Annotated in this window: 218 protein-coding genes, 5 tRNA genes, 2 riboswitches and 1 other annotated feature (2 of these 226 running past the window's edge); of the genes, 100 read left to right on the top strand and 123 right to left on the bottom strand. The window is 59.5% G+C overall.

The genetic code is table 11. From position 1 onward, the window contains the following. The 4 genes from WLQ66_RS15080 to hslO all read right to left on the bottom strand — a co-directional run. Window positions 1-1,675: the 5' portion of an ABC transporter ATP-binding protein gene (locus WLQ66_RS15080; RefSeq protein WP_340547143.1), read on the bottom strand. Its footprint begins 164 nt before the window's first position; the window shows 1,675 of its 1,839 coding nt (coding positions 1-1,675); its start codon is at window positions 1,673-1,675; its stop codon lies off the left edge, out of view. A gap of 224 nt (window positions 1,676-1,899) precedes the next feature. After that, complete coding sequence (locus WLQ66_RS15075) at window positions 1,900-3,051, bottom strand: CCA tRNA nucleotidyltransferase (protein WP_340547142.1); 1,152 nt, start codon at window positions 3,049-3,051, stop codon at window positions 1,900-1,902. Then, window positions 3,048-3,644 (bottom strand): CoA pyrophosphatase, encoded by a 597-nt coding sequence (locus WLQ66_RS15070; protein ID WP_340547141.1) that lies wholly within the window; start codon window positions 3,642-3,644, stop codon window positions 3,048-3,050. The genes WLQ66_RS15075 and WLQ66_RS15070 overlap by 4 nt, the downstream gene beginning before the upstream one ends. Further along, window positions 3,637-4,638 (bottom strand): Hsp33 family molecular chaperone HslO, encoded by a 1,002-nt coding sequence (gene hslO / locus WLQ66_RS15065; RefSeq protein WP_340547140.1) that lies wholly within the window; start codon window positions 4,636-4,638, stop codon window positions 3,637-3,639. The genes WLQ66_RS15070 and hslO overlap by 8 nt, the downstream gene beginning before the upstream one ends. Window positions 4,639-4,716: 78 nt before the next feature. On the opposite strand from hslO, the gene WLQ66_RS15060 reads away from it, so the two are divergent. After that, window positions 4,717-5,169, top strand: a complete 453-nt coding sequence (locus WLQ66_RS15060) for an NUDIX hydrolase (RefSeq protein ID WP_340547139.1) — start codon at window positions 4,717-4,719, stop codon at window positions 5,167-5,169. 42 nt (window positions 5,170-5,211) lie between these two features. Here the strand turns inward: WLQ66_RS15060 and WLQ66_RS15055 are convergent, their stop codons facing one another. Further along, a complete protein-coding gene (locus WLQ66_RS15055; protein WP_340547138.1) occupies window positions 5,212-6,483 on the bottom strand; it encodes a PP2C family protein-serine/threonine phosphatase in 1,272 nt (423 codons plus the stop codon). A 177-nt stretch (window positions 6,484-6,660) separates the two neighbouring features. Between WLQ66_RS15055 and WLQ66_RS15050 the strand changes: the two genes are divergently transcribed. Further along, window positions 6,661-6,984: an Hpt domain-containing protein gene (locus WLQ66_RS15050; protein ID WP_340547137.1), complete on the top strand. Its 324-nt coding sequence runs from the start codon at window positions 6,661-6,663 to the stop codon at window positions 6,982-6,984. Between the two features lie 12 nt (window positions 6,985-6,996). Here WLQ66_RS15050 and ilvA read toward each other — a convergent pair whose 3' ends face one another. After that, window positions 6,997-8,223 (bottom strand): threonine ammonia-lyase IlvA, encoded by a 1,227-nt coding sequence (gene ilvA / locus WLQ66_RS15045; RefSeq protein ID WP_340547136.1) that lies wholly within the window; start codon window positions 8,221-8,223, stop codon window positions 6,997-6,999. 72 nt (window positions 8,224-8,295) lie between these two features. Further along, on the bottom strand, window positions 8,296-9,045 hold the full coding sequence (locus tag WLQ66_RS15040; RefSeq protein ID WP_340547135.1) for a hypothetical protein: 750 nt from the start codon (window positions 9,043-9,045) through the stop codon (window positions 8,296-8,298). Between the two features lie 134 nt (window positions 9,046-9,179). On the opposite strand from WLQ66_RS15040, the gene WLQ66_RS15035 reads away from it, so the two are divergent. The 3 genes from WLQ66_RS15035 (at window position 9,180) to WLQ66_RS15025 (ending at window position 11,233) form a co-directional block, all read left to right on the top strand. After that, window positions 9,180-10,406, top strand: coding sequence for an argininosuccinate synthase (locus WLQ66_RS15035; protein WP_340547134.1), 1,227 nt, complete (start codon window positions 9,180-9,182; stop codon window positions 10,404-10,406). Then, the gene (locus WLQ66_RS15030) at window positions 10,403-10,861 is read left to right on the top strand and encodes a DUF1810 domain-containing protein (RefSeq protein WP_340547133.1); all 459 of its coding nucleotides are present in this window, start codon (window positions 10,403-10,405) and stop codon (window positions 10,859-10,861) included. The genes WLQ66_RS15035 and WLQ66_RS15030 overlap by 4 nt, the downstream gene beginning before the upstream one ends. Window positions 10,862-10,948: 87 nt before the next feature. Next, window positions 10,949-11,233, top strand: a complete 285-nt coding sequence (locus tag WLQ66_RS15025) for an SCP2 sterol-binding domain-containing protein (protein WP_340547132.1) — start codon at window positions 10,949-10,951, stop codon at window positions 11,231-11,233. Between the two features lie 97 nt (window positions 11,234-11,330). Here WLQ66_RS15025 and WLQ66_RS15020 read toward each other — a convergent pair whose 3' ends face one another. Beyond that, complete coding sequence (locus WLQ66_RS15020) at window positions 11,331-12,044, bottom strand: sulfotransferase-like domain-containing protein (RefSeq protein WP_340547131.1); 714 nt, start codon at window positions 12,042-12,044, stop codon at window positions 11,331-11,333. Next, window positions 12,044-12,952, bottom strand: coding sequence for a D-amino acid aminotransferase (locus WLQ66_RS15015; RefSeq protein WP_340547130.1), 909 nt, complete (start codon window positions 12,950-12,952; stop codon window positions 12,044-12,046). Before WLQ66_RS15015 ends, WLQ66_RS15020 begins: the two co-directional genes overlap by 1 nt. A gap of 144 nt (window positions 12,953-13,096) precedes the next feature. Here WLQ66_RS15015 and msrA (WLQ66_RS15010) point away from each other — a divergent pair, with 144 nt between their 5' ends. After that, window positions 13,097-13,762 carry a peptide-methionine (S)-S-oxide reductase MsrA gene (gene msrA, locus WLQ66_RS15010; RefSeq protein ID WP_340547256.1) on the top strand — a complete coding sequence of 222 codons (666 nt, stop codon included), beginning with the start codon at window positions 13,097-13,099 and terminating at the stop codon, window positions 13,760-13,762. Window positions 13,763-13,838: 76 nt separating this feature from the next. Here msrA (WLQ66_RS15010) and WLQ66_RS15005 read toward each other — a convergent pair whose 3' ends face one another. Together WLQ66_RS15005 and WLQ66_RS15000 are read right to left on the bottom strand one after the other, a co-directional pair. Further along, window positions 13,839-14,711: a ribokinase gene (locus tag WLQ66_RS15005; RefSeq protein WP_340547129.1), complete on the bottom strand. Its 873-nt coding sequence runs from the start codon at window positions 14,709-14,711 to the stop codon at window positions 13,839-13,841. 4 nt (window positions 14,712-14,715) lie between these two features. After that, window positions 14,716-16,971, bottom strand: a complete 2,256-nt coding sequence (locus WLQ66_RS15000) for an NADP-dependent malic enzyme (protein WP_340547128.1) — start codon at window positions 16,969-16,971, stop codon at window positions 14,716-14,718. A 162-nt stretch (window positions 16,972-17,133) separates the two neighbouring features. Between WLQ66_RS15000 and mutS the strand changes: the two genes are divergently transcribed. Continuing rightward, window positions 17,134-19,749: a DNA mismatch repair protein MutS gene (mutS, locus tag WLQ66_RS14995; protein WP_340547255.1), complete on the top strand. Its 2,616-nt coding sequence runs from the start codon at window positions 17,134-17,136 to the stop codon at window positions 19,747-19,749. Window positions 19,750-19,852: 103 nt separating this feature from the next. Here the strand turns inward: mutS and WLQ66_RS14990 are convergent, their stop codons facing one another. Both WLQ66_RS14990 and hrcA read right to left on the bottom strand, forming a co-directional pair. Beyond that, entirely contained in the window at window positions 19,853-20,416 is a 564-nt protein-coding gene (locus WLQ66_RS14990) for a nucleotide exchange factor GrpE (RefSeq protein WP_340547127.1), read from the bottom strand. 9 nt (window positions 20,417-20,425) lie between these two features. Continuing rightward, window positions 20,426-21,502 (bottom strand): heat-inducible transcriptional repressor HrcA, encoded by a 1,077-nt coding sequence (gene hrcA, locus WLQ66_RS14985; protein WP_340547126.1) that lies wholly within the window; start codon window positions 21,500-21,502, stop codon window positions 20,426-20,428. Window positions 21,503-21,654: 152 nt separating this feature from the next. On the opposite strand from hrcA, the gene rph reads away from it, so the two are divergent. From rph to WLQ66_RS14965, 4 genes are read left to right on the top strand one after another with little or no spacing between them, the layout of a single operon-like run. Further along, on the top strand, window positions 21,655-22,368 hold the full coding sequence (gene rph / locus WLQ66_RS14980) for a ribonuclease PH (RefSeq protein WP_102855693.1): 714 nt from the start codon (window positions 21,655-21,657) through the stop codon (window positions 22,366-22,368). Beyond that, window positions 22,365-22,979 carry an RdgB/HAM1 family non-canonical purine NTP pyrophosphatase gene (rdgB, locus tag WLQ66_RS14975; RefSeq protein ID WP_340547125.1) on the top strand — a complete coding sequence of 205 codons (615 nt, stop codon included), beginning with the start codon at window positions 22,365-22,367 and terminating at the stop codon, window positions 22,977-22,979. Before rph ends, rdgB begins: the two co-directional genes overlap by 4 nt. After that, the gene (hemW, locus tag WLQ66_RS14970) at window positions 22,972-24,126 is read left to right on the top strand and encodes a radical SAM family heme chaperone HemW (RefSeq protein WP_340547124.1); all 1,155 of its coding nucleotides are present in this window, start codon (window positions 22,972-22,974) and stop codon (window positions 24,124-24,126) included. The genes rdgB and hemW overlap by 8 nt, the downstream gene beginning before the upstream one ends. A gap of 4 nt (window positions 24,127-24,130) precedes the next feature. Then, window positions 24,131-24,484: a YbaN family protein gene (locus WLQ66_RS14965; RefSeq protein ID WP_340547123.1), complete on the top strand. Its 354-nt coding sequence runs from the start codon at window positions 24,131-24,133 to the stop codon at window positions 24,482-24,484. Here the strand turns inward: WLQ66_RS14965 and WLQ66_RS14960 are convergent. The 7 genes from WLQ66_RS14960 to WLQ66_RS14930 all read right to left on the bottom strand — a co-directional run bounded on the left by WLQ66_RS14960 (window position 24,474) and on the right by WLQ66_RS14930 (window position 31,874). After that, window positions 24,474-25,367: a ParB/RepB/Spo0J family partition protein gene (locus WLQ66_RS14960; protein ID WP_340547122.1), complete on the bottom strand. Its 894-nt coding sequence runs from the start codon at window positions 25,365-25,367 to the stop codon at window positions 24,474-24,476. The genes WLQ66_RS14965 and WLQ66_RS14960 overlap by 11 nt on opposite strands. Before the next feature lie 20 nt (window positions 25,368-25,387). Beyond that, a complete protein-coding gene (locus tag WLQ66_RS14955) occupies window positions 25,388-26,197 on the bottom strand; it encodes a ParA family protein (protein WP_340547121.1) in 810 nt (269 codons plus the stop codon). Further along, window positions 26,190-26,804, bottom strand: a complete 615-nt coding sequence (gene rsmG, locus WLQ66_RS14950) for a 16S rRNA (guanine(527)-N(7))-methyltransferase RsmG (protein ID WP_340547120.1) — start codon at window positions 26,802-26,804, stop codon at window positions 26,190-26,192. The genes WLQ66_RS14955 and rsmG overlap by 8 nt, the downstream gene beginning before the upstream one ends. 1 nt (window position 26,805) lies before the next feature. Next, the gene (gene mnmG, locus WLQ66_RS14945; protein ID WP_340547119.1) at window positions 26,806-28,680 is read right to left on the bottom strand and encodes a tRNA uridine-5-carboxymethylaminomethyl(34) synthesis enzyme MnmG; all 1,875 of its coding nucleotides are present in this window, start codon (window positions 28,678-28,680) and stop codon (window positions 26,806-26,808) included. 12 nt (window positions 28,681-28,692) lie between these two features. Further along, a complete protein-coding gene (mnmE, locus tag WLQ66_RS14940) occupies window positions 28,693-29,985 on the bottom strand; it encodes a tRNA uridine-5-carboxymethylaminomethyl(34) synthesis GTPase MnmE (RefSeq protein WP_340547118.1) in 1,293 nt (430 codons plus the stop codon). Between the two features lie 30 nt (window positions 29,986-30,015). Then, on the bottom strand, window positions 30,016-31,287 hold the full coding sequence (rho, locus tag WLQ66_RS14935; RefSeq protein ID WP_340547117.1) for a transcription termination factor Rho: 1,272 nt from the start codon (window positions 31,285-31,287) through the stop codon (window positions 30,016-30,018). 131 nt (window positions 31,288-31,418) lie between these two features. Beyond that, window positions 31,419-31,874, bottom strand: a complete 456-nt coding sequence (locus WLQ66_RS14930) for a CopD family protein (protein ID WP_340547116.1) — start codon at window positions 31,872-31,874, stop codon at window positions 31,419-31,421. Between the two features lie 405 nt (window positions 31,875-32,279). On the opposite strand from WLQ66_RS14930, the gene WLQ66_RS14925 reads away from it, so the two are divergent. Genes WLQ66_RS14925 through dnaQ form a run of 4 tightly spaced genes read left to right on the top strand, consistent with a single transcriptional unit; the run spans window position 32,280 to window position 35,029 of the window. After that, on the top strand, window positions 32,280-32,879 hold the full coding sequence (locus WLQ66_RS14925) for a Maf family protein (protein WP_340547115.1): 600 nt from the start codon (window positions 32,280-32,282) through the stop codon (window positions 32,877-32,879). Further along, window positions 32,876-33,709, top strand: coding sequence for a shikimate dehydrogenase (locus WLQ66_RS14920; RefSeq protein ID WP_340547114.1), 834 nt, complete (start codon window positions 32,876-32,878; stop codon window positions 33,707-33,709). Before WLQ66_RS14925 ends, WLQ66_RS14920 begins: the two co-directional genes overlap by 4 nt. Then, a complete protein-coding gene (gene coaE, locus WLQ66_RS14915) occupies window positions 33,706-34,299 on the top strand; it encodes a dephospho-CoA kinase (RefSeq protein WP_340547113.1) in 594 nt (197 codons plus the stop codon). Before WLQ66_RS14920 ends, coaE begins: the two co-directional genes overlap by 4 nt. After that, window positions 34,292-35,029, top strand: coding sequence for a DNA polymerase III subunit epsilon (gene dnaQ, locus WLQ66_RS14910; protein WP_340547112.1), 738 nt, complete (start codon window positions 34,292-34,294; stop codon window positions 35,027-35,029). The genes coaE and dnaQ overlap by 8 nt, the downstream gene beginning before the upstream one ends. 92 nt (window positions 35,030-35,121) lie before the next feature. Here the strand turns inward: dnaQ and secB are convergent, their stop codons facing one another. Next, window positions 35,122-35,616, bottom strand: coding sequence for a protein-export chaperone SecB (gene secB, locus WLQ66_RS14905; protein ID WP_340547111.1), 495 nt, complete (start codon window positions 35,614-35,616; stop codon window positions 35,122-35,124). Between the two features lie 78 nt (window positions 35,617-35,694). Beyond that, window positions 35,695-36,201 carry an FxsA family protein gene (locus tag WLQ66_RS14900; RefSeq protein ID WP_340547110.1) on the bottom strand — a complete coding sequence of 169 codons (507 nt, stop codon included), beginning with the start codon at window positions 36,199-36,201 and terminating at the stop codon, window positions 35,695-35,697. A 115-nt stretch (window positions 36,202-36,316) separates the two neighbouring features. Between WLQ66_RS14900 and WLQ66_RS14895 the strand changes: the two genes are divergently transcribed. Genes WLQ66_RS14895 through WLQ66_RS14885 form a run of 3 tightly spaced genes read left to right on the top strand, consistent with a single transcriptional unit; the run spans window position 36,317 to window position 38,627 of the window. Beyond that, window positions 36,317-36,973 (top strand): Tim44/TimA family putative adaptor protein, encoded by a 657-nt coding sequence (locus WLQ66_RS14895; RefSeq protein ID WP_340547109.1) that lies wholly within the window; start codon window positions 36,317-36,319, stop codon window positions 36,971-36,973. After that, window positions 36,970-38,025 carry a murein transglycosylase A gene (mltA, locus tag WLQ66_RS14890; RefSeq protein WP_340547108.1) on the top strand — a complete coding sequence of 352 codons (1,056 nt, stop codon included), beginning with the start codon at window positions 36,970-36,972 and terminating at the stop codon, window positions 38,023-38,025. The genes WLQ66_RS14895 and mltA overlap by 4 nt, the downstream gene beginning before the upstream one ends. Further along, window positions 38,025-38,627, top strand: coding sequence for a Smr/MutS family protein (locus tag WLQ66_RS14885; RefSeq protein WP_340547107.1), 603 nt, complete (start codon window positions 38,025-38,027; stop codon window positions 38,625-38,627). Before mltA ends, WLQ66_RS14885 begins: the two co-directional genes overlap by 1 nt. Window positions 38,628-38,640: 13 nt before the next feature. Here the strand turns inward: WLQ66_RS14885 and WLQ66_RS14880 are convergent, their stop codons facing one another. The 4 genes from WLQ66_RS14880 to hslV form a co-directional block, all read right to left on the bottom strand. Continuing rightward, a complete protein-coding gene (locus WLQ66_RS14880) occupies window positions 38,641-39,786 on the bottom strand; it encodes an alpha/beta hydrolase (protein WP_340547106.1) in 1,146 nt (381 codons plus the stop codon). An 85-nt stretch (window positions 39,787-39,871) separates the two neighbouring features. Continuing rightward, window positions 39,872-41,182, bottom strand: coding sequence for an ATP-dependent protease ATPase subunit HslU (hslU, locus tag WLQ66_RS14875; protein ID WP_340547105.1), 1,311 nt, complete (start codon window positions 41,180-41,182; stop codon window positions 39,872-39,874). 12 nt (window positions 41,183-41,194) lie between these two features. Next, window positions 41,195-42,265 carry a hypothetical protein gene (locus tag WLQ66_RS14870; protein WP_340547104.1) on the bottom strand — a complete coding sequence of 357 codons (1,071 nt, stop codon included), beginning with the start codon at window positions 42,263-42,265 and terminating at the stop codon, window positions 41,195-41,197. Between the two features lies 1 nt (window position 42,266). Further along, a complete protein-coding gene (gene hslV / locus WLQ66_RS14865) occupies window positions 42,267-42,830 on the bottom strand; it encodes an ATP-dependent protease subunit HslV (protein ID WP_340547103.1) in 564 nt (187 codons plus the stop codon). A 416-nt stretch (window positions 42,831-43,246) separates the two neighbouring features. Here hslV and WLQ66_RS14860 point away from each other — a divergent pair, with 416 nt between their 5' ends. Then, window positions 43,247-43,441: a DUF1127 domain-containing protein gene (locus tag WLQ66_RS14860; protein WP_340547102.1), complete on the top strand. Its 195-nt coding sequence runs from the start codon at window positions 43,247-43,249 to the stop codon at window positions 43,439-43,441. A gap of 81 nt (window positions 43,442-43,522) precedes the next feature. On the opposite strand, the gene WLQ66_RS14855 is transcribed toward WLQ66_RS14860, so the two are convergent. The 10 genes from WLQ66_RS14855 to regB all read right to left on the bottom strand — a co-directional run bounded on the left by WLQ66_RS14855 (window position 43,523) and on the right by regB (window position 56,302). Continuing rightward, a complete protein-coding gene (locus WLQ66_RS14855) occupies window positions 43,523-43,888 on the bottom strand; it encodes a Lin0512 family protein (RefSeq protein ID WP_340547101.1) in 366 nt (121 codons plus the stop codon). Beyond that, on the bottom strand, window positions 43,885-44,232 hold the full coding sequence (locus WLQ66_RS14850; protein WP_340547100.1) for a Lin0512 family protein: 348 nt from the start codon (window positions 44,230-44,232) through the stop codon (window positions 43,885-43,887). Before WLQ66_RS14850 ends, WLQ66_RS14855 begins: the two co-directional genes overlap by 4 nt. Window positions 44,233-44,321: 89 nt before the next feature. Continuing rightward, entirely contained in the window at window positions 44,322-44,642 is a 321-nt protein-coding gene (trxA, locus tag WLQ66_RS14845; RefSeq protein WP_340547099.1) for a thioredoxin, read from the bottom strand. A gap of 62 nt (window positions 44,643-44,704) precedes the next feature. After that, window positions 44,705-48,073 carry a double-strand break repair helicase AddA gene (gene addA / locus WLQ66_RS14840; RefSeq protein WP_340547098.1) on the bottom strand — a complete coding sequence of 1,123 codons (3,369 nt, stop codon included), beginning with the start codon at window positions 48,071-48,073 and terminating at the stop codon, window positions 44,705-44,707. Further along, entirely contained in the window at window positions 48,070-51,003 is a 2,934-nt protein-coding gene (gene addB / locus WLQ66_RS14835) for a double-strand break repair protein AddB (RefSeq protein ID WP_340547097.1), read from the bottom strand. The genes addA and addB overlap by 4 nt, the downstream gene beginning before the upstream one ends. Further along, window positions 50,993-51,667, bottom strand: a complete 675-nt coding sequence (locus WLQ66_RS14830) for a nucleotidyltransferase family protein (RefSeq protein WP_340547254.1) — start codon at window positions 51,665-51,667, stop codon at window positions 50,993-50,995. Before WLQ66_RS14830 ends, addB begins: the two co-directional genes overlap by 11 nt. A gap of 23 nt (window positions 51,668-51,690) precedes the next feature. Further along, entirely contained in the window at window positions 51,691-52,689 is a 999-nt protein-coding gene (locus WLQ66_RS14825) for an aminoglycoside phosphotransferase family protein (protein WP_340547096.1), read from the bottom strand. After that, window positions 52,686-53,162, bottom strand: coding sequence for a tRNA (adenosine(37)-N6)-threonylcarbamoyltransferase complex ATPase subunit type 1 TsaE (tsaE, locus tag WLQ66_RS14820; protein ID WP_340547095.1), 477 nt, complete (start codon window positions 53,160-53,162; stop codon window positions 52,686-52,688). The genes WLQ66_RS14825 and tsaE overlap by 4 nt, the downstream gene beginning before the upstream one ends. Before the next feature lie 99 nt (window positions 53,163-53,261). Further along, entirely contained in the window at window positions 53,262-54,812 is a 1,551-nt protein-coding gene (locus tag WLQ66_RS14815; protein WP_340547094.1) for a PAS-domain containing protein, read from the bottom strand. Between the two features lie 92 nt (window positions 54,813-54,904). Next, entirely contained in the window at window positions 54,905-56,302 is a 1,398-nt protein-coding gene (gene regB, locus WLQ66_RS14810; RefSeq protein WP_340547093.1) for a sensor histidine kinase RegB, read from the bottom strand. Window positions 56,303-56,682: 380 nt separating this feature from the next. Between regB and WLQ66_RS14805 the strand changes: the two genes are divergently transcribed. Continuing rightward, window positions 56,683-57,303, top strand: coding sequence for an SCO family protein (locus tag WLQ66_RS14805; protein ID WP_340547092.1), 621 nt, complete (start codon window positions 56,683-56,685; stop codon window positions 57,301-57,303). An 83-nt stretch (window positions 57,304-57,386) separates the two neighbouring features. Then, the gene (locus WLQ66_RS14800) at window positions 57,387-57,941 is read left to right on the top strand and encodes an ActR/PrrA/RegA family redox response regulator transcription factor (protein ID WP_014876423.1); all 555 of its coding nucleotides are present in this window, start codon (window positions 57,387-57,389) and stop codon (window positions 57,939-57,941) included. Window positions 57,942-57,982: 41 nt separating this feature from the next. Here WLQ66_RS14800 and WLQ66_RS14795 read toward each other — a convergent pair whose 3' ends face one another. Beyond that, entirely contained in the window at window positions 57,983-58,579 is a 597-nt protein-coding gene (locus WLQ66_RS14795) for an HD domain-containing protein (RefSeq protein ID WP_340547091.1), read from the bottom strand. Between the two features lie 273 nt (window positions 58,580-58,852). Between WLQ66_RS14795 and WLQ66_RS14790 the strand changes: the two genes are divergently transcribed. From WLQ66_RS14790 to WLQ66_RS14775, 4 genes are all read left to right on the top strand, one after another. Then, complete coding sequence (locus tag WLQ66_RS14790; protein ID WP_340547090.1) at window positions 58,853-59,167, top strand: hypothetical protein; 315 nt, start codon at window positions 58,853-58,855, stop codon at window positions 59,165-59,167. Between the two features lie 144 nt (window positions 59,168-59,311). Further along, window positions 59,312-60,703, top strand: coding sequence for an adenosylhomocysteinase (ahcY, locus tag WLQ66_RS14785; RefSeq protein ID WP_340547089.1), 1,392 nt, complete (start codon window positions 59,312-59,314; stop codon window positions 60,701-60,703). A gap of 252 nt (window positions 60,704-60,955) precedes the next feature. Continuing rightward, on the top strand, window positions 60,956-61,615 hold the full coding sequence (locus WLQ66_RS14780; protein WP_340547088.1) for a PRC-barrel domain-containing protein: 660 nt from the start codon (window positions 60,956-60,958) through the stop codon (window positions 61,613-61,615). Window positions 61,616-61,865: 250 nt separating this feature from the next. Further along, on the top strand, window positions 61,866-62,207 hold the full coding sequence (locus WLQ66_RS14775; protein ID WP_340547087.1) for a DUF2853 family protein: 342 nt from the start codon (window positions 61,866-61,868) through the stop codon (window positions 62,205-62,207). Between the two features lie 369 nt (window positions 62,208-62,576). On the opposite strand, the gene WLQ66_RS14770 is transcribed toward WLQ66_RS14775, so the two are convergent. Genes WLQ66_RS14770 through tsaD form a run of 5 tightly spaced genes read right to left on the bottom strand, consistent with a single transcriptional unit; the run spans window position 62,577 to window position 65,769 of the window. Continuing rightward, window positions 62,577-62,972, bottom strand: a complete 396-nt coding sequence (locus WLQ66_RS14770; RefSeq protein ID WP_340547086.1) for a DUF1761 domain-containing protein — start codon at window positions 62,970-62,972, stop codon at window positions 62,577-62,579. Window positions 62,973-63,016: 44 nt separating this feature from the next. After that, window positions 63,017-63,439, bottom strand: coding sequence for an EVE domain-containing protein (locus tag WLQ66_RS14765; protein ID WP_340547085.1), 423 nt, complete (start codon window positions 63,437-63,439; stop codon window positions 63,017-63,019). Continuing rightward, on the bottom strand, window positions 63,439-63,711 hold the full coding sequence (locus WLQ66_RS14760) for a YciI family protein (protein WP_340547084.1): 273 nt from the start codon (window positions 63,709-63,711) through the stop codon (window positions 63,439-63,441). Before WLQ66_RS14760 ends, WLQ66_RS14765 begins: the two co-directional genes overlap by 1 nt. Before the next feature lies 1 nt (window position 63,712). After that, window positions 63,713-64,675, bottom strand: a complete 963-nt coding sequence (locus tag WLQ66_RS14755) for an NAD(P)H-dependent glycerol-3-phosphate dehydrogenase (protein WP_340547083.1) — start codon at window positions 64,673-64,675, stop codon at window positions 63,713-63,715. Beyond that, window positions 64,672-65,769, bottom strand: a complete 1,098-nt coding sequence (tsaD, locus tag WLQ66_RS14750) for a tRNA (adenosine(37)-N6)-threonylcarbamoyltransferase complex transferase subunit TsaD (RefSeq protein WP_340547082.1) — start codon at window positions 65,767-65,769, stop codon at window positions 64,672-64,674. Before tsaD ends, WLQ66_RS14755 begins: the two co-directional genes overlap by 4 nt. 155 nt (window positions 65,770-65,924) lie before the next feature. On the opposite strand from tsaD, the gene WLQ66_RS14745 reads away from it, so the two are divergent. From WLQ66_RS14745 to WLQ66_RS14695, 11 genes are all read left to right on the top strand, one after another. After that, window positions 65,925-66,578: a uroporphyrinogen-III synthase gene (locus WLQ66_RS14745; protein ID WP_340547081.1), complete on the top strand. Its 654-nt coding sequence runs from the start codon at window positions 65,925-65,927 to the stop codon at window positions 66,576-66,578. A gap of 53 nt (window positions 66,579-66,631) precedes the next feature. Then, window positions 66,632-67,987 (top strand): COG4223 family protein, encoded by a 1,356-nt coding sequence (locus WLQ66_RS14740; RefSeq protein ID WP_340547080.1) that lies wholly within the window; start codon window positions 66,632-66,634, stop codon window positions 67,985-67,987. A 10-nt stretch (window positions 67,988-67,997) separates the two neighbouring features. Then, complete coding sequence (locus tag WLQ66_RS14735; protein WP_340547079.1) at window positions 67,998-69,518, top strand: heme biosynthesis protein HemY; 1,521 nt, start codon at window positions 67,998-68,000, stop codon at window positions 69,516-69,518. A gap of 72 nt (window positions 69,519-69,590) precedes the next feature. Next, window positions 69,591-69,666, top strand: a tRNA-Thr gene (locus WLQ66_RS14730). A gap of 232 nt (window positions 69,667-69,898) precedes the next feature. Further along, complete coding sequence (locus WLQ66_RS14725) at window positions 69,899-70,513, top strand: ribonuclease D (RefSeq protein WP_340547078.1); 615 nt, start codon at window positions 69,899-69,901, stop codon at window positions 70,511-70,513. Further along, window positions 70,510-71,481, top strand: a complete 972-nt coding sequence (locus WLQ66_RS14720) for a KpsF/GutQ family sugar-phosphate isomerase (RefSeq protein ID WP_340547077.1) — start codon at window positions 70,510-70,512, stop codon at window positions 71,479-71,481. Before WLQ66_RS14725 ends, WLQ66_RS14720 begins: the two co-directional genes overlap by 4 nt. Window positions 71,482-71,499: 18 nt before the next feature. Continuing rightward, window positions 71,500-72,099, top strand: a complete 600-nt coding sequence (lptC, locus tag WLQ66_RS14715; protein ID WP_340547076.1) for an LPS export ABC transporter periplasmic protein LptC — start codon at window positions 71,500-71,502, stop codon at window positions 72,097-72,099. 24 nt (window positions 72,100-72,123) lie between these two features. Then, window positions 72,124-72,603 (top strand): LptA/OstA family protein, encoded by a 480-nt coding sequence (locus WLQ66_RS14710; protein WP_340547253.1) that lies wholly within the window; start codon window positions 72,124-72,126, stop codon window positions 72,601-72,603. Continuing rightward, on the top strand, window positions 72,603-73,361 hold the full coding sequence (lptB, locus tag WLQ66_RS14705; RefSeq protein ID WP_340547075.1) for an LPS export ABC transporter ATP-binding protein: 759 nt from the start codon (window positions 72,603-72,605) through the stop codon (window positions 73,359-73,361). The genes WLQ66_RS14710 and lptB overlap by 1 nt, the downstream gene beginning before the upstream one ends. A 348-nt stretch (window positions 73,362-73,709) precedes the next feature. Further along, window positions 73,710-74,273, top strand: coding sequence for a ribosome hibernation-promoting factor, HPF/YfiA family (gene hpf / locus WLQ66_RS14700; RefSeq protein ID WP_340547074.1), 564 nt, complete (start codon window positions 73,710-73,712; stop codon window positions 74,271-74,273). Window positions 74,274-74,316: 43 nt separating this feature from the next. Next, window positions 74,317-74,781: a PTS sugar transporter subunit IIA gene (locus WLQ66_RS14695; protein ID WP_340547073.1), complete on the top strand. Its 465-nt coding sequence runs from the start codon at window positions 74,317-74,319 to the stop codon at window positions 74,779-74,781. Window positions 74,782-74,806: 25 nt separating this feature from the next. On the opposite strand, the gene WLQ66_RS14690 is transcribed toward WLQ66_RS14695, so the two are convergent. From WLQ66_RS14690 to fliK, 6 genes are all read right to left on the bottom strand, one after another. Beyond that, a complete protein-coding gene (locus WLQ66_RS14690; protein WP_340547072.1) occupies window positions 74,807-76,237 on the bottom strand; it encodes a nodulation protein NodH in 1,431 nt (476 codons plus the stop codon). Between the two features lie 6 nt (window positions 76,238-76,243). Continuing rightward, window positions 76,244-77,944: a DUF5927 domain-containing protein gene (locus tag WLQ66_RS14685; protein WP_340547071.1), complete on the bottom strand. Its 1,701-nt coding sequence runs from the start codon at window positions 77,942-77,944 to the stop codon at window positions 76,244-76,246. Next, window positions 77,941-78,927, bottom strand: coding sequence for a glycosyltransferase family 2 protein (locus WLQ66_RS14680; protein WP_340547070.1), 987 nt, complete (start codon window positions 78,925-78,927; stop codon window positions 77,941-77,943). Before WLQ66_RS14680 ends, WLQ66_RS14685 begins: the two co-directional genes overlap by 4 nt. A 184-nt stretch (window positions 78,928-79,111) precedes the next feature. After that, window positions 79,112-80,002, bottom strand: a complete 891-nt coding sequence (locus tag WLQ66_RS14675; RefSeq protein ID WP_374015437.1) for a phosphotransferase — start codon at window positions 80,000-80,002, stop codon at window positions 79,112-79,114. Window positions 80,003-80,031: 29 nt separating this feature from the next. After that, entirely contained in the window at window positions 80,032-80,718 is a 687-nt protein-coding gene (locus WLQ66_RS14670; RefSeq protein ID WP_340547069.1) for a flagellar hook capping FlgD N-terminal domain-containing protein, read from the bottom strand. A gap of 4 nt (window positions 80,719-80,722) precedes the next feature. After that, window positions 80,723-82,306 (bottom strand): flagellar hook-length control protein FliK, encoded by a 1,584-nt coding sequence (gene fliK / locus WLQ66_RS14665; RefSeq protein WP_340547068.1) that lies wholly within the window; start codon window positions 82,304-82,306, stop codon window positions 80,723-80,725. Window positions 82,307-82,542: 236 nt separating this feature from the next. Here fliK and WLQ66_RS14660 point away from each other — a divergent pair, with 236 nt between their 5' ends. The 5 genes from WLQ66_RS14660 (at window position 82,543) to flbT (ending at window position 85,063) form a co-directional block, all read left to right on the top strand. Further along, entirely contained in the window at window positions 82,543-82,830 is a 288-nt protein-coding gene (locus tag WLQ66_RS14660) for a rod-binding protein (protein ID WP_340547067.1), read from the top strand. After that, window positions 82,823-83,182: a flagellar export chaperone FlgN gene (gene flgN / locus WLQ66_RS14655; protein ID WP_340547066.1), complete on the top strand. Its 360-nt coding sequence runs from the start codon at window positions 82,823-82,825 to the stop codon at window positions 83,180-83,182. The genes WLQ66_RS14660 and flgN overlap by 8 nt, the downstream gene beginning before the upstream one ends. A gap of 208 nt (window positions 83,183-83,390) precedes the next feature. Then, window positions 83,391-84,203 carry a flagellin N-terminal helical domain-containing protein gene (locus tag WLQ66_RS14650; protein ID WP_340547065.1) on the top strand — a complete coding sequence of 271 codons (813 nt, stop codon included), beginning with the start codon at window positions 83,391-83,393 and terminating at the stop codon, window positions 84,201-84,203. Between the two features lie 81 nt (window positions 84,204-84,284). Then, window positions 84,285-84,656 (top strand): flagellar biosynthesis regulator FlaF, encoded by a 372-nt coding sequence (flaF, locus tag WLQ66_RS14645; protein WP_340547064.1) that lies wholly within the window; start codon window positions 84,285-84,287, stop codon window positions 84,654-84,656. Between the two features lie 2 nt (window positions 84,657-84,658). Further along, window positions 84,659-85,063, top strand: a complete 405-nt coding sequence (flbT, locus tag WLQ66_RS14640) for a flagellar biosynthesis repressor FlbT (protein ID WP_014876468.1) — start codon at window positions 84,659-84,661, stop codon at window positions 85,061-85,063. A 139-nt stretch (window positions 85,064-85,202) separates the two neighbouring features. On the opposite strand, the gene WLQ66_RS14635 is transcribed toward flbT, so the two are convergent. Beyond that, a protein-coding gene (locus WLQ66_RS14635; protein ID WP_340546359.1) for an IS3 family transposase occupies window positions 85,203-86,431 on the bottom strand; the annotation gives its coding sequence in 2 pieces (ribosomal slippage) (window positions 85,203-86,143 and window positions 86,143-86,431; 1,230 coding nt in all). After that, window positions 86,034-86,150: a sequence feature (AL1L pseudoknot), on the bottom strand. It overlaps the preceding gene by 117 nt. A 698-nt stretch (window positions 86,432-87,129) precedes the next feature. Further along, window positions 87,130-88,458, bottom strand: coding sequence for a FliI/YscN family ATPase (locus WLQ66_RS14630; protein WP_340547063.1), 1,329 nt, complete (start codon window positions 88,456-88,458; stop codon window positions 87,130-87,132). An 88-nt stretch (window positions 88,459-88,546) separates the two neighbouring features. Between WLQ66_RS14630 and WLQ66_RS14625 the strand changes: the two genes are divergently transcribed. From WLQ66_RS14625 to WLQ66_RS14585, 9 genes are read left to right on the top strand one after another with little or no spacing between them, the layout of a single operon-like run. After that, entirely contained in the window at window positions 88,547-88,936 is a 390-nt protein-coding gene (locus tag WLQ66_RS14625) for a FlgB family protein (RefSeq protein ID WP_340547062.1), read from the top strand. Window positions 88,937-88,948: 12 nt separating this feature from the next. Further along, on the top strand, window positions 88,949-89,341 hold the full coding sequence (flgC, locus tag WLQ66_RS14620) for a flagellar basal body rod protein FlgC (protein WP_340547061.1): 393 nt from the start codon (window positions 88,949-88,951) through the stop codon (window positions 89,339-89,341). Window positions 89,342-89,385: 44 nt separating this feature from the next. Beyond that, window positions 89,386-89,682 (top strand): flagellar hook-basal body complex protein FliE, encoded by a 297-nt coding sequence (fliE, locus tag WLQ66_RS14615; RefSeq protein WP_340547060.1) that lies wholly within the window; start codon window positions 89,386-89,388, stop codon window positions 89,680-89,682. A gap of 4 nt (window positions 89,683-89,686) precedes the next feature. After that, window positions 89,687-89,959: a flagellar biosynthetic protein FliQ gene (locus tag WLQ66_RS14610; RefSeq protein WP_340547059.1), complete on the top strand. Its 273-nt coding sequence runs from the start codon at window positions 89,687-89,689 to the stop codon at window positions 89,957-89,959. Continuing rightward, window positions 89,959-90,675: a flagellar hook-basal body complex protein gene (locus WLQ66_RS14605; RefSeq protein WP_340547058.1), complete on the top strand. Its 717-nt coding sequence runs from the start codon at window positions 89,959-89,961 to the stop codon at window positions 90,673-90,675. Before WLQ66_RS14610 ends, WLQ66_RS14605 begins: the two co-directional genes overlap by 1 nt. Before the next feature lie 10 nt (window positions 90,676-90,685). Continuing rightward, complete coding sequence (gene flgG / locus WLQ66_RS14600) at window positions 90,686-91,471, top strand: flagellar basal-body rod protein FlgG (protein WP_340547057.1); 786 nt, start codon at window positions 90,686-90,688, stop codon at window positions 91,469-91,471. Beyond that, window positions 91,471-91,887 carry a flagellar basal body P-ring formation chaperone FlgA gene (gene flgA, locus WLQ66_RS14595; RefSeq protein WP_340547056.1) on the top strand — a complete coding sequence of 139 codons (417 nt, stop codon included), beginning with the start codon at window positions 91,471-91,473 and terminating at the stop codon, window positions 91,885-91,887. The genes flgG and flgA overlap by 1 nt, the downstream gene beginning before the upstream one ends. Next, complete coding sequence (gene flgH / locus WLQ66_RS14590; RefSeq protein WP_340547055.1) at window positions 91,887-92,627, top strand: flagellar basal body L-ring protein FlgH; 741 nt, start codon at window positions 91,887-91,889, stop codon at window positions 92,625-92,627. The genes flgA and flgH overlap by 1 nt, the downstream gene beginning before the upstream one ends. Window positions 92,628-92,636: 9 nt before the next feature. Continuing rightward, complete coding sequence (locus WLQ66_RS14585) at window positions 92,637-93,125, top strand: flagellar basal body-associated FliL family protein (RefSeq protein WP_340547054.1); 489 nt, start codon at window positions 92,637-92,639, stop codon at window positions 93,123-93,125. A 79-nt stretch (window positions 93,126-93,204) separates the two neighbouring features. On the opposite strand, the gene WLQ66_RS14580 is transcribed toward WLQ66_RS14585, so the two are convergent. The 10 genes from WLQ66_RS14580 to WLQ66_RS14535 form a co-directional block, all read right to left on the bottom strand. Further along, a complete protein-coding gene (locus WLQ66_RS14580) occupies window positions 93,205-93,606 on the bottom strand; it encodes a hypothetical protein (protein ID WP_340547053.1) in 402 nt (133 codons plus the stop codon). After that, a complete protein-coding gene (gene flhB, locus WLQ66_RS14575; RefSeq protein ID WP_340547052.1) occupies window positions 93,606-94,685 on the bottom strand; it encodes a flagellar type III secretion system protein FlhB in 1,080 nt (359 codons plus the stop codon). Before flhB ends, WLQ66_RS14580 begins: the two co-directional genes overlap by 1 nt. Next, a complete protein-coding gene (locus tag WLQ66_RS14570) occupies window positions 94,682-95,461 on the bottom strand; it encodes a flagellar biosynthetic protein FliR (protein WP_340547051.1) in 780 nt (259 codons plus the stop codon). Before WLQ66_RS14570 ends, flhB begins: the two co-directional genes overlap by 4 nt. Beyond that, window positions 95,458-97,491 carry a flagellar biosynthesis protein FlhA gene (gene flhA / locus WLQ66_RS14565; protein WP_374015601.1) on the bottom strand — a complete coding sequence of 678 codons (2,034 nt, stop codon included), beginning with the start codon at window positions 97,489-97,491 and terminating at the stop codon, window positions 95,458-95,460. The genes WLQ66_RS14570 and flhA overlap by 4 nt, the downstream gene beginning before the upstream one ends. Before the next feature lie 73 nt (window positions 97,492-97,564). Beyond that, a complete protein-coding gene (locus WLQ66_RS14560; protein WP_340547049.1) occupies window positions 97,565-98,365 on the bottom strand; it encodes a transglycosylase SLT domain-containing protein in 801 nt (266 codons plus the stop codon). Between the two features lie 139 nt (window positions 98,366-98,504). After that, a complete protein-coding gene (locus WLQ66_RS14555; RefSeq protein WP_340547251.1) occupies window positions 98,505-100,961 on the bottom strand; it encodes a hypothetical protein in 2,457 nt (818 codons plus the stop codon). Then, on the bottom strand, window positions 100,961-101,830 hold the full coding sequence (gene motA, locus WLQ66_RS14550) for a flagellar motor stator protein MotA (RefSeq protein ID WP_340547048.1): 870 nt from the start codon (window positions 101,828-101,830) through the stop codon (window positions 100,961-100,963). The genes WLQ66_RS14555 and motA overlap by 1 nt, the downstream gene beginning before the upstream one ends. A gap of 77 nt (window positions 101,831-101,907) precedes the next feature. Next, the gene (locus WLQ66_RS14545) at window positions 101,908-102,555 is read right to left on the bottom strand and encodes a MotE family protein (protein ID WP_340547047.1); all 648 of its coding nucleotides are present in this window, start codon (window positions 102,553-102,555) and stop codon (window positions 101,908-101,910) included. Continuing rightward, window positions 102,555-103,019 carry a hypothetical protein gene (locus WLQ66_RS14540; protein ID WP_340547046.1) on the bottom strand — a complete coding sequence of 155 codons (465 nt, stop codon included), beginning with the start codon at window positions 103,017-103,019 and terminating at the stop codon, window positions 102,555-102,557. The genes WLQ66_RS14545 and WLQ66_RS14540 overlap by 1 nt, the downstream gene beginning before the upstream one ends. Window positions 103,020-103,028: 9 nt before the next feature. Next, window positions 103,029-103,553, bottom strand: a complete 525-nt coding sequence (locus WLQ66_RS14535) for a flagellar basal body-associated FliL family protein (protein WP_340547045.1) — start codon at window positions 103,551-103,553, stop codon at window positions 103,029-103,031. Window positions 103,554-103,671: 118 nt separating this feature from the next. Here WLQ66_RS14535 and fliF point away from each other — a divergent pair, with 118 nt between their 5' ends. The 4 genes from fliF to fliP are packed head-to-tail and all read left to right on the top strand — an operon-like array spanning window position 103,672 to window position 106,982. Beyond that, complete coding sequence (fliF, locus tag WLQ66_RS14530; RefSeq protein ID WP_340547044.1) at window positions 103,672-105,357, top strand: flagellar basal-body MS-ring/collar protein FliF; 1,686 nt, start codon at window positions 103,672-103,674, stop codon at window positions 105,355-105,357. Continuing rightward, the gene (locus tag WLQ66_RS14525; RefSeq protein WP_340547043.1) at window positions 105,357-105,953 is read left to right on the top strand and encodes an ABC transporter ATP-binding protein; all 597 of its coding nucleotides are present in this window, start codon (window positions 105,357-105,359) and stop codon (window positions 105,951-105,953) included. Before fliF ends, WLQ66_RS14525 begins: the two co-directional genes overlap by 1 nt. After that, a complete protein-coding gene (locus tag WLQ66_RS14520) occupies window positions 105,946-106,242 on the top strand; it encodes a FliM/FliN family flagellar motor switch protein (protein ID WP_040175044.1) in 297 nt (98 codons plus the stop codon). The genes WLQ66_RS14525 and WLQ66_RS14520 overlap by 8 nt, the downstream gene beginning before the upstream one ends. Continuing rightward, a complete protein-coding gene (gene fliP / locus WLQ66_RS14515) occupies window positions 106,239-106,982 on the top strand; it encodes a flagellar type III secretion system pore protein FliP (RefSeq protein WP_340547042.1) in 744 nt (247 codons plus the stop codon). Before WLQ66_RS14520 ends, fliP begins: the two co-directional genes overlap by 4 nt. Before the next feature lie 411 nt (window positions 106,983-107,393). Here the strand turns inward: fliP and WLQ66_RS14510 are convergent, their stop codons facing one another. The 9 genes from WLQ66_RS14510 to WLQ66_RS14470 all read right to left on the bottom strand — a co-directional run bounded on the left by WLQ66_RS14510 (window position 107,394) and on the right by WLQ66_RS14470 (window position 117,225). Then, entirely contained in the window at window positions 107,394-108,497 is a 1,104-nt protein-coding gene (locus tag WLQ66_RS14510; protein WP_340547041.1) for a flagellar basal body P-ring protein FlgI, read from the bottom strand. Continuing rightward, window positions 108,494-109,501 carry a flagellin gene (locus tag WLQ66_RS14505; protein ID WP_340547040.1) on the bottom strand — a complete coding sequence of 336 codons (1,008 nt, stop codon included), beginning with the start codon at window positions 109,499-109,501 and terminating at the stop codon, window positions 108,494-108,496. Before WLQ66_RS14505 ends, WLQ66_RS14510 begins: the two co-directional genes overlap by 4 nt. Before the next feature lie 3 nt (window positions 109,502-109,504). Next, window positions 109,505-110,953, bottom strand: coding sequence for a flagellar hook-associated protein FlgK (gene flgK / locus WLQ66_RS14500; RefSeq protein WP_340547039.1), 1,449 nt, complete (start codon window positions 110,951-110,953; stop codon window positions 109,505-109,507). A gap of 48 nt (window positions 110,954-111,001) precedes the next feature. Then, window positions 111,002-112,324, bottom strand: a complete 1,323-nt coding sequence (locus WLQ66_RS14495; RefSeq protein ID WP_340547038.1) for a flagellar hook protein FlgE — start codon at window positions 112,322-112,324, stop codon at window positions 111,002-111,004. A 102-nt stretch (window positions 112,325-112,426) separates the two neighbouring features. Continuing rightward, window positions 112,427-113,263, bottom strand: a complete 837-nt coding sequence (locus tag WLQ66_RS14490; protein ID WP_340547037.1) for a flagellar motor protein MotB — start codon at window positions 113,261-113,263, stop codon at window positions 112,427-112,429. Between the two features lie 187 nt (window positions 113,264-113,450). After that, window positions 113,451-115,070, bottom strand: coding sequence for a long-chain-fatty-acid--CoA ligase (locus WLQ66_RS14485; protein WP_340547036.1), 1,620 nt, complete (start codon window positions 115,068-115,070; stop codon window positions 113,451-113,453). 24 nt (window positions 115,071-115,094) lie between these two features. Then, window positions 115,095-116,711, bottom strand: coding sequence for a GMC family oxidoreductase (locus WLQ66_RS14480; protein WP_340547250.1), 1,617 nt, complete (start codon window positions 116,709-116,711; stop codon window positions 115,095-115,097). A 154-nt stretch (window positions 116,712-116,865) separates the two neighbouring features. After that, window positions 116,866-116,952: transfer RNA gene (locus WLQ66_RS14475), tRNA-Leu, on the bottom strand. 186 nt (window positions 116,953-117,138) lie between these two features. After that, window positions 117,139-117,225, bottom strand: a tRNA-Leu gene (locus tag WLQ66_RS14470). Window positions 117,226-117,561: 336 nt separating this feature from the next. Between WLQ66_RS14470 and WLQ66_RS14465 the strand changes: the two genes are divergently transcribed. Continuing rightward, window positions 117,562-118,551, top strand: coding sequence for a complex I NDUFA9 subunit family protein (locus tag WLQ66_RS14465; RefSeq protein WP_340547035.1), 990 nt, complete (start codon window positions 117,562-117,564; stop codon window positions 118,549-118,551). A gap of 87 nt (window positions 118,552-118,638) precedes the next feature. Here the strand turns inward: WLQ66_RS14465 and WLQ66_RS14460 are convergent, their stop codons facing one another. Next, window positions 118,639-119,445, bottom strand: a complete 807-nt coding sequence (locus WLQ66_RS14460; RefSeq protein ID WP_340547034.1) for an undecaprenyl-diphosphate phosphatase — start codon at window positions 119,443-119,445, stop codon at window positions 118,639-118,641. 238 nt (window positions 119,446-119,683) lie between these two features. Between WLQ66_RS14460 and WLQ66_RS14455 the strand changes: the two genes are divergently transcribed. From WLQ66_RS14455 to WLQ66_RS14425, 7 genes are all read left to right on the top strand, one after another. Further along, window positions 119,684-121,129, top strand: coding sequence for an NAD(P)-dependent oxidoreductase (locus WLQ66_RS14455; RefSeq protein ID WP_340547033.1), 1,446 nt, complete (start codon window positions 119,684-119,686; stop codon window positions 121,127-121,129). Window positions 121,130-121,190: 61 nt separating this feature from the next. After that, window positions 121,191-125,723, top strand: a complete 4,533-nt coding sequence (gene gltB / locus WLQ66_RS14450; RefSeq protein WP_340547032.1) for a glutamate synthase large subunit — start codon at window positions 121,191-121,193, stop codon at window positions 125,721-125,723. Window positions 125,724-125,877: 154 nt separating this feature from the next. Next, window positions 125,878-126,648, top strand: coding sequence for a monofunctional biosynthetic peptidoglycan transglycosylase (gene mtgA / locus WLQ66_RS14445; protein ID WP_340547031.1), 771 nt, complete (start codon window positions 125,878-125,880; stop codon window positions 126,646-126,648). Window positions 126,649-126,714: 66 nt separating this feature from the next. After that, complete coding sequence (gene fzlA / locus WLQ66_RS14440) at window positions 126,715-127,380, top strand: FtsZ-binding protein FzlA (protein ID WP_340547030.1); 666 nt, start codon at window positions 126,715-126,717, stop codon at window positions 127,378-127,380. 80 nt (window positions 127,381-127,460) lie between these two features. Beyond that, window positions 127,461-128,513, top strand: a complete 1,053-nt coding sequence (gene queG / locus WLQ66_RS14435; protein WP_340547029.1) for a tRNA epoxyqueuosine(34) reductase QueG — start codon at window positions 127,461-127,463, stop codon at window positions 128,511-128,513. A 78-nt stretch (window positions 128,514-128,591) separates the two neighbouring features. Further along, a complete protein-coding gene (locus WLQ66_RS14430; RefSeq protein WP_340547028.1) occupies window positions 128,592-130,598 on the top strand; it encodes a hydantoinase/oxoprolinase N-terminal domain-containing protein in 2,007 nt (668 codons plus the stop codon). A gap of 257 nt (window positions 130,599-130,855) precedes the next feature. Beyond that, the gene (locus WLQ66_RS14425; protein WP_340547027.1) at window positions 130,856-131,026 is read left to right on the top strand and encodes a YegP family protein; all 171 of its coding nucleotides are present in this window, start codon (window positions 130,856-130,858) and stop codon (window positions 131,024-131,026) included. A 33-nt stretch (window positions 131,027-131,059) separates the two neighbouring features. On the opposite strand, the gene msrA (WLQ66_RS14420) is transcribed toward WLQ66_RS14425, so the two are convergent. The 7 genes from msrA (WLQ66_RS14420) to WLQ66_RS14390 all read right to left on the bottom strand — a co-directional run bounded on the left by msrA (WLQ66_RS14420) (window position 131,060) and on the right by WLQ66_RS14390 (window position 138,099). Next, window positions 131,060-131,581 carry a peptide-methionine (S)-S-oxide reductase MsrA gene (msrA, locus tag WLQ66_RS14420; protein ID WP_340547026.1) on the bottom strand — a complete coding sequence of 174 codons (522 nt, stop codon included), beginning with the start codon at window positions 131,579-131,581 and terminating at the stop codon, window positions 131,060-131,062. Continuing rightward, a complete protein-coding gene (msrB, locus tag WLQ66_RS14415) occupies window positions 131,578-132,027 on the bottom strand; it encodes a peptide-methionine (R)-S-oxide reductase MsrB (protein ID WP_340547249.1) in 450 nt (149 codons plus the stop codon). Before msrB ends, msrA (WLQ66_RS14420) begins: the two co-directional genes overlap by 4 nt. Before the next feature lie 116 nt (window positions 132,028-132,143). Further along, complete coding sequence (locus tag WLQ66_RS14410) at window positions 132,144-133,022, bottom strand: DMT family transporter (protein WP_340547025.1); 879 nt, start codon at window positions 133,020-133,022, stop codon at window positions 132,144-132,146. 197 nt (window positions 133,023-133,219) lie between these two features. Next, window positions 133,220-133,507 (bottom strand): HU family DNA-binding protein, encoded by a 288-nt coding sequence (locus WLQ66_RS14405; protein WP_014876311.1) that lies wholly within the window; start codon window positions 133,505-133,507, stop codon window positions 133,220-133,222. Between the two features lie 141 nt (window positions 133,508-133,648). Then, entirely contained in the window at window positions 133,649-135,130 is a 1,482-nt protein-coding gene (locus tag WLQ66_RS14400) for an AMP nucleosidase (protein WP_340547024.1), read from the bottom strand. 95 nt (window positions 135,131-135,225) lie between these two features. Then, on the bottom strand, window positions 135,226-137,046 hold the full coding sequence (ade, locus tag WLQ66_RS14395; RefSeq protein ID WP_340547023.1) for an adenine deaminase: 1,821 nt from the start codon (window positions 137,044-137,046) through the stop codon (window positions 135,226-135,228). A 108-nt stretch (window positions 137,047-137,154) separates the two neighbouring features. Further along, a complete protein-coding gene (locus WLQ66_RS14390) occupies window positions 137,155-138,099 on the bottom strand; it encodes a GlxA family transcriptional regulator (RefSeq protein WP_340547022.1) in 945 nt (314 codons plus the stop codon). An 89-nt stretch (window positions 138,100-138,188) separates the two neighbouring features. On the opposite strand from WLQ66_RS14390, the gene WLQ66_RS14385 reads away from it, so the two are divergent. The 3 genes from WLQ66_RS14385 to WLQ66_RS14375 all read left to right on the top strand — a co-directional run bounded on the left by WLQ66_RS14385 (window position 138,189) and on the right by WLQ66_RS14375 (window position 142,476). Next, window positions 138,189-139,352, top strand: a complete 1,164-nt coding sequence (locus WLQ66_RS14385; RefSeq protein ID WP_340547021.1) for an acyl-CoA dehydrogenase family protein — start codon at window positions 138,189-138,191, stop codon at window positions 139,350-139,352. 285 nt (window positions 139,353-139,637) lie between these two features. Continuing rightward, the gene (locus tag WLQ66_RS14380; protein ID WP_340547020.1) at window positions 139,638-141,698 is read left to right on the top strand and encodes an acetate--CoA ligase family protein; all 2,061 of its coding nucleotides are present in this window, start codon (window positions 139,638-139,640) and stop codon (window positions 141,696-141,698) included. Then, window positions 141,691-142,476, top strand: a complete 786-nt coding sequence (locus WLQ66_RS14375) for a carnitinyl-CoA dehydratase (RefSeq protein WP_340547019.1) — start codon at window positions 141,691-141,693, stop codon at window positions 142,474-142,476. The genes WLQ66_RS14380 and WLQ66_RS14375 overlap by 8 nt, the downstream gene beginning before the upstream one ends. A 187-nt stretch (window positions 142,477-142,663) precedes the next feature. Here the strand turns inward: WLQ66_RS14375 and WLQ66_RS14370 are convergent, their stop codons facing one another. Beyond that, window positions 142,664-143,299, bottom strand: coding sequence for a class I SAM-dependent DNA methyltransferase (locus WLQ66_RS14370; protein WP_340547018.1), 636 nt, complete (start codon window positions 143,297-143,299; stop codon window positions 142,664-142,666). A gap of 73 nt (window positions 143,300-143,372) precedes the next feature. On the opposite strand from WLQ66_RS14370, the gene WLQ66_RS14365 reads away from it, so the two are divergent. Further along, window positions 143,373-144,260 carry an SDR family oxidoreductase gene (locus WLQ66_RS14365; RefSeq protein ID WP_340547017.1) on the top strand — a complete coding sequence of 296 codons (888 nt, stop codon included), beginning with the start codon at window positions 143,373-143,375 and terminating at the stop codon, window positions 144,258-144,260. On the opposite strand, the gene dxs is transcribed toward WLQ66_RS14365, so the two are convergent. From dxs to WLQ66_RS14335, 6 genes are all read right to left on the bottom strand, one after another. Continuing rightward, the gene (gene dxs / locus WLQ66_RS14360; RefSeq protein ID WP_340547016.1) at window positions 144,257-146,185 is read right to left on the bottom strand and encodes a 1-deoxy-D-xylulose-5-phosphate synthase; all 1,929 of its coding nucleotides are present in this window, start codon (window positions 146,183-146,185) and stop codon (window positions 144,257-144,259) included. The genes WLQ66_RS14365 and dxs overlap by 4 nt on opposite strands. Window positions 146,186-146,244: 59 nt before the next feature. Continuing rightward, window positions 146,245-147,129: a polyprenyl synthetase family protein gene (locus WLQ66_RS14355; protein WP_340547015.1), complete on the bottom strand. Its 885-nt coding sequence runs from the start codon at window positions 147,127-147,129 to the stop codon at window positions 146,245-146,247. Between the two features lie 3 nt (window positions 147,130-147,132). After that, window positions 147,133-147,390, bottom strand: a complete 258-nt coding sequence (locus WLQ66_RS14350) for an exodeoxyribonuclease VII small subunit (protein ID WP_061050169.1) — start codon at window positions 147,388-147,390, stop codon at window positions 147,133-147,135. Then, a complete protein-coding gene (locus WLQ66_RS14345; protein ID WP_340547014.1) occupies window positions 147,387-148,313 on the bottom strand; it encodes a histone deacetylase family protein in 927 nt (308 codons plus the stop codon). Before WLQ66_RS14345 ends, WLQ66_RS14350 begins: the two co-directional genes overlap by 4 nt. Before the next feature lie 79 nt (window positions 148,314-148,392). Further along, window positions 148,393-149,094, bottom strand: a complete 702-nt coding sequence (locus WLQ66_RS14340) for a response regulator (RefSeq protein ID WP_260102750.1) — start codon at window positions 149,092-149,094, stop codon at window positions 148,393-148,395. After that, window positions 149,091-149,603 (bottom strand): MarR family winged helix-turn-helix transcriptional regulator, encoded by a 513-nt coding sequence (locus WLQ66_RS14335; protein WP_260102749.1) that lies wholly within the window; start codon window positions 149,601-149,603, stop codon window positions 149,091-149,093. Before WLQ66_RS14335 ends, WLQ66_RS14340 begins: the two co-directional genes overlap by 4 nt. Window positions 149,604-149,762: 159 nt before the next feature. On the opposite strand from WLQ66_RS14335, the gene WLQ66_RS14330 reads away from it, so the two are divergent. Next, complete coding sequence (locus WLQ66_RS14330; protein ID WP_260102748.1) at window positions 149,763-150,629, top strand: branched-chain amino acid aminotransferase; 867 nt, start codon at window positions 149,763-149,765, stop codon at window positions 150,627-150,629. Window positions 150,630-150,735: 106 nt separating this feature from the next. On the opposite strand, the gene WLQ66_RS14325 is transcribed toward WLQ66_RS14330, so the two are convergent. Then, the gene (locus WLQ66_RS14325) at window positions 150,736-151,164 is read right to left on the bottom strand and encodes an organic hydroperoxide resistance protein (protein ID WP_340547013.1); all 429 of its coding nucleotides are present in this window, start codon (window positions 151,162-151,164) and stop codon (window positions 150,736-150,738) included. Between the two features lie 119 nt (window positions 151,165-151,283). Here WLQ66_RS14325 and WLQ66_RS14320 point away from each other — a divergent pair, with 119 nt between their 5' ends. Then, window positions 151,284-151,730, top strand: a complete 447-nt coding sequence (locus WLQ66_RS14320) for a MarR family winged helix-turn-helix transcriptional regulator (RefSeq protein WP_340547012.1) — start codon at window positions 151,284-151,286, stop codon at window positions 151,728-151,730. A gap of 9 nt (window positions 151,731-151,739) precedes the next feature. On the opposite strand, the gene WLQ66_RS14315 is transcribed toward WLQ66_RS14320, so the two are convergent. Then, window positions 151,740-152,675, bottom strand: coding sequence for a DMT family transporter (locus tag WLQ66_RS14315; RefSeq protein WP_340547011.1), 936 nt, complete (start codon window positions 152,673-152,675; stop codon window positions 151,740-151,742). A gap of 116 nt (window positions 152,676-152,791) precedes the next feature. Between WLQ66_RS14315 and WLQ66_RS14310 the strand changes: the two genes are divergently transcribed. Beyond that, a complete protein-coding gene (locus WLQ66_RS14310) occupies window positions 152,792-154,294 on the top strand; it encodes a malonate--CoA ligase (RefSeq protein WP_340547010.1) in 1,503 nt (500 codons plus the stop codon). 54 nt (window positions 154,295-154,348) lie between these two features. Here the strand turns inward: WLQ66_RS14310 and aroC are convergent, their stop codons facing one another. Then, entirely contained in the window at window positions 154,349-155,455 is a 1,107-nt protein-coding gene (gene aroC / locus WLQ66_RS14305; protein ID WP_340547009.1) for a chorismate synthase, read from the bottom strand. A gap of 281 nt (window positions 155,456-155,736) precedes the next feature. Beyond that, a riboswitch (TPP riboswitch) is annotated at window positions 155,737-155,829 on the top strand. Window positions 155,830-155,872: 43 nt separating this feature from the next. Here aroC and thiB point away from each other — a divergent pair. From thiB to WLQ66_RS14290, 3 genes are read left to right on the top strand one after another with little or no spacing between them, the layout of a single operon-like run. After that, window positions 155,873-156,850, top strand: coding sequence for a thiamine ABC transporter substrate binding subunit (gene thiB / locus WLQ66_RS14300; protein ID WP_340547008.1), 978 nt, complete (start codon window positions 155,873-155,875; stop codon window positions 156,848-156,850). Further along, the gene (locus tag WLQ66_RS14295; protein WP_340547007.1) at window positions 156,826-158,382 is read left to right on the top strand and encodes a thiamine/thiamine pyrophosphate ABC transporter permease ThiP; all 1,557 of its coding nucleotides are present in this window, start codon (window positions 156,826-156,828) and stop codon (window positions 158,380-158,382) included. The genes thiB and WLQ66_RS14295 overlap by 25 nt, the downstream gene beginning before the upstream one ends. Next, a complete protein-coding gene (locus tag WLQ66_RS14290; protein ID WP_340547006.1) occupies window positions 158,369-159,061 on the top strand; it encodes a thiamine ABC transporter ATP-binding protein in 693 nt (230 codons plus the stop codon). Before WLQ66_RS14295 ends, WLQ66_RS14290 begins: the two co-directional genes overlap by 14 nt. Window positions 159,062-159,111: 50 nt before the next feature. Here WLQ66_RS14290 and WLQ66_RS14285 read toward each other — a convergent pair whose 3' ends face one another. Continuing rightward, on the bottom strand, window positions 159,112-159,549 hold the full coding sequence (locus WLQ66_RS14285) for a 6,7-dimethyl-8-ribityllumazine synthase (protein ID WP_340547005.1): 438 nt from the start codon (window positions 159,547-159,549) through the stop codon (window positions 159,112-159,114). Window positions 159,550-159,628: 79 nt separating this feature from the next. Next, window positions 159,629-159,836, bottom strand: a riboswitch (FMN riboswitch). Window positions 159,837-160,006: 170 nt separating this feature from the next. On the opposite strand from WLQ66_RS14285, the gene WLQ66_RS14280 reads away from it, so the two are divergent. From WLQ66_RS14280 to WLQ66_RS14265, 4 genes are all read left to right on the top strand, one after another. Then, a complete protein-coding gene (locus WLQ66_RS14280; protein WP_340547004.1) occupies window positions 160,007-160,609 on the top strand; it encodes a glutathione S-transferase in 603 nt (200 codons plus the stop codon). Window positions 160,610-160,834: 225 nt separating this feature from the next. After that, window positions 160,835-161,395 carry a ubiquinol-cytochrome c reductase iron-sulfur subunit gene (gene petA / locus WLQ66_RS14275; protein ID WP_340547003.1) on the top strand — a complete coding sequence of 187 codons (561 nt, stop codon included), beginning with the start codon at window positions 160,835-160,837 and terminating at the stop codon, window positions 161,393-161,395. Window positions 161,396-161,406: 11 nt separating this feature from the next. After that, a complete protein-coding gene (gene petB / locus WLQ66_RS14270; RefSeq protein WP_340547002.1) occupies window positions 161,407-162,741 on the top strand; it encodes a cytochrome b in 1,335 nt (444 codons plus the stop codon). Between the two features lie 18 nt (window positions 162,742-162,759). After that, on the top strand, window positions 162,760-163,551 hold the full coding sequence (locus WLQ66_RS14265) for a cytochrome c1 (RefSeq protein WP_340547001.1): 792 nt from the start codon (window positions 162,760-162,762) through the stop codon (window positions 163,549-163,551). 148 nt (window positions 163,552-163,699) lie between these two features. Here WLQ66_RS14265 and WLQ66_RS14260 read toward each other — a convergent pair whose 3' ends face one another. From WLQ66_RS14260 to dapF, 3 genes are all read right to left on the bottom strand, one after another. Beyond that, window positions 163,700-164,221 carry a chloramphenicol phosphotransferase CPT family protein gene (locus WLQ66_RS14260; RefSeq protein WP_340547000.1) on the bottom strand — a complete coding sequence of 174 codons (522 nt, stop codon included), beginning with the start codon at window positions 164,219-164,221 and terminating at the stop codon, window positions 163,700-163,702. A gap of 109 nt (window positions 164,222-164,330) precedes the next feature. Next, window positions 164,331-165,593: a tRNA (N(6)-L-threonylcarbamoyladenosine(37)-C(2))-methylthiotransferase MtaB gene (gene mtaB, locus WLQ66_RS14255; protein ID WP_340546999.1), complete on the bottom strand. Its 1,263-nt coding sequence runs from the start codon at window positions 165,591-165,593 to the stop codon at window positions 164,331-164,333. A 2-nt stretch (window positions 165,594-165,595) separates the two neighbouring features. Then, window positions 165,596-166,435, bottom strand: coding sequence for a diaminopimelate epimerase (gene dapF, locus WLQ66_RS14250; protein WP_340546998.1), 840 nt, complete (start codon window positions 166,433-166,435; stop codon window positions 165,596-165,598). Between the two features lie 211 nt (window positions 166,436-166,646). On the opposite strand from dapF, the gene WLQ66_RS14245 reads away from it, so the two are divergent. Then, a tRNA-Lys gene (locus tag WLQ66_RS14245) sits at window positions 166,647-166,722 on the top strand. 289 nt (window positions 166,723-167,011) lie between these two features. Here the strand turns inward: WLQ66_RS14245 and WLQ66_RS14240 are convergent. The 4 genes from WLQ66_RS14240 to gstA form a co-directional block, all read right to left on the bottom strand. After that, window positions 167,012-169,042 (bottom strand): M10 family metallopeptidase, encoded by a 2,031-nt coding sequence (locus WLQ66_RS14240; RefSeq protein WP_340546997.1) that lies wholly within the window; start codon window positions 169,040-169,042, stop codon window positions 167,012-167,014. A gap of 345 nt (window positions 169,043-169,387) precedes the next feature. Beyond that, window positions 169,388-169,609, bottom strand: a complete 222-nt coding sequence (locus tag WLQ66_RS14235; RefSeq protein ID WP_141889057.1) for a tautomerase family protein — start codon at window positions 169,607-169,609, stop codon at window positions 169,388-169,390. Window positions 169,610-169,612: 3 nt separating this feature from the next. After that, entirely contained in the window at window positions 169,613-169,993 is a 381-nt protein-coding gene (locus tag WLQ66_RS14230) for a nuclear transport factor 2 family protein (RefSeq protein ID WP_340546996.1), read from the bottom strand. Further along, window positions 169,990-170,601 carry a glutathione transferase GstA gene (gene gstA / locus WLQ66_RS14225; RefSeq protein ID WP_340546995.1) on the bottom strand — a complete coding sequence of 204 codons (612 nt, stop codon included), beginning with the start codon at window positions 170,599-170,601 and terminating at the stop codon, window positions 169,990-169,992. Before gstA ends, WLQ66_RS14230 begins: the two co-directional genes overlap by 4 nt. Before the next feature lie 108 nt (window positions 170,602-170,709). Here gstA and WLQ66_RS14220 point away from each other — a divergent pair, with 108 nt between their 5' ends. After that, a complete protein-coding gene (locus WLQ66_RS14220; RefSeq protein WP_340546994.1) occupies window positions 170,710-171,627 on the top strand; it encodes a LysR family transcriptional regulator in 918 nt (305 codons plus the stop codon). A 36-nt stretch (window positions 171,628-171,663) separates the two neighbouring features. Beyond that, window positions 171,664-172,302 (top strand): exopolysaccharide biosynthesis protein, encoded by a 639-nt coding sequence (locus WLQ66_RS14215; RefSeq protein ID WP_340546993.1) that lies wholly within the window; start codon window positions 171,664-171,666, stop codon window positions 172,300-172,302. Window positions 172,303-172,471: 169 nt separating this feature from the next. Here the strand turns inward: WLQ66_RS14215 and WLQ66_RS14210 are convergent, their stop codons facing one another. The 6 genes from WLQ66_RS14210 to WLQ66_RS14185 form a co-directional block, all read right to left on the bottom strand. Then, on the bottom strand, window positions 172,472-173,206 hold the full coding sequence (locus WLQ66_RS14210) for an ATP-binding cassette domain-containing protein (protein ID WP_340546992.1): 735 nt from the start codon (window positions 173,204-173,206) through the stop codon (window positions 172,472-172,474). Next, window positions 173,203-174,420, bottom strand: a complete 1,218-nt coding sequence (locus WLQ66_RS14205; protein WP_340546991.1) for an alanine racemase — start codon at window positions 174,418-174,420, stop codon at window positions 173,203-173,205. The genes WLQ66_RS14210 and WLQ66_RS14205 overlap by 4 nt, the downstream gene beginning before the upstream one ends. 13 nt (window positions 174,421-174,433) lie before the next feature. Then, the gene (locus WLQ66_RS14200; protein ID WP_340546990.1) at window positions 174,434-175,381 is read right to left on the bottom strand and encodes an ABC transporter permease; all 948 of its coding nucleotides are present in this window, start codon (window positions 175,379-175,381) and stop codon (window positions 174,434-174,436) included. 69 nt (window positions 175,382-175,450) lie between these two features. Then, complete coding sequence (locus WLQ66_RS14195) at window positions 175,451-176,512, bottom strand: substrate-binding domain-containing protein (RefSeq protein WP_340546989.1); 1,062 nt, start codon at window positions 176,510-176,512, stop codon at window positions 175,451-175,453. Window positions 176,513-176,541: 29 nt separating this feature from the next. Continuing rightward, window positions 176,542-177,795 carry a M20 family metallopeptidase gene (locus WLQ66_RS14190; protein ID WP_340546988.1) on the bottom strand — a complete coding sequence of 418 codons (1,254 nt, stop codon included), beginning with the start codon at window positions 177,793-177,795 and terminating at the stop codon, window positions 176,542-176,544. After that, entirely contained in the window at window positions 177,792-179,012 is a 1,221-nt protein-coding gene (locus WLQ66_RS14185; RefSeq protein WP_340546987.1) for an ROK family transcriptional regulator, read from the bottom strand. Before WLQ66_RS14185 ends, WLQ66_RS14190 begins: the two co-directional genes overlap by 4 nt. Before the next feature lie 282 nt (window positions 179,013-179,294). Here WLQ66_RS14185 and WLQ66_RS14180 point away from each other — a divergent pair, with 282 nt between their 5' ends. The 5 genes from WLQ66_RS14180 (at window position 179,295) to WLQ66_RS14160 (ending at window position 184,045) form a co-directional block, all read left to right on the top strand. Further along, complete coding sequence (locus WLQ66_RS14180; protein ID WP_340546986.1) at window positions 179,295-179,984, top strand: fumarylacetoacetate hydrolase family protein; 690 nt, start codon at window positions 179,295-179,297, stop codon at window positions 179,982-179,984. Window positions 179,985-180,312: 328 nt separating this feature from the next. Then, window positions 180,313-181,356 carry a TRAP transporter substrate-binding protein gene (locus WLQ66_RS14175; protein ID WP_340546985.1) on the top strand — a complete coding sequence of 348 codons (1,044 nt, stop codon included), beginning with the start codon at window positions 180,313-180,315 and terminating at the stop codon, window positions 181,354-181,356. Window positions 181,357-181,428: 72 nt separating this feature from the next. Further along, complete coding sequence (locus tag WLQ66_RS14170) at window positions 181,429-182,013, top strand: TRAP transporter small permease (RefSeq protein ID WP_340546984.1); 585 nt, start codon at window positions 181,429-181,431, stop codon at window positions 182,011-182,013. Beyond that, window positions 182,010-183,515, top strand: a complete 1,506-nt coding sequence (locus WLQ66_RS14165) for a TRAP transporter large permease (RefSeq protein WP_340546983.1) — start codon at window positions 182,010-182,012, stop codon at window positions 183,513-183,515. Before WLQ66_RS14170 ends, WLQ66_RS14165 begins: the two co-directional genes overlap by 4 nt. Window positions 183,516-183,604: 89 nt before the next feature. Beyond that, window positions 183,605-184,045: an acyl-CoA thioesterase gene (locus WLQ66_RS14160; protein ID WP_340546982.1), complete on the top strand. Its 441-nt coding sequence runs from the start codon at window positions 183,605-183,607 to the stop codon at window positions 184,043-184,045. 30 nt (window positions 184,046-184,075) lie between these two features. On the opposite strand, the gene WLQ66_RS14155 is transcribed toward WLQ66_RS14160, so the two are convergent. Both WLQ66_RS14155 and WLQ66_RS14150 read right to left on the bottom strand, forming a co-directional pair. Beyond that, entirely contained in the window at window positions 184,076-185,302 is a 1,227-nt protein-coding gene (locus WLQ66_RS14155; protein WP_340546981.1) for a winged helix-turn-helix domain-containing protein, read from the bottom strand. Then, window positions 185,302-186,327, bottom strand: coding sequence for a LacI family DNA-binding transcriptional regulator (locus WLQ66_RS14150; RefSeq protein WP_340546980.1), 1,026 nt, complete (start codon window positions 186,325-186,327; stop codon window positions 185,302-185,304). Before WLQ66_RS14150 ends, WLQ66_RS14155 begins: the two co-directional genes overlap by 1 nt. Window positions 186,328-186,473: 146 nt before the next feature. Here WLQ66_RS14150 and WLQ66_RS14145 point away from each other — a divergent pair. Together WLQ66_RS14145 and WLQ66_RS14140 are read left to right on the top strand one after the other, a co-directional pair. Further along, a tRNA-Arg gene (locus WLQ66_RS14145) sits at window positions 186,474-186,550 on the top strand. Window positions 186,551-186,686: 136 nt separating this feature from the next. Further along, window positions 186,687-187,334, top strand: coding sequence for an SGNH/GDSL hydrolase family protein (locus WLQ66_RS14140; protein ID WP_416613811.1), 648 nt, complete (start codon window positions 186,687-186,689; stop codon window positions 187,332-187,334). Between the two features lie 104 nt (window positions 187,335-187,438). Here the strand turns inward: WLQ66_RS14140 and WLQ66_RS14135 are convergent, their stop codons facing one another. The 10 genes from WLQ66_RS14135 to WLQ66_RS14090 all read right to left on the bottom strand — a co-directional run bounded on the left by WLQ66_RS14135 (window position 187,439) and on the right by WLQ66_RS14090 (window position 198,773). Next, complete coding sequence (locus WLQ66_RS14135; RefSeq protein ID WP_340546978.1) at window positions 187,439-187,978, bottom strand: toxin-activating lysine-acyltransferase; 540 nt, start codon at window positions 187,976-187,978, stop codon at window positions 187,439-187,441. A 40-nt stretch (window positions 187,979-188,018) separates the two neighbouring features. After that, entirely contained in the window at window positions 188,019-193,103 is a 5,085-nt protein-coding gene (locus tag WLQ66_RS14130; protein WP_340546977.1) for a hypothetical protein, read from the bottom strand. Between the two features lie 508 nt (window positions 193,104-193,611). Beyond that, a complete protein-coding gene (ureG, locus tag WLQ66_RS14125; RefSeq protein WP_340546976.1) occupies window positions 193,612-194,226 on the bottom strand; it encodes an urease accessory protein UreG in 615 nt (204 codons plus the stop codon). Continuing rightward, a complete protein-coding gene (locus tag WLQ66_RS14120) occupies window positions 194,223-194,882 on the bottom strand; it encodes an urease accessory protein UreF (RefSeq protein ID WP_340546975.1) in 660 nt (219 codons plus the stop codon). Before WLQ66_RS14120 ends, ureG begins: the two co-directional genes overlap by 4 nt. After that, the gene (locus tag WLQ66_RS14115; RefSeq protein ID WP_340546974.1) at window positions 194,872-195,342 is read right to left on the bottom strand and encodes an urease accessory protein UreE; all 471 of its coding nucleotides are present in this window, start codon (window positions 195,340-195,342) and stop codon (window positions 194,872-194,874) included. The genes WLQ66_RS14120 and WLQ66_RS14115 overlap by 11 nt, the downstream gene beginning before the upstream one ends. A gap of 12 nt (window positions 195,343-195,354) precedes the next feature. Continuing rightward, on the bottom strand, window positions 195,355-197,094 hold the full coding sequence (ureC, locus tag WLQ66_RS14110; protein WP_340546973.1) for an urease subunit alpha: 1,740 nt from the start codon (window positions 197,092-197,094) through the stop codon (window positions 195,355-195,357). Continuing rightward, window positions 197,094-197,399: an urease subunit beta gene (locus tag WLQ66_RS14105; RefSeq protein ID WP_260089776.1), complete on the bottom strand. Its 306-nt coding sequence runs from the start codon at window positions 197,397-197,399 to the stop codon at window positions 197,094-197,096. The genes ureC and WLQ66_RS14105 overlap by 1 nt, the downstream gene beginning before the upstream one ends. Beyond that, window positions 197,396-197,563: a peptidase M23 gene (locus WLQ66_RS14100; RefSeq protein WP_340546972.1), complete on the bottom strand. Its 168-nt coding sequence runs from the start codon at window positions 197,561-197,563 to the stop codon at window positions 197,396-197,398. The genes WLQ66_RS14105 and WLQ66_RS14100 overlap by 4 nt, the downstream gene beginning before the upstream one ends. A 24-nt stretch (window positions 197,564-197,587) precedes the next feature. Further along, window positions 197,588-197,890: an urease subunit gamma gene (locus WLQ66_RS14095; protein WP_260089774.1), complete on the bottom strand. Its 303-nt coding sequence runs from the start codon at window positions 197,888-197,890 to the stop codon at window positions 197,588-197,590. Window position 197,891: 1 nt separating this feature from the next. Further along, the gene (locus tag WLQ66_RS14090) at window positions 197,892-198,773 is read right to left on the bottom strand and encodes an urease accessory protein UreD (RefSeq protein WP_340546971.1); all 882 of its coding nucleotides are present in this window, start codon (window positions 198,771-198,773) and stop codon (window positions 197,892-197,894) included. 388 nt (window positions 198,774-199,161) lie between these two features. On the opposite strand from WLQ66_RS14090, the gene urtA reads away from it, so the two are divergent. The 8 genes from urtA (at window position 199,162) to WLQ66_RS14050 (ending at window position 210,957) form a co-directional block, all read left to right on the top strand. Next, window positions 199,162-200,457, top strand: coding sequence for an urea ABC transporter substrate-binding protein (gene urtA, locus WLQ66_RS14085; RefSeq protein ID WP_340546970.1), 1,296 nt, complete (start codon window positions 199,162-199,164; stop codon window positions 200,455-200,457). Between the two features lie 80 nt (window positions 200,458-200,537). Next, window positions 200,538-202,538 carry an urea ABC transporter permease subunit UrtB gene (gene urtB / locus WLQ66_RS14080; protein WP_340546969.1) on the top strand — a complete coding sequence of 667 codons (2,001 nt, stop codon included), beginning with the start codon at window positions 200,538-200,540 and terminating at the stop codon, window positions 202,536-202,538. Window positions 202,539-202,541: 3 nt separating this feature from the next. Beyond that, window positions 202,542-203,744 (top strand): urea ABC transporter permease subunit UrtC, encoded by a 1,203-nt coding sequence (urtC, locus tag WLQ66_RS14075; protein WP_340546968.1) that lies wholly within the window; start codon window positions 202,542-202,544, stop codon window positions 203,742-203,744. Further along, window positions 203,741-204,481, top strand: coding sequence for an urea ABC transporter ATP-binding protein UrtD (urtD, locus tag WLQ66_RS14070; RefSeq protein WP_340546967.1), 741 nt, complete (start codon window positions 203,741-203,743; stop codon window positions 204,479-204,481). The genes urtC and urtD overlap by 4 nt, the downstream gene beginning before the upstream one ends. Before the next feature lie 3 nt (window positions 204,482-204,484). Then, entirely contained in the window at window positions 204,485-205,180 is a 696-nt protein-coding gene (gene urtE, locus WLQ66_RS14065; RefSeq protein WP_340546966.1) for an urea ABC transporter ATP-binding subunit UrtE, read from the top strand. 563 nt (window positions 205,181-205,743) lie between these two features. Further along, window positions 205,744-207,558 (top strand): BCCT family transporter, encoded by a 1,815-nt coding sequence (locus tag WLQ66_RS14060; protein ID WP_340546965.1) that lies wholly within the window; start codon window positions 205,744-205,746, stop codon window positions 207,556-207,558. 178 nt (window positions 207,559-207,736) lie between these two features. Further along, a complete protein-coding gene (locus tag WLQ66_RS14055) occupies window positions 207,737-209,926 on the top strand; it encodes a dehydrogenase E1 component subunit alpha/beta (RefSeq protein WP_340546964.1) in 2,190 nt (729 codons plus the stop codon). After that, window positions 209,923-210,957 carry an ACP S-malonyltransferase gene (locus tag WLQ66_RS14050; protein WP_340546963.1) on the top strand — a complete coding sequence of 345 codons (1,035 nt, stop codon included), beginning with the start codon at window positions 209,923-209,925 and terminating at the stop codon, window positions 210,955-210,957. The genes WLQ66_RS14055 and WLQ66_RS14050 overlap by 4 nt, the downstream gene beginning before the upstream one ends. Here WLQ66_RS14050 and WLQ66_RS14045 read toward each other — a convergent pair. From WLQ66_RS14045 to WLQ66_RS14035, 3 genes are all read right to left on the bottom strand, one after another. Continuing rightward, window positions 210,954-212,531, bottom strand: a complete 1,578-nt coding sequence (locus tag WLQ66_RS14045; protein ID WP_340546962.1) for a DUF427 domain-containing protein — start codon at window positions 212,529-212,531, stop codon at window positions 210,954-210,956. The two genes, WLQ66_RS14050 and WLQ66_RS14045, sit on opposite strands and share 4 nt — an antisense overlap. A gap of 175 nt (window positions 212,532-212,706) precedes the next feature. After that, window positions 212,707-213,408: a winged helix-turn-helix domain-containing protein gene (locus WLQ66_RS14040; RefSeq protein ID WP_340546961.1), complete on the bottom strand. Its 702-nt coding sequence runs from the start codon at window positions 213,406-213,408 to the stop codon at window positions 212,707-212,709. Then, window positions 213,380-213,685, bottom strand: a complete 306-nt coding sequence (locus tag WLQ66_RS14035) for a hypothetical protein (protein ID WP_340546960.1) — start codon at window positions 213,683-213,685, stop codon at window positions 213,380-213,382. Before WLQ66_RS14035 ends, WLQ66_RS14040 begins: the two co-directional genes overlap by 29 nt. Window positions 213,686-213,852: 167 nt before the next feature. On the opposite strand from WLQ66_RS14035, the gene WLQ66_RS14030 reads away from it, so the two are divergent. The 4 genes from WLQ66_RS14030 to WLQ66_RS14015 all read left to right on the top strand — a co-directional run bounded on the left by WLQ66_RS14030 (window position 213,853) and on the right by WLQ66_RS14015 (window position 217,847). Beyond that, the gene (locus WLQ66_RS14030) at window positions 213,853-214,350 is read left to right on the top strand and encodes a hypothetical protein (protein ID WP_340546959.1); all 498 of its coding nucleotides are present in this window, start codon (window positions 213,853-213,855) and stop codon (window positions 214,348-214,350) included. Between the two features lie 109 nt (window positions 214,351-214,459). Then, entirely contained in the window at window positions 214,460-215,077 is a 618-nt protein-coding gene (rnhB, locus tag WLQ66_RS14025; protein WP_340546958.1) for a ribonuclease HII, read from the top strand. A gap of 110 nt (window positions 215,078-215,187) precedes the next feature. Continuing rightward, window positions 215,188-216,291, top strand: coding sequence for a site-specific DNA-methyltransferase (locus tag WLQ66_RS14020; protein ID WP_340546957.1), 1,104 nt, complete (start codon window positions 215,188-215,190; stop codon window positions 216,289-216,291). A gap of 179 nt (window positions 216,292-216,470) precedes the next feature. Beyond that, a complete protein-coding gene (locus WLQ66_RS14015; RefSeq protein ID WP_340546956.1) occupies window positions 216,471-217,847 on the top strand; it encodes an adenylate/guanylate cyclase domain-containing protein in 1,377 nt (458 codons plus the stop codon). 7 nt (window positions 217,848-217,854) lie between these two features. Here WLQ66_RS14015 and WLQ66_RS14010 read toward each other — a convergent pair whose 3' ends face one another. Together WLQ66_RS14010 and mutY are read right to left on the bottom strand one after the other, a co-directional pair. Continuing rightward, window positions 217,855-219,018: an alkane 1-monooxygenase gene (locus WLQ66_RS14010; protein WP_340546955.1), complete on the bottom strand. Its 1,164-nt coding sequence runs from the start codon at window positions 219,016-219,018 to the stop codon at window positions 217,855-217,857. A gap of 73 nt (window positions 219,019-219,091) precedes the next feature. Then, window positions 219,092-220,156 carry an A/G-specific adenine glycosylase gene (mutY, locus tag WLQ66_RS14005; RefSeq protein ID WP_340546954.1) on the bottom strand — a complete coding sequence of 355 codons (1,065 nt, stop codon included), beginning with the start codon at window positions 220,154-220,156 and terminating at the stop codon, window positions 219,092-219,094. 84 nt (window positions 220,157-220,240) lie between these two features. On the opposite strand from mutY, the gene WLQ66_RS14000 reads away from it, so the two are divergent. Continuing rightward, window positions 220,241-220,768 carry a DUF721 domain-containing protein gene (locus WLQ66_RS14000; RefSeq protein ID WP_340546953.1) on the top strand — a complete coding sequence of 176 codons (528 nt, stop codon included), beginning with the start codon at window positions 220,241-220,243 and terminating at the stop codon, window positions 220,766-220,768. Continuing rightward, window positions 220,765-221,436 carry a DsbA family protein gene (locus WLQ66_RS13995; RefSeq protein ID WP_340546952.1) on the top strand — a complete coding sequence of 224 codons (672 nt, stop codon included), beginning with the start codon at window positions 220,765-220,767 and terminating at the stop codon, window positions 221,434-221,436. The genes WLQ66_RS14000 and WLQ66_RS13995 overlap by 4 nt, the downstream gene beginning before the upstream one ends. Before the next feature lie 114 nt (window positions 221,437-221,550). Here the strand turns inward: WLQ66_RS13995 and lpxK are convergent, their stop codons facing one another. The 5 genes from lpxK to WLQ66_RS13970 all read right to left on the bottom strand — a co-directional run. Continuing rightward, window positions 221,551-222,555: a tetraacyldisaccharide 4'-kinase gene (lpxK, locus tag WLQ66_RS13990; RefSeq protein WP_340546951.1), complete on the bottom strand. Its 1,005-nt coding sequence runs from the start codon at window positions 222,553-222,555 to the stop codon at window positions 221,551-221,553. Beyond that, window positions 222,542-223,738: a 3-deoxy-D-manno-octulosonic acid transferase gene (locus WLQ66_RS13985; protein ID WP_340546950.1), complete on the bottom strand. Its 1,197-nt coding sequence runs from the start codon at window positions 223,736-223,738 to the stop codon at window positions 222,542-222,544. The genes lpxK and WLQ66_RS13985 overlap by 14 nt, the downstream gene beginning before the upstream one ends. 29 nt (window positions 223,739-223,767) lie before the next feature. Next, window positions 223,768-224,571, bottom strand: coding sequence for an inositol monophosphatase family protein (locus WLQ66_RS13980; protein ID WP_340546949.1), 804 nt, complete (start codon window positions 224,569-224,571; stop codon window positions 223,768-223,770). Next, complete coding sequence (locus WLQ66_RS13975; RefSeq protein WP_340546948.1) at window positions 224,558-225,904, bottom strand: TldD/PmbA family protein; 1,347 nt, start codon at window positions 225,902-225,904, stop codon at window positions 224,558-224,560. The genes WLQ66_RS13980 and WLQ66_RS13975 overlap by 14 nt, the downstream gene beginning before the upstream one ends. A gap of 123 nt (window positions 225,905-226,027) precedes the next feature. Then, window positions 226,028-226,466 carry the 3' end of a DUF2125 domain-containing protein gene (locus WLQ66_RS13970; protein ID WP_340546947.1) on the bottom strand. It continues 1,085 nt past the right edge of the window, so the window shows 439 of its 1,524 coding nt (coding positions 1,086-1,524); its start codon lies beyond the right edge, outside the window; its stop codon occupies window positions 226,028-226,030.

The raw sequence follows: 226,466 nt of genomic DNA, 5'->3' as shown, positions 1-226,466 counted from the left end.
GGGCAATCGCTATCACCGTCTTGCCTTGCATCATCCCGTATAGCGTTTGCTGGATTTCGGCCTCAACCTCTGAGTCCAGCGCCGATGTCGCCTCATCCAGAATCAAGATAGGTGCATCCTTCAGGATTACCCGAGCCAGTGTCACTCGCTGACGTTGCCCGCCTGAGAGCTTCACGCCCCGTTCACCGACATGCGCATCGTAGCCCCTGCGGCCTTCGGGATCCTCTAGGTCAAGGATGAACTCATGCGCCCGCGCTTGCTTTGCGGCCTCGATCATCTCGGCCTCGCTGGCGTCAGGCCGACCATAGAGCAGGTTGTCTCGCACCGATCGGTGCAATAGGGCACTGTCCTGCTGCACCATCCCAATCTGGGCGCGCAGACTGTCCTGTGTGACGGTACGGATATCTTGCCCGTCGATCAGGATCTGCCCGCCCTCGGGATCGTAGAACCGCAACAGCAGTTTCACCAAGGTCGATTTCCCGGCACCAGACCGCCCGATCAGGCCGATTTTCTCTCCCGGACGAATGGTCAGACTGACCTGATCCAGACCGCCAGAGCCGCGCCCGTAATGATGGGACAGCTGCCGGAGCTCCATCTCCCCGTCGCGTAAATCAAGCGGCTTGGCATCAGCTGCATCCACCAGATCAATCGGCTGGGCAATGGTTTCCATCCCCTCGGCCACGACACCAAGCTGCCGGAAAAACGTGGTCAGCGCCCACATGATCCACCCGGTCATAGCATTGAGACGCAGGGTCAGCGCCGTAGCAGAGGCAACAACCCCGACCGAAGCCTGCCCCTGCATCCACAGCAGGATCGCCCAACCGACCACCCCAACGATCAGCAGGCCATTCAGCGTCACCAATGCGGCATCCATGATTGTATAGAGCCGCATCTCCGCCTGGAACGTCTTGCGCGTACGCTCAATCGCCTCTTTGGCATAGGTCAGTTCGGTATCGTGATGGGCGAACATCTTGACCGAATGAATGTTGGAATAGCTGTCAACAACCCGACCGGTCACCGTGGATCGGGCGTCGGAGGCGGCCTGGCTGGCTGGCCCGACGCGGCGCACTGTCCAGCGGATCAGCATCGCATAAAGCGCAAACCACACCAGCAGGGGCATCATCAGCCGCATGTCCGCCAACCACAGCAACAGAGCCGCGCCAGCCAGATAGGCCAATGCGAATGTGATCGCATCAAAGACCTGAAACACCACCTCACCAGCGGCAGGCGGTGTCTGCATGATCCGGTTTGCGATCCGCCCGGCAAAATCATTCTCAAACCAGCCAACGGATTGCCGCAATACATGCTTATGTGAACGCCAGCGGATCAAAGTCCCGAAGTTTGGAAGGATAGCGTTATTCAGCAACAGCACATCCAGTAGCTGCAGCAGCGGCCGAATGGTCAGGATAAATACAGCCAGCAGGATCAACTCTGTCCCGTGAGCCTGCCAGACATCGGCCGGTTCACCGGACAACAGGTCCACAACCCGTCCCATGTAATGGATCAGACCGATTTCAACGGCTGCGACGATGACCGACATAAACGCGGTGGCCGCGAAGACCTTTTTGAAGGGCTGCGAATAATCTTTCAGGAACGGCCACAGTCGCCGTGGCGGAGTGTCGGTTTCCGGGTAATCACAATAGGGGTCGATAAGGTTTTCGAAGAAACGAAACATGCGGGTGCTCCAATAATTGAGCATATGGAATAGTCATGCGAACAAAGGCCATCGCCGTGGCCCCTCCGACAGACGTCGGACAGGTCAGGCGTTAATTGCGCCAGATCCCGTGATACATGCGTATTCCTCCCGTCATAAGGTGGTGCCATATGGGTAGGAAAAAAATTCCACTCTGTCACCCCTTTTGACGCGGTGGGCGACGCACGACAATCAGCACGTGCGCTTCAGGCCAGTCCCAGCAGCTCTTTCCGCGTCAGGGCAAACCCGGATCTGATCCATTTATCACGCAAGGAGTTGAGCGCTGCGCCAAGAGCAGGCCCCTGGAGTTCAGGCATCAGATCCTGCGCCGACACGGGGAATACGGCGGACGCGCCAAGATTGATTTCAGTCTCTAAATCAGGCGAAATCGGCATCTCAAGCAGGGCAGATCGCAACAGGATCACGCTGCGGGCGATGGCCGCCCCATGATAATAGGCAAGGGCAGCCGGACTTTGGCTTCCTTCAACCTCTTTGCGAAGCAAGCGTATCTCGGCGGCCTGAGATTTGCTCAACCTCAGAACCTCGCCCGGAGCGCTACCGCCGAGCGCTGCAAGACGGCGAATGGGATCGGGGGCGGACCCCTCTTCCAGATGGATCAACGGTGCCAGGGCGCGATCATCGCTGCCCGGCAGAATCAATGCGAGCAATCCAATTTGCCGCATAATCGCAATCGCCGGCGCCGGATCGGGGGCTGCAAGAAGCTTCAGGATCTCACTCCCGACGCGCTCACGCGATAGGGTTGCGATGCCATCCAGGTTGCTCGCGATCGCCGACAGGGCGTCCGGATCAAACCCAGCATCCACATCTCCGTACCAGGCGTGGAATCTGAAATACCGAAGCGAGCGCAGATAGTCCTCGCGAATGCGGTGTTCGGCAATGCCGATGAACCGAACAATCCCCGCGCGCAGATCCGGAAGACCGTTCAGGGGATCAACCAGTTCCCCATCCGGGCGAGCGTAAAGCGCATTCATGGTAAAGTCGCGTCGCGCCGCATCCTCCTCGATACGATCCGCAAATGCGACGACAGCGCGACGACCGTCGGTAGCAACGTCACGACGAAAGGTGGTGATCTCATAGGGCGTACCGCGATGCACCAGTGTTACAGTGCCGTGATCGATACCTGTTGGTATGGCTTTGATGCCGGCCTTGTCGGCCAGTTCGATAACCTGTTGCGGCAGCGCGTTAGTGGACAGGTCGAGATCTGAAACCGGCGCGCCCAATAGCGCATTTCGCACACATCCGCCGACGAAATAGACCTCCGCACCGCCCTCGGTCAGCACCTCGCAGACGCGCTGGACAGCCGGATCATCGAGCCAGGGCGCGGTCAGATATCTCATGACTGCATCCGGTCGGCGAGGCCGCGCAGCATTCGCGCGGTTGCGCCCCAAATGTAATAGGGACCGTATGGAACAGCGAAGTAGTTCCGCCGCACCCCACGCCAGCGACGCGACTGGATCTGATAGCGAGACGGATCGCAGAGATGTGAGAGTGGGACACTGAAAACCTCGGCAACCTCGCCAGCTTCGGCCTTGATATCAAAGGTCTGATCAATCAGGGCCACCACCGGCGTCACCATGAACCCGGTCACAGTTTCATGCGCAGGTAGCTGACCGACAATTTGCGGAAGATCACGCGGCAGCCCGATCTCTTCCCATGCTTCACGCAGGGCGGCATCGGTCACGCTTGCATCACCTGCGTCCTGCTTCCCACCGGCAAATGCGATCTGGCCGGGATGATGTTTCAACGCCGATGAGCGTTTTGTCAGGATGACCTGCGGCACGCCCTCAGCGATGCTGATCGCCACCAGAACGCCTGCCGGTCGCAATTTACGATCAACAGGTAGAACGACGTCGGGGTTCAGATCAAAATCGGATGACCCTCCCCCCTCAGCGCCCAGCGCAGCGGTCAGCTTTTCTCGCAGATCAGGCACTATCGCCCTCTGCCTCATCCGTTTTATCGGCCTCAAACCCCAACGTCGCCGGATCAAGATCATAATGGGCGCCACAGAACTGGCAATCGGCTGTCACGCGGCCTTCGTCAGTGGTCATCGTTGCGATGTCCTTGGCGGAGTAGATCGACAGGCTTGCGCGTACCCGCTCGGTGGAACAGGTACATCCGAATTTGACTTGTTGGGCATCGTAAACCCGCGGTTGTTCCTCGTGAAACAATCGCAAGAGTAGATCTGTCGGCGTTACCGATGGGCCGATCAGCTCCATGTCTTCGACGGTCGCAAGCAGGTGCATCACACGGTTCCAGTTCTCGCCCTCTTCGCCGTTCACCAGATCTTCAGCCACCAGCGTATCACCAGAGCCGGCACCGTCAGCAACAAACGGCGACGCCTTTGGCATCTGCTGTAGCATAATCCCTCCGGCCCGCCAGTGCTCCGGCACACCAGGCTCGGCGGAACGGCCAAAGCTGAGCGAGAACCGCGTTGGCAGCTGCTCGGACTGGGCGAAATAGGCTTCGGCACAGGTGGCCAGCGATCCGCCCGCCAGAGGGGTGATCCCCTGATAGGGTTTCATCCCTTCACCCTGATCGACAAGAATCGCAAAATACCCTTCTCCCACCTGATCAAAGGGGGCGCCATCCGTCAGCCGTGTTTCATCATAGCTGGCATAGGCGCGGATACGGGCCGGCTCGCCTTCTGCCTGGGGGGCATAGTAGTCGGTCGCGATCATCCTCACCGCACCTTTGGACTGCACCTGCAAGGACAGTTTCCATTGCAATTTGACTGTCTGACCAATCAAAGCCGTCAGCAATGCCATCTCGGCCACCAGCGCCTCGACGACAGGTGGGTAATTATGCTGCTTCAGAATACCATCCAACACACCGTCCAGCCGCGCAACGCGGCCGCGCATGTCCGATACGTCAAGCTGGAAGGGCAGGACGGTATCGTCCCACGCGATTTTCGATACAAGTGTCATGGGGTTTCCTTACGCGCCGTGGATTGGCATATCGGGCCTATATAGGGTTTACACCATCAGAGTGAAGAGGTCAGCGCCGTGATCAGACGTTTTGGCGATACGCCGGATAAATCGAAAAGATACCGGCGCAGGCCCGGCGTCTACGCTCTCTTGCCGCGAAATGGCAAGCTTCTGGTGACCTGCCAGCAGGATCCAGGCCCGGATATTCAGCTGCCCGGAGGCGGCATAGATCCGGGCGAATCACCTATTCCTGCATTGCACCGCGAGGTGATGGAGGAGACCGGCTGGACCATTTCCTCCCCCCGCAAGCTGGGGGCATTCCGCCGGTTTGCCTATATGCCGGAGTATGATCTATGGGCTGAGAAACTCTGCCATATCTATATTGCGCGCCCGGCCCGGCAGATCTCAGACCCGAGCGAACCACTGCATGAAGCGCTCTGGATGCGAGCGGATGTCGCGCAAGAGATGCTCGGTAATGCCGGTGATCGCCACTTTGCCGGATATATCGCGCGATGGATGGGACAAAGCTAGAAATCGGCCGAAGATTGGCGAGCGACCCGGTGCAGGCTCAGCTTACGGGCCTTCATATTCGAATAGGGTGGCGGATACATCATCCTCCAAACCGTATTGCGACGACATCACCTGTGTCAGGTTCCAGTAGAGATCGTCGAGGAATTCCTGGCCGGTCTGATCCGAGTTGCACTTGCCGATCAGATCCACCAATCCCTCGGCCTCGAGCATCTCGCCATTCTCCAAACGCGCCTCAGTAAAACCGTCCGAATACAGCAGCAGCCTGTCGCCCTTCTCCATCACCACATCTTCTTGGGAATAGGTGATATCTGGCACCAGCCCCACAGGAACGCCGCCCTTCCCGATGAATTCTGTGCTGCCATCCTTGCGGATCAGCAATGGGTGCGGATGGCCGGCCTGCACCATCTTCAACACGCCGCTGCGCAGATCGACGATGCAATAGGCCATAGTAAAATACTCTTCGATCCCGGTGTCGGCGATCAGCCGGGCATTCAGCAGGCTTGCAACTTCTTCAGGTTGGCGAAGGGCGTAAAAGCGGTTGAATCGCTTCTCCATGCCGACGTTCTGATCGAAATAGGTCGACGACAAATAGCCGCCAAGTCGCGCCGTCATCATTGCGGACGTAATGCCATGACCGGAGACATCGACCGAGTAAAAGCCAATCCGATTCACCCCGGGTGAAAACATGCCAACCAGATCACCACCGATATGACCGCAGGGTTTCAAGAGCAGGCTGACAGTGGATGACCCGAATTTTCGCGACAGTTCTGGAACCAGCGATTCCTGAATTTTGCGCGCCTGAATCAGATCCTTGTCGATAGCATCATAGACCCGCTGCAATTCATCCAGCGTATCCGAGACGATCCGGTTCTTCTCTGAGAGTTCTCGCTGCATCCGCAGGATACGCTCACCCGCAGAGATTCTGGCGCGCAGCTCGTCCGAACTGACAGGTTTGGTCAGAAAATCATCCGCGCCGGCATCCAGCCCCTGCGCCACCTCGTTCTTTTCACTCTTGGAGGTCAGCAGGATGAAATAGCTGTAGTTATCCTGCGATTTGGCCCGGAACGCCCGGCAGAACTCCAGCCCATTCATTCCCGGCATCATCCAGTCGCTGAGGATTAGATCTGGCGGATCACTCTCGCAGATCTCCATCGCGACCTCGCCGCTTTCAGCTTCGACGACGTCGAATCCCCATTTCTTCAGTGATGCCACCAGGATTCGTCGCTGCAGACGGCTGTCATCGACCACCAGGACACGGCGGATCGAATTGGTCGTAACCTCTTGGTTTATTTCGATCGAACTGTCTGGCAACACCGAGTGAACCCCACAAAAAACGGCGCAAGATACCTTAAACGCAAGTCACTATCGCGCTCTTCGCTTAACAGGAAGTGAAGTTTGCGAAATATGGATCTAGCCTCGCGTTAAACGGTGATTTACGAGTTTATAAGTAAAGCAATCGTAAAATGCGATATCAAAACAAGGATTGCAAAGATGATTGATTGGTCACGCGCTAAGGAGCTGCACGAGGAAGTCGGCGCTGAGGACTTCTCTGAAGTTGTCGAGATCTTCCTCGAAGAGGTCGAAGGCGTCATCGAAAAGCTGAGATCTCCGGATCTGACCACCTTGGAACAGGACTTGCACTTCCTGAAAGGCAGCGCCCTCAATTTGGGCTTCTCTCAATTCTCCCGCCTCTGTCAGGAAGGCGAGCGCCGTTCGGCACAGGGCGAGGCAAAGGATGTGGACACAGCCACGATCATCGCCAGCTATGAGGCGTCAAAAGAAGAGTTCCTGCGCGACATGAGCAGCAAGCTCTGAGCCAGTACCTACTCAGATCACGAATTGCGCCAGGGTTTCATCGCTGGTGATGTCGGTATAGGCAAAGCCGGCAGCATCCAACCGGACGTAGAGATCAGCGAAATTCTCAGGTCGCTTGGTTTCTATACCAATCAAAACAGAACCGAAGTTGCGCGCTGATTTCTTCATATATTCGAACCGGGCGATATCATCCTCTGGCCCCAGAATACCCAGGAACTCCTTCAGTGCCCCGGGTCGCTGCGGCAAGCGCAAAAGGAAATACTTTTTCAATCCCATATAGCGCTGCGCTCGTTCCTTCACTTCTGGCAACCGCTCGAAGTCAAAGTTGCCGCCCGACGTGAGACAGACCACCGTCTTGCCACGGATCCAGGAGCGTACATCGCGCAAGGCTTCGATCGCCAGCGCGCCAGCCGGTTCCAGAACCACACCTTCGACGTTCAACATCTCAAGGATGGTCGTGCAGATCCGATCTTCGGCAATCGACAGGACGTCCGGCAGGGGCACATGTTTCAGCACCTCGAACGGCCGCTCACCGATGCGGCCAACTGCGGCGCCATCGACGAATGTGTCGACATGGTCCAGTGCTACCGGGTGTCCAGCAGTTAGCGCCGCCCTCAGACATGCGCCGCCAGAGGGTTCTGCAAAAAGACAATGCACCTTGTCGCCGAACCAGCGGGCCACGCCCGACGACATGCCACCACCGCCCACCGGCAGGATCACATGATCGGGAACGGCGCCCAGCTGAGCCTCGATTTCGACCGCGATGGAGCTCTGGCCTTCGATGACATCATCATCATCAAATGGTGACAGAAAATGCCCGCCTTCCGTTGCACACCAAGTCTGAGCTGCCGACAGTGTGTCGTCAAAATAGTCGCCAACCAGATGGATTTCGACGTTGTCGCCGCCAAACATGCGGGTCTTCTGGATCTTCTGCTGAGGGGTGGTCACCGGCATAAAGATCACCCCGCGCTTGTCCAGCTCGCGGCACATAAAGGCAACGCCCTGCGCATGATTTCCAGCTGACGCACAGACAAACAGCGACTGGTCCAGCTGCTTACGCATTGCATTAAACGCACCGCGGATCTTGTAGGACCGCACCGGGCTCAGATCTTCTCGTTTCAGGTAGATATCCGCATCGAACCGTTCCGACAGCAGCGTGCTGCGCTGCAGCGGCGTGGCAGGGAAAATCGCGCGCATGGCCTGTTCGGCGGCCCGGGCCTGGGTCTGAAAATCACTCATGCCACTTGAGTGACCCAACCCCGCCCCCATGACAAGGGGGCAGGATCAAAGCATACTGAAGAATACCGCAGATCAGATCGCACGTTTCTCGACGTAGTAGCCGTATAGTGTAGTGAGAGCACTGATATTCAATACTGCAAGTCCAACCGAAAATATCAGCTGCAGAACAATAGCAATCAACACGGCATCGGCCAGCAGATACAGGATCAGTTCGGACAGCAATTGCAGACCAAAAAGGCAAAGCGCGAGGACAAACAGCGTTCCAAAAGCTCCTACCGTCAACTCAAACGACTCACCTATCCCAAGTGGTTTGCCCAGCGCTGCCGCAGGTAGGATCAGAACAATCCGATACATGAAGACGGCAATCAATATGGCGATGACGAGCAGGAAAGCGAGGCCAACCATCCCCATTCCGCTAATCAGGGCAATGCCGATAAACATCACCACGCCGACTACAACGGTACCGATAGCGATCAGCTTGATCAGACCAATGATGTAGTTGCCGACCTCAGCTTTGTAGAAAGATGGCAGCCAGCCGTTGGGGTGTTCCTCCAACAAGACATAGCGATGCCAGACGACCGCGGTCCATGCCCCGATCACACCAACCACTATCCACATCCCTACAATGCGCCACAGAACTGCAAATAATTGCGGGCCCTCCCCCCTCTGCTCCTGCATCCAGCCGCCACCAAAAAGACCGCCAAGAAGCAAATAGGCAATCCCCATGGCAATCAGCGAGGGAACAAGGAAGATCTTCAGAAGCTGCGGCAAATTCCGCTGCACCATGCTTACCGAGTGTAGAAATAGCGTCCAGCCGATCATCTATTCAGACTCCAATACTGCTCAATCGTCGCACGCGACCAATATGCGGACACTCCGGTTCCGATATGGGGAAAACCTTGCTCTTCTGTCAAAAACCGGATAGGCCGCTGGCGTTCTGATCAAGAGGAAATCCCATGTCCGCGCCCAAGAAAGTTGTCCTCGCCTACTCCGGCGGCCTTGATACGTCAATCATTCTGAAATGGCTGCAGACCGAATACGGTTGTGAGGTTGTGACCTTCACCGCCGATCTCGGCCAGGGTGAGGAACTGGAACCTGCCCGCCAGAAGGCAGAGCTGCTGGGCATCAAACCAGAGAACATCTACATCGAAGACGTACGGGAAGAATTCGTGCGGGACTTCGTCTTCCCGATGTTCCGCGCCAATGCCGTCTATGAAGGCCTCTACCTGCTGGGCACCTCCATCGCGCGTCCGCTGATCTCCAAGCGTCTGGTCGAGATTGCCGAGGCAACCGGCGCCGATGCGGTTGCTCATGGCGCCACCGGCAAGGGCAACGATCAGGTCCGGTTCGAACTGGCAGCCTATGCGCTGAACCCTGATATCAAGGTGATCGCCCCCTGGCGCGAATGGGATCTGACCTCGCGCACCCGTCTGCTAGAATTCGCAGAGGCGCACCAGATCCCTGTGGCCAAGGACAAACGTGGCGAAGCCCCCTTCTCCGTGGATGCGAACCTTCTGCACACCTCCTCCGAAGGCAAGGTGCTGGAAGACCCCGCCGTGGCGGCGCCTGACTATGTCTATCAGCGCACCGTCCACCCGGAGGATGCTCCGAATGAAGCTGAATTCATCGAGATCGGCTTTGAAAAAGGTGACGCCGTCAGCATCAACGGCGAGGCAATGTCACCCGCGACCATTCTCACCAAACTGAACGAATACGGCGGCAAGCACGGCATCGGTCGTCTCGATCTGGTCGAAGGCCGGTTTGTTGGCATGAAATCCCGCGGCATCTATGAGACACCGGGCGGCACCATCCTCCTCGAAGCCCACCGCGGCATTGAGTCCATCACGATGGACCGGGGCGCAATGCACCTGAAAGACCAGCTAATGCCGCAATATGCCGAGCTGATCTACAATGGTTTCTGGTACTCGCCCGAGCGCGAAATGCTGCAAGCCGCCATCGACCGCAGCCAGGAACATGTCACCGGCACCGTACGTGTTAAACTGTACAAAGGTTCCGTATCCACCGTAGGCCGCTGGTCAGATCACTCGCTCTACTCCGAAGCACATGTCACCTTCGAGGAAGACGCAGGTGCCTATGATCAGAAGGACGCAGCGGGCTTCATCCAGCTCAACGCGCTGCGGCTGAAACTTCTCGCCGCTCGCGAGCGCCGGTTGAAGAAATGAGCGACCGCGTCGATATCGAAGATGATATAGACGACGATCTGACCGAAGAGATGGAGATGTTCGTCGAGGCGCAGGACACCGTTTGGAACGATGTCCGCGCCGAACTCTCCGCCGGTAAAAAGACGAGCCACTGGATGTGGTTCGTCTTTCCCCAGCTTGCTGACCTTGGCCAGTCCCATATGGCGCAGCTCTACGGGATCGAGGATCTGACGGAGGCCACCGCGTATCTGGCCCATCCGGTCCTGAACGCGCGGTTGACCGAGGCGAGCGAGCTGCTGCTCACCCACAAAGACCGCAGCGCCGCGTCCATCCTCGGCGAAACTGACGCCAGGAAACTCTGCTCATCAATGACGCTCTTTGCTGCCGTTCCTGGCGCACCAGATGTGTTTTCACAAGTATTAGAGACGTTTTTCGACGGAACCCCCTGCCCGGTCACCCGTAGCAGCCTGTCTTGAAAGCTGACGTAACCTCCCCTTTGGTCACCCTTGCCTGCTGACAGACGGATGCCTAACCCTTGGCGCAAAGATACCGAGGGGGAGACGATGGCACTTCAACCGCTGGCGGATGGTATCCGCGCCGGGCTGACCGGGAAAAACTTTGACGGTTCGTTGAAATTCGATTGCGGCGACGATGGCGTCATCGTTCTCGCAGATGGCGATGCCACGACAGAAAACCGTGACACCGACTGCACCATCCGCATCAGTACCGAAAACCTGAAGAAGCTGCTCACCGGAAAACTGAACCCGATGACTGGCGTGATGATGGGCAAACTGAAAATTTCAGGTGATATGGCTGTGGCAATGAAACTGGGCAAGCTGATCGGCTGATCACGACGCAGCCCTGCGGCCTGTCATCTTTCCAAAAATACTCCGGGGGTGAAGCGCCGCAGGCGCGAGGGGGCAGCGCCCCCCTGGTTCCCTTCCGTCAGATCTTTGTCGTTTGCAGCTGCTCGTAATAGGGCAATGCCGCTTGCAGAACCGGTTGCAGTTCATCCGGAACCTCGGGCAACGGTCCTTCTGGTCCTGCGAATTTCGTCGACTGCCAGACAGATCCATACCAATGTGCTGCCCAGATGCCGTCATCCTTGTGTCCGCCCATGGGCCATGACAGCATCTTCGGGGAAAACGGCATCTCGATCCTGTCACAGAGCCGTTCCAGCATCTGCGCGGGATCTCTGCGAATATCGTTGCTGTCCAGAACCACCGGACTCTGACCCCAACTCTGGACCAGATCGAGCAATTCCGCCTGCTGGCGAAACCCTATGTCATCCAACGTCGGATTTTCCCGTTTCTCCGCGTAGGAGGCAATGACCCGCGCCGGATGGCGGATCAGAAACACATTTGTGACCTCACGCATCCAGTCACGGGGTATGCCCTCGATCATATGCTGCGTCATGTGCTTCTGATAGAAAAACGGTTTTGCAGCCGGGACCGGCCCCAGCAACAAATCCACGACCGCTGCCGGCTCCTGTGGCTGGCTCTCCAGGATCTCGGCGCGCATTGGGTGCTCCAGTCCCGTTTTCGCCAGATACGCCGCATAAAAAGGTTCATCCACCACAGCACAATCGCCGCGATTGCCAAAGGCATACATCATCGCCGTCGACAGATTGCGCGGCCCTGACCACATCGCAATCCGCATCAGGCGCACTCCCGCGCGATGAGATCCTTGTAGAGCGAGCGGATCCGCTCGGTCACAGGCCCCATGGCACCCTCACCGATCTGGCGACCATCAATCTCGCCCACGGGCGTCTGCGCACCAAAGGTTCCGGTCAGGAAAGCCTCTTCCGCGCCGTAGGTATCCACCAGTGAATAGTTGCGCTCAAAGACAGGGATGTCGTTGGCGCGGCACAGGTCGATCACCTTCTGTCGGGTGATCCCGTTCATGCAGTAGTCACCGGTCGAGGTCCAAACTTCACCTTTGCGCACGATAAAGAAATTGCAGGCGTTCGTCGTGTTCACAAAGCCGTTCACGTCCAGCATCAGCCCTTCGTCGGCGCCCGCCTTCTCGGCTGCGATACAGGCCAAGATGCAGTTGAGCTTGGAATGCGAATTCAGCTTCGGATCCTGCGTCATCGGCAGTCCGCGCAGATGTGGCACGGTTGCCAGCCGGATCGGGCGCGGCAGGTGAGGGCGCGAATGCTCCATGATGATGGTGAAGGTCGGTCCCTGCTGCGACAGCGAGGGATGTTGAAAAGGCCGAGTTTTCACGCCGCGTGTCACCATCAGCCGCGCATGGGCATCTGTGGTCATACCATTGGCTTTCTGCGTGTCCAGCACGACCTGTTTGACCTGATCAGGGGACATGCCGATATCCAGATCAATCGCCTTTGCAGCCTCGAACAGGCGGTCCAGATGCTCATCCATGAAGGCCCAGGTCCCATCATAGAGGCGCAGCCCCTCCCAAACGCCGTCACCCAGCATGAAACCGCTGTCATAGACGCTGACCTTGGCGTCAGCTTTCGGAACAATCTCGCCGTTCAGATAGATCAGGATCTCTTCGTTGCGCTGATCTTCTTCCGCTTGGTGCGTACTCATTTTCTTGGTCATCTGCTCCTCCTGCGAGGCGCACGCTAGAAGCATTGGATCCCATTTCCAAGCGGTAACTTCCCGTCACCAAGCCGTGACAAACCATGTCATGTGATTGAGCCCGAAAGAGCCCCGAGCCACAGTAGAGCAACGATGGAGGCCATGATGCGTTCGACCAAATCCCTTAGACCAATCGTACTGACCTTGTTCATGGTGCTGGCCGTGGCCTTGAAAGGTCATCAGGCCCATGCCCAGAACGTCGAAACCCTGACCGTGGCGGGTGGCTGCTTCTGGTGCGTGGAAAGCGATTTTGAAAGCGTTCCAGGTGTTCTCTCGGCAGTATCCGGCTTCACGGGCGGCAGCGTGCCATCACCTACGTACAAACAGGTCACCGCCGGCGGCACCGGTCACTACGAAGCGGTTCAAATCCGGTTTGACCCCCAAAAAGTTACGCGCCATCAGTTGCTGTCCATGTTCCTGAGGTCAGTTGATCCGACAGATGCCGGTGGTCAGTTCTGCGACCGCGGCGACAGCTACAGAACGGCCATATTCGTCTCTGGATCAGATCAGAAATCTGCCGCAGAGGCTGCCAAGGCCAAGGCGCAAGCAGAACTCGGTCAGGCCATCGTCACACCGATCCTGCCTGCAACGGCATTCTATCCCGCCGATGCCTACCATCAGGATTATTACAAAGGGAACCGGCTGGTGCTCACGCGATTTGGTCCCAAACGTCAATCGGAGGCGTATAAGCGATATCGGCAGGCCTGTGGTCGCGATGCAAGGGTATTGCAGCTATGGGGGGCCGCAGCGCCTTTTGCCAAGCAGCACTAGGTGCGGCACCATGGATAACTGCACGAAAAAGGCGCGGTGGAACACGCGCCTTTTTCATATTGACTGATTGATGTCGTCAGAAACTTGCGTCTTGCACCTCTTTCAGGTCGGGGATCACATCGGCGGTGCCTTTGCGGGTGACCATCAATGCAGCTGCGCGACTGGCCTGCGCCAAGGCCTGCGCCATCGGCATGCCACGGTCCAATCCCGAGAGCACATACCCCGTGAAGGTATCCCCGGCACCCGTTGTGTCGACCGGAACAACCGAATGCGCTGCAACATCGTGGGTTTCACCACTCTCGCACGCATAATGGCGCGCGCCCTTGGCCCCCAGAGTCACGATAACATCTGACACGCCCAGCGCTTCGGGCGTCTTGCCGGTCGCTTCACGCAGCTGTTCAGCTTCGACCTCGTTCAGGAACAGATAGTCGAGATACGGCAGGACCGCCTGGACTGCCTCTGCATCAAAAGGCGCGGCGGCATAGGCAACCTTCAGGCCAAGATCGCGACCCATTCGTGCAGCCTCGGCCTGCATGTTGGTCTCGTTCTGCATCACCAATATGTCGCCCGCACTCGCCTCTGACAGCGCAGAGCCGACCTGATCTTCGCCGATCTGACGGTTGGCCCCGGGAAACAGGATAATCTGGTTCTCGCCCGACGGATCAACCGCGATGATTGCATGGCCGGTCGGCACCTCCAGCTGCGCAATATGGCGCGTGTCGACGCCATATTCCAACAACCGCGTGACGGCCCAGGCCCCGTCCGGTCCGACCGCGCCAAGATGGCAGACATGACTGCCTGCGCGCGCGGCGGCCACAGACATATTTGCTCCCTTTCCGCCCAGGAACTGCTCCAGCCCCTCCGCCGCAAGAGTTTCCCCCGCAGCTGGCATGTGAGGCAGCGCATAGATCATGTCGGCGTTGATTGAGCCCAAATTCCAGATCGCCATGAAATCACCCGATGTTGCAGGCAGCCAGAACCGCCATGTTCAGAATGTCGTTTGCAGTCGACGTGGTGGAGCAGATCTGGATCGGTTTATCAACACCGGACAGGATTGGACCAACAACTGTAGCGCCCCCCATTTCCTGCATCAACTTGACCGAGATCGACGCAGAGTGCCGCGCAGGCACGATCAGGATATTGGCCGGACCAGTGAGACGCTGGAACGGATATGCCTCCTGTGCCTTGGCGTTCAGCGCCACGTCGACCGTCATTTCGCCTTCGTACTCAAAATCAACGCCGCGCTTGTCCAGAACTGCCGGCGCGATGTGCATTTTCTCGGCCCGTTCGGAGACCGGATAGCCAAAGGTCGAGAAGCTCACAAACGCAACCCGTGGCTCCAGGCCCATATGACGGGCCACCCCGGCCGCATGTTCGGCGATATTGGCGAGATCATTCTCATCCGGCCATTCATGCACCAATGTATCACCGATCAGAACGATACGACCCTTGTGCAGCAGTGCGGTTACACCAGCCGATCCATTTGTCGCATCCGCATCAAACACATGATTGATCTGGTCCAGCACATGCGCCGACTTCCGCGTCGCCCCGGTGACCAAGCCGTCACCATGCCCGTGCGCAAGCATCAGGGCCGAGAACACATGGCGATCACGGCCAACCAGCCGGTGAACATCCTTACGGTCAAACCCCTTGCGATTCAGCCGCTCATAAAGAAAGTCCTTATAGGTTTCGAAATGCTGAGTATTGGCCGCGTTCACGATTTCCAACTCACGTACCGCATCCCCCAGCCCGGCTGTTTCCAGCTTGCTACGCACATCATCGGGGCGTCCAACAACCAGCGCCTTACCAAAGCCGGAGCGTTGATACATCACCGCCGCACGCAAGACGCGGGGATCGTCACCTTCGGCAAAGATCATCCGCGATTGCGCTGCGCGTGCACGCGCGTTCAATCCGCGAAGGATCGACTGAGTCGGATCCATCCGACCACGCAGGCCGTGCTCATAGGCATCCATATCTATGATCGGCCGACGCGCGACACCAGTGTCCATACCAGCCTTGGCAACTGCTGGCGGAATGCGATGGATCAAACGCGGATCAAAGGGAGTCGGGATGATGTAGTCACGGCCAAAGGACAGCGATTTCCCATAGGCCAGCGCCACCTCATCCGGCACATCCTCACGCGCAAGACCTGCCAGGGCATGGGCGCAGGCAATTTTCATCTCGTCGTTGATGGCGCGCGCATGAATATCCAGTGCGCCGCGGAACAGATATGGGAACCCCAGCACGTTGTTCACCTGATTGGGGTAGTCTGATCGGCCTGTGGCGACGATAGCATCAACGCGCACTTCATGGGCTTCTTCCGGTGTAATCTCCGGATCCGGGTTTGCCATCGCAAAAATCACCGGATTGTCGGCCATGGATTTTACCATGTCCTGTGTCACCGCCCCTTTGACAGAAACGCCAAGGAACACATCCGCGTCCTTCATGGCCTCTTCCAGGGAGCGCAGTTCCGTCTTGACGGCGTGGGCTGACTTCCACTGGTTCATACCTTCGGTGCGCCCCTGATAAATCACGCCCTTGGTATCACAGACGATACAGTTCTCATGCCGCGCGCCCATAGCTTTCAGGAGCTCGATACAGGCAATGCCGGCAGCTCCGGCACCATTGAGGACGATCTTCACATCCTCGATTTTCTTGCCAGAGATATGCAGTGCATTGATCAGGCCGGCCGCGCAGATCACAGCGGTACCGTGCTGATCATCATGGAAGACCGGGATATCCATCTCTTCCTTGAGCTTCTGCTCGATAATGAAACACTCCGGCGCCTTGATATCCTCAAGATTGATCCCGCCAAACGTCGGCCCCATCAGGCGCACCGCCTTGATGAACTCATCCGGATCCTCGGTGTCCAACTCGATGTCGATGGAATTCACATCTGCAAATCGTTTGAACAGGACCGACTTGCCCTCCATTACCGGTTTGGATCCAAGCGCACCCAGATTCCCCAAACCCAGCACCGCGGTCCCGTTGGAGATCACGGCCACAAGGTTGCCCTTGTTCGTATAATCATAAGCCGTCTCCGGGTTCGCCGCGATCGCCTCGCAGGGCACAGCTACACCGGGCGAGTAAGCCAGCGACAAATCGCGCTGCGTGGTCATCGGGACCGTTGCGTTGATCTCCCATTTTCCGGGTGTCGGTTCCAGATGGAAGGCAAGCGCCTCTTCGTTGGTAATCTTGGCTTTGGGCATTGGCTTTGGGTGTCCTCTCACTGTCCCAAGCGTCATAGCTCAGCACGCGCATCATCTCAACGAAGTTGCGTTTTCACCTTTCGTCGCAGTCGCCTGATTTGTAAGGTCGCGCCAACCAAATCCCCCATTTTACGGAGCCGAACTTTGTCCACAGTCACGCCGATGATGGCCCAATACCTCGACATCAAGGCGCAGTACCCGGATGCCCTCCTGTTCTACCGCATGGGTGATTTCTACGAGATGTTCTTCGACGATGCTGTAAACGCTGCCGAAGCGCTCGACATTGCGCTGACCAAACGCGGTAAACACGAAGGCGAGGATATCCCGATGTGCGGCGTGCCCGTCCATGCGGCGGAGGGATACCTGTTGACGCTGATCCGCAAAGGCTTTCGCGTGGCGGTCGGTGAACAGCTCGAAAGCCCCGCAGAGGCCAAGAAACGCGGGTCCAAATCCGTTGTGAAACGCGATGTGGTGCGACTGGTCACACCCGGCACCATCACCGAGGATTCCCTGCTGGAGGCGCGTCGTCATAACTTTCTGACCGCCTATTGCGAATTGCGCGACGTGGCGGCGCTTGCCTGGGCCGATATCTCGACGGGTGCATTTCACGTGATGCCAGTCGCGGCCGTACGACTATCGCCCGAACTGGCGCGTCTGGCCCCTTCCGAACTGATTGTGGCTGATGGCCCAGCGCTGGATCATCTGCGTCCCATAGCTGACGACCACCAGATCCCCGTGACCCCATTGGCCAAGTCCAGCTTCGACAGCAGCGCCGCTGAGAAACGTATCTGTGATCTGTTCAAGGTCTCGACGCTCGAGGCATACGGCACCTTCAGCCGCGCCGAGATTTCGGCGATGGGCGCGGTGATCGACTATCTTGATATCACCCAGAAGGGCAAATTGCCCCTCCTTCAGCCACCGGTACAGGAAGCCGAAGACCGCGTCGTGCAGATTGACGCCGCAACCCGCCGCAGCCTGGAACTCACCCGCTCGATGACCGGGGGGCGAAGCGGCTCGTTGCTTTCAGTGGTTGATCGTACGGTGACGCCCGCCGGTGGGCGTCTGCTCGAACAACGGCTGTCCAGCCCCTCCCGCAATCTCGATGTGATCAGAGCGCGGTTGGCGTCTCTGGACTTCATCGTCGAGCAAACGCAGCTGGCCCAATCTCTGAGGGCCACCCTGCGCAAGACACCTGATCTTGATCGGGCACTCTCCCGCCTTGCGCTTGAGCGTGGCGGCCCCCGAGACCTCGCCGCCGTACGCAATACGCTGATCCAGGCGGAGGCGATTTCCAATCTCTGCGCGACGATGGAGATGCCTGAGCTGTTGCAGCAGGCACTCGCTGGCCTGACCGGGTTTGATGATCTCCTCCCCCTCCTTGACGCAGCGCTGATCGCAGAACCGCCACTTTTGGCGCGCGACGGCGGTTTCATTGCCGAAGGCTACGACAGCGATCTGGACGAAGCCCGCACGCTGCGCGACGAAGGGCGGTCCGTCATTGCGGCCCTGCAAAAGAAATACTCGGACCACACCGGTATCACCTCGTTGAAGATCAAGCACAATAATGTGCTGGGCTACTTCATTGAAACCACGGCAACCCATGCCGAGAAAATGCTCTCTGCCCCATTGTCAGAGACATATATTCATCGCCAGACCACCGCCAATCAGGTGCGTTTCACCACTGTCGAACTCAGTGAGATCGAAACACGCATCCTGAACGCGGGCAACCTCGCCTTGGAAATAGAGAAACGGCTCTATACAAGGCTTTCCTGCGCTATTCTCGACCATGCCGCGAGATTGAATGCTGCCGCGCGCGGGTTGGCGGAACTGGATCTTGTTACAGCGCTTGCCGATCTGGCCCTAGGTGAGAACTGGCAACGACCATCGGTTGATAACTCCCGAGCCTTTGACATCACCGGTGGACGGCACCCAGTTGTGGAACAGGCCCTGCGCCAGCAGGGTGGGACTTCATTTGTGGCAAATGACTGTGCACTCACGGCCAACGGTGGTGCCGCGATCTGGTTGCTGACCGGCCCGAATATGGCCGGCAAATCAACCTTTCTGCGCCAGAATGCCTTGATCGCCATACTCGCGCAAATCGGCAGCTATGTACCCGCCGACAGCGCTCATATCGGGCTGATCAGCCAATTGTTCAGCCGTGTCGGTGCCTCAGACGATCTCGCACGGGGCCGGTCAACCTTTATGGTGGAAATGGTCGAAACCGCAGCAATCCTCAATCAGGCGGATGACCGGGCGCTGGTGATCCTCGATGAAATCGGACGCGGCACCGCAACCTATGACGGCCTCTCGATTGCCTGGGCAACACTGGAACACCTGCATGAGGTCAACCGAGCCCGGGCGCTGTTTGCCACCCATTATCACGAGCTGACCCAGCTCGCTGGCAAATTGCCTGGCGTCGAGAATGCCACGGTTTCAGTCAAGGAATGGGAAGGCGATGTGATCTTCCTTCACGAGGTGAAGAAAGGCGCAGCAGATCGCTCCTACGGGGTACAGGTGGCCCAGCTCGCAGGGCTCCCGGCAAGCGTTGTCACCCGGGCGCGCGATGTGCTCGACATGCTGGAGGAAGGCAGCCGCAGTGGCGCCGGCAAAATTCAGATCGACGATTTGCCGCTGTTTGCAGCCGCCCCGCCTCCGCAACCGAAAGCTCCGGCAGGCCCGTCACAATTGGAACAGCTCCTGGGCGACATCCACCCTGACGATCTCTCACCAAGAGAGGCGCTGGAGGCACTCTACCGCCTGAAGGAGGCCGCGAGCTGACATAGAAAAGCGGCCAGCTTGGATCACCAAGGGCCGCTTGTCATCTTTCTAAAAATACTCGCGCCGCAGGCACGGGCCATAGGCCCGCCTACGACCGCCGGTATCAACCTGCCGGTGTCGAAGACACGCCAACCTGCGCGGGGCGCAGAAGACGGTCGTGCAGCATGAACCCCTCGGCAGATACCTGAATGATATCGCCGGCTTTGGTTCCCGGAACCGGAGCTTCGAACATGGCTTCATGCACCTGCGGGTCGAATCTATCGCCCACTTCCGGCGCGATGACCTGCATACCATGTTTTTCAAACACGCCGAGCAGCGCCCGCATGGTGAGTTCGACGCCTTCGATCAGCGCTGCAGAAACTTCACGCTGCTCATCGGTCGCCGCTTCAATCGCGCGTTTCATGTTATCGTATACCGGCAGCATGTCACGTGCCAGTTTGGACCCACCGTATTGCTCAGCTTCGCGACGCGCCTTGTCGCCGCGCTTGCGGGCGTTTTCCGCATCCGCCAGCGCGCGCATGAAACGGTCTTTCAGTTCATCCCGTTCGGCACGCAGGCTGTCCAATTCCAGTGCAGCATCATCATATTCTTCAGTCTGCGCAGAGAGCTCTTCCGCTTCGGCTTCTGTGATGTCGTCCAAAAAATCGTCGTTCTTGGGCTCTGCCATATTTCACCTCTAAGTCCGGTCGGAAAGAAGCTTCCCGACCAGTTGCGCCGTATAGTCCACAATCGGCACGATCCGGCCGTAATTCAGGCGGGTCGGGCCAATGACACCCACCGCACCAATGATCTTTCGATCCGCGTTCATATAGGGAGACACCACCAAAGAGGAACCCGAAAGTGAAAAAAGTTTGTTCTCCGAACCGATAAAAATGCGCACACCTTCGCCATCCTCGGTCAGCTGGAGAAACTCCTCGATATCGCGCTTCCGTTCGAGGTCATCAAACAGGTTTCGGATCCGGTCCAGCTCCTCAGCCGCCCCCCCTTCCGACAGCAGATTCGCCCGGCCGCGCACAATCAGTCGCGCCGTATCGCTGCCCTCATCCTCCCAGGCCGCCAGACCGCTTTCGATCATTTCACGGGCCAGAACGTCGATCTGCTGCTGACGGGCCTTGATCTCTTCCTGTATCGCACCGCGCACATCGCCCAATGTGCGCCCTTCGATCAAAGCGTTCAGAAAATTTGCCGCCTCCCGCATCGAACTTGGCGTTTGCCCCGGCGGTGGCGTGAACAGACGATTTTCCACGTGGCCGTCTGAGAACACCAGCACGACCAGAGCGCGATCATGGGCCAGGGTGACGAATTCGATGTGCCGGATCTCTGCCTCGTGCTTGGGCGTCAGCACTAGAGATGCTCCCCGTGTCACGCCTGACAGCGCGGAGCCGACACGATCCAACATACCTGCAAGACCTGCGGACCCGGTCCCGGAATTCGTACCCATGGTTTCATCAATTTTTTGACGATCCTGATTATTGAGATCACCGACCTCCAACAGACCATCAACAAACATCCGCAAACCGACCTGTGTTGGCACCCGCCCGGCACTGGTGTGCGGACTGTTCAGCAACCCCAGATGCTCCAGATCCTGCATCACGTTACGCACCGTGGCGGCGCTTACCTTCTCGTTCAGGGAGCGCGTCAGGGTACGGCTGCCAACCGGATCTCCCGTCTCAAGATAGGATTCCACGACAGCGCGGAACACGTCCCGCGACCGGTCGTTCATATCCTTCAGAATGTCACTACTGCTGTTCATCGCACTCTATGTGTGGTCGCTGCCGTTTCTGCGCAAGGCTTCGCCCGCCCCTACCCTTGTCATTAAAGAGCGCAGCATCAAAAGGTCAATCATGCTTGCATCGTCAACCCTGCGGGCGCTATCCCGATTGGTAAGCAAACAAAGGATGACCCATGCGACCCTCTGGACGAGACTTGAACCAAATGCGCGCCGTTTCCATCGAAACAGGCTTCACCAAACACGCCGAAGGGTCCTGCCTGATCAAAATGGGCGACACCCATGTGCTGTGTACCGCAACCATCGAGGACCGCGTTCCGCCCTTTATCAAAGGCACCGGGTTGGGCTGGGTCACCGCAGAATATGGGATGCTGCCCCGTGCCACGAACACCCGTATGCGCCGTGAAGCCGCAATGGGGAAACAGGGTGGCCGCACTGTCGAAATCCAGCGCCTCATCGGTCGTGCCCTGCGCGCAGGTGTTGACCGAGTCGCGCTTGGCGAACGGCAGATCAGCATCGACTGCGATGTCCTCCAGGCAGACGGCGGCACGCGCTGTGCGTCGATCACCGGTGGTTGGGTGGCATTGCGGCTTGCAGTTAACAAGCTGATGAAGACAGGTGAGGTCAAGATAGACCCGCTTGTTGATCCCGTCGCGGCCGTTTCCTGCGGTATCTATGCAGGCCAACCTGTCCTGGATCTCGACTACCCGGAGGATTCCGAAGCCGGCGTCGATGGCAATTTCATCATGACTGGATCGGGCCAGTTGATCGAAGTCCAGATGTCCGCCGAAGGATCCATGTTCAGCCGTGAGCAATTGAACACCCTGATGGATTTGGCGACCAAAGGCACCGCTGAACTGGCCGAGATGCAAAAGGCAGCCTGCGCATGACACGCAAGTTTGCCGGCGACCGCCTGCTTGTCGCCACACACAACAAAGGCAAGCTGGAGGAGATGAAGCATCTCCTCCAGCCGTTTGGCGTCACGGTAATTGGTGCCGACGAAATGGACCTGCCCGAGCCGGCCGAGACAGAAGATACCTTTGTCGGAAATGCGCGGATCAAGGCCCATGCCGCCGCAAAGGCGACCGGCCTACCCGCCCTGTCCGATGACTCGGGTATCACCATTGATGCGCTCGACGGCGCCCCCGGAGTGTATACTGCCGACTGGGCAGAAACCGGTGACGGACGCGATTTCATGATGGCAATGACGCGTGCCCATAATGAACTGGAAGCGAAACAAGCCCCCCACCCGCGGCTCGCCCAATTCCGCTGCACTTTGGTTCTGGCCTGGCCAGATGGTCATGATGAGGTCTTTGAAGGTGTGATGCCCGGACAACTCGTCTGGCCCATTCGGGGCAAGGACGGCTTTGGCTACGATCCAATGTTCCAACCTGATGGTCATGATCAGACCTGCGCCGAAATGGATCGCTGGGCCAAGAACAAGATCAGCCACCGCGGCCAGGCCGTTGCCAAATTCGTCGAGGCTTGTTTCGGTGGATGATTGGCGCAACGGGGGTTTTGGGCTTTATATCCACTGGCCGTTCTGCCAGGCCAAATGCCCCTACTGCGATTTCAACAGCCATGTCACGGCGCAGATTGATCAAACCAGATGGGCCGCCGCCTATCGCGCAGAGATGCTGCGCGCTGCTCCAGAGCTTTCTGGTCGTGTCTTGAACACTATCTTCTTCGGAGGCGGTACGCCGTCGCTGATGCATCCGGATACTGTCGCCTCCATCATCGAAACGGCGCGTGAAATATGGCCTTTTTCCAATGACATAGAGATATCGCTTGAAGCAAATCCGACCTCGGTCGAAGCCGGTCGCTTTGCTGGTTACCGAGATGCCGGCGTCAATCGGATTTCTATGGGTATTCAGGCACTTAACGACGATGACCTACGCCGCTTGGGGCGTTTGCACAACGTCGCCGAGGCGCAGAAGGCGTTTGATGTGGCTCGAAACTGCTTTGACCGAGTCAGTTTCGATCTGATCTATGCCCGACAGGGCCAAACACTCACCGACTGGCGACAGGAGCTTGATCAGGCCTTGTCGATGGCCATTGATCATCTTTCTCTCTACCAGCTGACAATTGAGGAAGGTACCGCCTTTGGGGATCGCTATGCCAAGGGCAAGCTGCGGGATCTTCCCAGTGATGACAACGCAGCAGAGATGTATCTAGCGACACAAGAAATCTGCGACAATCATGGCTTACCCGCTTATGAAATCTCCAATCATGCACGACCCGGTGCGGAGTCCCGACACAATCTGATCTATTGGCGGTATGGTGATTACCTTGGTATTGGTCCGGGCGCCCATGGACGCCTCACCATTGGAGGTCAGCGATATGCTACTGAAACCTATCTTCAACCCGGTGCCTGGCTCAATGCCGCCGAACGCACAACCGGTGAGACCAGCCGCACGCAATTGACATCAGAAGAGTCTAGCGCCGAATACATGATGATGGGCATGCGGCTTGTCGAGGGGCTAGATAGTGATCGCTTTCAGGAAATCTCCGGCCGATCACTTCCTGCTGAACGTATCTCAGACTTGGCAGATATCGGTATGATCGAGATTTCGGGCAACCGTCTGCGGGCAACCGATTCCGGTCGTGCAGTCTTGAATGCGGTCCTCCGCGAACTGTTGGTGGAGTGATCGAATGAGGGTTCTATACGCCACGCTCGGAATGCTCTGTGTTGGCCTGGCGCTACTGGGTGTTGCCCTCCCACTTCTGCCGACAGTCCCCTTCCTTCTTCTTGCAAGCTTCTTCTTTGCCAACTCCTCCGAACGCCTGCATGACTGGATCATCAGTCACCGCTTATTCGGCCCTATGATTCAGGACTGGCACGAAAGAGGAGCGATTCGCCCGGCCGCAAAAAAAGCGGCAACCCTATCGGTTGCCGCCGTTTTCAGCCTATCCATTCTACTGTCTGCCCCTTCACATGTCCTGATCATCCAGGCCATTGTCCTAAGTGCAGTGATGGTCTTTATTTGGACGCGCCCTAACGGCTGAGACGTCCGCAAAGATCATCCAACTCATCCAGAGACGCGTAGCTGATAGATACAACCCCGCTCTCGCCACCAGCACGATGGTCAATCGACACCTTCATACGCAAGGCAGCTGATAGATCAGCTTCCAACGCACGGGTATCGGCATCCTTCTCTGCAGACTTCTTCGCCGAGCGAGAGGTCGCAGCCTGAAGACCCGCTGCATCCTTCTTCACCAGAGCCTCAGTTGCGCGAACCGACAGACCACCCTTGACGATTTTCTTGGCGAGCTCTGACGCGTTGTCTGAGGTGATCAGAGCACGGGCATGACCAGCCGACAGGCGGCGCTCCTGAACCAAGGTCTGAACATCATCTGGCAAATGCAACAGCCGGACGAGATTTGCAATGTGACTACGGCTCTTCCCCAATGCCTCGGCCATTTTCTCCTGGGTATGGCCAAACTTATCCATAAGCTGTTTATAGCTCTGCGCCTCTTCCATCGCGTTCAGGTCGGACCGCTGAATGTTTTCGATAATGGCGACTTCCATCATCTCGACATCCGAGTAATCCCGAATAATAACCGGGACCTCGTGCAGCTGAGCGCCTTGCGCGGCACGCCAACGACGTTCGCCGGCAACAATCTCGTATTGACCGCCTGGGCGCGGGCGCACGATCAGCGGCTGCAGTACGCCCTTTTCCCTGATTGACGCCGTCAGATCGTCCAAATCCTCCTGCAGGAACTGGCGACGCGGCTGATCCGGGTTCGCGATTACTTTTTCGATCGGCACCATGACTTCGGTACTTCTGACTGCCTGTTTCTCTGTGCTAACAGGTTCCGGGTTCACATCCGCCATTAGAGCTGACAAGCCTCTTCCCAATCCTCTGGGTTTGTTTTTCTTTTCTGACATTACTGCGCCTCCAGCTGTGGTCAGGCTGCGAGTTTCTGATGTCTCGCAATCAGTTCTTCTGCAAGGGCGCGATACGCATTCGCCCCAAGCGAGTTTGTGTCGTAGTTCAGCACCGGCAGCGCATAAGACGGCGCCTCACTGACACGTACGTTACGAGGGATCTTCGTTTCGAATACCAACTCCCCCAAATGACCGCGAGCATCTTGCTCAACCTGCTGAGACAGATTATTCCGGCGATCAAACATGGTAAGGACAATCCCCTCAATACGAAGATTGGGATTGGCGGTTTGACGCACCTCACGGATGGTCAACATCAGCTGAGAGACCCCTTCCAGCGCAAAGAACTCACTCTGCAAAGGAACGAGAACCGAATCCGAAGCCACCATAGCATTAACCGTCAATAGGTTCAGCGATGGCGGGCAATCGATCAGGATATAATCCCAGTCGTATTCATCCATTGCCGGCTGACGAAGTGCATCGTGCAGCAGGAAGCTGCGCTTCTCATTGGTGAAAAGCTCGATATCAGCCGAACTCAGATCGACGGTAGCAGGAATAATGCAAAGATCTTCGATCTCAGTCTCTCGAATGACATCGCTCAATGCGACATCATCAACGAGAAGATCATATGTCGTATGGGTTCGGTCGGCTGCTTCGATACCTAAACCTGTAGACGCGTTTCCTTGCGGATCAAGATCGACCACCAAAACCCTGTAGCCGGTTTCTACCAAGGCCGCCGCCAAGTTGATTGCTGTCGTGGTTTTGCCAACTCCGCCCTTTTGGTTGGCGACTGCAATAATACGAGGCCCAGCCGGCCGGGACAAATCAGACACGCGTCACTCCCCTGATTTCTAGTATAACCGCCTCGGGTTCAGTCCAACTACTAGTAGATTTCAGGTCGAATTGCCATTGGCTCCTCGCGTTATCCACTTCTTTTTTCCATTGCACTCCTTTGGAAAGCAAGGCAATTCCACCGGGATGAAGATGATGTTCGGCAAAACCAAGAAGATTCGTCAGATCAGCCAGAGCGCGGGCAGACATGACATCGGCGCCGATTGATGGAACCTTTTCAATTCTCTCAGAAACCACTTTTGCCGTCGCTCCGCATTCCCTAATAGCCGTGCGTAGAAAGGCGCATTTCCTTTGATCGCTTTCAATCAGCGTGATCGAACAATCAGGCGCCCGCTCTGCTGCAATGATCGCCACAACCACCCCAGGAAAGCCGCCGCCGCTGCCGATATCGACCCAAGTCTTCGGAAACTCAGTCAGCTCACAAATCTGGATAGAGTCGACGATATGCCGGTCCCAAACACTGTCCAGAGTGGATTTTGCAACAAGATTGATCTTGGGAGACCACTTTTTTACCAAACTTTCATAATGTTTAAGGCGATCATATGTTTCACGTGAAACATATGACTTTCCAATTTGCATTTCAGTCATCTCAGGCGGTCCTACCCTGGGTCACAGTGCTGCCACGCCGGAGCCTGGCAAGGATCAAAGCAAGCGCAGCTGGTGTCATGCCATCCACTCGACCAGCTTGCGCGAGGGTTTCAGGCCGTGATCGCTCCAATTTTCCGCGTAACTCGTTCGAAAGCCCTTCGAAATCATAGGTAAAATCAGCGGGAATAAGATATCCTTCGTCGCGCTTCATCGCCTCGATCTCGCGCTTCTGACGGAGGATATAATTCGCATAGAGAGCGTCCCGCTCGATCTGTCGGCGAATAGGCTCCTCGCACTGCTCCAACTCGGGAAGCAAGCGCAGGATATCTTCAAAAACGACATTCGGGAACGCCAACACATCCGTGGCAGTCCGCCGGTTCCCGTCCTGGTTCACAGTTACGCCCGCCTCGTTGATTTCCTTTGGCGTGAATTGTCGGCTATCCATCACATCCCGCGCAGCCTCAAGCTTCTCCATTTTTTTGGAGAAGGCAGCGTGACGGCGTTCTCCCACGCAGCCCAACTCGATGCCAATACCTGTCAGCCGTTGATCAGCATTATCGGCGCGAAGTGAAAGGCGAAACTCAGCCCGCGATGTGAACATGCGATAAGGCTCAGTTACGCCATTGGTTGTCAGATCATCGATCATCACGCCTATATAGCTTTCAGAGCGACTGAATGTGACCGGATTGTTTCCTTTGGCATAGCGCGCCGCGTTCAGACCAGCCACCAACCCTTGAGCTGCAGCTTCCTCATAACCCGTCGTGCCATTGATCTGGCCGGCTAGATACAAGCCTTGATGCGATTTCAGCGCTAGATCCAACCCAAGCGCGCGAGGATCGACATAGTCATACTCAATTGCATATCCTGGCTGGAGTATTTCGGTTTTTTCCAATCCGACTATCGAGCGCACGTAGCGCTCTTGGACATCCACCGGCAGGCTCGTTGAGATGCCGTTTGGATAAACGGTATGATCATCCGCACCTTCCGGCTCAAGAAAGATCTGATGGCTTGTCTTATCGGCAAAGCGCACAATTTTATCTTCGATGGATGGGCAATATCTGGGCCCTACCCCTTCAATATGCCCACCATACATCGCAGATCTGGCAAGATTATCCCGGATGATATCATGTGTTTTTTCATTGGTGTGTGTGATCCCACACACCACTTGAGGCGCTGAAATTGACTTACTCAGGAAGCTGAACAGAGTGGGATCTTCATCTCCAGGCTGGCCTTCAAGTCTATCCCAAGCGATTGTCCGACCATCCAGTCGCGGCGGAGTGCCGGTTTTCAATCTTCCCAGGCGAAGATCAAAACTGTCCAGCCGCTCTGCAAGCCGCACTGAGGGCTTATCCCCCATACGGCCGCCGGGCCTGGAGACGTCCCCGATATGAATGACGCCTCTTAAAAACGTACCTGAAGTCAGGATCACGGCCTGGCTGAATATTTCACTATCATCGGCGAGACGCACACCCTGAATGCGGTCACCGGTCATAAGAAAGTCGATAACTTCACCGATGACGATATCCAGATTGGACTGATCCTGAGTTTCGGCGAGCATTTGCAGGCGGTAGATTTTACGATCGGATTGCGCTCTCGGCCCCTGAACCGCAGGGCCTTTACGTCTATTCAGCAGTCGAAACTGGATACCGGCCTTATCTGCAACACGCCCCATGACGCCATCAAGGGCGTCTATCTCTCGGACAAGATGCCCCTTCCCCAATCCGCCAATGGCGGGATTACAGGACATCACACCGATGCCCTCCTTGGTCAGGGTCACGAGTGCGGTCCTCACACCCATGCGGGCTGCTGCATGTGCAGCCTCCGTGCCGGCATGACCACCGCCAACAACAATCACATCATAATCTGGATGTTTCACGTGAAACACTCCTCATTTCCCCAAGCAGAAACTTGAGAATATTTCGTCCAGTAGGTTCTCAACACCGACCCGTCCCACAAGCATCTCCAAAGCACGGATAGCAGACCGGATATCCTCCGCTGCGACATCATAGTATTCAGGTCCACCGGCTAAGATCATCTGTGCCGAGTTTAGACGATCAGATGCGGTTCGCATCGCTTCCTTGTGACGCGCACGCGTTGCAATACCAGCTTTTCCGGCCCTGTTCTGTAGGATATCGGTGATAGCCACTATCAAAGCCTCGACGCCCTGTCCGGTTTTTCCAGATATAGCCAGCACATCCTGATGTTCTTCGGCCAGGTCGGCTTTTGGAACCACCACAATATCGTCAGGCTCGATGTCGATATCAATAGCAGCAGGATCGTCGGTCAGAAATACGCGAAGGTCTGCTTCTTGAGCGCGCTTCTTTGCAAGTTTGATACCGATCCCTTCAACATGGTCGTCAGTCTCCCGCAAGCCGGCGGTGTCGAGTAGCGTCACAGGGAGACCCGCCAGATCCATCCGGACCTCGATCACATCACGCGTCGTACCCGCGTATTCAGAAGTAATAGCCGCCTCACGGCCGGCGAGCGCATTGAGCAAAGTCGATTTTCCGACATTCGGCGCGCCGACAATAGCAACTTCGAATCCATTCCGAATACGTTCAGCAATTTGAACACCTGAAATCTGCGGCTGCAAATCAGCAGCTACGCCGGCGAGCAGCCCCGCAACCTCGGCGGTTACATCGACAGGGACATCTTCATCAGCGAAATCAATAGTCACTTCAATAAGTGAGGCTGCGCGAATGAGATCCTTGCGCCACCGCTCGGCCAGGTCTGCCAAGCCGCCGGCGAGAACGGCTTGCGCCTGGACACGCTGAGCATCCGTCTCAGCCTCGATAAGATCCGCCAGCGCTTCAACTTGAGAAAGGTCAAGCTTACCATTTTCGAGCGCACGCCGAGTGAATTCGCCCGGATCCGCAAGGCGCACATCATCGAACCTACCCAGAAGCTCAAGCATCGCGGTTACAACAGCTGTACTTCCATGAACCTGGAATTCAACCGTATCCTCACCGGTAAAGCTGTTGGGGCCGGCAAATGTCAGGATCAATGCCTCATCAATCCGAGCGCCAGCCTGATCGGAAATCACCCGCAGACTACGCCCAGGACACGGCAAAGCACCGCCACTGATAACAGAAGCGGTGTTGATCGCCTGAGGACCTGACAATCGAATAACCGAAACGCCGGCCTTCCCCTGAGCGGAGGCCAGCGCAAAGATCGTGTCCATCGGAACCTTCCTTTCGTGCCGGCCCGGGTATTAGGTGTTCATTGAGTCGAAGAATTCAGAATTTGTCTTTGTTTGCTTCAACTTAGACAACAGAAACTCGATTGCGTCAGTGGTCCCCATCGGGTTGAGGATACGGCGAAGGACAAATGTCTTGGCCAGGTCACCCTTATCAACGAGGAGGTCTTCTTTCCGAGTACCCGACTTGAGAATATCAATTGCCGGGAAGACGCGTTTGTCCGCAATCTTACGATCAAGGACGATTTCCGAGTTACCGGTACCTTTGAACTCTTCAAAGATCACCTCGTCCATACGGCTGCCGGTGTCAATCAATGCGGTGGCGATGATGGTAAGCGAACCGCCTTCTTCGATATTCCGCGCCGCACCAAAGAATCGTTTCGGGCGCTGCAGGGCGTTTGCATCGACACCACCGGTCAGAACCTTACCAGACGATGGTACCACAGTGTTAAAGGCCCTACCAAGTCTTGTGATGGAGTCCAGAAGAATAACTACATCTCGTTTATGCTCAACAAGACGCTTCGCTTTCTCAATCACCATCTCAGATACGGCAACATGCCGGGTCGCTGGTTCGTCGAAGGTTGAGGAGACAACCTCACCTTTCACCGACCGCTGCATATCTGTGACTTCTTCCGGACGTTCGTCGATCAGCAGAACGATCAGGTAACACTCAGGATGATTTTTCGCGATGGAATGCGCGATGTTCTGCAGGATCACCGTTTTACCGGTCCGCGGCGGTGCCACGATAAGAGAACGCTGACCTTTACCGATCGGCGAAACCAGATCGATCACACGGGCAGACCGGTCCTTGATGGTTGGGTCTTCGATCTCCATCTTCAGCCGTTCATCGGGATAAAGCGGCGTCAGGTTGTCGAACGCAATCTTATGACGGGCCTTTTCAGGCTCCTCGAAGTTGATCTTGGTGACATTGGTCAGCGCAAAATAACGCTCTGTCTCCAACGGTGCCTTGATTTGCCCCTCCACGGTATCACCGGTGCGCAGCGAATACTGGCGGATCATTTCAGGGGAGACATAAATGTCGTCCGGACCCGGCAAGTAGTTTGCCTCAGGCGAGCGCAGGAACCCAAAACCGTCCTGCAGCACTTCCAGCACGCCATCGCCGCCGATGTCCCAGCCTTCATCTGCGCGTTCACGCAGGATCTGGAACATCATCTCGCCCTTGCGCATCGTGGAGGCGTTTTCGATCTCAAGCTCTTCAGCCATAGACAGAAGATCCTTGGGGCTTTTTGCCTTCAGATCGGAAAGGTTCAGGGATTGAACGGTCATATATATACGGCCTTTATTCTCCCACTGTTAACTGGGGAGCGGTGTCATAGGTATAAGGAAGACACGAGTGCCCGGACGGGCCCGTTAAGGCGCATACATAAGGGGTGTTGCCGTTTGAGTCAAACCCCCGCTCAGAACTTGAAAACGACTGATATGACGATGACCACCATCAGCAGTGTCGGGACCTCATTCATCATTCTATAGCTGCGACCGGTTCGGGTGTTCTGCCCGTTTGCGAAGTCCCGGTGACGGAACAACAGCCAGTGATGGAACCAGGTCATCCCCAGAACGCTCAGGCCCTTGCTCCAGGGCCAGATAGCGCTCCAGTCCACCAACCCCGGCGTAAACACCATTACGAGGCCTGCTGCCCAGCTGACGTACATGGCGGGCCGCATGATGATACGAAGCAGCTTCTCCTCCATCATGACAAAGATCGGAAGGCTCTCTGGCACCTTCTCTGCCTGTTCCACGTGATAGACAAAAAGACGCGGTAGATAGAAGAGACCAGCCATCCAGCTGATCACGGCCATGATGTGCAGCGATTTGGCGTAGGGGTAAATTTCAAACAGTAGATCGCTCAGATCCATGGTCGGCCTCTCGGTTCCCTCTCTCCCCTTAAAATATAAGTATTTTAAAAGGATGATGTTTTAGTAGTGCACCTGAAATACGGTGGATAACTGACTCATCCACTGGCTTATCCCTGCTCTGGATAACTTACCAGCTTTACCCCCAGCGACATGATGACTCTTGCCGGCAGGCCATAAAAACACCAGGAATACTGTGCCGGTAAGCTAAGTTTGAAGTGGGGATAAGCTTGGGGTGAAATCGGAGCAACTGAGATATCCACGATTTGGAAGTTATCCCTATCCTCTCAGGGCGAATCTGCCGGCAAGCAAATGGGGATTTTGAGGTTCTCCACGGCTTGCGAAATGGCCGAAATTTCATACAAACCGTCCAAGGCCCATCACACTCTTGCCCACGGGGTTTTCCACATGTCTACCCACATCGTTCTGGCCTCTGGGTCACAAATTCGCGCCCAGCTCCTGCGACAGGCCGGCGTTCCTTTCGAGGTTGCCGCCGCCCGCATCGACGAGGAGGCCATCAAATCCGCGCTCCTGGCCGAGGAGGCCAAGCCGCGGGACATCGCCGATACGCTGGCAGAAGCGAAGGCGCGCAAAGTCAGTGCCAAGTATCCCGGGGCCCTTGTATTGGGCTGTGATCAGGTGCTCGAGTTTGATGGAAAATTGTTATCAAAACCAAAAGATTCGGATGAAGCTTTTGCGCAGCTGAAAATAATGCGGGGTCAGCGACATATGTTACTGTCCGCTGCGGTCATCTACCGCGATGGTCAACCGATGTGGCGGCATGTTGGGCAGGTGCGATTGCGGATGCGGTCCAGCTCGGATGCCTATCTTCGCGGTTATGTGGCGCGTAACTGGGACAGTATCCGCCATGCTGTTGGCGGATATAAACTTGAGGAAGAAGGGGTGCGGTTGTTCAGCACGATCGAAGGGGACTACTTCAATGTTCTTGGGTTACCCCTCCTCGAGCTGCTCAACTATTTGGCCCTGCAGGGAGTGATAGAACAATGAGCGACGCACGCATCCCTCTGGCTGGTGTGATTGGCAATCCAGTGGCGCATTCGCGGTCGCCACTGGTCCATGGCCATTGGCTTAGAACGCATGGCATTGCCGGTCACTATGTTCCGCTGCATGTTGAAGCCGATCAGCTGGAAACTGTTGTGCGCAGCCTGCCGATGATGGGATTTGTTGGGGCCAACGTCACAATTCCTCATAAAGAGAAAATCATGGATATCGCCGATCAGGTGACGGATCGTGCGACATTGATCGGCGCGGCCAATACGTTGATCTTCCGACCCGATGGGTCAATCCTGGCAGATAATACAGACGGATACGGCTTCATTACCAATCTGCATCAATCCGCTCCTGACTGGGATCCAGCATCAGGTCCGGCGGTCGTCTTTGGCGCTGGCGGCGCCAGCCGTGCCGTGATTGCCTCCCTGTTGGAAGCTGGCGTCCCCGAGATCCTGCTCAGCAATCGAACGCGGGAGCGGGCAGACCAGTTTCGCAGTGAGTTCGGATCGCGGATCCAGGTGGTGGATTGGGTGCAGGTTGGCAACGTCGTCGAACAGGCCGCGCTGCTCGTGAATACGACCTCACTGGGAATGATTGGAAAGCCGCGCCTGCGGGTGCCGCTGGATGGCCTGCGCCCCGGCACGGTTGTGACCGATCTGGTCTATACTCCGCTGAAGACGGAAATGCTGCAATGGGCTGAGGATATCGGCTGTACCACGGTAGATGGTTTGGGGATGCTGTTGCATCAGGCTGTACCAGGGTTCGAACGGTGGTTTGGCAAACGACCGGAGGTCGATGAAGCCACACGTGAGGCCGCGTTGGCATGAGCTTTGCACTGGGGCTAACCGGATCCATCGGAATGGGAAAGAGCGCAACCGCGCAGACCTTTGCCGATGAAGGATGTGCGGTCTGGGATGCCGACGCAGCCGTTCATCGCCTATACGATGCAGATGGAGCTGCTGTTGCGCCGATTGGCGCGCTGTTCCCGACGGCCATCGCCGGCGGACGGGTCGACCGGGCACGTCTGCGTGAGATCATCGCCGGCGATGCAAGCGCCCTGCCCCGCATCGAAGCAATCGTGCATCCGCTTGTCGCCGCTGACCGCGAGGCTTTCAGAGCATCGTCGTCGCATGATGTTCTGGTCTTCGATATTCCCCTGCTGTTTGAAACCGGGGGTGACGCAGGTATGGATGCGGTGGCCTGCGTGTGGATCGACGCTGAGACGCAGCGCAGCCGGGTCATGGAGCGCGGCACAATGTCGGTTGAGCAATTTGAACAGATCCTTCAGAAACAAATGCCGATAGAGGAAAAGAAAGCGCGGTCGGATTTTCTGATCCAGACCGATACGCCCGACCATGCGCGCGATCAGGTGCGCGCCATCCTCGCCCAGATCAGAAAGCAGGTTGCAGATGCGTGAAATCGTCCTTGATACCGAGACAACAGGATTTGATCCGTTTTCTGGCGACCGCATCGTCGAGATCGGTGCGGTTGAGTTGCTCAATCACATGCCAACGGGCGAAACCTTTCATGTCTATATCAACCCCGAACGTTCCATGCCGCAGGACGCGTTCAAGGTGCACGGCATCGGGCCGGATCTTCTTGAACCGCCACAACAACCCGGCCCCGGTGCGGTGACATTGCGCGACAAACCGGTATTTTCGAAAGTCGGGCAGAAATTTCTGGATTTCGTGCGGGATTCCAAGATGGTCATCCACAACGCCGCATTCGACATGAAATTCCTGAACGCAGAGCTGGACTGGATGGGCCTGCCAAAACTGCCGATGGATCAGGCAATCGACACGCTTGCCATAGCGCGCAAGCGCTTTCCCGGGTCGCCGGCGACACTGGATGCGCTCTGCCGTCGGTTCAATATCGACAACAGCAATCGTACGTTGCATGGCGCGCTGCTCGACTCCGAGATTCTGGCAGATGTCTATCTTGAACTGATTGGTGGTCGGCAGCCCGATTTCGGCCTTTCAGCATCAAGCGATAAGGCGCGTAGCGGGACTGTGATAACAGAGGACTGGCGCCCTACGGCAAGGCCGACACCCCTGCCCGCACGACTTACCGCAGAAGAACAGGAGGCGCATGACGCGTTTGTTGCGAAGATGGGTGACGGAGCACTGTGGAACAGCTCCGGCAGCTGACCCCCCGCGCCCGCGCGACTGCCAGCCAAAAAACGCCGCGGTTTCCCAGCGGCGTTTTTTGTCAGCGGGCCAAGGGCGCCGCTGTATAATGCTTACTGCGGTTTGTCGGCGGCAGCTGCGTCGGCCTGACGACGTGCCAACTCGTTGCGATAGATCGCGACGAAGTCGATATTGTCGAGGTTCAGCGGCGGGAAACCACCGTCGCGGGTCACGTCAGAGACGATGCGGCGCAGAAACGGGAACAACATGCGGGGGCATTCGATCAGCAGGAACGGATGCAGCTGGTCTTCCGGCACGCCGACAATGTTGAAGATGCCGACATATTCCAGTTCCAGAACGAACAGGACAGCATTGCCCTCCTTGTCCTTGGATTCGATGTTCAGCTTGGTCATGACTTCATACTGATTTTCGGCCTGACGCTTCTTTGCATCAAGCGCAACCTGTACGCTCACATCGGGCTTAGCGTCGGCGCCGACGCCTTTTTGCGCCATGACGTTTTCAAACGACATATCGCGGATGAATTGACCCAGGATATTCATCTGGACTTGCGGCTGCTGCACGCCTTCTGTTGCGCCGTTTTCGGCCATGAAGCTACTCCTAAACTATGTTTCGCCTGTGCTTAGCAGCTTGGCGCACGTATCTCAACGGGGTGTCACGCGAGCCGCTTACCTCTTGTCATCGACCCAACCGGATGGGCCATTGCGCGGTCTATCCCGAGTGACGTCCTCGTAGTCGCCGTCAATGATATCGCCGGGCCTACCGGAGGGGTGGCTACCAGGGTAATTGCGCCCCTGCATGCTCCCAGGACCCATTTGGAACCGTGCAACCGTCACTTTTGAACGCAGGTACCGGTAGACGGCCATACGGATCTGCGGGACAAGCAATGCAAAGCCGACTGCATCAGTGAAAAATCCAGGTGTCAGCAACAGCGCGCCGGCAACGAGGATCATCGCACCATGCGCGAGAGGTTCCGTGGGGTCATTCAACCGTTCAAAAGACGTGCGCAATTGGCCCAATGCCAGCCTACCCTGCGTTCGCACCAGCCAGGTTCCCAAAACCGCTGTCAGGACCACAATGGCCAGCGTGGGCCACAGGCCAATCGCGCCACCGACCTGAATAAAAAGTGCGATTTCGATGATCGGAACCATCAGGAAGGCCAGAAAAAGATACATGCGGGGTTTCCTCAGAACTTGCGCGGGACGGTGGACTTGCGCCGACCCGTCACCTACATAAGGTTGGAACGCTTTAGTTTCAAACGAAGCATGAACATCTACCGTAGAGGTTGTTATGGAGTCGCCCGTGATTCAGCTGTTGGTTTTGGCCGGTATTGCCGTGTTTTTGATCCTGCGCCTGAAGAGCGTTCTTGGCACCCGTGAAGGGTTCGAAAAGCCGGCCCTGCCTCAATCAGATCGCCAGAGCCGCCGTCCCGAGCTCGAGGTAATCGAAGGTGGGCCGGACCATGACATCATTGACTATGTCCCTGAGGATAGTTCGCAGGCCAAAGACCTTGCCGCAATGAAGAAAGCTGAACCGTCCTTTGAGGTACGGGATTTTGTGCAGGGCGCTCGCGGAGCCTACGAGATGATCCTGATGGCGTTTGAACGAGGGGATCTGGACGAAATCGAACCGTTCCTCGCGCCCGCTGTCTTTGAGAGCTTTGTCACCGCTGTTTCGCACCGCGAAGATCAGGGGCTGACCATCGAGGCGGAATTTGTCGGCGTGCGTGAAACGACCTTGACCGATACCAGCTTTGATCCGGCTACAGGCAATGCAGAAATCACCATGAGGTTTGTCGCGGAACTGACCTCCGTCGTGCGGGACCGTGGCGGTGATATCGTCGAGGGCGATCCCAAGGCCCTGAAACGCCAGAAGGACACCTGGGTCTTTGGCCGCACCATGGGCAGTGCGGATCCGAACTGGCATCTGGTCGCCACGGACGCATGATGCACGGGCTCCGGCGGGCACTCTGTGCGCTGGCCCTTGGGGCTGGCGCATATTTGTTCCCGCAGGGCGGGCAGGCAGAAACGACCTATACAATGTTATCCTTTGCTCAGTTAGAAGGCTGGGCGAAGGACGATCATGAGGAGGCGCTCGGCGCCTTCCTGCAGACCTGCCGGGATCTGGACGATCCGGATTGGCGCGCGCTTTGTGCGCTTGCGCGTGAACAGGATCCGCAATCTGCGCGCGGGTTCTTTCAGCTGCTTTTTCGCCCTGTCCTGATCGAGGATGGCACGCCGGCGTTGTTTACCGGTTACTTCGAACCTGAGCTGTCAGGCGCGCGCAGGCCCAGCTCCCGGTATCGGTATCCGGTCTACCGGCAGCCGCCGGAGGCGCGCAACTCCAGCCAATGGCTGACACGGCGCGAACTTCTGACAAGCGGCATCATGGAAGGGCGCGGGCTGGAGATCGCCTGGGTCGATGATCCGGTCGAGCTGTTTTTTCTTCAAATCCAAGGATCCGGCCGAATTCGCCTGTCGGATGGCTCCTCGATCCGGGTTGGCTATGGCGGCGCCAATGGTCATGAATATCGATCCATTGGCACCGAATTGGTTCGCCGTGGGATTTATAATATCCATCAGGTCAGCGCTGCGGTGATCAAACGCTGGGTGCGGCGCAATCCGCTCGCCGGCGAGGATTTGCTGATGCACAACCCCTCCTATGTGTTCTTCCGTGAGGTGAGCCGTATTCCAGCCTCTGCCGGCCCGCTGGGCGCGATGAACCGGTCGGTGACCACATTGCGCAGCCTGGCTGTTGATCCGAAATATACGCCACTGGGTGCACCGGTCTGGCTGGAAAAGGATGGTGCTAAACCTATGCGGCGCTTGATGATTGCGCAGGACACCGGCTCCGCCATAAAGGGCGCGCAGCGGGCCGATGTGTTCTTTGGCAGCGGGGATGAGGCGGGGATCGAAGCTGGCAAGCTACGCGATCCCGGTCGCATGGTGGTGCTGCTTCCGATCCAGCGAGCCTATGCGCTATTGCCGGGGGATTTCTGATGAGCCGCCGCAAACTGACCTCCGAAGAAATAGACCTCTGGCACCGGGTGGCGCGTCAGGCCGAGCGGCTGCACCCTAAAACACGTACTGCGCCAGCCACCGCTCCCCTGCCCAAGCCCAGGCCGAGCAAATCGCCTCTGCCACCGCAGGAGAGGTTCACGCCAGAGCTGTTTGAACTGGGTTCCAAAGCCACATCCCAGCCGACCAGACATGATCTGAAGCCCAGTGTGACAAGGGGGCTGATTTCTGCGCCGATGCAGATGGATGGCAAAGCCTACCGCAAGATGAAACGTGGCAAGCTGAAACCGGAGGGGAAGCTGGACTTGCATGGAATGCGGGTCGATGCAGCCCACCCTGCGCTGGTTCGGTTTGTCCTGTCAGCCCATTCTGCGGGCAAGCGGCTGGTTCTGGTGATCACCGGAAAAGGCAAAGATCGAGATGAACCCGGACCGATGCCTGTTCCGCGTGGCGTCCTGCGTCATCAGGTACCGCAGTGGCTGTCACTGCCGCCACTGTCGCAGGTCGTACTTCAGGTGACCCCGGCCCATGTCAGCCATGGTGGTGGCGGTGCCTATTACATCTATCTTCGGCGACATCGCTGATTGGTGGACTGCCTCAGCGATCTTCACCGCGATACACATTGGCCTGATAGTTTTCCGAAAGCGTGATTTCGACCGCGTTGTCTTCCTTTTCGACAACCAAACGACCGGGGAACAGCCGCTGAATCGACACGGCGTCACGGTCAAAGGCTGCTGCGGTCTGGCGGGCTGAATTCAAGATCGACAGCACTGCCGGCGAGGTCGCGGCTACGAAATGCCCGGATTCCGCCGTATCGGCATAGGCGGTGGTGTCGACCACTTCGATCGGCAACTCAGAGACATCGTCCAGTGATTTCAGATTGCCAAGCCGACCGCGGTTATGTGTTCCGCGCAGTCGCTGCGACAGGTTCAATACGTTATCCTTGCGCGAAACCATGACGACGAAGGGCTGTGGAACCGGGTCAATGCGGCGCATCTGACTGCGGAAAACCTCAACGTCAAGATCCGGGGACATCAGGATCACCGCGCCGAGGTTCTTGCTGCTCCAGCCTGGTGTTTTGATTTCCATCTGGCGCATGGTTTCCATCACCAGCTGCGATCCCATGGAATGGGCGACCAGAACGACGCGGTTTGACGCACCGGGCTTCAGATTGCGCAGGAGCTGCTCCAACCCGTCACGTGCAAACAACACGCTATCGCCATCATAGGCGTAACCCAGCGGGTTTCCTTGGCTGGGCCAGGAATAGATGATCGTGGCGCCGGGGATATTGATATCGTTGCTCAGCTGGGCAGCCCGGAACGCCGTTTCAGCCTGGGTGGAGTTGAACCCATGCACAAATACGGTGATATCACGCTCCCCAACCGGGTAGTTATCCAGTTCCCGCGCGACGCGATTGTTCAGTTCCGCCATATCGGCAACCTCTTCCCGGCCCGCCATGGTGAATTGCGTTTCGGGATCGGGTTCAGCATAGGCAAAATCCAGCTGTCCCGGTGAATGGTTCGGCGGGATTGAGACCGTCAGTTCCAGTAGGCGCAGCGTATCGGATCGCTCCGCGCCATAGGTTCCATTTGGAAGGGGCCGACGTGTCGTTGCGCCAAAAATGGTCTTGGCTTTGCCGATTTCCAAGGCTTCCGGCACAGTTGGGGTAAAGGATCTGTCGGTGCAGCCTGCTGCCACGATCAGAACCATGCTGATGCTGAACAGGACTCGTGAAAAATTCATGCGAGGGGCCATCTATTAACAATAGCGGCAGGCTACTGGCGGCCTGCCGCTATGTCCACAGATCGGGCAGATGCCCTGACGACCGTTAAAGCACATAGCGGCTGACATCAGCCGATTTGGTCAATTCACCGAGGTTCTTGCGGACAAAAGCAGCATCTACAACGACCGTTTCACCCGACCGATCCGGCGCGCTGAAAGACAGCTCCTCAAAGACACGTTCGATCACGGTATAGAGTCGCCGCGCCCCGATGTTCTCGACCGTCTGATTCACCTCGGCCGCGATCTTGGCGAGTGATGCGATGCCATCGTCGGTGAAGCTCACCTTGACATCCTCTGTCCCCAGAAGCGCCGTATATTGCAGAGTGAGCGCATTGTCGGTTTCGGTCAGAATGCGGACGAAGTCTTTCTCGCTCAGGGCACGAAGGTTCACGCGGATTGGCAGTCGCCCCTGCAATTCTGGCAGCAGGTCGGAGGGTTTCGCGATGTGAAACGCACCGGAGGCAATGAACAGGATATGGTCGGTCTTCACCGGGCCATGTTTGGTCGAAACGGTCGTTCCTTCGATCAGCGGTAGCAGGTCACGTTGCACACCTTCTCGGCTGACATCGCCGCCCCTCGCATCCTGACGTGCGCAGACCTTGTCGATCTCATCCAGGAAGACGATCCCGTTTTGTTCAACGGACTCCAACGCCGCCTTGGTGAGGGTTTCGTCGTCAAGCAGCTTGTCCGCTTCCTCACCAATCAGGATGTCGTAGCTGTCTGCGACGGTCATTTTCTTGCGGGTCGTCCGACCACCCATGGCTTTGCCGAACAGATCGCCAAGGTTCATCATCCCCATGTTGCCACCGGGCTGACCGGGGATTTCGAACATGGAACCCATCGGGTTCGAGCTGTCAGCGACATCCAGTTCGATGACAGTATCGTCCAGCTCGCCGGCTTTAAGCTTTTTACGGAACATCTCGCGGGTGGCGTCGCGGGCATCCTCGCCGGCGATGGCCTGGATGACTCGCTCCTCCGCCGCTTGGCGGGCCTTGGCCTTGACGTCCTCACGCATGTGTTCGCGGGTCTGAACAATGGCGATATCCACCAGATCACGGATGATCTGCTCTACGTCGCGGCCGACGTAACCGACCTCGGTGAACTTTGTCGCCTCGACCTTGATAAACGGCGCGCGGGCCAGTTTGGCCAGACGACGGGAAATCTCCGTTTTGCCGACGCCGGTGGGCCCGATCATCAGGATGTTCTTGGGATAGACTTCATCCCGAAGATCATCGCCCAGCTGCTTGCGACGCCAGCGATTGCGCAGCGCGACGGCAACGGCACGCTTTGCATCGGTCTGGCCGATGATAAAGCGATCAAGTTCGGAAACGATTTCGCGAGGGGTGAGATCAGTCATGAGGGGTCCGTTTCAGTGGGCGGGCGGCAGCCGGTCAAGCGGCAGCACCCGTGAGAGGGGGGAAATCAGCAGGGCCCGGATCCGCGCCCAGAACGCGCCGAGGATCACCAGGAACAGGCCCAGCACGAGAATGGTGGTCGCAGCGCCATCGCCGTCAAACACTGTCGCCGCGAGGGTGACGCTATAGCCGATGGCCGCAATCAGAAATGAGCGCCGGTCAATGATGATCGCGACCACGGCAAATGCAAACAGCACTGCCATCAGCGCCAGATTGGCCTCGGAGGTGCCGCTGTTAAGCAGGCTGAGCGCGATCGTATTAACCAGCGCCGGCGCCGCAACAACATGCAGCCAGAAGCCCTGCGCAGAGCGTCGTGTGACCCGATGCGGGTCGCTCAGGTCAAACATCATCGCGACGGCAAACACAGCGAGACCAACCAGCAATGTCACCCAGGCAAACGGGCCCGACGCAGAAAGCAGGAAGAGATCGCCAATGCCCGTCAGGCTGCCCGACTGATTTGCGGCCAGCATTAGGGCCAGCGCAAAGACACCAAGAGCGATCAGAGCCATGGCAAAAGGGACCCGAAAGCGCAGCCAGTAGACCGCGATGGCAACCGTTGTCAGCCCGAGGGGCAAGGGCAGGCTGCCATAGTCACCTTGCATGACCATGAACACCTGCGAAAATTCAGCCGTAAGTCCGACGCCTGCATTCAGCGTCCAGAGGATCGACAGTGCAATCGCCGGCGCCACCATGCGACGACGACGGATGAAATATTCGCTCAGCAGCCAAAGCACGACCGCGCCGATGATGGAGGACATGGTGGCTTTCTCAACCAGCCCGCCCAACCCTTCGGCCATGGAGATACCGGTAACAGCGGCCCAGCCCGTCGACAGAATGATCAAACCGATCACGATGAAGATCTCATTGAACCCTTTGAACAGCTCAAACGGCTCATCGCCCGGTGCCAGATTTTCACGCGCACCGCGTCTGCTGTGGGCCAGCGCCATAAGCGAGGCGGCCTGCGCCTCGCTGAGAAGGCCGGCACCAACCGCAGCCCGAATGTCGTTTTGATCGATATGGCTCATATCAGTCCTTCTGGCTGATCCGTTCGACTGTCAGACGTCCATTGGTGTAAACGCAGATATCAGCCGCGATGGCCATTGCGTCACGGGCCACGGCTTCGGCGTTGCGGTCACTGTCCATCATGCCGCGGGCAGCGGCCAGCGCGAAATTTCCACCCGATCCGATGGCGGCAACATCATGTTCTGGCTCCAGCACATCCCCGGCGCCGGTGATCACAAACATATCTGCCCCGTCGGTCACGATCAGCATCGCTTCCAATTTCTGGAGATATTTGTCGGTGCGCCAGTCCTTGGCCAATTCCACGCTGGCACGTGCGAGTTGACCGGGGGTGGCCTCAAGCTTGGCTTCAAGCCGCTCAAGCAAGGTGAAGGCATCGGCAGTGGAGCCGGCAAAACCCGCGACGACATCGAAACCTCCGGGCGACAGGCGGCGGACCTTGCGCGCCGTTCCCTTGATCACGGTCTGCCCAAGGGAAACTTGCCCGTCGCCGGCAATGACGACCTCGCCATCCTTCTTCACGCCGATGATTGTCGTACCGTGCCAGCCCGGGAATTGATCGTCTGCCATCGTGTTCTCCTTGTTTCCAGGCCTATATGGGCACTGGTTTTTTGTACCTCAACCGGGTGCTATCCGCTGCGGGTGCCGGGGATCAAGCGAATAGGCGCCCTGGCCGCGCCCTGGCTATGATCTTCTTGCAACGACCGACCGGACGGTTTTCACATGTGGTCATCTGATGATCGTCGCAGAGCCGACAATTTGTGCCCTGATGCGGGTATTTTGTTCAGGTGAAATGGAACAGGTGTTCGTCACGACTGGAACGCGCTGGGAGAGTTGCCTTTATCTGGGCAAAGCGCCCGAAATTCATGCTATGCAAAAACTGCAATTCGGAGCTGTCGAACCGGCAATTGTGTGACTCGGCAGGCCACCCTACATGAGGCTCACAACCGACATGGTGTCGGCTGGTTCTCATAAGGAATGCGCAAATGGCTACCACCGCAAACATCCATGCGCCGCTCGGAGCAGTCACCGTACTCCGCCTGGTGGACGCAGTCTACAACGCCAAGTCTTCGATCGTGGCTTGGAAAGAAGCACGTGACACCCGCAAGGCTCTGTCCGCGCTGACCGATACGCAGCTGGAAGACATCGGTCTGACCCGCGCGGATATCGCAAAGATCTGAGGACGCTCATCCTCAGTCACAAAGATGATTTGGCCGCTCCTTCCAGGGCGGCTTTTTCTTTTGCGTAGGATCACTAGGCCATCAGGAGCGTAGCCGGTAGCGCCCTGCCTGATCCGGGAGCCAAGCCTCAATAGCGGCGGTTGCAATAACATGTTTGCCGCCATCGGCATCATCAACCACATCCAGCCCTCCGTGTACGGCGCGCACTGTCGCACGCCCGCGGGGCAGATCGCCTGCCACCAGATCGCAATCTACCTTATCCGGTTCCTGAACGCCGATGGTAACCTCGACACGCATTTCGGCATGATCAATTCCCAATTTGGCAAATAGCGTGATTGATGAGTGGTGCAGCGCGTCCTGCACGGCGCGCCGGGCGGCTTTGGTGTAGTCCTGCCCGTAGAGATCGTTGCCGGTTCCCATCTCCAGAATAATGCGTTTCTCAGTCATGCAATCGGCTCCATATCAAATGAAACGATGATGGCGGCGTTGGCGATGACGGTCTGGCCGCCGCCCGGCTTGTCAATATCAAGCCCTCCCTCGCTCACGTGGATGTCTGGTGTACCATAAGGAAAGATCTCACAAAGCGCCGCCCGATCTACGGCCTCAGGGTTCTGCACGCCGATTTCAGCGCGGATTCGCATTGCTTCCTTGGGGAAATCGAACAGCTCCGCAACATTGACGGAGTTATGCCAGAGCGCGTCTCTGATTGCTCGTTTGGCGGCCTCGGTATAGTCATTTCGCCGCAGCGACGTGCCCATGCCAAATTCGACCAGTACCCGTGTTTCAGCCATGATGCGGCTCCTGTCCATTGGGTTGAAACCTAACCATAAAAAAGGCGCCCCGATGGGACGCCTCTGATCTCTTCGGCCTACCGGCGGTCTTAGATCGACTCGTCGATCCAGCTCTGCAAAGCAGCCTTGGGGGCCGCACCTGAGCGGTTGGACACGACCTGACCGTCCTTGAAGATGAACAGCGCAGGAATACCGCGCACGCCCATGGCCGCTGCGGAGTTCGGGTTGCTGTCTACATCGACCTTGGCGATCTTCACCTTGTCGCCATACTCAGCGGCCAGCTCTTCCAGAGCGGGGCCGATTTGTTTGCAGGGACCGCACCATTCGGCCCAGAAATCCACCACAACGGGGACTTCGGAATTTTTCACTTCGGCGTCAAAAGTGGCATCGGTTACGGCGACGGTGGACATGGGCATGTCTCCCTAAGAGTGTGGCAGTTCGGCTGTGAACCTATGAACGGCTTAACGGATCGTCAAGGTATCTCGCGGCGCTTAAGGGCGGATGACACAATATCGTGTGGCAAGGCCATCAGCGACGCAGTGCGGGTCCAGAGCAAAGCCGTCTCGATCTGCCGATCCGGATAGAGCGTGGCCAGAGCACGGGCGTAGGCCCCCATCTGCCGCAACAGCCCCTCCGGGCAGGTCTCAGGACGGCTCGGCACAGTGGCATTCGATTTGAAATCAATTGCCAGCACACGTTTTGGGGTGACAATCAGCCGATCAATCACGCCGTGGATCCTGCGACCATCCAGATCCGCTGATACGGCGACCTCTGCCAGGGTATCCGGGGCAAAGATCTCCTGCAATTCCGGTGTGGTCAGGACCCGCGTCGCCTCAGCCAATAGTTCAGCGGTGTCTTCGTGACCTGCCAGCAGCGTCTCAGCCAGTTGCGGCCACATCTCCTTGCCGGTGCCGGGCAGATGTTCCAGCAATCTGTGGAGTCGGCTGCCGCGCGCCTTGGCCGCTTCTTCATCCTGTCCCAGATCGCCCGGTAAGGCCTTCGCTCCGCCGAGATCCGATGGGCTTAGCGTTGGCACGGGCGGCGTGTAGGGAGGGGGTGCATGTCGGAACACATCCGGCAGCTGCGGCTGGAGAGGGACGACCGGCGCTGCAGAATGAAACGGCAGCCCGTCCCAATCGCCGTGTTGCAGGCGCAGCCCCTCACCATAGCTGGTCTGATAAGGGCTGGCACCTGCCTCTCTCAACGCGCGCTCAACCATCTGGTACCAGCTGTCACCGTCTTTGGACAGCTCGCCGGCAGCGGCGACGATCAGCCATTTTTCGGCCCGTGTCAGCGCCACATAGAGCAGTCGCAGCCGTTCGTTTCTGGCCTTGTCCTGCGCCGCTTCACGGGCGCCGTGCATCACTTGCGGCATCAGGGCGCTGGGCAGTTTCCACATCGGCCCGGCCTCGGCGCGCATGATTTCATCGTCGCGTGGCGGCTTGCGTTTGGCTGTGTCGGGCAGGATCACGATCGGCGCTTCCAGCCCCTTGGATCCATGCACTGACATCACCCGGATCATATTGCCCGCCGCCCCCATCTGGCGTTTGATTTCCAGATCATCGGCCTGCATCCAAACCAGAAACCCGGTGAGGCTCGGGATATCGGTGCGCTCGTAGGCGAGCGCCTGGCTGAGCAGGGCGTTGATGCCATCCTCCGCCTCGGGCCCCAATCGGCCGAGTAGGCGCTGGCGACCACCGTGGCGCGTCAGGATACGTTCGATCAGGTCATAAGGGCGCAGAAAATCGGTCTGGCCGCGCAGGTCGTCCAAAATTGCCATCGTGTCTGGATATTCCGCCGCCCGGTCGCGCAGAGCGGTCCAGAGGTAGCTGCCGCCCTCACGACGGTGAGCCAGATCGAACAAGGCCTGTTCGTTCCAACCAAACAAAGGTGATTTGAGGGCGGCGGCCAGTGACAGCGAATCCTCTGGCGTGGCGAGAAATGACAGCAAAGCGGCCAGATCCTTTACCGCCAGCTCGGCCCCGATTTTCAGTCGGTCCGCACCGGCAATAGGCAGTTCAGCCTTTTTGCAGGCACGGATGATCTCCGAAAATAATTCGGACCGGCGCTGCACTAGAATGAGAAAGTCACCTGCCTGTACAGGGCGGCGCTGAAAGCTGCCGCGCTCAGGGCCATCCTCGGGTAGCGTGACCTTGTTGTCGATCATCTCCTTGATGGTATTGGCGATCTGCTCGGCCAGAATGACCGTGTGGTGGCGGGCGCCGGGGCGATCTACCGGATCGGTCCAGTCACGCTCTTCTTCTGTGTCGATCTTGTCGACGACGGGCCAGAGGTCGACCCGTCCTGGCAGTTCTGATTTGAACGCGCGGTGCAGCGCGTCACGGTGAAAACCTGCGCCAGGGCTGTCCTTGAACACCAGATCGACCAGCCCCAGGATCGCTGCGGAGGAGCGAAAGGAGAACTCCAGCGCTGCATTCTGCAATGCGCTGCCTGTTTCCGCTAGCCGGTCGGCAAACTCAGCCTGCATTCGGTCAAAGGCGTCAGGATCGGCCCCCTGGAATGAGTAGATTGATTGTTTCTTGTCACCGACAACAAAAATGGTTCGCTCGACGTCGGATCGTGCGCCCTCGCCGGCGGTGAACTCTTGGGCCAGTTTTTCGATGACATCCCATTGCACCGGGCTGGTGTCCTGAGCCTCATCGACGAGGATGTGGTCAATCCCGCCGTCCAATCGGTAAAGAACCCAGGCCGCAACAGCCGGATCATTCAACAGCTGCCGGGCCTTCAGGATCAGATCGTCAAAATCCAGCCAGCCGCGCAGCTGTTTGCGGCGATCATATTCAGGCAGGAATACCGCAGCAAAATCGTGCAAAACCAGCGATTTATCGACCGCAGCCAAGGCAAGACGCTGGGCGCGTGCGGCCTCGACACGTCGCATCAGCGGTTCCAGCTGGTCCATCAGCGCAACGTTGTTTTCGCGCAGCTTCTTAGTGGGAAAGGCGTCGATCTTGGCACTGAAGGGTGCTTTGGCTGCCGCCCCCGTCAGAAAAACTGACTCAAGAATCGGCAGGTCCGCACAGGTTGGCTCCGTTATCTTGCGCAGCTTGGCTGCTGCCTTAATATCCGTGCTGCTGCCTTGCTCCAGCATGGTGCAGGTTTGCGCCAGACGATCCCCTTCACCCCCGAGAAACACGCCATCTTCCAACGCACCAGTGTCAAATCCTTCAGGCAGATCAAACAGCGTCAAAAGCCCCGCTCGATCGAGCGGGGCATCAAAATCAGACCGGCGTTGGCATATGGCAGCGGTCAGAGTCTCGAAATCGCTGTCTGTCACTTGCCGGGCCAGCTTACCAATCAGATCAGCCTCAAACCGATCGGCGCTTTCTGCGATCGCCTCCACAACCTCGGCCCGCAGCAGTACTGCCGCGCGGTCATCCATCTCTGAAAACTGCGGACTGACGCCTGCCTCCAGCGGAAAACGCCGCAGCAATGAGGCGCAGAAGGAGTGGATTGTCTGGATCTTCAGTCCACCGGGTGTCTCGATTGCGCGCGCGAACAGGGTGCGGGCCTGCGCCATTCCCTCCGCAGAGATTACATCCTGCGCACCCAGCTCCGTAAGCGCCGTGGTCAACGCCTCATCGCCGAGCATGGCCCATTCACCAAGCCGCTTGAACAGCCGGTTCTGCATCTCGCTGGCGGCGGCTTTGGTATAGGTCAGACAGAGGATATGCTGGGGTTGAACGCCGCGCAGCAACAGGCGCGCCACCCGGTCGGTCAGCACCTTGGTCTTGCCTGATCCGGCGTTTGCAGCCAGCCAGGTTGAGGCGTCCGGGCGGGCGGCCCGGAACTGCGCTTCGGAGGCGGCATCGCGGGCGGTCATGTCAGAATCTCCGGTTCCGGCGTTGCGCTTCGGTCCCATTCGCCATAGCGCGCCAGATGGTCATAATCGCCGGTCTGAGTGTCCTGAAACACCATGCGACGGCTGCTATATCCTTGATCAGGCTTAAAATATGCACCGATCAACTTGCTCAGTTCCTCCCAAACTTTGCCGGGAGGTTCGTCCAGAAGCGGGGCTGCGACCTCTTTCAGAGGGCTTTTGAGACCAAGGAATATGGCGCGCTCCACCCTGCCCTCACCATAGCGATCAAAGGCGCCGCGTTCCGCCATCGCAGCTTCAATCAGCAGCTGTTTCTCGAACGCTTTCTGTTGGTTCTCGGATGGTGGATCGCCGGTCTTATAGTCAAAAAGATGCAGGCCTCCACGTTCATCCACATCAATCCGATCTGCTGTGCCAGCAATTTCAAAATCAAACGGTGCCACCCGTACCGCACCAGAGACCTCGAACCCGGAGGGGCGTGCGTTGGCCTGCCGCTGGCGCTCACCATTAATGAAATCGTCAGCGATACGTTCCAGCCGGGCCAGCCAGAGGCTGCGCGCGATGGCCCAGGGCACCTTGGCTTCCAGATGAGAGGCGGCGATTGCGAGAAAATTTGGCACCGTCAACTGGCTTGGGTCGGCAACAGTGGCCTTGATGAAATCTTCCAGGATCTTGTGCAGAACGATGCCGCGCAGCAGGGCGTCGGGTTCCTGTACCAATGGATCGAGTGGGCGCAGCTTCAGCACATGCTTGGCATATATCGCGTATGGATCGCGGATCAGCCGAGGGATTTCAGTGATGGTCAGGCGCCGCGGGCGGGCAGCAACGGGTGGGCGCGGTGCTGGACGTTTTGCGGGATCCATCGGTACCGGTGCCTCAAGCGCGTCGGCCCAGCCGAGCCATTCCTTCCCGCGTGCCCGCATCTCCGCCAGTGCCGCCGGGCCGCCCTGCCCCGGCAGCCCGGACAACAGATTGGTCATACGGTTGAGCCAGCGCGACGGCACCGTATCCGCCTCATCCGACCGTTCGGAGCGGGTCATCCAGACCTGAGGGGCGGCGACCGCCTGTTGAAAATCATGGGCTGACAGTCCGATACGCCGCTCAGGAAGCAGCAGGCCCGCCTGATGGCGAAGCTGGCGGTTGAGCCAGGGATCGGGGGTGGCTGCCTCTGGCCAGCTGCCTTCATTGAGGCCACCGAGGATCACCAGATCGGCGCCCTGCACCCGTGCCTCCAGCGTGCCCCAGATCAGGATGGAGCCATAGGGTGCATCCCGGTCGCGGACCTCACCTTGCGACAGCAGCGCCCGCAGGAGATCGGCAAAGTCCCGAGCTGTCATTTCGCCGCCATATCCAGCCTCGGCGCGCAGGTTGTCCATGATTTCCAGCGCCTTGCGGCCGGCTTTCTTGTTCCACAGGCCACCGCTTGAAGCGTCCTGACTGCCCAGACTTATCGCCTCTGCCAGCTGCCGCAGGGTATCGACCCACCGGGACAGTGGCTGCGTTCCGCTGATGGGTTTGTCGGCAAAGCACCGGGACAGCCAACCGGTCCATCCCGACATCAGGTCGCGCCCGACTTCAAATGCGGCAAAGCTGTCGGCATCCGGGAAGGGAGGTCCGTAGCGGCGCAAGCGCAGTTCCAACTCGCGGGTGTGGCGCAGGTGATCGCCGCGCCCTGCCCCATCGTGGCAGAGAGGATGCTTCAGCAGGGTCAGCAGCGCATCGCAGGTAAGCGGTTTACAGAACAGCTCGGCAATATGGCGCAGAAAACGGCCCGGCGGCGACAGTTGCAAGGGCTGACCGGCGGAATCATCCGGCAGAATATCCCAGCGATCCAGCGCTGCGGCCACCTGTCTGGTCAACATACGATCCGGTGTGATGAGGGCGGCGGTCTGACCATCCTCGGCGGCTTGGCGCAGGCGCAGCGCGATGGCCAGTGCCTCCGCACGCGGGTTGGGCGCTTCGACCAGGGTAATCTCGGCGGTGGCACGGTCGATGTCGCGCAGTTCCGGTCCTTCGCGCATCCAGGCATCGGTGACCGGCGCTGGGCGCAACGCCAAGGATACCAATCTGTTACGGGCAACGGAGGCTGGTGATGTTGCGACCCATGGGAGAACATCATCCGCAGTCATGTCCAGATCGCGCATGATCTTGAAGAACCGATATTGCGGATGATCCTCGGACATCAGCGGGTCATCAAGATGCTCCCAGACATGCCGGGGCTGCTGGTCATCAAATCCTGGCAGGATCACGGCGCCCTGCGGCAGCCGCGCAATGGCCTCCATCAGCATCAGTGTGGTGCCGCGCGATCCGGTGGAACCTGCGAGGATGACAGGGTGTTCGGGCGGCTGCTCCTGCCAGTCTTCGATCAGATCCAGCACAACCTGCCGCTGGCGGGCCTGCGCGTCCATCGCGTTTGCATGGGTTTCTGCGAATTCATCTGCGATAGCGATGAACTGCTGCGCACGCGCCCAATGGCCCGACATATCGGAGACATCGAGTGATCGAATGGTGTCAGGGCTGACCCCTTCGCCCTGCATTTCGTCGAACAGTGCTGCCAGACTGTCGGAGAGATCGTAAAGCGAGGATCGCGCAGCCAGATCCGGCTGGGCATCCAGCAATTTGGCGATGAGCTGCGACAGCTCAAGTCGCCGCCGCAGCGGCGGCAATGCTGGCGGCAGACCACGCAGCGTCGCGCGCATATCAAGATCCGTGAGCAGAGAAATCTTGGGCAGCAACAGCGCTGGCCCTTGGTCAAACAGATCCCGCACCCGGCGCGCCATACGGGAGGTGTTGACGATCAGCTCCACCTTCGCCAGCGCTTCCGGTGGTGCGGCTCGGCTGCGTGTGATTAGCCCCTCAACAAGGGCGCGCGGGAAATCGACGCCGCAGGGAACGGCAAAGAGGCGTGGCGTGTCTTGCGGCTCAAATCTCATCTTGGGCTATCAGTTCCTCGGCCAGGGGGATCCCCTCGGGGGTGCCGACATCGCACCAATGACCGGGATATTCCAGCGCAAACAGGCGGTCCTCCTGTGCCATCAGATCCCAAAGTGTGTTCAGTGAGAAGACGGTTTCTTCGATCTCTGCCAATCGGTTGGTGCGCAGAAGTTGTACGCCGCCATAGACCAGATCGCCGCCCCGCTGCAGGCGCCCGTCACCATCGGTATGAAAGTCGCCACCACCGCTGCGCCCTATGGTACGAGCAATGGGAATACAGGCCAGCAGCGCGTCCATGCGTTCCGGATCCCAGGCAGCTCTTAGCAGGCGCAACGGGTTTGGCCGGCGCCAGACCACATCGGGATTCACGGTATAGACCGGCCCGTCTGGTGCGCCGAGCAGCGGCAAGGCCTGTCGCAGTCCACCCCCGGTATCAAGGATTTGTGGCTGTTCGGGGCTGATCACCACTTCACTGTCGGCAAGGTGGCGGGCCAGAATGTCGCCCTTATAGTGGCTGTTGGCCACTATCACAGTCGGTGCAACCTCTCGTGCCATGTCCAGAGCGCGATCGATCAAAGGACGGCCAGCGACCGGGATCATCGGTTTTGGCTGATCTGCGGTCAGATGGCGCATCCGGGTGCCAAAGCCCGCGGCGAAGATCATGACGGGATATCTGGGGTCTGCCATCAGCCGCGCAACCGGTCGAGGACCTCAGGGGTGGGCACCGGCATTTCACGATGCAGGAACTCCGCAAGCGGTGCCATTGCCGGGTGGTCGAGGCCCCGATGAAAATGATCCCACACACGCGGGATCAGATCGACGTATTGCGGTTTGCCATAATCCCTGCCCAAACGCGCAAAAACACCCAGAATGCGCATATTTCGCTGCACACCCAGCACGGTATACGCCGCGCGAAAGCTGCCTTCGTCGACACCGGTCGCGGTGACGTAGCGATCCATCATCTGCATCTCGATGGCGGCAGGCACATCCCTGCGGGCGTCCTGTAACAGAGACACGAGATCATAGGCCCGATGACCCGCACGGGCGGCCTGGAAATCCAGCAATCCGACTTTTGCGACGCCGGTGCGCTCGGGCAGCCAGATCAGGTTTTCCGCGTGATAGTCCCGCTGAACCAAAACAACGTCACCTTTGATCGTGCGGCGCAGGATATCCTCGAACTGGTTGGTGAAGCGGGCAAGATGCTCAGCCGACGTCTCCTCACGGATCACATCCCGGTATTTTTCAAACGCGAGGCCGGATAGTTCTGCCATCAGTCTGGGTCCCAGCGGCTCCAGCTCTGGCATCGGGGCGTCATGCAGGGCAATCAGAACATCAGTAGCGGCCTCATATAGCGCGCGTTCCTGTGCCGGATCATCGCGCATCACACGCGCAAAGATCGCATCGCCCAGATCTTCGATGATCAGGAACCCGTTTGTGCGGTCTTCGGCCAGAATCTCTGGTGCGCTCAGTCCCTGGTCGCGCAGGTAGGTCGCAATCTCCACAAATGGAGCAACATCCTCGTCCTGATCAGGCGGGGCATCCATCAGCACAACAGAGGTGCCATCGTGATGGCGCAGCCGTTCATAGCGCCGGTTGGACGCGTCGCCGGCCAGCGGCTCGCGCGTCCAGTCTTGCCAGGGGGTATCACTCAGAAAGGTTGAGATGAGATGGTTTCGGTCGGTCATGTGGAAATCTGCTTCATCAGGGTGTCCCAGCGCGGATCGCTCCATCGCAGGGTGGCGGTGCGGGCATCGTCATGGTCTGGGTCCAGCGCCAACGAAACATGCAGCGCGTCGCTTGGCGTGAGTTCCTCTAGGCGGTCCGGCCATTCAATCAGGCAAATAGCTGTTTCAAAAGCCGCAATCAGACCCAGCTCTTCGATTTCATCGAGGGCTGACAGACGGTAGAGATCGGCATGCCACAGCTCTCCGCCGGGCAGCTCATAGGTCTGAACCAGAGTGAATGTGGGCGAGGGGACATCCTCGGGCACGGTCATCTGAGATTGGATCAGGCTGCGGGCAAAATGGGTTTTACCGGCGCCGATGACGCCTTCCAGCAGCAGGCAATCGCCACCCTGCAGCTGGGCACCAATACGGGCGGCAAGCACGGCGGTGTGGTCGGGTGAGGGGAGAGGGATTACGAGCGTCTGGGTTGTCATGGGGCGACAATGCCGCCACGCGCGCAAGGCTGCAAGCCGGATCGAAAAAGCCCGGTATCGAACCGGGCTTTCCTGCTGATCGAAGGGCTGCCTACAGCGCTATTTTTCCTGCTTGGTAATCGCAAACCGCTGTTGGTCCACCGGCGCCGGCGCCGGGTCGGGGGAGCGGAAGCTGACCATGGTTGCCCCGTTCTGGATGGCGGTCACCTTGCAGATCAGCGGGGTGCCGTTGCGCAGCTGCACGTTTGCCCACCAGGGGGTGCGGCTGTCGCTACCTGCAACGAAATCGCGAACTTCTCCCCAGGCCGGTGTTGCGGCGCACATGTCCTGCCATACCCGACTGGAGTCCATGATGGTGATTTTGGCAAAGCTGCCGTCGGGATCCATCTGCCACAGATCGTGATAGGCGGCGTTGGAGAAGGTCATGGTACCGTCATTTGCAAAAACGGCGATGGCTTCGTCCATCTGATCCATGATCGACTGACCCATTTCAAGCTCGGAACGGAACTGGCGGGTCAGGGTGATCTCGGCGGTGATATCCTCAAACAGGAAGGCAATCGCGCCATCCGGATGCGGGCGGCCAGAGACGGAGTAGACTGACCCCGATGGCAGCGACCATGTTTCCTGATAGCGGCCCTCGGCCGCAGCTTCCAGAAGGTCGGCCATCTGATGGCGCCAGCTGGAGTAATTCTTGGGTTCCGGCATCATGCGTTGATCGCGCAGCCGGTCAAAGAAGGTCAGCAGGTTCGGCCGCGAGCTGAGGAAATTGGCGGGCAGGGCGGTCAGGTCGATCAGCACCGGATTGAACAGTACCAGCTGACGATTCCGGTCAAAAATCGCAAGACCGATAGAAAGCTGGGCAAATGTCTTTGCCAATGTCTGGACGAAGTTGCGCTGAGCGATTTCGGCGTCAACAACCGCATTCACATCCACCGCGTGGCACAACCAGCCGGCTTCGGTTTCGGTGGTCGAGATATTGTACCAGAGCTTCTTCTTGCTCTCGGGCATGGGGATCGAAATCCGTTCAGGTTTGCCGCTGGCCATCGGGTCATCAAGATTGGTGAACAGCGGTTCCGAGAAATCGACGTTGCGGCCACGGAGCTTCTGGCTGAGATCGTCATAGGCAAGATTGGACCAGGTAACCGCACCGTCATCTGATTGCAGCCAGACAGGATAGGGCGCCTGATGCACCGCTGAACGCAGGGTCGTAAGCTCTTGGTCGATGCTGTGATTATGCTCCTCGGATGTCGTGCTGCGAAGCTGTACCCGGGTGACACCATCAATCCATTCGCAGAGCGCCTCGCGGCTTTCGGCATTTGCAGTGCCCGAGAGCACCAGCGGTCCGACATCCTTCAGAAAGCCGGGAGACTGCGGCAGGCCCGGGTAGCTGCGGGCCAATTGCTCTCGCAGGTTGGCCCAGCTGAAGCTCTCCGCCTGTTCGCCCACGAACCGGCGCGCGCCGGAGGACCAGCCGATCAGCGTCGTGTCATCAAAGAGAAACACCGCATCAGAGCGCCCATCGCCCTGCAGCAGATCCTGCTCAAAGCCCTTGGGTTTGGGGTTCGGAGACAGCCACCATACAGCTGCTGCGGCCGTAGCCGCACAAAGCGTTGCCAATACAAGCCAGTCGGTCGATAGGATCTGCTGCATGATGTCCGTTACCCACAAGTGTTTTACTCTCCCGACCGATGTTTCCCGATAATGGTTAAATGAAGTTTAATTGGTTGCCTAAAAGTGAATAGTTAAATTTCTATACGTTTATTTTCCCCGATGGGAACGGCATTTTCGCCCGTCAGAGCGTCAATCTTGCTTCGGGGCCAGCTGACCTGCACCAATGCGCCACAACGTTCCGGATCACGGGTCAAGGTCTGATTGGGATCGGATCCATTTGCGAAAATCAGCTGAGCGCCGCTGCGTTCCAGCAATGTCTTGGCGATGAACAGTCCGAGACCCATGCCCTCATACTCGGGACGCTGGCGCCGGTCGCTGTCGCTACGACGCCGCCGCACGAAGGGGTCGCCGATCCGGCCCAGCAGATGTGACGGGTAGCCCCGACCATCGTCGCTGATGCGCAGGGTAATCGTCTCATCGTTCCAGCTGGCATCGATCCAGACTGTTGTTCGGGCAAAATCCACCGCGTTCTGCACGAGATTGCGCAGGCCGTGAATGATTTCCGGCTGGCGCAGGATGGTCGGATGCTGGGGATCGCCATCGCTTTCCGGGGCTTCCTCGAAGATCACGGTTTTGCCCCGGTACATATGCGGTTCTGCCGCCTCGTTTATCACGGTGGAAAGCGGGGCCTGGCGCAGATGCAGATCATCCTTGCCGGCGCGCCCCATGCCTCTGAGAATATCGCGACACCGGTCCGCCTGTTCACGGATCAGGGCGGCATCTTCGCGCAGGTCGGGCCGGTCATCCAATTCGTCGATCAACTCTGCGCTGGCCAGTTTGATCGTGGCCAGCGGTGTGCCCAACTCATGGGCCGCAGCGGCCACAACGCCGCCCAGATCGGTAAGCTTCTGTTCGCGCGACAGGGCCATCTGGGTCGCGGCCAGCGCATCCGACATAGAGCGGATCTCTGCACTAATCCGGTAGGAATAGGCGCCAATGAACAAGACCGCGATCACGATGGCAGTCCAGTTGCCAAAGACAAAGATATCCGGCACCCGTAGCACAAACCCCTGCGGCGTGCGCAGCGGCAGATGAAATTCCGCAAGCAGTGTTACCAGGATGATCGCGGTGGCACCGATAATCAGGGTCGAGCGCAGCCGCATCATCGAGGCGGAAATCGTCACCGGCCCCAGCACCAGTAGCGCGAAGGGGTTGTTCAATCCACCGGTCAGATAGAGCAGGAAGTTCAGCTGCAGGAGGTCAAAGAGAACCATCAGGAAGTTCTCGAATTCCGAGAGGCGTTTGTTCTGCGGGAACAGAATGATCGCAATGAGGTTGCCCAGAACCGAAACACCAATCGCGATATAGCAAAGCACGAGCTCCAGCTGCAGATTATAGAGCTGCTGTGCCACGGTGATGGCAGAGACCTGACCAGCTATCGCCACCCAGCGCAGCAGGATCAACGTGCGCAGGCGAATCCAGTGGCTCCGTTCCTGCCCGCTCAGCAGGTCAATATTTGTCGCGCTCATACCGCACTCCGTGCCGAGGGGATGGGGCCATTTTGTTTGGCTCCGGTCGGGATCTGGCTGACATATGGCCTGCTCTGGAACAAGACGAAACCAGACTGTCGCAGTATCCTCGCATTCCTGGCGCAGACAGACAATTGATCTGCTTTGGCGATGGCCTCCTTATACGGTGACTGTCGCCGGGATCGCCCGCGGCTGCGCTGATTTGTCCGTCTGGTCATTGGGGTAAGGCCTGCGATAGGTCGACCCTCGTGCAGGATCGCTGGACCACTTCTGGCCGATGCGCGGCGGCTGCTTCGCTCCGCCCGTTGCATCGCCTGAGATTCTTGGTAGGTCTGGCGCAGCCTGATGACCCATCTAATTCTTGCGCAAAGTGTGATCTCATGACCCGTCTCTATGCCATCCTTGCTGCCGTTGTTGTTGCTGCCCTGGTAGGGGGAGCCTGGTTTGCCACACGCGGAGGCGGCGCGGGTGATGACTTCGCCGAATGCCGCGCCAGTCAGATCGCAGGAGGGTCCGATACAATCGGCGGACCGTTTGAGCTGCTGAACGCCAAGGGTGAGACGGTGACGGATAAGGATGTGATCACCAAGCCGTCGCTGGTCTATTTCGGCTATACGTTTTGCCCTGATGTCTGCCCTCTGGATGTTGCCCGCAATGCCGAGGTCATCGATCTGCTGGATGAGCGTGGACAGGACGTGACACCGGTGTTCATCTCCATCGACCCGGATCGCGACACACCTGAGGTGGTGGGTGATTTTGCCGCCAATCTGCATGAACGGATGATTGGTCTGACGGGATCACACGAACAGGTTAAGGCCGCCAGCCGCGCCTACAAGACCTACTACAAGAAACATGACGGCGACGAAGACTACTATCTTGTTGATCACTCGACCTTTTCCTATCTGGTTTTGCCCGAGCAGGGATTTGTGGAGTTCTTTCGCCGTGACGAGACACCGGAACAGGTTGCTGACAAGGTCGGCTGCTTTCTGGAAAACCTGTAATCCTGATGAAGGTTTGACGTTTCGGAGGCGAGACGTAATATCAAGCCTCACGACCTGATAACATTGCGGGGGAGACCGACAGCATGGGCGAAGCTGCTATGCAGGAAATAGGACCGGACAAGACGCTCTTGCTGGTCGATGATGACGAGCCCTTTCTGCGGCGCTTGGCCAAGGCCATGGAAAAACGTGGCTTTGAGGTGGAGACAGCAGGATCTGTCGCAGCAGGCAGCGCCATAGCCACAGCCCGCCCTCCAGCCTTTGCGGTGGTCGATCTGCGGCTAGAGGACGGCAACGGGCTTGATGTGGTGGAGATCCTGCGAGAGCGCCGCCCCGACAGCCGAGTGGTTGTTCTGACTGGATATGGTGCCATTGCGACAGCCGTTGCAGCGGTGAAGATTGGTGCGACGGATTACCTGTCAAAACCTGCTGATGCGTCGGACATCATGAACGCGCTGCTCGCCAATGAAGAAGAGCTGCCGCCGCCGCCGGAAAATCCAATGAGTGCGGATCGTGTGCGGTGGGAGCATATTCAGCGGGTCTATGAACTATGCGACCGGAATGTATCGGAAACCGCGCGACGGCTGAACATGCACCGGCGCACGCTGCAGCGAATTCTCGCCAAACGCAGCCCCAAGTGAAGCGAAAGCCTCTCCAGATCGGGAGAGGCTTTTTCTTGGGATCAGAGCAGTGCCAAAAGATCGGCGTGCCGGGTGATGTAATCTTTGCGGACCTCGACTGGTGGTCGCAGGCGGATGGAAAGCCCTTCCATAAGCGCTTGATCCGGCTTTCCAAACAGGCGGTCGGCTTCGCTGCGGGAAAATCCGGCGATCTCGATTGCTTCCATCCAGGCGCTGATCCGATCTGCTTTCTTGATCTGGGCCTTGACCGTTTTAGGTAATACGGCAGGCAGACCAAAGCGGATATGAATCGCCGTCGTCAACCGCTGGTCCAATTCGCCGTAACTTGGGCCAACGGCATTCTTTACCGGCGAAATCATGTCTCCGATGACATATTCCGGCGCGTCGTGCAGCAGGGCCGCCAGCTTCCATCGCACCGGCGCCTTCGTGTTCAGGCGACCGTAGATCGTCTCCACCAGAAGCGAATGCTCTGCCACGGAATAGGCAAAATCACCAATGGTCTGGCCATTCCAGCGCGCCACAAAGGCCAGCCCATGGGCAATATCCTCGATTTCGACATCGACCGGAGTCGGATCAAGCAGGTCAAGGCGGCGACCGGAGAGCATCCTTTGCCAGGCGCGCGGAGGTTTGGGGGGCATGGTCAGTCTCTTCCTTTGGCGGTGGGTTCTGACTAGCCGGTGAGTGCGTGCAGCGCAATTGCCGGCACGGCGCCTAAGGCAGGCCGCCAACGGTGTTCTCGAGCCTATGTGGTGGCAGGATCACCTGCTGAGCACACATGGACACCACGAACAGTTGACCGGCCGGGATTTGATACCGGCCGGTTCTGGCCCCATATTTATAGGTACGACAGGGGCTCTTGCCCCCTTGGCAAGCCTCTTTCGTCGCTTTGGCACATGCGAAAGGAGATTGTCATGTTTAAACGTCTTGCCTGCACCTCGCTTATCTTTGGGATGCTTGCGACTGCGCCGCCGGTGCTTGCCGCTGGCTGCAGTCCCCGCGATCACCTGGTGGATCGTTTGCAATCCTCATACGCCGAGCGGTTGACTGCTGGCGGGCTGCAAGCCAGCCAGCCCGTTTCCACCGTGATCGAATTCTGGGCTTCAGCAACAACCGGCACTTTCACCGTGCTGGTTTCCCATCCCAACGGGTTGAGCTGTGTGGTGGCCTCCGGCACCGGGTTTTTCCAATTGACGGAAGACCCCAGGCCGCAAGGCACCCCCAGCTGACCTGTCCCCCCGGACCGTTGGGAAGGTCGGGGCGCACGACCTCCGGTCGCTGCGCCCCGGCGCTTTCGGGCATCTTCGTTGCTTATAAACCATTGCGGTGTTACCTGCTGCGGTAGACAAAATGTAACCGGAATGGAGCACGCAATGGCCGGGGATTATATCGTCAAGGACATCGCGCTGGCCGAGTTTGGCCGCAAGGAACTCGACATCGCTGAGACCGAAATGCCGGGGCTGATGGCCCTGCGTGACGAATATGGCGACAGCAAGCCGCTGAAAGGGGCCCGGATTGTCGGGTCGCTTCACATGACCATCCAGACTGCGGTTCTGATCGAAACGCTGGTGGCGCTGGGCGCGGATGTGCGCTGGGCCTCCTGCAACATCTTCTCGACCCAGGACCACGCTGCGGCCGCAATCGCGGCAGGCGGCACGCCTGTCTTTGCGATCAAGGGCCAGACCCTTGTAGAACATTGGGATTATCTGGATCGCTCGTTCCAGTTCCCTGAAGGCGCAAACCTCATTCTGGATGATGGTGGCGATGCAACGCTTTACGTGCTGCTTGGCGCGCGCGTAGAGGCTGGCGAAACCAATCTGATCGAAGTTCCGACCTCCGAAGAGGAAGAAGCGATCTTCAACCAGATCAAAAAGCGTATGGCCGAAAGCCCGGGCTGGTTCACCAAAACCCGTGAGGCGATCAAAGGCGTTTCCGAGGAAACCACCACCGGCGTTCACCGTCTTTATGAGCTGGTGAAAGAAGGGCAGCTGCCCTTCCCGGCGATCAACGTGAACGATTCGGTCACCAAGTCGAAGTTCGACAACAAATACGGCTGCAAGGAATCGCTGGTCGATGGTATCCGTCGCGCCACCGATACGATGATGGCAGGCAAGGTCGCCGTAGTTTGCGGTTACGGCGATGTGGGCAAGGGCTCAGCTGCCTCCCTGCGCGGCGCCGGTGCCCGGGTCAAGGTCACCGAAGTGGACCCGATCTGCGCCCTGCAGGCCGCGATGGACGGTTTCGAAGTGGTCCTGCTGGAAGATGTAGTGGACAGCGCCGACATCTTCATCACCACCACCGGCAACAAGGATGTCATCCGCATCGAGCATATGCGCGAGATGAAGGATATGGCGATTGTTGGCAATATTGGCCACTTCGACAACGAGATCCAGGTCGCCAACCTCAAAAACCACAAGTGGACCAACATCAAGGAACAGGTCGACATGATCGAGATGCCCTCGGGCAACCGTCTGATCCTGCTCTCCGAAGGCCGCCTCTTGAACCTTGGCAACGCGACGGGTCACCCGTCTTTCGTGATGTCGGCCTCCTTCACCAACCAGGTGCTGGCGCAGATCGAGCTGTGGACCCGTGGTGAGGCCTACAAGAACGATGTCTACATCCTGCCCAAGCACCTGGACGAAAAAGTTGCTCGTCTGCACCTGGACCGGATCGGTGTGAAACTGTCGAAACTGGCCCCCGAACAAGCGGCCTATATCGGCGTCAAACCCGAGGGCCCGTTCAAGCCTGAGCACTATCGCTACTGATCCTATCTTCCTTCTGATTTTCGGAATGAAGTAAGCGTACAGAACACCCCGCCATCGGTGGGGTGTTTTCTTTTATGTGACTGATTTTTATTTGCCTTTTAATAGGACTGACCTAGCACGCACCGCGCGCGACAACGTTGTTTCGCGCTCAAAAGTTCCAATAATTTAATGTCGAGATTCCGGAAAAATCCGGGAACGTATTCGAGCGGCATGACGTTTGATTTCCGTACTTCAAACGAAGGAGAAAACGACATGACCGAACTGAAAACCAAAACCCGTATTCTTGCTGGTGTGACTGCTGCTGCCCTGATGGCTGGTGCTGGTATTGCGCAGGCTGGCACCTCGGTGCCGCGTGGCGAAAGCAAGGCCGACACCCAGATCGAAACTGTTGGTGGCCAGGAAACAACCGGCAGCGTGTCGCTCGACACCACCGAAGGCACCACCGTTCCGCGTGGTGAATACAAGGTAGATAGCGGCGTTGAGACCGTGAACGGCCAAACTCCGGCGGATGGCGATGAAAACGTCAATGTAAGCTCTGACGCTTCCACCACCATCCCGCGCGGCGAATATGATGCTTCGGATGCCGCTGGTGAACCTCTGCCGCCACTGGATGAGATGACCGTCGCTGATCTGGTCGGCAAAAACGTCTTCTCCGCGACCGGCGAGAATGTCGGTGAGATCGGCTATGTGATCGAACAGGACGGTAAGATCGCAGGTGTGATCGGCGTCGGCGGTTTCCTTGGCCTGAATGAATACACCGTTGCCGTGCCGTTGTCCGACATGGATTTCACCCGCAACGGTCAGCTGAAGCTGAGCACACGTACCGAGGCGGCTCTGCGCTCGATGCCGGAGATCGACGAAAACATGATCAAGCCGCTGCAGGATGATCGTCTCATCGGTGACCGCGTATAACGCGACTCTGCCACATTGAATCGGCACCTGATTGAGGTGTTGTGAGATGGCTTTGGCGCCCCTCATCCGAGGGGCGCCATTTCTGTCGTGTTCGGCGATTGTTCGTCGTTTCGCACAGAAATGAGAGTTTACCGCCGAAATTCCCGGTTGCCCTGTTCCGTTCTGCGACTAAGCTGCTGGAATAAGAACTGATCAGGCGCAGTGCCTGGCGATACCAGTAGTTCCGCTGAGTAACATGGGAGAGAGAGTTTTGGGAAAACGCGACGATCTGATCGAGCAATATGCAAGTGATCTGAAAACCAAATGTGGCATGGATCCGGATATGGACCTGCTCACCAAGGTCACCATCGGCTGTGGTCCGGCCATCTATGACGCCGACGCATCCACCGTAGCCTCCAGCCAGCCGGCAGAGCTGGAGACCGTCAAAAATAACTTCCTGATCAAGAAATTGGGCCTGTCCGATGGGCCCGAGCTGATGTCTGCAATCGATAGCGTGATCGAGACCTACGGGAAGTCTGAGCGGAACAAATACCGCGCAGTCGTCTACTATATGCTGACCAAGCACTTCGGAAAAGAATCCGTCTACGGCTGATCAGATTGCCTGAAGACCGCTGAGGATCGCCCGTCGGAAGCCCCCGGCGGGCGCTTTTCGTATATCATGATGTACGGTGGGGCGGCTTCTTCTAAGTCGTTCTGTCATTGGTTCGTGGAGGCACCGGGATTAACCGACATCACGGCGACACGGAACATGCCCCGGTTGTACATGTATTGCATTTTACCTGTATTGCCTTTGCGGAATCACCGCTGGTCGGCCTATCTTCTAGATACCGGTCAGGATGGCCAGGATCACAGATTTACGAACACGTGTGGTGGAATTGGAGCACGTGGGGTGAAAGGGAAGATCCTGTCATATGATCGGATCTTCCCTTTTTTGTGCATAGCGTTTCGCCAGCGAAGGGCGTCAGAACAACGTCAGCACGACACCAATCGCACCGCAGGCCAGCGTAGCGTAGCCGCCATCAATCATTGACAGGCGCAGCGGTCTGACAGCGTAGAGGTTATTGATCATGATCCATGGGGTGATGAAAAACAGCCCTACGCCCAGCCCGCCGACGAGGCCACCGCCCACGGTATCAATCCCCGACAGGGCAAAGACATGGCGCATCATGCCCGCAACAATGAGCTGAAGCACAAAGGTAGCAACAAAAACCGCCGGTGTTTGCCCACCTGTCGGTTTGCCGTTTTCATCGCGAGGCACCTTTGCCGCCTGCATCCAAGGCTCAGCCAGCACGCCATACCAGACCGCGCCCAGAACAAAGCCGGCAATCGCGGCTGCGATAACATTCAGTATTTCCATTGCACTCTCCCTGATACCAGCGCCAGCCTGAGAATTCTGTCAGATCAACCGGGATCTGTCTCCCCCAACGCGCAGATATGGGCCCATTCTTCAGCGGTGACAGGTTGTACCGAGAGGCGGGAGTTCTTGACCAGAACCATGTTTTCAAGCCGCGGATCGGCTTTTATCTGATCAAGTGTCACCGGTTTAGAGAAGCTGCGCACCGCTTTGATATTGACGCATTCCCAGCGCGGGTCATCCGTGGTGCTGTCTGGGTGGGCCTCGGCACAGATTTCGACGATCCCGACCACAGATTTCTCCTTCATCGAGTGATAAAAGAACCCGAGGTCGCCGATTTCCATGTCGCGCATGAAGTTGCGCGCCTGGTAGTTGCGGACGCCGTCCCACTCCTCACCCGCGTCACCTTTGGCTAGCTGATCAGCCCAGCCCCAGGTGGAGGGTTCGGATTTGAACAGCCAATAGGCCATCAGCCGACGACCTTTTTCCAGGTGATCAGCTCAACCGCTTCAAACAGTCCGGCCTTTGCATAGGGGTCGCTATCCGCCCAAGCCTGGCCCGCAGCCATGTCCTCGACATCAAGGATGATCAGCGAGCCGACCATGCCGCCGTCTTGATCCAGTAGCGGTCCCGCCTGCGCAACAACGCCGGTCTCCTCGATATAGGCCAGATGCGCGGCACGGTTGTCCATCCGGGTCTGCAAATGATCAGGTTTATCGCGCGCGATCAGGGCAATCAGCATGTCATTCCTCTTTTAGTGGTCTTGAAAGCAGTTGAGCGGTGGCATCGGCAATCGTCAAGCGCTGATCGAGCAGGGCGACGACGATAGCGGTGATAGGCATGTCCAGTTGCCGCGCCGTGGCCGCGGCATGGACCGCGCGTGCCGTGGCGGCGCCTTCGACTGTGATATTTGGATCGAAAGCCTCGCCGCGGCCGATGGCAAGCCCTAGGCGGTAGTTTCGCGACAGATCAGAGCTGCATGTGAGCGTCAGATCGCCAAAACCGGAGAGACCGGCCAGTGTCTCGGGGCGGGCCCCTGTGGCCAGCGCCATACGCTGCATCTCGGCATATCCCCGGGTCATCAGCGCGGCGCGGGCGCTATCGCCCAGACCGGCACCAATCACGGCGCCGCAGGCAATTGCGATAACATTTTTCAGCGCACCGCCAATCTCTGCGCCAATCGTATCTGTGGTGCGATAGAGCCGTAGGGTCTTGGTGGTCAGCTGTTGTTGTAATTCCCTGCCGGTCTCTGCGTTGCCACAGGCCAGCGTAAGGGCCGTTGGCAGGCCCCGTGCGATGTCAGCGGCGAAACTGGGGCCGGTCAGCAGCGCCGTTCGGGCCTCGGGCAGGCAGTCACGGATCACCGCCAATGGACCAAGCCCGGTTTTGAGCTCCATCCCTTTGCAGCAGGCCACAAGCCTGCGGTCGCGCAGTAAAGCGGCGTGAGCGGTTATGAACCCGCGCAGCGTCTGCATTGGCACCGCAAGCAGCACCGTTTCGGCCTGTGCGGCGCGTTCCAGATCGTTTGTCACCGTCAGCTTGTCCGGCAGCGCAGCATCTGGCAGGCGCCGACTGTTGCGGCGGGTTTCCTGCATCTGCAGCGCCTGGTCGGCGTCGCGCGCCCAGAGGGTGACCGGCCCGTTGGCTGCCAGCGATATCGCCAGAGCAGTGCCAAAGGCACCGGATCCGAGCACGGAAACACTCATGCCTTTGCTCCTTTCTTGCCGCTGCCCAACATGGCAGGGCTGCTTTGGTCCAGTGGCCAGCGTGGTCGCGCAGCAAGGTCCATGCCGTCGCGCTCGCCATTGCGAAACCGTTCCAGTCCGGCATAGGCAATCATCGCGGCATTGTCGGTACAAAGTGCCAGCGGCGGGGCAACGAACCGGGCGTCGAACTCGGCACAAACTGTCTCTAACGCGGCTCGAATGGAGGTATTGGCCGCGACACCTCCGGCAACGGCAACCGTGCGCGTGTTGGGGCTCTCCTCTAGGTAGAGCCGGATCGCCCGGCGCGTCTTCTCGGCCAGAACATCGGTGACAGCTGCCTGAAATCCGGCGCAGAGATCGGCCCGGTCCTGACGTGTCAGACCGCCTTTTTCGGCCATAACCTGATCGCGCATCCGCATCAGCGCTGTCTTGAGGCCGGAGAAGGACAGGTTACAATCTGGACGATCTAGCAAAGGGCGGGGGAAGCGGAAACGACGAGGATCACCGGTCTCCGCCTCAGCCTGTACGGATGGGCCACCCGGTTGCGGCAGACCCAGAAGGCGGGCGGTTTTATCGAAAGCCTCACCCGGAGCGTCGTCAATGGTGCCGCCAAGCCGTCTGAAATCGGCAGGCCCACGAACGATCAGGTACTGACAATGGCCGCCGGACACCAGAAGCATCAGATAGGGGTAAGGGACCGCATCGGTCAGCCGTGGAGTCAGCGCATGACCGGCAAGATGGTTCACGCCAATCAGGGGCAGCCCACTCGCGGCGGCCAACCCCTTTGCGCACATGACCCCCGAGATGACGCCGCCAATCAGCCCGGGACCTGCGGTGACCGCGATAGCATCCATATCCGACAATCTCAGGTCGGCGGCAGCCAGCGCATCACGAACGCAATGATCAAGTTTTTCAGCATGAGCGCGGGCCGCGATCTCCGGCACGACGCCTCCAAAGGCACTGTGAAGCTCGGTCTGGCCGAAAACGATGGAAGACAACACCTCCGCCGGGCCGTGTCCCGGATGGCGCACTACCGCTGCCGCCGTATCATCGCAGCTGCTTTCCAATCCCAGCAGGGTGAGGTCTCGTGTCATGGCGTTACCGTTGCATCATATCCCCGCTGGGGCTACCACCTATGGCAGTGGCGAACAATCCCGAGGGGCGTGTGATGGTCGGCCTATTGATGACACGCCCCCGCGCGGCGGCGGAACGGTTCGTTGCGGATCTTCCGGCATCCACCCGCTCGACGATGCAGGTGATCTACGCACCATTGCTTGATGCGCGGCCCGTTGATGTGCAACTGACTTCGCCCGTAACCGATCTCTATACTAGGGATGTGGTTTTTTCTTCCGCCAATGCAGTCCGGTTTGCCCCTAAGCCTCAGTCAGGTCAGCGGGCCTATTGTATCGGAGACCGCACGACCGACGTCGCCAGAGCAAAAGGGTGGCAGGCGAAATGCTGCGGGCAGGATGCCGATCAGCTGGTCCGGACGGTGACAGAGTTATCACCTGAAACCCCACTCGTTCATCTTCGCGGTGTCCACAGTCGCGGTGATATCGCAAAGCGGCTTTGTCAGGCGGGTATCAACTGCCAGGAACATGTGATCTACGATCAGGTTCTGCTGCGCTACGGCGATCAGGCCCGTGCGGCGCTGGATGCGCAAGCCTCGCTGATCGTGCCGCTTTTTTCGCCGCGCACTGCGGTGCAATTCGTCAAATTGGCACCATATCGCGCAGAGCTCCATCTGATCGCCTTCAGCAAAGCAGTGGCCGAGCCTTTGAACGTATTGAAATGCAAAGACTTACAGATATGTAACTCTCCAACGGCGAAGGATATGTGCGCATTGGTGCGTGATGCCGCAGCTGGTCTGGCGCGGGTTGAGGGTGGATCATCGGCACAGTAAGTTTATTGCCGAGTTGATGTTATGAGATTTTTAGAATCGAGGGGGATGTCGGCGTGGCTGACAAGAAAACATCCGATGAGATGCGGGCCGAGAGGGGCCAGACGTCTGTCTCCAAGCTGGACATCGACGAAACCGCAGCTGGCGACGATCCGTCCGAGCTGGTCGAAGCGACGCAAGCTGAGGACTCCAAATCCGAGGTGGATTCAGAGGCCGAAGACGTGCAGCCAAGCGAGCCGGTAAATGCTGAAACCGGCGCTGTCTCTGATGATCAGCGCGATCAACTTGACCCGCAGCAGGCAGAAACTGCCGAACTGGCCGAAGCCTCGACTGTGGAGACCGCCGCTACGGAGCGCAGTGCAGATGATCTGCCCCCCTTCACCCCACCGGCGCCCGAGGTTGAGCGTATCGTAGAGAGACGCGGCGGTTTTGGCGCAGCGGTTCTGGGAGGGGTCGTGGCGGCTGGGCTTGGGTTTGTGGCCGGGCAGTCGAATGTGCTGGACGGCTTCCTGCCCCCGTCGTGGCGCAGCGCCCCTTCGGTTGATGCCACGGCTCTGGAGGAGCTTCAGGAGCGCCTGAACACAAGGATTTCCGAGCTGGAAGACCGGATTGCCGCCACCGCTGACGATCTGAATCTAGCACCGCTGGCGGAACAGCTGGATACGCTGAAGCAGGAGGTGGCCGCGCTGCAATCCGGAGCGACCGCCGCAGGTGATACCGGTCTCGCGGACGCGCTGGATAGTCTGGCGATCCGCGTTGATGCGCTGGAAAGCCGTCCGATCACGGACGCGGCTAGCCCAGAGGCTGTTGCTGCCTTTGAGGCGGAACTGAACAAGCTTCAGGACAGCTTGGCTGCACAGCGGGCCGAGGTCGAAAAAATGGTCGATGAGGCGCGTGCAATGGATGCAGCCAGCGCCGAGGCCGCCCGAATCGCCAGTGCGCAAACAATTGTCGCGCGGCTGCGCTCGGCGCTTGATGCGGGGACAAGCTTCAGCGGTCTGCTGGATGAGCTGCGGGCGGTTGGTGTGACGCCGCCAGAGGCGCTGGCAGGCTCTGCAGAGGCTGGCGTCAGTACCCGCTCCAGCCTGCGCGATGGGTTTGCCCCGGCTGCACGTGAGGCGCTGGCTGCGGCACGTCAGGAAGCCAAGGGAACCGGTGGTATCGCCGCCTATATGCGGCGTCAGCTCGGGGCACGTTCGGTCGCACCGCGCGAAGGGGATGATCCTGATGCCGTTCTGTCCCGTGCCGAGGCGGCCGTCCAGAATGGCAATCTGCAGGACGCACTGATGGAACTTGAGGCCCTGCCCGAAACCGCGCTTGCGCCGCTCGCTGATTGGCAGGCTGCTGCACGCGCGCGCCTCTCGGCGGTTGCTGCCGTGAATGAACTGGCCCAAAGCCTGAACGCCAAATAAGGAAGCTGCCATGCTCTGGTCATTGTTGAAGATTCTCGTTTTCGTCGCCATCGTGGCGGTGCTCGCCTTTGGTGCCACATTGCTGACGGAAACCGCTGGCGGCGTTCAGATCACGGTCGCCGGCACCGAATACACCCTGAGCGCATTGCAGTCGGTCATTGCGCTTGCAGTTCTGGTTTTTGCCGTTTGGGTTGCATTCAAACTTCTCTCACTTCTTCTGGCGACGCTACGGTTCCTTAATGGCGATGAAACCGCGATTTCGCGCTATTTCGACAAGGGGCGCGAGCGCAAGGGCTATCAGGCGCTATCCGACGGGTTGATGGCGCTGGCTTCTGGCGAAGGGCGGTTGGCAATGGCCAAGGCTGCGCGCGCGGAGAAATATCTTGAAAAGCCGGAGCTGACGGACCTGCTGACAGCGCAGGCTGCGGAGCTGGCAGGCGACACCAAGAAGGCAGCGGAGGCCTATAAGCGGCTGGTGAGCAACCAGTCCACCCGCTTTGTCGGGGTGCGCGGCATCATGAAACAGAAGCTCTCCGAAGGGGATACCGATACGGCGCGTCAACTGGCCGAGAAGGCGCTTGCTCTGCGGCCCAAACATGAAGAGGTGCAGGATACGCTGCTGACACTTCAGGCGCGGGCGCAGGATTGGGCTGGTGCGCGCAAGACGCTGACGACGAAGTTGAAGACCGGCACCCTGCCGCGTGACGTCTACAAGCGCCGCGATGCGGTGCTGGCCCTGTCCGCCTCTCGCGCGATTGTCGAAGACGGGGCGACCGTCGAACAGCAGGAACAGGCGATCGAGGCCAACCGGCTTTCGCCGGATCTGGTCCCCGCGGCGGCCATGGCGGCCCGTGCCTATCTGGCGCGCGACAAGAAGCGCTACGCCATCCGGGTTCTCAAAAAAGCCTGGGAAGCGCAGCCGCACCCGGATCTGGCACATGCCTTTGCCGAGGTCGAGCCGAATGAAACCGCCGCGGAGCGGGTGAAACGCTTTGCTCAACTGTCGCGGCTGGCGCCGCAGCATGATGAAACCCGGCTGGTGATGGCCGAGCTGCATATCGTCGCCGAGGATTTTCCAGAGGCCCGTCGTGCGCTGGGCGATTTGGTCGAACGAAATCCCGATGCACGGGCGCTGACCTTGATGGCGGCCATCGAGAAGGGCGAGGGTGCCTCGGACGCGGTAATCCAGGGCTGGCTGGCACGGGCGTTGAATGCGCCACGCGGACCACAGTGGGTCTGTGATACCTGCAATCATATCCACGCGGAATGGGCGCCGGTCTGTGAAAACTGTTCTAGCTTCGACACACTCAGCTGGCGCCGCCCCGAGGCCCCCGAGATTGTCGGCGCCACTGGTGCGCAGGTGCTGCCCTTGATCACAGGCACGCCGGAAGGGGCCGCCGGACCTGATACAAGTGACATCCCCGAGGTCGAATTGCTGGAAAGTGACGATCCGGCGGCGGTACCGGATCCAGACAGCCCAGCATCCGACGCTTCCGAAGAGCCCAAGGGGAAATTCCAAGGCGCGAAATAGATCTTTTCCAAGAGGCGCGCCAATGCTAAAGCGCGCCGCACAGACCGCTGCGGGCCCTGACCCGCGCTGGTCGCCGCTGTAGCTCAGATGGTAGAGCACGTCATTCGTAATGATGGGGTCGGGGGTTCGAGTCCCTTCAGCGGCACCATACCACCACCGGCAAAAGATCATCGCGGCAGGATCGCCCGATTTAATATCGGTGGCCGATCTATAGCCGCGATCAATCAAAAGACCGCAGATATCTGCGAGACCCCCTGTTGCATTGGGCCTGCTCCACGCCAAAGCGGAGCCAATTGCCGGTGCCAGAGTTGAGTTTGCCTGCCGAAACCCCTATCTCGGGGCCAAACCCGTTGTACTTGCCAGACAAAGGATCGCGTTTCTTGGCCAATCACCTTTACCAGAACGACCTGCCCGACGGGCTTGATCTCGGGCCAGTCGTTGCGATCGACTGCGAGACGATGGGTCTCAACCCGCATCGGGACCGGCTTTGCGTTATTCAGATGTCAGGCGGTGACGGCAATGCGCATATCGTGCAGGTCTCCAACGGGCAGTCTGAAGCCCCCAATCTCTGCCGGATGCTCAAGGATCCCAACGTGCTGAAACTGTTCCATTTCGGCCGCTTTGATATTGCGGCCATGTATCACGCGTTTGGAGTGCTGGCGGCACCGGTGTATTGCACCAAGATTGCCAGCCGCCTGGTCCGCACTTACACGGATCGCCACGGGTTGAAGAACCTGACTCAGGACCTGATCGGTGTCGATATTTCCAAGCAACAGCAGATGAGCGACTGGGGGGCGCCGCAACTGACCGATGCGCAGCTCGACTATGCCGCGTCCGATGTCCTGTATCTGCACCGGCTGCGCGCGGCGCTGGACAAGCGTCTGGATCGGGAAGGTCGCAGCGAAATGGCGCAGGCCTGTTTCGATTTTCTGCCGATGCGTGCCAAGCTGGATCTCGCCGGCTGGCCCGAAACCGATATCTTTGCACACTCATGAGCAGCGCAGAGACATTCCTCGCCACCGCGCGACAGGTGATCACCGACGAAGCCCGTGCTCTGGATGCGCTGGCGGACAGTCTGGATGAACGTTTTGCCGAGGCCGTAGACCTCGTGCTTCAGGCCGAAGGGCGGATCATCGTCAGCGGTATCGGTAAATCCGGTCATATCGGGCACAAGATCGCCGCGACCCTGGCATCTACCGGGACGCCCGCTTATTTCGTCCACCCCGCCGAAGCCAGCCACGGCGACCTCGGCATGCTGTCCAAAGGTGATGTGGTGCTGGCGATTTCCAACTCTGGTGAAGCGCCTGAGCTGGCAAATCTGCTTTCGTTCACGCGTCGCTTTGGCATCCCGCTGATCGGACTGTCCAGCCGGATGGACAGCACCCTGATGAAAGAGGCCGATGTGCATCTGCAAATCCCCGCCATGGGCGAGGCCTGCGGTTTTGGCATGGTGCCCTCGATTTCGACGACGCTCACTCTGGCGATGGGCGATGCGCTGGCCATCGCCCTGATGAAGCACAGGGATTTCCGACCTGAAAATTTCCGCGCCTTCCACCCCGGTGGCAAGCTGGGCGCACGACTGTCGAAGGTTGACGACCTGATGCACGACGGGGCGGCCTTGCCGCTGGTCAGCACCGAAACCCCAATGCCCGACGCGCTGATCGAAATCAGCCAGAAAGGATTTGGCGTTGCTGGTGTCACTGATGCGGGCGGTGTGCTGCAGGGCATCATAACCGATGGCGATTTGCGGCGGCATATGGACGGGCTGCTGGAAAAATCCGCCGCCGATGTCATGACTCACAACCCGACCACCATTGCTCCCGGCTCGCTTGCGGAAGAAGCCGTCGCAATCATGAATGACCGCAAGATTACCTGCCTGTTTGTCGTCGATCCCGATGCAGAGACGGCAAAGGCTGTCGGACTGCTGCATATCCACGATTGCCTGCGCGTCGGGCTTGGCTGAGGGGGGGGGCGGCGAACCATGGATGGCTATTCCCGCCTTGTGGCCTATCTGAAGGTCTTGCTGCCGCTGATGGCCCTGGCGCTGATGTCGACCATGTTCCTGATTTCGCGCGGCGTCGAAACAGATGCGGTGATCCCCTTCGCCCAAGAAGATCTTAAGGATCGCACCCGCGGACAGCAGATCACCGCGCCGTTCTTTTCGGGAACCACCGCGCAGGGTGATGAAATCATGGTAACCGCCGCCCTGGCTCGCCCGGGTGGCCCAGACGCGCCAGCAACCGCGGTGAACCTCGAAGCCGAGATCAGGATGACCAGTGGCGGCCGCTTCCTGCTGAGTTCGGACACAGGCGCCTTGCGCCCGGATAAGAATATGGCAAACTTTCGCGGCGATGTTGAAATCCTGTCGAGCGACGGTTTGCGGGTCATCACGCAGGAATTAAACGCCGCTCTCAATGGTGTGCAGGCGGACAGCCCAGGACCCGTTCAGGCCAGTGGTGCGATGGGCGATCTGACCGCAGGTGCCATGCAGATCGACACAAAAACCGAGGGCGGGCCGGTACATATGGTTTTCAACAAAGGGGTCAAGCTGCTATATGACCCGCAACAATCAGAAAGATAACCTGTGTTGTATCTGCGTGTATTGATGTTCTGCCTGCCGGTCGCCCTGTTCTCAACGGGGGTGTCGGCGCAGTCCGCGTCCATCGCATTCGGCTCGATCAAGGCTGATCCGTCGCAACCGGTGGAAGTCACCGCAGAGACATTGGACGTGAATCAGGCTGACGGGTCAGCTCGGTTTGTCGGCGACGTTGTGATCGTTCAGGGTGTTATGCGATTGTCGGCCGACAACGTTCTGGTGATCTACAAGCAGGACGAAACTGGCAAAACAGGCGTCGACCGGCTGGAAGCCACCGGCAATGTCATCCTTGTAAACGGTCCCGACGCGGCAGAGGCGGAGAGAGCCGAATACACCATCGACTCCGGAACCGTGGTGATGACGGGCAATGTCTTGCTCAGTCAGTCCACCGGGACGCTGACGTCCAATCGCCTTGTTGTGAATCTGACTACTGGCACCGCCAGCCTGTCTGGCCGGGTGAAAACCATTCTGAATGGCGGCGGCGACTGATGGCCGCGCCCGCATTGACAGTCACCGACGGCAGCTCAGGTCTGCGCATCGAAAAGCTGCGTAAATCCTACAGCAAGAAGGTCGTCATCCGCGACGTCTCCATGTCATTGGACCGGGGCGAGGTCGTTGCACTGCTTGGGCCGAACGGCTCAGGTAAAACCACCAGCTTCTACGCGATTGCTGGTCTGGTATTCCCTGAGGCTGGCTCGGTTACCATCGATGGGCAGAATGCAACCACGCTGCCGATGTACCGTCGCGCGCGCATGGGCATTGGCTACCTGCCGCAGGAAATGTCGATCTTTCGCGGCCTGTCGGTGGAAGATAATATCTCCTCCGTGCTCGATATTGCGGTGAAACACGCCCACAAACGCCGCGAGCGTCTGGAAGAACTGCTGTCTGACTTCTCGATTGAGCATCTGCGCCGGGCGCCGGCGCTGGCGCTGTCTGGTGGTGAGCGTCGCCGCGTCGAAATCGCCCGCTGTCTGGCTGCGGATCCGAAATATCTGCTTCTTGATGAACCTTTTGCCGGGGTCGACCCGATCTCGGTCGGGGATATTCGCCATCTGGTTGGTGATCTGAAAAAACGCGGTATCGGCGTGCTGATCACCGACCACAATGTCCGCGAAACACTGGAGATCGTGGACCGCGCCTATATCCTGCATGATGGCAAGGTGCTGATGTCCGGCACACCGTCCGAAGTGGTCGAAAACGAAAATGTGCGCCGCGTCTATCTCGGGGACAATTTTCGGATCTCTTGATCCCTACGGACACGGTCCAGCTGCACAGTGACATGCCCGGTCTGCGCCTTGCCGCACGCCGTTGACAGCAGCGCGTCGTCAACCATTTGAGAACAGGTGGAAACCCGCCGCCTACTCATAAATGGGTAACCGTTTGACGCCGATTTGCATTGACTCTCTCGCCTGGTTGTCATCGAATTGACTCATGGCAAACCCGCAGTCCGATGCTGTCCTCGCTCCAGCCTTGTTAACAAGGCCCAGACGAATGCAATCGACTGTTTTGCCTAAATCCCACTTTCAGAACTGAAGCGAGAGCAGCCGGGCTTGGCCCGAGTTGGGTTTTGAGGGTCTATTTGTGAAGGAGATCACATGCGTTACCAAATCAGCGGAAAACAGATCGACATTGGCGAAGCGTTGCAGTCCCATGTGCAATCGGAGCTTGGCGTGGCGGTCGCGAAATATGCTGAACGCCCGACGGACGCCAATGTCGTCTTCTCGCGGTCTGCGCATGAATATGTTTGTGAAACGACCGTGCACCTGTCCACTGGTCTGACCGCGCAAGCAAAAGCGCATGCCACTGAAATCTATGCCGCATTTGAGGATTGCTGCGAAAAGATGGAGAAGCAGCTGCGTCGCTACAAGCGTCGGCTGAAGGACCATCACCGTGATCGGAGCGAGCCGGTTGAACTCTTCGGCGCAAGCTCTTATATCCTCGCCTCTGAAGACGCCGGCACCGAGTCTGAACCAGAATCATTGCAGCCTATCATCGTCGCCGAGATGGAAACACAAATTCCATCCCTTTCGGTTGGTGAGGCCGTGATGCAAATGGAACTGGCAGGCGCCCCGGTTCTGGTGTTTCGCAAAGAAGGCAAGGACGGCCTGAACGTCGTCTATCGTCGTGAAGACGGGAATATCGGGTGGATCGATCCGTAACCTGTCACGGCGTTTTACGTGAGTTGAGCGGAGCTATTGAAGTATGCAGATCTCTAACATCCTGAAGCCTGAGGCCGTACGTGTCTTTGGCGCTGCATCCAGCAAGAAGCGTCTGTTTCAAGAAATTGCAGATGTTGCTCAACTCGCCTACGGGCTCCCGGCGCAACCAACGGTCGAGGCTTTGCTGGATCGCGAAAGCCTTGGCCCCACCGGTGTGGGGCACGGTGTTGCCCTGCCACACGCGCGCCTTGATGGTCTGGACAAGGTTGTCAGTGTATTCCTGCTGCTGGAGACACCGCTGGAATTTGGTGCGGTGGATCGCCAGCCGATTGATATCGCCTTCGCGCTCTTTGCACCGGAGGATGCCGGCGTTGAACATCTCAAAGCGCTGGCACTGGTATCGCGCACGCTTCGTGAACAGAGCTTTTGCACCAAGCTGCGGGCCAACCCTGACCCGGCGACGCTTCATACCATCCTGACCGAGGATCAGTCGGTTCAGGCGGCCTGACGTAGCACACGGGCGGGCGGGCATGTCAGCGCGCCCAGGCGTCAAATCCGAACAATATGTAATCGCGCTGGTAGACAGTTGCGATCTGCGCCTCCAGCGTGTCGTCATAAATATCCTGAAGACTATACGGCTGGTCGACCCCGGGTGCGTCCGGGGAGCTGGCTTTGGATTGGCCAAGCCACCGGGCAAGATCAGGCAAAGTCGTGGCCAGATCCTCTTCGCGTAGGATCAGATCTGGCGATTGAACAGCTGAAAACCCCGCAATTGTCTGCGCCTGAGTGGCCCAGCAGGCATCGGTGCGAAACCCGGTCTGCCCTGAAAGATTGGCACCAATCACCTCGACAAAACTTGCAAAAGCCGTTCGATGCTGTTCGCGGGTATAGGACCCATGTGCAGGGTCCTTGGGCAGCGGAACCTTGAACTGTTTGCGCAGCAGATTACGGATCTGGCGCAATGTTCCTGTCTCTGACCCGAGAATGCGCGTGCAAAAGACATGATGAAGCCGGGCCGCCGGATGACGCAGAACGGTGAGGCTGCGGAACCCGGGATGGCCGCGCTTCCATTGCCGCAGCTGTTTTTGGTTCATCCCCTCAATCAAGGCGCCATCGCCGTCTGGTTCCTGCCCGGCCATCCAGCTGCGTATGACATCCGTCGGACCACCGCTGATCGGCAGATACAATAGCGGCAGCTGCTGCCCCGCGATGTAATCAGGCACTGCCGGGCCGCGCCGAGGTTCGAAATTCGGGGTCCGAGAGAGGTTGAAACGATCCAGCCGCGCCATCGCACGGTCAAGCTCCGAAGGATTGGCGACCTTCTCTTCCAGCGCAGCGGGGTTTTGCGGTTTGAGACTATCGTCAAGCTGCGCCAGCCGGGCATCGACACCCAGCCACTTTGCCAGTCCGTTGATCACCTCCAGATCCTGAAGATCCTCATAGGCCAGATAAAAGGCTGTCTGGCCAGACCTTTGCAGCCGGTTCAGCAATGTAAGCTGAAAACCCTGCAGCTCGGCAACGTGATGGGCAAATTCCTCCGCATCGACCGTCGCCAGCCCGTCCTTGCGGCGTTTCACGTTTGTCAATTTCCACTGGCCGGTGCTGCGCGCGATCTTATGCGAGACATAGCTGTCTGCCGGGTTCCGAGTCAGGATGATTTTGGCACAACGTGGATCGTCAAGCAGCGCGTCCAGAATGCGCGGGTCATGGTCGTGGAAGTAGCGAAAACCGTTCAACGCGCCCTCGGCGTCGCGGATCTGCGACAGAAATCCCAGAACGTCACTGTCGCGCTGTGCTTGTGTCCAGCCCAGCGTCGCCTCGCGGTTGGGATAGCTGATAAAATAGGGGTTAAAGGCCTCGCCGTGACAGGTGACGCCCTCAAGAGCGTTCAGATTGGCTTCGAGAAAATTGGACCCGGTCCGCATCTCCGCAAACACAACAAAGTAGTCAAAGTCTTGGGTCATGGTTCGCTATTGCACCAAATAGGGTTTGCGCGGCGTCTTCGGCATGTTCAACGGCCCCTGTTCCGCCGGGAAATCGCCCATCAGATAAGGGTGCATCCCCTGGTTCTTTAGATTTTGCAGAAACTGACCAAATCCCGCCAGATCCACCATCCTTGGCGCCGTCGTCAGATGGCGCTGCGCCTGTGCTCCGAATTCATCCAGAATGGTCTGTAGGGGCTCCATCGGAGATTCGACAAATTCGGCCATCGACCAGATCCGCACACGCGCCTTTACGTATTTGGAGCGGAGAATTTCGATATGTTTTGCCTCGATCTGCTGCAATCGTGCCGCTTCACGTCGCAGGTCGGAGAAATTCCTGTTGGACCGGAACAGGGGCACCGCCCAGGCACCGGAAATCACCGAAACCTGTGCATTGGGGTCGCGCGCTACCAGCCAATTGATACTCTGATTGTCCTGCGGTCCAAACTGGAAACATTGCCGTTCACCACGGGTGTTCCAGATCAGATTGGTCAGAAACCCCTTGGGATGATAATCCCGTAGCTTGGCACTGTCGCTCAGACCGCCGTTCATCAGCGTCTGGCAGTCAGCAAATTCCACCCGCTCGGGGGCAAAAAGATGCCCATGAACCTTTGCGCCGGTGACCTGGGTCAACCACTCCTCAAAATTCTCGAACAGCTCTGTAAAACCCTGAAACATCGAGTAGGGGTTGCAGGTGATGCCATTCTCCAGCCCGTTGGCCGGAAGGCGGCTTTGCATATAAAGGCCGGGACGACCGCGGGTGCGCCGCTCAACCGCCTTGGAGAAAATCCGGTCTATCTTGCCCGGATTGGGTTCCGAGGTTTTCATCAGATCCGGCTGATCGCCCAGAAACGTCGAATAGAGCCGATCCGCATGAGGCCAGATTTTCCGCGCGACAAAGCAGTCGGACCGGCGCAGCAGTTGCAGATGGTCGTCGTAGAAATTATGCGGCTTGCCCTGAAAATCGAACTTGGACAGGGTCAGTGACCGGCTTTCGATATTGCTGGAATAGAGCCGAACGAGGGTTTGGTAATAGCTCTCATCCGGGATCCAGACCTTGCGAAAATACCGGTCGTAGCGCGGCCGGTCTGGGTCTTCCAGAATCGCCGAGAGTGTCTGCCGCGTCAGGCACCACCACTGACTGCCCATATGAGGCACCAGCCCGTCGGGGATCCTGCGCTTGATGCCCAGCTTGCGCTGAAGCGAGACATATTTGTCAAAAAGGTATCGGCGTTTCTTCCACGAGAAGGGAAAGCGCAGCGTGAACCGTTCCACATCTAGCCCGCCGACAATCCATGGCACATCGGCAGTGGTCGCGCTTTCGATGAAGTCGGTGCGGGGCCGGGCGGCAAGATAGTCCACCAGGTCAGACACCGGGCGCAGCGGCAGGCAGGACCCGGAAGCAAGAAACACATGCCGCACCGAGGGATATTTTGCCAGCATCAGCCCGGATGCGGATTGAGAGGCTGCAACGATGCCCCAGGTCCCCCATTCGCAGCGATGCCGCCGCGAGAACCGCACCATTGGATCACCTGCAAATGCGGCCTTGAAGGCAGAAAATGTTGCCTGAGGGACCTTCTTATCAACGTGCAGAACAACGGGGCACCCGCCTGCGACCCAATGGCGCGCGACCTGTTCGGCCCGGTCCAGTGCCGTATGGACCAGCAAGACGATGCCAACCGTGCTCATGCCCAGTTGCCCTTGGACATCAGGCCAAGAATCTCCAGCTGGCGCCAGTTGATGTATTTCTCGCTCCACTTGCACCAGAGTTCTGGCTGATCCTCTACGGCCTTGGCGTAGGCTTTGTATTCGGCCGATCCCGCATAATGCTGTTCACGCAGCATCTCTTCCTCGGCCTTGGTCACAAACGTGTGGAGGAATTTTGTGTGCAGCAAGGCGCCGCTGGCCTTTTCGCCACCATCCGTTTCATAGACCTGATTGAGGCCGCGTGGCAGCAAGGCATGGGTCGAGCTGACATAGGTATAGCGGCGATCCCATTTCACCAGCGGGATCTTGTTCAGCGCCGGTGCTTTCTTTGGTTGATCGGCAAAAAACACACGCGCCCGCGGCCCTCCCTGGATCCACAGGTTGCCATAGATCGGATTGCGCTTGATCGAGTAGTTGCCGCTGTCGAACCAATTGGCGATTTCGAGCGGATCCTGTCCGGCGCGATAGGGAACGGCATCCAGTTTCCCTTTTGGATAGACGTCAATCAGCATGGCCGAGAAACTACGGATCGCAGAATTGTCGAGCCAGTCGGTCAGTGCCCGCAGCGGACGACTGTCGCAGAACGGGTAGATGAACAGCTCATCCGGGTCGACGACCAGCACCCAGTGACCATGGGCGTAGCGACGTTTCAGATGGTTCATCCAATCAATGCCGAAACCGGCACGCTTGTAACTGGCCACTGTGTGCCAGACCGAGACATCGGGCTGGCCTTGCAGATATTCGCGCGTTCCGTCGACCGATCCATTGTCTACGACGAGGAAATGATTGACGCCCAGTTTGCGATAGTAATCGAGGAAATATGGCAGCCGGATCTGTTCATTGCGCAGGGTTGTCACCAGCAGTATGTCACCGGGCCGGATCTGATCGGTCTGATCCTGAACCGATGACAATTCGCGGGACTTGCGCATGGCACGCAGGATCCGGCGTTTCCGCCGCAGCCGCATGCGATAAGACTCCCAAAGGCTCAAGACTGCTTCCATCCCCGGTTGCAAAGGTGCCGTGTCGGACTGTCGTCAACTCGACCGCATCACCGCCAGCGACATTCCGCACAATATGCCATGTAAGCTATTTGGAAACAATGAATTTGGGATTGACGGTGTTGTTGCGAAATGGCTCTCGCAAAGCCCCTCAGGCGGCTGCGAGGCACGCGTCCAGAGCCGCCCGTTCCAGCCGATAGGCGCGGCTGTCCGCCTCACCGTCGCGTTCGTCGCGCCACCGGCAATAGGCCACCATACGCCAGTGGAACCAAGGTTTCAACTCCAGGTAGCGCGCCACGACCTGCGGATCAGGGTAGGCCGCCAGGAATGCCGCCTCCTCAACTGCCGATAACGGTGCACCGCGATAGACCTGCTGCATTGCCGGAGACAGGAATAGCGCGATGTCCTCCGCCGGATCCCCGATCTGTGGGCATTGCCAGTCGATCAATGTCAGCTGCCCATCGCAGGTCACTATGTTGCCAGGAACCGGATCCCCGTGGATGAGGCTAGGGACGCCAAGCGGTGCGACAGGTCTCGTGGGTGCAATTCGCAACAGGTCATTGCCCATGCGACAATGGCCCAGAATGGTGCGGGTCTGGGCGGCAATCTCTGCGCTGCCGGATATGCCGTTTGGTAGATCTGGAATGACAGGCTGTGTGTGCAGACGTCCCAGCAGTTCTGCCACATGGGTGGTACCGGATGACCAGGTCACCCCGGGCGAGTGTTGATAGGCCAGCCAGTCGCGCCCTTCGAACTGACCCGCGGCCAGCGGAGACGGCACCATGCCAGTGCGGTAAAGCGCGCTGAGTGCCGCCTGCTCGCGTGAGGGATCATTGGCAAACAGCGGGTTGGCATTGCCTCTGCCATAGAGCTTCACAACAATACCGCCCAACCGCCAGACCCGGTTGGAGCGACCGCCCAGCAGCGGACATGGCGCAGCGTCGCTCAGGCCGAGGCCAGCGAGATGCGCAAGAAAACGTGTTTCGAACTGTGTCCGATGGTGTTGCAGGTCAGGCTCCGTCGCTATGGTCTGTGTTACCACACAGTCCAGGTCTTCGGTGCCATTATGCGTCAGACTGCAGGTGCCGTAGGTTCACGCAATGCTGTCACCGATGACGCCAAAATCGCCGAGCCGCCCTCAAGGATCAAGGCCACTTCGTTGCCCCGCATCTGAGTTTCTTTCACCCTTGTATAGGTCTCAGCAGTATCGGAGAGAACGATTTCACCGTTTTTCTGGCTTTCCAGCGTGAAACTATAGCTGCCAGCATCAAACGCGTACCCGTCATCGTCAATACCCTGCCACTGATACGGCTCGGCAGTGACCGGTAGGCTGATCCGCTGAACTTCCTTTCCGCTATCATCCTTGACCACCAGGTGAACAGTGTCCGCGATCTGGGCTGGATTGGGCGACACGGTGACAGGATTGGTCCCGTCAAAATAGGCAGGCGCCGCAGACCGGGTTTCCATACCGACCCAGCCCGACATAGCTGCCATATTGGCGAGACCCAATTGGGCCTGGATACCTTCCAGAACCTCATTGCCCTGAACCTGCTGCTCGACCATGGAAAACTGTGCCAGCTGCGCAGAGTACTCTGTCGAATCAATGGGTTCCAAAGGGTCCTGATATCGCGCCTGCGCCGTGAGCATCTTCAGAAACGTCTCAAAGTCAGAGGCAATTCCGGTGGCTTTTTTCGGTTCCGGCGCGGCGGTCGCTGCCTGTTGCTGTTGCGGTGCCGCAGCACCCGATACAGTTGTCATCGTCTTACATCCTCATATCAAGCCCAACCTCACCGAGGTTGAGTGATTGTGTCATCGGTTCTACGGGGAGATCGGCCATCTCTTCCTCGCCACGCCCTGCGGATCGACCCGCTGGGGTATGGGAGGCGTCATGGCCACCGCCCTGATTGGAGGTCTCACCGCCTGAGAACTGGAACGAGATATCCTCAAATCCCATGCGCCGGAATTCATCTGCCAGTTCGTTGATATGGCGGCGCATCAGATCGCCGGTTTCGGCGCGTTCGGTCTGGATCATGACGCTGACGCCGGTATCCGTGACTGAAACACGCATATTCACATGCCCCAGCTCCTTGGGATTTAGAGCAACGTCAACGTTGCGATCCCCTTTCATCGCGAGGGCTTCGGCCATCTGATTCGCAATCAGACGAGGGGTTTCCGGCTTGTGAACGGTTCCCGGGCTCACGGTTGCCTCGGTCAGCAATTGCGCCAGGCCTGGTAGTTCCATTCCTGTGCTGCCGCCTGTGACCTTGGCCCCTCCGGCCTCTGCTGAGGTCAGCGAATCAAGCGCTAGCGCCGAAGTGGCGTTGGCGCTAGGCATCGCGGCAGTCAGGGCCCCGGCACCAAGGCCGAAGCGGGCCGTCGAATAGGTGCCCTGCGGGATATGTGCAGCGGTCTGAGCGGCTGTGTTCTGCTGTATCTGCTCAGACGCGGCGCGCCGGGCTTCAAATTTCTCTCGTACGGGCGGCAGTGCTGCCTCTACCGGGATCGGTGTTGCCGTCCGCTGTTGCTCGACGGGCTGGGTCTGCTGCGCCGAAGGGGGTTTAACCGCCTCCTTTGCCGCTTCAGACTGCGGTGCAGTTGCAGCCAGCGACCGCGCGGTTTTTTGTTCCGCCTGAGTACGTGATGTGGACTGCGCAAGGGCATCAGTGCCTGCAGGCTGGCGGTTCAATCCTGCACCGGTGCCAGGCACCTCGGGCGTCGCTGTGCGGTGATCACCGGTCAATTGTCGATCCGCCTTGGCTTCGGCGCTCGTCGGATCGCCTTTCAGCGCAAGCTTTTGATTCGCCTCTGCTGCGGCGCGTTCCGGCATGCTGGCTGTCTCAGACTGCGCCCCTTGAAGCCCTCCGTTGCGGGGATCACCCACCGCCTGTGCCCCAGCTTCAGATTGTTGGATCATCGCAGCGGATCCGGCAGTTTTTGCAGCATCCGAGGCTGCTTTAAGGTCAGCAGCCTGATCATCCGACGCGCCGCCAACCGTTCTTTCGGATTGCATCGCCTGCTTGCCGCTTTCGGCATCGGGATCAGATGATCCATCGGTCTGACTGCCGCTCTGGCCGATCACCACCGGCGCAGGATGCGCGTTGGGCACCTCATGCTGTTCAGCTGTCGTTTCCGGCTGAACCATCACGATTTTGGGGTCTTCAGAAATCTGTACTTCGCTCGACGTATCTTGCCGGGCTTCGCCGATGGGCGCCTCTGCGTCACCATCCTGTACGGTTTGATTCGCTTTTTCCGAAGCGCCGGACGCTGAGGTCTGCTGTTCTACGAGTTCCTCAACCTCGGTCACCGCGGTTTCTGCGCTATCCGAAGATTTTGCAGTCTCTGCCATAACCGCGTCAAAGCTTGCGCCTTTACGCGATTTTGCCGATTCGCCTTGCTGGATCTTCTCCGATCCCTGCGCTCCACCAGAGGTGGGAGTCGTAAGTGCGTTGATAAACATTGGCTTCCAGACATTCTATCTCGATCCATGCACCTTAACGCCAATCGGTTACGGCAATTTTAACCGATCATCCGCCAAAATAGAAAAAATCGAAGCAATTTCGACGTCTCAGAATGAGGTACATCATGGAACAGATTGCTCAACTACCGGCGCTACAGCGTCCCCAAGTGATCAAACCGCCACAAGACCCGCTGCGCAAAGCAGCTCAGGAACTTGAGGCGACCTTTCTTGCAGAAATGTTGAAATCCGCAGGCCTTGGCGAAAGCCGCGAAACCATGGGCGGCGGCGCGGGCGAAGATCAGTTTTCCAGTTTTCTTGTGCGCGCACAGGCGGAGCAGATCTCCAAAGCAGGCGGTATCGGCCTGGCAGAATCACTTTATCACGCATTGAAAGAGGCACAGACCAATGACTGATCAGACACCGCAACAACTGATTGAGGAACTCGATTCCCTGCTTGATGCCGAACGCGCGGCATTGGTCAGTGGCAATCTGCAGGCGCTGGAGCCGCTGCTTGCAAAAAAAGAGGCAATCATCACGACGCTGAATATGACAGCCGATCTGGAGCGCGAGGCTCTAGAGCATGTCCAGGGCAAGGTTTCGCGCAATCAGGTACTGCTTGATAGCGCGATGGAAGGTATTCGGGCGGTGGCTGCCCGGATGGCCGAACTGCGTCGTGTGCGCAAGGGGCTGGATGTCTATGATCAGTCGGGGCGGAAAACCCGCTTTGCGACCGGGGGCACACCCAGCTTGGAAAAACGGGCATAACCAGCCCAATTTAGGGAAAATTCTAGCAATGGAATTTCCGGCATTAGCACTCCTTTAGCACATAGTAGGCCAATGTCACTTTGCACCTTCCAAAGAGGGTGGCGCGGAAGCCGGACGGCGGAACGCATAGTCAGAAAGACGTCAGAGAGCGCCCTTCGGGGCAGGGAAACCAGAGGTCAAAACGCCTCTAATCAAAGGAATACATGCTATGTCCAGCATTCTGACTAACAACGGCGCAATGGTTGCACTGCAGACCCTGCAGTCCGTGAACAACAGCCTTGACGAAACGCAGAGCCAGATTTCGACCGGTAAACGTATCGGTTCGGCCAAAGACAACGCGGCCGTTTGGGCGATCTCCAAAACCATGGACTCCGACATCGCCGCCTATAAGTCGGTTCAGGAATCCCTGGGCGTTGGTGAGGCAACTGTTGCTGTTGCTCTGTCCGGCGCGGAGCAGATCGTTGAAACTCTGACCGAGATGCGGCAGCTGGCGGTTTCCGCGAACTCGGAAAACGTTGACCATGCTAAGATTCAGGACAGCATTGCCAAGAAGGCGGCGCAGATCGAGTCGATCATCGACTCTGCTGAATTCAACGGCGCGAACCTGCTCGATGATACGGTCACCACTGCACTGACTGTTCTGGGTGGACTGGATCCGGCCGCAGATACAATCACTGTGACCTCGATCGACTCGGCAACAAACATCAGCACAGCGGGTATCACCAGCATCACCGACGTTGCCACCGCGTCTACTGCTCTGACCGAGATCGAAACCATGCTGGGCAACGCAATTGATGCGGCAGCTCAGCTGGGTGCGGACTCCAACCGTCTGTCCGACCAGGGCATGTTTGTGTCGAAACTGTCCGACTCCCTGACAATGGGCGTCAGCACCATGACCGACACGAATATGGAGGAATCCTCTGCAAGGCTGAAGGCGCTGCAAACCCAGCAGCAGCTGGCGGTGCAATCATTGTCGATTGCAAACCAGGCGCCACAGACCCTGATGCAGCTGTTCCGTTAATGACAGCTTGATCTGGGGCGCTGTTGCGCGCCCCAGATCCCCTATCGCAGAGAATCTGTAGATTACATGTTAGGATAACACGTGAATGCCCTTCTAAAGGCGAAGAGCGCCTATTCGGCGGCGAAGGCCCCGACCCGAACTGCAAAGAACCTCGAATATGAAGTCATTGCCCGAGTAACACGTCGCATGGTTGCGGCCGCACAGAAAGGTAAGCCTGGGTTTACCGAACTTGCCGCAGCGCTCACCGACAACCGTAAACTCTGGTCGATCTTTTCAATCGAAGTTGCAAGTCCAGGGAACCCACTCCCGGATGAACTGAAAGCTCAGTTGCTCTCGCTTGGGGAATTTACCCATCAACACACCAGTAAAGTCTTGGCCCGCAAAGCGGACGTGCGGCTGCTGGTGGAAATCAACACGGCCATTATGCGTGGCCTTCGCAGCGGAGCGTCCTGAATATGAGCGGATTGGTCCTGAAACTTGCCCCGAAAGAGCGGGTATTGGTGAATGGTGCAGTAATTGAAAACGGGGATCGGCGCAGCCGGTTGTCGATCGTAACTCCGGATGCAAACATCCTGCGCCTGCGCGATGCCATCCATCCCGAAGAAGCCAACACGCCGGTACGTCGCGTCTGCTACGCCGCGCAGCTGGTCCTGTCTGGCGATGTTGACGGCGAGGAAGATCGCTTGCAGATGTTGCGCCGGATTGAAGAGCTGAGCCAGGTCTTTACCGATCCGGACAGTCGCGCCTCGCTGGCAGAGGCCACTGATGCGGTTCTCTCCGACAACCATTACCGGTGCTTGAAAGCGTTGCGCACCCTCTTGCCACGCGAAGACCGGTTGATGGCAGTGCGCCCATCGTGAGTTCTCAGCCGATCATGCCGGAAACGGCATCGTCGGCTGGAATTGTCATTACAGAGAATGATCAGGCCGCCTTGGGCCTGTGAAGCACAATCCAGGTGTGTGAACCGCACCGGGTTTGCCGGAGGCTGATTTCAGTTAGTTACGCGGCAATGCCCTCAGTTTCCAGAGCGGTGTAGAAATTGGCCTCTGCTTCTGCCGGCGGGATGTTCCCAATGGGTTCGAGCAGGCGGCGGTTGTTGAACCAATCCACCCATTCGAGTGTTGCGTATTCCACCGCCTCGCAGTTGCGCCAAGGGCCGCGGCGGTGAATGACCTCAGCCTTGAACAAGCCGTTGATCGTCTCGGCCAGGGCATTGTCGTAACTGTCTCCGACGCTGCCGACAGAGGGCTCGATACCAGCTTCTCCCAACCGCTCTGTGTACTTGATCGACAGGTATTGGCTGCCGCGGTCGGAGTGGTGAACAAGCCCCATCGCCTTTGTCGGCCGCCGCTCGTGAACAGCCTGCTCCAGAGCATCGATAACGAACCCGGCATGCGCCGAGGTGCTGACACGCCAACCAACGATCTTGCGGGCATAGGCATCGATAACGAAGGCGACATAGGTGAACCCCTTCCAGGTGGCAACATAGGTGAAATCGCTGACCCAGAGCATGTTGGGCGCGGGCACACGGAACTGCCGGTTCACCTTGTCCAGCGGGCACGGGGCCCTTTTGTCGGGCACCGTGGTTTTGTGCGGCTTGCCCCGGATGATGCCTTGCATACCCATGCTCTTCATCAGCCGGGCGACCGTGCAGCGGGCAACAGTGAAACCCTCCCGCTGCAATTGCCGCCAGATCTTCCGCACGCCATAGACCCGCCAGTTCTCTTCGAAAATACGCAGGATCTCGGGCCGCAATGCCGCGTCACGCCGGGCACGGTCCGACAACCGGGCCGGATTGGCCCGCTTCGCCAGATGCTCGTAATACGTGGAAGGGGCAATCGGCAGGACAGTGCAGATCGGCTCGACCCCATGCTCACCGCGATGCATGTCGATAAATGACACCATCACTTCGACCGGCGGTCGAGCTCCGCCATCGCAAAATACGCCGATGCCTTGCGGAGGATCTCGTTCGCCTGGCGCAGTTCGCGGTTCTCCCGCTCAAGCGCCTTCATCCTGTCGGCGACATCAGTTGGAACACCCGCCCGCTTGCCGCTGTCGACTTCCGCCTTCTTCACCCACTCATTCAGCGTGTGCGCCGAACAGCCGATCTTCGCAGAGATCGACATGATTGCCTGCCAGCGGGAACTGTGCTGGCCCTGGTTGTCCAGCACCAGACGCACCGCACGCTCGCGGACCTCAGGAGAATACTTGTTTGTTGTCTTGCTCATTGTGACTTCATCCTACTCAGGAGTTGAAGCCTCCGGCAAACCCGGTGCGGTTCAGTGGGCGTCAAAGCGGGCGTCTCACACAGAGCTTGAGTTTGAATATTCTGCCTCGCCTCATGTACATATCGTGATAACGGCAGACACCCCAGTCAAACGGTGGACATCCCAATCAGATCCGCTGGCTCAGAGCGAATTGCTCGTCCCTCGGATCGATTGGCAGACGCAGCATCTAACGGCATCAGCATGAATGAGATCACTTGCGTGGTGCAGCGGCCCGCCCAGACCACCTCAATGTCGCCATTCTTATCTGTAGCGGCGGGGCGGATTTTTCCAAATGCTTGATCGATATGGCAGATGTCGGCGGCCTTTGATCTGTGACAGATTGCTGTGATGCTGATCACTTCGCCCTGGATAGATCTCTGGTTGGAGCGCGTGCACACAGGAGAGCTATGCGCCCTGTTCTGGACCGTGCGCGGCGTCTGAAGCAGGTTCGATATCCTTGACATGAGGCATTGGCGCAGTTTTCAACCAGCTGGAGAAGCTGCTGCTCCGTCCCGTCAGAACCCTGCGCGGCCTGTGCGGATCACAAACCTCTCCATATGTCAGTCTGCTCACAATCTGCATCTGCTCGCAGGACGTCGTCTTGACTATGCGGATGTACTGCTGGCGTCCGTCGATAGAAAACGGGGTACAAGATTGCCCTATCGGATCGCCACGGCGCGTCGCATCATCAGCATCAAGCGGTTGAAACTGCTCTGTATCCCTTCCGGGTCTGCTCTACCGAAGAAGGAATCCAACTCAGGCCAGAGCTTTACGGCCTGATCAAGCGTGACATCGTTGCCCTCGGAGTAAAGGCCTGCGCGAATCATAACTTCGGATTGCTCATAGGCGCCCAGGTATTTGCGAACATCCAGAATTGCTGCATTCTCGTCAGGCGATGCAGCGGCGGGCAGGCTACGGGAGACGGAACGCGAAACGTCGACAGCCGGAAACCGCCCCCGCTCCGCGATTTCGCGGTTGAGCACGATGTGACCATCAAGGACGCCTCGCAGAATATCGGCAATCGGCTCATCCATATCGGAGCCTGCAACCAGAACACTGAAAATAGCTGTGATATCCCCCTGATTCTCGTTCCCGGGACCGGCTCGTTCGCAGAGGCCGGTGATCAGCGGAGTGACCGAAGGCGGGTATCCACGCAGTGCCGGAGCCTCGCCGGATGAAACGGCAATTTCTCTATGTGCCTCGGCAAACCGGGTCACCGAATCTGCCAGGAACAAGACATTTTTCCCCTGGTCGCGAAAGTGTTCAGCAACCGCCATAGCCGACCAGGCGCAGCGACGGCGAACCAGTGCCGACTGATCCGATGTGGCCGCGACGACCACCGCACGCTTCATCCCCTCGGCACCCAGCACGTCCTTGACGAAGTGGTTGACCTCGCGTCCGCGCTCGCCAATGAGCGCAATAACAACCACATCAGCTTCCATATTCTGCGCCAATGTTGACAGCAGCGTGGATTTCCCCACGCCGGATCCGGCAAAAAGTCCGACACGCTGACCTTTTACAATTGGCAGAATCGTATTGAACACCGCCAGCCCAGTGGCGAGTCGTTCTCCCATCGGGCGACGTGAGGCGGCTTTGGGCGGCGAAGCCATCAGGTCCCGCGTGGCTTCGCCGCGCATGAGAGGACGTCCGTCCAATGCTGCACCAAAGGGATCAATCACCCGGCCGATCCAGCTGTCAGAAGGCGCAAAATCCGGCGTCGGATGCAGAAGTACAGCATCGCCAATCGCCACGCGATCTGGCGCTGTATCAGGTAACATGCTGACTTCACTGCCAGAAATTCTCATGACCTCGCCTTGCAACGGGTCGCTTCCGGCTCTGCGCAGAATCAGGCGGTCACCGATACGTGCCTGGCCGTTCAACCCCGATACGGTGATTGCACCACCTGATATTTCCGACACCCGACCCACCGCCGAAGACAGTCTTTTGTTCGCCAAATCCTGAGTCAATGCGTTGATGGCTGAGATCATGTTCTGGTGTCTCCAACTGTTCCTGAAAACAATTTCTAAAGGAATTGGGGTTAAGCCTTGATTGAAATTGATCGAGGGAGAAGCCCCGGTGTTTAAAGAACTGAACGTCTTTAAGATTGCCTACTCAATGGCGACCCATGCAGGGAAGCGCCAGGCATTGGTGTCACAGAACATCGCCAATGCCGACACGCCAGGCTACCATGCCAAGGATATCAAGCCTTTCAAAGAGGTATACGCTCAGGGTTCGCGCCCCGGCGACATGATCGCCAGCCGCTCCAACCATCTGAACGGTGCCTCAGGCAATGGGATGGACTGGGCTGTGACCCAGACCAACAACAGCACTGACCCCAACGATAATTCCGTCTCGATCGAAACCGAAATCCTGAAAGGGGTCGAGGTGAAGCGGCAGCATGATCGTGCTTTGGCGATATACAAATCGTCGATGAACGTTTTGCGCAGCAGCCTTGGCCGGAACTGAGGAGGTTAGATCATGAGCGAATTTTCCAAGTCTCTTTCCGTTTCCGCAAGCGCACTGAAGGCACAGGCAAGCCGTCTGCGCCACGTGTCGGAGAATATTTCCAATGCGGACACGCCCGGTTATCGTCGGAAGACCGTGCCGTTCGAAGCGGTGCGAGATCTGCGCACGGATGTCGAGAAGGTCGAAGTTGGTCCGGTGCGTCTGGACCGGTCAGACCTGGAGCAGATCTTCGATCCCTCGCATCCGCTGGCTGACGACAGCGGTCATTACGAAGGGTCCAACGTCGATCTGATGATCGAGATTGCCGACGCCCGTGAAGCTCAGCGCAGCTACGAGGCCAACCTCAAGATGTTCGAACAGGGGCGGCAGATGTCGTCCTCGCTGATGGAACTGCTGCGCAGATAACATCGAAATTTTCTGAAACACACTGACATACTTGGAGATCCAGAATGGATATTCGCAGTCTTTCCGCCACAAACGGCTATGCCGCAGCGCGTCCCGCAACCAAAGTTGACCCCGAGCACGCGCCAACAAGCGCCGAAGCTCGGATCAAGGCCAGCTTTGAGGAATTTGCCGGCACGCTCCAACAAAGCGAGCAGGTCTCGGTCACCGCCATGACCGGCAACGGCGATCCGCATGCCCTGGTACAGGCACTGGCACAGACGGAGCTTGCCGTGGAAACCGCAGTGACCGTGCGCAACAAGGTCGTCGAAGCCTATCAGGAAATCCTGCGGATGCCGGTGTAAGCCGATGATGAGCGAAGGGCTTTTCTACGACACTCTGCGCCAGGCTCTATGGGCTGCGGTCATGATGTCGACGCCGGTTCTGCTGGTCGCGCTGGTTGTTGGCCTCGCGATCGGCCTGTTTCAGGCTCTGACATCGGTGCAGGAAATGACCCTGACCTTTGTCCCGAAGCTTACCGCCATTCTTGTCGTTTTCTGGATGACCATGGGGTTCATGACGCAGACCCTGGTCGCCTTTTTTGATGGGCACGTTGTGCCGCTGATTTCAGGAGGTCTGTAATGGGAGACACCGGTTACACCACCTTGTCCCGCCAATCCGGTCTGATGCGCGAAATGCGTGTTGTGGCAAACAATATCGCCAATTCCGCCACCACCGGCTACCGGGCTGAAGGCTTGATCTTCTCGGAGTTCATCCAGTCTGCCCCCGGCCAGGAATCCCTGTCGATGGGGCGGGCCAACATCCGTAACACCTCCATGGCACAGGGGGCGCTGACCCAATCCGGCGGCGACCTCGATCTCGCTATTGAAGGCGACGGTTACTTCATGGTCGAAACTCCGATGGGTGAGCGCCTGACCCGGTCGGGGGCGTTTTCTACCAACGCCGAAGGCGATCTCGTCACTATGGATGGCCATCGGGTTCTGGATGCGGGCCGGGCGCCGGTCTTCATTCCGGGGGATGCCAAGTCGATCAAATTCGGCGCCGATGGCACGCTGAGCGCGGACGGTCGCGCCCTTGGACAGATCGGCATTTTCAAGCCGGAAGAGAATTACCAGATGGTCCGTGAAGACGGGGTCATGTTCCGTGTTGATGGAGAAATCGAAGTGGCCGGAGAAGCGCGCGTGCTTCAGGGCTTTCTCGAAGGCTCCAACGTCAATGCCATCTCTCAGCTGGCCCGCATGGTCGAGATTCAGCGTGCCTATGAAATGGGCCAGAGCTTTCTTGAGACCGAACACGAACGTGTCCGCAACGCCATCAAAAACCTGACTAAGTCGTAGGAGTACCCCCATGCGCGCCCTCAAGATCGCCGCAACCGGAATGACCGCGCAGCAACTGCGTGTAGAGACGATTTCGAACAACCTCGCCAATATGAATACCACTGGTTACAACGCACGGCGTGCGGAGTTTGCGGACCTGCACTATCAGCAGGTGACGCGGGCCGGCACGGTAAATGCCTCTGATGGAACCGTGCTGCCAACCGGTGTGCAGGTCGGTCTTGGTGTGCGTGCCTCGGCGATTTCCATTCACCTGGCCCAGGGTGCCCTGACCCAGACCGGCAACGATCTGGACGTCGCAATTGACGGGAAGGGCTATCTGGAGGTTACCCTGCCGTCCGGCCAATCCGCCTACACCCGTGATGGCGCGCTCAAACGGTCGGCCGAAGGGTTGATTGTCACCTCCGACGGGTTCACCGTGTCGCCGGATATCACCATCCCGACCGATGCACGCAATGTGTCGATCAATGCCGAGGGCGAGGTCTACGCCTATTTCGACGAGGCCGCCGAAGGCCAGTTGATGGGACAGCTGACACTTGCCGGCTTCTCCAATCCCAAGGGTCTCGAAGCGCTGGGCAGCAACCTCTTTGTCGAAACCGAAGCCTCCGGCGCAGCCAGCGTGGCGACGCCCGGCGAGAATGGTCTTGGTACTCTGCGCCAGGGCTACCTGGAGGCCAGTTCCGTCGATGCCGTGCGCGAGGTCACCGAGCTGATCGAAGCGCAGCGCGGCTATGAAATGAATGCCAAGGTCATCTCTGCCGTCGATCAGATGATGGGCGCAACCACACAGGTCCGCTGATGAAACCGATCCTCGCCATTATGATGCTGCTCTGCGCCCAGCCTGTCTGGGCCGATATACTGGTCCCCGTGCGCACCATCCGCGCCAAGGAAATCGTGACGGCCGAGGATCTGGTTCTGAAACAGGCCGAGGTGCTGGGCGCGATCTCAGATCCTGCTCTCGTGATCGGGCAGGAGGCGCGCGTGGCACTCTATGCGGGGCGGCCGATGCGTCCCGGTGATGTCGGGCCTCCGGCCATCGTCGACCGCAATGATCTGGTCACCATTCGTTTCAAACGTGGTGGACTTACCATCCTCGCCGAGGGCCGCTCGCTTGGCCGTGGCGCAGATGGAGAGGCCATACGTGTCATGAATTTGTCGTCACGCACAACCATCAGCGGGCGGATCGCCGCAGATGGAACAGTTGAGGTAAACTGATGAAAAATAGAATTTATTTGGCAAAATCCGCCCTTGCTGGTGTGATCATGCTCAGCGCCTGCGGACGGCTCGACCATGTTGGCAAGCCTCCCACGTTCAGCCCGGCAAATGAATCGCCCGAGCATGTCGCCATGCTGTTTCAGGGGCTGCCGGTCGATACCCAGACACAGCGTCCGGTCGACCAGGCCTCGCTCTGGAGCGGCTCGCGTCAGTCGCTGCTTGGGGATCGGCGGGCAACCAAACGGGGCGATATCCTGACGGTCGTCATCGAGATTGACGAAGAGGCCGAAATTTCAAACGACACCAAACGGTCCCGCTCCGGGTCCGAGAGCCTGGCGCTGCCGCAGCTGCTGGGCCTGCCGCAGCGGATTGACCGGAAATTGCCGGACGGTGCCACGATGGCTGATGCCGTCGATATCGGCAGCAGCAGCAGCTCGGGTGGCAAAGGCTCCGTGAAACGGAGCGAGAAACTGGAACTGCGGGTTGCCGCGACTGTGGTCGATGTCCTGCCGAACGGTGTTCTCTCCATCAACGGTACGCAGGAGCTGCGCGTCAACTTTGAGATGCGCGAATTGCTGGTGACCGGTTATGTCCGCCCCGACGATATCAGCCGTCAAAATGAGATCACCTACGACAAGATCGCGTCCGCGCGGGTCTCATATGGTGGCCGCGGCCAGATCACTGATGTCCAACAACCGCGTTACGGCCAGCAGGTGCTGGACGTGATCCTGCCATTCTGAGGCCTGCACATGCTGTCAAAACTACTGCCTGTCATTCTACTGCTGGTCGGAACTGCCGGAGGTATCGGCGCCGGGATCATGATGGCTCCGGCACCGGCCCCAGAAGACCACGCTGAGGATAGCGGCGAACATGCCGAGGAGATCACTCCGGAGCTGCCGGGTGATGAGGAAGAGCAGCGCGAATACATCAAGATGGCGAACCAGTTCGTGGTTCCCGTTGTCGAGCGCGAACAGCTGTCCTCGCTGGTGGTGGTGTCGCTCAGCCTGGAAACCAAGGCTGGCATGAACGAGAAGATCCACGCTTATGAACCCAAGTTGCGGGATATCTTTCTGCAGGTTCTGTTCGATCATGCCAATATGGGTGGCTTTCGCGGGGCCTTCACCCGATCCGACATGTTGACACCGCTGCGGACCGCGCTGCGTGAGGCCGCGCAGAAACAACTGGGCAAAGATATCTATGACGTCCTGATTGTAGAGATGTCGCGACAAGACGTCTGACCAATGCACTGCCGAAAAGAGAAAGGCCGGTTCATTTTGAACCGGCCTTTCTCTTGGATGCCATCCTGTGTCAGGTGGCTCAGTCCATATTCATCAGGCGATTGTGCAGTTTTTGCGCCTTGTCTTTCTTGACCCTCAGGCGCTCTTCGATCGCCATTGTCTCCACGGCGTGTTTGCGACCGAATGCCTTGCGCAGATTGTCCATTGCCCGCAGTTTCTGTGCCGTGATCTGCGCCAGTTCCATATTCAACTCTCGACGGGCGCGGGTATGCCAGCCTTGCCACAGAAGATCGGCACCAAGCGCTTTCATTGCATGGTCGGAGCTGGCCAGATCGCGGCTGTCTTTGATCTGCTGGTCCAGCTTAGTCAGCTGACCGCGCACGCGGGCTTCCGCATCAAGAACCGGCTTTACCTTGGCATGTTCCTGCAGATACAGGGCTTCGGTCACATCGGCCATCTGATCGAGCATTTTCTGCTTCATCACACCATCCCCTTGGCCCGCTGGCGCATGTTCTCCGCAAAGCGGATCGCGGCGGCAACCGGCGCATAATGCTCTTCGTGAATTTCCTCGCCGATCTGAACCGCGGCATGCAGGGCGCGCGCGGTCGGCGGATCGCTATGGATCGGGACACCATGCTCATTGGCAACTTCGCGAATGATAGCAGCGACTTCATCCACCCCCTTGGCCACACAGACAGGCGCCTGTCCTGGTGCGCGGTCCCATTTCAATGCGACAGCGTAATGAGTCGGGTTGACGATAACGACATCTGCCTTTGCCACATCTGCGACGCCCTGGCCCATGGCAATCTGATGGGCCTTTTGTCGGCGGGCGCCCTTTAGATGCGGGTCGCCTTCGGACTCTTTGCTTTCGTCCATGATTTCCTGGCGGGACATCATGTTTTTCCGATTGTGCTCTGCCTGCTGAAACGCGGCATCGATGACACCAATACCCAGCGCGATGATCAGCGCGAGGATGAGAAACTCCAATGCCAGCTGCGCCATCATCATCACGACGACAAAAGCGCCGGTGGCAGAAGACGCGATCATATCCGGCAGCCGATAGTTCAGGTAGACACCCATGCAGACCGAGTAGAGGATCAGCTTTACGGTGCTCTTGAAGAACTCAAAAAGGCCCGAACGCCCGAATTTATTCTTGGCGTTGGAAATGATCGAGATCTTTGAGAGTTTTGGCTCCAGCTTGCTGGGAGCAAAAACCAGGGCCCGCTGGGCGACAATGGACAGGAAAACAGCGGCCATAGGGACGATAAAGATCGGCAGACTTGAGGTCCCGACAGCCATCATGATCCCGCCAACCGGCACGGTGCCGGCGCCGTTGAAGAATAATTCTGCCAGCCGGTCGGGTTGATCGAGAAACGACATCAATATCGTGCCGATTTCGGCGACAACGTCTGCCCCCGACACGTAAATCGCGATGATCAGCCCGAGATAGGACGCCGCCACCGACAGGTCGGTAGATTTTGGAACTTCACCTTTTTTCCGTGCTTTCTCAAGCTTCTGCGGTGTTGGTTCATATGACTTGTCTGAGTCGTCGTCGCTCATGGCATCCCCTCACCCGGATTGGCAAAGAAGCTCATAAGCGCGGTGCTCCAGATATCCAAGATCATTGGGCTGGCAACCATCAGGATTGCGAGACCTCCGAAGGTAACCACCGGCGCACCGACAAAGGCCACCATCAGCGCGGGCATGGCGCGGTTGATGACACCCAGTGTCAGATTGTAGACCATCGAGCCGATCAGGAACGGTGCAGCGAGAGAGAACCCCATCGCAAAGGCGCGCGAAACACGGTGTACGCCCCAATCCGACAGGCCGGATGCCGCCGGAAATTCACCCACCGGGAACATCATGTAGCTGTAGATTATGAATTCAGCCACACGGATATGAAGACCCAGCATGACCGCCAGCGCCAATCCCGAGATCAAAAGGACGGCGCCAATAGCGGGCATTGGCTCGGCACCGATACCGCCCAGAACCTGTGCGAGAGACGTCGACTGCGCGGCAATTGTTCCGGCGATCTGGATTGCATGAACAAACATGCGGATCGCGACCCCGAGGGCCAGACCAACAACGGCTTCACTCAGCGCGAGACTGGCGTAATGCAGCGGGCTGGCCGGTTCCGGCAGCAACGGCAAGGCCGGCGCCACGATAAATGTGAACGCCAGCGAAATGGCCAGTTTGATCCGCACCGGGACATATTTTTCGCCGAAGGCGGGTAGTACGGACACCATGGCCGCAACCCGCAGAAAGATGATGGCCCCATGCCAAAAGCCGGCGCCCAGAAGAGCGACCAGCTCAGGCGGCAGAAAGCCAATGCTCATGCCGGAACCATGCCTACCAGGGCAGGTCTGGCCTCAAGTCCGATTTCCTCGAAAGACAAAACCGGATTGAGGATGCCGCGTGATTTCAGGATTGTCCGCAGGTATCGACGACGCCGGGTCGAGGTAACAACCGCTGCAAAAACACCCTGTTCGGTCGTGCTGTTCAGTCGGTCGCTCAGCCCCTCGGCCAGTCGGTTGAACTGATCCGGCGGCAGCGCGATATCGACGGCGCCACCCTGAGCGTCGATCTGGTAGGTAGAGAAGGTCTCTTCCCATTCCGGGGCCAGCTGGATCAGCGGAATGGTCCCATCCTCGCGCTTCATCTCACCAACCAGCTGGAAACCCAAACGTTGGCGCACATGCTCACAGATGATCTCGGGCTGGTTGGTATGGAGGCGTGCCTCGGCAATCGATTCGAGAATGAGAGGCATGTTGCGGATGGACACCCGCTCCTCCAGAAGCAGACGCAAGACGCTGTGCAACGTGTCCATCGGCACCTTGTCCGGCACCAGTTCGTCCAGCAGTTTGCGATTTGCCTCGGCGCGGAATTCATCTGTCAGCTCGGTCATTTCGTTCAGCAGACGGCGCAGGGATTTCAGCGTCAGCAGACGCGGGAAGTTCTGCTTGATCACTTCCAACAAATGGGTGGCCAGAATTTCCGGTGCGGTGACGATTGTGGCGCCTGAGAGCGCTGCATCTTCCTGGCTCTTCGAAGATATCCAACGCGCAGGTGCACCATAGACAGGTTCTGTCACATCGGTGCCGGGCGGCAGGGCTGCGTGATTGTCGGGCATCAACGCGAGCACCATTTCGGGATGAAGAATGCCGCGCACCTGTTCCACCCCTTGCACTTTGATCACATAGGTGCCGGTCATCAGCTCAGGCTCATCCGTCAGGCGGATCTCCGGCAGGATAAGCCCAAAGGTGGTTGCCACATGCGTCCGCATATTGGCAATGCGGGCATCCAGCCCGGTCCCGGCATCCAGAACCATGCTCACCAGATCCGGTGCGAATTCCAGGTGCAGGTCGTCCAGATCGAGGATGTCACCCAGCGCCCGGTTTTCCTTCGGCTCCATGACTTCTTCGATCCGCTCGTCCATATCCGCTTCTTCGCGGTCCTTCATGTTCTTGCTCATCTTATAGGCGGTGTATCCCAGTACAGCGCCCCCCACCATGAAGGGGATAAACGGCAGACCCGGAACCAGCGCAAACAGCGACATGAGCACGGCAACGGTTGCCAGAGCGGCCGGATGTTTGCCCAGCTGATCGGCCAGCGCGATATCGGTCGAGCCCGTCGCACCGCCGCGGGCCAGCAAGAGAGCTGCCGCAATCGAGATGATGACCGAGGGGATCTGAGAGACCAGACCATCGCCAACCGTCAGGATCGCATAGGTTTCAAATGCGGAAACAACCGGCATGTCGTGAACAAGCACGCCCATGATGAGGCCCATGATCAGGTTCAACAGGGTGATCAGCAGGCCGGCGATTGCGTCGCCTTTTACAAATTTGGACGCACCGTCCAGAGAGCCGAAGAATGTTGTTTCGCGTTGTTCCACCTCGCGACGCTCGCGCGCTGTGGCGTGGTCAATGGCGCCGGCCGACATGTCGCTGTCGATTGCCAGCTGCTTGCCTGGCATCCCGTCCAGTGCAAAGCGGGCGCCGACCTCGGCCATCCGCGCTGCACCTTTGGTAATGACCATGAAGTTCACGATCAACAGCACCCCAAAGACAACGAGGCCAAGGAATACACTGCCCCCCATGACGAACTGAGCGAATCCCTCGATCACCCCGCCTGCGGCATCGGTGCCGGTATGGCCCTGACCGATAATCAGTTTTGTCGAGGACACATTCAGCGACAACCGCAGCATCAGAGAGGCCAGCAGGATCGTCGGGAATGATGAGAAATCCAGAGGTCGCTCGATAAACAAGGTTATTGTGAAGATCAGGATCGCAAGCCCGAAGGAAGCCGCGAGACCGATATCCAGAACCCAGGCTGGCATCGGCAGAATCATCATCACGATAATCGCCATCAGCGCGAGTGCGAGCAGCACGGTGGGGCTGAACAGTTTTTGTATATCAATATTTGGCACGGAAATTCAGCCCTTATTTCAGTACGATGAGAGCCTGCGCGGATGCGCCGCCGCCCGTTAATGGGACCAGTGAGCCCAATCGAGCTGCGCCGGAGGGCGCTGCGCCTTGGGTGATCAGCGGTGAGGGATTGTGAAGCATGGCGAGCGGTTGCGGGGCGGAGAAGGTGGCCCGTTTGCGCTCCACCGGCAGCGCGGCAACGGTCTCGACTGGCTTCAGATCAGCCCGAACGCGATCGAAACGTGCTGTATAGCGATTTGCATAGGTCGGCGTGCGCGAGTGATAGGCGCCGGCCGCCTGGGACCAATCGCCGAATTCATCATGCAGTTCGCGCAGGAAGCGCGCCGCATATTGCGCATTGGCAAGTGGATCGAACATTTGGTCAATCGAGTCGAACGCCTGACCATGCCATTTGAAGTTGATCTGGAAACACCCGACATCAAAGCTGCGCGCGCCGCGCTTGAAGTGCGAGAAGACATAGGCTCTCGCCTCATCTTCAGTCTGAAACCACTTACCGGCGCCTTCCATATTGACCGTCCACGGCCATGGCTGAAGCCCTTGTTTGCCGCCACGACCGGTTTCCGTTCTGGTAATCGCGCGCAGAACGTCCAGTGGCACGCCCTGATCACGTGCCGCGCGCCGTGCGGCGAGATCACATAACGCCGAAACCTGCGGCGAGGACGCATGTCCGGTCTGCGGTTTCAAAAACACCAATAGCCCCAGCGCCGCACAAAAAAGCGCAGACCATACTGGCAAACTGACTGTGCAGCGGGCACATCGCCGCTGTTGTCTGAAAAGAAAGCTCAATTTCGGCATTCTGCCTGTCCAAATGAGGATTCACCCTAAGTCCGAGCCTAAGACCAGAGCATTGACAAACCGTTATCATCAGATGCGCCAAGACCGCCGGTGAGGCGGTCCTGGTTTCTGTCAGCGTGGCAGAAAAGATCGTTGTCAGCTATGATCCGTCTTCGGAAAGCTCTGGCTGCCGCGTCACCTTCTGCAGCAGATCGGCAATACCGCCGCGTGTTCCCTCGCTGCTTTCGACCAGGGCCCTCGCATGGGCCAGGGGCGGCAAACCACTTGGTTCTTTTGCAGTTTCTTCGATCTGTGTCGTCGCCCTCGCGACTCCGCCAAACTGCTGCGCAACATCAGCATCAATGGTTGCAAGATTCTCGCGATCTTCCGAGTGCCAGAAACCGCGCGCCGCCGCATCCTCTTCGTCTTCTTCAAGAAGATATTCGCCAGCTCTTGCATATTCACCGTTTCGCCACAGCGCTTCGGCGCGCAGCTTATTTGCTTCAGACCCGGACAGCCCCATCAGCTCCACCAGCGCGGAGTGCGGTTTGTCCATCGCGAGTGCTGCCTTGGCCAGAAGCAGGCGTCGTTTGGCGTTGCCGGGTTCCATGGCGAGCTTCTTCAGGATCGACTGTGCCTGCTGTGCAAACCCGAGATCAAGCAGCCGCTGAGCCACGATATCGGCAATCGGAGCTACCTCGGCCGGGGTACCATTGGCCGCAATGACCAGCGCATACTGCAGGAATGTCACATCATCTGCGCGTTCCGTCAGCAATGTCAGAAGCGGTTCCAGCGCGGCAGTGCGCGCCGCAGGACCATCACGTCTGCTCAAGGCATCCAATTCATTGAAGCTGTCATGGAACTGGCCGGTCAGGGCCAATGCCGAGACCACGGCGCGGCGCAAGTCCATGCCCAGTGGGCTATCGCGATTCTCGACCTCATAGGACGCGGCCAGATCCGGGACATCCGGCGACAGCGCAGAGCGCTCGGCAAAGCTGAGATCAATCAGCTCAATCAAGGCACGGGGGGCGTTTTCCGTCCGCTCCGCGACCTCCTCCGTCAGCTCCTGAGCCACGGTTTCGACGTCACCTTCCAATTTGGCGATTTCGGCTTCGGCCAGATTGATTTCGGGCACGTGGTCGACGCCGGTACGATCAACCGAACGCAGCGTGGCGCCCGCCAGATGAGGGTCACCGGCCTTTGCAAAAAGCGTGCTGACCCGCGGGCCGACCTGGACCCGCAAATGTGGTGGCAGCTTGGCAAAGGCCTGCTGGATTGCATCCGTCTTTGCGTTTTTCTTGATCGTGCCATCGGCCAGCGCTGCCCAGAGCGCCACTTCGCTGTCGCAGACCTGTTGCCCGGCGAAGGCGTGGTTTACGCCAAGGTCCTGACCGTCCAGCACAGCCCCCATCGCGGTTAGCGCGACGGCATCATCATGTTCCGCTGCGCCAGACGGCATCATACGCAAGATCGCCTGTGCCTCAGCACCGAACCCGAAAAAGAGATAGGCCCGCGCCAGGGTTAGGACGGCAGCCGGATCGACATCGTCGAATTCACGCACCAGTTCAGCCCGAAGCGGTGATATCTGGTCAGAGAATGGCTCATCACTGCCCCATTCATGGATGGCAAGCTGTGTGCTCGACAAGCAGTGTGTCGGCTGATTGGAATCGCCCGAGCGGCGCGCAACCAGGCCGGTTTCGCGATCCACGGAGGACGTGACAGAGATCTGGTCCAGCGGATTAAGAGGGCGATCACGGCTGCTCAGCGGGTCAAGGATATGTCCGGCGGGACCATCGTGAACTTCTACACCAACAAGCTCCAGAAGGCCCTGATTGGTTGCCCGGCTGATCTGTTGCAACAGCCGCTGTTCAGATTCGTTGACTGTGGCTGCGCGCTCCGTTTCTGACAGGTCGAGCAGCATATCGGTATCAACCTGTACCGGGACTGGTGTTGGTTCCGGGGCTGGCGCGGCGGCAACACTTGTGCCCCCGGCAGGATTTGCTTCAGTGTTTGTGCGGGGTGTCCGGTTCAGATTGAGGGGCAGCACCACGGCTGATGGGGCGTCCGCCACAGCTACGGGGAGGCGCTGTACCGGATTGGGCCGGTCGGAGCTGCCGGACGTGACGCCGGCCAGATCGAGTGCGGCGCGTGCATCAGCAGCGGCGCGCGCCGCTAGATTGAAGCGATAGCCTGCGCTGTTGAACGTGCCGGGCAACAGAGGCAAGGGCGAGCCTGCGATGACACGCCGCTCGGCCCCGGCGGGGCCATCGGCGATATCGATCACCAGATACCCGTCCTTCTGCACGAAGGAGGTCACCTCACATGCGCAACCAAGCTGTAGGTTCAGCGGTTGTCCGGGACCGGCCTGCGACACAGATTGCAGGCGCGTCCGCGGAATAAGATCGAAGATTCGGGATGTATCAAACACCACTGTTGGCGTTTCAATGACCACCTGCGCCGATTGGCCTGACTGACGCAGCGACCATGGCGCGCCATTTGGAAGCCGCATGACCAGCCGGGAAAACCCGTCATGCTCTCCCGAACGGGCGACCACCGTCTGGGCATCCACAGATGCCGCAGCCAGGGTAAGTGCTGCAAGGGTCAGCGCGCGCCACATCATGCTGCGTCCTGTTTCACCGACTTCAACGCGTCTTCCAGCTCAGAGAAGCCGGGGCGAATATGCGATGGGGTGTTCTGACGTCCGACTTCGATGCAGATCGCTGCGGCATGATTGTGCAGATTTGCCACCAGAACTTCTCGGATGAGGGAGTAGAAATGCGCATCTTCCTCGGTTACCGACTTCACCTTGCCGGCGAAGGGGCCAACCAGACCGTAGGCCAGGAAAACGCCAAGGAATGTCCCGACAAGCGCGCCACCAATCAGCTTACCCAGGACTTCCGGGGGCTGGTCGATCGAGCCCATCGTCTTGATGATCCCGAGAACCGCCGCAACAATCCCAAGCGCGGGCAGCCCGTCTGCAAGTGTCTGAAGCGCATGGCTGGAATGCAGCGCGTGATGAAGATTTGCCTCGATGCGCTTCTCCAGAACCTCTTCCACCTGATGGGGGTCGTCATAGTTCATCGAGGCGGACCGCATGGTATCACTGATCAGGTTCACCGCCTCTTTGTCGGCGAGAATCTTGGGATACCGGTTGAAGACCGATGAGTTCTCGGGATCCTCGATATGCTGTTCGACCTCAACGGGATTGGCCCGCGCGATCCGGATCAGAGAGAACAAGAGACACAGAAGATCGCGATAGTCGTCGGCCTTCCACTTGGGACCCTTGAACACTTTGCCCATGTCCTTCAGCGTGTGTTTCACGCCGCCGATGTCATTGCTGATCAGAAAGGCCCCGATACCGGCGCCGCCGATCATCATGAATTCAAACGGCAGGGCCTTGATGATGATTGTCATCTTACCACCGGCCAGGAGATATCCCCCGAACACCATGACAAAGATAACCACGATGCCTACAATACCGAGCATTAGGTCCACTCCGAATTTCGTTTGTTTCTACAAGTTTAGGCGATTCACGTTAAAAAAGCCTGAGGAGCAGCGCTTGCTTACTCCTTTGGAACAGACCCGTTGCGACCCGCCAGGACCACGCTGATTGTATAGGCTGCCTGCGGGCTGAGCCCGGCCATGATGCCTGCGGCTGCCTCAGGGCGCATGCGCGCGAGGAAACCAGCTGCAAATGCCGGATCCATCTCCTCAAACAGCGCTGCTGATTCCTTGGGTTTCATCTGCTCGTAGACCGCAGTCAGACGCGTCAGATCCCCTTCTGTTGCACCATCGGCGAGAGCCAGTGTCGATTTCAGCTCTTCCTCCGCCTGTTCCAGCGCAACAAGCTTCTGTTCGATTGCATCATCTGCGATCTCGAGCGCCTTCATGCGATCTTCAATCTCGGCCTCGCGCGCAGACAGTGCAGCTTCGCGCTCCTGAAAGGCCGCCAGCATGTTCTGGAGCTCTGCCGATGACGGCATCGACTTACCGTTCAAGGTGCCTTTCGGCTCATCCTTCAGAGTCGATTCGTCCTGCAGGTTTGCAACTTCCCGGGCGATCGCCGGTCCTGCCTCCAGCCCGAGGCGCACAATAGCGGATCCCATCAGCAAGAAGGCCAGCATCATGAGCGCACCGCTGCGTGTCCGCTTCATGCGCGTTGCTTTTTTTGGTTTTGCCTTCGGGGCTTTGGTCTGTGCTGTCTTGGCCATTATGCTACCCGGCCCTGCGAACGGTTGTGGCGGACAAACATCAGCCCTGCAGGTTTTGCAGGCTCAGGTTCCGGCGCCGCTTCTGGCTCGGCGTCGGCTTGATAAGCGGCGGCGAGCGCGTCGTTTTCTTCGGCAGCTGCGGGTTCGGGTGCCTTTGCCTTAGGCTCAGGCGCCGCAACTTCGGGCATGTCGTGCATGGATGCCATCATCAGCTCCAGGCGTTGTGCAACCGATTCGGCCCGGCCGGTCAGCTGGTCCAGGGCCTTGCTCGATCCATCCGATACATGGCGTGCTGCCAGCAGTGATTTATTCAGGTCATCGACCTGGGCGGAGAGCACGGCAACCGCTCCTCCCACACCTTTCTCCAGGTCGTTGAAACGCTTCAGCCGTCGCGAGAGCACCAGGCAATAAAAGCCTGCCCCCATGGCCCCGGCCGCAAGCAGGATATCTGCAATCAGTTCCATCCCGTTCTCCTAGTTCAATACGAAGTCCATAATCAGCAGATCACGCACCCGGCCCTGGCCGGTTGCGATATTGATCCGCCGCAGCATCTGTGCGCGCAGTTTCGGCAAGGCCATCGGATCGGTCAGATCCTCCAGTTCCAGTGCCCTGAGATAGCTGTTGAGAACATCGACAACACGCGGGAGGATTTTTTCGACCTCGGCCCGATGGGCGAGATCAACCTCCAGCTGAGAGCGGAATCGAAGGTGTTTTAGCCCACTTGCCTTGCGCAAGGTGATCACAATCGGTTCCATTTCGATAAAGGCGAGATTGGCGATATCCTCCGCCGTCTCACCGTTGTCCACGCCTTCTGGCGCCACTTCGGTCGCATCCACCCCTTCTGGGGCTGCGCTCTGACCAAAGGGAAGAAGGCCTGACTGGACAGCGAAGAATCCCCCACCGGCACCAGCAAGCGCAAGAACAACCCCAATGATAAGGGGCAGCTTGCTCTTCTTGGCCGGGGCGTCCTGTTCTGTGTCTACTACAGCGTCTGTCATGACTATCCCTAATACGTCGTGCCTCATCTTCTTAGCTTGCGGACACTAACCGAATGTTAAGGGCAATCCGGCAAAAGGGTTGCACATCGGACAGAATGCCGGTGCTACGGAGGTTAATGTGCAGCAGATCAAGAATGTCTGGGCAGGTTTGGACACGCGAAAGCGCCTGATTGTCGTGGGGGCCACGGTGATCGTGATTCTCAGCGTCCTGGCGATGTCCCGTGTGGCGAATACGCCCACGATGCAATTATTGTACGCCGGGCTCGAAAGCGGCTCGGCTGGGGATGTGGTGCGCGCGCTTGAACAGCGCGGCACAGAATATGAAGTTCGCGGGGGGTCAATTTACGTTGCGGCTTCGGCGCGCGACGAACTTCGCATGACACTGGCAAGCGAAGGCCTGCCGGCAAACGGCGGACGCGGATATGAGCTGCTCGATTCGCTCAGCGGCTTCGGAACAACATCACAGATGTTTGACGCCGCCTATTGGCGCGCAAAAGAAGGGGAATTGGCCCGTACGATTGTGGCCAGCCCGCATGTGACCCAGGCAAGGGTGCATATTGCCAATACGGGCTCGAACCCGTTCCAGCGCACGGCCGAACCGACTGCCTCTGTGTCGGTTGTCCCGATGGGCTCGCCCATCACGCCGGCCCAGGCCAATGCGATTCGGTTTCTGATTTCCTCTGCCGTGACAGGTCTCGCGGTGGAGAATGTTGCGGTGATCGATGCCAATGGCGCCCTGATCGGCTCGCCCGAGGCCGCCGCAGCTGTTGGCGCGGGTACGGATGATCGCTCGCAGTCGATTCGCGAACGGGTCATGCGCCTGGTCGAAGCGCGCGTTGGTCATGGTAATGCTGTGGTCGAAGTCAGCGTCGAAACGGTAACAGATACCGAATCCATCCGGGAAAAGCGCATTGATCCCGAAAGCCGTGTCGCAATCAGCACCGACGTGGAAGAACGCGCGGATTCGTCTCAGAACCAATCTGGCGAAGTGACGGTTGCGTCAAATATCCCGGACGGAGACGGGGCCTCTGGCGACGGGTCGAAAGCCAGCACCAGTGCCACTCGTGAACGGGTCAACTATGAAATCTCTGAGACAGAAAAAGAGATTCTGCGTGGACCGGGTGCGATTAAACGACTGACCGTTGCTGTATTGCTGAATGGCGTCCAGACAACCACGGCAACCGGCGAAACAGTGATGGAACCCCGCCCGGAAGAAGAGCTTGGCGCGCTGCGCGAGCTGATCTCTGCCGCGGTTGGCTTCAGCGAGGAGCGCGGGGATGTCATCACGCTGAAATCGATGGAAATGCCTACGGTAGAGCCGCAAGGCACCGTTGTCAGCGCCTCCATCTTTGACAACATCTATCTGGATGCAATGTCGCTTATCCAGATGGCTGCCTTGGCACTGGTGACGCTGATTCTTGGTCTCTTTGTCATCCGTCCGATCCTGTCGAACCAGGCCAGCGTTCCGGCCCTTGGGGCACCGACAGGCGACGCCATGGACGAATTGCCGGCACTCGGCGGAGGCGGTTTCATGTCCAATCCGAACCTCGGCGCTGATCTCGCGCTGGATGGTGAGATCGAGAACAATGAAACCGGCCAGTTCGAACCCATGGGTGGCATGGGCATGGGCAGCGGCATGGGCATGGGTGAGATGAGCGGATTGGGCGATATGGGTGGCCTGCCTGCCCTTGGCGGTGGCAGCGACAACCCCGTTGATCGCCTGCGCTCGATGATTGGCGAACGCCAGGAGGAAACTGTTCAGATTCTGCGCGGCTGGCTGGAAGAAAATGAGGAGAGAGCCTGATGACCATTGCCCATCTTCTTGAAGATTTTGCTATGGATACACCGGCGGTGCCGGTTGTCGAAGTCAACGAGGAATTGTTGGAAGAACAGCGTCTGGAATCCTACGAAAAGGGCTACAGCGCCGGTTGGGATGATGCGGTGACAGCGAAGGACAAGGAGAGCAAGCATGTCTCCTCGGAATTGGCCAGTTCGCTCGAAGATCTCAGCTTCACCTTCCACGAGGCGCAGACGCAACTGCTCGAATCGCTGGATCCGATGTTCAAGGTTCTGACCAGCGCTGTCCTGCCCGACGCAATGGCTGCGAGCTTTGGACATCACATAGTTGATCAGCTCACCGACATGGCCAAGAGCCAGGCGGATCAAGCGATCAATATTGTCGTCTCCCCCGGCGAGGGGGCGACGGTGCGTGCGCTTCTGACCAAGAGTTTCGCTGTACCGGTTCAGGTGCGCGAGGATGTCATCCTGAGCCCGGGTCAAGCCTATCTCAAGGTCGGCGGCATTGAGCGGGAAATCAACAGCTCGGCCCTGATCGACTCTATCCAGGATTCGATCGAGGCCTTCTCCTTTCACATAACAGAGGACAGCAAATATGGATAAGTCTGCTGAAATGAACCGGAAATCTGGCGATGCAGGCAATCCGTTTGTGTCGGTACCCGTTGAGGTCGTCGTATCGGTCGGCAAGGCCAGGCCGTTGATCCGTGATCTTGTCAACCTGGGCGAGAACGCGATTCTGACGCTCGACAAACGGGTGGAGGATCCCGTGGATCTCTATGTCGGCGACCGCCTGGTCGCCAGAGGCCAATTGGAAGAGCTGGAAGGCGAGCAAGCAGGTCAACTGGCTGTGCGCCTGACGGAAATCGCGGATTTGCAAAGCGGCCTGGGATGACACGCACTGCCCTTTTTGCCGTCGCGCTGGCGGCTATGCTGGCCCTCGGTCTGCCGGACCCTGCAAGCGCGCAGGATCTCAGCCTGTCATTGGGCGATGGTCAATCAATCTCCGCCCGTTCGATCCAGCTGATCCTGCTGATCACCGTCCTCAGCCTCGCGCCGGGGCTGCTGATCATGATCACATGCTTTCCGTTTCTTGTGACGGTCTTGTCGATCCTGCGGCAGGCCATCGGTTTGCAGCAGGCGCCGCCGAATATGTTGATGATCAGCCTCGCGCTGTTTCTCACCTATTTCGTCATGGAGCCTGTCTTTACCGAGGCCTGGACCACCGGGATCAATCCGCTGATCGAGGAACGGCTGGATGTTGAAACCGCGCTTGAACGTGCTTTGCAGCCGTTCCGTGTTTTCATGGCGGCGCGCCTTGATCCCGATACATTCTACGCGATAGCGGATCTACGCCCGGCCACTGCGGGTATTGACCCAACCGCCGATGCGCCGCTGTCGACCTTGGTGTCCAGCTTCATGCTGTCAGAAATCGCCCGCGCGTTTCAGGTCGGCTTTCTTGTCTTTCTGCCATTTCTCGTGATCGACCTGGTGGTCGCGGCGGTTCTGATGTCGATGGGTATGATGATGGTCCCACCGGCCGTTGTGTCCATGCCGTTCAAACTCGCGTTCTTTGTCGTTGCCGACGGCTGGAGCCTTATCGCGAGTGCTTTGGTGCGCAGCTACTTCCCGTAGTTGGATATCGCCTTCCTAATCCTCCGGTCGCCATTGCGGCCGGGGGTTTTTCTGTGCCATCACCCTGAGCGCTGCCATATACTGCGGTCGCCCTCATCCTTCAGCACATCCTTGAGGGTTGATGACCGGGCTTTCCTCTCCCTCTCCCTCTCCCTCAGATTTAGTGATCTGGATCTCCGGCCCCGCTGATGTAATGCGCGGAGAGCGAGCCGTGCTGTCATCTCGGGCAATGTGCTGAAATGTCCAGGACCGCATCTCCCAGACCTCCAGGTTGTGACAATCACGAAGGTAGAGTTCAGTGACAGCGCATCTGCAAATCGCGGATCCGCAACAGCTCCCTTACGACGAAGCACCCCCCGAAGCCACGTGGCTTCAGGGGGTGCTGGTCTTGTCTATATTGGGGCCTCGCTGCTATCGAACTACAAATTCGGCATGCAGGGCACCGGCTGCCTTCAGGCTCTTGAGGATATCGATCATGTCCCGCGGCGATACGCCCAGGGCGTTTAGCCCGGCAACCACTTCGGACAAGGAGGTTGTTTCCGGAACTTCCGCCAGCTGTATGCCCTCCTCCTCTTCAATGGCGGCACCGGTGCGTGGGACGACAACCGTTTCGCCATCTGCAAATGGATTGGGCTGAACCACGAGGGGTGTTTCCTCGATCCGCAGGGTCAGATTGCCTTGCGCAACCGCGACACGTGAAATACGGACATCGCTGCCCATTACAATGGTGCCGGAGCGTTGATCCACAACCACACGCGCCTTGCGCTGCGGTTCGACCAGGATATTCTCGATCCGACCAACTGCATGGGCCGTTGACCGGCTATTGGTGCGCTGCACGTCAATTTCCACGGTCCCGGAATCCCGCATCAGAGCGACGTTTCGACCAAATTCCGCATTGATCGCCCGCTCGATACGGCCAGCGGTGGTGAAATCTGGCTCCCGCAGGGCAAGGCGCATGGACGTCAGTGACGAGAGATCAAAGTCGATCTCGCGCTCGACCCTGGCCCCCGATGGAATAACACCGGCGGTCGGCACCCCCTGGGTGACAGAGGCACCTTCACCCTCCGCGACCGCGCCACCAGCCAGAATGGTCCCTTGGGCAACGGCATAGATCTGACCATCGGCGGCATTCAGCGGCGTCATGACCAGCGTCCCGCCCAGTAGGCTTTTCGAATCGCCAATTGCGGACACCGTCACATCGACGGTGCCGCCAACACGGGCAAAAGGCGGTAAAGTCGCGGTGACAAACACCGCCGCAACATTCTTGGGCCGAAACTGCTCACCGGTGACATTGACGCCCAGCCTTTCGAGGATGTTCGACATGATCTCTTCGGTAAACGGTGAGTTGCGCAGACCGTCGCCGGTCCCGTTCAGACCAACCACAAGACCGTAGCCGACCAGATCATTACCACGAACGCCGTCAAACTCGACCAGGTCCTTCAGCCGGATGGCATTGGCCTGTGCCATCGCAGGCAACATCAGCACCGTCAGCAGAAGTCGAATGAGCTGCATCATGACAGGAACCTCATCAGAGACAGCTGTGATGTTCGCGCGGTGACAGTAAACAGGCTTTCCAGTTGGAACTGCGCCTCGTCGAGACGGGTTGCGGTCTCATATGGGTCGGCTTGGACGAGTTCATTGAACACCAGGCTCAGGCTGGTCTGCGCCGCGCCATTGCGTGTTGCCGTCTGCTCGATACGCCCTTCAACAAAACCAAGATCCGATTGCATCTGCGTCAGTTGAACCTGGCTTTCACGCAGCTCTACCCCGGTGCTACGCAACAGTTCAAATTTCACGTCCGAGCTGAGGCTCAGGCCGGGTTCATTTACCAGTGTTGCAATCGCGAGGCTCTGCAATGTCTGTTTGAACGCAGCATCATTGGCCTTCAGAGAGACCGTGACCTCTTCATTGGGCCCGATTCTCACCGGGTCCATCAAATCCGAAGAGCCCTGGTACATCACTGCATCAAACCCCAGCGGATCGGCAAACCAGTCCTTGACGGCCTGGACGATATCCGGGGCGGTGCTCAGCAGGGATACCTCGGTCACCAGTGCGGACATCAAGGTGTTGAGGTCGGCGAGAGGCTTGGCTTCGGTATCGTTGCCGGCAAACAGGCTGCGGCCGGCCGCTTCACCGTTCAGCGACCGGATGGCTTCCGTCAGGAACACCTCTGCCTGGTTGGACAATTGCTTCGACGTTTCGTCATTCGGCGAGGTGGTGACGGAGAAGATGTCACCGGTCAGCGTGATGACGTTATCGGAGATCAGCTCAATATTGTTCTGCATCGAGGATGCGAACAGCGCGGCCTCGGTATTTGCCACCTGAAAGGACTTGAGCCGGTCAAGGCTTCGTTCGACGTCGGACAGATAGGTGAGATCGCCACCTAGTTTCTGTGTCAGCTGCGAGGTTTTACCCGAACTCAATTCCTGCGTCAGGGTCGAGATGTCGTTCTTCAGACCCACCGACCGATTGCGCAGGAACAGATGCTGAGCCATGTCCCCATATGAGTTCATAATCATTCGTTAAATCCTCAGAAGCGTTTCCATCAGCTCATCAACGACGGAGATCATTCTGGCGTTGGCCTGATAGACTTTTTCAATCACGATAAGGTTTTGCAGTTCAGCATCACTGTCGACGCCCTGCGCCAATTCGCGCTGATACATTTCGGTATAGGTTGCCGCCGCGAAGGCGACATTCTGTTCTGCGGAATTTTCACTCTGTGCAAAACGCGACAGCAGATTCGCGCTCAGCGTGCTGGCATCCAGATTTGCGGTGCCGAGGCCGACGGACGATACCAAGCGCTTGGCGTCGAGCGCATCGGCATATCCGCGCAGAAGCGTTGCATCGCCGGCATTCCCGGGCGCCGCTGCATTGAGACCATCCCGCAACCGCCAGGTTTCAGCCTGTCCCTGCATCGCGATCTTGTCGTTCAATTCAATACGGTTGGCGATGCCAACAGTATTGGCAGGGTCAAAGAACGCACCTTGATCGGTGAAAATCCCGGGATCGGTGGCGCCTAAAGTCGGATCCAAGGTTGGATCCTGGAAGCGTTCGACGAGATCTTTTGCCATCGCATCGAGATCTTCCTGAGCTTCCACGGTCAGAACGTCGCGCACCTCGAAATGGGCCGCCAGAGTCCCGCCGCGAATTGGCCCGCCGGGGCCGGTTGCAACGTCGATACCGTTGATTTGCAGACCGGAGAGCAACCCGTTGCCGAGGGTCATGTAAGGCAGGGTATCGGCCTTGCCATCGAAACTCAGCTCAGCGGCCTGACCATCCAGAAGCACGGCGCCGCCTTCTGAGAACAGGGCGACCTGCCCACGGTCACGGTTCACAACCTTGACCGGGATAATCTGGTTCACCTCGTCGATCAACAGATCACGCTGATCGAGAAGCGATGCGGAATCGGATCCGGTGGACTGACTGACTGCAATTTTTGCGTTCAGTCTTTGCAGCTTTTCCAGCGATTGATTGACGGTATCAACTTGCACGTCGATGGCCCTGTCGGCGGCTGTGCGCCGATTGCGCAGCCCTTCGGCCGCATCGGAAATCGACCGCACCAATTCTTCAGCCTGGATCGCAAGATCGTTCAAGCGCGGCCCTGAATCCGGACGGGAAATCACCTCGATCAGACCGGAGTCAAAGTCGGTCAGCCGCTGTGTGATGGAATAGGGGTCGTCGGCGCTGCCCACCAGCTCGGTCATACGACCAAAGAAGGCGGATTTCACCTCGGCAACGCCGACCTCTGAATTGGCGGATCGCACGCTGGACTGCAACGCCGGATCGTTGATCCGCTGGACGTTGCCGACCTTCACCCCGCTGAAACCGTCGCCGGCGCTGGTGAGCGCCAGACTCCGGCGCGAATATCCTGGTGTCAGGACATTCGACAGGTTTTCGGAAACAACCGAGGTTGAGCGGCCAGCCGCCGTCAGCCCGGTCATTGCGGAATTGAGAGCACTTGTAATGGACATGGATCATCCAGCCTTTGCGCGAATGTGGATCAAAGGAGAAGGCGCTTATCAGCGCTTGATGTTGGTGGTTTCCTGCAACATCTCATCCACGGTCTGAATGACCTTTGCGTTCGACGAATAGGCGCGCTGGGTCTGGATCATGTTGGTTAGTTCCCCCGCAACATCGGTTGCGGATTCTTCACGCGCATAGCCCAGGATATCGCCTGTCGGACCCTCACCAGCATTCCACAGGAAATAGGAGCCGCTTTCGCTGGATGGCATATAGGTCTGGCGATCCATCGCGATCATACCGTTGGGATTGGGCAGATCGACAAGAGGTACCTGATAGACCACTCGGCTGACGCCGGTGTCATAATTGGCATGCACATATCCGGCTTCGTCGATTTCCACGCCGGTGAAGTTACCGACCGGGGCGCCGTCCTTTGAAATGGAGGCGGGTGCGAAGGTATCCGACAATTGGGTAAGGCCGTTGTCATCCCCCAAGGTGCCGATATTGATCTCCATCGGGCCGCCTGCAACAGACACGATGATCGAGCCGGTTGCCGGGTCATAGGCCCCACCTGTCGTTGCCGTGACAGCATTGAGAGCGCCGCCGGAGGTCCGGTTGTCATCAAAGGTCAGCGTATATTCACCGATCACAGTGGCGCCGATAGCAGTATCGGTAATGATCATCGTCCACTCGTTCGACTCGCCTGTTGCGGGAACGGTGGGAACAAATTCGATCTGCAGACTCTCCGACTTGCCGAGGTTGTCATAATACTCGATCGACAGGTTTTCGCTGGTACCAGCCGACGTGGATTCGGTTGCGGTCGCAGGCAGGTTGACACCCAGAGACATCTCGGTTGTCGGCTCACCAGACAGTTTGTTTACATTGAAACGAACCGGTTCCAGCGCATCGGAGGTATCGCGCGGGTAGGGTGGGATTGTACCATCGGACTGTGCGGGCCAGCCCATCAGGACGAGGCCGGATTCAGTGGCCAGCAGGCCATCGGCGTTGGTCCGGAACGATGCAGTGGTGGTCAGCATCATCTGCGGATTCGCAGCGCCTGTCTCGACCTCGTTCATGGATGTCACCGGCAGCATACCGCGGCCTCGGACCGCGAGGTCAGTCGCATTGCTGGTCGACACCAGCGGGCCCCGCTCATCAATCAGGCGGACGTTGGTTGTCCGCACGCCCCCGGCCGAATAGGTGCCGCCAGACGAGCTCATGACCATCGAGTGGAAATCGGTCTGGACCCGCTTGTAGCCGGCGGTTGAGGAGTTTGCGATGTTGTCGGAAATGGAGGCCAGTCGGCTGGCATTCGCGGTAAGCCCGGCAACACCGGCATTAAGCGAGGAAGAAATCGTCATGGATACGCCTTTCTGCTGCATCGAATCTTTCTTGATGCAACAGCTAGCCGATTGCCCATTAACGGGCGGCTAACAGATAAAATTGTCTGATCTGTTCGCCGCCCGTTTTTGGGGATCCATGGGTTATTTGCGCAGAAGGATGATTTCGACCCGATTGTTTCGCGCTGCCATCGGATTGCTATCCGCCAGTTTGCGATCGGCATGTCCCGTCACCCGGTGCATCCGCTTGGACTTCGTTCCGCCTGATTCGAGCATCACCCGGGTCGCGTCAGCCCGTGCATGGGACAGTTCCCAGACCGGATTATTGGCGACAACGACCGCATGTGACCTGATGTGACCGCCGATTGCGATGTTGTTTTCAACAACGCCGGTGACGCGTGAAACCATCTTCACGATGTCGCGGAACAGGAGGGTCGGTTCGGCTGTACCATCTTTGAACAGCGGCGAATCCTCGGTGTCGAAGAGTTCGACTACAAGGCCTTCGTCGGTGACGCGGGTAATGATGTGCTGCGCCATCTCGATCGAGACCATGCTTTCGCCGCCACGCCCCTTCAGCTGCTCTTCCAGGGCTCGGAACTGCTCATCGGCAGCCTCGCGGTCCTTGTCCTGTTCGACGCCGGAGTCACCCTTGGCCTGCTGGGCGTTTGCGGGGTTCACATCGGTCGCACCGGTACCGTTCTGGGGCTGGATTTCCTCGGTGAACATGCTGTCCCCGCTGAACGCCCCGTTGCCGCCGCCGGAGACCCGGCTCAGCGGAATGGATGGCGAGAAATAATCCGCCAACCCTTTGCGTTGTTTCTCAGTCGTTGCATTGAGCAGCCACATCAACATGAAGAACGCCATCATAGCCGTCACGAAGTCCGCATAGGCGACCTTCCAGGCTCCACCGTGGTGACCATGGGCACCACCTGACTTTTTCTTCTTGATGATAATGGGCGCCACATTTCCTTGTGCGCTCATAATCCACCACCTATTTTCACCCACTACCGGGATATCAGGCGGTGTCTTAAGTGAGGCTTAACAGATAAATTTGCCGGCAGTTATGGCCGCCAAAGTCCCTGTTTTACCCGTAATTCGGACGGATTCTGTGCCCATTTCGTGAAATGGGCACCGCCACCAGATGCCATATTGGCGGCGGTGCAGTGCATCAGGCCTCTAGCAGAATCGCGTCGTAGGAGTCGCGGAGCTTGTTTTTCAGCACCTTTCCGGTGCCACCTAGCGGCAGCGCATCGACAAAGATGACACGGTCGGGGATCTGCCAGCTTGCTACCTTGCCCTGGTAATACTCGCGCAGATCGTCCTCGGTCACGTCGGGGGAGCGTTTTACAGCGATCACCACCGGACGTTCGTCCCATTTGGGGTGTCTGGCTGCGATTGCCGCTGCCTGAGCGATACCGGGGTGGGACATCGCGATATCCTCCAGCTCGACGGTCGAGATCCACTCGCCGCCAGACTTGATGATGTCCTTGGAGCGATCACGAATGATCATATAGCCATCGGCATCAATTGTGGCGACGTCACCGGTATCGAACCATCCATCTGCCGTCAGCGCTGTATCCTCGGCGCGAAAATAGCTGTCGATCACCCAATGACCGCAGATCTGCAAATTGCCCTGCGTCTGTCCGTCATGAGGCAGAACAGCGCCGCTGTCGTCTACGATGCGCAGATCGACACCATACATGGGGCGGCCCTGTCCTTCGCGCAGCTTCGCCTGCTGCTCGGCGTCCAGCTCATTGTGTTTCTGAAGCAGCTGGTTCAGCGTCCCGATTGGGCTTGTTTCCGTCATGCCCCAGGCATGCACCAGATCAACGCCGTATTTGTCACGAAATGTGGGGATCATGACCGTTGGCAGGGCAGAGCCGCCGACAATGGTGCGTTCCAGGCTCTCGGCGGTGCATCCGGTCTCCTCCAGCCCTTTCAGCAAACCCATCCAGATTGTGGGAACACCCAGCGCCACGGTGACCTTTTCCGCATCAATCAGCTTGGCCAGGCTCGCCCCATCCAGATGCGGCCCGGGCAGTACCAGCTTTGCCCCAACCGCCGCGGTCATGTAGGGCGTCCCCCAGGCATTCACGTGGAACATCGGAACAACTGCCAGAACGGTGTCCCGCGCCCGCAGGGCGATACCGTCGGGCTGGTTGCCGCCAAGCGTATGCAGAACGCTGGTGCGATGGGTGTATTCAACCCCCTTGGGATTGCCGGTCGTGCCGGAGGTGTAACACAGGCTCGATGGCAGGTTTTCATCCAGATCAGGCCAGGAATACGGGGTTGTTTCCATGTCCAGGAGCGCATCGTAGAACAGCACGTCTTCGATCTGGGCTGCGATCTCGGCGTCCGGCGGCCCCATCACCACGATATTCTGCACGGTGGTCAGATGCGCGCGCAGCTGTGCCACAGCCGGAACAAAGGTGGTGTCGATGAACAGGACCTGATCCCCTGCGTGGTTTATGATGTAGATCAGCTGCTCTGGTGTCAGTCGCGGGTTGATCGTGTGGCAGACAAACCCACCCCCGGAGACGCCGAAATAGATTTCGAGGTGGCGACGATTGTTCCAGGCGATGGTGCCGCAACGGGCGCCCTGCGCGATGCCCAGCCGTCCCAGGGCGGCCGCCAGCTTGCGGGCGTTGGTGTCGATGTCTCCCCAGGTGACATGCACGGTTTCGCCCGAAGTCTCGACAGATGTGACCGTGGTCCCGCTATGGAACCGCCCTGCATGTTCTATCAGCGAGCCTATAGTCAGCTGTTTGTGCATCATCTTGCCAAGCATCTTCGTCTTCTCCGAATTGAAATGTCAGGCGCGGGCCAGGGCACCGCGTATAATATCTGCCGCTTTCTCCGCGATCATGATGGTTGGCGCATTGGTGTTGCCGCCAATCAGGCGCGGCATGATCGACGCATCAACCACCCGCAGCCCGTCCAAACCTTGGACCCGGAGCGCGGGATCCACCACCGCAAGCGGGTCGGTTCCCATTTTGCAGGTGCCAACCGGATGATAAATCGTATCTGCCCGCGCGCGTATGTGCTGTTCCAATGCGGGGTCATCGACTTCGCCGTCGATAAACAGCTCCTTGTGAATATAGCCCGCCAGCGGTTCTGCCGCCATGATTTGCCGGGTTTTGCGCACCCCCCTGATAAGCACGGCCAGATCATCGGGATCAGCGAGAAACTGCGGATCAATCCGCGGCGGTGATGTGGGGTCGGCACTGGTCAGGCCGACCGTGCCGCGCGATTTTGGCCTCAGCACGCAGATATGGCAGCTGAACCCATGCCCCATGTGCAGCTTCCGGGCGTGATCATCCACGATGGAAATCACAAAATGCAGCTGCACATCGGCACGCTCTTCGGATGGGTCCGTTTTCAGGAACGCGGCCCCTTCCGCAAAGGGAGTCGCAATCATACCACGCCCGGTTTTCCGCCAGTTCCATATGTGGCGCAACAGTGAGATACTGCCGGGCAGGGAAATGCCGAAATTGTCGCGATCCTTGGATTTATAAGCCAGTGTAAAGTCCAGATGATCCTGCAGATTCTGCCCCACCCCGGGCAGTTCATGGACCAAGTCGATCCCGTGCGGGCGGATATCCTCGGGTCGACCAACGCCGGAGAGTTGCAGCAGCTGCGGCGAGTTGAACGCTCCACCGCAGAGAATCACCTCGCGGCGGGCGCGGACACTATGCTCAGTGCCGCGCAGCCGGTAGCTGACGCCGACCGCACGTTTGCCGTCGAATATGATCCGGGATGCCTGCGCCCGCGTGATCACCTTCAGATTCGCGCGGTCCATCACCGGGTGTAGATAGGCCGCCGCCGCCGAGCAGCGCTCCCCGTTGCGGTCAGCTCTGTGGAATTGCGTCACCTGATAAAGGCCGATGCCCTCGTTGTCGCCTGTGTTGAAATCCTCGCAGTGTCGGATCTGCAGGGATTGGCCGGCCTTGATAAAGGCATCGGTGATCGGGCGGGGAGATTTCTGGTTGCTGACCTGCAAGGGGCCGGCTGCACCATGCAGATCATCGCCGCCGCGTTCGTTGTTTTCGGCTTTTCGGAAATAGGGCAGCACCGAGTTCCAATCCCAACCGGGACATCCCAATGCGGCCCACTCATCGTAATCGCTGGAGTGGCCGCGAATATAAAGCATAGCATTGATCGCACTGGAGCCGCCCAGGCCTTTACCGCGCGGCTGATATCCGCGTCGCCCGTTCAACCCCGGTTGCGGCACGGTTTCATAGGCCCAATTGTTGATTTTGGGGCGTCCCGGTAGCATCGCGACCACAGCGGCAGGAGCGCGAACCAGAAGCCCGTCACCGCGCCCGCCGGCTTCCAGCAGGCAGACCGTGACGGTTGGATCTTCGCTTAGTCGGGCAGCCAGCGTCGATCCCGCAGAGCCTCCGCCGACGATCACATAATCCGCCTCCATCACGCTCTCCCCCATGTCCAGCACGAACAGCTCTCCCCAGCTGCCAGAGGATGAGCGCTGTTTTTACGGGGGCTGTCTACTCTGACGGTACGTCATCGCGCAGGCGCAATAACACGCCAAAGGCGTGATCAAGCATCGAGAAAAATAGGGGATATGGTGCCCAGGAGAGGACTCGAACCTCCACGTCCATACGGACACTAGCACCTGAAGCTAGCGCGTCTACCAATTCCGCCACCTGGGCAGGTGTCGTGAGGGGCGTATAAGCAGAAGCGGCGGGGTCGTCAAACGGAAAATTCACCTGCTTACGGCTGGCGGTTTTTCGGGTCTGGCGCGTGGTGTATGAAACCGGTCGGCAGCCGACAATCGACATATCGCGCCTGGAGTGTGGCTCCCTATGGGGGCCTTGTTTTATTCACTGTCGGGGATATGGTGCCCAGGAGAGGACTCGAACCTCCACGTCCATACGGACACTAGCACCTGAAGCTAGCGCGTCTACCAATTCCGCCACCTGGGCAGGTGTCGTGAGGGGCGTATAAGCAGAAGCGGCGGGGCCGTCAAACGGAAAATTCACCGCTGCGATATGTTCTGTTCTGACGATGGTATTCACAGAATACAGCTACCTGTGCAGAGCTGCTGAGTCGTCATGATCTGCGCTCTCCGATCTGATTTGAAATCACCAATACGATCCGCTGGCGTCGCCAAAGCATCATAGCAAGGGAGATCAAATCGGGCGTTAAGCAGCCATATCTTGCAGCGTTGCACCTATTGCCTCGACTTTGGTCGATTTGCGCCTTGTTCCAAAGGGCGCGGGGCGGTAAATCGAAGCAGCAGCTAAGGTAGGAGCCAAAAGATGTCCAAACTGGTCACGATCTATGGCGGGTCCGGTTTTGTCGGCCGTTACATTGCGCGCCGCATGGCCAAGGAAGGTTGGCGTGTGCGGGTGGCCGTGCGTCGGCCGAACGAAGCCATGTATGTCAAACCCTACGGTGTCCCGGGGCAGGTTGAGCCTGTGTTGTGCAATATTCGCGACGATGCGTCTGTTGCGGCGGTGATGCAGGGGGCAGATGCAGTGGTGAACTGCGTTGGCATCCTGAACGAACTGGGCAAGAACACCTTTGATGCGGTTCAGGCCGATGGCGCTGGTCGAATCGCGCGGATCGCTGCTGCACAGGGCGTCGGAGCTATGGTGCATGTCTCGGCCATCGGTGCCGATGAAGACAGCGACAGCGATTATGCCCAGTCCAAAGCGGCCGGGGAGCGGGCTGTTCTGGAGCATATGCCTGAGGCCGTGATTTTGCGGCCGTCGATCATCTTCGGGGCTGAGGATCAGTTCTTCAACCGTTTTGCCGCGATGGCACGCCTGTCGCCGGTGCTGCCGATTGCCCATGCCGACACAGAATTCCAGCCGGTGTACGTCGACGATGTTGCCAAGGCTGCCGTAGCCGCGGTTGTCGGGAAGGCAAAGCCTGGCGTGTATGAGCTTGGCGGCCCCGAGGTGAAGAGCTTCGGCGCACTGATGCAGCAGATGCTCGATGTGATTGACCGTCGGCGCCTTGTGCTGTCGCTGCCGGGTCCGATTGCGAAGCTGGTCGCGCTTGGCTTTGATATTCTGCAGTTCGTCAGCTTTCAGCTGTTCGAGAACAAGATGCTGACCCGTGACCAGCTGAAGAACCTCGAGAACGACAATGTGGTTGCCGAGGGTGCAAACGGGTTCGAGGCGCTGGGCATCCACCCGGTTTCATTGGCGTCTGTGCTGCCGGACTACCTGTGGAAGTTCCGCCCGGCTGGTCAGTACAGTGAGTTGATGGATTCAGCCCGCAACCTGCGCAACGACCTCTGAATTCGCTTAGAGGTCAAGGTCGGCTAAGATTTGAAAGGCGCGGGTTTGACCCGCGCTTTTTTGGTTCTGATGGCCGGATCCGGTCGATCAGGCCTGATAGGCGATCATCAGGAGAATCGCGCCCAGAACGACGCGATAGATCACATAGGGTGTGAAGCTGACCGAGCGCAGCAGGCGCATCATCAGCGACAGGGCAGCAAGGGCGGCCAGCATTGAGAGCGCCGCAGCGATAGCTGCATCGCGAATGAGTGCCGGATTTGCCTCGACGGCGACTTCGGCACCCAGCAAAACACCAGAGGCCACGATTGTTGGGATCGACATTAGCATTGACAGTCGTGCTGCATCGATCCGGGCGTAGCCCAGCTGGCGGGCGCCCGTAATAGTGATGCCCGAACGGGAAGTGCCGGGGATTAGCGCCAGCATTTGCCACAGCCCCATGATCAGCGCATCTCGTGGCCCCCAGTCCGCGCTTTCCTTGTCGGTTGGGCCAAACCGATCTGCCACATAGAGTACCAAGCCAAAACCAAGCATCGTCCAGCCGATGACTTTCATCGACCTGAGTGCGTCACTCCATCCGCTGAAATGCAGAAAGGCGCCAAACAGGATTGTAGGGATGGTCGCGATGATCAGCCCCATCGCCAGCCGTGCCCCGGGTGTATCGAGGCGTCCTATGAGGGCGCGCGGCAGACCGATCAGCCCCACCCGCACCTCTTTCCAGAAGAACAGGACCACGGCGACCAGTGTTCCGACGTGAACGGCGACGTCGATAACCTGCCCCTGATCGTCGAGCCCGGTCAGTCCCGGCAAAAGGATCAGGTGCCCGGATGAAGAGACGGGCAGGAATTCCGTGATGCCCTGAATCAGGGCGATAAGGATCAGCTGAAAAAGCGGCATGATATAGGTCCGATTGGGGTTCCGCAGGGATGGCAAAGAACGGTCTGGGTGTAAATCCGTTGATTTCATTGGCGGGATTGCGTTAATGGTCCGTATCGGACCTAAAATGTCTGTACATTTCTGCTGGAGAAGGTATCAGGACATAACTGCTGACATATTAGGTCAGCAAAGTTGACTTTTAATTCGCTCCGCTCCGATGGATCATTTATCGCAGCCAGCCCAACATGGAGTCCGCCCCGTGGCCAAGCAACCGATGCTCAAATTCGTGCAGATCGACCGCGACATGCCCAGCAAACGGGCCGCAGAAGATCGCCGGGAAGATTTCGACGAAATCTACGCAGAATTCGCGGCCGCCAAGGCCGAGGAACAGGCCAGCCGTTGCAGTCAATGCGGTGTACCTTATTGCCAGTCGCATTGCCCCCTGCACAATAACATTCCCGATTGGCTCCGCCTGACTGCCACGGGCCGCTTGCACGAGGCCTATGAGATCAGCCAGGCGACCAATACCTTCCCCGAAATCTGTGGTCGTATCTGTCCGCAGGATCGCCTCTGCGAAGGCAATTGCGTCATTGAGCAGTCCGGCCACGGTACTGTCACCATCGGTGCCGTCGAGAAATACATTACCGATACCGCCTGGGACAAAGGTTGGGTGCAGCCCATCGCCCCGGCGCAGGAACGTGGCGAATCCGTGGGGATCATCGGGGCGGGTCCGGGCGGCCTGGCCGCAGCAGACATGCTGCGTCGCGCAGGCGTGAAGGTCACCATCTACGACCGCTATGATCGTGCCGGTGGCCTGCTGACCTATGGTATTCCGGGTTTCAAGCTGGAAAAGGACGTCGTGATGCGCCGCAACCAACTGCTTGCGGATGGCGGTGTTGAATTCGTGATGAATTGCAACGTGGGTCAGGACATCTCCTTTGACGATATCCGCGCCAAACATGATGCGGTGATTATCGCCACCGGCGTTTACAAATCCCGTGATCTGGAAATGCCGGGGTCAGGTTCTGGTGGCATCGTAAAGGCGATCGACTTCCTGACCGTGTCCAACAAAGCGTCGAATTTCGGCGACAGCATCGAGGAATTCGACAACGGCACCCTGAACGCCAAAGGCAAGCGTGTCGTTGTCATCGGCGGGGGCGATACGGCTATGGACTGCGTGCGGACCTCGATCCGTCAGGGTGCGACGTCGGTCAAATGTCTCTATCGCCGTGACCGTGCCAATATGCCCGGTTCGCAGCGCGAAACCCAGAACGCCGAGGAAGAAGGCGTGGTCTTTGAATGGCTGTCCGCGCCCAAGGGTTTCACCGATGAGGGCGGCAAGGTTGCTGGCGTGATGGTACAGAAGATGCGTCTCGGTCAGCCTGACGCCTCGGGCCGCCAGGCTCCCGAGGTCATCGAGGGCGCCGATTACATCGAGCCTGCCGAGCTGGTGATCAAGGCGCTTGGCTTTGAGCCGGAAGATCTGCCGACGCTCTGGGATCAGCCGGAACTGCCGGTCACCCGCTGGGGCACCGTAAAGGCTGCATTCCAGACCGGCGCGACCGATCTCGATGGCGTCTATGCCGTTGGTGACATCGTGCGCGGCGCGTCGCTGGTGGTCTGGGCCATCAAGGACGGGCGCGATTGCGCTGAGGCGATCCTCGACCGTTTCAACACCGCCGCCAGCAGCCTGGCCGCCGAGTAAACAGATTTCTACCGGGCAGGTGCCGCCCTTAGGGGGCCGCCCACCGGAATGGGAGCATGACATGACAAAATATGATGCAGAATGGGTTCGCGCCGAAGAGGCAAAGCGTCAATGGATGGCCGAGAACGGTCTTTATGCCGAGGAGGAAGAGCATTCCTCCTGCGGTGTTGGCCTTGTTGTCTCGGTCAACGGCAAGCGCAGCCGCAAGGTGGTTGAGGCCGGCATCAACGCGCTGAAAGCGATCTGGCACCGAGGTGCAGTTGATGCGGACGGCATGACCGGCGATGGCGCCGGTATCCACGTTCAGATCCCGGCACCGTTCTTCTATGATCAGGTGCGCCGCACCGGCCACGAGCCGCGCGAAGATCAACTGATGGCGGTAGGCCAGGTCTTCCTGCCACGCACGGACTTTGGCGCTCAGGAACGCTGCCGGACCATCGTGGAAAGCGAAGTTCTGCGGATGGGCTACTACATCTACGGCTGGCGCCATGTGCCGGTGGATGTCACCTGCCTCGGCGAGAAGGCCAACGCCACCCGCCCTGAGATTGAGCAGATCCTGATCTCCAACTCAAAGGGTGTGGACGAGGAAACATTCGAGCGCGAGCTCTATGTTATTCGCCGCCGCATCGAAAAAGCCGCTGCCGCCGCGCAGGTCGGCCAGCTCTATATCGCGTCGCTGTCCTGCCGCTCGATCATCTACAAGGGCATGATGCTGGCCGAGCAGGTTGCCGTGTTCTACCCCGACCTGATGGACGAACGGTTTGAAAGCGCCTTTGCAATCTATCATCAGCGCTATTCCACCAACACGTTCCCGCAGTGGTGGCTGGCCCAGCCCTTCCGCATGCTCGCCCATAACGGCGAGATCAACACGCTGAAAGGCAACATGAACTGGATGAAGAGCCACGAGATCCGTATGGCCTCTTCGACCTTTGGTGACTATGCCGAGGATATCAAACCCATCGTCGCCAGCGGGTCCTCCGACTCCGCGGCACTGGACTCGGTGTTTGAAGTTCTGGTCCGCGCCGGTCGCTCGGCGCCGATGGCAAAGACCATGCTGGTTCCCGAAAGCTGGTCCAAGCAGGCGGTGGAACTGCCGCAGGCCTGGCGCGATATGTATTCCTATTGCAACTCCGTGATGGAGCCTTGGGATGGCCCGGCCGCGCTGGCGATGACCGATGGCCGCTGGGTTTGCGCCGGTCTGGACCGCAACGGCCTGCGCCCGATGCGCTACGTGGTCACCGGCGATGGTCTGGTGATCGCAGGCTCCGAGGCGGGCATGGTTCCGATTGACGAGGCCACCGTGGTTGAAAAGGGTGCGCTTGGTCCGGGTCAGATGCTGGCTGTCGATATGAAGAAGGGCAAGCTGTTCCACGACACCGCGATCAAGAACAAACTGGCCTCCGCGCTGCCGTTTGGCGATTGGGTGAAGAAGATCAACGATCTGGACAGCACCCTGGCCACCGTTACCGAAAAGCCGTTGTTCAGCGGGGACGCACTGCGCCGCCGCCAGATTGCCGCTGGCTATACCATCGAGGAACTGGAACAGATTCTTGCGCCGATGGCCGAGGACGGCAAGGAAACTCTGGCCTCAATGGGGGATGATACGCCGTCGGCAGTGCTGTCTAAAATGTACCGCCCGCTGAGCCATTTCTTCCGCCAGAACTTCTCTCAGGTGACCAACCCGCCGATCGACAGCCTGCGCGAATATCGTGTGATGTCGTTGAAGACCCGGTTTGGTAACCTCAAGAACGTGCTTGATGAAGACAGCTCCCAGACCGAGATCATCGTGCTGGAAAGCCCCTTTATCGGCAATTCCCAATGGGATGAGCTGGTCAAGAACCTGAACGCGCCGCTGGCTGAAATCGACTGTAGCTTTGCCCCCGGCCAGGGGTCTCTCAATGCGGCGCTGGCCCGTGTCCGCGCCGAAGCGGAGGAGGCTGTCAGCTCCGGAGCCGGTCACATTGTCCTGACCGATCAGCATTCGGGCGAGGGCCGCGTGGCGATGCCGATGATCCTGGCGACCTCCGCCGTGCATTCGCATCTGACCCGCAAGGGCCTGCGGACCTTCTGTTCGCTGAATGTGCGCTCTGCCGAATGTATCGACCCGCATTACTTTGCGGTGCTGATCGGCTGTGGTGCCACCGTTGTAAACGCCTATCTGGCCGAGGATTCGCTGGCTGACCGTATTGAGCGTGGCCTGCTGGATGGCAGTCTGACCGAGAATGTCGCCCGTTACCGTGAAGCCATCGACCAGGGTCTTTTGAAGATCATGGCGAAAATGGGCATCTCGGTGATCTCCTCCTATCGTGGTGGTCTCAACTTCGAGGCGGTGGGCCTCAGCCGTGCGATGTGTGCGGAATATTTCCCCGGCATGGTTTCCCGGATTTCTGGCATCGGTGTCACCGGCATTCAGACCAAACTGGAAGAAATCCACGCCAAGGCATGGTCGGGCGGTCAGGATGTCCTGCCCATCGGTGGCTTCTACAAGGCGCGCAAATCCGGCGAAACCCACGCCTGGGAAGCGACCTCGATGCATATGATGCAGATGGCCTGCAACCGGGCCTCGTTTGAGCTGTGGAAGCAATATTCGGCAAAGATGCAGTCGAACCCGCCGATTCACCTGCGCGATCTGCTGGACATCAAGCCTCTGGGCAAGCCGGTGCCGATTGAAGAGGTCGAGAGCATCACCTCGATCCGCAAGCGCTTTGTCACGCCGGGGATGAGCTTGGGCGCGCTGTCGCCTGAGGCGCATAAGACTCTGAACGTCGCAATGAACCGCATCGGTGCCAAGTCCGACTCCGGCGAGGGCGGCGAAGATCCCGCACATTTCGTGCCGGAGCCGAACGGCGACAACCCGTCGGCAAAGATCAAGCAGGTGGCGTCGGGCCGCTTTGGTGTGACCGCTGAATATCTGAACCAGTGCGAAGAGCTGGAAATCAAGGTGGCCCAGGGCGCCAAGCCCGGCGAGGGCGGTCAGCTGCCGGGGATGAAGGTCACCGACCTGATTGCCCGCCTGCGTCACTCGACCAAAGGTGTGACCCTGATTTCGCCGCCGCCGCACCACGATATCTACTCGATCGAGGATCTGGCGCAGCTGATCTACGACCTGAAGCAGATCAACCCGCGCTGCAAGGTGACGGTGAAACTGGTCGCGTCCTCGGGCGTTGGCACCATCGCGGCCGGCGTGGCCAAGGCAAAGGCAGACATCATCCTGATCTCCGGCCATAACGGTGGCACCGGGGCCTCGCCTGCGACCTCGATCAAATATGCTGGCCTCCCGTGGGAGATGGGCCTGACCGAGGCGCATCAGGTGCTGAGCATGAACAACCTGCGTGACCGGGTGACGCTGCGCACCGATGGCGGTCTGCGCACCGGCCGCGACATCGTCATGGCGGCCATGCTGGGCGCCGAGGAATATGGTATCGGCACCGCTGCGCTGATCGCCATGGGCTGCATCATGGTGCGCCAGTGCCAGTCCAACACCTGCCCGGTGGGCGTGTGTACTCAGGATGAGGCCCTGCGCGGCAAGTTCACCGGCAATGCCGACAAGGTGGTAAACCTCATCACCTTCTATGCGCAGGAAGTACGGGAAATTCTGGCTTCCATTGGCGCGCGGTCGCTGGAGGATGTCATTGGCCGGGCCGATCTTCTAGCGCAGGTGTCGCGTGGCTCTGCCCATCTGGACGACCTCGACCTGAACCCGCTTCTGATCACGGTCGATGGCTCTGCCAATATCGTCTACAACCGCGATAAGGAGCGCAACCCGGTGCCGGATACGCTGGATGCGGAGATCGTACGCGATGCCGCCCGCTTCCTGCAGGACGGTGAGAAGATGCAGCTGTCCTATGCGGTGCAGAACACCCACCGGACCGTGGGCACCCGCACCTCCAGCCATATCGTCCGCAACTTCGGTATGCGCAACACGCTGCAGTCAGACCACCTGACGGTGAAGCTGCAAGGCTCCGCCGGGCAGTCGCTCGGTGCCTTTGCGGCCCCCGGTCTGAAGCTTGAGGTCTCCGGGGATGCCAATGACTATGTGGGCAAGGGTCTCTCCGGTGGAACCATCGTGGTGCGCCCGCCGATGGCATCGCCGCTGAACGCCAGCGAAAACACCATCGTCGGCAATACCGTTCTCTATGGTGCGACGGCTGGCTATCTCTTCGCAGCCGGGCGTGCCGGCGAGCGGTTCGCGGTTCGTAACTCAGGGGCGAGCGTGGTTGTCGAGGGCTGCGGTGCCTGTGGCTGTGAATACATGACCGGCGGGATCGCGGTGATCCTGGGCAAGATCGGCGCCAACTTCGGCGCGGGTATGACCGGTGGTATGGCCTACATCTACGATCCCGAAGGCAAGGCAGAAACCCTGATGAACATAGAGTCACTGGTGACCTGTCCGGTGACCGTGGCGCATTGGGAAGATCAGCTGAAAGGTCTGATCGAGCGCCATCTGGAGGAAACCGGCAGCCGCAAGGCCGCTGAGATCCTGCAGCATTGGGAAAATGAGAAGGGCAATTTCCTGCAAATCTGCCCGAAGGAAATGCTGAACAAACTGCCCCAGCCTTTGGCGATCGAGGCAGCAGCCGTTCCGGCGGAATAGGCCCCGCCACTTCCTCTGCATGTGCCTTGGATGGGCTCCGGTCGCTGCTGCGGTCGGGGCCTTTTCACCTCCGGGCGCTTGCTCTGGGCAATCTCTTGCGGGCCAAGGGATTTCGCGGTTGGAGCGGGCCCGTTCTGTGCCGTATAGAGACCCTATGGCGAAGGCAGGAAAATCAACCGGGGCATCCAAGGCTCCCCCCAAGGGCAAAGCCCGCAGCAAGGCAGCAGCCAAGGGTAAACCCCGCGCAAAGCTGTCACCGCGTCGTCTCCTGCGTCGCTGGCTGGGACGGGCTGCGCTGGTCTTTGTTGCGCTGACCCTGCTGCCGATCCTGCTGTTTTCCGTGATCAACCCGCCGATCACCCATACCATCTGGTCTGAATATCGCCGTCTTGGTGATATTGACCGCGAATGGGTTCCCATCGAACATATCGCTCCGGCCTTGGGGCGTTCGGTTGTCGCCGCCGAAGATGCCCGGTTCTGCCAGCATTGGGGCCTTGATGCGGAGGCCATCCGCGCGGCAATCGCCGAAGGCGGCCAGCGTGGAGGGTCGACCATCTCTCAGCAGGTGGTGAAGAATGTCTTTCTGTGGCAGGGGCGCAGCTGGTTCCGCAAGGCGCTGGAAACACTGATGACGCCGATGGTTGAGGCGGTCTGGAGCAAACGGCGCATTCTGGAAGTCTACCTGAATGTCGCTGAAATGGGCGAAGGTGTGTTTGGCGCCGAGGCGGCCGCGCGGCATTATTTCGGTGTCGGTCCGGATGAGCTGAGCCGCAGGCAGGCTGCCCTTCTGGCCACCGTTCTGCCCAATCCCAAAGAGCGTTCGGCAGCAAAACCCACTGCGTTCATGCGCAAGCGGGCGGCGCAGATCATGGATGGGGCGGCCACCATTCGCGCAGATGGCAGGGCGGCCTGTTTCGAGGATTGAAACTTCTGGCGCTTTTGGGCATTGCTGTCTGATCCCAGCCACCCGCAACAGGAGATCCGCTGTCCCATGGCCCGCCTCTATCATGTGCCCCTCTCCCCCTTCTGCCGTAAAGTGCGCCTGTCCCTGGCCGAAAAGCGGATCGAGGTCGAGCTGGTCGAGGAACGCTACTGGGAGCAGGAGGCCGATTTCCTGCGCCGCAATCCGGCGGCGAAGGTTCCGGTGATCCGCCTGGATGGCAAGCTGATGGCCGAAAGTGCCGCGATCTGCGAATACCTTGAGGAAACCCGCCCGGAACCCTCGTTGATGCCCAGCGATCCCGATGGTCGCTACGAGGTGCGCCGTCTGGTCAGCTGGTTCGATGATAAATTTCACCATGAGGTCACCTCAAAGCTGCTCTATGAGCGGGTGAACAAGAAGGTGACCGGGCAGGGCTACCCCGACAGTGGCAACGTCAAGGCGGGTGCGCGGGCGATCAAATATCACCTCGACTATCTGGCCTGGCTGCTGGACCATCGCCGCTGGCTGGCTGGCGATCAAATGACCCTGGCAGATTTCGCCGCCGCCGCGCATCTGTCGTCGTTGGACTATATATCCGATGTTGATTGGAACCGGTCCGCCGTGGTGAAGGACTGGTACGCAAAGATCAAGTCACGCCCGGCGTTCCGGTCGATCCTTGCCGATCAGATCCCCGGTTTCAGCCCACCGGCCCATTACGCCGATCTGGATTTCTGATAGACACGGGCAGAAGGGGGCTGTCTGCCCCCTCTTGAGTCCCTTGGACTCAATTCACCCCCGAGGATATTTCTAGCCAGATGATAGCAACACACGGCATCAAGGACAGGTTGGTGAAACAGGCCCTTGCCGAGGGGTTTGTGGCCTGTCGGATCTGTCGTCCCTGGGATGTGCCGCAGGTGCCCGCTCGGCTTCAGGCGTTTCTTGAAGCGGGATATCACGGTCAGATGGGCTGGATGGAGGAACGCAGCCACTGGCGCGGCGATCCAGCCCAGCTCTGGCCTGAGGCGCGCTCTGTGATCATGCTGGCTGAAAGCTACACGCCAGAGGTGGATCCGATGGCCGTTGTGGGGCAGGCAGAGCGCGGCGCGATTTCCGTCTATGCGCGCAACAAGGATTATCATGATCTTGTGAAGAAGCGCTTGAAACGGCTGGCACGCTGGCTGATCGCGGAAGCCGAGCGGGCGGATGAGCCTGCCGAGGTCAAGGTATTTGTCGACACCGCGCCGGTTCCGGAGAAGCCGCTGGGCCAGGCGGCGGGCCTTGGGTGGCAGGGCAAACACACCAATCTGGTCAGCCGGGACTGGGGCAACTGGGCCTTCATAGGCTCTGTTTTCACAACATTGGACCTGCCTGCCGACTCGGCAGAGCGCGACCGTTGCGGATCGTGCCGGTCCTGTCTGGCGGCCTGCCCGACAGATGCGTTCCCCGCCCCGTATCAGCTGGATGCGCGGCGTTGCATTTCTTACCTCACCATCGAGCACAAGGGCCCGGTCGATGAGGAGCTGCGCGCCAAGCTGGGCAACCGGATCTACGGCTGTGATGATTGCCTGGCGGCCTGCCCCTGGAACAAATTTGCAGTCGCCGCCAGCGATATGCGCTATGCGGCGCGACCCGAGTTCGAGGCTCCGCAGCTGGCGGAGCTGGCTCGGCTGGACGATGCCGGGTTCCGGGCGTTGTTTTCCGGTTCCCCCATCAAGCGGATCGGGCGAGATCGCTTTGTGCGCAATGTGCTTTATGCCGTCGGTAACTCCGGCCTGCCTGCCCTGCGGCCCGTGGCCGAGGCTCTGGTCGCGGATCCTGACCCGACTGTGGCGGATGCGGCCCGCTGGGCGGTTCAGCGACTGAGGTGACGCAAACAGGATGGATCGTCGCGGCAGCTTCGCTAAACCGATGACCAGGATCAAGATTAAGGCGAACGGAGGACGGGCATGGCGCTTTTGCTTGGGGTGGACACGGGCGGAACCTATACCGACGCGGTATTGATCCGGGATGATCGCGATGTGCTGGCAAAGGCCAAGGCGCTGACGACGCGGCAGGATCTGGCCATCGGAGTTGGGGAAGCCGTCGCTGCCGTACTTGCGCAGGCACAGGTAGCGCCGTCAGAGATCGCGCTTGCAGCTTTGTCCACGACGCTTGCGACCAATGCGCTGGTCGAAGGGCAGGGGGGGCGCGTTGCGCTGATCTATATCGGGTTCGGCGAGGCGGATCTGGATCGTCACGGCCTGCGCGAGGCGCTGAAGGGCGACCCGGCACTGGTGCTGGAGGGGGGGCACAGCCATTCCGGTAGCGAGGCGGCGCCCTTGGACCGGGAGGCACTGCGCGCGTTTCTCCAGCGCGAGGCCGTATCGGTCAGCGGTTTTGCAATTGCCGGCCAGTTTGCGACGCGCAATCCAGCGCACGAGCTGGAAGTTGCCCGGATCATCGCCGAAGAAACTGACGTTCCGGTGACCTGTTCGCACCAGCTGTCGGCGCGGCTCAACGGGCCGAAGCGGGCGTTGACGGCTGTGCTGAACGCGCGGCTCATCGGAATGATCGACCGGTTGATCGGGCGCGCTGAATCCCGCCTGAGCGAGCTCGGCGTGACTGCTCAGATGATGGTTGTGAGGGGTGATGGCGCCTTGATGTCGTCACAGCAGGCCCGCGCCCGTCCAATTGAAACCATCCTGAGCGGACCGGCTGCATCGCTGGTCGGTGCCCGCTGGCTGACCGGCGTCGAGACTGCGCTTGTCAGTGATATCGGCGGCACCACCACCGATGTCGCATTGATCGAGAACGGCAAGCCCAAGATTGATCCGGTCGGCGCCGAGGTTGGCGGCTATCGCACCATGGTTGAGGCCGTGGCCATGCGCACCAGCGGCCTGGGCGGTGACAGTCAGGTGCATCCGATCGCTGCCGGTATGAGTGGCGGTGTGACCCTTGGCCCGCGTCGCGTGCTGCCGATTTCCCTGATCGCCAATATGTCCCCTGAGGTGGTTCATGCAACGCTCGACAGTCAGCTGCGCGCAGTGACTGTCGGCGAATATGACGGGCAGTTTGTTCGCGCGATTCCGGGACAGACACCAGTGGGGTTGAGCGACCGGGAGGCCCGGGTTCTGGACCGGATCGGGACGCAGACACATCCGCTGGGCGCCGTGCTGCACACCCGGATCGAGCAGGGCGCGCTGATGCGGCTGGTGGATCGCGGCCTGGTGCAGATCGCCGGCGTCACCCCGTCCGATGCCAGCCATGTCCTTGGACGGCTTAGCAGCTGGGATGGCGATGCAGCGCAGAAGGCGCTGACTCTTTTTGCCCGCCGCCGCGTGGGGTCGGGGGACCGGCTCGCACCGGATGCCGTGACATTGGCACGGATGATCGTAGATCAGATGACGGAACAGACGTCGCTCACCCTGTTAGAGACTGCTATTGCCGAAGATGCTCCGGCCTTTGGAACCTCGCCGGATCAGCTTGCCCGCCATGTTCTGATGCAGCGCGGGCTATCCCGACATCAGGGGCTGGTCGCTCTCAGCGCTGGCCTCAATGTCGATGTCGTCGGGCTTGGAGCCTCGGCGCCCAGCTACTATCCCGCGGTCGGGACCCGGCTTCATTGCCGTATGATCCTACCGGAACACGCAGGCGTGGCAAATGCCATTGGCGCGGTGGTGGGCCGTATCACCATGCGGCGCAGCGGCACGGTTACCGCACCTGAGGAAGGCCGGTTTCGCGTCCATCTGGAGAATGGCCCGGAGGATTTCACCGGTTCGCAGGAGGCTCTTGAGCGGTTGGAAGCCGAGCTGCGGGCCGAAGCCCGTGCCGCCGCAGAGGCCGCAGGCGCGCAGGATATTTCCATCCAGGTGGAAAGGGATATCCGCATCGCCGAAGTCGAGGCGCGGGAGGTTTTTGTCGAGGCCTTTCTGACGGTGGAGGCGAGCGGTCGTCCGCGCATTGCCACAGGCTAACTTCCATATTTTGTGTTGGGATTATCCTATATCAACAATTTGTTGTAGGCAGTCGCAAGTAAAGGACTCGACTCCCGCATGCCTGTGGATAAAATAAAAGGCGCCAAGGGGATTCCCAAGGCGCCGAGCCGCTGCATTGCATACGGCCGTGTCGCTAAACACGTCATAGAATCGCATGCGATTAACGTGACGGTCAAGTGCAGAGCAGCATTTTCTGGAGACGCGGCATTAGTCCGCGAATGAAAGGAGTTTGAAGGATGTACTTCAAACTGTATCGAGATGCTGCAAACCAATGGCGCTGGTCATTGCGAGCTGCAAACCACCACACTGTAGCAGACTCTGCGGAAAGCTATTGGAACAAAGCTGATGCAATCCATGGAATAAACTTAGTGAAAGGTGCCAATTTTTCGCCAATCTTTGATGAGTGAGTGAGCCGGTGGCACGATCGTGCCACCGGTTACTTACTCGGCGGCGGTCTCATTCCTGCGGGGCAGAACCCAATCCGGGCGCGCAAAGTGGCAGGTGTAGCCGTTTGGCTGCCGTTCCAGGTAATCCTGATGCTCCGGTTCGGCCTCCCAGAAATCGCCAACGGGTTCGACCTCGGTCACCACCTTGCCGGGCCAGAGACCTGACGCATCGACATCCGCAATGGTGTCTTCGGCAATTTCTTTCTGGCGGTCGTCAACATAGTAGATCGCAGAGCGGTAGCTCATGCCCAGATCATTGCCCTGCTGATTGACCGTGGTTGGATCATGGATCTGAAAGAAGAACTCCAGCAGCGTGCGATAGCTGGTCTGGCTCGGGTCAAAAATCACCTCGATCGCCTCGGCATGGGTGCCGTGGTTCTTATAGGTCGCATTGGGCACATCGCCGCCGGAATATCCAACCCGGGTGCTGATGATACCGGGGCGCTTGCGGATCAGGTCCTGCATGCCCCAGAAACACCCACCGGCCAGGACGGCGCGTTCTGTTGTGCTGCTCATCTAATATCCTCCACTTGATCGATATAGTCGCCGTAGCCTTCTGCCTGCATATCGTCCAGATGGACGAACCGCAGGGAGGCCGAATTGATGCAATAGCGCAGACCGCCGCGATCTGCCGGGCCGTCCGGGAACACATGGCCCAGATGGCTGTCTCCATGGGTCGAGCGGACTTCGGTGCGGATCATCCCCAGGCTCCGGTCTTCCAGCTCCTGAACATGGGCGGTTTCGATGGGTTTGGTAAAGCTGGGCCAGCCGCAGCCGGACTCATATTTGTCTGACGAGGCAAACAATGGCTCACCGGAGACGATATCCACATAGATCCCCGGCTCCTTGTTGCCCAGCAGCTTGCCGGTGCCGGGGCGTTCGGTGCCGGATTGCTGGGTGACGTAATATTCTTCTTCCGAGAGGGCCGCAATGGCGTCCGGGTCTTTGGAATAACTGCGCATCATGTCCTCCGATCTTGGCTGTTCAGCTGTAAATGGTGTCCTTCGGGGCAAAAGCAAAGCTGTATTTCATCCGCTCGCGTTTGTGTGTGACGAAAGAGGCAGGGCACGTGCCATCCTCAGGGGCGCTGCTGCGCCGATTGCCGCGCCAGCTGGACCGCCAGAATGCCAAAGGTGACGATACCGACGCCGATCAGGTCCAGCAGCCCCAACTTTTCGCCCAGCAGCAGACTGGCAACAGCCACACCGAAGACTGGGTTGAGAAAATGGAAGGTGGCGGCCCGCACGGCACCGATCCTGTTCAGCAGCAGAACCCAGATGAAGGTCGCCGTCAGCCCCGGCACCAGGGTGGTGTAGAGAAAGGCCAGCGCTAGCGGCCAGCTGGGGTTCAGCCGGAAGGTTTCCACCATAGGTGCAACTGCGAACAGCACGGCAGAGCCGACCAGCATCTGCAACCCCACCACCATCATGAAGTTGCCACCCGAGGTTGCCCCCCGCAGCGCCAAGGTGGCCAGCGTCAGGGCCAGAACACCGATCCCGCAGAGCGTGAGGCCAAAGAGGTCGACACCCGCGCTGATGCGGGTTCCCATGATCAGGGCAACCCCCACCACCCCGGCCAGCAGCCCGGCAACACCCAGCCGGGGCAGCCGCTCACCATAGGCCAGCCAGAGCGCGATGGCGACCAGCATCGGCATGGTCGATGCGATGATCGCGGCCAGCGAGGCTTCGATGGTTTCCATGGCGACGAAGTTGAGGCCCAGATAGAGCGCGTTCTGGCAGATGCCAAAGACGATGGTGGCGCGCAGCTGGCCGCGTGTCAGACGCCAGCTCTGGCCCATGTAGCGGGCAACAGCGACACCGATCAGGCCGGAAATAAGAAAGCGGAAGGCAAGCGAGTATAGCGGCGAAGCATCGGCGACGATGATCCGAGCCGAAGTAAAGGCAGACGACCACATGAAGGCAAAGGCCAGCCCCATCGCCAAAGCGCGCAGATCCATCGACATATCCCCCTGCCGGTCCGGTGCCGCAGCCCGTTCGGGTGTGGTCGCGATATGTTTAGCAAGACAAGCATTCGCTGGGAACCGAATTCGGCTGGCCGGTTGGGGATCTTGATTTTTCGGGAGCTGCGCTGTTCAGGCACAAAAAAGGGCCGCCCGAAAGGCGACCCGAAACACGGTCAACCGTGCCTTGACCCTTAGCCGTTCACGCTGTCTTTCAGCGCTTTGGCGATGGTCATCTTGACCACTTTGTCGGCCTCTTTGGTGAATTTCTCACCGGTGGCCGGGTTGCGCACTTCGCGCTCGGGGCGCTCGCGGCAGTAGATCTTGCCAACGCCGGGCAGAGTCACGGCACCACCGCCGGAAACTTCGCGGGTGATCAGCGCGCAAACGGCGTCAAGCGCAGCGCCTGCCGCTTTTTTGTCGCTGTCCATCTCTTCAGCCAGTGCGGCAACAAGCTGGGTCTTGGTCATCGGTTTGGACATTCTTAGGTCTCCTTGTCACTGCCCGAGTTATGGGGCCTCATCGCGTAACTCTAGCGTTATGTTGTGGCCGAACACAACGAGTAGTGTTGTCAAAAACCCCATAAAATAGGGGTTTTTGAAGAATTAGCGGGAAAATCACCCTCAGAGAAAGGCTGTTTCGTCAAAGGAACGCAGTTTTCGGCTGTGCAAACGTTCCAATGGCATGCCACGCAACTGCTCCATCGCCTTTATCCCGATCTGCAAATGGCGGGCAACCTGGGTGTGATAAAACTCAGATGCCATCCCCGGTAGCTTCAGTTCGCCATGCAGCGGCTTGTCCGACACACAGAGCAGCGTTCCATAGGGCACCCGGAAACGATAGCCATTGGCGGCGATGGTGGCGCTTTCCATATCCAGCGCGATGGCACGGGATTGCGACAGTCTCTGCACGGGGCCGGATTGATCGCGCAGTTCCCAATTGCGGTTGTCGATGGTGGCAACGGTGCCGGTCCGCATGATCCGCTTCAGGTCGTAGCCTTCCAGCTCCGTCACCTCGGCCACCGCATCCTCAAGCGCGACCTGGATTTCCGCCAGTGCCGGAATCGGGGTCCAGATCGGCAGATCGTCGTCCAGAACGTGATCCTCGCGCAGATAGCCGTGCCCCAGCACAAAATCGCCCAGCGTCTGAGTGTTGCGCAGCCCGGCACAGTGACCGACCATCAGCCAGGCGTGCGGGCGCAATACCGCGATATGGTCGGTGGCGGTCTTGGCGTTCGACGGGCCGACGCCGATATTGACCAGCGTGATGCCCGAGCCGTCCTGCCGTTTCAGATGATAGGTCGGCATCTGCGGCAGCTTCGCAATCGGCGGGATCTCCGCGTCCGCGCTGGTGATTTCATGATCGCCGGTGCTGACAAAGCTGCTGTAGCCAGAGGCCGGATCCGCCAGCTGCGCACGGGCGTAGGCTTCGAATTCGGCGACATAGAACTGGTAGTTGGTGAACAGCACGTGATTTTGAAAATGCTGCGGGTCGGTCGCCGTGTAATGCGACAGCCGGGCCAGCGAATAATCAATCCGCTGCGCGGTAAAGAGCGACAGCGGACCAATATTGTCCGGCGACTGATAGGTGCCGTTTACAATGTCGTCATTGGTGGTGGCCAGGTCCGGTACGTCAAAGACATCGCGCAGCGTGAAACCGGCAGCGCCTTCCTGTGGGACCGTCAGGCTGGGATCGGCCGCCACGGCAAAATGCACCGGGATTGGCGTATCTGAGACAGCGATGGTCACCGGCTGTCCGTGGTTGCGGATCAGCAGGCCGATTTGCTGGGTCAGGTAATGCCGGAACAGATCCGGGCGGGTCACCGTGGTTGCATAGGTGCCGGGGGCCGACACATGCCCATAGCTCAGCCGGCTGTCGACCTGTGCAAAAGACGACGTGGTAAAGCGGATCTCAGGGTAGAATGCGCGAATACGCGGGGTGGTCCCGGTGCTGCCGACGGAGGGACCATCGGTCAGGATGCGCGAAAACTCGGCGCATAGAAACTGCGTCGCCTCACGGTACAGCTGCTCCAACCGGGCAACGGCCGCCGCGGCATCTGTAAACTCTTCTGCTGCCGGAAGCTGCGGGATCTTAACTGTTGTCATGATTATGCTCGATCACTGAAAAACGGGGCACTCTGCCATCGGATGACGGGGTGGCTCTGGAAAGGACACGGGGGCCGGCCGACACGCGCCGGGGGTCAGGACGGCCCGGCGCTTGCGATGACCGGTATCTTCTCGAAGCTGCGCACATCCACCAGCCCCAGATCGGAAATGCGCAATTCGGGGATCACCACCAGCGCCAGCAGGGAATGCTGCATATAGGCGTTGTTGAGCTTGCAGCCGCAGGTCTCCATCGCCTCAACCATCTTCTGCGCCTTGGCGGCAACCTCCGTCGCGGGGCTGTCGGACATCAGCCCGGCAATGGGCAGCTCAACCAGAGCCAGCTCCTGTCCTTCGCGGAAGATGGTGATGCCGCCGCCCACCTCGGCCAGACGATTGGCCGCCAGCGCCATCTGCGCGCGGTCAGTGCCGACCACGATCATATGGTGGCTGTCATGCGCCACGGTGGAGGCCATCGCCATCTTGCCGCTGTAGCCAAAGCCGGAGACAAAGGCGTTGGTGACGCCACCCGTCGCCCGGTGGCGTTCCACCAATGCAATCTGGCAGATGTCGCCCGCCTCGGCCAATGTGGCCTCGACCAGCCCGTCCTGCACCGGCAGCTCTGCCTGTAGCGCTTTGGTCGGGGCCTGGTTCTCAACCACACCGATGACATTGGCGGTGATCACATTTGCGCCCTCAGGCGCGGCGATCTCAAAATCCTCAGCGCCCAGCTGATGGCCCAGATGCACCGTGCCACGCGCGGTTTCGGGCCAGTCCAGATGCGGGCAATCCACGGTGATCTCGCCATCCTTGGCTACGATCTCGCCACGGGCAATCACCAGCTCGATCGGCAGGGTCTTCAGATCGGAGGTCAGGATCACATCCGCGCGCCGACCCGGGGTGATAGAGCCGATGTCACGCTCCAGCCCGAAATGCGTCGCGGTGTTGATCGTGGCCATCTGCAAGGCGATCAAAGGGTCACAGCCGCATTCAATCGCGTGGCGCACCACCCGGTTCATATGGCCGTCATTGACCAGCGTGCCGGAGTGGCAATCGTCGGTGCAAAGAATGAAATTGCGCGGATCCAGTCCCTTTTCGGTGATCGCGGTGATCTGCGCCTCAACGTCATACCAGGCCGAGCCGAGCCGCACCATCGCGCGCATCCCCTGTCGCATCCGGGCAATCGCGTCCGCCTCGCAGGTGCCTTCGTGGTCATCCGCCGGACCGCCAGCCACATAGGCTGCGAAATCCGGCCCCAGATCAGGCGAGGCATAATGCCCGCCAACGGTCTTGCCCGCGCGCTGGGTTGCAGCGATCTCTGCCAGCATCTTGGGATCGCCCGCTGCCACACCGGGAAAATTCATCATCTCGCCCAGCCCGATGATGCCCGGCCAGCTCATCGCCTCGGCCACATCCTCGGGCGAAATCTCATATCCGGTGGTTTCCAGCCCAGGCGCCGAGGGCGCGCAGCTCGGCATCTGGGTAAAGATATTGACCGGCTGCATCAGCGCCTCGTCATGCATCAGGCGCACGCCCTCCAGACCCAGGACATTGGCGATTTCATGCGGGTCGGTGAACATCGAGGTGGTGCCATGTGGGATCACCGCGCGGGCGAATTCTGCGGGGGTCAGCATCCCGCTTTCGATATGCATATGCGCATCACAGAGGCCGGGGATCATATAGCGCCCGTTGGCCTCGATCACCTCGGTGTCGGGGCCGGTGCAATAGCTGGCATCGGGGCCGACATAGGCGATGCGCCCGGCCACGATGGCGATGTCATGATCGGGCAGTTGTTCGCGGGTGTGAACATTGACCCAGACCCCCTGGCGGATCACCGTGTCCGCAGGGCGGCGACCTGCCGCAACTTCAATCAATTGGGGGGCTACATCGGGCCAGCTTGGGAATGCGATATCTGTCATGGCCCAATTGTTCTGATAACCCGCGCAAGCGCAAGACCCCTTGCGCGCTAGCGCAAACAATAGCTGCTTTTTGCAAATCAAGAAAACCACCAGCCTGCGTTGCGGCTGCTATCTCCGGGTGCGGCGCAGGTCTCTTGGCGTTGTGGCAAAGACGCTGCGAAAGGCGCGGGTCAACGCGCTGGGGTTCTCATAGCCGCAGCGCAGGGCGATCTCCGAGATGCTGAAATCCGTCTCTAATACAAGCCGTCTTGCCTGTTTCAATCGCAGATGCTGATATAGCGTCTGCGGCGTTGTGCCCAATTCGCCCTGCGTGCGACGTGCCAGATCCCGCAGGCTCCGCCCAACCCGTCGCGCGACTTCGCCCAGCGGGAGCGGGGTTTCCAGATTGGCCTCCATCACCGCAATTGCACGCCCGACAGAGGCGCTTCGCACGGGTCTGGATGTCCCGGTCTCCCCTGGCTCGCCGCTCAGGAACAGGGTGGCAACATCCAGTCGCAGGGCCTGCCCGTGCTGTCGCGCGATCATGTCGAGTATCCCGTCAAATGCCGCCATCGCGCCTGAGCATGTCAGCCGGTCCCGGTCCCACAGAAACCGGTGCATCTCGGCCTGAACGGTCGGAAACGCCTCGGCAAAGGCGTCGATCTCCGCGCTGTGGATGGTGGCGCGGTAGCCATCCAGAAGCCCGGCCTCAGCCAGCAGCCAGGCACCGGTATCGAATCCCGCCAATACGCCATAGCGCCGCTGCGCCGCCCGCAACCCGCGCGATGTGGCTTCGGTTGCATGGCGCAGATAGCGGTAGCTCGGCATGGCGATCAGCATATCGCCCTCAGCTTTGCTCAGCGGCGCCTGCGCGCTGACCTCCATCGCCGCCGATGACATCGCGGTATTGCCATCAAGCGTCACGAACCGCCAGGAGTACAGCGGTCGGCCTGCAAACGTGTTGGCGGCCCGCAGCGGCTCCACCGTATTGGCAAGGCAATGGCCAGAGAACTGATCGAACAGCAATAGGTCGATCTGCTGCGTTGCAGCGTGTGGTTTCTTCCAGTTTGGCACGAAAATGTCCGATGCTGCACGATACTGACCGTATCCAGCCCTAGGCTCAGGTCAACGTCAACAGGGATCCCATCACGGGGGAGCAAGACATGCAATTTGGTCTGTCTGAAGAGCAGGCGATGATCGTGGAAACCACGCGCGCCTTTGTCACCAGGGAGCTCTATCCTCACGAGCTGGAGGTCGAACGCAGTGGCCATCTGCCGATGGAACGGGTCCGCGACATCCAGGCCAAGGCGATAGAGGCCGGGCTATACGCCGCCAACATGCCCGAAGAGGTGGGGGGTGCCGGCCTCGATACGCTGACCTGGCTGCTCTATGAAAAGGAGCTGGGCCGCGCCAATTACGCCCTGCACTGGACCTGCGTCGCACGCCCCTCGAATATCCTTCTGGCCGGCATGCCGGAGCAGAAAGAGAGATACCTCTACCCCTGCATTCGCGGTGAAAAATGGGACTGTCTTGCGATGACCGAACCGGGGGCTGGCTCTGACCTGCGCGGTATGACCGCGACAGCGCGCCCGGACGGCGATGACTTCGTTCTGAACGGGACCAAGCATTTCATCAGCCACGCGGATATCGCGGATTTTGCCATCGTTTTCATGGCCACGGGAGAAGACGACACAGCGCGCGGCCCGAAAAAGCGGATCACCGCCTTTTTCGTCGACAAGGGCACGCCGGGGTTCACTGTCCGTGACGGCTATCGCAACGTAAGCCACCGGGGCTATACCAATGCAGTGCTGGAGTTCGACGACTGTCGCCTGCCAAAAACCGCAGTGCTGGGCGAGGTCGACAAGGGTTTTGATCTCGCCAACACCTGGCTTGGCGCCACCCGTCTTCAGGTGGCTGCGACCTGTCTGGGCCGGGCTGAGCGCGCCTTTGATCACGCGGTGTCCTACGCCGCCGAGCGTCGCCAGTTCGGCCAGCAGATTGGCAAGTTTCAGGGCATTTCCTTCAAACTTGCGGATATGGCAACAGAGCTGAAGGCCGCCAACCTGCTGACCTGGGAAGCCGCTTGGAAATTCGACCAGGGCAGCGTGACCGAGGCCGACATGTCGATGGCTAAGCTGAAAGCAACAGAAATGCTGGCGATGGTCGCGGATGAGGCGATCCAGATCCATGGCGGTATGGGGCTGATGGATGAACTGCCACTGGAGCGCATCTGGCGGGATGCTCGGGTGGAGCGCATCTGGGAAGGCACCAGCGAAATCCAGCGTCACATTATCAGCCGGGAGCTGTTGCGTTCGCATGGTGGTTGAAAGCATGGCGGCGAACGGTCTCAGGCTCTACCCGGACGCGTCGGGCGGGCGGGTCAGATTTCGCCTTCGGCGAGGATATTTAAGGCCAGAAGATGCAGAAAGGATCAAGCCCCCGGAAGGGCGCTGCCGCAACCGGGGGCCATCTCCTGGCGCGGTCATCGGCGTCCCCGCCTGTACCGCCTGTCGAGGCTCGTCGATTCTGGTTAATGAAACCCTACCCATCTTCTGGCTCCAAATATCCTCGCCGAAGGCATCGGGGCCTCTGTTCAGGCGGGAGCCGTGGCAATGATACGTGACTTCAGCACTTTGTTTCGGCCCTCTTCCATCGCGGTGATCGGTGGCGGTGCCTGGTGCCGTCAGGTGATCGAACAATTGCAGAAGATCGGGTTTTCCGGTCAGATCTGGCCGGTGCATCCGAAGGCTGCGGAGGTCTGCGGCTTGACGGCGTTTGCATCGGTGGATGATCTGCCCGCCGCGCCCGATGCCAGCTTTATCGGCGTCAACAGACACGCCACCGTCGAAGCGGTGGCGGCGCTCTCTCGCCGGGGGGCTGGGGGGGCGGTCTGTTTTGCCTCCGGTTTTCGCGAGGCCCAGAGGGAGGCCGGTGATGGGGCCGACCTGCAGAACCATCTTTTGCAAGCGGCGGGAGAGATGCCCATCCTCGGCCCTAACTGCTATGGGTTCATCAACTATCTGGATCAGGTATTGCTATGGCCGGATCAGCACGGTGGCGTGGCGGTGGAGCGCGGCGTGGCAATCCTCACCCAGAGCTCCAATATCGCGATCAATCTGACCATGCAGGCGCGTGGGCTGCCGATTGCTTATGTGGTTACCGTTGGCAATCAGGCGCAAAGCGATATCGCACAGATTGCGCGCGGCCTGCTGGAGGATCCGCGCGTAACCGCCATTGGCCTGCATATCGAAGGTGTCCGCGACCTGCGTGCCTTTGAATTGCTGGCGCATCAGGCGGCCGCCTGTGGAAAACCGATCGTGGCGCTGAAGGTCGGACGCTCGGATCAGGCGCAGGCGGCGACGCTGTCCCATACGGCGTCGCTTGCCGGTCAGGAGGCCGGTGCCGATGCGCTGTTGCGGCGCTGTGGTGTGGCACGGGTGGATGATTTGCCGGTATTTCTGGAAACGCTGAAGGTTCTGCATGTGCTTGGCCCCCGCGCCGGATGCCGGGTTGCGACGATCAGCTGCTCCGGGGGTGAAGCGAGCCTTGCTGCCGATCTCGGGCAGGCGCAGTCTGTGGTCTTTCCGCCGTTGTCCGACGGCCAGCATCAGGCGCTGCGCGCAGCCCTGGGCCCGATGGTCGCGCTGGCCAATCCTCTGGACTACCATACCTATATCTGGCGGGACGTGCCTGCGATGACCCGGGCGTTCAGCGCCATGGTGCATCCTGATCTGGATATGGTGATGCTCATCGTGGATTTCCCACGAGCAGACCGGTGTTCGGCCGAAGACTGGGCCTGCACGGTTGAGGCCGCAATAGCAACGCGGGCGCAAACCGGTGCGCCAATGGCCATGGTCGCCAGTTTGCCGGAACTGATGCCCGAAGAGACCGCGCAGCGGCTTCTGGCGGCGGGCGTCGTGCCGCTCTGCGGCCTGCGAGAGGCCATGGGCGCGGCGGCGGCGGCCAGTCGTATCGCGGTGCCATCTGATTTGCCCCTGGCCCTTCCAGGTCCGGACTCAGGGGATGGCGACGCCAGTCTGATCCCCGAAGGCCTCGCGAAACAGCGTCTTGCGGCGGCCGGTCTGCGGGTTCCCCGAAGCCACAGGCTAAGCCGTGATGCGCTGGCAGAGAGCCTGCATGACATCGTGTCTGGGGTGGGGTTTCCGCTGGTGCTGAAGGGCGAAGGTTTCGCGCATAAGAGCGAGGCCGGGGCAGTGCGGTTGAACCTCCACTCGCCTGAGGCGGTCATGGAGGCGGCGCAGGAGATTGGCGCGGAACAATTGCTGCTGGAGGAGATGATCACCGGGACCGTGGCCGAGCTGCTGGTGGGGGTCATCAGGGATCCCGCCCATGGGTTCGTGCTGACGCTGGGTGCTGGGGGGGTGCTGAGCGAAGTGTTGCAGGACAGCCTGTCGCTGTTGCTGCCGGTGCATGAGGACATGCTGGAAGAGGCGCTGGATCAGCTGCGCATTGCCCCGCTGCTTGGCGGGTATCGCGGCGGCCCTGCGGCGGATCGTGCCGCAATTCTGCGCGCGATCCGCGCGGTTGAAGGCTATGTGCTTGCCCATCTGGACAGGCTGGAAGAACTTGAAATCAATCCGCTGATCTGTACGACCAGCGATGCCATAGCAGCGGATGCACTGCTGCGAGAGAGGGAAACCACCGATGACTGAAATCCCCATTCGGACCCGCCGCGATGGCGCCATTCTGGAGGTCACGCTTGACCGTCCAAAGGCCAACGCCATTGATCTGAAAACCAGCGTGGCCATGGGCGAGGTGTTTCGGGATTTTCGCGATGACCCCGACCTGCGCGTGGCAATTGTGACCGGGGGAGGCGAGAAATTCTTCTGCCCCGGCTGGGATCTGAAGGCCGCCGCCGGCGGAGATGCGGTGGATGGCGACTATGGTGTCGGCGGCTTTGGGGGCCTGCAGGAGCTGCGCGATATGAACAAGCCGGTGATTGCGGCGGTGAATGGCATCGCCTGTGGCGGTGGTCTGGAATTGGCGCTGTCGGCGGATATGATTCTGGCCGCAGATCACGCGACATTTGCCCTGCCAGAGATCCGGTCGGGCACGGTGGCCGATGCCGCATCAATCAAACTGCCCAAGCGCATTCCCTATCACATTGCCATGGAACTCCTGCTGACCGGACGCTGGTTTGACGCCGAGGAGGCGCACCGCTGGGGGCTGGTGAACGAAATCCTGACTTCAGATCAGCTGATGGATCGGGCCTGGGAGCTGGCGCGGCTGCTCGCCTCCGGCCCGCCATTGGTCTATGCCGCGATCAAGGAGATTGTCCGCGACGCCGAGGATGCGAAGTTTCAGGATGCGATGAACCGGATCACCAAACGCCAGCTGCGCAGCGTTGATATTCTCTATGACAGCGAGGACCAGATGGAGGGCGCGCGCGCCTTTGCTGAGAAATGCGATCCGGTGTGGAAGGGCAGATAAGGCGCCGATGCGGCAGATGACCCCGCTGTTGTCCTGCGATCAACCTCAGCGCAGCCTAGACCCGGTGGGCGCTATTAAGTGTGGGCCCCGGCCCACAGCGAACGTCAGCATAGCTGTGTCGCATCGGATCCTGCATAGCCTCAGCGCTGCGCTTTGAGAGAGATGCGCTGCACAATGCAGGCTGCTCCTAGACCTTGGTAAACACCGCAATCAGCGCCTTGTCCGTGCTGTGGGCGCCGGTGGCTTTGGGACCGTAGATGGCCACCTCCGGCAGGGTCAGCCCACGGATCCAGCCGCCCTTCTCAAGACGTTTGAGAGCCGCAGCAAAGCCGCAGCGGGCGGAAAAACGGGCATTGATGGCAAGCGCAAACACCGACCTCGGTCGGGCAAGGCGCAGGATACCCGGCAGAACCTCTGGTCCGACATGGCCGTGGGTGAAGGTTCCAGAGGAGACGACACCGGCATATGTGTCGCGTGGCACCGGGACGCCGGTGGTCAGATCCGCTTCGATGATATCGCGGTAGACATCCTTGCGCAGTGCCTGTGCCAGCATTTCAGGGCTGATATCGGTCGCATCTATCGGAGCAATGCCCTGCCGCTCCAGCGCGACGCCGCAGAGCCCGGTTCCTGCGCCGACATCCAGAACAGGGCCGCGCCCGTCGGCGGCAGCGAACAGGCGGGCCACCTGATCCGGCAGGATGTAATCCGATCCTGCGGCAAAGCTGCTGTCGTAGCTCTCGGCCCAATCGGCATAGAGCTGCCGGGAGTGCTGCGGCGTCTCCAGCCCGTAGGCGGCGGCCAGCGTGATCTGTTTTTGCGCCATGGCCACAGGAAATGCGGTTTTGACGCTTGAATCAAGTCTTGCACCCGCACAGGCTCGCGCGCATCTATGGCACATGACAAAAACGCTTCTCTGTCTTGGCCTTGGCTATTCCGCCCGCGCATTGGTCCCGCAGCTGCTTCGGGCCGGTTGGCGGGTCATAGGCACCACCCGATCCGCCGAGGATGCGGAGCCTCTTGCAGGCGTTGAACTGATCACCTGGCCCGGTGCCCCCCTCTCGCTGGATGGGGTGACGCATATCCTGTCGTCGGTGGGACCGACCGAGGCAGGAGACCCGGTTCTGGCGGAACTGGCGGATGCGCTGGCAGCCGCCGCCCGTGGCGACACTTTGGAGTGGGTCGGCTACCTCTCCACCACGGCTGTCTACGGTGATCATGATGGCGCCTGGGTGGATGAGGACACAGCCGTCACCCCTTCCAGCCAGCGTGGCCGCTGGCGTGCCGCAGCTGAGACAGGCTGGCAGGCCATCCCCGATCTGCCGCTTCATATCTTTCGCCTCGCTGGGATCTACGGCCCCGGACGCGGCCCCTTTGCCAAGCTGATGGCCGGAAAGGCACGCCGTATCGTGAAACCCGGTCAGGTGTTCTCGCGCATCCATGTGGACGATATCGCACAGGTTATCGCCGCTTCCATCGCACAGCCTGATCCCGGTGCGATCTACAACCTCTGTGATGATGATCCGGCCCCGCCACAGGATGTGCTGGGCTTTGCCGCCGAGTTGCTGGGCCTGCCGATCCCTGCCGAAGTCCCCTTCGATGAGGCCGGTATGACCCCGATGGCGCGCAGTTTCTATGGCGAGAACAAGCGCGTCAGAAACCAGCGTATCAAGGATGATCTGGGGGTGGAGCTGCTTTACCCCACCTATCGAGAGGGCCTGCGCGCGGTCCGCGCCGCCGAGGACCTCGAGACCTTCGTCCCGCCGCAGGAAACGACGGGGGTTTAGGCCCGCTTCTCTCCAATCGTCGCCACACCCAGAACCTCCAGCACCTTGGCTTCAATCTGCGGGGCGTTCATCGCTGCCACCTCATACATATCCGCGGGGCTGGCCTGGTCGATGAAGGTGTCGGGCAACACCATGGAGCGGAATTTCAATCCGCTGTCAAAGACGCCTTCCTCCGCCAGAAGCTGCGCCACATGGGAGCCGAAACCGCCCACTGCGCCTTCTTCGATGGTGATCAGCGCCTCGTGATCAGCGGCCAGCTGCAGGATCATGTCGCGGTCCAGCGGCTTGGCAAAACGTGCATCCGCAATTGTCGGGGTGATGCCTCTGGCGGCAAGCGCCTCGGCGGCCTTTTTCACCTCACCCAGCCGGGTGCCAAAGGACAGGATCGCCACGCGTTTGCCCGCTTGGATCATCCGGCCCTTGCCGATCTCCAGCACCTCCGGCACCTCGGGCATATCAACACCTTCGCCCTCACCGCGGGGGTAGCGGAAGGCAATCGGGCCGTCATCATAGGCGGCAGCGGTGGCTGTCATATGGGCCAGCTCGGCCTCATCAGCGGCGGCCATCACCACCATGCCCGGCAGGTTGGCCATATAGGCAATGTCGAAACTGCCCGCATGGGTCGCCCCGTCCGCACCGACCAGACCGGCGCGGTCGATGGCAAAGCGTACGGGCAGGCGCTGGATCGCCACGTCATGCACCACCTGATCATAACCGCGCTGCAAAAACGTGGAATACATCGCACAGAAGGGCTTCATCCCGCCGGCGGCCAGCGCGGCGGCAAAGGTCACGCCGTGCTGCTCGGCTATGCCGACGTCAAAGCAGCGCGAAGGGTAGCGTTCGGCCATCAGGCTCAATCCGGTGCCATCGGGCATCGCCGCCGTGACGGCGCAGATCTTGTCATCCTCAGCCGCCAGCCGCACCAGCTCCTTGCCAAAGACCGAGGTATAGGAGGGCGCGTTGGAGGGCGCTTTCTTCTGTTCGCCGGTCACCATGTCGAATTTTGCGGTGGCGTGGCCCTTGTCGCGGGCGCGTTCCGCCGGGGCATAACCTTTGCCCTTCTTCGTCAGCACATGGATCAGGATCGGACCGGTGGCGCGCGCCTTCACGGTGCGCAGGACCGGCAACAGCTGGTCCATATCGTGACCATCAATCGGCCCAAGGTAAGAAAAGCCCAGGCTTTCAAACAAGGTGCCGCCCACCGCCATGCCTTTCAGCATATCCTTGGCGCGCTTGGCGCCCTCGCGGAACGGTTCAGGCAGCAGGGATGCGGCCCCCTTTGCCACCGCTTTCAGTTCCTGAAAGGGTTCTTCGGCATATAGGCGCGACAGATAGGACGACAGCGCGCCAACCGGCGGCGCAATCGACATTTCATTGTCGTTCAGAATGACAATCAGCCGCTTGCCCAGATGGCCTGCGTTGTTCATCGCCTCAAACGCCATGCCGGCCGACATCGACCCATCGCCGATGACGGCAATTGCATCGCCGCTGCCTTCGGGAATGACACCGCCCAGATCCCGTGCCACGGCAAAACCAAGCGCGGCGCTGATCGAGGTGGAGCTATGGGCCGCGCCAAAGGGATCAAAGGGTGATTCCGAACGTTTGGTGAAACCGCTCAGCCCGTCCTTCATCCGCAATGTGCGAATGCGGTCGCGGCGACCAGTCAGGATTTTATGCGGATAGCACTGGTGCGAGACGTCCCAGATGATCTTGTCGCGGGGCGTGTCAAACACCGCATGAAGCGCGGTGGTCAGCTCGACAACACCCAGACCTGCGCCCAGATGGCCGCCGGTGACGGAAACGGCGGAAATGGTTTCCTGCCGCAGTTCCTGTGCGACCTGCGTCAGCTGTGCATCGCTCAAGGATTTCAGATCCGCCGGGCGGGTGATCTGATCCAGAAGAGGGGTCTGGGGCCGGTCTGACATGGCAGCTCCTTGAGCGTTTGGCGGGCGTTTGGCTCTGACGAGGCGCGGTCTCTTGCGGCTCAGCTATCGCGCGAGATAACGAAGCGCGCGGTTTCCTTCAAGGTTTCGGCGGCATGACCATAGGGGGTCAGCGCCTCACAGGCCTGTTCCATCAGGGTTCTGGCGCGATCCTTCGCCGCGTCCAGCCCCAGAAGAGACACAAACGTGGCCTTGCCCGCTTCCGCATCCTTGCGCACGGCCTTGCCGACCTTGGCAGCGTCGCCTTCCACATCCAAAATGTCATCGGCAATCTGAAAAGCAAGGCCAAGCGCATCGGCATAGCGTCGCAGCGGGCTGTCATCCGCCCCGGCCATGACCGCGCCAGCGGTCGCGGACCAAGCAATCAAGCAGCCGGTCTTGCGGTTCTGCAACTGGGTGATCTGATCCAGATCCAGCGGCCTCGCAGCGGTTTCAGCGGCGATATCCAGCATCTGACCGGAGACCATACCATCCTTGCCGGAGGATTGCGCCAGCCCGCGGATCAGGGTCAGCGCATGGGGTCCGATCTTGGGATCGGCAAGCAGCTCAAACGCAAATGTCTGCAAACTGTCCCCCGCCAGAACCGCCATCGCCTCATCCCATTTCCTGTGAACGGTGGGCTGGCCCCGGCGCAGATCATCGTCATCCATGCAGGGCAGATCGTCATGCACCAGCGAATAGGCGTGAATACATTCGATCGCCAGCGCCGCTTCAAGCGCGGCCTGTTCGGCAACCCCATGCAGGCGCGCGCTTTCCAGAACCAGAAACCCGCGCAGCATCTTGCCGCCGGTGATGGCATAGCGCATGGCCGCATGCAGCGGATCGTTGCCGCCCAGCCGGGCCTCCATATGGGCGGTGATCCGGGTCTGGGCTTCTTTCAGCGCCTGGGCAAAGGGCCGGCTCTGCGTGTCTGCGGCGGCGCTCATGACTCAGCCGGCATCCAGCGGCTGGGTCCCGGTCGGCGTGCCTGCGGCATCTAGCGTGATTGCCGCCACCTTTTCCTCGGCCCGCTTCAGCTCGTCCTCGCAGCGCTTCTTCAGCGCGGCACCGCGCTCATAAAGCGCAATGGACGCATCCAGCGCCACATCGCCGCGCTCCAGCTGATCCACCACGGTTTCAAGCGCGCGCATCGCCTGCTCAAAACTCAGCTCGTCAACGGGTGTTTCTGGACTGGTGGTGTCGGTCATCTGCCTGCCTCTATCAATTCTTCCACGTGGGCTTTGGCCGCAGCGGCCAGCGCGTTCAGATCATATCCACCTTCCAAAGTCGAGACGATACGCCCCGCGCAGATCTCCGCCGCCAGCGCGCAGAGTTCGCGGCTGAGCCAGCGGAAATCCTCGGTGCTCCAATTGAGTTCGGCCAGCGGATCATCCTGATGCGCGTCAAAGCCGGCGGAGATGACGATCAGCTCCGGCTTGAAGGTCCGCAGCCGCGGAAACACCTGATCGACATAGGTCGACCTCATGTGCACGCCCCCTGATCCGGGTGGCAGCGGCAGGTTCAGGATCTGGCCGTGTGCGCCGTCTTCCTCAGGGCGACCGGATCCCGGCCAGAGCGGCATCTGCTGGCTTGAGATGAACAGCGCCCGCGGCTCGTCCCACAACAAATCCTGCGTGCCATTGCCGTGATGCACGTCGAAATCCACCACCGCCACACGCGCCAGCCCATGGTGATCCAGCGCATGTTTGGCCGCCAGTGCGGCATTGCCAAAGAAGCAGAACCCCATCGCGGTCTCTGTCTCGGCATGGTGGCCGGGCGGGCGCACCGCGGCAAAGGCGTTCTGAACCTCGCCCGTCAGGACCATATCGACCGCGCGTACAGCTGCCCCCGCCGCGCGAAAGGCGGCATCCAGCGATCCGGGCGACAGGAATGTATCGCCATCAATGCGACCAAATCCCTCCTGCGGCAGGCTGCGGCGCAGCTCCTCCAGATAGCTCTTTGGGTGAATGCGCAGGATATCGTCTTCCGCCGCCATCGGCGCGGTGACCCTGTGCAGGTCCAGCCCCGCCAGCGCATGCAGCACATGCTCCAGCCTCGCCACCCGCTCGGGATGGCCCTCGGGCGTCACATGCAGCAGGCAATCTGCGTGGGTTAACAAAGCGGTCGCCATGGCGCGTCCTTTTCTTCTGGCCGGAAATATCCCCGCCGGAGGCATGAAATCGCCGCGCAGCGGCTCCGGAACTCTGGGCCTAATCCGGTGCCAGCATATATCCTGCGCCGCGCACCGTCTGCAGATATTGCGGCTGCTTCGGGTTGGGCTCGATCTTGCGCCGCAGCCGGGTGATCTGCACATCCACGGCGCGTTCCTGCGCCTGACCACGGTCGCGGCCCAGATCCTCGACCAGTTTGGTGCGGCTCACCGGCTCGCCCGGACAGGCGGAGAAGATCTTCATCAGCTGGTTTTCGGTGCCGGTCAGTCGGATCAACTCCTCACCCTGCCACATCTCGCCGCGCTCAATATCATAGCGGATCGGTCCCAGATGCAGCACTTTGGGCGCGGCATCCTGGGCCGTGGGCTCAGGCATCCGCCGCAGGATTGCATTGATCCGCAACAACAGTTCTTTTGGCTCGAACGGTTTGGACAGATAGTCATCCGCGCCAGCTTCCAGCCCCTCGATCCGGTCATCCGTTTCGCCCTTGGCGGTCAGCAGCAGGATCGGGGTGCTCAGGGTTTCGCGCAGCGACCGGGTGAGCGAGACCCCATCCTCGCCCGGCATCATCACATCCAGGACGATCAGGTCGAAATCCAGCCCCGACAATACCCGCCGCGCATGAGCGGCATCGCGGGCGGCGGTGACCAGAAACCCGGCGCGCATCAGGAACTTCTTCAGCAGGCCGCGAATGCGCTCATCATCATCGACAATCAGCAAATGGGAATCGAACCGGGTCATGTGCCACTCTCCCGCAGCTTGGCATAGGCGCGCCGCATGTCGGCGTCCATCATCGCTTCCAGCACGCGCTTGAAGCCCTGCACCGCTTCCGGGCCGGCATCCTTGTAGGCGGTGCGCATCCGGGCGCGCTGCGCATCCGAAAGCTTGGCCTCCAGCGCACGCCCCTTGTCGGTCAGAAACAGATGCCGCTCGCGCTTGTCGGTGACCCCGACCCGGCTTTCCACCAGACCATCACCGATCAGGGCCCGCAGCACCCGGTTCAGCGACTGTTTGGTCACCCCCAGAATGCTCAGCAGATTATTGACCGTCGTGCCCGGTGCTCGATTGATAAAATGGATCGCCCGGTGATGTGCCCGACCATAGGCCATCTCAGCCAGAATACGATCCGGGTCTGCGGTAAATCCGCGATAGGCAAAGAACATCGCCTCAATGCCCTGCCGCAACTGCTCATCCGTCAGAAACAGCAGGCTTTCGCCGCCAAATCCCTGCCCCGGTCGCCCTTCTGCCATGGGTCTCTCCCCTGTTGTGTTGAGGCCATTTTAAGTCAGCGTTGTTGACATTCCAAGTCTGAAGATGTATCGAATCGCAGGTTTAGCGCAACATTATGTCCGAACCGGTCATATAATGCGCAACTTCTGGAAATTGGGCGAGGCATTAGGAGGTGCGCCATGGCGGGTTATGATGATCGGGACGGTTTGATCTGGATGGACGGGGAAATGGTCGACTGGCGCGATGCAAAGGTCCATATCCTCAGCCACGCGATGCATTATGCCTCCTCCGTCTTCGAGGGTGAGCGCGCCTATAATGGCAAGATCTTCAAGAGCCGCGAGCATTCGGAGCGTCTGGTCGCCAGCGCAGAAGCGCTGGATATGCCGATGCCCTATACCGTGGATCAGATCGAAGCCGCGAAGCAGGAAACCCTGAAAGCCAGCGGATTGCAGGATGCCTATGTGCGGGCCGTTGTCTGGCGCGGCTCGGGCGAAGACATGGGTGTCGCTTCGGCGAAGAACCCGGTGCGCATGGCCATCGCGGTCTGGGGCTGGGGCGCCTATTATGGCGATGCCAAGATGCAGGGCGCCAAACTGGATATCGCGGAATGGAAACGACCAAGCCCGGAAACCATCCCGGTCCACGCCAAGGCGGCAGGTCTCTACATGATCTGCACCATCTCCAAGCACAAGGCCGAGGCCAAGGGCTGCTCGGATGCGTTGTTCATGGATTACCGTGGCTATGTGGCGGAGGCGACCGGCGCCAATATTTTCTTCGTGAAGGATGGCGAAGTGCATACGCCGAAACCTGACTGTTTCCTGAACGGCATCACCCGACAGACCGTAATCGGTATGCTGAAGGATCGCGGTATCACCGTGCACGAGCGCCACATCATGCCGGAGGAACTGGACGGGTTCGAACAGTGCTGGCTGACCGGCACCGCCGCCGAAGTCACCCCGGTTGGCCAGATCGGTCCGCACAGCTTCGAGGTGGGCGAGATGACACGTGAGATCGCCAAAGCCTATGAGGAGCTGGTGCGCAGCTGACCCTGCGCCCGGAACGCCAGATCGCTGTTAAAATGCAAAAGCGCGGGGAAAACCCCGCGCTTTTTCCGTATCAGCCCCTTTGGGGGCCGTGGGCATGGTGCCGGGATCAGACCAGCTCGGTGGTGACGGTCACATTGCCGCGCACCGCGTTGGAATAGGGGCAGATCTTGTGGCCTGCCTCGGTCACCGCCTTTGCCTCCTCGGGGGAGAGGCCGGGCAGGGCGACCTTCAGTGCAACGGTGAGACCAAAGCCGCCTTCGTCGCGCGGGCCAATGCCGACCTCGGCGTGGACCGACACGTCATTCGGTACCTTGGCGAGGCTGTCGTCCTGAGTGGTCGCGAATTTCATCGCGCCGATGTAGCAGGCCGCATAGCCGGCAGCGAACAGCTGCTCGGGGTTGCTGCCCTTGCCGCCGCCACCCATTTCCTTGGGCGGATCCAGATCAAAGCTGAGGTCGCTGTCGTGGATGCTGGCTTTGCCATCGCGGCCACCGGTTGCGGTTGCTGCGGCTGTGTAGACGGGAGAAACACTCATGATGGGATCCTTTCCTGTGTCACTGTCGAAGTAAATTACATCGTGTGCGATATAAATGGATCCTCCGGCGCAAAGGTCAAGTCCTTGAAGAAGGATCGTGCACGATTTAAATTGCACCCATGACCAATACGCCAACATCCCCCATACCAGATACGCCGGATCTCCTGTGCTTTGCGATTTATTCGGCAAACCACGCGCTGACTCGGCTCTATCGCCCGTTGCTGGCGCCGCTGGGGCTGACCTATCCTCAGTATCTGGTGTTGATCTCGCTTTATCACACCGATGGGCAGACCGTCGGCGCGTTGGGCCAGCAGCTGGACCTGGAAACCAACACGCTGACACCACTGTTGAAGCGGATGGAGGCTGCGGGGCTGCTGGCACGTGTGGCCAACCCCGAGGATGATCGCAGCCGTCTGGTGCAGCTTACAGCGCGGGGGCGGGATCTGGCGGATAACGCAGGCGAGATCACCTCCTGTATCCTGAAGGAACTGGGGGGCGACCTGCAGGATCTGCTGGACCTGCGGGACCGCATCAACGGGTTGCGCGCCCGTCTGGAGGCGGATTAGCCGCCAGCCTCAACCCTTGGGATCGGTAACCGACCGCGCCTTGCCGCGTTCCAAGCCCAGACGGCTCTCGCGCCAGATTACCAGCACATTGCCCGCGATCACCAGCCCGGCACCGATCAGCATCACCAGCGTCGGCAGCTCATTGAACCAGATATAGCCCAGCAGAATGGCAAACAGCATCGAGGAATAATCGTAGGGCGCCAGCATCGACGCCGGGGCAAACCGATACGAGGAGGTGACCAGAATCTGCGCCACCCCGCCAACCAGCCCGGCGCCGATCAGCAGCGCCAGCGTAACGGGGTCAGGCCAGACCCAGCCAAAGGGCAGCGTGCATAGCGACAGGATCGAGGCGGTCAGCGAGAAGTAGAACACGATGGCGGCCGTATGTTCCGTCATCACCATACGGCGGATATGGATCTGTACCAGCCCGCGCGCCACCGTCGCGATCAGGATCAGGATGGCCCCCAGGGTCGCGGTATCGCCCAGATCTCCGCCCCCCAGTCGCGGCCAGAGCATCACCAGAACACCGATCAGACCGATGATCACCGCGCTGATCCGGATCAGCCGGATCCGCTCCCCAAGCAGAAGTGCGGCCAGAATCAGCGTGAAGATCGGCGTTGCATAACCAATCGCGGTGACTTCGGGCAGTGGCAGCATCCCCAGCCCCATGAAGGTCATCCCCATCGCCGTCGTTCCCAGGATGCCACGCAGGAAATGCCCTCCGGGCCGCGATGTTTTCAAACCACGCGGCAGCTGGCCGCGCAGGGTCAGCCAGATCAAGATCACCGGAATGGCAAAAAACGATCGGAAGAACACCGCCTCACCCGCGGGCACCACATCGGATGTTGCCTTGATGATCGCCGACAGCCCGGTGAACAGGGCAATGGCCGCCAGTTTCAGCGCAATGGCACGGCCCGGTTGATGCGATGTTAAGGATGTCACCATGCGCAGACCCTGCGCCTGCGGATCAAAAAGTGCAACGGGTTGATTTTACCACCCGGCTTTGTCCAAGGTCGCGCAGGGTCATGAAACCCAACCGCACCGCCGCAAGGAGCCCCTGAATGTATGATGCAAATCCCCTGATCCACCATCTGCGCGCCGCCTCTCTTGGTCGCGAAGATGCCGTATTCGCCACCCGTCCCGGTGCCGATCCGCTGCGCTATGGGGATCTCTTCGCCGGGGCTGAGCGTATGGCGGCGGCGCTTGTTTCACGTGGAGTCCAGCCGGGGGATCGTGTCGCGGCGCAGGTGGAGAAATCCCTTGCCGCGATTGAGCTGTATCTGGGCGCGGTGATGGCCGGGGCGGTGTTTCTGCCGCTTAACCCTGCCTATACCGATGCGGAGGTGGCCTATTTCATCGGTGATGCAACGCCGCGCGTCTTTGTCTGCGATCCGGCGCGGCGTGAGAGTTTGCGCGCGGTCGCGGGCGAGGCAGCCGTGCTGACGCTGGATGGCGAGGGGCAGGGCAGCCTTATGGAGCTGGCAGCGGGGCAGGCCGGGTTCGATCCGGTGGCGCGGACCCCATCGGATCTGGCGGCGATCCTCTACACATCCGGCACCACGGGCCGGTCAAAGGGGGCGATGCTCAGCCATGAAAACCTGTATTCCAATTCACTGACCCTGCGGGATCACTGGCGCTTCACCGCTGAGGATGTGCTGATTCATGCGCTGCCGATATTCCACACGCACGGGCTGTTCGTGGCGACCAATGTGGCGCTTCTGGCGGGGGCCCAGGTGGTGTTTCTGCCCCGGTTCGATGCCGAGTCCATTCTTGCAGCTCTGCCGACATCGACCGCGCTGATGGGGGTGCCGACCTTCTACACGCGGCTGTTGGCGCAGGCGCAGCTGACCCCGGATCTGGCGGCCAATATGCGCCTGTTCATTTCCGGCTCGGCGCCGCTCCTGGTGGAGACCCACGAACAGTGGGAGGCGCGCACAGGTCATCGCATTCTGGAACGCTATGGGATGACGGAAACCAATATGAGCACCTCAAACCCCTATGATGGCGCACGCATCGCAGGCACCGTCGGCCAACCGCTGCCGGGGGTGGAGGCGCGGGTGATGCTGGAGGGACAGGAGCTGCCGCAGGGCGAAATCGGCGTGCTGGAAGTGCGCGGCCCGAATGTGTTCCAGGGTTACTGGCAGATGCCGGAGAAAACCGCCGAGGAACTGCGCCCGGATGGCTGGTTCATCACCGGCGATCTCGCGAAGATTGACGACAGCGGCTATGTCACCATCGTCGGCCGGGAAAAGGATCTGGTGATCTCCGGTGGCTTCAACGTCTACCCAAAGGAGGTTGAGACCCTGATCGACGATCTGCCGGGGGTGTTGGAAAGTGCGGTGATCGGCGTGCCGCATCCCGATTTCGGCGAGGCCGTGGTGGCGGTGGTGGTCCCGACAGAGGAAGGCACCGATGCTGCGGCCATTCAGGCGGCTTTGTCCGGGCAGCTGGCAAAGTTCAAACAGCCCAAACATGTCGCGCTGATGCAGGAGCTGCCGCGCAACACGATGGGCAAGGTACAGAAGAAAGCGCTGCGCGAGCGCTTTGCCGGGCTTTTCACCTAATTTGGCCGTCACCCCCGTCTCGCGTCTGATCTTGGCGGCGAGACGGAGACAGGATCAGCCACCGATGTGGCCCTGGTTTTCCCCCACCTGACCGCGATGCAGCAGCAGGTGATCGAGGATCACACAGGCCATCATCGCCTCCGCCACCGGCACCGCACGGATGCCGACGCAGGGGTCATGGCGGCCCTTGGTGATGACCTCGGCGGCGCTGCCATCCTTGCGGATCGACTGGCGCGGCGTCAGGATTGATGACGTGGGTTTCACCGCAAACCTGACGACAACATCCTGCCCGGTGGAAATACCGCCCAGAATGCCGCCGGAATGGTTCGACGAATAGATCGGCTGACCATCATTGCCGAGGAAGATCTCATCGGCGTTTTCCGAGCCCTTCAGACGCGCGGCGTTCATGCCTTCGCCGATCTCGACGGCTTTGACAGCGTTGATCGACATCATTGCGGCGGCCAGATCGGTGTCCAGCTTGCCATAGATCGGCGCGCCAATGCCTGCGGGTACGCCACGGGCGACAACCTCAATCACCGCGCCAACTGAATCGTGTTCCTTGCGCAGCCCCTGAAGGTAGTCTTCCCAGTCCTGCACTGCGGCGGCATCTGGGATCCAGAAGTCATTCTGGTCGATGGCGTCCCAGTCGAACCGGCTGCGGTCGATCTCCATCTCGCCCATGCGGGTCATGTAGCCTTTGATCTCCAGCCCTGGCACCAGCGATTTGATCGCCTCCCGAGCAACACCGCCAGCGGCCACGCGGGCCGCCGTTTCGCGGGCTGAAGACCGGCCACCGCCGCGATAGTCGCGGTTGCCGTATTTCTGAAAATAGGTGATGTCGGCATGGCCCGGGCGGAAGGTCTGGGCGATATCGCCATAGTCCTTGGAGCGCTGATCGGTGTTTTCGATCATCAGCTGGATCGGTGTGCCTGTCGATTTGCCCTCGAACACACCGGAGAGGATTTTCACCGCATCGGGTTCGTTGCGCTGGGTCATGTTCTTGTTCTGACCGGGGCGGCGTTTGTCGAGCCACTGCTGCAGCATCCCGGCGTCGACCGGGACATTGGGGGGGCAGCCGTCAACCGTCGCACCCAGAGCGGGTCCGTGGCTTTCGCCCCAGGTGGTGACGCGGAACAGATGGCCAAAGCTGTTGATCGACATGGGCGCGGTCTCCTTTGCGAAAGTGCTTAGCGGGGGTGGGCGGCACCCTCAAGGGGTTTCCTGTTTCGCAGGGGGGGGGGGGGGGCCGCCCCCCCGCCGCCCATAGGGCGGCTCCCCCGGGATATTTCCGGCCAGAAGATGGGGTGGGTTAACCTTGCAGAAAGGACAGCCAGACTCCCCCAATGTTTCGCGTGCGAAACAATTGGTCAGCCTTGCTGTCATTCTAGTGAGGGGTGCGGGCCCGCTATCGCTTGTCTTTCAGCTGTCCGGCCCCTAGGGTGCGCGCCACCTCGGGGTGCGTCATCGACGCTGAGATCACACCCGTAGAACCTGAACCGGCTAGAACCGGCGGAGGGAAGGTATGGAATGGCTCCACCCTTGCCCCACGTCGCATTGGAGGCCGCATTGGAGGATGCCATGAAACATCTTGTACTTGCAGCGGGACTGCTGGGCGCAACGGCAGCCTATGCCGAAACGCCTGAACTTATTGTCTACACCTACGACAGCTTTGTCTCTGACTGGGGTCCCGGGCCTGCGGTGGAGAAAGCCTTTGAGGCGACCTGCAGCTGTGACCTGAAACTGGTCGGCGCAGGCGACGGCGCGGCGCTGCTCGCACGGGTGAAGCTGGAAGGGGCGCGGTCCGATGCGGATGTGGTGCTGGGGCTCGACACCAATCTGACCGCAGCGGCGAAGGCGACCGGTCTTTTTGCCGAGCACAGCATCAGCGCCGATTATGCACTGCCGTTCGAGTGGGAAGACACCACCTTTGCGCCCTATGACTGGGGGTATTTTGCCTTTGTGCATAATGCGGATGCCACGGCACCGAAGAGTTTTACCGAGCTGGCTGAGAGCGATCTGAAGATCGTGATTCAGGATCCGCGTTCCTCCACCCCCGGCCTTGGCCTCTTGATGTGGGTGAAGGCTGCCTATGGCGACAAGGCCCCCGAGGTCTGGGAGGGGCTGGCCGACAATGTGCTGACCGTGACCAAGGGCTGGTCGGAGGCCTATGGGCTGTTCCTGGAGGGCGAGGCGGATATGGTGCTCTCCTATACCACCTCGCCGGCCTATCACCTGATCGCCGAGGATGACGCCAGCAAGGCGGCGGCGGTCTTCGATGAAGGTCACTACATGCAGGTTGAGGTTGCCGGCAAGCTGGCGGCCAGCGACCAGCCGGAACTGGCGGATCAGTTCCTGGCCTTCATGGTCAGCGATGCGTTCCAGTCAATCATTCCGACCACCAACTGGATGTATCCGGCGGTGACGCCGACAGCTGGCCTGCCGCAAGGGTTTGAGACCCTCGTTGCGCCGGAGAAATCGCTGTTGCTGGGTGCAGAGGAAGCGGCGGCGCTGCGTGATGCGGCGCTGGAAGAATGGCTGACCGCGCTCAGCCGCTGAGATCCCGCTGGGGTCTGGGCGTCGCGACCCTGGTCGCGACGTTCATCCTTGGGGCCTTGGCCGCTGTTATCCTGCGGGCCGAGGTCGGGCGCGGTCTTGGGGTCGCCGATTGGGCCGCGATCCGCTTTACCATCTGGCAGGCGGTTCTGTCGGCGGTTGCGAGCGTGACGCTGGCGGTGCCGGTGGCGCGCGCGCTGGCGCGGCGACGGTTTCGCGGGCGGCGGCTGCTGATCGCCCTGATGGGGGCGCCGTTCATCCTGCCGGTGATTGTTGCGATCCTTGGCATTCTGGCGGTGTTTGGCCGGTCGGGCTGGTTGAGCGATCTGCTGGGGGTTTTCGGGCTTGGACCGCTGCAGATCTATGGTTTGCACGGCGTTGTGCTGGCTCATGTGTTTTTCAATCTGCCGCTGGCGACACGGCTGATCCTGCAAGGCTGGCAGGAAATCCCGGCGGAGCGCTTTCGCCTTGCGGCGCAGCTCAATGCCGGACCATTGGCAATGTGGCGGCTGCTGGAGGCACCGATGCTGCGGCAGGTGGTGCCCGGTGCGCTGGCGGTGGTCTTTGCGATCTGCCTGTCCAGCTTTGCGGTGGCGCTGACGCTGGGGGGCGGACCACGTGCCACCACCATCGAACTGGCGATTTATCAGGCGTTCCGCTTCGATTTCGATCTTGGGCGGGCGGCGATGCTGTCGGGTGTTCAGCTGCTGCTGACCGGGGCGGCGGCGCTGGTGGCGCTGCGCGTTGCCAGCGGCGAAGGATTCGGAGCCGGGCTAGACCGGCCCGTGCGGCGCTGGGATGGCGAGGGGCGCTGGGCGCGGGGGCTGGATGCGATCTATCTGTCGGGGGCGGCGCAGTTCCTGGTGTTGCCGCTGAGCGCCATCGTCATCGCGGGGCTGCCGGGGCTTCTGTCGATGGGGGCGTCGGTCTGGATGGCGGCGGCGACGTCGGCGTTGATTGCCGGGCTGAGTACGCTGGTTCTGCTGCTGATCGCCCTGCCGATGGCAATTGCCGTGGCGCTGGGCCGGGGGGCGGTGGTGGAGGTTGCCGGGCTGCTTGGTCTGGCGGTGTCACCGCTGGTGATCGGCACCGGGCTGTTTATTCTGATCTACCCGGTTGCTGATCCCTTTGCGCTGGCGCTGCCGGTCACGGCACTGGTCAATGCGCTGATGGCGCTGCCGTTTGCGCTGCGCATTCTGATCCCCAGAGTGCGCGAGATCCTGGCGCGCTATGGCCGTTTGTCGCTCTCTTTGGACATGCGCGGCGGGGCGTTCCTGCGCCGGGTGCTGTTGCCACGGCTGCGTCCTCAGCTTGGCTTTGCCGCGGGACTGGCGGCCGCGCTGTCGATGGGCGATCTCGGAGTCATTGCGCTGTTTGCCGATTCTGAAACCGCAACGCTGCCCTTGCAGGTCTATCGCCTGATGGGAGCTTACCGGATGGAGGCAGCCTCGGGCGGGGCGCTGTTGCTGCTGTGCCTGTCGATGGGGGCGTTTTACATATGCGACCGGGGAGGTCGGCGTCATGCTGAAACTTGATCACTGCAAAATGGATAACGGCGGCTTTATCGTGCGTGCGGATCTGTCGGTTGCGGCGGGTGAGCGGGTGGCGGTGATCGGTCCCTCCGGCGCGGGCAAGACAACGCTGATCGAGGCGATTGCCGGTTTTGTGCCGATCATCTCAGGGGGGCTGTCGTGGCAGGGGCGCGCTTTGACGGATGTGAGACCGGGTGCACGGCCGATTGCGATGTTGTTTCAGGACGGCAATCTGTTTCCGCATCTGAGCGTGGCGCAGAATGTCGCGCTGGGCATTCGCCCGAACCTGCGGCTGAGCCGCGAAGAGCAGGACAAGGTGCGCGCAGCGATTGCCCGGGTCGGACTGGCCGGAATGGAAGAGCGCAAGCCCGCCGCCCTGTCCGGTGGCCAGCAAAGCCGGGTGGCGCTGGGACGGGTGCTGGTGCAGGGCCGCGATCTGCTGCTGCTGGACGAGCCGTTTGCGGCGCTGGGGCCCGCGCTGAAGGCCGAGATGCTGGATCTGGTGGCGGAGCTGGCTCAGGAGACCGGGGCAACGGTTCTGATGGTCAGCCATGACCCGGCGGATGCGCGGCGGATTGCGGATCAGGTGATACTGGTGGCGGATGGCGCGGCGCATCCGCCGATGGCGACGGCGGAGCTACTGGACAATCCGCCGCCGGCGCTGAAGGCCTATCTGGGGTGATCGCTTGGCCGGGCCTGTAGCGGCCCGACCCGCGCTGCGTCTTGCCCCGTTTAGGCGCCAAGCGCCTCCTGCCGGGTTCTGACGATCATCAGCGCAGCATTGGCGGCCTCGCGTCCCTTGTCGACAAAATGGGCGCGGTAGATGGCGTTGTGGTGATCGGTTTCCTGATAGTGGTGCGGCGTTAGCGAGACGGACAGGACGGGCACGCCAGTCTCCATGCCTGCCTGCATCAGGCCATCCACCACAGCCTGTGCCACGAAGTCATGGCGGTAGATGCCGCCATCCACCACAAAGGCGGCGCAGGCGATGGCGTCGTATTTTCCGGTCTTGGCGAGATCCTTGGCCAGCAGCGGCATTTCAAAGGCGCCGGGCACATCAAACACGTCGATCTGCTCCGCCGGGATCAGCTGCTGAAAGCCCTCCAATGCGCGATCAACGATGTCGGAATGCCAATGTGCCTTGATGAAGGCAAAGCGGGTGTGTGTCATTGTGGTATCTCCTATAGGTTTGACACGTCACCCAAGGCGATCACGAGTGATGAGGGCACACGTCCCCCGTGGCCCTGTCACACGTTCTCTTTCATCCGGACTATGACCGTCGGCTCTGGAGTTACACCAGATCTGCTGGACATCATTTCCAGTGCGTTCACAGCCCGAAAAGGGGGAACCGGTTGTCGGTTCAAGCTGTGACGGCACTCAAAATGACCGCTCGCGGGCTTACGGGGACATGCCCGCTTACCGCCGGTGGGGAATTTCGCCCCGCCCTGAGAACAGCGCGAACATGGCCGCTCGATATGGCAAAGGCAAGAGGAAGCGTGACCGAAGGTGCCGAAGGGGGTGGTCCTGCCGTGAGGCCAGGCTAGAGTGTGCGCAGCCGCGCCCCATGTAAGACATGGTATCATCGTCGTGGATCTGTCTCCAAACCCTGTTCAGAAGGATTTCCGCAATGAAACTCTATCACGCGCCCACCTCCCCCTATGTGCGTAAGGTCATGGTGGTGCTGCATGAAACGGATCAGCTGGCGGATGTCGAGCTGATCCCGGTGGCCACCACGCCGATTGCCCCGGCGAGCGACCTGAAGGCCGCCAACCCGCTGGCCAAGATCCCGGCGCTGGAACGCGCGGGGGGCGCGACGCTGTATGACAGCCGGGTGATCTGCGCCTATCTGGCAGAGCGTGCGGGTGGGGCGCTTTATGAGGGCGGCTGGGACACGCGGGTGCTGGAGGCCACGGCGGATGGCATCATGGAGGCGGCAGTGCTGCTGTCCTATGAAAAGCGCCTGCGCCCCGCGGACAAGCAATGGCCGGAGTGGATCGAAGGGCAGAGCGGCAAGGTGCTGGGCGGCTGCGCGGCGCTGAACGCGCGCTGGATGGCGCATCTGAAAGGATCGCTGCGGATCGGGCAGATCGCTGTGGCCTGTGCATTGTCCTATGTGGATTTCCGGCATCCGGACATGGGCTGGCGCAAGGGGAACGAGGCGCTGGCGGATTGGTTCGCCGAATTCGATTCGCGTCCGTCGATGCAGGCGACGCGACCACCGGAAAGCTGAGATCTGGCGCGGGCGCTCCCCTTGAAATACGGCGTGCCCGCGCAAATATGTGAGGCTGTTTGCAACAGTTGCGCATAATTACTTGCGTGTGCGTCCATCTGCGCGCCTATGACCGCTGGACGAAAGCCCTTCTCCCCGCTAGATACCCGCGATGAGTCACTGCGTTCATTGCGCGGTGTATGCGCATGTTTGCCCTAAACGGGCGCTGGAATTGGAGAAAACCTCGTGTCCCACGCAGAAGACAACGAAGGAACCCGGAGAGATTTCCTCTACTACGCCACTGCCGGCGCCGGGGCAGTGACTGCGGGCGCCGCTATTTGGCCCCTGGTCAACCAGATGAACCCCTCGGCTGACGTTCAGGCTCTGTCCTCGATTATCGTGGACGTGGCAGGTGTGGAAGTCGGGACCCAGATCTCGGTTATGTTCCTTGGCAAGCCGGTGTTCATCCGCCGCCGCACCCAGGAAGAGATCGAAGCGGCACGTGCTGTTGATCTGGCCGACCTGCCCGATCCGGTTGCCCGGAACGTCAACGCAGGCGATGTGCCGGCCACCGACGAAAACCGCACCATGGACGAAGCTGGCGAATGGCTGGTCATGATGGGTGTCTGTACCCACCTCGGCTGTGTGCCGCTGGGTGATGGCGCTGGCGAGTTCAATGGCTGGTTCTGCCCCTGCCACGGGTCGCACTACGACACTGCCGGTCGTATCCGCAAAGGTCCCGCGCCCGAGAACCTGCCGGTTCCGACGGCCGTGTTCCTTGATGAAACTACGATCCAACTGGGATAAGGGAGACATTCATGTCCGGCATTCCGCACGATCATTATGAGCCGAAAACCGGTGGCGAGAAGTGGCTGCACAGCCGCCTGCCCATCGTTGGCCTGATCTATGACACCATTATGATCCCCACGCCCAAGAACCTGAACTGGTTGTGGATCTGGGGTATCGTCCTGGCATTCTGCTTGGTCCTGCAAATCGTCACCGGTATCATCCTGGTGATGCATTACACACCGCATGTCGATCTGGCGTTTGCCTCCGTTGAGCACATCATGCGCAACGTGAACGGCGGCCATATGATCCGCTATCTGCATATGAACGGCGCATCGCTGTTCTTTGTCGCGGTCTACATCCACATTTTCCGGGGTCTCTACTACGGGTCCTACAAGGCACCGCGCGAGATCACATGGATCATCGGCATGCTGATCTACCTGATGATGATGGGCACCGCCTTCATGGGCTATGTACTGCCCTGGGGTCAGATGTCCTTCTGGGGGGCGACCGTGATCACCGGCCTGTTCGGCGCCATTCCCTTTGTTGGTGAAGCGCTGCAGACATGGCTGCTGGGCGGGCCTGCCGTGGACAACGCCACGCTGAACCGCTTCTTCTCGCTGCACTATCTGCTGCCTTTCGTGATCGCGGCGCTGGTCATCGTGCACATCTGGGCCTTCCACACCACCGGCAACAACAACCCGACCGGTGTTGAAGTGCGTCGTGGCTCCAAGGAAGAAGCCAAGAAAGACACGCTGCCGTTCTGGCCCTATTTCGTGATCAAGGATTTCGTAGGTCTGGCGGTTGTGCTGGTTGTGTTCTGGGCGATCGTCGGCTTCATGCCGAACTACCTGGGCCACCCCGATAACTACATCGAAGCCAACCCGCTGGTGACCCCTGCACACATCGTTCCCGAATGGTACTTCCTGCCGTTCTACGCGATCCTGCGGGCCTTCACCTCGGAAGTCTGGGTTGTGCAGATTGCCTCCTTTGTGACCGGTGGCATCATCGACGCCAAGTTCTTTGGCGTGCTGGCGATGTTTGGTGCGATTGCCGTCATGGCGCTGGCGCCCTGGCTGGACACCAGCCGCGTGCGCTCGGGCCGGTACCGCCCGCAGTTCAAGTGGTGGTTCCTGCTGCTGGTCATCGACTTCTTTGCCCTGATGTGGCTGGGTGCGATGCCTGCGGAAGAACCCTATGCGTCGTTCTCCCTGATCGCTTCGGCCTATTGGTTCGCCTACTTCCTGGTGATCCTGCCGCTGCTGGGCGTCATCGAGAAGCCGCTGGCGATTCCCGAGACCATCGAAGCGGATTTTGATGCCCATTACGGCAAGAAGTCTGGCGCTGACGCCACGCCGGCCGAGTAATTGAGAAGGACAGCAACCATGTTGAAAAAACTAGCCATTGGTGCCGCCTTCGCACTGTCCCTGGCGCCTGCCGCATCCTTTGCGGCGGGAGGCTCGGGCCATGTCGAGGACTATGACTTCTCGTTCGAAGGCCCGTTTGGCACCTACGACACCAACCAGCTGCAGCGCGGTCTGCAGATCTACACCGAAGTCTGCGCAGCCTGTCACGGGCTGAAGCTGGTGCCGCTGCGCACCCTGGCCGATGAAGGTGGCCCGAACCTGCCAGAAGAGCAGGTCCGCGCCTATGCGGCCGAGAACTTCTCGGTTTACGATCCGGTGGAGGATGAAGATCGTCCGGCCAAGCCGACCGATAACTTCCCGGAAAACAACAACGCAGGCGCGCCTGACCTCAGCATGATGGCCAAGGCACGTGCGGGTTTCCACGGCCCCTACGGTCTGGGTCTGAACCAGCTGTTCAAAGGCATGGGCGGTGCGGAATATATTGCGTCGCTGCTGGCGGGCTACACCGGTGAGACCAAGGAAGAAGCAGGCACCACCTTCTATGGCAACACTGCCTTCCCTGGTGGCTGGATCTCCATGGCGCCGCCGCTGTCGGATGAGCAGGTTGAGTTCGTCGATGGCCACGCCAACGATGTGGAAGCCATGTCGCAGGACGTCGCGGCCTTCCTGATGTGGACGGCGGAGCCGAAAATGATGGCGCGCAAGCAGGCCGGTTTTGTCGGCGTGCTGTTCCTGACGCTGCTGTCGGTGCTGCTGTATCTCACCAACAAGCGTCTGTGGGCGCCGCACAAAGGCAAGAAAACCAGCTAAGCCGGTTTTCCTGAGCAATTACGAACCCCCGCATGGTGTGACCCTGCGGGGGTTTTTCGTATTGGGGGCGCTGCCCCTCTGCCCTGCGGGCATTCACCACGGAGTATTTCGGGAAAGATGACAGCGGGCGGTGTGTCCTGATGTGCGGCTAGCGGAAAAATCCGGAGGCGGGCAGCGGCTGGTTGATGCGAGTGAGGATGTCGCGCGCAAGCTGTTCGGTGTCGCGGGTGCCGTCGCACTCCAGATCATACCGTATCCCGGCATGGATATGGGCGGCATCCTGCACGGCGCTGCCCCGCGGCCTGTCACCTCGGCGCTGCTCGCGCTGGTGCAGCGCGGCGAGAGAGGGGCGCAAGCCGACGAACAGCATTTGGTGGTCCGCCAGCAGGTCCTGCAACTGGCTGTGCCAGCCGGGTGTGTCGAGGATATGTTCGATGATCAGATCATTACCGGCGTCGGCAAAGCCTGCAACTGCGCGATGGAACCCGTCAAAGAAGGCGGGCCGGGCCGTTTGCCAGTCGGGATAATCGACCTGGCGCCAGGCGCCGCTGCTGCGCAGGTGATCAATGGAGAGGTGCAGGAAGGGGCGGGGTGACTGGCGGCGCAGTTCTGCTGCCAGCGTGGATTTGCCGCTGCTGGAGGGGCCGTGAAGGAAGAGAATGAGGCTCATGATCCTGCCATCCTCCGGCATCGGTGCGAGAGGGGCAAGACTGTCTTCGCAGTAGGAGTGGCACCCAGAGTGCTGCCTGTGTGCGGATCCAATGCGTCGACGCGCGGCCTCAGGCAGTGAGCTGGGTTCCCCTGATGCCGGTGGTGGTGGTGGTGACGATCTCGCCCTCCACCTGCGGGGTTGCAAAGCTGACCTCGGTGAATTGCTCGGTGCGGCCCATGTGCGGGTTTTCCATCAGGATGCGATGCCTGCGGCCGATCTGCGCGGTGAGATGGGCCTGTACCTGCACGTCACCGGCGGCGCGCAGACGGGCGGCTCGCTCCTTGATCACCGTGCCATTCACCTGATTGGGGATCTTGGCGGCCGGGGTGCCCTCGCGCTTGGAATAGGGGAAGACGTGCAGCCAGGTGAGATCGCAGTCGGTAACCAGTTTCAGCGAGTTCTCGAAATGGGCGTCCGACTCGGTCGGAAAGCCTGCAATGATATCGGCACCAAAGGTCATCTCCGGGCGCAGGCGGCGGGCGTCTTCGCAGAATTTGATCGCGTCATCGCGCAGGTGGCGGCGGGCCATCCGTTTCAGGATCAGATCATCGCCGTGTTGCAGCGACAGGTGCAGATGCGGCATCAGGCGGGATTCGGTAGCGATGGCCTGCATCAGGTTCTCGTCCACCTCGATCGAATCGATGGAGGAGATGCGCAGGCGCGGTAGGTCCGGCACCAGTTTCAGGATCCGCATCACCAGATCGCCCAGACGGGGCGTGGCGGGCAGGTCGGCGCCCCAGGAGGTGAGATCGACGCCGGTCAGGACAACCTCATTATAGCCCCTGTCCACCAGCCGCTTGATCTGATCGACCACCACGCCTGCCGGGACCGAGCGGGAATTGCCGCGACCATAGGGGATGATGCAGAAGGTGCAGCGGTGGTCGCAGCCGTTCTGGACCTGCACATAGGCGCGGGAGCGGGTGCCGAAACCGTCAATGAGATGGCCTGCGGTCTCGGTCACCGACATGATATCGTCGACCTGCACCTTTTCCGTGGTGCCGATGAAATCCGGCCCCTTGGCGATCTGCTGCCAGGTCTCGGCCTGCATCTTTTCGGTGTTGCCGATGACGCGGGTGACCTCTTCCATTGCGGCAAAGGTCTCCGGTTCGGTCTGGGCGGCACAACCGGTGACGATGATCGGCGCCTCCGGGTTTTCACGGCGCAGGCGGCGGATCTCCTGCCGTGCCTTGCGCACGGCCTCGGCGGTGACGGCACAGGTGTTGACCACCACGGCGTTGCTGAGCCCTGCCTGCTGGCTGAGCTCTTTCATCGCTTCGGTTTCATAGGCGTTCAGGCGGCAGCCGAGCGTGGTGAATTTGGGCGCGCTCATGTTTAGAGGCTTTCCAGAAAGTCGCGGGTGAAGCTGCCGTCGAACACGTGGCAGGTCGGGCCGGTCATCCAGACGCCATCGTCGCGCCAGTCAATCCAGAGCGTGCCGCCATCCAGATCTATCTGCACATGGCGACCGGTCAGCCCGCGTCGCGCTGCGGCCACTGCGGTGGCGCAGGACGAGGAGCCCGAGGCCAGGGTGATGCCGACGCCGCGTTCCCAGACGCGCATGCGGATGTGATCTGTGCCGACCAGATGGGCGACCTGCACATTGGTGCGTTCAGGGTAAAGCGGATGATGCTCGTAGCGCGCGCCAAATTCGGCGAGAGGGATCAGCTCGGCGTTTTCGACAAAAAAGGTGCAATGCGGATTGCCCATGCCGGTGGCGGTTGGCGCCCCCTCAATCGGCAGCTCCAGCGTGTCCATCTGCTCTGCCAGCGGGATATCCTGCCAGTCCAGCTGTGGCTGGCCCATGTTGACGGCGGTCAGCCCGTTTCCTGCGTCTCTTGCCTGAAGCAGGCCGCGATCGGTGGTCAGACGCAGGGCCTCGCGTCCGGTCTGCTGCATCAGGTAGCGGGCCACGCAGCGGGTGGCGTTGCCGCAGGCGGCCGAGGTGGATCCATCGGCGTTGTAGAAGGTCAGATGTGCGTCTTCCTCGCCGTGGGTGATGACGGTGAGCTGGTCGAATCCCACGCCCATCTGCCTGTGCGCGATTCCGGCGGCCATGGCCGGTGTGATGGGCCACGACATGTCACGGGCATCCACAACAACGAAGTCGTTGCCGAGGCCGTGCATCTTCATGAAGGGCAAGCGGGTGTCTGATCCTGTGGTCATTTCGCGCATATAGACCTCCGTCGAAGATGAATCCAGCCTTGTGGCAAGAAAGTTGAAAAAAGGGGTTGACCGTCTCAGCCCTTACCCCTAGATACGCCGCCTATCGGGACAGCATGACTGACACGGTCGCGCCGCTCCGAAGCAAATTAAGTGCTTGATCCTTTTGGATTATGTCCTTAAAGAGCGACCAGGGAACAACACGATGTTCCGATGAAGAAGTGGGCCGTTAGCTCAGTTGGTAGAGCAACTGACTTTTAATCAGTGGGTCGCAGGTTCGAATCCTGCACGGCTCACCACTTCCTCCAATAAGATCAATCCACTGAACATTCGTATTTGTACTATGCCGGTAGATCTCGGCCAGAGTGCCGAGTGAATATTGGATTGGAGATACGCCTCCTTTGATTGCTCGGAAGCTGCACGTTTCCCATACTGCTATAGTTACATTGCCTGTCCTCAGACGGGACGCCAGCCGCCTTAGCACAGTCGAGCCCTCCTTGGCTGTGACATCTAGTCCGAAAGCCTGGAAGCAGAGGGCGGGCTATGCGGTTGGCCGCGCAGCCCGCCTGCGGTCGATCAGTGAACCTACTAGGTGAAGACGATATTGCTATGCAGGTCCTGTAGCTGCAGATTCAACAGGGTTATGCTGTCACCATCACCGAAGTCGAAAATCACGCTCCCTGACACGTCATTTGCATAGCCGAGCGCATCCTGCTCAGTAGAGAAACCGAACCCGCTCAGCAAAAGCGTGTCATTGCCAAGGCCAAAATCGGTGATCCGGTCGGCGTCTTCTCCCTTCGTGAATACAAATGTGTCGGCACCGTTGCCGCCGGTCAGAGTATCGTCGCCGGAACCGCCGTAAAGCGTGTCCCGGCCGCTCTTGCCATTCAGCACGTCGTCGTCCTGATTTCCCAGCAACTTGTCGTTGCCAGTGCCACCAAAGACTGTGTCGTTGCCCTTGCCACCCAGCACCCAGTCATCACCATCTTGACCGCTGATATGGTCATTTCCGGTATTGCCATAGACAGTGTCATTTCCGTCACCACCTGTCATGACGTCATTGCCGCCCTCACCACGCAGAATATTGGCGCCAGTGTTGCCGGAAATCGAGTTGTCCGCCTCATTGCCAGTGCCATTGATGTTGGCACTTCCGGTGAGGGTCAGGTCTTCGATATGTGCGCTGTGAGCAGTCAGATCGAAAGTTACTGAGCTATTGACCCGGTCCTGACCTGCGCCCGCATTTTCGGCCACCTGGTCTGCGGCATCGTCCACCCAGTAGGTATCGTTGCCTGTGCCTCCTGACATACTGTCGGCGCCGGTACCTCCATTCAGAGTGTCGCTGCCGGAACCGCCGTAAAGCGTGTCCGCACCTTCTTTGCCATTCAGCACGTCGTCGTCCTGATTTCCCAGCAACTCGTCGTTGCCAGTGCCGCCAAAGACTGTGTCGTTGCCCTTGCCACCCAGCATCCGGTCATCACCGTCTTGACCGCTGATATGGTCATTTCCGGTATTGCCAAAGACGGTATCATTACCTGCACCGCCTGTGATGGTGTCGTTGCCACCCTCACCACGCAGTAAATTGGAGCCGATGTTGCCCGCGATTACGTCGTTGCCAGTGCCACCTATGGCATTTTCGATCAGCGAACGCCTGTCACCATTATGGAGAAGTGCATTGTAGATATTGCCGCTAGCGTTATATCCATATCCCAGATGGGCTGTCTGTGCAGCGCTGAAGCGTGAGGATTCGCCGGGGTTCAGATCAATGTTTAGATTCTCGGCGTAGGCTGAAAGATCATAGGTGTCGACGCCGCCCCCATCCCAGATGGTGGCGAAAATCCGGTTGCCGACCGCATCGATTGCAATTTCACCATTGACCAAAGTGTCGCCTGAATTGGGGGACCAATTGTAGACTGTATCGTTGCTGTTGGTGGTGTAATCGGCACCATACATATGCTGCAGGGCCGCGATATCCAGCATCATGTAGGTTTGTGCAAAGCTCGAGGGTTCATTTCTATATCCACCTAGCGGGCTATTTTCGTAGCTCAGATAGCTCATGATCGTGTATTCCATGTGGTCGTACTCAGATGGAACAACACCGAATCCGTTAATGTTTTCATGTGAATGCGTCAGTCCCAGAGCATGTCCGGTTTCATGCAGCACAGTATGCCAGGCGTAGTTGCCCGCTGCCGGGGATCGGTAAACCGTGTTTCCAAACCAGACGTCCCCTGCGGCTGGACTGTTTTGCGGGTAATATCCATGAGCACCGAGAACATCGGGTGAGGACGTGTTGCCGTACCGAATAGCCTCCGGGCTGGTCGTATCCGGTGTTGCGTCATGCTCAATATTCAGCTTTGTAATACCTTCAACAGAAAAGCCCCTTGCTGCGGCGGGGCCGAGATCAGAGTCCAAAGCGAATTTGATCGCAGATTTCTGCAGATCGGAAACCTCTGAAAACGCAGCTGCCTCATTAGAAGAAGTTGAATAATTATAGACACCGGGCTCAGACGGGTAGGCATAGTGAATAGTATCATCGCTCCATTTTTGCCCAAAAAACAAGCCGTCGACTCTTTGATCTCCGATCTGGAGAAATGATGAGATAGAGTTCAAACCTTTAGCCATGAAATTTTCCTTCAAGGGGAATTGCGTCAGTAAATGAGTTGTCGCGTCGGAAAACGGGTCAGCCTTCCCGTGACTTTGTCGATGAATGCATAAATATAGATAGACATGTCGTGACATTAAAATTCACAGATACAAGCAACCAGAAGGAGACAACGTGCTCGGCGGCTCAGCTCTACTATCGTCAGGCGTCAGGGCGCGCAATACAAACAACGCCCGGCCATGAGCCCGGTTCTGCAACGCCTGGCGGCAATTGAGACAGCGCTGGCCGGTACGCCCTCCACCGCAAAATTCATCGGCGCCCGGGGCAGCGGACAGGTCGCCCTCAGGCCTCTGTCCGCTGCGTCTCTATTGCGCCTGCTTCCGGTACTCCTGCACCGGCAGGCCGCCAACGCCCCAATCTTCCAGCGGGACCTCATCGATCACCACAAATGTGGTCGCCGGGTTCTTACCCAGAACGTCCTGCAACAGATCAGTAACCCCGGTGATCAGCTGGGCCTTTTGCTCTGCGCTGGGGCCGGTGCCATCGGGGCCGCCCTCGCGGGTCACTTTGATATTCACATAGGGCATCGTTCAGTCCTTTCGCGGAACATAGGAAAACACTTTTGCCACGATACGCCACTCCGAGCCGTGGCGGACAAGGGTCAGCAGGTCGTGGAAATCCCGCCCCATCATGGTCATCCGGGCGCTGACACGGGCCAGCCGGCCGCTGGCAAAAGCGATTTCCAGGATCTCCTCCTTGCGCGCCTCGCCGCGTTCGGCCGGAGGCTCGCGGCTATCGACGCGGGCCATGTAGGTTTCAAGATCCAGATACAGTTCGTCGCCTTCGGTGGCGCAGACATAAGCCAGCCGCGGGTGGAAAACCTTGCGCAGCAGGGCGCTGTCGGCCTGGTGGAGGCCCTCGAAATAGGCCTCCATCAGTGCGCCGACCTCATTGTGGGCGGCAGGCGTCATTGGATCAGCCCCTCTGCGCGCATTGCGGCCTGGGCCGACGGGCGGGCAGCACTGCGGCTGACAAAGGCGGCCAGATTGGGCCAGCGGGCCAGATCGATGCCGGTGAAGTTCGCCCAGTTCGAGACCACGAACAGATAGGCATCCGCGACCGAGAACTGGTCGTCTACCAGCCACTCGCGGCCATCTTCCAGCTGCGTCTCGATGAAATCGAACTTGCCCGCAACAGCGGTGCCCGCGTCGTCCTTGCCGGCTTCGGACGTGCCCTCGCGGAACAGCGGGCCAAAGGCCTTGTGCAGCTCGGTCCCGATCCAGTTGAGCTGTTCCTGCATCCGCGCCCGGGCCAAGGTGCCCGCCGCCGGCGCCAGACCAGCCGCCGGGTGGCTGTCCGCGATGTACTGGAGAACAGCCGCCCCTTCGGTCAGGATGCTGCCGTCGTCCAGGCCCAGGGCCGGAACATAGCCTTTGGGATTGATCGCACGGTAATCCGCGCCGCTTTCGGTCCGCCCCGCCGCGGTATCGACCGCTTCGATGTCAAACGGGCGGCCGGTTTCATACAGGGCAATATGGCTGGCCAGCGGGCAGGCACCGGGTTTGTAGTAGAGTTTCATGACAGTCTCCTGTGGTGGTGATGCCCTCTGACTACCTCCTGATATGATTTATTGATAATATTGTGTTTTCAGCATAACGATTAGGTAATCTGATCATGTTGGAAGCCGATGAAACACGACCAGCTCCTGGCCCTGGAGGCGATCGTCTCCACCGGAACCTTCCGCGGCGCGGCGGAGCGCCTGAACAAGTCGCAGTCCGCTATCAGCCACACAATCCGCCAGCTGGAGGAGGAGCTGGAGCTGGAGCTGTTCAGCCGCGAGGCCTACCGCCCCGCGCTCACCCCGGCAGGCGAGATATTTTACCGCGAGGCGTCGCGGGTGCTGCGGCAGATGCAGGGGCTTCGATCCACCGCCGCCCGGCTGCGCGCCCGCGAAGAGCCGGAGCTGACACTTGCCGTCAGTGCCACCATGGACCTGGACCCTTTGCTGCCGGCGCTTGCGGACACCGGACGGCGCCACCCGGCGACCCACCTCCGGCTGCGGATGGAAATGATGGGCGGCCCGATTGCCCGGCTGATGGAGGGCAAAGCGGATATCGCGGTCGCCTCCCTCGACGGGGTGCCGCTGGACGACGTGGAGGCAGAGCCGGTTGCAGAAGTCACGATCCGGCCGGTGGCCAGTCCCGCCTTGAACCTGCCCGCCGGGTCCCGCGCCTTGTCGGCATCCGAAATGCAAAGCCATGTGCAGGTGGTCGCCGCCGGCACCGGCGGCGCGGCGCATGACCAAAGCCGCGATCTCTTGTCCGGGAGCCTGAAATGGACGGTGTCCGATCTCGCGGCCAAGAAAAAGGTGATCCTCGCCGGGCTTGGCTGGGGCGGTCTGCCAGATCACATGACAGAGGAGGAGCGGCGTTCCGGGGCTTTGCTGTCCCTGAACCTGGACGGGTTCCCGCTGCGACGGACAGTGATATTCAAGATGCGGCGCAGGGACCAGCCCATTGGGGTTGTTGCCGAGGAACTCTGGAACAGGGTCGGTGCGACTGTCTCAGCTGCGAAGCCGGTTGCCGCAGACACAGCAAGGCGCTAAGCAGGAGACAGGCACGGTCCGAGTTGCGAGGCGAATGTGAAAGCTGTTTCTGGATGTCCCGGTGCTATAGGCTTGATCAGGAAGCGCTCTCTCTCCTTCACTCTGCTGCGCGTGATCCGCTACCATCAAAACTCCGATCATATCGCGCTTGGCACCTTTCTGGAGCAGCTTGGCGACAGGTCCTTCGGATGGGCAATCTTGCTGTCGTGCCTGATTAATCTTCTTCCTTTGCCTCCAGGGTCAACCCTTGTCACCGCTTTGCCGCTCTTGTTTTTCTGCGCGCAGATGGGACTGGGATTTTCCAGCGTCCGGCTGCCGCGACGTATCGCGCGGATCCGTTTTTCCGGCACAGGCATGCGCCGTATCGTGCTGCGCTTGCGCCCCGTGTCGCGGCGGCTGGAGCGGATTGCCCGACCGCGCTTGCGGGCGGTGTTTCAGCCACGAAGAGAACAGCTGACCGGAGGCCTGCTGTTTCTGGTTTCCCTGGCGCTGTTCGTGCCGCTGCCGCTCAGCGGTTGGTTTCCAGCAATTGCCCTGTTTGTTGCCAGCATCGGGCTGCTGGAACGGGATGGGATCATCGTGCTGGCGGGTGTCTGCGCCGGGATGTTGTCGATTGCCTTGACGGTGTTTGTGGGCGCTTCGATCCTGATCGGGGCGAACAGTCTGATACACTAACGTTTTTCTGATGAGCAATCGAATGCTGTTGCGCTGATAGGTGCGATCGCAGCGGTAGCGCAACGCCTTCCGTGTTCACGACATTTGCAAGACTTGCCTCAAGGGAATGATATTTGGTCGCCCGATCCTTAGGCGCGCTGTCTTTGGCGAGTGCGACCGCCAGCCTGTTTCATTTTGAGACGCCGGTGATCATCGAGACGATTTCATTCTTGTCGGTCTTGTCTGTCTCGCGGATCCCGATCTGCTCGCCGCGGCGCAGGACACAGATACGGTCCGACAGGCGGAAGACCTGATCGAGACTATGGGAGACGATGAAGATTGCGAGGTTGCGTGCTTTCAGTGATTCAACTGTTGCTTCGACCCGGGCGGTTTCAGCGACGCCAAGCGCGGCAGTGGGTTCGTCGAGCAGGATTAGTTTCCTTGCCCAATGCGTTGCGCGTGCGATTGCGACACCTTGGCGTTGTCCCCCTGAAAGGTCGCGAATCGTAGCGGATGCGGACGGGATGCGCACATCCAGTTCACGAACAAGCGCGTCCGTTTCGGCGATCATTCTCTTGCGATCAAGCAGCCGCAGCGGCCCCTTCACGGGTTCACGACCAAGAAAGAGGTTCATGTAGACAGTCTGTTGATCGGCCAGTGCCAGATCCTGATAGACAACCTCTACCCCCCGTTCCCGAGCAACTGAAGCGTCAGGAAAGTTTGCTGGCTTTCCATCCAGAAGCATCTCGCCTGAACTGGGTGTGTAGACACCTGAGATCATCTTGATGAGAGTTGATTTGCCGGCGCCGTTGTCGCCGACAAGTGCCACGACTTCACCTGCGAGCATGTCGAGCGAGAAATCCTGGATCGCCGTGACTCCGCCAAAGGATTTGCGGATATTTCTGAGTTGAAGAACCGGGGTCATCTTGTCGCATTCCGGATTCTTAGCCAGGGTTCTGCCTGCCCGTAGCTGTTTTCGATCGACACCACGCGCGGCTTGCCCTTCGATACGCCCTCGATGCCGACCGAGTGGGCGCGGGTGACGAAGGCCTGGCCGCGGAAGCCGAAAACGACCGTGTCACCGGGTGCGGGAGCGTTGGCGCCTGTGGCGTCGATCATCCCGTAATAGTCAATCGCAGATGGCGGCGGGATCTCGACGCATCTCAAATCAGTAGTGTCTACGCTGGGGGATGTGGTGACCAATGCCTTGATGCCATATTCGGGAAAGACCGGATCGACATATAGACCTCCGCCGAAGCAATAGGCGCGGCCGCCATGAAGGTGGCTGACCTCGCTGAGGTAGAGAACAGCTGGCATCTCGGGCAGATCCTCGACGGCATGGAGAGGTGTCGTGCCGTGCAGCCCGTTGCCGGGTTCGACCTGGGTTGCTCCGGCTTCAGCAAGCGCCTCAAGTGTGACAAGAGATGTCGTGCCGGGTGCGTTGATTTCGATCTTGTCAAAGCCCGCGCGTTGCAGAGCATCAGCGGTCCGCTTCAGGGTGCCAAGGTTTGGTGTATGTCTAATCTTGCCTGTGGTGTGGTCATAGAGCTGCGCAGGAAACGTGGTGATGCCAGCGAAACGCGCGCCGCTCAGCTGGGACATCCAGCCTGCGGCTGCGACCGCATCCTCTGCGGGAAACCCACCTTCATGACCGCGATAGAATGTATCTCCGGCGGTCTGCACACGGGCAAGCAGTGGTTGTTCGCGTCCGGCTGCCAGTGCGGCCTCTGCCGCCTCTGCCGCCTTGGCCTGCGAAAACACGGTCCAGTAATCGGGCGTAAGTTGTCGCGCTGCCATCGCGGCTTCTGCGCGCGGTACCTGCACGAGATGGCCGAGGTGCCCGATTTTCAACCCGGCGTTATGGCAAGCGATGGCGCAAGCCATATCGACAGCAACCGCGCGATCAATGCCGCCAGCCATCACGGCGCGGCAAAACCCCGAGTTGCGGCTCACCTGCTTGGTCATCGCGAAGACCTTGAGGTCAAACTTATCGGCTTCCGCACGGATCAGGCGTGCGTTTTCTGCAACCGCGTCCAGATCAAGAACGTAAGAGTTCGCGGGGATTTCGCCCGTCCTGTGCAGCATCTGCGCGGCGAGGACGAAATCGGGATTTCGACGGCGAAGGACATCGAGGAACATGTCTGTTTTCCTTTCAGCGGTTCGGTTCGCGTAGTGAAACGGCGACGGCGGCCAGAACGATCAGGCCCTTGATGATCATCTGCCAAGAAACAGATAGCCCCATCAGGATCAGCCCGTTGGACAGCATGCCCATCATCAGGCTTCCAACGAGCGCGCCAGGAACGCTGCCTCGTCCGCCGTTCAGGGCGGTGCCGCCCACGATGACGGCGGCGATGACAGTCATCAGATCGCTTTCGCCCAAGGTGTAGCGGGCTGACTGGAGACGTCCGGCATAAAGCAGACCAGCCAAGCCGGCGCAGGCCCCGGATACCATAAGCACCGACAACCGCAGGCGAGCGACGCGGATGCCCGAGACCAGGGCCGCGCGTGGATTGTCGCCGGTTGCCAATACATGGGCCCCATAGCGCGTTTCACGAAAAACTAGATGTCCGATCAACAGCGCTAGAATGGTCCAGATCACAAGCGAGGGGATGCCGAACAGTTTTCCGCCGCCAAAAATGCCGATGAAAGCATCGGCGGTGACCGGGATGGATTGCAAATTGGACAATTCACGCGCGATGCCCGCTACGACACCCATCGTGGCCAATGTAACAAGGAAGGAGGGAAGCCGGGCATAGGCGACGATGGCCCCGTTGACAAAGCCCACCGCCATGCCTGTTGCCAGCCCTGCGGCGACGCCAATAGGCCAGGGCGCGACCCGCATGACCATCGCGGCGACGATCGCCGAAAGTGCGACCGCGGCACCGAACGAAAGGTCGATCTCGCCCGCTGCCAAGACAAAGACCAGTCCAATCGCGAGCACCGTTGCCGGAGCTGTCTGTAAGACGATGTTCGTCAGGTTCTGGGGGGAAAGGAAGCCACGGTCCCAAAGCATCGCGGCAAAGAAGAGGAAAATGAGCACGAAACCCGCATAGACGATCAGCCCTTGCAGAACGGCCCGGTTAGGAAATTTTGGCGACATGGTCTCCGTCCAATTGCGGGAATTCATCTGGGCCTGCGCCCGGATCGCTCCGGGCGCAGCGGGGGTAGATTATTGCTGCGCGTCGAGAACCGATTGCGGCGCATCCAGATTCAGCGATTGGTTCCAACCTTCGTTGACATTTTTGGCGGTAACCGAGACGGCCGGTGCAACGACAAAGGGCGGGTTGTCGAGGTCGAGAACCCCGCGCGCCCCGGCAGCGGCCATGGCGCGCCCGAGCTCATAGGCCTCATCGGCAACGATGCCGACGACATTGCCGCCCTTGACCATATCGAGAGCAATCGGCTCAGACAGGTCGAGCGTCACGATACGGGTTGAGCTGTTGCCGTTTGCGCGCAGCGCGGCGAGCACACCTTCGGCCGGACCTGCCCATGTCACGTAGATCCCACCGATGTTGGGGTTCTGCAACAGCATGGCATTCGCGATTTCCTCTGCCCTTGCGGGATCGCTGATACCGGCCTCGGCGACAATCTCCATCCCGGGATAGTGGGTTTCGATCGTCGTCTTGAAGGCATTGTCGCGCTGGTTCGTCACGTAGTAAGCGGCGTCGTGAAAGATCCAGCCCACGTCGCCTGTGCCGCCCATCGCGCCCGCCAGAATGTCGGCTGCCTGCTTGCCCATCTGGAACAGATCGTCGGTCACGATGGCGGCATAGTCGGCAGGATGCTCGTAGCCGGACGGGAGGTTGGAAAGGAAAACCAACTCGACACCGGCGTCGCGTGCTTTCTTGAAGGCCGACGCAGATGCCACGGGGTCGAGCGGCAGGGACAAGATGATATCGGGGTTGAGCGCGAGCGCGGTTTCGATGTCAGCAAGTTGACGCGCACTGTCAAAGCCGGCTGATGTCGTGGCAACCACCTCGATACCAAGCCGGGTGAATTCATCGGTTGCGCCTGCGGTAACCGCGTTCACAAAGTCGGATTGATCGTGCCAGAGCAGCGCCGCCCTAAGGCCCCGGGATTGCAGCTGGCTCGCCTGCGCATCATCAACGATCACAGCCGAGGAGGGGGTTGCCGCCTCGCCCGAGGGTCCGACGGTCTGGGCCGATGCAGGCATTGCCATGAAGGCAAGTACCGACAACGATGCAAGAAGATTTCTGGAAGTGCAATTCATAGTCTCTCTCCCTGTTGTGGCCCCTGTATTCAGTCGGACCGAATTCCACATGTGAGTGCGATGAAGGCTGCGAAGGCGACAATCCCGTCGTGGTAATCCTGCAGGGGAACGCGTTCGTGGTTCGTATGGCAGATGCTGATATCGCCAGGTGCGCAATAGACAGTCGGCACGCCGAGCTTTGCTGTCAGAAAGGGCATTTCCGACCAGAAGGGCGCACCTTCAACTGCACCGCGATCGGGCCGTACGGCCGCGATGGAAGCAGAGAGCTGCCGGACCATCTCATGATCGGCTTCGATCCCGGCCGGGGAGCCGCCTAGCGGATGGTCGCGACCGGCGGTGAAATCTATTTTGACGCGGATGTCCTCAGCAATTGCGGCGCGGATCACGGCTTCCAGTTCCGAGGTGGCTGCATCAAGGTCGTCACCGGGCAGAAGCTTGCCAATCAGCGAAAAGCGGCATTCTCCGGGAACAGCAATCAGCCCCCCGGCTTCAAGCCCCGTTACAAGGATGTTGCTGCGCCCCAGAATCGGATGGCTGCCAGCGGCCGAAATTCGTTCCGAGTGATCCCAAATCGCCTGAAGGACCTTGTGCGCGGCCTTCAGGGCGTCGCGGCCGAGCTCCGGTCGGCCAAAATAGGCGGATTGGCCCGTCAGCACGATCTCCGCGATATAAAATCCGATCTGCACCGGCAGGATCTGCAGGCGGGTAGGTTCGACATAGACCGCCAGATCCGGACGCGGCAGTCCGCCCGCCAGCACGCTTTCTGTCCAATGGCGAACGCCTGCGCTTTTTCCGCTGCCGGGTTCGCCGCTTTCCTCATCTCCGACAAATGCGAAAGACACCGTTCCCAGAAGGCGGATACCCGCCCGGTCCAGAAGATCGAGAGCGGCGAGCGATGTGCAAATGCCAGCCTTGAGATCGGCAGCGCCGCGCCCCCACAGTTCGCCGTCGATGATTGTCGCGCCAAAGGGGTCCTGTTGTGGTTTGCCAGCCCAATGATCGCTCCAGTTGCCCGGATGAACAACGTCCGTATGTCCGATGAAAAGAAGGTCAGGACCATCGCCACCCTCGCGCCGTCCTGTGATGTTCGGCCTCCCTGGACTGAAGTCTTCGACCGAGGGCGACAGCGATAGACGCTCCATTTCGGGACGCAGCATGTCAACCATCGCGACCTCGTCCCCAGTCACGGAAGCGGCGCGAACAGCCCGGGCCAGCAGATTGTTGACCACCGCCCGGTCAAGATGTTGGCTCAGGAGCGTGATCAGGGGGCCATGCGCCGTCATTCTGCGGAACCCGCAAGTTTGCCCTGTTTCGGGGTCGGCAGGGTAATGACCGCGCCGGGCGCAGATTTGGCGAACAACTCGGTATGCAATTCGGTCAGTCCAACAGCGACGGCTCCGCTCAGCGCGGCGTGATGGCCGAGTTGGGCAGGTTCGATCCTGATCGGGAAGGGAAAGCAGCGCTTCAGCTCATCGCTGGTCGCGGTCAGGATTTCGGGACGGGACCCAATTGCTCCGCCGAGGATGACCACCTCGGGCGCCACCACGGCGCCAATTGCCGCAACTGCCCGCGCCATTTGAGTTGCGACTTTATCGAGGACTTCCCGAGCCGCGACCTCGCCAGACGCGGCGGCATCAAATATCGCCGGTACGTCGACATCTTTACCAGTCGTGGCGAGATATGCCGCGCGAATGCCATGCGTGGCCGACACTCGTTCGAACGCCCCGACCCGCAGGGATTCTTCCTCGAAAGGATCAGCGCCGAACGGTAGATAGCCAAGTTCCCCGGCGGCTCCTGATGCGCCTCTTACAAGCGCTCCGTTTACGATCAGCCCTGCGCCAACCCCGGTCCCGAACGCGATCAGGGCAACGTTGTCGATGCCATGGCCTGCGCCAAGCCAGTGTTCGCCGAGTACTGCGAGGTTAACGTCGTTCTCAAGCAGCGTCTTTGTGCCCGTTGCCTCTGATACCGCGGTCCGAAAATCGATCTGATCGATTCCGGCAATATTGGGGGCGAAGTTCACCTTTCCGGATAGGACGTCCGGCACACCGGGGCAGCCGACCACTGTCTGTCTGACAGTGTTGGCGGCCACATTTCCCTCGCCGATGGCGCGGCTGACCAGGTCTCCTATTTGATCGGCCACATGACGCCCGCCATCTGGATGAGTGGGGGCTACGACCTCGGCGACAATAGTACCAGCGAGATCGACGATCGCGACGCGCACCTTGGTGCCGCCAAGATCGACCGCCGCCATAAAGGCGCTTTCCGGTATCAGTTCATAGGTGGTCGCCGTGCGGCCGACATGACCAGAGGTCCGGCCCGTCTCGCGAATCCAGCCTTCGCCTTCAAGGATACGAACTAACTCGGAAACTGTCTGCTTCGACAATCCGGTCTGCTTGGAGATTGAGGCGCGAGAGATCGGACCGCAATGGATGATGTCCTGCATGACCGAGTACAGCGCCACCTGCCTGGAAAATGAGGTTTGCTGGGTCGATTCCATACATCACCTATTAGTTCGTTCTGCATATGAACTAATAGGTGGCTGGTTTGAGTGTCAAGCGACAATTGCCGTTGTGCTGGTGCTCACGAGGTGGTCCGGGCGATGACTCGATTGCCGGTAAGCTGCGTCCCGCGATCGGGCGGGTGGATCATCCGGTTGGGGGTCGCGCTGTTATGGTGAGGTTGCTAGGGTGCGGCATCTGAGTTTGGTGGCCGGTGGTGACCTGCGGGAATCGCGAGGGTCTGGCCGGTTCGATTTCCCCCAATCCGAAGGGTCTCTACCATGTCTAAGCCGTTGTTCGATCTGCCGCCGGTGCCTGCCATTCCGCTGGAGGGGCGCGAGGAGGTCTGGCCGGTTGGCCGCATTTTCTGTGTCGGGCGAAATTACGCGGCCCATGCTGCGGAGATGGGGGTGGAGGTCGACCGGGAGCAGCCGTTCTATTTCACCAAGTCGGCCTGCCACGCGGTATTGAGTGGCGCGGAGCTGCCCTATCCGCAGGGGACGGAGAATTTTCACCACGAAATGGAACTGGTCGTCGCGATTGCAGCGCCGCTCAGGGATGCGACGGCCGCAGAGGCGCGGGCGGCGATCTGGGGATATGGCTGCGCGCTGGACATGACGCGCCGGGATCTGCAATTGCGCGAACGCCAGAAGCAGCGCCCCTGGAGCCTGGGCAAGGATCTGGAGGGCGGCAGTGTCTTTGCGCCGCTGCGTGCGGCATCGGAATGGGGGGAGCCTCAGACGCAGCGAATCTGGTTGCGGGTGAACGGAGAGATCCGTCAGGACGCCTCTCTCGCGGAGCTGATCTGGTCGGTCGAGGAGATTCTATGCCATCTTTCTGGGTATTATCATATGCGGCCGGGGGATCTGGTGATGACGGGCACGCCGGCGGGGGTTGGTCCTGTTGTCGCAGGGGATCATATCGAAGGCGGTATTGATGGGCTGACATCTGTGCGGCTGTCGCTGCGATAGGCGAATATAGCGCGTCATGTGATCAGCGCGGCGAATTTAGCGATCAGATGCAACCATGCCGTGATTTGTGTAACTTGAATACTTCTTGTTTGAAGATTTCTGTAACGTATTTTTGTTTCATCGATCCGGCAGGCTGAAGCATTTTCGCGAAATCATGCAGTGCAGATACATAATCATCTGTTGATGGTTACAAATGCACCTAATAGCTGAGGGTGTCAGGGGGCGTTTACGGCTGGATGGCTGGATAGGCTGTGCGTTGGGTTTGTTGCATCAGGGGCATCTGATCGCGATAGTTACGAAAAGACATAAGGTCAGAGGGAGGAAACATATGACCACTCGGAGACAACTACTTGGCGCGGCAGGGGCCGTTGCACTCATGGTGATGGGCGCGACCTCGGCGATGGCGCAGGAGGTGACGCTGAAGCTGCACCAGTTCCTGCCGGCGCAGGCAAATGTGCCCAAGCTGATTCTGGATGTCTGGGCCGACAAGGTCGAGGCGTCTTCGCAGGGGCGTATCAAGATCGACCGCTATCCGTCCATGCAGCTGGGTGGCAAGCCACCAGAACTGATGGATCAGGCCATTGATGGCGTGGCAGATATCGTCTGGACCGTTGTGGGCTATACCCCCGGCCGCTACCCTTCGACCGAAGTGTTCGAACTGCCGTTCATGATGACCAATGCGCGTGCGGCATCGCACGCCTATTGGGAAATGTTCGAGGAGCATATGAAGGATGGTGAATTCAAGGACGTGAAGATCCTTGGCACCTGGGTTCACGGCCCCGGCATCATCCATACCACGGATCCGGTGGAACAACCGGATGATCTGCGTGGGATGAAGATCCGCGGCGGTGGCCGTTCGGTGAACGCGCTGCTGACGGAACTGGGCGCAACCCCGGTGGGTATGCCGGTTCCGGCTATCCCGGAAGCCCTGTCCAAGGGCGTGATCGACGGCACCACCATTCCGTGGGAAGTCACCACCGCTCTGAAGGTGCCGGAGCTGGTCGAGAACCACACGGAATTCACCGGCCGCGCGCTCTATACGCTGACCTTTGTTTTGGCGATGAACAAAGAGAAATATGAGAGCCTGCCCGATGATCTGAAAAAGGCCGTGGATGAGAACTCCGGTCTGGAGTTCTCGGTCTTTGCCGGTGGCACCATGGCTGATGCCGATGATCCGGCGCGGGAGTTCGCACTGGATGAGGGCAACAATGTCATCACGCTGGATGAAGAGCAGACCGCGATCTGGCGCGAAGCCGCGAAGCCGATCTACCAGCAGTGGCTCGACGACATGAAGGCAAAAGGCATTGATGGCGACGCGCTGCTGGAGCAGGCGACCTATCTGATCGACAAATACACCGCTCAGCATAACTAACTGAGCGCAAGACTGGTGGACCTGTGCCTGCATCTGTCGCAGGTCCACCCCACCTGAAAGGGTAGGCTTTCCATGCACAAGCTGATGATGGGACTGGCCAGAACAATGGCCATGGCGGGCGGTATTGTCTTATCGCTTCTGATCCTGCTGACCTGTCTGTCGATTGCCGGGCGGTTGCTGAACGGGGGGCTGCATGGCGCCCTGATGCAGAGCATCGCGCCGGATCTGGCCGAGTGGCTGATCGCCATCGGTGTCGGGCCGATCAATGGTGATTTCGAAATTGTCGAGGCAGGCGTCGCCTTTGCGATCTTTGCCTTTTTGCCACTGTGCCAGATCACGGCGGGCCATGCGTCGGTGGATATTGTCACCAACAGTTTCCCGCGGGGGGCCAAACGGTTCCTGCGGATGGCGACTGAGATCGTCTTTGCGGCTGTGCTGGTGCTGATTGCGGTGCGGCTTGGCGCGGGGATGCTGAGCAAGTTCGAGAATGGTGAGACCTCCTTTCTGCTCGAGTTTCCGGTCTGGTGGGCCTATGCCGCCAGTCTGGTCGCGGCCAGCGTGGCCGCCTTGGTGGGCCTCTATATGGCCGCCGTCCGTACGATTGAATTCATGACTGGCCGCATCCTTGTCTGGGACGGCGTGGAGGGCGAACAGTGACTGCGCTTGAAATCGGGATTGCCTCATTTCCCGTCCTGATGATGCTGATTTTCCTGCGGGTTCCGATTGGCCTTTCGATGTTTCTGGTTGGGCTGGTCGGGCTGATCATCGTGACAGATGGCACTCAGGTGGCCTTTGGCCGGATGAAGAGCGAGACCTATTCCACCTTCTCCTCATATTCGCTGACCATCGTGCCGATGTTCCTCTTGATGGGCCATTTTGCGACGCTGGGTGGCATGTCCACGGCTTTGTTCAAGGCGGCTGAAGGCTTCCTGGGGCATAGGAAGGGCGGTGTTGCCATGGCAGCGATCGGGGCCTGTGCGGGCTTTGGCGCGATCTGTGGCTCCTCGCTGGCCACGGCGGCAACCATGGGACGTGTCGCGCTGCCTGAGCTGCGCAACTATGGCTATGCTGGGGGCTTCTCCACGGCGACGCTGGCGGCAGGCGGTACGCTTGGCATTCTGATCCCGCCCTCTGTGGTGCTGGTGATCTATGCCATCCTGACAGAGCAGAACATCGCAAAGCTGTTTCTTGCCGCCTTCATCCCCGGTATTCTGGCCGCCATTGGTTATGTGATTGCGATTTCTGTCTATGTTCGGGTTTTCCCCGGCAGCGCGGGGACGCGCCCCCCGGTTCCCTGGGGCGAGCGGTTTGCGGCGCTGTTCCACGTCTGGCCGGTTCTTCTGGTTTTTGGACTGGTCGTGGGCGGGATTTATCTGGGCTGGTTCACGCCGACCGAAGGCGCTGCGGTTGGTGCCTTGGGGACCGGGCTGATTGCCTGGCTGAACGGTGGGCTCAACCGTGAGACCCTGACCGATAGTTTCATGGTGACGGCGCGCTCGACCGCGATGATCTTTTTCATCGTGCTGGGTGCGGGGTTCTACAACGGGTTTCTGGCCCTGACCAAAGTCCCGCAGGAGCTGGCTGATTTCGTGGTCTCCCAAGGTCTCAGCCCCTGGGTGGTGCTGATGCTGATCCTCGCCTTCTATCTGGTCTTTGGTTGCCTGATGGACAGCCTGTCGATGATCCTTCTGACTATCCCGATCTTTTACCCGGTTATTTCCGCGATGGATTTTGGTCTGGTGAATCTGCCCGCGATGCAGGCTGATGCGGCGATGGAGGTGCTGAGGGCTGGCGTGCCACAGGGGATGGGGGCTGAAATGCTCGCCTCGATCCAGGAGGCGATTGCCACAGGCACCGAACTGACCCGCGACCAGATGAAGGAGCTGGGCATTCGTGTGACCAAGGGCATGGCGAACCGGCTGGAGACAGAATATGTCGCCATCTGGTTTGGCATTCTGGTTCTGATCGTGGTCGAGGTTGGCCTGATCACCCCGCCGGTGGGCATGAACCTGTTCGTCATCAACGCGATGGATCGCACCACCCGGATGGTCGACACCTATAAGGCGGTGATGTTCTTTGTCGCCTCTGACCTGATCCGGGTTGTGATATTGGTGGCCTTTCCAATCATCACGCTGTTGCCGTTGATGTTGATGCGCTGAAAGTTGATGATCCTGCAAGGTGGCCATCCGTCCCGGCGGGTGGCCGTTCCCATTGTGAACACCGTGACACCCCAGAGCCGAGGCCCAGAATGACCGACAGCCAGACCCCTGACTTTGTGCATGAAATCCGCGTCGGTTGGGGTGATTGTGACCCGGCGCGCATTGCCTATACCGGTCATCTGCCGGGGTTTGCGTTGCAGGCGATTGATGCCTGGTGGGAGCAGCAGCTGGATGGTGACGGCTGGTATCAGATGGAACTGGATCGCGGTACTGGCACGCCCTTTGTGCATATGAGCATTGATTTCCGCTCTCCCGTCACGCCGCGCCACAGGTTGGCCTGTGCTGTCTGGCCGGTTGCGCTGGGGCAGAAATCCGTGACCTTCCGGGTGGAAGCGCGGCAGGACGGTGTTTTGTGTTTTGAGGGCAAATTCGTCTGCGTCTTTATCGAGCCGAGCGATTTCAGCGCCCGGCCCGCGCCCGCAGATTACCGTGCGGTGATTGAGCCGTTGCTGCGCCCCGACCTCGCCTAGGGCGCGTTTTTCCCCGTGTTAGAGTCGAACTCATAGCGGATCGCGTTGCCAGCCATCCGCAAATGTCACCCGCTCCATCTCTGTGAACCGGCGAATTCGTTCCAGTTCGGCCTCCAACCGGTTCTGCCGTGCCGGAGACCATTTGATGCCCAGTTCGGGCCAGAGCGCGGTGATATGTAGACAGCCCGCCAGATCACCCGCCTGCCGGTGTGCCTTCATGTCGATGCGGCCGACCAGACGGTCCCCCTCCATCAGCGGAAAGACGTAGTAGCCGTAGCGTCGTTTCTCGGCAGGGGTGAACACCTCGATCCGGTAGTGAAACCCAAACAGCCCTTCCGCGCGTTTGCGGTCGCGCAGGGCAGGATCAAACGGGCTGAGGAGGCGCATTCGGCCCGGTGGTGGCGGCAGGGCGGCGGCCTGCCCGACGGCGCCGGGGCGGGCAAAGACACGGCGGCTGCGCCCGTCCGAAAGCGTGATATCCAGAGGTTCGATCTGCCCGTCCGCCAGCGCCTGTTTGCACCATGCGGCGCATTCCGCCGGTGAGGCCGTCGCCCAGAAGGCAGCCAGTTCACCCGAGGTGGCAAAGCCGAGCCGGTCCAGCGCTGCATTGCACAGCCAGTCCAGCGTTTTCTCCGGGTCGGGCGACCCTTGGGCGGGGAGGTGACGGGTGTCGATAACCCGTTCGCTCAGGTCGTAGCGTTTCTGAAAGCCACTGCGTCCGACCACGGCCAGCGCGCCGGAGCGCCAGAGGTATTCCAGCGCGGTTTTTGATGGATGCCAGTCCCACCAGCCGCCGGATCCCTTGGCTTCATCCTTGCCCACGTCGGAGGAACTGACTGCGCCGTGGTCGCGAATGTGATCGAGAACATGCTGGAACTTCGCCTCATAGCCGTCGCGGCGCCAGTTGCGGTATCTCTTGCGCAGAACCTCTGCGTCGCGCCGAAACCGCAAGTGCCAATGCGGGTAGAACTCCAAAGGCAGAACGGCAGCGTCATGGGTCCAATGCTCGAACAGGCGGCGTTCCTGTTCATAGAGCCGTTTCAGCGCCGCAGGGCGATAGCTGGGCCTGCGGGAGAACAGGATCATGTCATGGGCGCGGGCCACCGTGTTGATGCTGTCCAGCTGAACAAAGCCAAGCCGGGTGATCAGTTCCAGCAGCGCATCACCCTTGGCAGGCCCGCTGGGTTGCTCCAGCAGGGCGTGCCGATCCATGAACAGGCGCCGGGCGGCCCGATTGTCCAGCCGCGCAACCGCCATCAGCGCCGCTTGAGCGTATCGCCGAAGGTGATGGTAGGGGTCAGGGTCACGTGTTTTTCGATCTCCTGATCCGGGTTATCCAACTGCGCGGCGATGATCTCTGCCGCCTTGCGTCCGATTTCCAGACGGCAGGCGTCCATCGTGGCCAGCTGCCGTGGCAGCCCCTGCAACAGCTCCACTCCGTTGAACCCGGCAAGACCGATCTGACCGGGTATGTCGATCTTCTGATCCATCAGGTAGAGCATGCCACCCGCGCCAATCATGTCGTTGGAATAATAAAGGAAATCCAACTCAGGCGAGCGTTCCAGCATCTCCTGCGTCATCTCGCGGCCCTTTGCGAGGGCGGAACCGCCGGAGTAGAAGGCGCGGTCTTCGATCTCGACCCCTTCTTTGGCGAGCGCCTCGGTGAAGCCTTCAAACCGTTTGCGGGCGCGATGGTCCAGCGGCATCTTGGTGCCCATGAAACCGATGTGGCGATAGCCGGCTTTCAGTATGGCCTTGGCCATCTCACGTCCAGCGCGGCGATGGGAAATCCCCACCATCGCATCCACCGGCTTGCCATCGGTATCCATGATTTCCACCACCGGAATACCAGAGGCATTGAGCATGGCGCGCGCCGCCTCCGTGTGCTCCAACCCGGCAATGATGACGCCAGAAGGCCGCCAGGACAGCATCTCATAGAGGACCTTCTCCTCTTTCTCCGGCTGGTAATCGGTCACGCCGACCACAGGCTGTAGATCCGTGTTTTCCAGCACTGAGTTGATGCCGGTCAGCACCTCTGGGAAGACCATATTGGACAGCGACGGGATGATCACGGCCACCAGGTTGACCCGGTTCGAGGCAAGCGCACCGGCGATCTTGTTCGGGACGTAGCCAAGTTCCTTTGCGGCGCTCAGAACTTTTTGTCGGGTTTTTTCCGACACATCGCCCCGGTTCCGCAACACGCGACTGACGGTCATTTCTGAAACCCCGGTGGCTTCGGATACGTCACGAAGGGTGAGCGGGCGCTTGTTGTCCGTTGTCACGTCGATGGCCTCACATTGTTGTTGTTGTTACGTTAGCGCAGACAGAGCGCGCTGCACAATGGGGCGCAGCCGTTGCAAAATCCAATTCCACAGGATTGTCTTGCCATGGTGGGTTTGCTATCGCGTAAACAGGCTGGCCCTGATCAGGCCCCGTGGCTCAACTGGATAGAGCAGCCCCCTCCTAAGGGGCAGGTTGCAGGTTCGAATCCTGCCGGGGTCGCCAAAATTGCACGGCTGCCTGTCTCAATCATGACATTCGGTACGTGCGGGGGCGCCGTGCCTTGTTCTGACGCGATGTCGATCCCGTTGACAGGGCGCTGTCGGATTGACCTCTGCGCGATGCGGATTAGCTCAGGCAGATGAAGTACTGGTTGATAATCGGCCTGGTTTTTCTGGGGGCCTGCGGGCGCGGGGTTCCTGAGAATGCGCGCATTGTTGTGGCGGGCGACTCCGTCATGGCCTGGAACCGAAATGACAGTGGATCCGTTGCGGATCGGCTGGAAAGTCGGCTTGGCGAACCGGTTGGCGATGTCTCGCTGTCGCTTGCGCGGGTGACCGGCGGGCGCGGGGCGTTGAACATACCCACGCAGCTTAAACCAGTGTCAGCGGAGTGGGTCGTGCTGAATGGCGGTGCCAATGACCTTCGCAGCCGCGATTGTGGCTGCAAGGTTTGCGATGTCGAACTTGACCGGCTGATTTCCGCGAGCGGAACGCAGGGTGCCATCCCGGAACTGGTCTCGGATCTGCGCCGTCGCGGATCGCGGATCATCTGGCTCGATTATTACACCTCTCCGCGATACGCGGGTACGGTCTGTGTTGCGCCCTACCAAATTCTGGAGGAACGGCTGGCGCGTATGGCGGCAGCGGATGCGGGCGTGACGCTCCTCGATATGGATGCGGTGTTTCGCCCCGACGACCTGTCGCTTTTTGCGCCTGACCGGATTCACCCGTCGCTGCGGGGGTCGGATCTGATCGCAGGACAGGTTGCGCCGCTGCTGAGGCGGTGACAGGCGAAGATCCTGTGGACCCTAGGTGTTGCCACCCCGACGCCCCGGCCGGGAGCGGCCGGGATTTGATATCGGGGCGGCGGGGGACAGCTATCGACGGGTGATCAATCCTCGGTGCGGAGACCGGAGAGGAAGAAGTCCTGACCGAGTTTGGGATTGCTGGCCAGACCTTCGACCATGTCTTCGTAGTATTTTCGTTTGATGGCGCGGCTTTCCTGCTTTTCCAGGCCATGACCTGTGAAGGAGGCGATGCGTGCGGTTTGATTGTCTTTCTTGACCCGCAGCGCCCGTGCCACTTTGTCCGGGTAGCGCTTCACCAGGGCGCTGCGCAGCGCCCAGGAGTATTTCGGCGAGAACGGAGAAATCCAGTCGATGAACCAGAGCCGGTCACCGCTGTTCCAGCGATCCGGGTCGAGGTGGTTTGGATCGAGGATATACGCCGCCTCCGTCTCTTCGTCGAGCAGCGCCCAGCTGCAATACGCAACCGGGAAACCGTCTCTTTCGACTATGTAATATTGCTGGCTGGCGATCGCAGGCAGGATAAACCCTGCCTGCTGGCTGACCCTCCAGTCCCGGTGCAGGACGGAATTGGACCACAGCCAGGCGATCTTGCCATAAGTCTGGAAGTTCTGTTGAGAATCCATGGTCGTTCTTTCCTGCTTCCGGTCAGCTGTGGTCACGGCGTTAGACAAAGACAAAGGAGTTTGCCCCCAGCTCGTCGATTTCCACGCCATGAAGGTCGATCAGGTCGCCATCCGAGGTCTGGATACGGGTGTGGGTCTCCTGACCATTTGCACTTGCGACGACCGAGATGTCAAAATCAGCCACGGAGCCGCCAAAGTCAAACATCAGCTTGTCCTCACCAACGGTGAAATCGGTGATCCGGTCCGTGCCGTGACCTGCGCGGAACACAAAGGTATCGAAGCCTTCGCCCCCAGCAAGCCGATCATTGCCAGCACCCCCCTCCAGCAGGTTTCGCCCTGCGGTGCCGATCAGATCATCATCGAAGTCGGAACCGATGACGCCTTCGAACCCGGAAATCTGATCGCCGACGATATAGTTGGTTGGCGACGGGATCAGCTCGGAGGTTTGTTGGGCCAGGTTGATACGAACGGCAGTCGAATGGCCCTCATAGCTCAGAACATCGAAGCCTTCGCCACCATTCATTGTATCGGTGCCTTCGCCGCCGATAATGGTGTCGTCGCCTTCCCTGCCGTCGATCAGGTCGGCCCCGGCGCCGCCATCAAAATAGTTGCCACCGGCATTACCTCTCAGAATATCCGACTGGCTGGTTCCGACAACACCTTCAAAATTGCTGACCGTGTCGCCTGCAAGCCATTGGCTGCCATTCCAGTATTGCGCAAACTGTTGATGCCCAGGTTGGGTCGAGGCGAGGTCGAGCTGGATAGCAGATGCTTCCCCTTTGTAGCTCGCGACATCAAAGCCGGCGCCGCCGTCCAATACATCCAATCCGGCGCCGCCGACGATGACGTCATTGCCCGCCTTGCCGGAAATCGTGTCTGCCCCGGCGCCACCTTCCAGGTAATTGGCATCGTTGTTGCCGATTAGCTTGTCATCCAGAGAGGTTGCAATCACACCTTCGAAATTGCTGTAGACGCCGGCAGTCGTCAGAAGCACCTCTTCTCCGGTGTGGGCGTCATTGTAACGTACGTGCTCTGCGTGCTGGCCGATACCCAGCTCAAATTTGATACCGATTCCGTAGCCTTCGCGGCTGTAGAGATCAAAGCCGGCGCCGCCGTCGATTGTGTCATCCGACAAGCCGCCATCAATGATGTCATCGCCGCCCTTGCCGTCGATATTGTCCTTACCTGACGAGCCAATGATGATATCATCGCCCTCAGTCCCGTTGATGCCGGTCAGAGAGTTTCGATCGACATCGCGAATATTCAGGAGTTTGTTCAGGTCGAACAGGCCGTCGTAGCTGAGCAGTGCACCGCCGCTCTCTGCGTCCGTTAGTTTACCCAGCTCATCGCCGAAACTGCTGGTTTCATCTCCGTTTTGAGGCGTCTTCCAGACGTCGTCCGAGTTGCGGAAGGCGTGGTAATTGGCCCGCAGCGTGGTGAAATAGCTGCTCGGTGACGCAGCTGACGTGCTGTCAAAGCTCCCCAGCGCACCATGGCGGAACTCGACGTTTGCGCCGTTCGAGTAGACGACGTTGACCCCGAACGAGTCTGCACCGCCCGCTTGTTGAAGGATTGCGTTCAGATCAGCTTTTGCCAATCCATCCAGAGTGGTCCAGCTATCTGTGTTGGTGCTCAATGCCTGGCTGCTGGTCCTCAATCCCTGCGGTGCGAGGAAGTAGTCCTCGACCGTAAAGGAGAAGTCTTCACTAAGCGAGATGACCAAATCGTCGCCATAGGAATTGAACCAGATCTCACGGTCGTCGCGAACGTGGATGTTGAGGAGGTCGCCGGCGATATCTTCGGCCTCTGGCCCGGTGATCAGATGATGGCCCCGGCTGCCGCCCCCGAAGTTGGCCGGGAAATAATTGACGTTGTAGATGTCCCGCCCTTCTCCGCCGACGATAATATCGTTGCCGGTAATGAAGTCGTCATAGGTGAAGTGATCATCGCCCGCGTCACCATACAGGTAGTCGTCCTTCGATGATCCCTCAATCGTATCGTTGTGTTCGGTCCCGAGGAGCGCAACCGACCCGGAATCCCAGGCGACATCGACGCTGATATCCAGCTCGGATGTGGTGCCATCTGCGTTGACATTGGTGATGCCGTTATTGATCGCAGCCCGGTATTCGGACAGGGAATGGACGATGGTATCGCCCTCAGCGCCCTCGGTGTCCAAAACGATATGCGCGGCTTCTGTATTCCAGACATTGAGCCTTTTCAGTGCAGTGTCATCCGTGCTTCTCAGGATATTCGTGAGCGACGCCGCCGTTTTTGTAACCTCCTCATCCCGGTTTTCGGTCACCAGAGGAATCAGGGCTTCTGCCATTTCGCTCGCGGTCTGTTCGCGGATCTGGTCGACTTCAAGCTCGTCGACAAAGCGCTGCAATGTCTGGCTGCTAAGCCCGATGGTATCTCCATCGTCTTCGCCGCCATCAATATAGAGCTCGTCTTTCTGGCCGTTCCAGTAGCTTTCCAGAAGTGCGTGTTTGAGGTTGATCAGATCGTCGCCCTCGCCGCCACCAACAACCTGAATTGAGGCGCCGACATCAATGCGGTCATCGCCGCCGAAGCCAAAGACCTGTTCAAGCTGTGTGGAGGTGTCGAGATACATGAAGTCGCCCAGCGAGGAGCCATGCAGGATTTCGATATTGCTGAGGGTGTCGGAGACTGAGTGGATGCCACTGCGCTCGGCAAGCTCAACTTTGCGGAATTGTACAACCTCGGTGCGTTTGCCGTGGTTGGCAGTCTGCGAGTCGATGGATTCCTGATAGTATTTCGAACCTGCCGTGAGGTTCTTCGAAACATAGGTGCTGTCGCCGGATGCGCCAATGGAAAGCCCTCTCGAAAGTTCGCCACCTGACAGCCGCGCGTAGGAGGCGGTATCCTGCCCGGTGCCACCGTCGAAGGTGACCTGGCTTTCATAGGCGAACAGCGTGTCATCACCACCACCCGCGTTGATTTCGATCCCGACCTCCATCTTGTTGCCCATACGGTCTTCGGCGCTCGACACAACCTTCGACATGTTAAAGGTGGTCTGATTGTCGCCGTAGTCGCGGATATCCCAGCCGGACAGGTCGGTAATCTTGAGCGTTGTCTGATACTCGTTCTTGCCGGTCTCTTCGCGGCTGGTTTCCTCGGTGCCGGCGGAGAACAGCGGTGTTGTGAAGGTCAGGTAGGATTTGGCGCCATGGGCATTCGGCAGGTTGATAACATTGATATCGCTGCCCTCGGTCGGGGTGAGGCTGCGGTTGCCGGTCTGCCAGCCATTGGTCGTGAAGGTTTCGACGTAGTTCTTGGCGGTCTTGTTCAGCTCGCCACTGGTTTTGCTGATGGCCGACAATTCGATATCGGTTACATCCAGACCCTGGCCGCCAAGCGCAATCACCTGGTCGACATCGTCGTCCGCGATCAACTCGCCGAAGAACTCGGTGTAGTGGGCCTTGGTCTTTTCCTGTTTCTGATCAAAGCTGCCGTCGAAGAACTCTTCGACAGTCTGCGGATTGCCGTTCTCGTCAGTTCGGATCTTGGCGGCATATTTGTCGGCAATTCCTTCAAGCGCAACCTGTTCAAAGGCACCAACAATTGCCGAAATCGCACCACCAATCAGACCCACCGCAGCGGCGATCGGGGCGCCCACGCCGGTTGCCGCAAGTACGCCCGATGTGACGCCGGTGATGACGTCGAGCCCGGTGGTCACGCCATAGAATGCGGCTTCTGCGTCTTTGGATTCCTGGAGAAGGTCGCTCAGCAGGCCGGAGCTGTAGGTGTCGGCCTTCTGAATCGCGTCGATCCGATCCTGTTTCTGGTCAAATTCCGCCCATTTTGCCGGGTTGATCGCACCTACTACAGACCCGATGGCGCCGATAACCGGTACCGCCTTGCCAAGCACGTTAGCGGCCTTGCTGCCTGCCTTGACCGCAAGCTCTGCGATGCCGAGCACGTTCTCGACGGCCGCAAAGGCGAGCGCGGTTCCCTGCAGGCCGACCTCTGCCTGTACGACTTTGCGGGTTTCATCCGGCAGGTTCGGGTCGGCAAGAAGCTTAGCTGTGGGCACAAAGCTGGCTGCTGCGCCGCCAACCAGTGACAGTGCCGCAAAGCCCTTTGCGCCCTTAGCAAATTTCAGATGGCCGGCAGCGTCCAGGATGTCGCCGCCAGCGCTGAACACGGCTTCACCCAGGAAGCCTGCGTTAGCAGCATGGCCTTCGGGCGTGTTGTCGGGTTTGACGGCGAAAGCGGAGATCGCCTGACTGCTGCTCAGTAGATTGACTCCGGCCTTCAGCGAGGCGGTGCGGACGGTGCTGCTGTATTCCTGGAAGCCTTCTGTCTTCTCTCGGAGGCTGATCAGCTCAAGGGATTCACTGGAAATGGCTTCCAGCTCGGCCTTTGCATCTGCGGCAAGCACATCGCTGCCGGTGTAGGTCTCCGCCGCGTATTTCTTGTATTCTTCCAGCTTATCTTGACGGGCGATTTCGAGGGCATCAATGCGCGCTTGCAGATAGTTCGCGTGGCTTTCGCTGTGGTCGGCGATATCGCCGCCCTTTTCAAATGCAGCAAGGTCGGTTTGCAGTTTTTCGGCTGCATCAAGAACGGTGCTGGTCCGGTAGATCTCTTTGCTGACCTTGTCGGCCGCTTCGGCGTCGAAATCCGCATGGTTCGGATCACTTAGGCGGTCGTGCTGCGCCCGGAGCACGTCCAGGTCGACCTGAAGCTTTGATATGTCGTCGGTGACATTACCCTTGATCGAATTGATGAACTGTTCGTTGGTATTCGCCAGTTCGCCAGCAGCATATTGTTGTTCGATGGCGGCGACGATCTTGCCGACGATTTTCAGATCTTTTGCGATGAACTCAGCCCATTGGGCTTCAAGATTGTTGTCCTCATCGTCGTTCACCAAATCCTTACCGGCGATCTTCCCTTTCAGGCTTTTGACCAGATTGTAGTTCCAGTTCGAGTAGTTGGTCGCCTTGCTGATGGCTTTGACTTCGGGAATGCCCAGCCCGGTTTCCAAGAAGGTCTGAACGGTGTCGCGGAACGACTCCCGTGCCTCCGGTCCCAGGTCCGAAAAGATCGCATCATAGGCGATGACAGAGGTTTCCAGAATTGCGGTTTGTTCTTCGTTCAGCATGTATCGCGACCTTTCTGACGGAAGCAGCCTGTAATCCAGTTTCGCTACGGTTGTGCCGTGCTTGGACACGCATAGGGATATTCACGCGCGCGGCTATATGGCCAAATCCTTGGACTGGATAAGGCCAGTTTGCGCTTGGTTCGAATAACGCGCTTATGTTCAGGGGGTTACCGGCATCTGTTCGATCAGAATTATCTACAGCGTGAAGAGGGAAAAACGCGGAGGGCCTATTCGTCGCTACAGGCCTCTGTCGCAGTTCTCAACTGAAGTGACGCATTCTGGTTTTCTGTAACATGTTCAGTGATTTGGTGAATCAAATTCGCCCATGACTGGAATCATCTGCGCGTTGTTGTCACCATCACACCGGTAGAGTTTGCTGCCGCTCTCCGTCTCTGATCAGCCTGCTGGGGCCGCCCAAAGACCGGCCGCCCACCAGGTGCCCAGCCATGGCTTCAATATAGTTTGACACCCCAATAAGGTGAGTTGAGATTTGTAAATCGCGGGGCGGCTAGCCGAGTCCGCCAAGGGTTTGGATCATCTCGCGGATCACTCCGACACCGTCGCGGGCCTTGAGATTGGCAAACAAAAATGGGCGATCCCCGCGCATTCGTTTTGCATCGCGCTCCATCACCGATAGATCCGCACCGACATGCGGGGCAAGGTCGGTCTTGTTGATGATCAACAGATCCGAGCGGGTGATCGCCGGCCCGCCTTTGCGGGGGATTTCCTCGCCTGCGGCGACGTCGATCACATAGATGGTCAGATCTGCCAGCTCGGGGCTGAAGGTGGCAGAGAGGTTGTCTCCGCCGCTCTCAATCAGGACAATCTCGAGATCCGGGTGGCGCTCCCGCATCTCCGCGACCGCGCCGAGGTTGATCGACGCATCCTCGCGGATGGCTGTATGAGGGCAGCCGCCGGTTTCAACACCCAGGATCCGGTCCTGCGGCAGGATCTGCAACCGCATCAGGGCCTCGGCGTCCTCCTGCGTGTAGATGTCATTGGTTATCACCGCGATTGAGTGGCTGTCGCGAAACACCTCGCTCAGGGCTGCGGTCAGGGTGGTTTTGCCTGCGCCAACCGGGCCGCCAATTCCAATGCGCAGGGGGCCGTTCAATGTGCTCATGTGCGAAAGATCCTTGAATGCTGTGTTTCGTGTTTCATCGCGGCAATGTCCGCAAGAAAGCAGGTGGAGGACAGGCGCTGGAGGTCACCATCCCCGGTTTGCTCTGCGATCTGCAGGCAGAGCGGCGCAAGGGCGTGGAGGATTGCCTGTGCGTCGCTTTGCCCGATGGGGGCAAGGCGCTGAGCCGCCGCGACGAGGTTTGCGGTGAATGCGTGCAGGTAAAGCGCCGTTGTGGCCTGCAAGGGCATCGAACAGCAATTTGCCGCAAAGCCGACAGCTACGGGATAGGTGAGCCTCGCGGCAACGTCTCGGTCGGTCCCGGGCCAGATGCTGCGGGTGATCTGGCAAAAGGCTGCGCCCTGAAGATCGGTTTCGCGGAGGCGTTCCAGTGATGGTGCATAGGCGCGGCATTGGGTGTCGATCCGCTGCACGGTATCGGCGTCCGGGGCGTGATAGGCCGCAGCGAGGAACAGCGCATCCGACCAGCCGCCGCCGTCGCGCAGAACCGTTGCGATCCAGTCCTGCACGTCGGCAGCCGAGCTGACCGCGGCGGAGGTCATCGCCCATTCCAATCCGTGGGAATAGCTGAACGCCCCCACCGGGTAGCCGGGAGAAAACCACTGCATCAGGGTCAGCAACTGTGCCTCAGTGGGCATGCGGCTGCCCCTGAGCGTCGCCATGGGAATGGCTGTGGGTGCGGCCATGACCATAGGCGCCGCCCTCGGGGGTGAAGGGTTCGACCACATCGCGCAATGTCGCGCCGAGTTTTTGCAGCATGTCGCGGATCACATGGTCGCGCTGGATCAGCAGACGATCCGCGTCGATCTGGCAGGGCATATGGCGGTTGCCGATATGCCAGGCTAGGCGCAGCAGGTGATCGCCGGTTACCTCCAGCAGCGGTTCGTTTGCTGGGTGCACGCCGATTTTGCGGCCATCGTCCAAGACAAAAGCATCGCCCATGTCGAGCGACAGCGTGGAGGGGAAATCGACCAGAAACCGCAGGCCACTATCAGAGGTCAGCACCCTGCGTCGCAGGAAACGATCCTCGTAGCTGAGGGTGATCCGGTCGTCGGCATCATGCGCGTGGATCTTGTGTTGGCTGAGGGGGAATGACATGGGAAGGCTCCGTCAGAAAAGGAAATAGCGCTGGGCCATGGGCAGATCATCGGCCGGGGCGCAGGTCAGAAGCTCGCCATCTGCACGGACCTCATAGGTTTCGGGATGGACCTCGATCTTGGGCAGGGCGGTGTTGAGTTTCAGGTCCGATTTGCCAATGTCGCGGGTGTTTCTGACCGCGCAGGTCTGTTTGGCGAGACCAAGGTGCTGGGCAATCCCGCCTGCCTGCGCCGCTTCGGAAACAAAGGTGACGGAGGAGTTTTCCACCGATCGGCCAAAGGCTGCGAACATCTGCCGGGAATAGACCGGCTGTGGTGTGGGGATAGACGCATTGGGGTCACCCATCTGCGCCATTGCAATGGACCCGCCGAGCAGAACCATTTCAGGCTTTACCCCAAAGAAGGCAGGATTCCACAACACCAGATCGGCGCGTTTGCCGACCTCGATACTGCCGATTTCATGGGCGATACCATGGGCGATGGCCGGGTTGATCGTGTATTTGGAAATATAGCGGCGGACGCGGAAATTATCGTTTTCTCCGGTCTCCTCGGGCAGGCGTCCGCGTTGCTTTTTCATCTTGTCGGCAGTCTGCCAGGTGCGGATCAGAACCTCGCCCACCCGACCCATCGCCTGACTGTCCGAAGCGATGATCGAGAAGGCGCCCATGTCATGGAGGATATCCTCTGCCGCAATGGTTTCGCGACGGATGCGGCTTTCGGCAAAGGCGACGTCTTCGGGGATGGACTTGTCGAGGTGATGACAGACCATCAGCATATCGAGATGCTCTTCGATGGTGTTGACGGTAAAGGGGCGGGTCGGATTGGTAGAGGAGGGCAGGACATGCGCTTCGCCGCAGATCTTGATGATGTCCGGGGCATGGCCGCCACCCGCGCCTTCGGTGTGGAAGGCATGGATGGTGCGCCCCTTCAGCGCTGCGACCGTGTGTTCAACAAAGCCTGATTCATTCAGTGTGTCGGTGTGGATCATCACCTGCACGTCCATCGCGTCCGCTACTGACAGGCAGCAGTCAATGGCGGCTGGAGTGGTGCCCCAGTCCTCGTGCAGCTTCATCGCGCAGGCACCGGCGATGATCTGTTCCTCAAGCGCGCGGGGCTGTGAGGCGTTGCCTTTGCCCGCAAAGGCCATGTTCATCGGAAAGGCGTCGGCGGCCTGCAACATGCGCCCGATGTGCCATGGCCCCGGCGTACAGGTGGTGGCGAGGGTTCCATGTGCGGGGCCGGTGCCGCCGCCGAGCATGGTCGTCAGCCCGGAGTGCAGCGCCTCCTCGATCTGCTGCGGGCAGATGAAATGGATGTGGCTGTCAAAACCGCCAGCGGTCAGGATGCGCCCCTCGCCCGCGATGATCTCGGTTCCCGGCCCGATGACAATCGTGACACCGGGTTGAGTGTCCGGGTTGCCTGCCTTGCCGATGGCGGCGATGCGCCCGTCTTTCAGACCCACATCCGCCTTGTAGATGCCGCTATGGTCCACGATCAGCGCATTGGTGATGACCGTGTCGACTGCCCCCTCGGCGCGGCTCGCCTGAGACTGGCCCATGCCGTCGCGGATGACCTTGCCCCCGCCGAATTTCACCTCTTCGCCGTAGCTGAGCACGTTGCCGACACCGCTGGCTTCGGCGATCAAATCGCGCTCCACCTCGATAGTCAGATCGGTGTCCGCCAGACGCAGACGGTCTCCCACCGTGGGGCCGAACATGGCCGCGTAATCGGCGCGTGAAATCTGGGATGGCATCAGAGATCCCCCATGATGGCGGCGTTGAAGCCGAAGATCCGTCGCGCGCCGGATATCGGGATCAGCTGTACCTCGCGGCGCTGGCCCGGTTCAAAGCGCACGGCTGTGCCGGCAGCGATATCAAGACGCAGGCCCCGAGCGGCCTCCCGGTCAAAGTCGAGAGCTGGGTTCGCCTCGGCAAAATGGTAGTGCGAGCCGATCTGTACCGGGCGGTCACCGGTGTTAGAGACCATCAGGACGGTGACCGGACGATCCGGGTTGAGGTCCAGACTGCCCGCGGCGGGGATCAGTTCTCCCGGGATCATTTGCGCCGCCACAGAAGGCTGGCGCAGCCGATAACGACAGTCGCGACCAGAGCCACGAGAAGCCAGGTGTCCGCACCGTGCGGGTGAACATGCCCGCCGCCATGGGCGAGCGCGGGGCCGCCAGCCAGCAGCAACAATGAGAGGAGCGTGGGTCGCAATGTCATGGGTCTGGGTCTCCTGAATGTGAATCAGCGAATGGGGTTGTGAACGGTGACGAGTTTTGTGCCATCGCGGAATGTTGCCTCGACCTGAATGTCGTGGATCATCTCGGGCACGCCTTCCATGCAGTCGTCGCGGGTGATGACCTGCGCGCCGGCTTCCATCATGTCGGCGACTGATCGGCCGTCTCGTGCACCTTCGACAACGGCGTCGGTGATCAGGGCAATTGCTTCGGGATGGTTCAGCTTGACGCCGCGAGAGAGGCGTCGTCGGGCAACCTCTGCGGCCATGGAAATCAGCAGTTTGTCTTTTTCACGCGGGGTCAGGTTCATGTCAGATCATCCAAGGTCGGGGAAGAGGGGCGCCGCGCAGATCACGGAGGATCGGCAGCAGGAGCTGGCGCAGGACATAGCTGTCCGCTGCGAGGGCACGCATGACCAGCAGGTCTGAGCCGATCAGGCTGGCCCCGGCGGTCGGGCCAAGCTGCGCGCGCAACGGGCCAAGCCGCCCGGCAGCGTCCGGTGCAACATAAATGAGCGTTGCGATGGCTCCGGCGCCGTTTGCGGTTGCGGGCCTCGCCAGATGGGCCGCGATGTCACCATCGAGGCTTACGTTATCCAGAAACAGCGGTGCGCCTGCGCGGCGGATGTCGATGCAATCACGCAGGCTCGCCTTGGTAAGGGTCTCGCCCATTGCCGCCCGCCCGAAGATCAGCGTCTCGCATAGCAGCAGCCGGGCGTCTTCGTGCAGATCGACCGTCAGCGTCCGATCAAGGTTGCACCCTTGAAACAGGATGGTTTCCTGGGGCAGCCAGGCAAGGCTGGCGCGAGGCTCGACACTGAGCGAGTTGCGAATTGTGCCCGTCTCTCCGGGTTGCGCCCGATAGGCCCGCTCCGCCGCCTGGGTGGTGAGCGTAAGAGAGGTTCCGACGCGCGCGGTGGCGCTGAGTTCAAATTGATCTCCGCCAGTCACACCGCCCGCTGTATTGACCAGAACCCCCTGAAGATCCGCGTCATGGGTGCGCGGGAACAGCAGCTTCAGAGAGCCCGCCTGACGGAGTCCGGCGAGGACCGATGTGTTGCCGCGCCGCTTGGAGGATACCGAGACCGTGCCGATGGCGCGCGGCGGGGTCGGCTGGCTCGGCCATGGTTGCGTCTCGGCCGTAGGAAGGCGCGACGCCCTGGAATCACCGGAACAGGCGGTTTGCCAAGGCATCAATTGGCGCTGGGATGAAGGTCTAGGCGTCATGCTGTCGATTTCATCACAGTGCGGATCTGCCGCCAGTTCAAAGCGAACAGTTGGGTGTTCCGCGGCAAGCCCTGCGCAAAATAGAGGCCAATTGTGGGTTTGGTGATCAAAAAACAGGCTGTTGCGCGGTTGTCGGCGGGCGTTTTTCGCGCGTCGTTTGCGAAACTTGCTGCGATGCAGAATGCTCAGCCTATCCACGAGAGCGAGGCTCAAACATCGTGGATGTGTGACGACCGGAGGAATTTGCGATCTCGCCAGCCGCCACACGGATGCAACACGAAGCTGCCCGCCACAGGTAGGAAATCCGGCGCCCCGGCGCAAGGGATACACCTCTGTCCGGGCGAGGAGAGACTGAATGATCACCTATAAATCTGTTCTGGCGACGACAGCCACCTGCACTGCGCTGGGTTTGGCGACCATGGGAACTGCGGTTGCGGCGGCTGATTGCCCAATAAAGGTGGGTGTCCTGCATTCGCTGTCTGGAACGATGGCGATTTCCGAAACAACGCTCAAAGATACCATGCTGATGCTCCTTGAGGATCAGAACGCCAAAGGCGGCGTCCTCGGTTGTGAACTGGAACCGGTTGTGGTGGATCCTGCGTCCAACTGGCCCCTGTTCGCCGAGAAAGCCCGCGAATTGCTGAGTGTGCATGAGGTCGATGTGATCTTTGGCAATTGGACCTCGGTGAGCCGCAAATCGGTGCTGCCGGTGATCGAAGAGCTGAACGGCCTGTTGTTCTATCCGGTGCAATATGAGGGCGAAGAAAGCTCGCGCAACGTGTTCTACACCGGTGCTGCGCCGAACCAGCAGGCAATTCCGGCAACGGATTACTTTCTGGACGAGCTGGGTGTGGAGAAATTCGCGCTGCTGGGCACCGATTATGTATATCCGCGCACCACGAACAATATCCTCGCCAGCTATCTGAAGCAGAAGGGAATCGCCGAGAGTGATATCTTTGTGAACTACACTCCGTTTGGTCATTCGGACTGGTCCAAGATCGTTGCCGATGTCGTGGCGCTGGGCGCAGATGGCAAGAAGGTGGGGGTGATCTCCACCATCAACGGCGATGCGAATATCGGGTTTTACAAAGAGTTGGCGGCAGCCGGTATCAGCGCTGACGATATCCCGGTTGTGGCGTTTTCTGTTGGGGAGGAGGAACTCTCGGGTCTGGATACTTCCAATCTGGTCGGGCATCTGGCGGCCTGGAACTACTTTCAATCCGCCGAGGATGACGCCAACAGCGCCTTTGTCGCGAAGTGGAAGGAGCGGATGGGCGAGGACCGGGTAACCAACGATCCGATGGAAGCCCATTACATCGGTTTCAACATGTGGGTGAATGCGGTGACAGAGGCCGGCACCACAGATGTCGATGCTGTCCGCGCGGCGATGTACGGGCAGGAGTTTCCGAACCTGACCGGTGGCACGGCGGTCATGCTGCCTAACCACCATCTCGCAAAACCGGTACTGATCGGTGAGATACTGGACAACGGGCAGTTTGATATCATCAGCCAGACTGAGGAAGTGCCCGGCGATGCCTGGACAGATTTCCTTCCCGAGTCGGCTGTTCTGACTTCGGATTGGAAAGACCTCGGCTGCGGTATGTACAACACCGAGACCAAGAGCTGCGTGCAGACTCTGTCCAACTACTGACCTGGCAGGATCGTAACGGAAGGGGGGATTTCCTCCCTTCCAACCCTCTCTTCCCTCCTCGAACGGAAATGACGCCTATCATGACACGGTTTTTTGCCGCTGGTCTGTTTGTGCTTTGGGGCTGCTTGGCTGCCACGGCGCAGACAGCGCCTCAACTGGCCTCGCCTTCGCCTGTTGCATCTGCACCATCGAATACAGGGGTTCAGGACCTCCTTCAGTCGCAGTCCGCCTTGATTGTCGCCAGTTCGCGGCAGACGATCGAACCCGCGATTGATGCCATCGCCGAAAGTGGCCTCGCGCAGGTTCAGGCTGTCTTGCAGCTCTGGCAGGACAAGAAACTGGTCCTGCGGACATCCGACCACGTGTTCTTCAGGGCCGAGAAAAACGCTGATGGGCGCTATGATCTGATTGACCTCGACAGTGGCGCAATGGTCGGGGTGGCGGATAAGGGCGATCTCAAGCTGATCAAGCCCAACTCCGGCGTGCGGGCGATGATCGGAACGGCGCTGGTTCGGTTCCAACTGGAAGACCCGGATCTGTCGATACGACAGGCGGCAGTTACCTCCATCGGGCGGGACCCGTCAGCCGCGGCGCTCATGCCGTTGCGGGCCTCAATTGCCAGTGAGACCGATGAGGATCTGCTGGCCTTGAAGCGGCGTGCGGAGCGCCTGTTGACCATTCGCTTTGATACCGATCCAAAGGCACGTGTTGGCGCAATTGAGGAGATGTCCGCCGATCTGGGGGTTGATGTCCGCGCGACATTGAACCCGCTGTTGCAGACGGAGTTGCAAATCCATTCCTCGGGTGCGCCGACGGGTGCAAATGTCGCGGCCGAGCGGCGTATCGGGCGCGGGATCGGCGCGGAGGATGCCTATGCCGCACTGGTTGCCCGCGATCTGGCACCTGCGGCGCTGGGGGCCGACGAGATCAGGTCAGCGTTGGAGGCCAATATCGCCGATGGTCGTGTGGCCGGTATTCCATTGGCGCAATTGTCTGACCCTGCAATGCGGCAACAGGCCTATGACGGTCTGGTGGCTGCCGGTCTGGCCCGCCCGGCCCCAACCCGGGAAGAAATGGCTGAAGCAGTCGCAGGCTACCGGTACTTTGACATCTATGAGGAGTCCTCCTTGGCGGTGACGGATGCCGCAGAGACGGCACTGGCGCGCATCAACAGGCAGGTCGGTTTCAATCAGGCGGCGGATCTCACTCTGGATGCCATGTCTCTGGCGTCGATCTATTTTCTGGCGGCCATCGGTCTTGCGATCACCTTTGGCGTTATGGGGGTCATCAACATGGCCCACGGCGAATTCATCATGATGGGGGCTTATACCGGCTATGTGGTGCAGCTGTTCATCTCCGACCATACGCTGTCCATTCTGGTGGCGATTCCAGCGGCCTTTGCGGTGACCTTCGGAGCGGGGATTGCGATGGAGCGTCTGGTGATCCGCTGGCTCTACAATCGGCCGTTAGAGACGCTTCTTGCGACATTTGGTATTTCCATCGCATTGCAGCAGCTGGCCAAGAACATATTCGGGACGCAGGCGCGCCCGCTGACCGCACCGGGATGGCTGGACGGCGCGTGGATCATCAACGACGTCGTGTCCATCAGCTATATCCGTATCGCGATCTTCGTGCTGGCGTTGGGTTTTCTTGGGCTGTTGCTGTTCATTATCCGGCGCACACGCCTGGGGCTGGAAACCCGTGCCGTCACCCAAAACCGAGGCATGGCGGCATCCATGGGGATCAATCCGGACCGGGTGAATATGCTGACCTTTGGCCTGGGGTCCGGCATCGCGGGCATCGCGGGCGTTGCAATCGGGCTCTTTGCCAAGGTGACCTCCGAGCTGGGCAACGACTACATCGTCCAGAGCTTCATGACCGTTGTGGTCGGCGGCGTCGGCAGTATCTGGGGCACCCTGGCCGGGGCGGTGATGATTGGTTTCTCCCAGAAGGGCATCGAATGGTTGAACCCGTCCAACACGCTGGCGGCGCAGACCTATATGATTGTGCTGATCATCATCTTCATCCAATTCAGACCGCGCGGAATTGTTGCCCTGCGTGGCCGCGCGGCGGGGGACTGATCCATGCAGCGTTCGTTTATTGCCCGCAATCCATCGGTGTTGGTTTTCATTGCCGTTCTGGCGCTGTTCACGCTGGGAATTACCCTGCTGTCCGAAGGGTTGGGGGCCGGGTTTGTTTCCACCTCCATGATCAAGACACTGGGCAAGACTCTCTGCCTATGTCTGGTAGCGATCGCGATGGATCTGATCTGGGGCTATGTCGGTATCCTCAGCCTGGGGCATTTCGCGTTTTTCGGGCTGGGCGGCTACATGATCGGCATGTGGCTGATGTATGAGCGTACGCGGGATGCGGTGCTCGGCTCCCTGTCGGATGCGGTGCTACCGCCAACCCAGGGCGAGATACATGATGCGATCGCACATCAGATCTTTGGTGTCGTCGGGGGGGACAGCTTTCCGCTGGTCTGGGCCTTTGCCGACAGTCTGGCAGTGCAGCTCTTACTTGTGGTGGCGGTTCCCGGGCTGCTGGCGCTGGTCTTTGGCTGGCTGGCCTTTCGCAGCCGGGTCACTGGTGTCTACCTGTCGATCCTGACGCAGGCGATGACATTGGCGCTGGCGCTATATCTGTTCCAGAACGACAGCGGATTGCGTGGCAACAACGGGCTGAGCGGGCTGCAAAACCTGCCCGGTCTGACTGATGTGCCGCAGTCGCTGGTTTCGATCTGGTTTTTCTGGGGCTCGGCCCTCGCATTAGGGCTGGGCTATGTGACGGCTGCCTGGGTGGTTGGCGGAAAGTTTGGATCCGTGCTGCGGGCGATCCGCGACAATGAAACCCGGGTCCGGTTTCTGGGCTATTCCGTTGAGGGCTACAAGCTGGTGGTGTTCACCGGAACCGCCTGTGTCGCGGGCATTGCAGGTGCGCTTTATTACCCGCAGGCCGGCATCATCAACCCTGCTGAGATGGCGCCAATCGCGTCTATCTACCTCGCGGTTTGGGTCGCCATCGGTGGACGTGGCCGACTTTACGGCGCGGTGATTGGTGCCGCACTCGTCTCGCTGCTGTCCAGCTGGTTTACTGGCGGTCAGGCACCGGATGTTGATCTTGGGATTTTCACTATTCGCTGGGTCGACTGGTGGCAGGTTGTCCTGGGGCTCGGGTTCGTTCTGGTGACGCTGTTTGCGCCCAAGGGGATCGGTGGATTGCTTGACCTGATCCAGCAACGCAGAACGATTGCAACTGAACCCGGTGAGCAGGAGGTCCAGCGATGAATCCGCTTCTGGAAGTCTCAGGTATTTCGGTCAGCTTTGACGGGTTTCGCGCGATCAACAACCTGTCGTTCAGGATTGGTCCGGCGGAGCTGCGCGCGATTATCGGACCAAACGGTGCGGGCAAGACCACCTTCATGGATATTGTCACCGGGAAAACTGCGCCCGATAGCGGCAGCATCATCTGGGATGGTCGTCGAAGATCGGTGTTTGCCGGTTCCGAAGCGCGCATTGCGCGGGACGGCATTGGCCGCAAGTTCCAGAAACCGACGGTCTTCGAGGAACAGACAGTGCAGGAAAACCTGCTGCTGGCATTGAAGGCGGACCGCGGCCCGTTTGCCGTGTTACGTTATCGCCCCAGCTCGCCGCATCTTGGCCGCGTTCAGGAACTGGCTGCGGAGGTTGGTCTGGCCGATGCCTTGCACCGTTCCGCCGGGGAGCTGAGCCATGGGCAGAAACAGTGGTTGGAGATCGGCATGTTGCTGGCGCAGGAACCACGGTTGCTGCTGGTGGATGAACCGGCGGCAGGTATGAGCCCGGAAGAACGTGAACAGACCACGGCTATCCTGGTCGCAGCGGCCAAGACGCGTGCGGTTGTCGTCGTGGAGCACGATATGGACTTTGTGCGGCGCCTCAACTGCAAGGTGACGGTTCTGCACGAAGGCGCGGTCCTCGCCGAAGGATCGCTGGATCATGTGACCGCCGATCAAGCTGTCATTGATGTTTATCTGGGGCGCTAAAATATGCTGAAGCTGGAAAATATATCGCTGCACTATGGGCATTCGCAGATCCTGCATGGGATTTCGATGGAGGTGAAACGTGGTGAGGTGGCCTGCGTGATGGGGACGAATGGCGTGGGAAAGACCAGTCTGATGAAGGCGATTTCCGGTCGCCATCCTCGATCCGGTGGAGAAATTCTGCTGGACGGCGACCCATTGCGGGCTGCCTCATCCTATCAACTGGCGCAAAAAGGCATCGCTTATGTGCCGCAGGGGCGGGAGATCTTTCCGTTGCTGACGGTGCTTGAGAATCTCGAAACCGGGTTTGGCTGCCTGCCGCGAAGCGATCATCAGGTGCCGGATCGGATCTACCAGCTGTTCCCCGTTCTACACGATATGCGTCATCGCCGTGGAGGCGATCTGTCAGGGGGGCAACAACAACAGCTTGCCATTGCACGCGCATTGATCACGCGTCCGAAGCTGCTGCTGCTTGATGAACCGACCGAGGGGATCCAGCCGAATATCATTCAGCAGATCGGAGATGTAATCCGGCATCTGCGCGACGAGGGCGAGATGGCGATTGTTCTGGTCGAGCAATATTTCGATTTTGCCTATGAGCTTGCAGATAGATTTGTCGTTCTGCGACGGGGGCGCATCACACTGGCCGGGGAGCGTGCTGACATCAGCCGGTCTGACCTGCTGGCAGGTGTTTCCGTCTGAACCTTACCGGTTCTCTGCTGTCGCGGATTGGTCCGAGGCCGGTCTGTCTGGTTAACTTGCGCAAAATTTTGGCACGGTCATCAGGGATTTTGAGCGTGTTGATCTCTGTATCCGAGATGTTTTTCCGGTCGATATAAGCCGTTGAAAAAAGCTTTGACAGGCTGCAAGCATTTGAAATGTTTGAACCCTAATTCGTCTTTGCGATGGATTTAGATTTTCTGAAATTCGCTACATTTTATTCGAAGTGCCTGAAGCACTGTAATTGAGTAGTCTTGACCAAATGCGCGACGCCGACATGGGGACGAGGGGGCTTGGATGCACCTTCGAGACGGCGTCGGCGTGGGACAGGAGATAGGGGAGCAGAACTGAAACCGAACGGCTGCGCGTGCAGCAGAGCCTAGGTTGCGCCGAAGGGCCAACATGGGATCTGCCGATCTGCCCGCGTGACCGCATATCGAGCCTTGCGCAGCACCTTTGCGTGCGCTGCGCACAACCCGCCACCCGAGCGCCAGGTGATACGGGGAACGACAACAACGGCGCGCGACACGGAACAGGGAACGATTATGTCAATCAAGCCACCATTTACCGAGTTGGAGATCGAAACAGCTCCATCCGGCTTCTACGAGGGCCACAGCCTTCCTATCGCGTTGATCAGTAAGATCATCATGACGACGCTGGTCCTCTGGGCCTTGGTCTGGCCAAGCAAAGCCAGCGGAACCCTGTCCTGGGTGAACAGCGAGTTGCTGAACGGATTCAACGCCTTCTACATCATCTCCGTGGGACTGTTTGCCTTCTTCCTGTTTGTTCTGGCCATTCTGCCTGCAACCGGCAACAAGAAGCTGGGGGCGGCTGATGCGACGCCGGAATTCTCCAATTTCTCGTGGTTCTCGATGATGTTTGGTGCCGGGCTGGGCGTCGGGCTAATGGTCTTCGCAACGGCGGAGCCGCTGGGCCTCTGGGGCTCCAACCCATTGGTTCTGTCCGGCGAGGTCGCAGCAAATACCGAAGAGGCGGTCCAGTCCGCCTATCGCTACACCTTCCTGCACTATGGGTTTCACGCCTGGGCAATCTACGTTCTGACCGGCCTGTCGCTGGCCTATTATGCCTATACGCGCGATATGCCGCTGACGATCCGGTCGGCCCTGACGCCGTTGCTTGGCAAGGCTGCAAATGGCTTTATCGGCCATCTGGTTGATGTTCTGGGTGTTGTGGCCACTATTCTTGGCGTGTCCGTCACCATCGGTTTTGGTGTCAGCCAGTTCGTTGATGGCGTCTATGCGGTTTCAGGGATGGAATGGCTGATGAACGGGGATGCCGAAGCGCCGAAACCGAGCACCGTAGGCCTGCTGTCGGCGCTTTTCGTGATCATGGGGCTGTCGATTCTTTCTGCAGTTTCCGGGGTTGGTCGCGGCATCAAATATCTCTCCAACCTCAATCTCGTACTGTCGGTTATCCTGCTGCTGACCTTTGTGTTCTTTGGGTCGTTCTTCTTTGCGATGACTAAATTCGGCAGCGGTCTGGTCGATTACATCCTGCATTTCACTCAGATGTCCTTTGGTGCCTATGGGCCGCAATCGGCGGATGCCTTTGCGACGGCTCTGCCGGAGGCCGCACAGGCGCTTCCTGCGGAAGATATGAGCTCGGTCTACGGTTCGGCAACATCCCCCTGGGGGTCGCTGGGCGGCTTCACCGAAGGGCTGCCTGCGTCGGCGGCAGCGCTGGATGCCGATGCGATCTATGCAGCCGGGGAACCCGGTCGCCAGTTCGGCTGGCAGGCAGGCTGGACCACATTCTACTGGGCCTGGTGGATTGCCTTCTCGCCCTTCGTCGGTTTGTTCCTGGCACGTATTTCCAAAGGGCGCACCGTGCGTGAGTTCATTCTGGGCTGCGTAATCGCACCTGCCATCGTCTGCTTCCTGTGGATGACCATTCTGGGCGGCACCGCGATTGATCTGGAACTGAACGGTACCGCCGCAGGGTCGATCATCGGGGCGACCAATACAGCCAAGCTGTTTGTGACGCTGGAGCAGATGATTTCGGGCGGCTTCCTGTCTGCCATCACCGTGATGTGTGTTGTGCTGATCATGACCTTCCTCGTGACCTCAGCGGATTCGGGTATTCTGGTGATGAACACCATCATGTCCGGTGGCGAAGAGGAAACCGGGATCAAGCACCGTATCATCTGGGGCTTGATTCTGACCTCGGTCATCGGCGCGCTGATCATCGCTGGCAACAGTGGCGCGGCTTCCAATCCATTCGGAGCCTTGCAAAACGCTATGATCATTGGCGCACTGCCCTTCACGATTGTCATGGTTTTCATGATGATTTCACTGGCCAAGGCGCTGTATCGCGACAGTTTGCGGGCAAAGGCAGACTGATCCCGACCCTCATTGATTGCTTGTTAGAAAAGGTCGCGCCTCGGCGCGGCCTTTGTCATTCCGCGGGGCGGTCTTTGACCTGAGCAGTATGAGTTTTGCTCATGGGTGCCTGCTGTAATCTCATTGGTAAGACTGGCGCATATCGGCGATAAAGCCCCTGAGCAATAAGGGGTAGGCCATGGATCGCGCCGAGATCGTACATCAAAATTTCCTTGATCGAGTGGTCGCAGGTCGCCTGCCCCCGGGGCCGTCGCCTGTGGGGGACCTTTGCAGCAGTGATGCGGTCGCGATCTTTCGCGCGCAGGTCCTGAGCCGTGCCCTGGACCGCACCAGCCGGGCTATGCAAAAGGCTGGGCAGGGTTTCTACACGATCGGCTCGTCCGGTCATGAAGGAATGGCGGCGGTTGCGCGAGCCTTGCGCGCTGATGACATGGCCTTCCTGCACTACCGCGACGCCGCATTTCAGATCGCCCGGGCAGATCAGGTGCCGGGTCAGAGCATTGCCTGGGATATGCTGCTGTCCTTTGCCTGTTCTGCCGAGGATCCGACATCGGGAGGGCGGCACAAGGTGCTGGGATCCAAGGCGCTGATGATCCCGCCACAGACCTCGACCATTGCCAGCCATCTGCCCAAGGCGGTCGGCGCGGCCTATTCTATCGGTGCCGCGCGACGGCATGATCCAGAGCACCGGGTTCTGCCTGACGATGGGCTTGTGATGTGTTCCTTCGGCGATGCCTCGGCCAATCATTCGACGGCACAAGGAGCGATCAATACCGCCTGTTGGGCGTCTGTGCAGTCGACGCCTTTGCCGCTGCTGTTTGTCTGTGAGGACAACGGGATTGGCATTTCGGTCAAGACTCCGAAGGGGTGGATCGAAGCGTCGATGTCGTATCGGCCGGGTATGCGCTATTTTCAGGCCGACGGGCTGAATATCCACGACACCTATGCGGTGGCCGGGGCAGCTGCCGACTACGTTCGTCGCTGTCGCAAGCCTGCTTTCCTGCATCTGCGCACCGTGCGGCTCTACGGTCATGCAGGTGCAGACGTGCCGACCACTTACCTCAGCAAGGCAGAGGTTGAGGCGGATGAGGCCAATGATCCGCTGCTGCACTCCGTGCGGTTGCTGTCGCAATCCGGAGCTTTGTCACGGGAAGCGGCACTGGAGATTTACACTGAGACCTGCGCGCGGGTTGAACGGATCCGCACAGAGGTCGTCACCCGTCCGCATCTGAGAACGGCAGGGGATGTCAGTGCCAGCCTGATCCCACCAAAGCGGGTCTGTCGCAAGACGAACGGGCCAAGCGGTGAGGTGCGGGCAGAAATTCTGGGCAGCGATCTGCGTGCTCAGACAGACCCCCAGCCGATGAGCCGGTTGATCAACTGGGCCTTGACCGACCTGATGCTGGAGCATCCTGAGCTGGTCACTATGGGTGAAGATGTCGGCCGGAAGGGGGGCGTCTATGGCGTCACCCAGAAGCTGCAACAGCGGTTTGGCCCGGACCGGGTGATTGATACCTTGCTGGACGAGCAGTCGATCCTTGGGCTGGCCATCGGCATGGGACACAACGGATTTGTCCCGATCCCGGAGATCCAGTTCCTGGCCTATCTACACAACGCCGAGGATCAGATCCGTGGCGAGGCCGCGACCCTGCCGTTTTTCTCTAACGGCCAGTTCAGCAATCCGATGGTGCTGCGGATTGCCGGTCTGGGCTATCAGAAAGGCTTCGGTGGCCATTTCCACAATGACAATTCGCTGGCGGTCCTGCGCGATATTCCGGGCATCGTGATTGCCTGTCCCTCGGACGGGTCCGAGGCCGCGATGATGCTGCGCGAGGCCGTGCGTCTGGCGCGGGAGGAGCAGCGCGTCGTGGTCTTTGTCGAGCCGATAGCGCTTTATCCGATGCGTGATTTGCATGAGCCGAAGGACGGCGGCTGGATGCGTCTCTATCCCGCACCCGACCAGCGGATTGCGTTGGGAGAGGTCGGGGTGCATGGCGATGGCCAAGACCTTGCCATCGTGACCTATGGCAATGGCCGTTACTTGGCGACACAGGCCCAGTCCGAGCTGAAGGCCAAGGGCGTTTCCACCCGGGTCGTCGATCTGCGCTGGCTCGCGCCGTTGCCAAAGGAAGCGCTGCTTGCGGCCACGGCAGGATGCGACAACATCCTGATCGTCGACGAATGCCGCAGCACAGGAAGTCAGTCGGAGGCGCTGATGTCGCTGTTCTATGAGACGGATGGCGCGCCGATGGCACGTGTCGTGGCGGAGGATTGCTTTATCCCGACCGGTCCCGCCTATGCTGCAACATTGCCGTCAAAGGAGAGTATCGTCGCAGCGGCGCTGCGGCTGACAGGAGCTGACACATGACCCGCACCGCTGTTCTGATCTGTCCCGGACGTGGCACATACAACAAAACGGAACTTGGGTATCTGGCGCGTCACCACGCCGACAAGCAGGCTCTAATTGGATCATTTGACGCAATGCGCGAGGCCGCGGGCCAAGAGAGTGTCACTGCGCTGGATGGTGCTGAGAGATACGCGATGTCCAAATACACGCGCGGCGATGTGGCCTCTCCGCTGATCTATGCCAGCGCGATTGCGGATGCGCAGTCACTCGCCGAAGACATTGATGTCGTGGCGGTCACGGGCAATTCGATGGGCTGGTACATCGCGCTGGCCGCCGCCGGTGCGCTCAGCCCTCAAACAGGGTTTGAGGTGGTCAACACCATGGGTCAGCTGATGCAGCAGCATCTCATTGGCGGGCAGCTGGTTTACCCCTGTCAGAGCGACGACTGGCAGTTGGATCGGCAGCGCAAGACAGAGCTGCTTCAGCTGGTGCGTGACATAGACAGCAGGCCTGATCATCACCTGTCGCTGTCAATCAATCTGGGCGGCATGCTGGTGCTGGCGGGCAATGCCGACGGTCTGGATGCGTTTGAACAGGCTGTGCCGCAGGTGCAGGATCGCTTCCCCATGCGATTGCCCAACCATGCCGCGTTCCATACCGACCTACAGGCCCCGGTCGCTGCTGAAGGCCGGTCGCGACTGCCGGTGGACCTGTTCTCTGCGGCAAAGAAGCCATTGGTCGACGGGCGAGGGCAGGTTTGGTGGCCTGGCGGATATTCACTGACGAGCCTCAGGGACTACACGCTGAATGCGCAGGTCGTTGAGCCTTATGATTTCACTCGCGCGGTGCAGGTCGCGGCGCAGGAGTTCGCGCCGGATCTGTTTATCATCACCGGACCGGGGGCAACGCTGGGCGGCGCTGTTGCGCAGTCGCTGGTGCAGATCAACTGGCAGAGGCTCGGTGGCAAGGCTGCGTTCAAGGCGCGGCAGGCGCAGGAGCCGCTGGTTGTAACAATGGGGGACGAGGCGCAGCGCCTGCTGGTCAGCCGTTAGGACGCGGCGAGCTGGTCGGCATCCATCGCCACGGAAACGGCGAAGGCCTCAACCGGGCGGGAGACATTGTGCAGCGATACCGAGCCAAGCGGCGTCGCTTGTTCCGGGGTTTCCAACAGGTCGCGGCTGACCACGATCGTATGGCCGCAGGATTTGCCATAGTCGCCAAGCCGTGCGGCGATATTGGCGGCCTGACCGATGACGGTGAAATCCAACCGCTCACGGGATCCGACGTTGCCGTAGGTGACACGACCGTAGGCGAGACCGATGGCCGATTCACAGCGCCGCTTGCCCTCTTCGTCGCCCATTGCGTCCAGTCCGGCAACAATTGCCCGCGCCGATTGCAGGGCCTGCGCGCGTGCCTCATCGGGTGTGTCGCCAGCGGGGAACACCGCTAGGACCGCATCGCCGATGAATTTCAGCACCTCGCCGCCGTGTTCATGCACGATCGTCGATACCGTTTCAAAGAAGCTGTTGAGTAGCTCGATATAGGCGCTGCGGCCCAGGTCCTCCTCAAGCCGAGTGGATCCACGCAGGTCGCAGAACATAATGGCGGCATCAATGTCATCGCCATCACCACGCCGGATTTCCCCACCCAGAACCCGCGCGCCGGTTCGCTTGCCTACATAGGTTTCCAGCAGGGACTGTGCGTTCTCCCGCTGCATGAACACTTCATAGTACCGGGCAATAACCGCAGAACATTCGAATATCAGCCCCAGGTTCTCGGTCGAGAACCCTTTCGGATGATGGCTGGCAACCGTCAGCACGTTTATCCTCCCATCGGAGAAGGGCAGCGGCATCGCCACGTAATCGGTTGCGCCCTCTTCCCTCAGATCGCTGAGGATCGGAAAGGCATCGCTGGGCTGATCCAGATCCAACCGCTGCCGGATGCCGCCAAGCCCGTTGGAAACATGGCGCAGGGGGCTGTTCTGAAATGCCGGGTGATCGTGGATCTCATAGCTCGGGGCGTAGGTCGTGACCTTGCCGGTGGCGCGGCTCCAGATGAAGTTCTTGCCCGCGATCATCGGGTGCAGGGACCAGGCCATCACCGAGAGGCGCGACAGGTGAACGCCATGTTCGACCAGTTTCTCCGACAGGCTTTGGGTGAATTCCTCAGGTGTCGGCAGATATGCAGCTTCGCGCAGCAGCCAATCGATCAGCGGTCCTGAAATATTACCATATTCCGGGACCTCAAGCTGATTGCTGCCAAGGTCGATCTCAACGCGCGCTTCCGGCATAAAACTGACATGGCCTGCGATGCCGGAAGCCTCAGGCAGAGCATCGTCATAGGACCAGGCGGCATTGCAGATGCTCTGTTCGCCAAGTTCCAGATCCTGATAGCCTGCAGTTCCCTTAAACGGGCAGAAGGTCTGGTGCCCGTTGGCAGGCGTCAGGCAGGTGTGGATATCGTCACGGGGAAAATAGATGGCGGCAGGTCGGCGGGTCTCATACATCACCTTGGCACGGGTGCTCTGGGCGATGATCCTGCCACCGAGCCGCGCCGTAACCGGGCCGCGCAGCTCCTCTACCATAATTCCATATGCAGGTCTTGCGGTGCTGGCGCGCATGTTCATGAGGGCTGTTCCCGGGTGGACTGACAACATGGGATCCATGTTGCCTGGTTTTCTACTATGTGGTGGTTTCCCGGCAAAATGCCAGAGCTGCACAGGGAATTGATCCATTGGATAAGGGCTGAAGGCCCTGTCAGTATGCGGTGGCGGGATTGGTGACCTCCCTGCGCACGGGGGGTCACACCATGCGGATCACATCCTTGCTGATCGACAGGACATAGCCGCGCTTGGCGATATTCTTGACCAGAAGCTCGCTGACCATCTGATTGCCCAATGTATCGCGCAGCCGCTTTATCCGTGTCGCTCCTGCGGCCTCTTCGCAGTCAACTGAGGGGCGGCCAGATATCATCGCCTCGATCTCCGCACCGGAGAGGACATCGTCATCAAGCCGGGCCTCGGCCAGAACTGCGAGCGTTTCCATCGCTGCGGCGGTCAGTTTGAAGCCCATGGTATTGAGGTAGACGGTGTTTTCTTCGCGGCTGATCAGCAGTTCAGTCACTTGGATGCCTGCGCGTTCGATCTGGACCATGCGCCGGTTCAGCATGACCAGCATGGCCAGAACCACCAGCGCAGCCACCATCATCATGGTGGCAAAGACCATCAGCACAAAAATTACCATCCGATAGCTGGTCAGCGTATCGGCAAAGGCCGTGCCGGACTGGGCGAGGATCTCAAGCAGCTTGATCTCGGCCTGCGTGGTAAGGTCGTTTTCCACAAAGACCCGCTCGACCCTTGCGTTGAAAGCGTTGGCATCGGGAAGCGTCAGCAGCAGCACGGTACCGGCAATCGCCAGCAAGGCAACGATGGCAGTGATCCCCAATGCGATGACGCGGCTTCCCGCAGCGCGCACCTCAGAAACGGAGAAAATAGGGTCCGGCATCTGTTTTCCTTTGTTCCAGCCCGTCGGGACCAAAAATGGACAGAACATTGAGCAAGGTCCAGCCCGCTGCCAACAGCCGGTCGGAGATTTCGGCCTTGGCGGCCGGCTTGCTGCAGCCGCCGCCAAGCTGGATCACGCCGTAATGCAGCCGCAGCGGGGCATCCTGTTTCGCCTTGTAATCGGCGTAACACTCGGCCGCTGCGGCCGGGCTCGTATCGCTGAGCATACCAATGGCAAGACCGGCAATCAGAGCTGTGGAGATAAGGAGGTTTTTCATACCCTCACACTGCGCATTTGTCGCGGGATATTCAATAACAACAGGCGATTGCGGGTGGTGATATTCGATAACAAGGCGCCGTTATTGCCTGTCCGCACGGTTCCGAACCAGGCTGATTGCATCGGCCATTTGGCCTCATGTTTTCAGAACTTCAGGAAGGACATCCCATGTTTCGCAGCAGTCGCATTGATGTAAATGCCAAACCGCATCGCAAATTCATCACGCTGATCGTTGCCGCAGCAGTCGCGGTGACCGGGTTTTCCGCGGCGCCTGCACGGGCGGATGAGGATGTTGCCAAGGTGCTGGCGGGTCTCGCCGTGCTTGGCATCATCGGTGCAATCGTGAAGAACAATCGCGATGATGATCAGCCACAGGTCACCCGTCCGCATCGTCCGTCACATGGCAAGCCGTATCGGCCTCATCATCCCAGACCGCTTCCGCCGCATGTGGCGCGCTATGATCTGCCGGCACAATGCGTGCGCTATTTCCCGCGCTACAGCCAAAGCCGGACTTTGATGGGGCAGGGCTGTCTGCGCAAACAGTACGGATTTGAGCACACCCTGCCGCGCGCCTGCCAGGTGACCTTCTGGAATGGCAAACGCAATCGTGTCGGCTATCGCCCGGATTGCCTCAAGGACCGCGGCTATCGCATTACCCGTCGCTGAGGTCGGCGGGACCTGGGTTCGAGCAGACTTGGGGGCTTCGGCCCCCTTTTTTTGCGCGGTATCTGCGGTCGGACTTGAAACCCGGCTTAATACCCGGTCAGAGCAAGGGATGGATTATCCCGATTACACATTGGAAGCGGCCGCCCGTGCGCGTGGCCATATACGTATTGCAGGCGTGGATGAGGTTGGGCGTGGCCCGCTCGCCGGACCGGTGACCGCCGCTGCGGTCATCCTGGACGCCGACAATATTCCCGAGGGGCTGAACGATTCAAAGAAGCTAAGCGCCAAGCGGCGCGAGGCGGTCGAAGCGTCGATCTTTGCGCAGGCCGAGGTTGCGATTGCTCATGCCAGCGTCGAAGAGATTGATTCCCTGAACATTCTGCGCGCCTCGCATCTGGCAATGGAGCGGGCCGTTGCAGCCCTGGATCCGGCGCCGGATTATTTGCTGATCGATGGCAATCTGATCCCCAAGGGTCTGCTCCAGACGTCGGAGTTCGTGATCAAGGGAGACAGCAAATCAGTCTCCATCGCGGCGGCATCCATCGTGGCAAAACTGGCCCGTGACCGGATCATGGTGGATTTGGCGCAACAGTTTCCCGGCTATGGCTGGGAGAAAAACGCAGGCTACCCGTCCAAACAGCACCGCGACGCGCTGGTGAACCTGGGCGTGACCCCACATCATCGGCGTTCCTTTAAGCCTGTCCACAACATATTGTATCAAGAGTGAACCTCATCACCTTGTTCTAAAAAACAAATTGACCTCGAATCCACGATGACTCATCCTGTGGACAACCAAAATGAGCGCAAAAATGCGCCGTGGTTATCGAGGCAGAGCAAATGAACAAAACACTTACACGGGGCGCCGCGGCGCTCCCGCTAAACGCGATCCTTGACGGTGACTGTATCGACGTGATGTCCGGTCTGCCGTCAAATTCGATTGATCTGATTTTTGCGGATCCCCCCTATAACCTTCAGCTGAAGGGGCAATTGCATCGTCCTGACAACAGCAAGGTCGATGCGGTTGATGACCACTGGGATCAGTTTTCCAGCTTTGGCGTCTATGACGAGTTTACCCGTGCCTGGCTTAAACAGGCGCGCCGTATCCTGAAGCCAAACGGCTCCATCTGGGTGATCGGATCGTACCACAACATCTTCCGAGTCGGCACAGCGGTGCAGGACGAAGGCTTCTGGATCCTCAACGATGTGATCTGGCGCAAGTCGAACCCAATGCCGAATTTCCGTGGCAAGCGTTACACCAACGCGCATGAGACGATGATATGGGCCTCAAAATCCGAAGGCGCGAAATATACCTTCAACTATGAGGCGCTGAAAGCGCTGAACGAAGGTTTGCAGATGCGTTCGGACTGGGTCATGCCGATCTGTACCGGCCATGAGCGGCTGAAGGATGAGGCCGGCAATAAGGCGCATCCGACGCAGAAACCCGAGGCGCTGCTGCACCGCATTCTCGTTGGCTCGACGAATCCGGGTGATGTGGTGTTGGACCCGTTCTTTGGCACCGGCACTACCGGCGCCGTGGCAAAGATGCTGGGCCGTGAATTTATCGGAATCGAGCGCGAAGCCGCCTACCGTGAAGTTGCCGAAAAGCGCATCAAATCCGTACGCAAGTTCGACCGCGAAGCGCTGCAGGTTTCTGCCAGCAAACGTGCCGAACCGCGCGTCCCCTTTGGTCAGCTGGTCGAGCGCGGCATGTTGCGCCCGGGCGACGAGCTTTATTCGATGAACCGTCGGCACAAGGCAAAAGTGCGCGCAGACGGCACGCTGATCGGCGACAATATCAAGGGATCAATCCATCAGGTCGGAGCGCATCTGGAAAACGCGCCCTCCTGCAATGGCTGGACCTACTGGTGTTTCAAGCGGGACGGAAAGACCGTGCCCATCGACGTGCTGCGACAGCAGATTCGGGCAGAATTGCAAAACTGACCCCACCCTTTCACAACCTGTGTGAAACCGCAGGCGCTGTCGCATTGTCGACGGCGCCAACCTTGCCCCGCCGTCATGGCGGGGTCTTTTCGTTTCAGCGCTGTCGGTTCAAGGGGTGCATCCGTTGGCAGCTGCCGTTAGTTTGACGCAAGACCGGCGCCAATGGATGGATACATATCATGGCAGTAACCGCCTCCGCCCCCGCTCCTGCCTTGGATAGCGACGAAGCCATTTTCAGACAGGAGAGCCCCTATGCGCTGGATGCGCTAACAGAGCACAAACGCAATGGGCTGGAGCTTGCGGTGCGGGCGCGCTGGATCGCCATGGCCGTAACGGCGGTTTTTCTGATCTATGTGAACCCCAAATGGGATGTGCTGTATTATCACTTTATCCTTGCGTTGCTATGTCTGAACGGCTGGCTGATCCGCCGGGTTGGACGGGTTGGGCAATCACGGCTTGAGATGCTGCTGATTTTTGCCGATCTGTCGATCATGACCATCGGAATGGTTCTGCCAAATCCGCTGAGTGTCGACGATACGCCGCTGCCTATTCAGTATCGGTTTGGCAATTTCATCTATTTTTTCATCATACTTGCCGCGGGGACTCTGGCCTATTCCTGGCGCACGGTGGTTGCCATCGGCATCTGGACCGCAGTCATCTGGCTATTTGCGGCGATCATGGTCTGGTGGCTGACGGATCCGGTGCCCGGCCTAACCGAACGGGTGCTTGAGGTTGTGGGCTATGATCCGACCATGGCTGAATTTCTCGATCCGAACAGCTTTCTCCTGCATCAGCGCCTTCAGGAGGTTATCGTGTTCTTTCTGGTGGCAGTGACGCTGGGTATATCCTCAAAACGGCTTTACGCGCTGATCCAGAATAATGCTGGTCTTGAGCGTGAACGGGCCAATCTGTCACGGTATTTCTCGCCCAATGTGGTGCAGCAGCTGTCGCAAAATGATGAACCGCTGAAGCAGACCCGCCGTCAGGACGTGGCCATTCTGTTCATTGACATTGTCGGGTTCACGCGCCTGGCGGCCGAGCGCGACGCCTATCAGGTGATTGACCTCTTGCGCGATTTTCATGGCCGCATGGAAAAGGAGGTGTTCCGTCATCACGGCACGCTGGACAAGTATCTGGGCGATGGTTTGATGGCGACCTTTGGTACACCGCTGGCTGGTCCGAGGGACGCAAGTAACGCCCTGGCTTGCGGGCGGGCCATGCTGGCGTCGGTAGCGGAATGGAATGCCGAGCGACGCCGCTACGGCGAGGCAGAAATCCGCGTTGGCATCGGTGTTCACTATGGTGAGACGGTGATTGGCAATATCGGCGCAAACCGGTTGGAATATGCTGTGATCGGTAACGCGGTGAATATTGCAGCCCGACTGGAGGAGCGCACCCGCGAGATGAACGCTCAGATGGTGATCAGCGAGACCCTGCGGCAGCGTGTGGAGGACGAAGGCGGCGCCAGAGATCTGCAAGCAGGTTTCGTGCAGCACGGCGCATCTGAACTGCGTGGGCTGACCCGACCGATGACACTATGGGCGCTGCCCCGCTAGGTCTCAGCTAGGCGCGCGGGCCTGCCGGTGTCGGGTCGGGGCGGTCTTCGGGGCAACGGGCCGCATTGTAGGCGCTCCAATCGGTGATGTCAGGATAATACATCTGCCGCCAGCGCCGCACTCGCGGGTTCATGATCCGCCGCCACAGCGGTGGTATCATCGCCGCAACTGTCATGACCGGATAGCCGTAGGGTAGCTGGGGAGCATCGGCTGATGTGTGGTTCTGAAGCAGGGGAAAGCGACGATCGGGTTTGTAGTGGTGGTCGGAATGGCGTTGCAGGTTAATCAACAGCCAGTTTGACGCCTTATGGGCTGCATTCCACGAATGGCGCGGCATCACAGGCTCAAATTTTCCCCCGCCCAAGTATTTGCGCGTAAGTCCGTAGTGTTCAACGTAGTTCACCAGTTCCAGCTGCCAGATCGCGACACCGGCCTGGACCAGGAACAACCCAACGCCGAGCATCCCGCCCAGCACAAAGGCCATCAGCAGAAACGCGGCTTGCAGCGCCCAATAGCGAAAGAACGGGTTGCGCCGGTCAGTCCAAGGTAGGTTGCGGCGCGCCAGTTGTGCTCTCTCAGCCCGAAACGCAGACCGCCAGCATTGCCACAGAACACGCGGATAGAAACGATGGAAGCCCTCGTTGTAGCGCGCTGTGACCGGATCGCGGGGTGTGCCGACATGGCGATGATGCACGAGCAGATGCTCGGATCTGAAGTGTGAATAGAGCACCATTGCCAGCAGGATATCCGCCAGCCAACGCTCCAGTCTGCTCTTCTGGTGCATCAATTCGTGGCTGTAGTTGATCCCTATTGTGCCGCTGAGGACGCCAACACCGAAGAATACCCCGAATTTCTCCGCACCCGAGAGATGATCGGCGCCAGGCACGTAGATTAGCATGGCAATCAGGAGCAGGACCTGCACCGGAACCCAGGCAATGGTCAGTGAGGAATACCAATGAAGATCCTCTTCGGGTGTGAGCGGATCCGCGTTTTCAAGATTAAGCCCGAAGACCCCGTCCAATGCCGCAAAGAGGTACCAGGTCACGAAGGGAGGCAGCAGGATGAGCCAGCCACCATAAAGAGCGGCGAGCCCCACCAGCGGCACCAGCAGAAAGGACAACCAAAAGGGCAGGGCGGCCTGCCAGCTGCGCAGAGTCTTGGCGGATATCATTCCAGTACAGCCTCATTCAGGTCGGGCGCGTTCGTGGTCAACTATGCGCCCTGCCCGGATAAAAGAGAAGGCATCAGCGCCCCTTCCAGAGATCGAAGGCCTTGCGCATCACCGTCGGCAGGTCGGTGGGTTTGAAGTCATGTCGTTTTATCACGCGCTGACTGTCCTGCGGTGTGAAACCGGGTGGCAGCTCCGCCAGCATGACCTGCAGGACCAGGTGAAAATGGGTGAAGGTGTGACGCACCTCCGCCCCCAGATCCTGCCAATCGGCCTCAAACGGTGGGGCTGGGGCCGGATCGTCGTTCCAATCGCTGCCCGGCCAGCCCAGCATACCGCCCAGCAACCCCTTGTCCGGGCGCTGCTCCAGCAACCAGTCGCCATCGCAGCTGCGTGCCAGATAGACGATGCCAAGGCGGGTTGGCTTGGGTTTCTTGGGGGTTTTCTTTGGCAGTTCCAGAGCTGTGCCAGCCGCACGGGCAGCGCAGGGGCTGCGCCATGGGCAGATGCCACAGGCCGGATTGCGCGGTGTGCAGATCGTCGCGCCGAGATCCATTACCGCCTGAGCATGGTCGCCCGGGCGCATCGCTGGGGTCAAGGCTTCAGCTTTCTCTTTCAGCTGGGGTTTGGCCGCTGGCAGGGGAGTATGGATATCGTAAAGCCGCGCCATCACCCGCTCGACATTGCCGTCCAGCACGGTTTCCGGGCGGTCAAATGCGATCGCCGAAATGGCGGCGGCGGTATAGGGGCCGATGCCGGGTAGGGCGATCAGCCCGTCATAGGTATTCGGAAAGGTGCCACCGTGTTCCTCGGCCACCACGCGCGCGCATTTCAGCAGATTGCGTGCCCGAGCGTAATACCCAAGACCTGCCCATTGCCCCATGACATCTGCATCCGCCGCCGCCGCGAGATCCGCCACGGTCGGCCAGCGGCTGGTGAACCGGTGGAAGTAGTCCTTGACGGCAGCCACAGTGGTTTGTTGCAACATGACCTCGCTCAGCCAGATGCGGTAGGGATCGGGCCAGATACCGGCGGCGCGATCTGACGGGCTGACACGCCAGGGCATGCTGCGCGCGTGCTGGTCGTACCAGTCCAGCAAATCACGGCTCTGCGGGTGGCTCTCGCTGTTGAGGTCACGCATTCTTTATCCTTTATGGCACGGTTTCGCTGGTTCTCGCATGGCAGCCCTTTACAATAGGGCGAGCAGTCTAGCAAAACCACGGTCATGGCAGTGCAACGGACAAAATCTCGCGGGTTCAAGCGAACATCGCAGCTTCTGAACGATCAGATTCGCAAAGCCGGCGAAAGCCGGGGCTTTGCGGTGTCGCGCCTGCTGACCCATTGGGAAGAAATTGCCGGTCCCGACATCTCCTCTATCGCGCGCCCGGTCAATGTGCACTACGGGCGCGGTGGATTTGGAGCGACGTTGACGTTGTTGACCACCGGTGCCCATGCGCCGATGCTGGAAATGCAGAAAGAGCCTTTGCGCTGCAAGGTGAACGCGGTTTACGGCTATAACGCCATTTCCAAGGTCCGGATTACCCAGACCGCGCCCACTGGCTTTGCCGAGGGGCAGGTTTCCTTTAAATACGCTCCGAAGGTCCGCAAACCCCGGGCGCCTGATCCGCAGGACGTGGCGGCGGCAGCCGAGGCTGCGACCGGGGTCGAAAGTGATGAATTGCGCGCAGCGCTTGAACGGCTTGGGCGCAACGTGCTGACGAAACAGAAAACTCTTAGAAAGGGGTATGAATGACCCGTTTGATGTCCGGCATCTTTGCCTCAGCTGTCGTTGCGGCGGGTGTCTATGGTTATGCCGCATTGCAAGGCGGCACCTCTCTGCCCGGCAACCCGCTGGTTGGGGCGGCCTACGCGCAAGATGCAGAGGTTGATACCTCCACCATCGTCGAGATGGTGCAAGGTGCCGAAGATGCTCCGGTAACGCTGATTGAATATGCGTCCTATACCTGTCCGCACTGCGCGAATTTCCACCAGGGTGCGTACAAGCAGCTGAAGCAGGATTACATCGACACCGGAAAGGTGAAGTTCATCTACCGCGAGGTCTATTTCGATCGCTATGGCCTTTGGGCGTCGATGATTGCGCGCTGTGGAGGACCTGAGAAGTTCTTCGGGATCAGCGACCTGATCTACAAGGGGCAATCTGATTGGGCCCGAGCGGGTGGCGCGACTGAAATCGTTGATGCGCTGCGCAAGATCGGGCGGCTCGCAGGTCTGGAAGAGGAACAGCTGGAGGCCTGTCTTCAGGATGGGACCAAGGCCCAGACCCTCGTCAACTGGTATCAGGAAAATGCGACAGAGCATGGCATCGAGTCCACGCCGTCGTTCATCCTGAACGGCAAGAAAGTGGAAAATCAGTCTTATGAGGCGTTCAAAGCGCTGATCGACGCCGAACTCGACGGCTGATACCCCTTCCTTTGGGAAAATGTAGATCGGAAAACCCGCCCGGTGACCGTGGCGGGTTTTTTGCAATCTGCTGCCAGACTGGATGAGAGTGCACCGCGTCTTCTTGCCCGAGTGTTATGGAGGCGGTGGAGCGACCTTGCGGATTTGGGCCAGAAGCGCTTCATCGTTGTCGATCTGCAGGCGCACCGGTAGCGTGATCACCTTGTTGCGAAAACTCTCCGGCAGCCGGACCGCGTCTTTTTCGGTGGTGACCATCTGGGCACCGATCAGCTTGGCTTCGGTTTCTAGCCGGGACATCAGGGCAGTGGACAGGGGTTGATGATCGTCCAACGCTTCACTACGGCGCAGATCCGCGCCAAGGTCACGCAGCGTCTCGAAGAATTTCCGTGGATGGCCAATTCCTGCGAATGCCAGCACCGGCGTCCCCTGCCAGGGCATTCCGGTTTTCAAAGGCTCCAGTGCGCCGGAGTAATGTTGGCATGTCGTCAGGGCATCGCTCCAGGCTGACTGGAACCGTGCCTGCGCCTCGGTTCGGCCCAGCGACAATACCAGATCGGCGCGCGCAAGGCCCGTAGCCACCGGCTCACGCAGTGGACCGGCGGGCAGGCAATGGCCATTGCCAAACCCACGCTCCGCGTCGACGACGACCACGGAAAGATCCTTGTGAACACTCGGGTTCTGAAAGCCGTCATCGAGCAGTATGACTGTGGCACCAGCCGCGGCAGCCGCCTGCGCACCAGCGGCGCGATCCTCAGCTTTCCAGACCTCTCCAAAGGCCGCCAGGAGCAGGGGTTCGTCGCCAACCTGACTGGCGCGATGACGGCCCGGATCGACCTGCACAGGACCGGGCAGAGAGCCACCATAGCCACGGGTCACCACATGTGGCTCATGCCCCATATCCCTGAGCCGTTCGAGAAACCAAATGACCGTTGGCGTCTTGCCGGTGCCACCGGCGTTGATGTTGCCGACACAGATCACCGGAACAGCCACCCGTAGCGCGGCGCCCTGCGCCAGGCGTCTGGCGGTGGCATATGCGTAGATCCGGCCAAGCGGCGCCAGCAAGGTCTTGCGAATATCGAAGTCTCCGGCGGGCTTGTGCCAGAAGTCAGGAGCTTTCATATCGGTCCTCTCGCTTGTCCAGCAACTCCTGGACGCGATCCATAAGGTGGTCGGTCATATCGGCGCCTTCTGTGACGATCTGCCAGCCGGCAAGCGCCATCTCCGCCGCCCGATCAGGGGCCGACAGGCTGAGCACGCCCTGCGCGAGATCTTCGGCATCGTTGATTTTCAGCGCGGCACCAACCTCTGTCAGCCGCTCATATAAGGCGGCATATGTGCCAAGACCCGGCCCATGCAGGATCGCCGACCCGAGTGCTGCGGCATCCAGCGGGTTTTGTCCGCTTGCGTGGCGGGGCAGACTGCCGGCCAGCAGACACAGCGGCGAAAGCCGGTACCAGAGACCGGTGTCTTCGGAAGAGCTGAGCAGGACTTGGGTGTATTCATCAGGCTCTTCGCCGCTGTCCCAATCGGCCAGCTGCAGGCCGCTGGCGATGATCGCATCGCGGGCCTCTGCGAGGTCCTGTTCATCGCGGATCGCGATTACCAGAAGCAACCGATGCAAAAGCCGCAGTACGCTGCGATGTGCCGTCAGGATGGTTGGTAGATCACCCAGCTCGGTCTGCGCAGAGAACCAGACCGGACGGCTCCCCAGCTGGGCCTGCATATGGGTAAGCTCATCGCTGTTGCAGCCAGGGGGCGTGGCGGACAACCGCAGGGGATTGGTCTGTTGGATCCGATCTGCAGCGACACCGAGCCGGAGCATCTGCGCTCGGGCCTCATCCGACGGGGTCATGATTTCGCTGAAGCGGTCGAAAAGCCGACGGCGCTGGTCCGGCAACCAACGACTGGTGCGATCGGGTAATTCTCTCGCTTCGATATCAACCAGTAGGCTGTCGATCTGACGTTCGCTCATCTGGCGCATCAGTCCACGACGGAGGTCTCCCCCCGACCAGATAAGCAGATCGGGGCGCCAGTGATCGAGAAACATCCGCACGTCGGCCGGGGTGTCATCTGGCGGTGGTCCCGCAGCGAGGTCGCAGCCCTCGACCAGTGGCCTGTTCGTGATGTCGCGGCTCCACGTCACCAAAACAGACAGATCGGGTCGAAGCGATTTCATACGGTTCCCGACATCGCCGAGAGCCATGTAGCGCTCTGTCGTGGAAGCGTGGATCCACAGCACTTCGCCTGCGGGACGGGCAGGCCAGCGGAGGCTGCGGTCGGATGCGGCGGAAGGTCTCGACATGGCTACGGTTTTCCTGCTGCGCGCGGCTGTCAGAGCGGGCGAAGGCCGGGACCCTTCGGATCGAGTGCGGCAATCAGTTGTTCGTGCAGTCGCGGCGGCGCAGCGACAACGCCGTTGAGCGTAGGGTGAGGGTTGTTGAACCGCAAGCCGACGCCGAACCTGTCGCTGCACAGCCCTCCGGCCTCGCGCAGGATCAGGTCACCCGCTGCGATGTCCCATTCCCAACTGGGGCGCAGGGTCAGCATGGCATCAAAGCCCGCATCCGCGACCCGCGCCATTCGGTAGGCAAGCGAAGGGCGATGACTGCGATTGAACGCGGGTACAATGCCATTGTGCCAGTGTTCGGGGTCCTGCAGCGGTCTTGCCGCCAGAACATTTGCGGCGTTGAGGTCATCCTGTCGGGAAACCTCGACTGCTGTGCCATTGCAGGTCGCGCCTTGTCCAAGTGCTGCGCAATACATCAGCTCGCGCTGGGGCAGGTAGATGACTGCCGCCGTGATCGTCCTGTTATGCGCAACCGCCAGCGAATGGGCCCAGGTCCGAGATCCTTCGGCGAAACTGCGGGTGCCGTCGATAGGATCGACGATAAAGATCTTTTCACGGTTCAGACGTGTGCTGGTGTCTTCGCTTTCTTCAGACAGCCAGCCATAATCCGGGCGGGCGCCGGGCAGCACGTCGGCAAGCAGCTCGTTGACAGCGATATCAGCTTCCGTCACTGGCCCGCCACCGTCTGGTTTCTCCCATTTTTGCGCTTCGGGCCCAGAGTAGCGACAGGCGATATCGCCTGCCTGCTCTGCAGCGCGGATCAGCAGGGAAAGATCAGTTTCCGGCAAGGGTCATCCCCTCGACCAGCAATGAGGGCACAATGCGGGACAGATGGGTTCGCGCGTCATTGGCTGGAACAATACCGCGCAGCATGTCGCGCAGATTGCCTGCAATCGTGCATTCATTGACGGGATAGGCAATCTCACCGTTTTCCACCCAGAAACCGGCGGCCCCGCGAGAATAATCGCCGGTATTCGGGTTGATGGTGGATCCAATCATCGAAGTGACCAGAAGGCCGGTGCCCATATTGGCAATCAGATCGGCGCGGCTATCGGGACCTTGGGTCAGCGCGATATTCCACTGCGATGGGGATGGCACCGAGCCGACACCGCGTGCCGCGTTGCCAGTGCTTTGCATTTCCAGCTTGCGGGCCGATGCGAGATCGAGCGTCCAGCCGGTCAGCATCCCCTTGTCGATAATGGCGCGGCGCTGCGTCGGCAGGCCTTCGCCATCGAAAGGACGCGATCCGGCAATCCGGGGGCGAAAGGGGTCTTCCGTGACGCTCAGATGCGTCGGCAGAATCTGATCTCCCAGAGCGTCCTTCAGCCACGAGGACCCGCGGGCGATGCTCGCACCGTTCACCGCAGCCAGAAGATGGCCGATCAGAGAGGACGAGACGCGTTCGTCGAACAAAACCGGGTAGCTGCCGGTTTCCGGTTTGCGAGCGCCCAGCCGTTCGACTGCGCGCTCACCAGCCTGTCGTCCGATGTCATCAGCCGGCCGCAGATCTGCCTGGAAGGTTCGGGAGTCGCCGTCATAGTCACGTTCCATGCCGGTTCCGCTTCCTGCGATGGCGGTGCAGGAGATCGAGCGGCTGCTGCGTTGGTAGCCACCGGAAAACCCGTTGGTCGCGGCCATATGGACCTTATGGCTGCCGTATCCGGCCGCCGCAGATTGTACCTGGGTTACCCCCGAAACGCCGAGGCCAGCCGCCTCAGCCGCCAGTGCATCCTCTTGCAAGGTGGCAGGGGCCGGTTCGTCGCTGGGATCAAAGAGCTCCAGCGCGGCGAGATCCCAATTCTGCGCAAGCTGGTGCGGTTCGGCCAGACCGGCATAGGGGTCCTCGGGGGCCTCGCGTGCCATGGCGACAGCGCGTTCCGCCATGGCCGTCAGGGTTTCGTCCCGCATGTCCGAGGCCGAAACGCAGGCCTGACGTTGCCCGACAAAGACCCGCAGGCCCAGATCCACCCCTTCGGACCGCTCGGCATGTTCCAGCGTGCCCTGACGCACTTCGATGGAGAGAGAGCTGCCTTCTGCCACCATCGCGTCGGCGGCATCGGCCCCCGCCTTGCGGGCGGCATCAAGAAGAGCGTGGCTTAGGCTTTCGGGGGTCTGGGTCATGGGCACCTACATGGGTTGAACATCACCTAGAGCTAGCCAGCGCAGCGAGAGGCTGCAAGGGCGCAGACAAAAAAAGGGGCCGCAATTTGCGGCCCCGATCATCCAGTCAGTCAGGTGCTGTGGTTACTTGATGCGCTGGCCGTTCGCCTTGATCTGACCATCCTCTGACACTTCGATCTTGGAGGTCAGCGTGTCCTCGCCATCGCCGGGAACCGCCAGCATGCCCATCATCATGCGCGCGCCCATGGCGTCGCTGTCCGAAACCAGACCCATTCCGATCAGCTTGTCCAGCAGCGTGTTGGCGCCGGTCAGCGTCAGGTTTGCCTCACCAGAAGGTGCCGGCATGCCGTCGAAGCTTTCCAGATCGTCATTGTTGAAGGCAAAATCCCCGGTGCCGGTCAGTTTTGCGCCTGCTACGGAGACTTCGAGCGCATTGACGGTCAGCGCGTGCAGCTCACCCGGCGCCTGTTCGCCGTTTTCCACCTCAGCCATGGCTTTCGGGTCAAAGAAATCGAAGGCCAGTTTTGCCTTGCCTGCCAGATCCAGTGCAACGGTTGCGGGA

The organism is Phaeobacter sp. A36a-5a, assembly GCF_037911135.1.
In the GTDB taxonomy this organism is placed as follows: Bacteria; Pseudomonadota; Alphaproteobacteria; order Rhodobacterales; family Rhodobacteraceae; genus Phaeobacter; species Phaeobacter bryozoorum.
The sequence above is the reverse complement of the archived record's forward strand: the minus strand, read 5'-3'. Positions and strand labels throughout refer to the sequence as shown.

Bases quoted from the DNA above. Each gene is read 5' to 3' on its own strand.
- queG (WP_340547029.1), top strand. From the start codon at position 127,461: ATGATAGCAACACACGGCATCAAGGACAGGTTGGTGAAACAGGCCCTT.
- WLQ66_RS14185 (WP_340546987.1), bottom strand. From the start codon at position 179,012: ATGGAATCGACCCAGCAAACCTCATTTTCCAGGCAGGTGGCGCTGTAC.
- rph (WP_102855693.1), top strand. From the start codon at position 21,655: ATGCGACCCTCTGGACGAGACTTGAACCAAATGCGCGCCGTTTCCATC.
- WLQ66_RS14765 (WP_340547085.1), bottom strand. From the start codon at position 63,439: ATGGCCTATTGGCTGTTCAAATCCGAACCCTCCACCTGGGGCTGGGCT.
- WLQ66_RS14190 (WP_340546988.1), bottom strand. From the start codon at position 177,795: ATGACGGCGCATGGCCCCCTGATCACGCTCCTGAGCCAACATCTTGAC.
- dnaQ (WP_340547112.1), top strand. From the start codon at position 34,292: ATGCGTGAAATCGTCCTTGATACCGAGACAACAGGATTTGATCCGTTT.
- WLQ66_RS14830 (WP_340547254.1), bottom strand. From the start codon at position 51,667: ATGATCTTCGCCGCGGGCTTTGGCACCCGGATGCGCCATCTGACCGCA.
- WLQ66_RS14095 (WP_260089774.1), bottom strand. From the start codon at position 197,890: ATGAACCTGACCCCGCGTGAAAAAGACAAACTGCTGATTTCCATGGCC.
- WLQ66_RS14310 (WP_340547010.1), top strand. From the start codon at position 152,792: ATGTATGATGCAAATCCCCTGATCCACCATCTGCGCGCCGCCTCTCTT.
- WLQ66_RS15035 (WP_340547134.1), top strand. From the start codon at position 9,180: ATGTCCGCGCCCAAGAAAGTTGTCCTCGCCTACTCCGGCGGCCTTGAT.
- WLQ66_RS14350 (WP_061050169.1), bottom strand. From the start codon at position 147,390: ATGACCGACACCACCAGTCCAGAAACACCCGTTGACGAGCTGAGTTTT.
- WLQ66_RS14235 (WP_141889057.1), bottom strand. From the start codon at position 169,609: ATGCCCTATGTGAATATCAAAGTGACCCGCGAGGGCGGCCCCGATGGC.
- WLQ66_RS14825 (WP_340547096.1), bottom strand. From the start codon at position 52,689: ATGACCGACCGAAACCATCTCATCTCAACCTTTCTGAGTGATACCCCC.
- WLQ66_RS14315 (WP_340547011.1), bottom strand. From the start codon at position 152,675: ATGGTGACATCCTTAACATCGCATCAACCGGGCCGTGCCATTGCGCTG.
- gltB (WP_340547032.1), top strand. From the start codon at position 121,191: ATGACAAAATATGATGCAGAATGGGTTCGCGCCGAAGAGGCAAAGCGT.
- WLQ66_RS14050 (WP_340546963.1), top strand. From the start codon at position 209,923: ATGACCCGCACCGCTGTTCTGATCTGTCCCGGACGTGGCACATACAAC.
- WLQ66_RS14135 (WP_340546978.1), bottom strand. From the start codon at position 187,978: ATGGATTCTCAACAGAACTTCCAGACTTATGGCAAGATCGCCTGGCTG.
- WLQ66_RS14140 (WP_416613811.1), top strand. From the start codon at position 186,687: ATGAAGTACTGGTTGATAATCGGCCTGGTTTTTCTGGGGGCCTGCGGG.
- mutS (WP_340547255.1), top strand. From the start codon at position 17,134: ATGATGGCCCAATACCTCGACATCAAGGCGCAGTACCCGGATGCCCTC.
- WLQ66_RS14460 (WP_340547034.1), bottom strand. From the start codon at position 119,445: ATGCCGCTTTTTCAGCTGATCCTTATCGCCCTGATTCAGGGCATCACG.
- hslV (WP_340547103.1), bottom strand. From the start codon at position 42,830: ATGGCAGACGATCAATTCCCGGGCTGGCACGGTACGACAATCATCGGC.
- tsaD (WP_340547082.1), bottom strand. From the start codon at position 65,769: ATGACACGAGACCTCACCCTGCTGGGATTGGAAAGCAGCTGCGATGAT.
- WLQ66_RS14120 (WP_340546975.1), bottom strand. From the start codon at position 194,882: ATGCCCACTGAGGCACAGTTGCTGACCCTGATGCAGTGGTTTTCTCCC.
- WLQ66_RS14695 (WP_340547073.1), top strand. From the start codon at position 74,317: ATGCAGATCTCTAACATCCTGAAGCCTGAGGCCGTACGTGTCTTTGGC.
- WLQ66_RS14280 (WP_340547004.1), top strand. From the start codon at position 160,007: ATGAAACTCTATCACGCGCCCACCTCCCCCTATGTGCGTAAGGTCATG.
- WLQ66_RS14260 (WP_340547000.1), bottom strand. From the start codon at position 164,221: ATGAGCCTCATTCTCTTCCTTCACGGCCCCTCCAGCAGCGGCAAATCC.
- WLQ66_RS15025 (WP_340547132.1), top strand. From the start codon at position 10,949: ATGGCACTTCAACCGCTGGCGGATGGTATCCGCGCCGGGCTGACCGGG.
- rsmG (WP_340547120.1), bottom strand. From the start codon at position 26,804: ATGACTGAAATGCAAATTGGAAAGTCATATGTTTCACGTGAAACATAT.
- WLQ66_RS14465 (WP_340547035.1), top strand. From the start codon at position 117,562: ATGTCCAAACTGGTCACGATCTATGGCGGGTCCGGTTTTGTCGGCCGT.
- msrA (WP_340547026.1), bottom strand. From the start codon at position 131,581: ATGAGCAGCACAACAGAACGCGCCGTCCTGGCCGGTGGGTGTTTCTGG.
- WLQ66_RS14540 (WP_340547046.1), bottom strand. From the start codon at position 103,019: ATGGAACTGATTGCAGATATCCTGCTTGCGGCCGGGGCCATGGGGGCA.
- WLQ66_RS14555 (WP_340547251.1), bottom strand. From the start codon at position 100,961: ATGTGGCGCGCGCTGACCCTTGCAGCACTTACCCTGGCTGCGGCATCT.
- WLQ66_RS14355 (WP_340547015.1), bottom strand. From the start codon at position 147,129: ATGAGCGCCGCCGCAGACACGCAGAGCCGGCCCTTTGCCCAGGCGCTG.
- urtE (WP_340546966.1), top strand. From the start codon at position 204,485: ATGCTGAAGCTGGAAAATATATCGCTGCACTATGGGCATTCGCAGATC.
- WLQ66_RS14670 (WP_340547069.1), bottom strand. From the start codon at position 80,718: ATGACAACTGTATCGGGTGCTGCGGCACCGCAACAGCAACAGGCAGCG.
- WLQ66_RS14205 (WP_340546991.1), bottom strand. From the start codon at position 174,420: ATGTTCCTCGATGTCCTTCGCCGTCGAAATCCCGATTTCGTCCTCGCC.
- mtgA (WP_340547031.1), top strand. From the start codon at position 125,878: ATGGCGAAGGCAGGAAAATCAACCGGGGCATCCAAGGCTCCCCCCAAG.
- hslU (WP_340547105.1), bottom strand. From the start codon at position 41,182: ATGACTGATCTCACCCCTCGCGAAATCGTTTCCGAACTTGATCGCTTT.
- WLQ66_RS14480 (WP_340547250.1), bottom strand. From the start codon at position 116,711: ATGGAGGCGGATTATGTGATCGTCGGCGGAGGCTCTGCGGGATCGACG.
- WLQ66_RS14790 (WP_340547090.1), top strand. From the start codon at position 58,853: ATGTTTAAACGTCTTGCCTGCACCTCGCTTATCTTTGGGATGCTTGCG.
- WLQ66_RS15030 (WP_340547133.1), top strand. From the start codon at position 10,403: ATGAGCGACCGCGTCGATATCGAAGATGATATAGACGACGATCTGACC.
- WLQ66_RS14155 (WP_340546981.1), bottom strand. From the start codon at position 185,302: ATGGCGGTTGCGCGGCTGGACAATCGGGCCGCCCGGCGCCTGTTCATG.
- flgN (WP_340547066.1), top strand. From the start codon at position 82,823: ATGACTGATCAGACACCGCAACAACTGATTGAGGAACTCGATTCCCTG.
- WLQ66_RS14880 (WP_340547106.1), bottom strand. From the start codon at position 39,786: ATGAATTTTTCACGAGTCCTGTTCAGCATCAGCATGGTTCTGATCGTG.
- flgH (WP_340547055.1), top strand. From the start codon at position 91,887: ATGAAAAATAGAATTTATTTGGCAAAATCCGCCCTTGCTGGTGTGATC.
- urtA (WP_340546970.1), top strand. From the start codon at position 199,162: ATGATCACCTATAAATCTGTTCTGGCGACGACAGCCACCTGCACTGCG.
- WLQ66_RS14230 (WP_340546996.1), bottom strand. From the start codon at position 169,993: ATGACGCCTGCCGCCCACAATGAGGTCGGCGCACTGATGGAGGCCTAT.
- WLQ66_RS14385 (WP_340547021.1), top strand. From the start codon at position 138,189: ATGCAATTTGGTCTGTCTGAAGAGCAGGCGATGATCGTGGAAACCACG.
- WLQ66_RS14505 (WP_340547040.1), bottom strand. From the start codon at position 109,501: ATGATTATGAACTCATATGGGGACATGGCTCAGCATCTGTTCCTGCGC.
- WLQ66_RS14405 (WP_014876311.1), bottom strand. From the start codon at position 133,507: ATGTCCAAACCGATGACCAAGACCCAGCTTGTTGCCGCACTGGCTGAA.
- WLQ66_RS14325 (WP_340547013.1), bottom strand. From the start codon at position 151,164: ATGAGTGTTTCTCCCGTCTACACAGCCGCAGCAACCGCAACCGGTGGC.
- WLQ66_RS14060 (WP_340546965.1), top strand. From the start codon at position 205,744: ATGTCAATCAAGCCACCATTTACCGAGTTGGAGATCGAAACAGCTCCA.
- WLQ66_RS14510 (WP_340547041.1), bottom strand. From the start codon at position 108,497: ATGATGCAGCTCATTCGACTTCTGCTGACGGTGCTGATGTTGCCTGCG.
- tsaE (WP_340547095.1), bottom strand. From the start codon at position 53,162: ATGACAACCCAGACGCTCGTAATCCCTCTCCCCTCACCCGACCACACC.
- lpxK (WP_340546951.1), bottom strand. From the start codon at position 222,555: ATGAAAGCTCCTGACTTCTGGCACAAGCCCGCCGGAGACTTCGATATT.
- msrA (WP_340547256.1), top strand. From the start codon at position 13,097: ATGCGTTCGACCAAATCCCTTAGACCAATCGTACTGACCTTGTTCATG.
- WLQ66_RS14580 (WP_340547053.1), bottom strand. From the start codon at position 93,606: ATGAAGCAGAAAATGCTCGATCAGATGGCCGATGTGACCGAAGCCCTG.
- WLQ66_RS15075 (WP_340547142.1), bottom strand. From the start codon at position 3,051: ATGAGATATCTGACCGCGCCCTGGCTCGATGATCCGGCTGTCCAGCGC.
- WLQ66_RS14290 (WP_340547006.1), top strand. From the start codon at position 158,369: ATGCTGAAACTTGATCACTGCAAAATGGATAACGGCGGCTTTATCGTG.
- thiB (WP_340547008.1), top strand. From the start codon at position 155,873: ATGAAACATCTTGTACTTGCAGCGGGACTGCTGGGCGCAACGGCAGCC.
- flgC (WP_340547061.1), top strand. From the start codon at position 88,949: ATGAGCGAATTTTCCAAGTCTCTTTCCGTTTCCGCAAGCGCACTGAAG.
- lptC (WP_340547076.1), top strand. From the start codon at position 71,500: ATGGATGGCTATTCCCGCCTTGTGGCCTATCTGAAGGTCTTGCTGCCG.
- flgA (WP_340547056.1), top strand. From the start codon at position 91,471: ATGAAACCGATCCTCGCCATTATGATGCTGCTCTGCGCCCAGCCTGTC.
- ilvA (WP_340547136.1), bottom strand. From the start codon at position 8,223: ATGAGTGATTTTCAGACCCAGGCCCGGGCCGCCGAACAGGCCATGCGC.
- WLQ66_RS15020 (WP_340547131.1), bottom strand. From the start codon at position 12,044: ATGCGGATTGCGATGTGGTCAGGGCCGCGCAATCTGTCGACGGCGATG.
- WLQ66_RS13975 (WP_340546948.1), bottom strand. From the start codon at position 225,904: ATGACCCAGACCCCCGAAAGCCTAAGCCACGCTCTTCTTGATGCCGCC.
- WLQ66_RS14335 (WP_260102749.1), bottom strand. From the start codon at position 149,603: ATGGCAGAAGGGCGACCGGGGCAGGGATTTGGCGGCGAAAGCCTGCTG.
- WLQ66_RS14650 (WP_340547065.1), top strand. From the start codon at position 83,391: ATGTCCAGCATTCTGACTAACAACGGCGCAATGGTTGCACTGCAGACC.
- lptB (WP_340547075.1), top strand. From the start codon at position 72,603: ATGGCCGCGCCCGCATTGACAGTCACCGACGGCAGCTCAGGTCTGCGC.
- flhA (WP_374015601.1), bottom strand. From the start codon at position 97,491: ATGGCGATTATCGTGATGATGATTCTGCCGATGCCAGCCTGGGTTCTG.
- WLQ66_RS14570 (WP_340547051.1), bottom strand. From the start codon at position 95,461: ATGAGCATTGGCTTTCTGCCGCCTGAGCTGGTCGCTCTTCTGGGCGCC.
- WLQ66_RS14295 (WP_340547007.1), top strand. From the start codon at position 156,826: ATGGCTGACCGCGCTCAGCCGCTGAGATCCCGCTGGGGTCTGGGCGTC.
- WLQ66_RS14240 (WP_340546997.1), bottom strand. From the start codon at position 169,042: ATGGCTAAAGGTTTGAACTCTATCTCATCATTTCTCCAGATCGGAGAT.
- fliK (WP_340547068.1), bottom strand. From the start codon at position 82,306: ATGGCAGAGACTGCAAAATCTTCGGATAGCGCAGAAACCGCGGTGACC.
- WLQ66_RS14605 (WP_340547058.1), top strand. From the start codon at position 89,959: ATGGGAGACACCGGTTACACCACCTTGTCCCGCCAATCCGGTCTGATG.
- WLQ66_RS14195 (WP_340546989.1), bottom strand. From the start codon at position 176,512: ATGAATTGCACTTCCAGAAATCTTCTTGCATCGTTGTCGGTACTTGCC.
- hslO (WP_340547140.1), bottom strand. From the start codon at position 4,638: ATGACACTTGTATCGAAAATCGCGTGGGACGATACCGTCCTGCCCTTC.
- WLQ66_RS14040 (WP_340546961.1), bottom strand. From the start codon at position 213,408: ATGCCGGACCCTATTTTCTCCGTTTCTGAGGTGCGCGCTGCGGGAAGC.
- WLQ66_RS14030 (WP_340546959.1), top strand. From the start codon at position 213,853: ATGTTTCGCAGCAGTCGCATTGATGTAAATGCCAAACCGCATCGCAAA.
- hrcA (WP_340547126.1), bottom strand. From the start codon at position 21,502: ATGAACAGCAGTAGTGACATTCTGAAGGATATGAACGACCGGTCGCGG.
- mltA (WP_340547108.1), top strand. From the start codon at position 36,970: ATGATGCACGGGCTCCGGCGGGCACTCTGTGCGCTGGCCCTTGGGGCT.
- WLQ66_RS14490 (WP_340547037.1), bottom strand. From the start codon at position 113,263: ATGAGCGCACAAGGAAATGTGGCGCCCATTATCATCAAGAAGAAAAAG.
- rnhB (WP_340546958.1), top strand. From the start codon at position 214,460: ATGGATTATCCCGATTACACATTGGAAGCGGCCGCCCGTGCGCGTGGC.
- WLQ66_RS14160 (WP_340546982.1), top strand. From the start codon at position 183,605: ATGACCGACAGCCAGACCCCTGACTTTGTGCATGAAATCCGCGTCGGT.
- WLQ66_RS14090 (WP_340546971.1), bottom strand. From the start codon at position 198,773: ATGCCTTGGCAAACCGCCTGTTCCGGTGATTCCAGGGCGTCGCGCCTT.
- WLQ66_RS15040 (WP_340547135.1), bottom strand. From the start codon at position 9,045: ATGATCGGCTGGACGCTATTTCTACACTCGGTAAGCATGGTGCAGCGG.
- gstA (WP_340546995.1), bottom strand. From the start codon at position 170,601: ATGAAACTCTACTACAAACCCGGTGCCTGCCCGCTGGCCAGCCATATT.
- WLQ66_RS14285 (WP_340547005.1), bottom strand. From the start codon at position 159,549: ATGACACACACCCGCTTTGCCTTCATCAAGGCACATTGGCATTCCGAC.
- WLQ66_RS14410 (WP_340547025.1), bottom strand. From the start codon at position 133,022: ATGGATCTGCGCGCTTTGGCGATGGGGCTGGCCTTTGCCTTCATGTGG.
- WLQ66_RS15000 (WP_340547128.1), bottom strand. From the start codon at position 16,971: ATGCCCAAAGCCAAGATTACCAACGAAGAGGCGCTTGCCTTCCATCTG.
- WLQ66_RS14930 (WP_340547116.1), bottom strand. From the start codon at position 31,874: ATGGATCTGAGCGATCTACTGTTTGAAATTTACCCCTACGCCAAATCG.
- WLQ66_RS14885 (WP_340547107.1), top strand. From the start codon at position 38,025: ATGAGCCGCCGCAAACTGACCTCCGAAGAAATAGACCTCTGGCACCGG.
- WLQ66_RS14430 (WP_340547028.1), top strand. From the start codon at position 128,592: ATGGCGCTTTTGCTTGGGGTGGACACGGGCGGAACCTATACCGACGCG.
- rdgB (WP_340547125.1), top strand. From the start codon at position 22,365: ATGACACGCAAGTTTGCCGGCGACCGCCTGCTTGTCGCCACACACAAC.
- WLQ66_RS14400 (WP_340547024.1), bottom strand. From the start codon at position 135,130: ATGACAACAGTTAAGATCCCGCAGCTTCCGGCAGCAGAAGAGTTTACA.
- secB (WP_340547111.1), bottom strand. From the start codon at position 35,616: ATGGCCGAAAACGGCGCAACAGAAGGCGTGCAGCAGCCGCAAGTCCAG.
- WLQ66_RS14345 (WP_340547014.1), bottom strand. From the start codon at position 148,313: ATGGCGACCGCTTTGTTAACCCACGCAGATTGCCTGCTGCATGTGACG.
- WLQ66_RS13985 (WP_340546950.1), bottom strand. From the start codon at position 223,738: ATGTCGAGACCTTCCGCCGCATCCGACCGCAGCCTCCGCTGGCCTGCC.
- WLQ66_RS14525 (WP_340547043.1), top strand. From the start codon at position 105,357: ATGACCATTGCCCATCTTCTTGAAGATTTTGCTATGGATACACCGGCG.
- WLQ66_RS14745 (WP_340547081.1), top strand. From the start codon at position 65,925: ATGCAGGTGATCTACGCACCATTGCTTGATGCGCGGCCCGTTGATGTG.
- flgK (WP_340547039.1), bottom strand. From the start codon at position 110,953: ATGTCCATTACAAGTGCTCTCAATTCCGCAATGACCGGGCTGACGGCG.
- mutY (WP_340546954.1), bottom strand. From the start codon at position 220,156: ATGCGTGACCTCAACAGCGAGAGCCACCCGCAGAGCCGTGATTTGCTG.
- WLQ66_RS14340 (WP_260102750.1), bottom strand. From the start codon at position 149,094: ATGACCCGGTTCGATTCCCATTTGCTGATTGTCGATGATGATGAGCGC.
- petB (WP_340547002.1), top strand. From the start codon at position 161,407: ATGTCCGGCATTCCGCACGATCATTATGAGCCGAAAACCGGTGGCGAG.
- WLQ66_RS14370 (WP_340547018.1), bottom strand. From the start codon at position 143,299: ATGGCGCAAAAACAGATCACGCTGGCCGCCGCCTACGGGCTGGAGACG.
- urtB (WP_340546969.1), top strand. From the start codon at position 200,538: ATGACACGGTTTTTTGCCGCTGGTCTGTTTGTGCTTTGGGGCTGCTTG.
- WLQ66_RS14130 (WP_340546977.1), bottom strand. From the start codon at position 193,103: ATGCTGAACGAAGAACAAACCGCAATTCTGGAAACCTCTGTCATCGCC.
- WLQ66_RS14210 (WP_340546992.1), bottom strand. From the start codon at position 173,206: ATGACCCCGGTTCTTCAACTCAGAAATATCCGCAAATCCTTTGGCGGA.
- WLQ66_RS14870 (WP_340547104.1), bottom strand. From the start codon at position 42,265: ATGAGCCATATCGATCAAAACGACATTCGGGCTGCGGTTGGTGCCGGC.
- rho (WP_340547117.1), bottom strand. From the start codon at position 31,287: ATGACCGTTCAATCCCTGAACCTTTCCGATCTGAAGGCAAAAAGCCCC.
- WLQ66_RS14680 (WP_340547070.1), bottom strand. From the start codon at position 78,927: ATGCGGCTGCGGCGGAAACGCCGGATCCTGCGTGCCATGCGCAAGTCC.
- WLQ66_RS14925 (WP_340547115.1), top strand. From the start codon at position 32,280: ATGTCTACCCACATCGTTCTGGCCTCTGGGTCACAAATTCGCGCCCAG.
- addA (WP_340547098.1), bottom strand. From the start codon at position 48,073: ATGACCGCCCGCGATGCCGCCTCCGAAGCGCAGTTCCGGGCCGCCCGC.
- WLQ66_RS14960 (WP_340547122.1), bottom strand. From the start codon at position 25,367: ATGTCAGAAAAGAAAAACAAACCCAGAGGATTGGGAAGAGGCTTGTCA.
- WLQ66_RS14265 (WP_340547001.1), top strand. From the start codon at position 162,760: ATGTTGAAAAAACTAGCCATTGGTGCCGCCTTCGCACTGTCCCTGGCG.
- flhB (WP_340547052.1), bottom strand. From the start codon at position 94,685: ATGAGCGACGACGACTCAGACAAGTCATATGAACCAACACCGCAGAAG.
- WLQ66_RS14010 (WP_340546955.1), bottom strand. From the start codon at position 219,018: ATGATATCCGCCAAGACTCTGCGCAGCTGGCAGGCCGCCCTGCCCTTT.
- trxA (WP_340547099.1), bottom strand. From the start codon at position 44,642: ATGTCCACCGTCGCCGTAACCGATGCCACTTTTGACGCCGAAGTGAAA.
- WLQ66_RS14780 (WP_340547088.1), top strand. From the start codon at position 60,956: ATGACCGAACTGAAAACCAAAACCCGTATTCTTGCTGGTGTGACTGCT.
- WLQ66_RS14685 (WP_340547071.1), bottom strand. From the start codon at position 77,944: ATGAGCACGGTTGGCATCGTCTTGCTGGTCCATACGGCACTGGACCGG.
- WLQ66_RS14170 (WP_340546984.1), top strand. From the start codon at position 181,429: ATGCACAAGCTGATGATGGGACTGGCCAGAACAATGGCCATGGCGGGC.
- WLQ66_RS15050 (WP_340547137.1), top strand. From the start codon at position 6,661: ATGATTGATTGGTCACGCGCTAAGGAGCTGCACGAGGAAGTCGGCGCT.
- hpf (WP_340547074.1), top strand. From the start codon at position 73,710: ATGCGTTACCAAATCAGCGGAAAACAGATCGACATTGGCGAAGCGTTG.
- WLQ66_RS14900 (WP_340547110.1), bottom strand. From the start codon at position 36,201: ATGTATCTTTTTCTGGCCTTCCTGATGGTTCCGATCATCGAAATCGCA.
- WLQ66_RS14020 (WP_340546957.1), top strand. From the start codon at position 215,188: ATGAACAAAACACTTACACGGGGCGCCGCGGCGCTCCCGCTAAACGCG.
- WLQ66_RS14560 (WP_340547049.1), bottom strand. From the start codon at position 98,365: ATGCCGAAATTGAGCTTTCTTTTCAGACAACAGCGGCGATGTGCCCGC.
- WLQ66_RS15005 (WP_340547129.1), bottom strand. From the start codon at position 14,711: ATGGCGATCTGGAATTTGGGCTCAATCAACGCCGACATGATCTATGCG.
- WLQ66_RS14690 (WP_340547072.1), bottom strand. From the start codon at position 76,237: ATGACCCAAGACTTTGACTACTTTGTTGTGTTTGCGGAGATGCGGACC.
- WLQ66_RS14585 (WP_340547054.1), top strand. From the start codon at position 92,637: ATGCTGTCAAAACTACTGCCTGTCATTCTACTGCTGGTCGGAACTGCC.
- WLQ66_RS14425 (WP_340547027.1), top strand. From the start codon at position 130,856: ATGTACTTCAAACTGTATCGAGATGCTGCAAACCAATGGCGCTGGTCA.
- WLQ66_RS14710 (WP_340547253.1), top strand. From the start codon at position 72,124: ATGTTCTGCCTGCCGGTCGCCCTGTTCTCAACGGGGGTGTCGGCGCAG.
- dxs (WP_340547016.1), bottom strand. From the start codon at position 146,185: ATGTCAGACCGGCCCCAGACCCCTCTTCTGGATCAGATCACCCGCCCG.
- WLQ66_RS14015 (WP_340546956.1), top strand. From the start codon at position 216,471: ATGGCAGTAACCGCCTCCGCCCCCGCTCCTGCCTTGGATAGCGACGAA.
- addB (WP_340547097.1), bottom strand. From the start codon at position 51,003: ATGAGATTTGAGCCGCAAGACACGCCACGCCTCTTTGCCGTTCCCTGC.
- motA (WP_340547048.1), bottom strand. From the start codon at position 101,830: ATGCTCGGTATTGTAGGCATCGTGGTTATCTTTGTCATGGTGTTCGGG.
- WLQ66_RS13995 (WP_340546952.1), top strand. From the start codon at position 220,765: ATGACCCGTTTGATGTCCGGCATCTTTGCCTCAGCTGTCGTTGCGGCG.
- WLQ66_RS14805 (WP_340547092.1), top strand. From the start codon at position 56,683: ATGACCCGTCTCTATGCCATCCTTGCTGCCGTTGTTGTTGCTGCCCTG.
- WLQ66_RS14855 (WP_340547101.1), bottom strand. From the start codon at position 43,888: ATGACTGAGAAACGCATTATTCTGGAGATGGGAACCGGCAACGATCTC.
- msrB (WP_340547249.1), bottom strand. From the start codon at position 132,027: ATGCGCAGTTATTCCAAAGACCCGGACGCCATTGCGGCCCTCTCGGAA.
- mtaB (WP_340546999.1), bottom strand. From the start codon at position 165,593: ATGAGCGCGCCCAAATTCACCACGCTCGGCTGCCGCCTGAACGCCTAT.
- flgG (WP_340547057.1), top strand. From the start codon at position 90,686: ATGCGCGCCCTCAAGATCGCCGCAACCGGAATGACCGCGCAGCAACTG.
- WLQ66_RS14735 (WP_340547079.1), top strand. From the start codon at position 67,998: ATGCTCTGGTCATTGTTGAAGATTCTCGTTTTCGTCGCCATCGTGGCG.
- WLQ66_RS14990 (WP_340547127.1), bottom strand. From the start codon at position 20,416: ATGGCAGAGCCCAAGAACGACGATTTTTTGGACGACATCACAGAAGCC.
- fliP (WP_340547042.1), top strand. From the start codon at position 106,239: ATGACACGCACTGCCCTTTTTGCCGTCGCGCTGGCGGCTATGCTGGCC.
- WLQ66_RS14105 (WP_260089776.1), bottom strand. From the start codon at position 197,399: ATGATCCCGGGAGAACTGATCCCCGCCGCGGGCAGTCTGGACCTCAAC.
- WLQ66_RS14000 (WP_340546953.1), top strand. From the start codon at position 220,241: ATGGCAGTGCAACGGACAAAATCTCGCGGGTTCAAGCGAACATCGCAG.
- dapF (WP_340546998.1), bottom strand. From the start codon at position 166,435: ATGCGCGAAATGACCACAGGATCAGACACCCGCTTGCCCTTCATGAAG.
- WLQ66_RS14200 (WP_340546990.1), bottom strand. From the start codon at position 175,381: ATGTCGCCAAAATTTCCTAACCGGGCCGTTCTGCAAGGGCTGATCGTC.
- WLQ66_RS14660 (WP_340547067.1), top strand. From the start codon at position 82,543: ATGGAACAGATTGCTCAACTACCGGCGCTACAGCGTCCCCAAGTGATC.
- urtD (WP_340546967.1), top strand. From the start codon at position 203,741: ATGAATCCGCTTCTGGAAGTCTCAGGTATTTCGGTCAGCTTTGACGGG.
- WLQ66_RS14100 (WP_340546972.1), bottom strand. From the start codon at position 197,563: ATGACATTGCGACCCACGCTCCTCTCATTGTTGCTGCTGGCTGGCGGC.
- WLQ66_RS14115 (WP_340546974.1), bottom strand. From the start codon at position 195,342: ATGTCATTCCCCCTCAGCCAACACAAGATCCACGCGCATGATGCCGAC.
- WLQ66_RS14630 (WP_340547063.1), bottom strand. From the start codon at position 88,458: ATGATCTCAGCCATCAACGCATTGACTCAGGATTTGGCGAACAAAAGA.
- WLQ66_RS14545 (WP_340547047.1), bottom strand. From the start codon at position 102,555: ATGGCCAAGACAGCACAGACCAAAGCCCCGAAGGCAAAACCAAAAAAA.
- WLQ66_RS14520 (WP_040175044.1), top strand. From the start codon at position 105,946: ATGGATAAGTCTGCTGAAATGAACCGGAAATCTGGCGATGCAGGCAAT.
- WLQ66_RS14485 (WP_340547036.1), bottom strand. From the start codon at position 115,070: ATGCTTGGCAAGATGATGCACAAACAGCTGACTATAGGCTCGCTGATA.
- flbT (WP_014876468.1), top strand. From the start codon at position 84,659: ATGAGCGGATTGGTCCTGAAACTTGCCCCGAAAGAGCGGGTATTGGTG.
- WLQ66_RS14920 (WP_340547114.1), top strand. From the start codon at position 32,876: ATGAGCGACGCACGCATCCCTCTGGCTGGTGTGATTGGCAATCCAGTG.
- mnmE (WP_340547118.1), bottom strand. From the start codon at position 29,985: ATGGACACGATCTTTGCGCTGGCCTCCGCTCAGGGGAAGGCCGGCGTT.
- fliE (WP_340547060.1), top strand. From the start codon at position 89,386: ATGGATATTCGCAGTCTTTCCGCCACAAACGGCTATGCCGCAGCGCGT.
- WLQ66_RS14220 (WP_340546994.1), top strand. From the start codon at position 170,710: ATGAAACACGACCAGCTCCTGGCCCTGGAGGCGATCGTCTCCACCGGA.
- WLQ66_RS14375 (WP_340547019.1), top strand. From the start codon at position 141,691: ATGACTGAAATCCCCATTCGGACCCGCCGCGATGGCGCCATTCTGGAG.
- WLQ66_RS14495 (WP_340547038.1), bottom strand. From the start codon at position 112,324: ATGCAGCAGAAAGGCGTATCCATGACGATTTCTTCCTCGCTTAATGCC.
- regB (WP_340547093.1), bottom strand. From the start codon at position 56,302: ATGAGCGCGACAAATATTGACCTGCTGAGCGGGCAGGAACGGAGCCAC.
- WLQ66_RS14795 (WP_340547091.1), bottom strand. From the start codon at position 58,579: ATGCCCCCCAAACCTCCGCGCGCCTGGCAAAGGATGCTCTCCGGTCGC.
- WLQ66_RS14365 (WP_340547017.1), top strand. From the start codon at position 143,373: ATGACAAAAACGCTTCTCTGTCTTGGCCTTGGCTATTCCGCCCGCGCA.
- WLQ66_RS14045 (WP_340546962.1), bottom strand. From the start codon at position 212,531: ATGAACATGCGCGCCAGCACCGCAAGACCTGCATATGGAATTATGGTA.
- WLQ66_RS14800 (WP_014876423.1), top strand. From the start codon at position 57,387: ATGGGCGAAGCTGCTATGCAGGAAATAGGACCGGACAAGACGCTCTTG.
- ureG (WP_340546976.1), bottom strand. From the start codon at position 194,226: ATGAGCACATTGAACGGCCCCCTGCGCATTGGAATTGGCGGCCCGGTT.
- WLQ66_RS14180 (WP_340546986.1), top strand. From the start codon at position 179,295: ATGTCTAAGCCGTTGTTCGATCTGCCGCCGGTGCCTGCCATTCCGCTG.
- WLQ66_RS14720 (WP_340547077.1), top strand. From the start codon at position 70,510: ATGAGCAGCGCAGAGACATTCCTCGCCACCGCGCGACAGGTGATCACC.
- WLQ66_RS14535 (WP_340547045.1), bottom strand. From the start codon at position 103,553: ATGACAGACGCTGTAGTAGACACAGAACAGGACGCCCCGGCCAAGAAG.
- aroC (WP_340547009.1), bottom strand. From the start codon at position 155,455: ATGTCGATCAACAGCTTTGGCCATCTGTTCCGCGTCACCACCTGGGGC.
- fzlA (WP_340547030.1), top strand. From the start codon at position 126,715: ATGGCCCGCCTCTATCATGTGCCCCTCTCCCCCTTCTGCCGTAAAGTG.
- WLQ66_RS14770 (WP_340547086.1), bottom strand. From the start codon at position 62,972: ATGGAAATACTGAATGTTATCGCAGCCGCGATTGCCGGCTTTGTTCTG.
- WLQ66_RS14760 (WP_340547084.1), bottom strand. From the start codon at position 63,711: ATGCTGATTGCCCTGATCGCGCGCGATAAACCTGATCATTTGCAGACC.
- WLQ66_RS14860 (WP_340547102.1), top strand. From the start codon at position 43,247: ATGGCTACCACCGCAAACATCCATGCGCCGCTCGGAGCAGTCACCGTA.
- WLQ66_RS14895 (WP_340547109.1), top strand. From the start codon at position 36,317: ATGGAGTCGCCCGTGATTCAGCTGTTGGTTTTGGCCGGTATTGCCGTG.
- WLQ66_RS15015 (WP_340547130.1), bottom strand. From the start codon at position 12,952: ATGACCAAGAAAATGAGTACGCACCAAGCGGAAGAAGATCAGCGCAAC.
- WLQ66_RS14175 (WP_340546985.1), top strand. From the start codon at position 180,313: ATGACCACTCGGAGACAACTACTTGGCGCGGCAGGGGCCGTTGCACTC.
- WLQ66_RS14850 (WP_340547100.1), bottom strand. From the start codon at position 44,232: ATGGCTGAAACACGGGTACTGGTCGAATTTGGCATGGGCACGTCGCTG.
- ureC (WP_340546973.1), bottom strand. From the start codon at position 197,094: ATGCCATCCCAGATTTCACGCGCCGATTACGCGGCCATGTTCGGCCCC.
- WLQ66_RS14755 (WP_340547083.1), bottom strand. From the start codon at position 64,675: ATGAGTGTTTCCGTGCTCGGATCCGGTGCCTTTGGCACTGCTCTGGCG.
- WLQ66_RS14055 (WP_340546964.1), top strand. From the start codon at position 207,737: ATGGATCGCGCCGAGATCGTACATCAAAATTTCCTTGATCGAGTGGTC.
- WLQ66_RS14330 (WP_260102748.1), top strand. From the start codon at position 149,763: ATGGCGGGTTATGATGATCGGGACGGTTTGATCTGGATGGACGGGGAA.
- WLQ66_RS14815 (WP_340547094.1), bottom strand. From the start codon at position 54,812: ATGCAGCAGATCCTATCGACCGACTGGCTTGTATTGGCAACGCTTTGT.
- ahcY (WP_340547089.1), top strand. From the start codon at position 59,312: ATGGCCGGGGATTATATCGTCAAGGACATCGCGCTGGCCGAGTTTGGC.
- WLQ66_RS14380 (WP_340547020.1), top strand. From the start codon at position 139,638: ATGATACGTGACTTCAGCACTTTGTTTCGGCCCTCTTCCATCGCGGTG.
- WLQ66_RS14965 (WP_340547123.1), top strand. From the start codon at position 24,131: ATGAGGGTTCTATACGCCACGCTCGGAATGCTCTGTGTTGGCCTGGCG.
- WLQ66_RS14035 (WP_340546960.1), bottom strand. From the start codon at position 213,685: ATGAAAAACCTCCTTATCTCCACAGCTCTGATTGCCGGTCTTGCCATT.
- ade (WP_340547023.1), bottom strand. From the start codon at position 137,046: ATGACAGATATCGCATTCCCAAGCTGGCCCGATGTAGCCCCCCAATTG.
- urtC (WP_340546968.1), top strand. From the start codon at position 202,542: ATGCAGCGTTCGTTTATTGCCCGCAATCCATCGGTGTTGGTTTTCATT.
- coaE (WP_340547113.1), top strand. From the start codon at position 33,706: ATGAGCTTTGCACTGGGGCTAACCGGATCCATCGGAATGGGAAAGAGC.
- WLQ66_RS14320 (WP_340547012.1), top strand. From the start codon at position 151,284: ATGACCAATACGCCAACATCCCCCATACCAGATACGCCGGATCTCCTG.
- WLQ66_RS14610 (WP_340547059.1), top strand. From the start codon at position 89,687: ATGATGAGCGAAGGGCTTTTCTACGACACTCTGCGCCAGGCTCTATGG.